The following is a 228,472-nucleotide window of genomic DNA, read 5'->3' as shown; positions in this document are numbered from 1 at the left end:
GAGTTTCATCTGTTGCTTCAGGGTGGCGAGCTGCTTATCAAACTCGGCAATACGCGCCGACGCCTGCTTTTCCTGGCCGGTGATGTGCCCCAGTTCGGTCAACAGCGCCTGCCAGCTTTTGTCATCGTAATTAATGATAAGCGTCGGCGCGATGGTGGAGAGCTGGTCGTACAGCGCGAGGGCGGAGTCACCGCCGGTGGCGCTAATCAGAATCAGATCCGGCATTTGCGCGGCCACGGCCTCGGCGCTGGGTTCGCCGATATACAGGCGCGCGAGCTTACGTTCTTTCGCGACGGCGCTCCACTGACGCAGAAATCCCTGAGCGTCGGCCACGCGGTTATTCGGCGTGGTGGCGCCGCTGGCGACCACCGGCGCGTCAATCGCCAGCAGCGAGCCGGTGAGGGTGACGCTGGTGGAGACAATGCGCAGGGGTTTGCTTTCCAGCGTATGCGCACCGCGGCTATCGGTCACCTGACGAGGCCAGTCGGCCGCCAGAGCTGAAGTCATTGCTAAAAGCGCCAGCCCGCAGGCCAGCAGGGTACGGCGACATAATGTGGACAAATTCACGTATTCGCATCCTGGTTAAGTTGATATAAATGCGTCTCATTTTCAACTTTGTCACGCATGGATGCAAGCCTAAGTCGCACAACATGCCGTTTGTACGGTTGACATGGCAGGCAATACCTTTTAGGTTACCCAACAAAAATATAAATGATAATTATTCGTAATATCTTTATCGTTTTTTGGAGGATGATATGGAAACGTCACTGGCCGAGGAGGTACGGGAAAAAAATATGACTCTGTCGCCGGAAAGCTTCTTCTTTATGTCGCCGCACCGCAGTTTTCAGACCGCGGGCTGTTTTCGCCGTTTTTCCCATTCTGCCGCCGATGGCGCGCTGCTCAACGGCAAATTCCAGCACCACATGGCGGCCGCGTTCACCGACGCGAAGGCTGCCGGGATCCGTAAACCGGTGATGGTCGGCGCTATCCCGTTTGATACCAACCAGCCTTCCGAGCTGTTTATTCCTGAGAGCCTGGAACACTTCTCCCGTACCGGTAAACAACAGTCGGCGCGCTACTCCTGCACCCGGACGGCAATGGATGTCGTGGCGCGTCAGGACATTCCGCAACAGGATGTGTTTATGGCGATGGTGGAGCGGGCCGCTGAGCTGACCGCGACGCCGGAAGTGGACAAGGTTGTCCTGTCGCGCCTGATCGATATTACCACCCGCGAATGCGTGGACAGCGGCGCGCTGCTTGAGCGCCTGATCGCGCAGAATCCTGCCAGCTTTAATTTCCACGTGCCGCTCTCCGACGGCGGCGTACTGCTGGGCGCCAGCCCGGAACTGCTGCTACGCAAAGAGGGCGATCGTTTCAGCTCCCTGCCGCTGGCCGGTTCGGCCCGTCGCCAGCCGGATGACGTGCTGGATCGCGAAGCGGGTAACAAACTGCTGACATCCGGAAAAGATCGCCACGAGCACGAACTGGTGACTCAGGCGATGAAGATGGTGCTGACGCCGCGCTGTCGTGAGCTGTCGCTGCCGGATTCTCCGCAGCTGGTCACCACGCCGACGCTGTGGCATCTGGCGACGCCGATTGAAGGGACAGCGCTGGCGCAGGAAAACGCGATGTCGCTGGCCTGCCTGCTGCATCCGACCCCGGCCCTGAGCGGTTTCCCCCATCAGGTGGCGAAACGGCTGATTGCCGAGCTGGAACCGTTCGATCGCCAGCTGTTTGGCGGCATCGTTGGCTGGTGTGATGACGAAGGGAACGGCGAGTGGGTGGTGACGATTCGCTGCGCCCGCCTGCGCAATCGCACGCTGCGTCTGTTCGCCGGCGCGGGGATTGTCCCGGCCTCCTCTCCGCTAGGGGAGTGGCGCGAAACCGGCGTCAAACTGACGACCATGCTGAATGTGTTTGGCTTGAATTAAGAGGCGATGATGATTGCATTTAACCGCTGGCCGGAAAGTTTTGCCGCCCGCTACCGCGAAAAGGGCTACTGGCAGGATCTGCCGCTCACCAACCTGATTACCCGTCACGCCGACAGCGACGCCATCGCCATTATCGACGGTGCTAAGCAGTACAGCTATCGTCAGTTCAATCAGCTGGTGGATAACCTGGCCTCATCGCTTCAGCATCTGGGGCTCAAGCGCGGCGAAACCGCGCTGGTGCAGTTGGGCAACGTCGCCGAGTTCTACATCACCCTGTTCGCGCTGCTGCGCATCGGGGTGGCGCCGGTGAACGCGTTGTTCAGCCATCAGCGCAGCGAGCTGAATGCCTACGCGACGCAAATTGAGCCCGCGCTGCTGATTGCCGATCGCGAGCATGCGCTGTTTGCCGCTGACCATTTCCTGAATAGCTTTGTTGAGCAGCACGCGTCAGTACGGGTTGTGCTGCTGCGCAACGATTGCAGCGAATACGATCTGGCGGCGGCGATCGCGCGGCCAGCGGAGAACTTTATCGCTAATCCGACACCTGCCGATGAAGTGGCCTTTTTCCAGCTCTCCGGCGGCAGTACCGGTACGCCGAAGCTGATACCTCGCACCCATAACGACTACGACTACAGCATCCGTCGCAGTAACGAAATTTGCGGCATCAGCGCGCAAACCCGCTACCTCAACGCGCTGCCCGCTGCCCACAACTACGCGATGAGCTCGCCGGGTTCCCTTGGCGTGTTTCTCGCCGGTGGCCGGGTGATTCTGGCCGCCGATCCGAGCGCAACCCTGTGCTTCCCGCTGATCGAGCAACATCAGATTAACGTCGCTGCGCTGGTACCGCCGGCGGTCAGCCTGTGGCTACAGGCGATCCGCGAAGGGGCCGGGAATGCGCCGCTGCGTTCGCTGACGCTGCTGCAGGTCGGCGGCGCGCGCCTGTCGGCAACGCTGGCGGCGCGGATCCCGGCGGAGATTGGCTGCCAGCTTCAGCAGGTCTTCGGCATGGCGGAAGGGCTGGTGAACTACACCCGCCTCAACGACAGCCTTGAACGCATTATCAATACCCAGGGTTGCCCGATGTGCCCGGACGATGAGGTCTGGGTCGCCGATGCCGACGGCAACCCGCTGCCGCGCGGCGAGGTGGGGCGTCTGATGACCCGGGGTCCATACACTTTCCGCGGCTACTACAACAGTCCGCAGCACAACGCCGAAGCGTTTGATGTCGATGGTTTTTACTGTTCCGGCGATCTTATCTCGATCGACGAGGACGGCTACATCACCGTGCAGGGGCGGGAAAAAGATCAGATTAACCGCGGCGGCGAGAAGATCGCGGCGGAGGAGGTTGAAAACCTGCTGCTGCGTCATCCGGCGGTGATCCATGCCGCGCTGGTCAGCATGGAAGATAGCCTGCTGGGCGAGAAAAGCTGCGCGTACCTGGTGGTGAAAGAGCCGCTGCGTGCGGTGGCGGTACGTCGCTTCCTGCGCGAGCAGGGCGTCGCGGAATTTAAACTGCCGGACCGCGTGGAGTGCGTGGATGCACTGCCGCTGACGCCGGTGGGCAAAGTCGATAAAAAACAATTACGTCAGTGGCTGGCTTCACGCGAGCCGGGCTGAAGGAGAAAAGAGAATGGCCATCCCTCAATTACAGGCTTACGCGCTGCCGGAAGCCAGCGACATCCCGGTGAATAAAGTGAACTGGGCCTTTGAGCCTTCCCGCGCTGCGCTGTTGATCCACGACATGCAGGAGTATTTCCTCAACTTCTGGGGGGAAGACAGCGCGATGATGGCGAAAGTGGTGGCGAACATTGCCGCGCTGCGCGAGTTCTGCAAACGGAATAACATTCCGGTGTTTTACACCGCGCAGCCGAAAGAGCAAAGCGATGAAGATCGCGCCCTGCTAAATGATATGTGGGGGCCGGGGTTGACCCGTTCACCGGAGCAGCAGCGGGTGATTGCCGCGCTGGCGCCGGATGAACACGACACCGTGCTGGTGAAGTGGCGCTACAGCGCGTTTCACCGTTCGCCGCTGGAAGAGAGGCTCAAAGAGAGCGGCCGCGATCAGCTGATTATCACCGGCGTCTATGCCCATATTGGCTGTATGACCACCGCGACCGACGCCTTTATGCGCGATATTAAACCGTTCTTCATCGCCGATGCGCTGGCGGACTTTAGCCGCGAAGAACATCTGATGTCGCTGAAATATGTTGCCGGCCGCTGCGGTCGCGTCGTCATGACCGAAGAGCTGCTGCCGCTGCCGGCCTCAAAAACGGCGCTGCGGGCGCTGGTGCTGCCGCTGCTCGATGAATCCGACGAGCCCATGGATGACGAAAACCTGATCGACTACGGTCTGGACTCCGTACGAATGATGGCGCTGGCCGCCCGCTGGCGCAAAGTGCACGGCGATATTGACTTCGTGATGCTGGCGAAAAACCCGACCATTGACGCCTGGTGGGCGCTGCTCTCCCGTGAGGTGAAATAGTGGCCGCGCTGGATTTTCAGGGGCAAACCGTTTGGGTCACCGGCGCCGGTAAAGGCATTGGTTACGCGACGGCGCTGGCGTTTGTCGAAGCCGGCGCCCGGGTAAGCGGTTTCGATCTCGCGTTTGAGGGGGATGACTATCCCTTTGCCACCCACACGCTGGATGTTGCCAATGCGCAGCAGGTGGCCGGGGTCTGCGGACATCTGCTGCAAGGCATTGACCGGCTGGATGTGCTGGTTAACGCCGCGGGAATTTTGCGCATGGGCGCGACCGACGAGCTGAGTCTGGACGCATGGCAGCAGACTTTCGCCGTCAACGTCGGCGGGGCGTTTAACCTGTTTCAGCAGACGATGGGCCAGTTCCGTCGCCAGCAGGGCGGAGCCATCGTCACCGTCGCCTCCGATGCCGCGCATACGCCGCGCATCGGCATGAGCGCCTACGGCGCCTCAAAGGCGGCGCTGAAAAGTCTGGCGCTGACCGTGGGCCTCGAGCTGGCGGGCAGCGGCGTACGCTGCAACCTGGTCTCTCCGGGCTCCACCGACACCGATATGCAGCGCACGCTGTGGCTGAGTGAGGATGCCGAGCAGCGCCGTATCCGCGGTTTCGGCGAGCAGTTTAAGCTCGGGATCCCGTTGGGTAAAATTGCGCGCCCGCAGGAGATTGCCAGCACGATCCTGTTCCTCGCTTCCGATCACGCCAGCCATATCACGCTGCAGGATATCGTGGTCGACGGCGGCTCGACGCTGGGGGCGTAAATGGCCTGGAAACGTCAGTTGACGCTGGAGGCGCTTAATGCCACCAGCGAAAATACGATGGTGGCGCATCTGGGGATCGTCTACACCCGGCTGGAAGAGGGGCTGCTGGAGGCGAGTATGCCGGTTGATGCGCGTACGCATCAGCCGTTTGGTCTGCTGCACGGCGGAGCGTCGGCGGCGCTGGCGGAGACGCTGGGGTCGATGGCCGGCTGGCTGATGAGCGAAGAGGGGCAGTGCGTGGTGGGGACCGAGCTGAATGCGACCCATCATCGGGCGGTCTCAAGCGGTCGCGTGCGCGGCGAGTGTCGCCCTCTACACCTGGGACGTCAGAATCAGAGCTGGGAGATTGCGGTGTTCGACGAGCGGGGCCGCCGCTGCTGTACCTGCCGCCTGAGCACGGCGGTCCTCGGCTGAGGAGGGCTGATCCCGGCTGGCGGCGTAAACGCCTTAGCCGGGCTACGGGTCCCACGGGGCCTCTGTGTTGCGATATGTCTGCGGCTGGTTCCCCGGTGGCGCTACGCTTACCGGGGCTACGGGTCCCACGGGTCCTTCGTGTTGCGATATGTCTGCGGCTGGCTCCCCGGTGGCGCTGCGCTTACCGGGGCTACGGGTGCTACGGGTCCCACGGGTCCTTCGTGTTGCGATATGTCTGCGGCTGGTTCCCCGGTGGCGCTACGCTTACCGGGGCTACGGGTCCTGGGCTACGTCTCTGTTTTCCTGGCTGTGCGGTCGGGTAGCCCGGATAAGGCGTTTACGCCGCAATCCGGGGGGCGTCTGACGATGTATCATGTAGCGCTTTCTTGCTGGCGATACATTCCATTTTCCCTTCAGAAGTGATCTCGCTAGCAATGTGAGATAAATCCTTGCCTTTGCACGACATCTGTACGGTTTCAATGTTGTTAAACCCGGCGTTGTGTTCTAGAAACAAAATGTAACATTCTGATTACCTTACCGGTGGAACGCAACGATGAATCATTCAGGGAAATACCTCATCTGGACATTGCTCTCGGTTGTCGGAGCCTTTGCCCTCGGCTACATCGCCTTAAACCGGGGTGAACAGATTAATGCGTTATGGATTGTCGTCGCGGCAGTCTGCATTTATCTGATTGCCTATCGTTTTTACGGTCTCTATATCGCCAACAATGTGCTGGCGGTTGACCCTACGCGCATGACCCCCGCCGTTCGGCACAACGACGGCCTTGATTATGTCCCGACCGATAAAAAAGTGCTGTTCGGTCATCATTTTGCGGCGATTGCCGGTGCAGGGCCGCTGGTGGGGCCGGTGCTGGCGGCGCAAATGGGCTATCTGCCGGGAATGATCTGGATCCTCGCCGGGGTGGTGCTGGCTGGCGCGGTGCAGGACTTTATGGTGCTGTTTGTTTCGACCCGCCGCGATGGACGATCTCTCGGCGAGCTGGTGAAAGAAGAGATGGGGCCAACCGCTGGCGTACTGGCGCTGGTAGCCTGCTTTATGATTATGGTGATTATCCTCGCGGTACTGGCGATGATCGTGGTCAAAGCGCTGACCCACAGCCCGTGGGGCACCTATACCGTGGCCTTTACTATCCCGCTGGCGATCTTTATGGGGATCTACATTCGCTACCTGCGTCCGGGACGGATTGGCGAAGTGTCGGTGATTGGTCTGGTGATGCTGGTGTTCGCGATTGTCTCCGGCGGGTGGGTGGCGGAAAGCCCGACCTGGGCGCCGTGGTTTGATTATACCGGCGTACAGCTGACCTGGATTCTGGTGGGCTATGGTTTTATTGCCGCCGTTCTTCCGGTGTGGCTGCTGCTGGCGCCGCGTGATTACCTGTCGACCTTCCTGAAAATCGGCACCATCGTCGGGCTGGCGATTGGTATTTTGATTATGCGCCCGACGCTGACCATGCCAGCGCTGACCAAATTTATTGACGGCACCGGCCCGGTCTGGTCCGGCAGCATGTTCCCGTTCCTGTTTATCACCATCGCCTGCGGCGCGGTCTCCGGCTTCCATGCGCTGATTTCATCCGGGACCACGCCAAAGATGCTGGCGAATGAGGGCCAGGCCTGCTTTATCGGTTATGGCGGCATGCTGATGGAGTCCTTTGTCGCTATCATGGCGCTGGTGGCGGCCTGCGTTATCGATCCGGGCGTCTACTTTGCGATGAACAGCCCGATGGCGGTACTGGCACCGGCTGGCACCACCGATGTGGTGGCCTCTGCCGCGCAGGTGGTCAGCAGCTGGGGCTTTAGCATTACGCCGGATACGCTGCGCCAGATAGCCAGCGAAGTGGGCGAGCAGTCGATCATCTCGCGGGCCGGCGGCGCGCCGACGCTGGCGGTGGGGATGGCCTACATCCTGCACGGCTCGCTGGGCGGCCTGATGGATGTCTCCTTCTGGTATCACTTCGCCATTCTGTTTGAAGCGCTGTTCATCCTGACGGCGGTTGATGCCGGGACCCGTGCGGCGCGCTTTATGCTGCAGGATTTGCTGGGCGTGATAAGCCCAGGCCTGAAGAAAACCAACTCGCTGCCGGCCAACCTGCTGGCGACCGGGCTTTGCGTGCTGGCGTGGGGATACTTCCTGCATCAAGGGGTTGTTGACCCGCTCGGCGGGATTAACACCCTGTGGCCGCTGTTTGGTATCGCGAACCAGATGCTGGCGGGGATGGCATTGATGCTGTGTGCGGTGGTACTGTTTAAAATGAAGCGCGAACGCTATGCCTGGGTGGCGCTGCTGCCGACGACCTGGCTGTTGATTTGCACTCTGACCGCCGGCTGGCAGAAGTCGTTCAGCCCGGATACCAAAGTCGGCTTCCTGGCGATTGCCAATAAGTTCCAGGCGATGATCGACAGCGGTACGATTCCGCCTCAGTACACCGAATCTCAGCTGGCGCAGCTGGTCTTTAACAACCGCCTGGATGCGGGGTTAACCCTCTTCTTTATGGTGGTCGTGGTGGTGCTGGCGTTCTTCTCCATCAAAACCGCGCTGGCGGCGTTGAAAGAGGATAAACCGACGGCGAAAGAGACGCCTTATGAGGCGTTACCTGACGGCGCAGAGCCGATGGCGGCTCAGGCAAAGCGCGCACATTAAACCTAACCCCCTTTTCGCGTGCGGAAAGGGGGGAGTCATGAGAGAGCACTATGTTTGATACCCTTTCGAAAGCCGGGAAGTATTTGGGTCAGGCGGCGAAAATGATGATCGGCGTGCCCGATTACGATAATTATGTCGAGCATATTCGCCAGACGCATCCTGAGCAAACGCCGATGACCTATGAAGAGTTCTTTCGCGAGCGACAGGATGCGCGCTACGGCGGAAAAGGCGGCGCGAAGTGTTGTTAAGCCCTTCCTTCAGGCATTAAGTCCCCCATCAACATCCAGACCGGTAGCGGAGATTTGTCCGGCTGCCGGGCTGGCCCCGGTAACCAACGCTTTTTACCCGTTCACTCGATCTGCATGATGACCTCGTACTGTGAGTGGCAGATGCATCATGAGGTACAGAGCGAGATTCCCGTCCGTCAATGCACCTGTCTGCGGAAGTTTTCCACTTTCTCAAACGCGGCGGCCAGGCTTTGCGGCGTTAGTTCCACCGGCAGGAAGTGGATTGATTCCACCGGGCGCAGAGTATGGGCGATGACCCGATCCAGTTCGTCGCGGTTGTGGATATCCACGTCGAGTTCCGCCAGGGTGGTGGGCAGGTTGAAACGCTGCCAGGCGTTAATCAACTGAGCCAGCACATCGTCCTGACCCAGCAGGGCGCTTTGCACCAGAATGCCGTAGGCGACCTTGGTGCCATGCAGGAATTTATCGGTCTGCGGCAGAATTGTCAGGCCGTTATGCACCGCATGGGCGGCGGCGACGCGGGTATAGCGTTCGCCTAAGCCGCCGACCATCCCGCCGCCAGCGATAATGGCATCCGTCACATCGCGGAACGCCTGCGACAGCTCGCCGTGCTGCTGATCCGCCAGCGCGGTCTCGCTGCTTTGCAGCAGAACGTCGCGAATGGCCAGCGCGCCGTTAATCCCCAGGCGTACGGTCAGCGGCAACGTTTCCGGTTTCGGTGCCAGCACCACCGCCTCATACCATTTCGCCAGCGTATCGCCGATTCCCGCCAGCAGATATTCCGCCGGGGCGTTGAGGATGATTTGCGGCTCCACCAGCACCAGGAAGTTGGCGTCATCGAAGATTTCAAAATGCAGCGCCTGCCCGGCGTCGTTGTACCACACCGACAGCGGGGTCCACGCGGCACAGGTGGCGGCGATGGTCGGAATGGCTACCACCGGCAGGCCTAAGCGGCGGGCCACGGCCTTGGCGGTATCCAGCAGTGCGCCGCCGCCGACGCCGATCACCACGGCCCGGTCATCCCCGGCTTCGGCGACCAGCTGCGCGACGTCGCTTTCGCTGCAGTGCCCGCTAAACAGCACTTTTTTGGCGCCGACGGCGTGAAACGCCTGCGGCAGGAACGCCTGCGCACCGGCGATGGCGCGCTCGCCGTAGATCCAGATGGCGCGGGCAAGCTGCTCGTCGCTGTAAAAATCGTGCAGGCGGGCAAGGCTGCCGTCATGGGAAAAATAGTTAGCCGGGCCGGGTACTACGCGGATATCGCTGTTGCTCATGAACGCTGTCCTTATTTCGTTTCGCTAACCTGATGTTATGTCTGGACATCCGGATGGCTAATATTATTTCGTTTTATCTTATGCCTTTTACGCAGTTGTCAGTCAAGGTCGGCTGTGAAAAATTCGTTAAATCAGAATATTAATCGTAAAGGTCCCGGCGGATGACAGTGAATCGTCTTGAGATGAACAACATTAATCTGGCCTTTTCCGGTTTCAGGGCGCTGAGCAATGTGGCGTTCACCCTGCGGGGAGGGTCGGTACACGCGCTGACCGGTGCTAACGGGGCGGGGAAATCGACGCTGATGGCGGTGCTATGCGGAACGCACGCCCACTATGAGGGCGAGATCGTCATCAATAACCAGCCGGTGAGCGTTCGCTCGCCGCGGGATGCGAAACAGCTGGGCATTCATCTGGTGCAGCAGGAGGTCGATGTGGCGCTGGTGCCCGGCCTGTCCATTGCGGAAAACATTATGCTGGATCGCCTGGCGGAGCCGGGGCTGGGCTTTAGCTGGCGCGCGGTGCGCGAACAGGCGCGCGAGGCTCTGGCCCAACTGGATATTACGCTCGATGTGCGTCGCCCCATCGACAGCTGTACCCTCGCGGAGAAGCAGCAGATTCTGCTGGCCCGCGCGCTGTCGCACCATTGCCGGTTTTTGATTCTGGATGAACCTACCGCGCCGCTCGATCAGCATGAAAGCGAGCGCCTGTTTACGGTGGTACGCCGCCTGCAACAGCAGGGGATCGGCGTGGTGTTTATCTCCCACCGCATTCATGAGCTGAAGGCTATCTGCGACACCCTGACGGTGTTGCGCGACGGGAAGCTGATTGAGAGCTGCCCGATGAACGATCTGAGCGGCGAGCAGATCGTCGAGAAGATGCTCGGCCACGAGCTGAGCGATATCTTCCCGCCGAAACGTCCGCCGCACGGCGAAGAGATTCTGTTACAGGTTGACGGTCTGCATGATGAGGGGCTGCTGCAGGGTATTTCGCTGCGTCTGCGCAAAGGCGAAATCCTTGGTATCGCCGGCCTGGCCGGGGCGGGAAAAACCGAACTGTGCAAAGCGCTGTTTGGCGCCAGCAAAAGCCGCCTGACGCGCGGGGAGTTGAACAGCCAGCCGTGGCGACCTCGCGACCCGGCCGATTCTGTGCTGCGCGGGCTGGCGCTGGTGCCGGAAGAGCGGCGCAAAGAGGGCATTTTTATCGAAGAACCGATCGGTATGAATCTGGCGGTTAGCGCCGATAACAGCTTTTCGCGCTGGAGCCTGTTCGGCCATCGCCAGGCATGGCGCTGGGCGGAAGAGGTGATTGCCCGCATCGGCATTCGTACCACCGGTCCGGGCCAGACCCTGCGTCGGCTGTCCGGCGGTAATCAGCAGAAGGTGGCGATCGGCAAATGGCTGCGCGGCAACGCCAACGTCTTGATATTCGATGAGCCGACCAAGGGCGTCGATGTGAAAGCAAAAACCGACCTGTTCACCCTGATCGACGGGCTGGCGCGAGAGGGCAAAGGGGTGATTTATGCCTCGGGCGAATTTTCTGAGCTGGTGGGATTGTGCGACCGCATTTGCGTGTTGTGGGATGGCCGTATCGTCGCAGAAATACCGGGCGCTGAGGCCCGGGAAGAGACACTACTTTATTACTCCACCGGAGGAGCAGCAGCGTGAGCAAGGCCCTGACAGTGAACGCGACGGCATCGGGTCGTCAGCGATTTTTTGATTTTCTTTATAAATGGGGCATGTTGCTGACCGTGGTGGCGCTGATCGCCGTTTTTGGCCTCGCCTCGGACAACTTCCTCGACCCGTTCAATATCATCAACATTTTGCGCTCCATCGCCATTGTGACGGTGATTGCGATTGGCGTCTCTGTGTCGTTGACCATCGGCGGCTTTGACCTGTCGGTGGGCTCAACGGCCTCGCTGGCAAACGCGCTGGTTATCTCGCTGTTTGTCTGGCACGGCTTTGGCACTACTGAGGCGATCCTGGTCACCCTGGCGCTCTGTACGCTGGTGGGGCTGTTCAACGCTTTTTTGATTGTCGTCCTGCGCATTCCCGACATGCTCGCCACCCTCGCCAGCCTGTTTGTGATTCAGGGCGTGGCAATGACCTACAGCTACGGCGGCTCGATTACCGAGAACATGGTATTGCCGAGCGGTGACATGGCGGAAGGGGTGATTCCGGCCGCCTTCGGTGCGTTGGGACAGGTGCCTACGATTGTGATCGTGATGCTGGTGGTGACCGTGGTTGCCCAGCTGGCGCTCTCGTTCACCACGCACGGGCGCAGAATGTACGCCATCGGCGGAAACCCAGAGGCTGCGCGGCTCTCCGGGCTGCGCATCACCCGCTATAAAGTGGCGGCCTATGTTATCGCCTCGCTGCTGGCCGGGCTGGGCGGCATTTTACTGGCCTCGCGCATCGGTTCCTCGCAGGTTAATGCCGGCAGCGGCTACCTGATGGATGCGGTGGCGGCGGCGTGGATTGGCTTTTCCCTGGCGGGTTCAGGTAAACCGAACGCGCTGGGCACGCTGGTGGGGGCGGTGATTCTTGGCGTGCTCTCCAACGGCCTGGTGATGCTGTCGGTGCCGTACTACGCCATGGACATTATTAAAGGGCTGGTGCTGGCTGGCGCGCTCGCACTGACCTACTTTCAGCGCCGCACATAAAATTTTACAGGGTAAACACCATGAAAAAGATAACGCTTTCACTGATCGCATTGGGGTTGTTCAACTCTGCGGCGGCCTTTGCGGAAACCCCGACGCCGATCCCGGCGGCGATTGCCGAACATAGCGGTCCGATTCGCATTGCGGTTATCCGTAATCTGGGATCCGACGATAACACCACCCAGTTTGTCTCCGGGGCGATTCAGGAGGGGAAAAAGCTCGGTTTTAAAATCAGCACCTTTCTGAGCAACGGCGATGACGCCAAATTCCAGGACTTCGTTAACCAGGCAATTAGCCAGAAATACGACGGCATTATTCTCTCCCAGGGACGCGATCCGTACTCGACCGCGCTGGTGAAAAAAGCGGTGGACGCCGGGATTAAAGTCGCCGTGTTCGATACTGCGGTCAATGGCGAGATCCCCGGCGTTACCGTCACCCAACAGGATGACGCCTCGCTGACCGATCTCTCCTTTGGCCAACTGGTGAAAGACTTCAACGGCAAAGCCAACATCGTCAAACTGTGGGTCGCCGGTTTCCCGCCGATGGAGCGCCGCCAGGCAGCGTACCAGACGCTGCTGAAGCAAAACCCGGGGATTAAAGAGCTGGAGTCGATTGGCGCCGTCTCTTCCGACGTGCAGGGCGACACCGCCAATAAGGTCGGCGCGATTCTGGCCAAATACCCGAAAGGCAAGATCGATGCGATTTGGGGAACCTGGGATGCGTTCAGCCAGGGGGCCTATAAAGCGCTGAAGGAGAACGGTCGCAGCGAGATTAAACTCTACAGCATTGATATTTCTAACCAGGACCTGCAATTGATGCGTGAATCCGGCAGCCCGTGGAAGGTGAGCGTGGCGGTGGATCCGAAACTTATCGGCGCCACCAACGTGCGGCTGATCGCCAATAAGATTGCCGGGGAGCCGACCCCTGCAACCTATGACTTCAAAGCGGCGGCTATTCCGCAGGCGCTGCTGGCGGCGCAGCCGGGGGCGGTGAACGTTGCCTCGCTGGGTAAAATCATTCCGGGCTGGGGCCAGACGGAAGACTTTATCGCCCCGTGGTTCGCCACTCTCGAAGCGAAGAATAAATAACAACTGCCGGGTGGCGGCGGCGCCTTACCCGGCCTACAGCCGTAGGCGCGGTAAGCGCGGCGCTACCGGACAACAGGAGGTTGCGTGACGGCGTTACCCACACCAGAATACAGCCGCAATATGCGGCTGATTGGGCATAGCGATCAGGGAGGACGCCCCGACGGCGTCCAGCTCATGGTACACCGTGGCTTTGCGTATATCGGCCATATGGTGTCTCAGGGTTTTTCGGTGGTGGACGTGCGCGATCCGGCGCATCCGAAAGCGGTAAACTACGTTGCCGCGCCGCCGGGGACCTGGAACGTGCATTTGCAGGCGCATGATGATCTGCTGCTGGTCATTAATGCCCGCGATCTGTTTGCCGACACCCGCTTTGCCGACGAGAAGGTGTATTACACCCGCTCGGTGGGCGAGACGGTCAGCGATGTGCAGGATCGCGGCTGGAGCGCCGGGCTGCGCGTGTTCGATATTTCGCGTCCGGAGCATCCGCGCGAGATTGGCTTTTTGTCGCTCAGCGGTATCGGTATTCATCGGATCTGGTACGTTGGCGGTCGTTGGGCCTACGTTTCCGCGCTGATCGACGGTTTTAGCGATTATATCTTCCTGACTATCGATCTGGCGGATCCGCGCAAGCCGCAAGTTGCCGGGCGCTGGTGGTTGCCGGGGATGAACCAGGCGGCGGGGGAGACCCCGCAGTGGCCGGAAGGCAAGCGCTATGCCTTGCATCACGCGATTATTGCCGGCGACACCGCTTACGGTAGCTGGCGCGACGGCGGCCTGACGCTGCTCGACGTGAAGGACAGAACCCAGCCGCAACTGATCAGCCATCGCAACTGGAGCCCGCCGTTTGGCGGCGGAACCCATACCGCGTTGCCGCTGCCGGACCGGGATCTGCTGGTGGTGCTGGATGAGGCGGTGCTCGATAACCAGCAGGATGGCGAGAAGCTGATCTGGCTGTTTGATATCCGCGAACCGACAAATCCGGTGAGTATCTCCACGTTCCCGCAGCCGGATGAAGCTGACTACGTGGCGAAAGGGGCGCACTTTGGTCCGCATAATCTGCATGAGAATCGCCCCGGCAGCTTTATCAGCTCAACGCTGATTTTCGCCACTTACCAGAATGCGGGCGTTCGCGCTTACGATATTTCCAACCCTTACCGACCGCTGGAGACCGGGGCGCTGGTGCCTGCCGCCCCGGCGAAAATGATGGATACCCGTCCGGGTCGTCCGCAGGTGATTCAGTCCTGCGACGTGTTCGTCGATGCCCAGGGAATTATCTACAGCACGGATTACAACGGCGGGCTGTCGGTGATTGAGTATCGCGGATAGTTTTTTGCCGGGTGGCGCTGCGCTTACCCGGCCTACAAAACCCCGGACGAGATGCCGGATAAGGCGTCAGGCGCGTAGGCCGGAGAAGGCATCAGGACCCTATGCCGGGAAGATGTCAAAGAGCCGTAGGCCGGGTAAGGCGTAAGCCGCCACCCGGCATACAGACTGCGCTTAGCTGTACTGCCGCACCCGTGCCACCAGCTCTTCGGCGCTGTCGATACGGTCGGCAATCACAATCAATGCTTTACCCAGGGTGATTGCGTGGCGCAGGCACTCGTGGCGCATGGCCGCATCCTGAATCGTCTCGATATCGGCGACGTGGGACAGGCCGACGCTGCGGCGAATCAACTCGGTGCCGCAGAAGCCAATCGCATCGTGCCACACTTTTTTCAGGAACGTGGAGGCATAGCCGGGCCAGGCCAGCGCCGCATCGCGCGTTTTCTCCGCCGCCAGAGAGTGGAAGCGTTCGGCAAAAGTATTCCACAGCGTCTGAATATCGTGCAGACGCTGTTCGCGAGCCGCGGCGGCATCGCGAATGCCCAGATGTCCCGGCAGGCCGCAGTAGTTCAACAACAGGTTGCCGATAGCGGTCCCGATATCAAAACCTATCGGACCGAAATAGCCGAATTCCGCGTCGATGGCTTTAAAACTCTCCTCGGCGACAAAAATGGAACCGCTGTGAATATCGCCGTGCAGCAAGGCTTCGGCGTGCGAGAAGAAGCGATGTTTCAGCGATGCGACCGCCAGCCTGAGCGAAGCGTCGTCACGCAGAGCGGCCACTTCAGCTTCCAGCTCGGCCGGGTAGTTATTGCGTTCGTGAAGCTGATACGGGTCGTTGAAAAACAGGTCTTCGGTGATTTCGCACATCTCCGGATTGATAAACCGGGCGACCTGCGCCTTTTTCTCGTGCGGATGGAGGTAGAAATCACTGGTATGAAACAGCGCCTGGGCCAGATATTCCCCTAGCTGGCTGGCGGCCTGCGGGTAGTAAACGTTGTTAATCAGCTCGCCGCGCCAGATACGGTGATCGGAGAGATCCTCCATCACCATCACCGCCAGCTCGGGGTCGAAGTGGTGGATTTTCACCGTGTGCTGCGGGGCGTGCTGGTAGTGCGCCACCAGAGTTTGCGCCTCAAGACGGGCGCGGTCGAGGGTCAGCGGCCAGGATTCCCCTACGCAGCGAACGTAGGGCAGGGCCTGCTTCACGACAACGCGGCTCACGCCGTGGGTATCATAAATCTTAAAGACCAGGTTGAGGTTACCGTCCCCCACTTCCTGCGCGGACACCAGCTCAGACGGGTCATCGATGCCGCCAAATTGTTGTGCGTATGCCACGGCATCGCCGGGGGTGAAGGTATGGTATTGCGACATTGCCTCGATCCTCAAAAGTTCTGATTAAGCCGTTCAGACGTCTATACTTCTGGATTTCATCCTGACACAATGTGATACAACAACGCAACAGGGATTTAACGATATGCAGACACTACAGACCACCAGCCTGCGGGTAAGCGAAAATCAGCTTTTTATTCTTGATCAGCAGGCATTGCCGCAGGAAAAACGCTGGCTGGCGGCGGATAACGTTTCGTTGCTGGTGGACCATATTCACGCGCTGCGGGTGCGCGGGGCGCCGTTAATCGGCCTGTCGGCCAGTCTGCTGCTGGCGCTGCTGGCCCGGCGCGGCCTCAGCCGGGACGAACTGGCTCAGGCGCTGGAAACGCTGCGCGCCGCGCGCCCGACGGCGGTAAACCTGATGAACAATCTCGATCGCATGAAGCTGGCGCTGGCAGCAGAGGACTATGCCGAGGCGCTGGAAGCGGAAGCGCTGCGCCTGATCGCGGAAGATAAACAGCTGTGCGCCAGTATCGCCGAGGCGGGCAGCGCGCTGGTGACGCCAGGCAGTCGCCTGCTGACGCATTGTAATACCGGCGGTCTGGCGACGGCGGGCGTAGGGACGGCGCTGGGAGTGATTGCGCTGGCCCATCAGCGCGGGCGGGTGGAAAACGTCTGGGTCGACGAGACGCGTCCGCTGCTGCAGGGCGGGCGACTGACCGCCTGGGAGCTGGGCGAACTGGGGGTGCCTTACCAGCTGATTACCGATTCGATGGCCGCCAGTCTGATGGCTAAAGGGCAAGTTGATGCCGTATGGGTCGGGGCTGACCGTATCGCGGCTAACGGCGATGTGGCGAATAAGATAGGCACCTACTCGCTGGCGGTACTGGCGAAGTATCACGCTATTCCGTTCTACGTGGCGGCACCGCAAACCACTCTCGATCGCCATTGTCCGAACGGCGAGGCGATCCCGATTGAGCAGCGGGCGGCAGCGGAAGTCACCGGCGTCGCCGGTAGCTTTGGCGCGGTGCAGTGGGCACCGAAAGATGCCGCCGTTTACAATCCGGCCTTTGACGTCACCCCCGCGGCGCTGATTAGCGGCTGGGTGCTGGATAGCGGCGTGGTCACCCCGGAGCAGGTGGCGGCCGGGGCGTTTGCGCCAGCAACGGCCTGAGCCAGAACGCCAGGTGGCCGCAGCTTCGCGTGAGTGAATGGGCATTCTGCATATTTTGCCCGGTGGCGGCTGACGCCTTACCGGGCCTACGGGGTGTGGAGCGGGCAGCGGAATGGTCATGACGGGCTTCGGGTTTGATGGCATTGGCGATTTCTGTCGGGTGGCGGCTGGTGCCTTACCCGACCTACGGGGTGTGGAGCGGGCAATGTCCGAGATGCGCGCATCGCACTTCTTTCCCACAGAACGATCCCCCGTCTTTTTGACCGCCGGTAGCCGGTAATATGGGGAGCATGAAAAGTCTCGGTTATGTCATTGTTAAAAACCGTGATTTCATATGCATTTCTGATATAACCATTACCTATATAAGCCTTTACTGAAATATTGTTCACTTAAGCTGGCGGTGTTAGTATCGGATGAATAGCCATTTGGACGGCTAAATAATCTTTCATCAGGTTATTTTATTGGCCATTTGGACCACGGCTGTGTGCACAAAACTCGTCGAGTTTTGAGCGCCTTTGATGGCGGCCCGAAGGAAGAACGTCGCGAATGCTCCTCACGTACTGCGTGTACGTTCCGGGTGTTGCGCGCTGTCCATGTCCAGACTACCCGCAACAATAACGCCTGCCCGTACAGGTTCTCAAATTAACATCGCTAAACTAAGGAACGGCTATGTGGCAAGAAAGACTCGCGCAACTGGTTACCACCTGTCATTGGATCGGCGCGAAAGGCTGGGCGCCGGCGACCGGCGGCAATATGTCGGTGCGCCAGGATGAGACCTGGTGCTGGCTTAGCGAGTCGGGGCGCGATAAAGGCAGCCTGACAACGGAGGATTTCCTGCAGGTGGAGATCGCCAGCAATAAAGCGCCTTCCGGGCGTAAACCGTCTGCTGAAACCGGTCTGCATACGCTGGTGTATCGCCTGCTTCCTGAGGCTAACGTCGTGCTGCACGTCCATACCGTCAACGCGACGGTGCTGTCGCGCATCGAGAAGAGCGGGACGCTGGCGCTGCAGGGCTATGAAATGCAGAAAACCCTGACCGGTCAGCACAGCCACCTCGATAGCGTACCGGTGGCGATTTTCGATAACGATCAGGATATCGACGCTCTGGCGGCGCGCATTGAAGATTATGCGCAGACCAACCCGCTGCGCTACGGCTTCCTGCTGCGTGGCCACGGTCTGACCTGCTGGGGCAAAGATATTAATGAGGCCCGTCGCCAGCTGGAAGGACTGGAGTTTCTGTTCGAGTGCGAGCTGATGCGCCGCCGCTACGAGCACGACTAAATTTCACTCCACTAACGGGTCAGGCATGGATTTTTATCCCGGAATCGATATCGGCCCCCCGCGCGTGAAAGCGCTGCTGTTTGATGAACACTTGCAGGCGCTTCGCTGGCATGTGCCTACGGGAAGCTACGGATGGTGTAGGCCGGGTCAGGCGTAGCCGCCACCCGGCGCTAGCGCATTGTGGCGTTATGCCAGCCGCGGGTAGGCGTTGGCGATATCGTTGCCGGTAAATTTCGCCACCCAACCTTCCGGGTTGTCGAAAATGCGGATAGCGGTGAAATCAGGCTCCGGGCCCATATCAAACCAGTGCGGCGTGTTGGCCGGTACCGAAATCAGATCGTTCTTCTCGCACAGCACCTGAAACACTTCATTGCCGATATGCAGGCAGAACAGCCCGGCGCCTTCAACAAAAAAGCGGACCTCGTCTTCACCGTGGGTGTGTTCGTTGAGAAACTTCGCGCGTAGCGCCTCTTTCTGCGGATTATCCGCGCGCAGGCTGATGACATCCCAGCTCTGGTAACCTTTTTCCGCCACCAGCTTCGCGATAGCGTGTTGATAGGCTTCAAGCACCGTCTCGGATGTCGGAGAGGGGCCTAAATCACGGTCGGCCTGCCAGCGTTCGAAGCGCACGCCTTTGGCGTTGAGCTGTTGCTGGATTTCATCGCCGTCGGTGCTATACCAGAGATGGGTACCGGCGTCTTTTTCTGAATAAATCGTTAATGCGCTCATGCTGGGATCTGCTCCGGATGAATGTCGTCAAAACGCTGAACTTGCGGGTGATGGCTGGCAGGATCGCGGTCGCCGCGCACCAGCTGGATCGTACGAAAACCGGCGGCTTCTGCCGCATCCAGCTCCTGATGAATATCGGAGAGGAACAGAATCGTCGCCGGATGATGCCCCAACTGTTCGGCAATATTGCGATAGGACTGCGTTTCTCGCTTGGCTCCCGTCAAGGTATCGAAATAGCCACTGAACAGATGAGTAATATCACCTTCATCGCTGTAGCCAAATAACAATTTCTGCGCCGCGACGGATCCAGAGGAATATATGTATAAATCAATACCCTGAGACTTCCATTTTTCCAGCGCGGGCAGAACGTCCGGATAGAGATGGCCGGTAAAGTCGCCGTTAACATAGCCCTCGCGCCAGATAATGCCCTGCAGCGCCTTGAGCGCCGTTGACTTGCGGTCTTCATCCATAAAGGCCAGCAGGGTATCAATCAGTTCGGCGGCGCTGGCGGCGGGGTTGCCGATTTCCGTTCGCAGATTATCAAGGATCGTCTTCACCGGCTCGGCGTACTGTTGCGCGGTGACAAAGGCCGCCAGCCGCTCGCGGGCGTATGGAAACAGAACGTTGTGGACAAAAGAAATGTCGCTGGTGGTACCTTCAATATCGGTCACGATAGCGCGGATCATGGTTTCTCCAGAGTAGGCGGTGCGCCGTGATAGGGCTGCTTCAGGCGAGAACCGGCATAACATTATCATTTAGACGTCTAAGCGTCTTGATTGCCAAATACTAACATCGTGTTATAGTGGCTTCAACAACAGCATTACAATCGGTAATTATACAATGAGCAATAAGCCACTGATTCCTGAAAGTAAACTCCCTTCGCTTGGCACCACTATATTTACCCAGATGAGCGCGCTGGCGCAGGAGCACCGGGCGATCAACCTGTCGCAGGGGTTCCCGGATTTTGACGGGCCGCGCTACCTGCAGGAGCGCCTGGCGTATCATGTCGCTCAGGGGGCTAACCAGTACGCGCCGATGACCGGTGTCCCGGCTTTGCGTGAAGCGATTGCCGACAAAACCGCCGAACTGTACGGCTATCGCCCGGATGCCAACAGCGATATAACCGTCACGGCGGGGGCGACCGAAGCGCTGTATGCGGCGATTACCGCGCTGGTCCGCACCGGCGATGAGGTTATCTGTTTTGACCCAAGCTACGACAGCTACGCGCCGGCCGTGGAGTTGTCCGGCGGCGTGTTGAAACGTATCGCTTTGCAGCCGCCCCATTTTCGCGTTGACTGGCTAGAATTTGCCGCGGCGCTTAGCGAGCGTACCCGGCTGGTTATCCTGAACACGCCGCATAATCCGTCGGCGACGGTCTGGCAGCGCGAGGATTTTGCCGCGTTGTGGCAGGCGATAGCTGACCATCAAATTTATGTGATCAGCGATGAGGTCTATGAGCATATTTGCTTTGCGTCGCACGGGCACGCCAGCGTACTGGCCCACCCGCAGCTGCGCGAACGGGCGGTGGCGGTCTCTTCTTTTGGTAAAACCTTCCACATGACCGGCTGGAAAGTGGGGTACTGCGTGGCGCCGGCGGCGATAAGTGCCGAGCTGCGCAAGGTTCATCAGTATCTGACCTTCGCGGTGAATACGCCGGCTCAGCTGGCAATCGCCGATATGCTGCGCCATGAGCCGGAGCACTATCGCCAGCTGCCGGAATTCTACCGCGAGCGGCGAGACTTGTTTGTCGATGCCCTGCGCAGCAGCCGTCTGGAGATTCTTCCTTGCGAGGGCACCTACTTCCTGCTGGCTGACTACAGTGCGATTTCCGATCTCGACGATGTGAGCTTCTGCCGTTGGCTGACGACCGAAGTGGGCGTCGCGGCGATCCCGCTGTCGGTGTTCTGCGCCGATCCGTTCCCGCACAAGCTCATCCGCCTGTGCTTTGCAAAACAGCCGGCAACTCTGCTGGCCGCAGCGGAACGTCTCTGCCAGCTGTAGTTATTTTACGGTCCACGCCTGAGAAAATTGCCGGTCGCCAAACAGTTCGGCAAGACCGTTAATTTGTTTCAGGCGTAACACCTCGTCAGCGTCCATACCCAGCTCCTGACTGATTTTCGCGTCTGACCAACCCAGGTTTGCCAGCTCATGGACGATTTCTGACATGGCCGGGATCTGATGGCGGCCCCGCGCGCGGTTATGGCGAATGGTCGCCGCCATCAGCGTATCGCGACTGGCTGAATGGTTTTCCAGGCAGGCGACCGGCAGATAGCCGTTTAACTGCTGTTTTAACGGCGCTTTGTTTCTGGCAAGCTCGTGGCGATGGAATCCGTCGACGATGGTGTAGCGCGCCTCATCTTGTCTGAGCACCACAATGGGTTGCGTAAAACCGTCCGTTTGCAGCGAAGTGAGCAGCAGGCGTTTTTCCGGCGGGGCGAGGTTGTTGGGGTTGTAATCATTTGGCGAAACGCGCTCCTGCTTTACCCACAGCACGCAGTCAACGGGATGAGATTTGAACGGGCTGTAATGGTGTAAAAGCTGGCGAAAAGCGTTCAGCGCCTCGACGCGCTCCGCATCCTGAAGAGTGTTCAGATAGCGCTCAAGGTCGTGCATTATTTGTTGTTGCATAAGATCCCCCATTGCTGGCGTTTTTGACTCATTCGTTCGCGGTAGCGCCGGTAATGGCTGGGTTTGGTCGGGCTGAAAGAGAGCATGCGGCACCAGTAATCGTTATTCAGTAGCACTTTGCAGATGCGTCGCCAGGACGGAATATCCTTCGCGCCGGTATCGGCCTTCTGGAGGTCAGGTATATCCTCCATCCCCTGTTTTTGATACCAGCGCAGATAGACGGCAATTTTATTCCGGTAATGTTCGGCCGTTTTTTCCGGCATGCTGTCGAGTAAAAACAGGGCGTAGCTCTTCCAGCTATGATGTCCGGGTTTCTCCAGCTTGCGATGCCCGTAGAACTGGTTATCCTGGCCGGCGTAGACGCCGCCGCCGCACGCGCCGCTCACCCGCTGACACATGGCGGCCCAGCGTTCAGGTTCCAGTACGTGATAAAGCCAAAGCCCCTGGCGTTGTTCCGGACCGAAAGGTTCACAGATACGCATGTAGCGCAGCGGTACGCCGGCCTGATACATCAGATCATAGAGTGGGTTATAAGTGAGTCCGCTTTTGGCAAACCAGGTCCAGATATCGGCGGTTTTCCAGTCATAAATAGGGTAGGCGTACCACGCGTGGCCTCCCGGCGCTGCGGTGGTCCAGGGTTTATCATCGGCAAAGCGCTGTTTGCGCCGCGACGAGATGGTGATGAATCGGTTAAGGGATTCATCCGCGCGGATGCCAACTAAGACCGCAGCGGGACGGCTGGCGGCAAACCAGTCGGCGAATTCGCGAACAAAGTTTTCGAAGCTCATCCCCGGGACATAAAAAGAGAAATAGCCGGGGTCGGTAATGGCATGCGGCGGCGGCTGGCGCACCCATCGGGCGTCTGGTTGCCAGCATTGCCATTCCGGCGTGAACTGACTGAGTGAGTTCTGCGTGGTTAACGGCAGGGCAACCCAAAAAAACTGTTCGATGACATCCTGATACGCTTCCCGGAGCGCTTCGCAATGGGTAATGGTGTAGGAGAACTGCGCTTCCCAGTCGATAAACAGCACGCTAATTTTGCGGCCTGTACGTCGCGCGTGAAGCGCGGTCAGATGCAGCATCAGGGTGGAGTCCTTGCCGCCGGAAAAAGAGACGCAGAGACGAGGGAAATTATCCATCACCCATTCAATGCGTTTCTGCGCGGCTTGCAGAACGGACTCGGGCAACGGGTATTTTATTAATGTCACGATCTCTGTTCCTTAGGTGCAGTTGACGATTTAATGGCATGTCATGCTACGACAGAAAATAATTTCCGTCATTTTTTATGGTTTTATATTAGGCTGGAATATTGATTTTTATTTAATTATTCATGATATAAATTGTTTTCCTGCGGTTGCAGGTTGATTATTTTATCGAACGGCGAGGAGAATATGGGCATATTTATCTGCGTCTGGTGATAAATCATGTAGATCATAATAGATGGCACCGGAACCGGCAGCACTCTCAAGTTCAGATTGAAGAGCGGGTGGTTCAGTATGGCTTTCGGCACAAAGCCGATAAGGTCGGTCTGGTTAATCATATTAATGAGCGCCAGCAGCGAATCGCTACGAAAGGTCATCATTCGGTCGGGTAAACTTTTTTTCATTTGCGCATGAAAATTCTTTATGCCGACCTCCGTGGAAAGATAACCGGCGAAGCTTTCCCGCAGGATGGCGGCACGATCGTTCAGTTCATCGACCCGCGGATGGCGTTCACCGCAGACCAGTGCCATCTCAGCCTCCAGGAAGGGCTGGCAGAATATCTCCGCGCTTTTACAGGGGGATAAACTGAGTATCAGGTCCGCCTTACGCTGCGAGAGCAGACTTTCCACCGAGTCGCTGGTGAGCTGAAGGTCATGGTGTTCCACCTGCATATTGGGGGTCTGGTAGAGGGCGTGGATTAATTGTAAAGAGTCGTGGGGAATAAATAACTGAGGGCTATAAATGACAAAACGTTTTTTTAAGTTGGCCGGATTGACGAGAGAAATCGTTTTCTCTAGCTGGCTTAAGTTTTTTTCGAGGAGATAATGCAGGTTGATGCTCGTTTGGGTGGGCGTAATGCCTTTTCCCGAACGAATAAACAGCGGATCGTTAAGCTGAGTGCGCAGGCGTTGCAATGACTGGCTGACGGCGGAGGGGGTAATAAACAATGCTTCCGCCGCTCGACTGATGCTCAGATGCTGATAGATGCATTCAAAAATAACCAGCAAGTTAAGATCGAATTTTTTCAGGCCGTAAAGGTTCGCCATTGCTAATATCCGGATAAAGTCGTGGTGATAAAATTTATTAATATTTTGTATTTATTTTTTTGTAATGATTGATTTGATGAATTTATTAGGGCGTTTATTCTTCGCCATGACTGAATGTATATGACTGGAGAGGCGTAAGCCAGGTTCTTTTTCCTTAAGCACCTGGCCAGAAAGCCGCGCCGGGCGGGTTACTTTTCTCCCATCATGGTCTGCAACTTGTCGGCTTCAGGCAGCCCGACCACCTGCTGCAGCATATTCTCTTTGTTCATGTAGTAAATGGCAGGCGTGGCGTTCGCGCCGAGTTGATCCATTAACTGCTGATTCTCACTGACGATCTTCATTTTTTGCGGGGAGAGATTCGCCGGGATTTTTATGTTCATTTTTCCGGCGGATTGTTCGTAGTCATGCCAGGTTTTCGCCGGATCCGCGGTGGCGAGGATCGCGGCGGCCGTCGCCGGGCTTTCGGGCTTGATGACGCCAACCAGCAGCGTGCGAATCTGTACTTTGCCGGACTCTACCCACGGACGGGCCTGTTGCCAGAATTTCAGGCAGTACGGGCAGAAGGGGTCGGCAAAGACATACAGAATGACCGGCGCCTCCTTTTTCCCTTCCTGTAGCCAGCTGGCGGCTTCCATTTTCTTCCACAGCGCCTGGCCCGCCGGCGTGTAGAGTTCTTTCTGGAACAGCTGTTCGCTCAGGTTAGTGCCATTTTCATCGTACATATAGCCTGAAATGGCGTGCTTGCCGTCGGGGGTCAGATAGATAGTGACCCCCATATCCTGATACTTCCCCAGCCATCCTTTCATCCCACCCGGCGCCTCGAAGGGCTTAATGATGGTAATTCCCTGTTTTTCTATCGCTTTTACAGGAGCCGGCAGATCTTCAGCCTGGCTGAAAAAGGGTAAAAAACTGAGAAAAAACAGACGCTTTAACATGGTTATTCCTTGTTAAATCAATGTGTAAGGTAAGAAGATGATGCTGCCTATCACAGCTATAGGTAAGACCTGCCCGCGAGCGGATTGCCCTTTATTACCGCGGATGGTGTAATCGGCCTTGCTGTTACATTAAGGTAATGTAGAGCGCAACACATAGCCAGCTTGTCTGGCACTGAACCTACCTGCGGGTATTTCAGGTAACGGGGCCGCCTGAAGAGGGCGGCCTTTTTACTTTCAGCACGGCGGGATGCAAAAAGTAACGAAACGCGGCGATCGTCGCGACGGGTTCACAAAGCTGTCTTGTTCCGGTTGTTAGATATTGCTTATTGATTTGATAATGCAAACACATTGGTCGAATCAGCAAAAGTTCGTTACCTTAGACCTCAACGAAAACACGGAGGAAGTATAGATGTCCTTGATTAACACTAAAATCAAACCTTTTAAAAACCAGGCATTCAAAAACGGTGAATTCATCGAAGTTACCGAGAAAGACACCGAAGGCCGTTGGAGCGTCTTCTTCTTCTATCCGGCTGACTTCACCTTCGTATGCCCGACTGAACTGGGCGACGTGGCAGACCATTACGAAGAACTGCAGAAACTGGGCGTAGACGTGTACTCCGTTTCTACCGATACCCACTTTACTCACAAAGCATGGCACAGCAGCTCTGACACCATCGCAAAAATCAAATATGCGATGATCGGCGACCCGACTGGCGCCCTGACCCGTAACTTCGACAACATGCGTGAAGACCAGGGTCTGGCAGACCGCGCAACCTTCGTTGTTGACCCGCAGGGTATCATCCAGGCTATCGAAGTTACCGCTGAAGGTATCGGCCGCGACGCATCTGACCTGCTGCGTAAAATCAAAGCTGCTCAGTATGTTGCTTCTCACCCAGGCGAAGTTTGCCCGGCGAAATGGAAAGAAGGTGAAGCGACTCTGGCGCCATCCCTGGACCTGGTCGGCAAAATCTAAAATTCACTACGCCTTTCGCGCTACAGGTGCGTTGGCGATGCTTCGTCTCCCCGGTTACTGACTGATGTAAGCTCCCGGGGCTTCATAAGCTTGCCGCCTTGCTGTAACACGAAATGCTTGCGAATTTATCCTCAAGCGGGTGCATCTGCGCCCGTTTTATTTCAACACCATGATGCAAGCCGCATTCAGGCCGCCCGCAAGGCAGCTTGCATGATGATGTTTTTTAAGCAGGAGATTAAAAATGCTCGACACCAACATGAAAACCCAGCTCAAGGCCTACCTTGAGAAACTGACGAAACCTGTTGAGCTGGTTGCCACGCTGGATGACAGCGCAAAATCGGCAGAAATCAAGGAACTGCTGGCTGAAATTGCCGAACTGTCGGCAAAAGTGACCTTCAGAGAAGATAACAGCTTGCCTGTCCGCAAGCCCTCTTTCCTGATCGCGAACCCCGGTTCCCTTCAGGGGCCGCGCTTTGCCGGTTCCCCGCTGGGACATGAATTTACCTCTTTGGTGCTGGCGCTGCTGTGGACCGGCGGTCATCCGTCCAAAGAGACCCAGTCGCTGCTCGAGCAGATCCGCGATCTGGACGGTGATTTTGAGTTTGAAACCTATTACTCGCTCTCTTGCCATAACTGCCCGGATGTCGTGCAGGCGCTGAACCTGATGGCGGTACTGAATCCGCGTATCAAACATACGGCGATTGACGGCGGGACTTTCCAGAATGAGATTACCGATCGCAACGTGATGGGCGTCCCGGCGGTCTTTATGAATGGCCAGGAGTTCGGTCAGGGGCGTATGACGCTGGCGGAAATTGTCGCTAAAGTCGATACCGGTGCCGAAAAACGGGCGGCGGAAGAGCTGAATAAACGCGATGCTTATGATGTGCTGATTGTCGGTTCCGGTCCGTCAGGCGCCGCTGCGGCGGTCTATTCTGCGCGTAAAGGCATTCGTACCGGCCTGATGGGTGAACGTTTCGGTGGTCAGGTGCTGGATACCGTGGATATCGAAAACTACATCTCTGTGCCGAAAACGGAAGGGCAGAAGCTGGCCGGGGCGTTAAAAGCGCACGTCAGCGACTATGCTGTGGATGTGATTGACTCTCAGAGCGCAGCGAAACTGATTCCGGCTGCGGTAGAAGGCGGCCTGCATCAAATTGAAACGGCCTCCGGCGCGGTGCTGAAAGCGCGCAGCGTAATCATTGCCACCGGGGCAAAATGGCGCAACATGAACGTGCCGGGTGAAGATCAGTATCGCACCAAAGGGGTGACCTATTGCCCGCACTGCGACGGCCCGCTGTTTAAAGGTAAACGCGTGGCGGTCATCGGCGGCGGTAACTCCGGCGTTGAGGCGGCCATCGATCTGGCGGGCCTGGTAGAACACGTGACCCTGCTGGAGTTCGCCCCGGAGATGAAAGCCGACCAGGTCCTGCAGGATAAAGTCCGCAGCCTGAAAAACGTCGATATCATTCTCAACGCTCAGACCACTGAAGTCACGGGCGATGGCAGCAAAGTGACCGGCCTGCAGTATCGTGACCGGGTCAGCGGGGATGAGCACCATATCGGGCTGGCGGGGATTTTCGTGCAGATTGGGCTGTTGCCGAACACCAACTGGCTGGAAGGCGCCATCGAGCGCAACCGGATGGGGGAAATTATCATCGACGCGAAATGTGAAACAAACGTCAAGGGCGTATTTGCCGCCGGCGACTGCACAACCGTACCGTACAAACAGATCATTATCGCTGCGGGCGAAGGGGCGAAAGCTTCGCTGAGTTCGTTCGATTATCTGATTCGTACCAAAACCGCATAATAAAGTAAGACGACACCTGCATATAAAGAGGCTACCCCCAGGGTAGCCTCTTTTGCGTTCGGTGTTAGCGAACGACCATCACCGGAATATGGGCGTGGCGGATAACGCTTGAGGCATTGGAGCCAAGTAAGTGGGTGCTGATAGAAGGGTTACGCGAACCAATCACCACCACATCGGCTTTAATTTCGTTCGCCAGTTCATTGACCATGTCCCGCACGCTACCAAAGCGGACGTGCATTTTAATCCGCGCAGGGTCGATGCTGAAATGCCCGGCCATTGTTTTCAGGCGCGTTTCCGCTTCGTGCTGTAAGTGCTCTTCAAAACGACGCAGATCGGCGGTAAAGCGGCTCATCGTGAAGCTGGACGATCCGGGTAATACGTGGAGCAGGTGAATAACACCATCCTGCTGGGCCAAAAACTCCGCGTGGCGGACGGCCTTGTCGCTCAACTCCATCTCAAAAACATCAACGGGCATAATGATAGTTTTATACATATGCATTCCTCCTTGTTCGCCTGTTTCTATATCAACACATTATAGGAAGATATAGTGTCATTCAGCTCGCAAAACTGTCAGCTCAGGCGGATAGGGGGGTAAAATTTTGTCAGTACCACGAGAGAGGGGGGCAGAAAGAGGATGCGAAGACATCCTCTGAATAAAGCGTGAAACGCCTCAGGCAGCGGGAGAATTAACGATGAAACTCACCTGCGGCTTCCGGCTGGTAAAGCAGCTCCAGCACTTCGAGATGGGCCGATGCTCCGCCCGGTAACTCCCAGTGGATGGCACTGCCGACTTTCAGGCCGAGCAGCGCGGCGCCAACCGGGGCGAGCACGGAAAGCTGGGTTGCGCTGTCCGTCACCTGCGAGGGAAACACCAGTGTCCGCACGCGCTCTTCACCGCTGGTCAAATCGCGAAATCTGACTTTGCTGTTCATGCTGACGACATCATGCGGCATTGCTTCCGGTGCCAGCATTTGCGCGCGATCCAGCTCGTCGTTCAGCGCATCTGCCACCGGGGAATTAGCGAAAGCCGGCTGTTCGAGCAGCCTGTCGATGCGTTCTGCATCGAGCTCATTAATGATGATTGCGGGTCTGGTCATCGCATACTCCGTGTTATCCAGGAACCTGTCCGTAAAAGAAAACCCTCACCGAAAGGCAAGGGTTAATGTCGTCCCATCATACTGAGACTTGTCGGCAGTTTGAAGTGATTAAACGCACATTAAGCGATGATCGCCGAAAGGGAGAGATGAAATTTATGATAATGCCGTCACAACCGAAAAATCTGTCTTATCCTTTTTAAGCGGTATCAGGTAGTACCCTTCCAGTACAGGAGACTGAAATGAGCGGTTTTGACAAACTTACTCTTAACGACGGTAGTTATCTGTATTTTAAAGACTGGGGAAGCGGGCAACCGGTGGTATTTAGCCACGGCTGGCCGTTAACGGCTGATGCTTTTGAAGATCAAATGCTGTTTCTCGGATCGCAGGGATTCCGCGTGATTGCTCACGATCGTCGAGGACATGGAGTCAAAAGCGGTGCGCGAAGGGTTTGTCGAGCAGGGGTTACAGGGGTCAATAAAAGCGCTTTACGACTGCATTAAAGCGTTTTCTGAAACCGACCTGCGTGAGGATCTGCGCAGGATGACCATTCCGACGCTGGTTATTCATGGTGATGATGACCAGATTGTCCCGTTTGAAACCTGCGGGAAAGTGGCGGCGCAGCTGCTGCCTGACGGCGAATTAAAGGTCTATCAGGGCGGGTCTCACGGGATCTGTACGACCCATAAGCACCAGATTAACCAGGATTTGCTGGATTTTATTCGCGCATAATCGACCGGCGGCTTACGCCGCCGAATCATCAGTTGCCGGCTTTATCAATCACAAATTGTTTGCCGCAATTCCCCGGATGAGGCTGAGGCAAGAGGCCATTGGCTGAAAGCGGTTGATTGATGGCCTCCGCTTTGATGGCGATTTGTATCTCGGTTAAATAAGCCGGATTGCCGTTACAGGTCAGCTTGAATGCCTTCACGCTCTGCTTACCATATGCCTGCGCGACGGCGGCATCGAAGTCATCGCGGCTGACGCTCTGCCCGTAATGCTTCGCCAGAAAGAGGCCCAGCGGGCTCTGCTTCACTTCACTATCAAGACGCACCATCGTGCCAAAGTAGCTATCGGGATCGAAGCCGAAGCAGACGCCGTGTTTCGCATATTCATAACGCTCGAGACACGAATTGCCGCCGGCGCCCGGCATCACGCTGTTGAGTTTATTCGCCATCTCCAGCGACAGCCCGGTTTCAGCGGCCTGGCATTTACGCCCGGCTTTGACTTCAGGCATGTTGGGGACAGGGCGGGTGGCGCAGCCAAAACGCATCCAGCGCCGATCGTCGACGCCGCGCGCCGCAATGGATTTTGGCAAGCCAGGCCAGAGGCCATGTACCGTCAGGAAATCCGCTTTATTCGGTAGTTCCTGCTGCAAACGACACTCTTCCGGCTCGCTACGATTTCTGTCATGCATGCTCTGGCAGAACCCTGTTTGCCATGACAAAGCCAGTACATAACGGTCGAAATCGCCATATTGCGTTGCGGTGAGTGGTTCAGCGCCAGCCTGGGTTGCCGTTAACAAAAGGGCAATGGCGACGAAATCCTTCCTGAACATTTTTAATCCTGATAGTGGGTGACAATGATTTACAGGAAATGATTAAAGCATAAAAAAGGCGCCAGCTGGCGCCTTTTCGCGTTAATTAAAGCGCGCTAGCGGGTACCAGAACTTCGGTGGCGATAATCACCACCAGCAGACCGACGATAACCGGAACAGAGGTCCGCTTCACCACTTCAAAGGGGGAGATTTTGGCCATCCCGGCAACGGCAACCACGACGCCCGAGACCGGCGAAATAGTACGGCCCAGGTTTGAAGCCTGTAGCATAGGAATGGACAGATAGGCCGGGTTGATGCCTGAAGAGTGGGCTAATTTCGGGATCATCTCTACGAAGGCGTAAAACGGCGCGTTACCGGAACCGGTGGTCATTGCCGCCAGCATGGTCAGAATGACCAGCACCAGCATTAAAATGATGCTCGCCGAGCCAAATGATGTGGCAATTGAGATCAGGCTATTGATAAAGCCAATGGTGCTCAGACCCTGGGCAAAGACGCCAGCGGCCACCAACAACATGACGACGCCGGCGAAGGCATCGGCCATACCGCGATAGGCGACCTCCAGTCCGGCGAAAACGTTTTTCGTATTAAAGCCGCGAACGAACTCCAGCACGGCCGCCAGCAGCATGCAGAGCACGAGGATGGCGATAATATGCAGTTCCGGGCCCCATTTCCCGTCGAAAATCAGGACGCCGATAATCGGCGTAAAGGGCAGAAGGGCGTAGAAGGCGGGGGCGGTGGTGGTGATTTCGTTCACATCGAGCATTTCGTGCGCGACGTTCTCTTTTTTATCCAGGTAGCGCTGCCAGAAGTAGTGGGCAATGGCCATGCCGATAATTGCGACGATGGAGATCGGCAGCGTGGTTTTAAACGCAAAGTCGATGAGCGGCATTTCTGCGGCTTTGGCGGCCAGCACCACGTCGCCGGAGGTCGGAGAGAGGATAATTGCGGCCGGCGAGGCGCAAATGGCCGCCGCGGCGCCGCGACTGATACCGACATTCACCATCACCGGGAACAGGGTGGCCATCAGCAGAACGCCCAGGCCGGTCGCCGAGGAGACGGCCAGCGACATCAGGCAGGCGACGAAATAGGCGGCGATCATCAGCAGATAGGGGGAGTTAATGTAGCGCAGCGGCTTAGAAGCCAGCTTCACTACCATATCGTTGGCGCCAATATGGGTCATATAGGTGGCGAATCCGCAGAGCATCATGATCATCATGCCCAAATCGCCGCCGCGGCTCATCAGGAGAATTTTGACGTATTCGATGATATCGGTTGCGGAATACCCCGTGCTTTTCGTATCGCCGGGTAAAATCTTGTGTCCCATCAACGCGCTGACGATAAGTAACGTCAAACCACCGACGAAGAGCACGCCGGTGGCGGAATAGCCTTTTATGATATAGCGGGCAACGCCCACAATGACCACAATGCCAATCAGAATCTCAACTAGCGTAAGCATTTTTTACCCCTAAGCCTTTCAGCCAAAGAATCTGCTAATAAACAAAGTGAAGATAAAATTAAGTAAGCGAATGTGCCTAATTCATGGGCAAAACATGCTGATGCAAATCAATAAACCGATGAGAATCCTGCAATCATCAGTCGAGGGGCGGCCGCTATCACAAAACGGAAAGGTGAAAAGCTTGCTGTTTTTCCGATCATAAATCAGAAACTTACCTGATTTCGTTAAGGCAATATTAAGATTATACTTGCTAACTTATTGCGCTTTAAAATTGATATTGGTAAGAGATAAGTGTTGAGACAACGTCATTTCGTATTGTTTTTTATTAGTTTTTTAGGGGTAATGCTCTCTTGTGGCGTGGCTAACGCGTCGTTTACGTCGACGATTCGCGATGGGTATAACACCTTAAGTGACAACGTCGGGCAGACCTGGCAGGAACCTGAACACTACGATCTGTATGTTCCCGCGATTACCTGGCATGCCCGTTTTGCCTATGACAAAGAAAAGACCGATAAGTATAACGAGCGTCCGTGGGGGGCAGGATTCGGGGTTTCCCGCTGGGATGATAAAGGCAACTGGCACGGCCTGTATCTGATGGCCTTTAAGGACTCGTTTAACAAATGGGAGCCGATTGGCGGCTATGGCTGGGAGAAAACCTGGCGTCCGTTAGCCGACGACAATTTTCATCTTGGTGTGGGGTACACGCTGGGCGTGACGGCGCGAGATAACTGGAATTACATTCCCATTCCGGTCATTTTGCCACTGGCATCCATTGGTTATGGTCCTGCAACCTTCCAGATGACCTATATCCCCGGGACCTACAATAACGGTAACGTCTACTTTGCCTGGGCCCGTTTTCAGTTTTAGACTGGCATAACTTAGCAATAAAAGAGCTAAGTCGTTTGTCCTGTGAAAAAACAACAACTAAGGCGTGACCTCCTAAAAAAGATAGCGATATTTGTCACTTTTTAAGAAACTTGGACTGGACAAAAGGCATCACAATTGATGTACTGGTGTCCGACACAGTATCAGTGTCGTTTTTTCATATAAAGGTAATTTTGATGTCTAAGATTAAAGGTAACGTTAAGTGGTTTAATGAATCCAAAGGATTCGGTTTCATTACTCCGGAAGATGGCAGCAAAGATGTATTCGTACACTTCTCTGCAATCCAGTCCAACGGTTTCAAAACTCTGGCTGAAGGTCAGCGCGTAGAGTTCGAAATCACTAACGGTGCCAAAGGCCCTTCTGCTGCAAACGTAAACGCTATCTAAGCATTGCGTCAGTAGAATATAAAAACCCGCTCAACGCGGGTTTTTTTTTGCCTGCTGTTAGCGACTGGCCGCATGGGAAAAGAGCCAGAATGCCGTTGCCGTCATGGCGAATGAGCCTAACAGATTGGCCAGAATGTTCAGCAGCGCCCAGCTGAAACGCCCCTGTTGCAGCAGGAAAAAGACCTCCGATGAGAAGGTTGAAAACGTCGTCAGCCCGCCGCAAAATCCGGTAGTGAGCAGCAGTTTCCACATTGGGTCAATGTTTGTCAGGCGATTAAACCATGCCAGCCCGGCGCCAATGATAAACGCGCCCAGCAGGTTGGCTGCAAGTGTGCCCATGGGAATCGCGTGATGCATTGGATTGAACTTCATTCCAAGCCACCAGCGCAAAACGCTGCCGGTACCACCACCAACAAAAACGGCTAAAAGTAGTTGTGACACTCTCATTCCCTGCTATTTGGTTAATACAGGGGGTTGAGTGTAGCGCGCAAAATGCGTCACTGGCTACAAAATACCTGACGGGAGAAGAGAATGCGGGTTGCTGCGGGACAATTTGCCGTAACGGCGGACTGGCGAGTCAATGCGCGTACCTGCGTGGCGTTGATGCACCAGGCGGCCGGGCAGGGGGTATCATTGCTGGTATTACCGGAAGCGTTGCTGGCGCGTGACGACAGCGATCCGGATCTTTCGGTAAAGTCGGCGCAGGAGATGGATGGCGGTTTTCTGCAGCTGCTGCGGGATGAAAGCCGCCATCATGGTTTATTAACCACGGTGCTGACGCTGCATGTGCCTTCCGGCGAGGGGCGAGCGACGAATACGCTGGTGGCGATACGCCAGGGTGAGGTGATTGCCCAGTACCAGAAGCTCCATTTGTATGATGCGTTTGCGATGCAGGAGTCGCGCCTTGTCGATGCCGGGCGACAGATTCCACCGTTGATTGATGTCGACGGGGTACGCGTTGGCCTGATGACCTGTTACGATTTACGCTTTCCCGAGCTGGCGTTAACGCTGGCGCTTAACGGTGCTGAAGTGCTGGTGTTGCCCACCGCATGGGTCAGAGGGCCAATGAAGGAGTATCACTGGAGCACCCTACTGGCGGCCAGGGCTCTGGATACGACCTGCTATATCGTGGCGGCGGGCGAATGCGGAACCCGCAATATTGGCCAGAGCCGCATTATCGACCCGATGGGGACGACGATGGCGGGAGCAGGGGACGGGCCGCAGATGATTACTGCCGACATTTCGACAGCGTCGCTGCGCCAGGTTCGCGAGCGTTTGCCGGTATTGAAGAACCGCCGCTTTGCGCCACCGCAATTATTGTGATGTTTTTTTAAACAAGGCTTGATTCACCTTGTTACAGATTGCTATTGTGTCCGCGCGTCAAATAGCCGTTAATTGTTCGCGTGTATGATGGCGTATTCGCAGCTTGTTTTAGAGAAGAAGGTTATCTATGGGTGAGATTAGTATTACCAAACTGCTGGTTGTCGCAGCACTGATTATTTTAGTGTTTGGTACCAAAAAATTACGTACGCTGGGTGGAGACCTGGGTTCCGCTATCAAAGGCTTCAAGAAAGCCATGAACGACGATGACGATAGCGCGAAGAAAACCAGTGCGGAAGAAGACGCTCCGGCACAGAAGCTCTCTCATAAAGAGTAATTAAAGGCGCCTTCCCCGACAGCGGGAGGGGGTTACCGGCAGGCGAGAGTCTGAACGTTGAAGAGGCTGCAGCGATAAGCGTTGCGGCCTCTTTTTATTGCCCGTGCGCGAAAAAGTATAAAAAAATGCAACCAGTTGTTACCAGAGGCAGGAAAAGGTCAGGCGAGCGGGATAAAAACGGACCGCCGCGCGAAAGGGTTCACGCGGCGATTGAGGGGATGTGAAATTTACTTCACTTCCATCCCTTTGGCTTGCAGGTCGGCATGATAAGACGAACGAACGAACGGGCCGCAGGCGGCGTGGGTGAAGCCCATCGCCATCGCTTCGGCTTTCATCTCTTCAAACTCGTCCGGGCTGACGTAGCGCTGAACCGGCAGGTGGTGACGGCTTGGCTGCAGATACTGGCCCAGGGTGAGCATGGTCACGCCATGGCGACGCAGGTCGCGCATAACTTCGATAATCTCTTCGTTGGTCTCGCCGAGGCCGACCATTAAACCTGATTTCGTCGGGATCTCCGGATGCGCTTCTTTAAAACGCTCCAGCAGCTTCAGCGACCAGTTGTAGTCGGCGCCCGGGCGAACCTGACGATACAGACGCGGCACGTTTTCCAGGTTGTGGTTAAACACATCCGGCGGAGTCACCGTGAGGATATCCAGCGCGCGATCCATACGGCCACGGAAATCAGGGACCAGGGTCTCAATCTTAATCGTCGGGTTTTTCTCACGAATAGCGCTGATGCAATCGGCAAAGTGCTGAGCGCCGCCGTCGCGAAGATCGTCGCGATCAACGGAGGTCACGACGACATAGCGCAGGCCCATATCGGCGATAGTTTGCGCGAGTTTCTGCGGTTCGTTGGCATCCGGCGCCACCGGACGACCGTGCGCAACGTCACAGAAAGGGCAGCGACGGGTACAAATCGCGCCGAGGATCATAAAGGTGGCCGTTCCGTGGTTGAAGCATTCCGCAAGGTTTGGGCAAGAAGCTTCTTCGCACACGGAGTGCAGACCGTTCTTACGCATCGCTGCTTTGATTCCCTGGATACGGGACGAGTCAGCCGGAAGTTTGATTTTCATCCATTCCGGTTTTCTGAGCAGAGCTTCACGCTCAGTTGCCACGTTTTTCACCGGGATAAGGGCCATTTTATCGGCGTCGCGGTACTTAACACCGCGTTCCATCACAATGGGTTTACTCATAGCGTGCGTGTTCCAGTTGCGAGTCACGAAGGAAAGCGAATCAATTCAAGGAAATGTTGTATTTATCAACTATTTTTGAATTAAGGACAGGCAGTATACCATTGATATGGGACAGAAAGCAGCCTACCTGTTCGGCAAATTGTAAAATAGTTGTTGTTTTATGCTTATCCTCACGTGCTTTATTGTTTAAACGACTGACGAACCACCTCGATGACCTGATTCAGCAACGGTTCCTGCGCGCTTATCCGGTTGTAATGCAGTGAAATCTCAATGCGTTGTTCGGGTAATTGAGCGTAGTCGAGCCTTGCCAGCGACCACGTACGCGCCAGCAGAGAAAACATCTGCTCCGGCATCAGCCCTATCATATCGCTTTGGCTTATCAGCGCCGCCTGGGCAAAAAGGTTGTCGCTGCTGAAGCCGCAGCGGCGTTCTCCCGGGGGCCCCTGTAACTGCCGGTATATTGCCGGATAGCGCTGGCCCGGCGGCAATATCAGGGCAAACTCATACTGGCGGAGATTCTCTTCGGTTAACGGCATTGGTAACGCCGGATGTCCTTCGCGGCAATACATTACCAGCCGATCTTCAAACAGCAGGTGATGCACGATGGCCTGGTTTGTGTAGGTCTCGCTGTCGATCAGCAAATCGACCTGGCGTTGAGTCAGCTGACTGCTGGCATCGGTAATGGCGACGTTGTGTAACCGGATCTGGGGAAAAGAGGGCCTGAGCGCGTGCGCAATCGCCGGGATGACCAGAGCGCCGATAAAGGGGGAGGTCGCTATGGTGATGGCGCGTTGCTGAACCGCCCCGCCGGCCAGGTCGAGGGCGCTGAGGAAGGATTCCATTCCCTGGCTGATGTACTGGTGAAGATGGGTCGCGTACGCCGTAGGCGTCACTCCCTGGCCTTTACGGATAAACAGCGGGTCGGGGAACAAAGCGCGTAGTTTATTCAGCGACTGGCTGATCGCCGATGGCGTAATGTTCAGCACTTTCGCGGCATTGACGATGCCCTTGTGGACATACACCGCTTCAAAAATGGTCAGCAGGTTCAGATCCACATTACGCAGAATACGGAAGGCCTGGCGGTCGCGGTGCGGTTCCCACGGTGTGGGCGACTCTGATGACGGCGTGTTATTTTCCACTCAGCGCTTCCTTGTTATCGGAGATAGCGCAAGTATAGCGGCCAGCAGAGACGCTGTGCGTGACATTTAATTGCAAATATAATGGCTTAACTATCGATAATGCGGATGTCGCGCCCCGGTGACAGGGACGCGAGCGAGCGGGGGCTAAGCGGCGGCAATCATCTCGTGAGGCGGGTTGCCGAGCAGAGCCAGCAGGTTGGCAACCAGATGAGGCGCCACCATCTGCGGCTGAATGTCCGGCTGCCACTGGCGCATTTGGGCCATCTCCATTCCGGCATAGCCGCAGGGGTTAATCCGCAGGAACGGCGACAGGTCCATCGCAATATTCAGCGCAAGCCCGTGAAACGAACAACCTCTTCGGATACGCAAACCCAGCGAACAGATTTTTTGCTCGCCGACGTAGACGCCGGGCGCATCGGCGCGAGGATGCGATTCAATCGCGTATTCCGCCAGCGTGTTGACCACGGTCTGTTCCAGCAGGGTAACCAGTTCGCGCACGCCCAGTTTGCGCCGCTTGAGGTTCAGCAGAACATACATCACCTGCTGTCCTGGTCCGTGGTAGGTTACCTGGCCGCCGCGATCGCTTTGAATGACCGGAATATCGCCCGGAACCAGCACGTGTTCAGCTTTTCCCGCCTGGCCCTGAGTAAAGACCGGAGGGTGTTCGACCAGCCAGATTTCGTCCAGCGTGGTGTCGTCGCGGGTGTCGGTAAATTCATGCATCGCCTGCGAGACCGGTTCGTAAGGTTGCAGGCCAAGTTGACGGATAAGGATTTTGTTATGCTGCAAAACAACGTCTCCGCAGAGAGAGAAGTGACTTGAGGGGGGAGTATATCACAGCATAGCGGGGAGGGATGACCCGGCGCAGGGCCGGGTCAGGGAATGGGTTACAGCACCATCCGGACGATGTCGATATTGCCCAGCTCTTCGTACAGGGTTTCGACCTGCTCGATATGGGTCGCGTTGATGGTGATAGACACCGAGTGGTAGTTCCCTTTGCTGCTCGGTTTTACCTGCGGAGAGTAATCACCAGGCGCATGGCGCTGTACCACTTCCACCACCTGATCAACCAGCTCAGGCAACGCCTGCCCCATTACTTTGTAAGTAAATGGAGTAGGGAATTCAAGCAGTTCGTTAAGTTTGGTTTTCATGTCAGCTCCGGTATTACGACAAAAAATAATAACTCCCACCAGGAGTGGGAGTTATCAGGTTACTTTGATGATTAGTATATGGGGATGTAAATCACACTTTCAAGCGTTCGATTTTTAACCAAACCAGTGGTGGAACATTAACTTGATGTAATCAATCATTTTTCCGAAGAAATTGCCTTCAGGAATTTCTTGCAGGACCACCAGCGGGCGCTGATCGATCGTTTTACCGTCCAGCTGGAAGTTAATGGTGCCGACCACCTGGTTTTTCTGCAGCGGTGCGTGCAGTTCGGTATTGTTCAGCACATAGCTGGCTTTCAGGTCTTTCATGCGGCCACGAGGGATAGTCAGATAAACGTCTTTATCGACCCCCAGCGAAGCGCGATCGCTGTCGCCAAACCAGGCAGGTTCGGAAGAGAACTCTTTCCCGGCTTTCAGCGGATTAACGGTTTCGAAGAAGCGGAAGCCCCAGGTCAGCAGCTTTTTGCTTTCGGATTCACGGCCTTTGAAGGTGCGACCGCCCATAACGGCGGAGATCAGACGCATCTGGCCTTCGGTCGCCGAGGCGACGAGGTTATAGCCCGCTTTGTCGGTATGGCCGGTTTTAATCCCGTCGACGTTCAGGCTGTTATCCCACAGCAGACCGTTACGGTTCTGCTGACGAATGCCGTTAAAGGTGAACTCTTTTTCTTTATAGATGGTGTATTCGTTCGGTACGTCGCGGATCAGCGCCTGGCCAATCAGCGCCATATCGCGCGCAGAGCTGTACTGCCCGTCGGCATCAAGGCCGTGAACGGTCTGGAAGTGGCTGTTTTTCAGGCCCAGCGCATTGACGTAGTTGTTCATCAGGCTGACGAAGGCATCCTGGCTACCGGCGACGTAGTCGGCCATAGCGACGCAGGCGTCATTACCTGACTGCAGGTTGATGCCGCGGATCAGCTGAGAAACCGGCACCTGCATACCCGGTTTCAGGAACATCAGTGAAGAGCCTTTAAACACCGGGTTACCGGTTGCCCACGCATCGTTGCCCACCGTAACCAGGTCGGTTTCTTTAAACTTGCCCGCTTTCATGGCCTGACCGATGACGTAGCTGGTCATCATTTTGGTCAGGCTCGCCGGGTCGCGGCGGGAATCGGCGTTATTCTCCGCCAGCACTTTGCCCGAATTGTAATCAATAAGGATCCAGGATTCGGCGTCAATCTGCGGCGCGCCTGGGATCATGGTTTTGAGATTCAGGTCATCGGCGTGGGCAGCGGAAGAGAGCGCTGCAACGGAGAGGGCCGTAACGAGTAAACGTGCGGTGAAAGAGGTCTTCATGGTCAGAACAACGGCATCCGTGATGGAGTTAAAAAAAGTGCCCTACTATAACAAATGCTCCGTGGACCGGCATCCGACATTGCGCATGACTTTGTTAATGACTTTTTCATGCGCATCACAGTACGGACAACGGCCCAGCCTGTTTAGTTGGCGTGAGTAATAAATGACTGCAGCTGAGCTTCACTTTGCAGGCGCTGTTGTACCGTACTGGCCTGCGATTTGCTGGCGAACGGCCCGAGCTGAATGCGCCACACCGCACCGTTCTGCACGACGCGGCCAGGCACGGAAAACTGCTGGCTAAGACGCTGCTGATATTGCTGCGCGCGGGTCCGATCGCTGACGGCGCCGACCTGAACGACGAAGTCGCCGCTGGCGCTGGCCGCCGAGGCGGCGACGGCCGTGGCAGCAGCGGCAGTCGCCGGTGCTGCCGGCGTGACGCGACCTTGCACAGAACCAGGCGCGGTAACCGGCGCGCTTTGGGGGGCCGTCTGAGCCGCAGGCTCGCTGCTGCTTTCCAGTACGCCGCTATTCAATGGCGTAGGCGCGCCGAGGAAACCGCCGCTTTTCACCGGCGCGCCAACGCTGTCTTCCGGCTTCAGCGTATCATTGCTGATTGGGCGGACATCAGTTTGCGCGGTCGGTTCGCTGGAAACACCGGCGCCGCCGTCAAGATCCGGGCGGGCAGGTAGCGCATAGGTTTGTTTGGCGACGGTAGTACAGGCCATACCCGGGCCGGAAAGCGAACCATCCGGCGCGACGATGATCGGATCGATACGCACTTTGGTGTTATTGGAGGTATTCAGGCGATCGGCGGAAGCACGTGAGAGCGAGATAACGCGATCGTTGCCATACGGCCCGCGATCGTTAATGCGCACGACGATCATCCGGCCGTTTGCGAGGTTAGTCACGCGGACGTAGCTTGGGATCGGCAGCGTCGGGTGCGCCGCGGTAAGCTGCGTCGGGTCGAAGGCTTCGCCGGACGCCGTCAGATTGCTGTTGGGTTCCGCGTCATAAATGGCGGCCAGACCGGTCTGAGTAAAGTTAGACGGATCCTGGACGATTTTATAACTTTTACCTTCGCGCTCGTAATCCTGATTCGCCGCGGCATTTGGCGTTTCATAATGCGGATCGGCGCCGCTGATTTCCACGCTTGGGCCATTACAGACGGCCGGCTGTGGAGTGCTGACCGTCTTCTGTTGAACGTCTTCACCCGAACATGCCGCCAGCAGCCCCGCTGCTATGCAGATCCCCAGCCATTGCTTACGCATCGCGAACCCCTTAAACGCTTTTCGACAACATTTTTCTGTGGGTGTGGATCGACATCACGATACCAAACCCGGCCATCAATACGATCAGGGCTGAGCCCCCGTAGCTGACCAGCGGCAACGGTACCCCCACCACTGGTAAAATACCACTCACCATACCAATATTTACGAAGACATAAACGAATAAAATCAACATTAAACCACCGGCCATGACGCGACCGAAAGTGGTTTGCGCCTGGGCGGCGACCCACAGCCCGCGCATGATGAGCAGGATATAGAGCGCCAGCAGAATCAGCACGCCAATCAGGCCGAGCTCTTCCGCCAGGACCGCAAAGATAAAGTCGGTATGGCGTTCCGGCAGGAATTCAAGCTGCGACTGGGTGCCGTGCAGCCAGCCTTTGCCGCGTAATCCGCCGGAGCCAATGGCGATTTTCGACTGAATAATATGATAGCCGGCACCCAGCGGATCGGTCTCCGGGTCGAGCAACATCATGACGCGCTGACGCTGATAATCATGCATCAGGAAGAACCATAAAATCGGAATAAACGCCGCAATCAGCACCACCGCCACGCCAATCAGACGCCAGCTTAGCCCGGAAAGGAACAGCACGAACAGGCCAGACAACGCAATCAGAATGGAGGTCCCGAGGTCCGGCTGGGCGGCAACCAGCAGGGTTGGCAGGAAAATCAGCACCAGCGCAATGGCGGTATTCTTCAGCGATGGCGGACACACATCGCGGTTGATAAAGCGCGCGACCATCAGCGGCACGGCGATTTTAGCAATTTCCGATGGCTGAAAGCGCACGACGCCAAGATCCAGCCAGCGCTGGGCACCTTTGGAAATCGCGCCGAAAGCGTCAACCGCGACCAGCAAAATGATACAGAAGATATAGAGATAGGGCGCCCAGCCTTCATACACGCGCGGCGGGATTTGCGCCATCACGATCATGATAACCACGCCCATGGCGATCTGGCCTATTTTACGCTCCATCATCCCGATATCCTGGCCGCTGGCGCTCCAGATAACCAGCGCGCTGTAGGTCAGCAGCGCCAGTAGAATCAGCACCATGGTCGGATCGAGATGGATTTTATCCCATAGCGATTTTTTGTTCGGATTATCGGTCATTATTGATCCTCCCCCGCCGTTACCGCCGGGTTTTCACTCGGCAAGTTTGTGTTGTTATCGCCCAGCATAATGTGGTCGAGAATCTGGCGCATAATGGTGCCGACCGCCGGGCCGGCGCCGCCGTTCTCAAGAATGATGGCAACAGCAACCTGGGGATTGTTATAAGGGGCAAACGCCGTCATAAGTTTATGGTCGCGCAGACGTTCCGCGATGCGGTGCGCGTTATAGGTTTCATTGGCTTTCAGGCCAAACACCTGGGCCGTACCGGATTTCGCCGCAATTTTATACGGCGCGCTGGCGAAGTATTTATGCGCGGTACCGTTGCCGCGGTTGGCTACGCCGAACATCCCGTCTTTGGCGATTTCCCAGAAGCCGGAGTGAATATCGCCGACCGGCGGCTCGTGCGGCTGAACCCAGGGAACCTGCTTACCGTCTTCGACGGTGCTTTGCAGCAGGTGGGGGACTTTCACGACGCCGTCGTTAATCAGAATCATCAGCGCTTTGTTCATTTGAATCGGCGTTGCGGTCCAGTAGCCCTGGCCGATTCCGACCGGGATGGTGTCACCCTGATACCAGGGCTTCTTAAAGCGCTTCAGCTTCCATTCGCGGGTCGGCATATTCCCGGAGCGCTCTTCGGAGAGATCGATACCGGTATAGTGGCCGTAACCGAATTTGCTCATCCACTCGGAGAGGCGGTCGATCCCCATATCATAGGCGACCTGATAGAAGTAAGTATCGGCAGACTCTTCGAGCGCTTTGGTCACGTTCAGGTGCCCGTGCCCCCACTTTTTCCAGTCGCGGTAGCGCTTGTCAGAACCCGGTAGCTGCCACCAGCCCGGGTCGAACAGGCTGGTATTGCGGGTGATGACGTTCGCGCTGAGGGCCGATACGGCGACATAAGGCTTCACCGTCGACGCCGGCGGGTAAACCCCCTGGGTCGCGCGGTTGACCAGCGGAGTATTCGGGTCGTTCAGCAGGGTGGAGTAGTCTTTACTGGAGATGCCGTCCACAAACAGGTTCGGATCGTAGCTCGGCGTGGAGACCAGCGCGAGGATGCTGCCGGTACGCGGGTCGGTGACGACCACGGCAGCGCGGCTACCGGCGAGCAGAGTCTCAATATACTGCTGAAGCTTGAGATCGAGGGTCAAATAGATATCGCGCCCGGCCTGCGGAGGCACCTCTTTGAGCTGGCGAATAACGCGGCCACGGTTATTGACTTCGACCTCTTCATAGCCGGTCTGACCGTGCAGGACGTCTTCGTAATAGCGCTCGATTCCCAGCTTGCCAATATCATGCGTGGAGGCGTAGTTGGCCAGCTTGCCCTCTTTATCCAGGCGATCGACGTCTTTATCGTTTATTTTTGAGACGTAGCCGATAACGTGGGTCAGCGCGGAGTTATAGGGGTAGTAGCGGCGTTTATAGCCTTTTACCTCGACACCGGGAAAGCGGTACTGGTTAACCGCAAAACGGGCCACCTGGACTTCGCTGAGGTTGACCTTGACGGGAATCGAAGTAAAGCGATGGGAACGCGAGCGTTCTTTTTTGAAGTTGGCGATGTCATCATCGCTCAGATCGATGACATCGCGTAACGCATCCAGCGTTTGCTGCACGTTATCGACTTTTTCCGGCATCATCTCCAGCTGGTAGATGGTGCGGTTCAGCGCCAGCGGCGTACCGTTGCGGTCATAGATAATGCCGCGACTGGGCGGAATAGGGACCAGCTTAATACGGTTTTCGTTGGAGCGCGTTTGATAGTCGGTGTAGCGAACAATCTGCACGTTATAAAGATTGGCAACCAGTATGCCGGTAAGCAGCAAAATCCCCAAAAAAGCGACCAGCGCCCGGCGCACGAACAGCGAGGATTCAGCCGTATAGTCGCGGAAAGAATTCTGTAATTTCATTCGCTGCTTAGTCTACCCTGGTCATCATTATTCACGGTGGTAAGGGTGGTTGGTGGTAATGCTCCACGCACGATACAGGCTCTCAGCGACCAGTACGCGTACCAGCGGGTGAGGCAACGTGAGGGTGGAGAGCGACCAACTCTGTTCCGCTGCTGCTTTACATGCCGGAGAGAGCCCCTCGGGACCGCCGATAAGCAGGCTGACGTCGCGGCCATCCTGTTTCCAGCGCTCCAGTTCTCGCGTCAGCTGCGGCGTATCCCACGGTTTTCCCGGAATATCCAGGGTCACGATGCGATTTTTGCCTGCGGCCGCCAGCATCATTTCCCCTTCTTTTTCGAGGATGCGCTTGATGTCGGCATTTTTACCGCGTTTACCGGCGGGAATTTCCAGCAGCTCGAACGGCATATCTTTTGGAAAACGGCGCAAATATTCACTAAAGCCGGTCTGAACCCAGTCCGGCATCTTGGTGCCAACGGCCACCAGTTGCAGCTTCACGCATTAACTCCAGAGTTTTTCCAGCTCGTACAGATGACGGCTCTCTTCCTGCATAACGTGAACCATGACGTCGCCAAGGTCGACAACAATCCAGTCGGCGGCGTTTTCACCTTCAACGCCCAGCGGCAGCATGCCTGCGGCGCGAGACTCTTGTACTACGTGGTCGGCGATGGACATGACATGGCGCGTGGAGGTGCCGGTGCAAATAATCATGCAATCTGTAATGCTGGATTTGCCATGAACGTCAATGGCAACGATGTCCTGACCTTTCAGGTCATCAATTTTGTCGATAACAAAATCCTGGAGTGCTTTACCCTGCAAGAGTTCCCCCTGGGTGAGTGAAGATTGATAATAAACAGCCTGACAGTATACCTGAACTTGTCGGAAAGTCGGGATAAATGTCGGTCAGCAAGCGATGGCGGCGGCTATCATCCCATCCATCGCCCGTGATTGCATCGCCATTTTTGTAAAACAATTTCTGGAAACATCTTTTGACCGATGCGTTCAGGCTGCGGAGAATAACAGCCTGCTCTGACCTGTCAATGGTCTGCACGGAATTCTTCTTCCTTCTGCCAGCGCGCCTGGCTATTTAATACCCGCAGGGTGGCAAAATCAGCGTGCAGTTCGAGTTCGCTCCATGCGCCATGGGCGACAGGAAAATGCCACATCGTCTCCGCCGGCAGCTTCAGCAACAGCGCGATCAGCAGGCTCAGCCCCCCTTTATGGCCGACGATCAGCAGATGGTCCGGCTGCGGATGTTGCGTCAGCTTCCCGGCAAACGTGCGGATGCGGTGGGCGAAATGCGGAAAACTTTCGCCGTTGGTCGGCGCCGCATGCTGCCAGTCCGCGCACCAGGCGGCATAGTTTTCGGCGTCTTCGCGCTGTAAGTCACGATGATGGCGCATTTCCCAGTCGCCAAAAAACATCTCATTAAGTTCGGGGACTATCTGTCGGGGGATATTGCGTGCGCCGAGCAGCAGGTAGGCGGTGAGTTGGGTGCGTTCCAGCTCGCTGCAGAGGACGCTATCGAAGGGAACCGCCTGCAGCAACTGACCGAGCGTTTGCGCCTGCGTCATCCCGCGCCCGGTTAACGGGGTCGGGGCGTGTCCGCTGTAAAGGCCGGCAACATTGGCCTCAGTTTCACCATGTCGAACTAACCATAATTTCACTGAATATACGCCTTCTGGCATCGTAAAGAGATGAGGGAGAGTATAAGCGAACCGGCGCGCTGCTATTGCATCCGGCGTCACGAACGCCGGGGCAACGGGCGGTTAACAGTAGAGTTTTTGCTGATGGATATACGTCAGTACCGCCGCCGGCAGCATGTCAGCGCAGGATTCCCCGCGTTCCAGGCGCTGGCGGATAAGCGTTGCCGAAATGTCAAACCACGGGGTTTCCGCCAGATAGATAACCCCGGCGGGACGGTTGTGCAGCTGTTCTGCGTCGCGCGTTAAACGTTTGTCCAGCCACCGCTGATCCTCCTCCCGTTGCATCACCAGCGGATAGCCAGGGCGGCGGCAAACGATCAGATGCACATTATCCAGAATCGAGGCGTAATTGTGCCAGGTCGGGAAGGTGAGCAGCGAGTCCTGGCCAATAATGAAGGCCAGCGGCCGGTCTGGCCCTTGTTCCTGTCGCCACTCTTCCAGCGTTTGCGCCGACCAGGATGGCGTCTGACGCTGAAGCTCACGCTCATCAAGCACGAACAACGGCTTATCGGCAATGGCCAGCGCCAGCATCTGTTGACGCTGGGCGCTGGTGGCTTCAGGCTGCGGGCGGTGCGGCGGAACATTGTTTGGGACGATAATCACTTTCTCAAGGCCAATCTGATTCGCCAGAATCTCAACCGGTTTGAGGTGTCCATAGTGCACCGGATCAAAGGTGCCGCCGTACATTGCCTGCAACTGAGTCATATCAACCATCAATAAATACGTCTGCCAGCGCTTTATGGCAGAGCAACAAAGAAAGGCTCTCTAACTCCGGCCAGATGGCGCTACCGTAATCCTGTTTAAACGTCAGCTCCGCTCGGGTCAGCAGAGTGACCGCCTGGCGCAACTGGTCTGTGCTGAGGCGCGCGAGCGCATCGCTGACCAGCTGTCGACGGTTCTGCCACACCCGATGCTTATCGAAGAGCGTACGCAGCGGCGTATGGGCCGACTGGCGTTTCAGGTTAACCAGCAGCAGCAGCTCGCGCTGGAGCGTGCGCAGCAGAATAGCCGGTTCGCTTCCTTCCAGGCGTAACTGCTGCAGGATATGCAGCACCCGCTTGCTTTTGCCGGCCAGCAGCGCATCCACCCAGTGATAGGGTGTGAAGTGGGCGGCGTCGTTCACCGCCTGTTCGACGCGCGGCAGCGTCAGCTTGCCATCCGGCCACAGCAGAGAGAGCCGCTCCAGCGCCTGCGCCAGCGCCAGCAGATTGCCTTCATAGCAGTAGCACAGCAGCTGACTGGCGGCGTCATCAAGATGCAAATGGTGTTGTTTTGCTCGCGCCGCCAGCCATCGCGGCAGCTGCGCATATTCCGGCGTCTGACAGCTCACCTGAACCGCGCGGCTGGCCAGCGCGCTAACCCAGGCGGCATTTTCCTGCGCTTTGCTGAGCTTATTACCGCGAACGATTAACAGCAGGTCGTCATGGAGCATGCTGACCAGGGTGGCAAGCTGTTCGTTAATCGCCGCGTTAGGACCATTTTCCGGCAGCACCAGCAGCAGCGTCTGACGGCTGGCGAACAGGCTCATGGCCTGGCTGAGTGAGAAGAGGGCGGGCCAGTCGGTGCTGGCGTCGATAGACGCGGTATGGTGCTCGGTAAAGCCCTGGGTAGCAGCGGCTTCGCGAATCGCGTCCTGACTTTCCTGCAGCAGCAACGGATCGCTGCCGAGTAATAAATAGGCCGCTCGCAGCCCTTCAGTGAGCTGCGCGCGGAGTTGTTCCGGGTACAACCGAATCATCAGTTACCCAGCGTAGTGGAGACGCGGTTGCCAGAGGTTGTGGAAGCGGGCGTGACCGTCTTCTCTTCCCCTTTCGTGGCTTCAACATCAGCAACGTGGACGCTTGGCAGCTTACGAATCAGCTGTTCCGCGGCTTTGTCGTACATCTCCTGGATTATCATATCCTGCTCGGTGTCTTTCGCTAACGCCGCCTGCGGGTTATCGAAGAACGAGCGGTAGACTTTCGTCGAGATCGGATAGATATCATGGCCCGGGATGAGTACGCGTGCCTGTACCGTCAGCACCATCTGATATTCAGCCGTACGACCATCCTGGAAAATGGAGGCCGTGTCTTTCTGAATGGATGACGCATCCAGACGCAGGGAAGGAATATCCTTGCGCAGCGTGCTGCCGTCGATGATCTCGACGCCATTCAGACGCAGCTGATTACGCACCGAACGACTTAACGGGCCATTCGGATCGCTCGACTGAACGATCATGGTTTTCATCGCGGTGGGCACCTGAGTGGTACTCCGCAGATGCCAGCCGCATCCGGCGGTGACGAGCACCGCCAGAGATAACAACAATGTTGCCAGATATCGCACGCTTCCTCCTGTGCTTAGCCAACGACCAGGTTGAGCAGTTTGCCCGGGACGTAAATCACTTTACGTACGGTTACACCGTCGAGATACTTCGCGACCAGATGTTCCTGGCCCGCACGTTCACGAACCTGTTCTTCGCTTGCATCGACAGGAACGGTAATTTTACCACGGACTTTACCATTGACCTGAACAACAACCAGAGTGGTATTTTCAACCATGGCGCTTTCATCGGCGACCGGCCACGGCGCGTTGTCGATATCGCCTTCACCGCCCAGCTCCTGCCACAGCGTGAAGCTGGCGTGCGGGGTGAACGGATTGAGCATGCGCACAACCGCCAGCAGAGCCTCACGCATCAGCGCGCGATCCTGTTCGTTTTCCTGCGGCGCTTTCGCCAGTTTGTTCATCAGCTCCATGATCGCGGCGATCGCGGTGTTGAAGGTCTGACGACGGCCGATATCATCGGTCACTTTGGCGATCGTTTTATGGACATCGCGACGCAGCGCCTGCTGATCTTCGCTCAGGCTGGCAGCGTCCAGCGCGGCAACCGGGCCCTGAATGGTGTGCTCGTAAACCAGTTTCCAGACACGTTTCAGGAAGCGGTTCGCCCCTTCTACGCCGGACTCCTGCCATTCCAGCGTCATATCCGCCGGAGAGGCGAACATCATGAACAGACGAACGGTATCCGCGCCGTAACGTTCTACCATTTCCTGCGGGTCGATGCCGTTGTTCTTCGACTTGGACATCTTGCTCATGCCGGTGTAGACCAGCTCATGACCTGCGGCGTCTTTGGCCTTCACAATGCGGCCTTTCTCGTCACGTTCAACAATTGCGTCTTTCGGAGAAACCCAGTTACGCTCGCCGTTTTCGCCAACGTAATAGAAGGCGTCAGCCAGTACCATCCCCTGACACAGCAGCTGTTTTGCCGGCTCGTCGGAGTTAACCATACCCGCGTCGCGCATCAGCTTATGGAAGAAGCGGAAGTACAGCAGGTGCATGATCGCATGTTCGATCCCGCCGATGTAAATATCGACCGGCAGCCAGTAGTTGGCGGCGTTTGGATCCAGCATTCCGTCATTGTACTGCGGGCAGGTGTAGCGCGCGTAGTACCAGGAAGACTCCATAAAGGTATCGAAGGTGTCGGTTTCACGCAGCGCAGGCTGACCGTTAACGGTGGTTTTTGCCCACTGCGGATCGGCCTTGATCGGGCTGGTGATACCGTCCATGACCACATCTTCCGGCAGGATCACCGGCAGCTGATCTTCCGGCGTTGGCATCACGGTACCGTCTTCGAGGGTGACCATTGGAATCGGCGCGCCCCAGTAACGCTGACGGGAAACGCCCCAGTCGCGAAGGCGGTAGTTAATTTTGCGTTCGCCAACGCCCATCGCCGCCAGTTTGTCGGCGATAGCGTTGAAGCCCGCTTCGTGGCTCAGGCCGTCAAACTCGCCGGAGTTGAACAGTGCGCCTTTTTCAGTCAGCGCCTGTTCGGACAGATCCGGTTCTGAGCCGTCCGCCGCCAGAATAACCGGCTTAATGTTCAGACCATATTTGCTGGCAAATTCGTAGTCGCGCTGATCGTGACCCGGAACGGCCATCACGGCGCCGGTGCCATATTCCATCAGCACGAAGTTGGCCGCCCAGACCGGAATTTCTTCGCCGGTCAGCGGGTGAATCGCTTTGAAGCCGGTATCGACGCCTTTTTTCTCCATCGTCGCCATTTCTGCTTCAGCGACTTTGGTGTTGCGGCACTCGTCAATAAACGCCGCCAGTTCCGGGTTGTTCGCTGCCGCCTGTTGCGCCAGCGGGTGACCCGCGGCAACGGCCAGGTAGGTACAGCCCATGAAGGTGTCCGGACGGGTGGTGTAGACGGTCAGCTTGTCGGCGTACTCGTTAACGTTGAAGGAGATTTCTACCCCTTCGGAACGGCCGATCCAGTTGCGCTGCATGGTCTTAACGGTATCAGGCCAGTGATCCAGCTTATCCAGATCGTTGAGCAGTTCGTCGGCGTAGGCGGTGATTTTGATAAACCACTGCGGGATCTCTTTACGCTCAACTTTGGTATCGCAGCGCCAGCAGCAGCCGTCGATCACCTGTTCGTTGGCGAGAACGGTCTGGTCGTTCGGGCACCAGTTCACCGCAGACGTTTTTTTGTACACCAGGCCTTTTTTGTACAGCTCGGTGAAGAATTTTTGCTCCCAGCGGTAGTATTCCGGGGTGCAGGTCGCCACTTCACGGCTCCAGTCATAGCCAAAGCCCAGCTTTTTCAGCTGGTTTTTCATGTAGGCAATATTGTCATAGGTCCACGGGGCCGGCGCGGTGTTGTTTTTTACCGCGGCGCCTTCCGCCGGCAGACCAAACGCATCCCAGCCGATCGGCTGCAGAACGTTTTTGCCGAGCATACGCTGGTAGCGGGCAATGACGTCGCCGATGGTGTAGTTACGCACGTGACCCATGTGTAGTCGACCAGAAGGATAAGGAAGCATCGACAGGCAGTAATACTTCTCTTTGCTCTCGTCTTCAGTTACTTCAAATGTACGATGATCGTCCCAGTGAAGCTGGACTTTCGATTCTATCTCTTCCGGGCGGTATTGCTCTTGCATGGCAGCCAGTGGTCCTGTTTTCAATACAGCTACAAAATGTAGCCAATGGATGTGTTATCAGATCGGCATAGCATAGCCCAAACGCCCACGTCAAAACAGCCTTTCGCACATTAACATCGGCAAAAGCGGCGGAGACTATTTCGCGACTCTGTGGGCTAACTGGCAAAGCAGACGGCAAATAACGTCTATTATTAGAAGAAGTTAACCACACCGGAGGCGAAATGATGAACAAGGTTGCTCAATTCTACCGTGAACTGGTGTCGACGCTCAGTGAACGGCTGCGCAGTGGAGAACGCGATATTGACGCGCTGGTGGAACAGGCGCGGGTGAAAATTAGCCAGTCTGGTGAGTTAACGCATCGCGAAGTTGAGACGCTGACCAAAGCGGTCAGGCGCGATCTGGAGGAGTTTGCCCTCAGCTATGAAGAGAGCCAGGATGAACTGACGGACAGCGTGTTTATGCGGGTGATCAAAGAGAGCCTGTGGCAGGAGCTGGCGGATATTACCGACAAAACCCAGCTGGAGTGGCGCGAAGTGTTCCAGGACCTCAACCACCACGGGGTTTACCACAGTGGCGAAGTGGTGGGGCTGGGAAATCTGGTGTGCGAACACTGCCATTATCACCTGGCGGTCTATACCCCGGATATTCTGCCGCGTTGCCCGAAATGCGGCCATGACCAGTTCCAGCGTCGTCCCTTTGAGCCTTGATACGCCGCGCAGAAGTCGCTGAAAACCAGGCGCGCACCTGCTGATGCGCGCCTGCAAAGCAACAAATTAATGCAGGATTTTGGCGAGGAAGTCTTTCGCGCGGTCGGATTGCGGATTGGCGAAAAACGCTTCTTTGTCAGAATCTTCGACAATTTTCCCTTCATCCATAAAGATCACCCGGTTGGCGACCTTACGGGCAAAGCCCATTTCGTGCGTCACCACCATCATCGTCATGCCTTCGTTGGCCAGCTCGACCATGACATCCAGCACTTCGTTGATCATTTCCGGATCCAGCGCGGAAGTCGGTTCGTCAAACAGCATCGCAATCGGATCCATACAGAGCGCGCGGGCGATAGCTACGCGCTGCTGCTGGCCGCCGGAGAGCTGGGCTGGGTATTTATCGGCATGGGCGGAGAGCCCCACGCGTTCCAGCAGCTTCAGGCCTTTTGCCCGGGAAGCGGCTTTGTCACGATTAAGCACTTTCACCTGCGCCAGCGTCAGGTTATCGATAATCGACAGATGCGGAAACAGTTCAAAGTGCTGGAACACCATCCCGACGCGGGAGCGCAGTCTGGCGAGGTTGGTTTTTTTATCGTTCACTTTGGTACCATCAACGGTAATCTCGCCCTGTTGGATTGGTTCAAGGCCGTTGACGGTTTTAATCAGCGTCGATTTGCCCGAGCCGGAAGGCCCGCACACCACCACCACTTCACCTTTTTTCACTTCCGTGGAGCAATCGGTCAGCACCTGAAAGTGACCATACCATTTTGAAACGTTTTTCAGGGTAATCATTACACAGTCCTTTTCTTCAACCAGCTGACCAACAGCGATGCGCTGAGACTAATGACAAAATAAACGGCGCCTGCGAACAGGATCATCTCGACCTGGGTTCCGTCGCGCTCACCGATGGTGGAGGCGGTACGGAAGAAATCGGCCAGGCTCAGAACGTAAACCAGAGAAGTATCCTGGAACAGCACGATCCCCTGAGTGAGCAGCAGCGGCACCATGGCGCGAAACGCCTGCGGCAGAATAATCAGCTTCATGGATTGCCACTGGGTCATCCCCAGCGCCAGCGCGGCGCTCGACTGGCCGCGAGAGATACTCTGGATACCCGCGCGGATAATTTCCGAATAGTACGCCGCTTCAAACATCGAGAAGGCCACCATCGCGGAGATCAGGCGGATATCGCTCTTCGGCGACAGGCCAAGAACGTTCTGCAGGAAACCAGGAACAATCAGATAAAACCACAGCAGGACCATCACCAGCGGGATCGAGCGGAATACGTTGACATAGGTCTTCGCAAACCATGCCAGCGGCAGGAAGCTTGACAGGCGCATGACCGCCAGCAGGGTGCCCCAGACGATGCCGAAAATGATGGCGGTTACGGTGATTTTCAGCGTGATAACCAGCCCGGCCAGCAGGTAGGGCATCGATGGAACGATAGAACTCCAGTCAAAATCGTACATGATTATTTGCCCCCCATATTGCCCGGCAGGCGGACCTTGCGTTCAACCACATACATCACCAGCATAATCACCGCATTAATAAACACATAGGCGAGGGTAATCGCGGTAAAGGATTCCCAGGCGTGGGCCGAGTAATCCAGCAGCTTGCCTGCCTGTGCCGCCATATCCGCCAGCCCGATGGTTGAGGCGATGGCTGAGTTTTTCACCAGGTTCATCATCTCCGAGGTCATCGGCGGCACAATCACCCGATAGGCGTTGGGCAGCAGGACGTAACGATAGGTCTGCGGCAGCGTCAGACCCATGGCCAGCCCGGCGTTTTTCTGGCCGCGCGGCAGCGACTGAATGGCGGCGCGCACCTGCTCGCATACGCGCGCGGCGGTAAACAGCCCCAGACACATCATCGAAGAGAGAAAGAACTGAATATTCGGATCAAGCTCGGATTTAAACCACATGCCGATGTTTTCCGGCAGGAGCTCCGGCACCACCAGGTACCAGGTGAAGAACTGAACGATCAGCGGGACATTACGGAACAGTTCGACATAGCAGGTGCCGATACTGGATAACCAGCGGTTAGGGGCAGTGCGTAAAATGCCGAACAGCGAGCCGACGAAAAAAGCGATAATCCAGGCGCTAACCGACAGGGCGATGGTGACCTGAAAGCCGCTCCAGAGCCAACCCAGATAGGTGGTATTGCCGAACGGGGCCTGTTGCAGGAAGATCCCCCAGTTCCAGTCTATTGACATAAATGACTCCTGGAAAAAAAAGGGTAGCATCGCTACCCTCGAAGATCGTTGTTCAGCTTGTTTCGGTATTCGCGGCGGCTGGGGAACGACCAGCCGCCGTATAGTCTGTCCGTGCTGTCACAACAATCGGGAGGGCAGGATCTCCTGCCCCTTGTTTTTTTAATTAGTTCAGAGCTTTATCGTTAGGGGTCTTGAACAGCGTCTTCATGTCGTCGGAGAGTTCGAAGTTCATATTCAGATTTTTCGGCGGAATCGGGTTTTTGAACCATTTATCAAACCATTTTTCCGCTTCGCCGGAGGTCTGGGCGCTGGCAACGGTGTAATCAATCAGCTTTTTAAACTGCGGATCGTCTTTGCGCAGCATACAGCCGTAGGCTTCTTTCGACTGGGGCGTGCCGACTATCTCCCAGTTATCCGGTTTCTTCGCTTTCGCGCGTTCGCCGGCCAGCAGCGCATCGTCCATCATAAAGGCCACCGCACGACCGCTTTCCAGAGTACGGAAGGAGTCGCCGTGGTCTTTAGCGCTGATAATGCGCATGTTCATTTTCTTCTCATCATTGAGCTTATGCAGCAGAACTTCGGAGGTGGTGCCGGAGGTGACGACAACTGCTTTGTCTTTCAGATCCGGGAAATCTTTAATCGCACCGCCTTTTTTCACCAGCAGGCGGGTACCCACGACGAAAATGGTATTGGAGAAGGCGGCTTGTTTCTGACGTTCAAGGTTATTGGTCGTGGAGCCGCACTCGAAGTCATAGGTCCCGTTTTGCAGCAGCGGAATACGGTTTTGCGAGGTTACCGGCACCAGTTTTACCTGCAGGTCAGGCTTATTCAGCTGCTTCTTGATGGCGTCAACGATAGCGTTGGAGTAGTCCTGAGAGTAGCCGACCACTTTTTGTTGATTGTCGTAGTAGGAAAACGGTACGGAGGATTCACGGTGGCCGACGACGATAACGCCGTTTTTAGCGATTTTGTCCAGCGTGCTGCCCGCTGCCGGGGCGGCATCTTCCGCATGCGCCAGGCCGGCGGTCATACCCATGACCAGCATCGCTGTGGCCAGTTTACGTAATTGCATATCCAACTCCTTATCCGCAGCGTCACTGACGCTTTTGATACCCATTGTGAATGTGTGTGTGCGTTATTATGGCTGCGATCCCGATGTGCAGCATTTGTATGTGTTTGTTAGCATTTAGTTTGGCTTAATGTAAAGATTTTGCTGCTTTATTGTTTATTTTTGCGAAGTGCTCCGCACCATTTAAAGGCAAAAATCTTCCATTGCACCAGCTGAGTGCCTGAGGTGAGCGATGCTGGTGCAACAGGGTTAAACCAACAATCAATGTCGCCGCGACCTGAGTATATTAAGCAATGGTCGTGCCAGATTGACGAGTGGAGAGACAGGAAAGAAGAGAAGGGCGGCCCCGGCGACGGCTAACGACCGGGGCTACGCGGATCGACAAGACGATCCGCAGGCAATAACGACTAGCGGCGACGCTGGCGCAGGCTCATGATCAGCGCGCCGAAACCCAACAGCGCGGTCAGCGCCCACAGCGGCCAGTTACCGGTACGGGCGTACGGAGTCAGGCCAGAAGTCGGGGTGACTTTGGTGGTCAGCACGGCGCGGGTGAACTGCGGGATCATATCCTGAATTTCCCCACGCGGGCCAATGACGGCGGTAATACCGTTATTGGTGCTGCGCAGCAGCGGACGCGCCAGCTCGAGGGCGCGCATCCGCGCCATCTGGAAGTGCTGCCACGGACCGATGGACTTGCCAAACCAGGCATCGTTGGAGATGGTCAGCAGATAGTCGGTATCCGGGCGGAAGTTATCCCGCACCTGCTCGCCGAGAATAATCTCGTAGCAGATAGCCGCCGTCAGCTTCATGTTATGCGCCACCAGCTGCGGCTGCACATACGGGCCGCGGCTGAAAGAGGACATCGGTAAATCGAAGAACGGCGCCAGCGGGCGAAGAATGGACTCCAGCGGCACGAATTCACCGAACGGCACCAGGTGATTCTTGTTGTAGCGATCGGTGGAATCGTAGCTGTAGGGGTTATCTTTGCCCAGCGTAATGATGGTGTTGTAGGTATCGTAACGATTCTGCGGATTAAGCCGGGCGTCGACAATACCGGTAATCAACGAGCTGCCTTTCGCGCGCAGCAGGTCGTCCATCATAACCAGGAAATTCTGCTGGTTGATTTCCAGATCCGGGATCGCCGATTCCGGCCAGACGATTAGCTGGGATGACCCCATATGCGGCTGCGTCAAATCCAGATAGATTTTCAGCGTATTCACCAGCTGGTTTTCATCCCATTTCAGCGCCTGGGGAATATTGCCCTGCACTAAAGATACCTGGGTTGCCCGCTCAGGCAGCAGCTGATACCACTGGATGTAGCGCAGCGGAAAGGGCAGGGCGAACAGGACGATGGCCGCAATCAGCGGTTTCCAGCGGCGCTGAATGAGCGCAAGCACCAGCAGGCCGCTGACCACCATCAACAGGAAGTTAATGGCTTCAACGCCCATCACCGGCGCTAACCCTTTCAGCGGACCGTCAATCTGGCTGTAGCCAAACTGCAGCCACGGGAAGCCGGTCAGTACCCAGCCGCGCAGGAATTCGGTGATTTGCCAGACAACCGGCGCGGCGATCGCGACGCGTATCCAGTTAGTTTTGGGCCACAGGCGCGACAGGATGCCGGCAAACAGTCCGGTGTACAGCGACATATATGCCGCCAGCAGGACCACGAGGAATACGTTAACCGGGCCGGGCATGCCGCCGAACTGGGCGATGCTGACATAGACCCAGTGGATGCCGGAACCGAACAGCCCCAGCCCCCAGAAAAAGCCTATCCAGGTGCTTTGCAGCGGACGTCGGTTGAGGGTCAGCCCCTGCAGGCCGATTAACGAAACCATCGCCGCAGGCCAGATGTCATAAGGAGAAAAAGCCAGCGTTCCGCTGGCTCCGAATAATAGCGCCAGCAGCAGACGTACGCGCTGGCGTTCGATGAGAGAGGCAAATACCATTTAGGTTAATCGTCCCGTGTAATTAATCTTCCAGCTTCGGCTGTGGCGCGTCGTCAGGAAGTTTGACATGTACCTGGATGATACGTCGGCTATCGGCCATGGCGACTTTGAATTGGTAACCATCGATGTCAATAGACTCACCGCGCGCCGGCAGATGGCCAAAGGCCTGCATCACCAGCCCGCCAATGGTATCGACTTCTTCATCGCTGAAGTGAGTGCCGTAGGCTTCGTTGAAATCTTCAATGGAGGCCAGGGCGCGCACCGTCCAGGTGTGGCGGCTCAACTGACGAAAATCGATATCTTCTTCTTCATCGTATTCGTCTTCGATTTCGCCGACGATAAGCTCAAGGATGTCTTCAATGGTCACCAGACCGGAGACGCCGCCGAACTCATCGATAACGATAGCCATATGGTAACGCTGGGAGCGGAACTCTTTCAGCATGCGGTCGACCCGCTTACTTTCAGGCACGACAACCGCCGGGCGTAACACTTTTTCCATGCTGAACGCTTCGGAGTCGCTGCGCATAAACGGCAGCAGGTCCTTGGCCATCAGAATCCCTTCAATGTGATCTTTATCTTCGCTGATGACCGGGAAACGCGAGTGGGCGGACTCGATGATCACATCGAGGCATTCGTCCAGGGTCTGGTTGCGTTTCAGGGTAATCATTTGCGAGCGGGGGATCATGATATCGCGGACGCGCTGGTCGGCGATGTCCATGACCCCTTCGAGCATATCGCGCGTATCTTCATCGATAAGGTCGTTTTGCCCGGAATCACGGATCAGCTCCAGCAGTTCGTCACGGTTTTTCGGTTCCCCGTGAAAAAGCTGGCTGAGTAACAGGGAGAAGAATCCCTTTTTGCTGTTTACTGTGTCACTACTGTGTGAATTGTCGTCGCTCATGGCGTCGTGTGGGTTCTCATGTCAGTTAATTTGTCGCTCGTCGCGCGTGTGTTCAGCGCCGGACGGCACGGGGGCCGCTCGCCGGTAAAACCGGCGGCAGGCTATTCCTTCTCGGCAATGTACGGATCCTCATAGCCCAGAGCAAGCATTATCTCTGTTTCGAGGCTTTCCATCTCTTCCGCTTCTTCATCAATGATATGGTCATAGCCCAGCAGGTGCAGACTGCCGTGAATCACCATATGCGCCCAGTGCGCCTCCAGCGGCTTGTCTTGCTCTTTGGCTTCCTGTTCAACGACCTGACGGCAGATGATCAGATCGCCAAGTAGCGGCAGTTCGATACCCGGCGGAGCTTCAAACGGGAACGACAGCACGTTGGTCGGCTTATCCTTGCCGCGATAGGTCAGATTCAACTCATGGCTTTCGGCTTCGTCTACCAGGCGCACGGTCACTTCTGACTCCTCCTGGAACTGGGGAATGACGGCATCTACCCAGCGTTGAAACTGAGCTTCATCCGGCAATCCGGCGTTATCTTCGCAAGCCAGCTGTAAATCGAGAATAACCTGACTCATTTCTGCTCCTGTTCCTGGGCTTCGCGTTTGCGCTCGGCGGCCAGTTCTGCTTTACGTTTCTGATCCGCTTCTTCCCATGCTTCATACGCATTGACGATGCGAGCAACTACCGGGTGGCGCACCACATCTTCGCTATGGAAGAAATTGAAGCTGATTTCATCGACTTCCGCCAGCACCTCAATGGCGTGGCGCAGGCCGGATTTGGTGCTGCGCGGCAGGTCTATCTGAGTGACGTCGCCGGTGATCACCGCTTTTGAATTAAAACCGATACGGGTCAGGAACATCTTCATCTGTTCGATGGTGGTGTTCTGGCTTTCATCGAGAATGATAAATGCATCGTTCAGCGTGCGCCCACGCATATAGGCCAGCGGCGCGACTTCGATAACGTTGCGTTCAATCAGTTTCTCGACCTTCTCAAAACCGAGCATCTCGAACAGCGCATCGTACAGCGGGCGCAGGTACGGATCGACTTTCTGGCTCAGGTCACCGGGCAGGAAGCCGAGCTTTTCTCCGGCTTCGACGGCAGGGCGGGTGAGCAGAATACGGCGTACGTCCTGGCGTTCGAGCGCATCGACCGCAGCGGCAACCGCAAGGTAGGTTTTCCCGGTCCCGGCAGGGCCGACGCCGAAGGTAATATCATGATCGAGGATGTTGGCGATGTACTGCGCCTGGTTTGGCGTCCGCGGCTTAATCACGCCACGCCGGGTTTTGATATTGACGGCCTTGCCGTACTCCGGCACGCTCTCGGCGCTTTGTTCCAGCACCCGCGCCTCTTTAATGGCCAGATGAATCTGTTCCGGCTCAATATCCTGAATCTGTCCGCGCATCGGTGCAGTATCGACGTACAGGCTGCGCAGGATATCGGCCGCCGCGTTCACGCAGATCATGCGCCCGGTCAGTTTAAAGTGGTTGTCACGGCGATTAATTTCGATGCCTAATCGACGTTCCAGCTGTTTGATATTGTCGTCAAACGGGCCGCACAGCCCCAGCAGGCGTGCGTTATCCGCTGGCTCCAGGGTAATTTCACGGGTTTCTATGTTCAAACTGTTCCTCTTTACGCGTTTTGCCGGATAGCGAACGTTTCCGGCCAGTAAGGAAATTATTCACGTCATGGGAATATGGCGCAAGCATTGCGATGAATATTGGGCCGGGGAGAGGAAATACAAGGCCTGTCGGGGTCGGCAGGCCTGAACGGATCACGGCTGATAGGTTCCGACGCCGAGGTCGTTTTCTTTGCGGGTGCGGGCGATAACGGATTCCGGCGATTCCGCGATACGCAGCCCCATTTCCTCTTCGGTACGCACAATTTTACCGCGCAGCGAGTTGGTGTAGACGTCAACGATTTCGACATCGACAAACTTACCGACCATATCCGGGGTGCCTTCGAAGTTGACTACCCGGTTATTCTCGGTGCGCCCTGAGAGCTCCATGATACTTTTGCGGGAGGTGCCTTCAACCAGAATACGCTGGGTGGTGCCAAGCATGCGGCGGCTCCAGGCCATAGCCTGCTGGGTGATGCGCTCCTGCAGAATATACAGACGCTGCTTCTTGTCCTGTTCCGGGACGTCGTCGACCATATCCGCCGCCGGTGTTCCCGGACGGGCAGAGAAGATAAAGCTGTAGCTCATGTCGTGATTGACATCGGCAATCAGCTTCATGGTCTTCTCGAAATCTTCATTGGTTTCGCCAGGGAAGCCAACGATAAAGTCGGAGCTAATCTGAATATTCGGGCGCGCCTCGTACAGCTTGCGGATAATCGCTTTGTACTCCAGCGCCGTATGAGTACGCCCCATCAGGTTCAGCACCCGGTCGGAACCACTCTGCACCGGTAAATGCAGGAAGCTCACCAGCTCCGGGGTATCGCGATAGACATCAATGATGTCATCGGTAAACTCGATAGGGTGGCTGGTGGTAAAGCGAATGCGGTCGATACCGTCGATTGCCGCCACCAGACGCAGCAGATCGGCAAAACTGCCGGTCGTTCCATCGTAGTTCTCGCCGCGCCAGGCGTTGACGTTCTGTCCGAGCAGGTTGACCTCGCGGACGCCCTGAGCGGCCAACTGGGCAATCTCGAACAGGATATCGTCGGAAGGACGGCTGACCTCTTCGCCGCGGGTGTAAGGCACCACGCAGTAGGTACAGTATTTATTGCAGCCTTCCATAATGGAGACGAATGCCGTCGGGCCCTCGGCGCGCGGTTCCGGCAGACGGTCGAATTTTTCGATTTCAGGGAAACTGACGTCCACAACCGGACTGCGGTTGCCGCGAACGGAGTTGATCATCTCCGGCAGGCGATGGAGCGTCTGCGGCCCGAAAATAATATCGACGTAGTGGGCGCGTTGGCGGATATGGTGACCTTCCTGAGAGGCGACACAACCACCGACGCCAATAATCAGGTCGGGGTTCTTCTCTTTCAGTAGCTTCCAGCGGCCTAACTGATGGAAGACTTTTTCCTGAGCCTTCTCACGGATTGAGCAGGTATTGAGCAGCAGCACATCCGCTTCTTCCGCCACTTCGGTCAGTTGATACCCGTGCGTGGCATCCAGCAGATCGGCCATCTTTGATGAATCATATTCGTTCATCTGACAGCCCCAGGTTTTAATATGGAGTTTTTTTGTCATCGACTTGCTCATGCTTAAGTATATATACCCAAAGCTATTTTCTTCACCGGGAATGACTCTGCAATGTGAAGGACAGCGGGTATAAAGCCAGGATTGCAGGGCGCGTATTGTAATGCTTTGGTCGCGCCCTGACCAGTGCGAGCGTTATCACCACGAGGTGGGAAAAAATCCGGTAAACTTATCGGATTCAGGTTTAAGGATAATTGCCATGACAATTCATGCAACAGATGTCGCCATCGTGGGTGGCGGAATGGTTGGCGGAGCCCTGGCGCTGGGGCTGGCGCAGCACGGTTTTACGGTAACGGTTATCGAAACATCGGCCCCGCCGGCATTTGTGCCCTCAGCGCCGCCGGATGTGCGTATTTCGGCGATTAGCGCCGCTTCCGTCGGGTTACTGAACAGCCTCGGCGTCTGGGATGCGGTGCGCGCTATGCGGGCGCATCCCTATCGTCGGCTGGAGACCTGGGAATGGGAGGACGCGCATGTGACCTTTGATGCCGCCGAGCTGAAGCTGCCTGAGCTGGGTTACATGGTGGAAAACAATGTTCTGCAGCTCGCGCTGTGGCAGGCGCTGACGGCGCATGAGCGCATTACGCTCCGGGTTGGCGCCTCGTTACAGGAGATGCAGCGGGAGGAGACCTGCACGACATTGCGTCTGAGCGACGGCGGCGAATGCGCGGGCAGGTTGGTTATCGGCGCGGATGGCGCCAACTCACAGGTGCGCCAGCTGGCCGGAATTGGCGTTCACGCGTGGCAGTATCAGCAATCCTGCATGCTGATTAGCGTGCAGTGCGCAGAGGAGCCTGGCAACAGCACCTGGCAGCAGTTTACGCCGTCGGGGCCGCGCGCGTTTCTGCCGCTGTTCGACAATTGGGCATCGCTGGTGTGGTATGACACGCCCGCGCGTATTCGCCAGCTGCAGGGGATGAGTATGCCGCAGCTACAGCAGGAGATTGCGCGCCACTTCCCCTCCCGGCTGGGGCGCGTCACGCCGCTAAGTGCCGGGGCGTTTCCGCTGACCCGTCGCCATGCGCTGCAGTATGTACAGCCGGGGCTGGCGCTGGTGGGGGATGCCGCACATACCATTCATCCGCTGGCGGGGCAGGGGGTGAATCTGGGCTATCGCGATGTTGATGCCCTGCTGGATATTCTGAGTGAGGCGAAAGGCCAGGGTGAAGCATGGGCAGGTCTGCCGGTGTTGAAACGCTACCAGGCGCGACGCAGGGCGGATAATTTTATTATGCAGTCGGGTATGGATCTGTTTTATGCCGGCTTTACCAACGATCTGGCGCCGGTGCGCGTGCTGCGCAATATCGGCTTAATGGCCGCGGCGCATGCGGGCGTTTTAAAGCGTCAGGCGCTGAAGTACGCGTTGGGATTGTAAGCCCGGTTCCCGGCTGGCGCGCCGCTTAGCCGGGATATGGCTGCGGCGCGTGATACGCCATCGCCGGCGTATGGTGTGAATACCGCGATGCGGATTGAACCGGATACAGAAAGCAAAAAAGCTCGCCGAAGCGAGCTTTTTTGCTATTAAGTGGCTGGGGTACGAGGATTCGAACCTCGGAATGCTGGTATCAGAAACCAGAGCCTTACCGCTTGGCGATACCCCAACGGGTGCGTCCACAGAGTGAACGACTTTTTTAAATTGGCTGGGGTACGAGGATTCGAACCTCGGAATGCTGGTATCAGAAACCAGAGCCTTACCGCTTGGCGATACCCCAACAATTTTTTTAGGATTTATCGAACTAAATCAATAACTCCGTTGTATGGTGGCTACGACGGGATTCGAACCTGTGACCCCATCATTATGAGTGATGTGCTCTAACCAGCTGAGCTACGTAGCCAATCTTATCATATTCTTCGATGGCTGGGGTACCTGGATTCGAACCAGGGAATGCCGGTATCAAAAACCGGTGCCTTACCGCTTGGCGATACCCCAATAACCGTCGCGGTGAACCGCAAATCTCGAAGAAATATGGCTGGGGTACCTGGATTCGAACCAGGGAATGCCGGTATCAAAAACCGGTGCCTTACCGCTTGGCGATACCCCAACAAAAAAATCTTTTACTTTCGAAGGAGGTTATCGCCAAACTTATTGCCGCTAGCCTTAACGGCTAACTTACCGCCTGGATATACCCCATCCGTGCAACGCTTTGGGTGAATGGTGCGGGAGGCGAGACTTGAACTCGCACACCTTGCGGCGCCAGAACCTAAATCTGGTGCGTCTACCAATTTCGCCACTCCCGCAAAAAAAGATGGTGGCTACGACGGGATTCGAACCTGTGACCCCATCATTATGAGTGATGTGCTCTAACCAGCTGAGCTACGTAGCCATCTTTTTTTTCGCGTTACCTTATCGGCGTTGCGGGGCGCATTATGCGTATTGGGCCTGCGAGCGTCAACCCCTTTTTCAATGAAAATCGCCGGAATGTGACTGTTTGGTTAGGTTGCGAACAGCGTGATGGAATAATCGGCAATTATTGGTTATTTATCGTTTTTCAGCGGTAAAAAAAGCCATAAAAAAACGGACCCCTCGGGGTCCGTTGGTGATGCAAATTGTTTATTTATAAGCTGACTGGTGAACGCCAACGGCGCGTCCTGACGGATCGTTCATGGTTTTGAACGCTTCGTCCCACTCAATCGCCTTAGCCGATGAACAGGCTACTGACGGGCCGCCAGGTACGCATTCGGCCGCGCTAGGTACCGGGAACAGCTCCTCGAAGATTTCACGATACAGGTACGCTTCTTTAGACGACGGCGTGTTGTACGGGAAACGGAAGCTGGCGGTTTCCAGCTGCTGATCGGAGACCTGTTTCGCCGCAACCTCTTTTAACGTATCGATCCAGCTGTAGCCTACGCCGTCAGAGAACTGCTCTTTCTGGCGCCATGCGACGCTGGCCGGCAGATAGGATTCAAAACATTCACGCAGGATATGTTTTTCCATTTTGCCGTTACCACACATTTTGTCCTGCGGGTTAATACGCATCGCGACGTCAAGGAACTGTTTGTCGAGGAACGGAACGCGCGCTTCCACCCCCCAGGCTGACATGGCTTTGTTTGCCCGGGCGCAGTCAAACATATGCAGCGCCTGCAGCTTACGTACGGTCTCTTCATGCAGCTCTTTGGCGTTTGGCGCTTTATGGAAATAGAGATAGCCGCCGAACACCTCATCAGAACCTTCGCCTGACAGCACCATTTTGATGCCCATCGCTTTGATTTTACGCGACATTAAATACATCGGCGTCGATGCGCGGATGGTGGTCACATCGTAGGTTTCGATGTGATAGATAACGTCACGGATGGCATCCAGACCTTCCTGCACGGTGAAGTGGATCTCGTGGTGGACGGTACCCAGATGGTTGGCGACTTCCTGCGCGGCTTTCAGGTCCGGCGAGCCTTGCAGGCCGACGGCGAAAGAGTGCAGCTGCGGCCACCAGGCTTCGCTACGTTCCTGATCTTCAACCCGGCGAGCGGCGAATTTTTTGGTGATAGCGGAGATAACCGACGAGTCGAGGCCACCGGACAGCAGCACGCCGTAAGGCACATCAGACATCAGGTGGCTTTTGACGGACTCTTCCAGCGCCTGACGCAGTTCGTTTTTATCCGTGACGTTGTCTTTTACCGCATCATAGTCAAACCAGTCGCGCTGATAGTACTGGCGGATTTCACCGTCTTTGCTCCACAGGTAGCTACCCGCCGGGAACTCTTTGATTGTCCGGCAGACCGGAACCAGCGCTTTCATTTCTGAGGCGACGTAGAAGTTGCCGTGCTCGTCGTGGCCCATATACAGTGGGATGATACCGATATGGTCGCGACCAATCAGATACGCGTCCTGTTCGCTGTCGTACAGCGCGAAGGCGAACATCCCCTGCAGATCGTCGAGGAATGCCGCGCCTTTTTCCTGATACAGGGCGAGAATGACTTCGCAGTCGGAGCCGGTCTGGAAGGTATAGCGGTCGCCGTATTCCGCACGCAGCGCCTGGTGGTTATAAATTTCGCCGTTTACCGCCAGCGCGTGGGTTTTTTGCGCGTTGTACAACGGCTGGGCCCCGGCGTTCACGTCGACGATAGACAGACGCTCATGGACCAAAATAGCTTTATCGCTGGCGTAGACGCCGGACCAGTCCGGGCCGCGGTGGCGCATCAGGCGGGAAAGTTCCAGTGCCTTTTTACGCAGCTCAGCTGCGTCAGTTTTAATATCCAGTACGCCAAAAATAGAACACATAACCTTCTCCATTACCCTGTCGTGTTGTGATGTTGTGCAGACGTCGTCTTATCGCGAGGTCTCAGTGCATGTCTAAGAAAATGCCGTAAAGGAGAGGAGGGCGCAAGAGATTTACGGTCAGTAAAAGAAAAAACGCAATGACGATTACTGAATATTAAAAAAAGAGCATGTTTTAAGCAGCTTTATTGATGGATGTGCAGTGATTGGCTGTTTTTATTAGATGAGATTCTTTTTTCAGGCGCGATAAATGCAAAACCACGTCCCAGGACGTGGTTTTATTCAGAAAATATCAATTTCGGCAACCGACGGATAGATCCACGACGGCCGGAACGGCAGACTGTCGATATCGTCGAGCGTCGATACGCCGGAGAGAACCAAAATGGTTTCCAGACCGGCCTGGAAACCCGCGAGGATATCGGTACGCAGGTTGTCGCCGACGATAACCGTCTGCTCGGAGTGCGCCTGCATCTTATTCAGCGCAGAGCGGATAATCCACGGGCTGGGTTTTCCCACGTAGAACGGCTTGCGGCCGGAGATTTTCTCAATTCCGGCGCAGAGAGCGCCGCAGGCCGGATAGAAGCCGCGACCGTGAGTATCCGGGTTGGTGGCAATAAAGCGCGCGCCGTTGGCGACAAAGAAGGCCGCTTTATGCATCATCTCCCAGTTAAAGGAGCGGGTTTCACCGACGATAACAAAATCCGGATTGACGTCGGTAATGGTAAAGCCGGCTTTATAAAGCTCGTGAATCAGCGCGCCTTCACCGACCACGTAGGCTTTCTTGCCTTCCTGGCGGCGCAGGAAATCAGCGGTGGCCATTGCGGAGGTATAAAAGGCGCTATCCGGCACGTCGATCCCGGCGGTCGCAAAGCGGTTTGCCAGGTCCTGCCCGGTCTGGGAAGGGTAGTTGGTCAACATCACCAACGGCATATCTTTCTCAAGAATGCGTTTGATAAATTCAGCAGCGCCCGGCACGGCCACATTGTCGTGCATCAGCACGCCGTCAATATCACAGATTACGTTTTGAATGGTCATGGACAGTCCGACATCGTTGAAGAAAGGCGAAACTATATAGCCGCGTTAGCTTTCCAGCAAACGCTGGAGCAGTATACCGTTGAGCATGGCGCGTTTCACCAGCGCAAAAGCGCCGATTGCGGAGCGGTGATCCAACGTGGAGCGAACGACCGGCAGATTCTTGCGAAACGCCTTCAGTGCCTGAGCGTTAATGCAGCCGGCGATAGCAGGTAGCAGGACCTTTTCTGCTTCGACTATTTCGCCGGCGATCACCACTTTTTGCGGATTGAACAGGTTAATGGCGATAGCAATGGTTTTACCGAGGTGACGCCCCACATATTCGATGACTTCGCAGGCCAGGGCGTCGCCTTTATTGGCGGCTTTGCAGATGGCTTTGATCGTGCATTCGTCCGCGGTCAGTTTACTTTGGTAGCCCTGTTCAAGAAGGTGGCGCACGCGTTGTTCGATGGCCGCGTTGGCCGCGACGGTCTCAAGGCAGCCAAAATTGCCGCAGTGACAGCGTTCGCCCAGCGGGTCGACCTGAATATGGCCTATCTCGCCGACGTTGCCGTTACGGCCGATAAAAATACGGCCATTGGAGATGATTCCCGCGCCGGTGCCGCGATGGACGCGCACCAGAATAGAGTCTTCGCAATCCTGGCTCGCACCAAAGTAGTGCTCCGCCAGCGCAAGGCTGCGAATATCGTGACCCACAAAACAGGTGACTTTAAAGCGTTTTTCCAGTGCTTCAACCAGCCCCCAGTTCTCGACCTGAATATGCGGCATATAGCGAATCACGCCGCTTTCCGGGTCGACGAGCCCGGGTAAGATCACCGAGATAGCGATAAGTTCGCGGATCTTGCGCTGGCAGCTTTCAGTAAAGGTCGCAATGATGTTCAGCAGCGCATGCTCCAGCGTCTCCTGCGTACGTTCCGGCAGCGGGAAATGTTCTTCTTCCAGCGTCTTGCTGCTTAAATCATACAGGGTCAGGGTCGCGTCGTAGCGGCCAAGGCGCACGCCGATAGCATGGAAGTTGCGGGTTTCCGCAATAATCGAGATGGCGCGGCGGCCTCCGGTAGAGGCCTGCTGATCGACTTCTTTGATCAGCCCGCGTTCAATCAGTTGACGCGTGATTTTCGTCACGCTGGCAGGGGCAAGCTGGCTTTGTTCCGCAATCTGAATGCGCGAAATGGGGCCGTGCTGGTCAATGAGCCGATACACGGCCGCGCTGTTCAGCTGTTTTACGAGATCAACGTTACCAATTTGAGCATGTCCGCCTGCTGTCATTCTTTACTTACTCAGTGACGACCTCGTTACCATTAACGATGGTCTTGATGATTTTATAATCGCGGGTGAAGGCGGTCAGGTTAGCGACCATTCCCGGTGCGATGCTGCCGAGCTGTTTCTCTACGCCAATGGCGCGCGCGGGGTAGAGGGTTGCCATACGCAATACTTCGTCCAGCGCGATACCGCAATGTTCGACGAGATTGCGCACACCTTCAATCATGGTCAGCGAAGAACCGCTGAGGGTACCATTTTCATCCACGCACAGCCCGTTCCGGTAGTATATTGTTTTACCGGCAAAAATGAACTGGTCAATATGCGCGCCCGCCGGAGCGGTGGCGTCAGTGACGAGGCACAGCTTGTCGCCTTTCAGGCGTTTTGCATTGCGCACGTTAGCATAATCAACGTGCATACCGTCGACGATAATACCGCAGTAAACATCCGGCTCGTCGAAAATCGCACCAGCCAGGCCCGGCTCACGCCCGGTAATATACGGCATGGCGTTGTACAGATGGGTGGCGAAGGTGATACCCGCGCGAAAACCGATTTTCGCTTCTTTCAGCGTGGCGTTGGAGTGGCCTGCGGAAACCACGATCCCGGCAGCCACCAGTTTACGAATCACCTCGCTACTGACGCGCTCAGGGGCGAGCGTCACTTTGGTTATCACATCGGCATTTTCACACAGAAAATCGACCAGCGCCGCGTCCGGCAGGCGAACGTAGTCCGGGTTGTGCGTGCCTTTTTTCACCATGTTCAGCCACGGGCCTTCAAGGTGCAGACCCAGCGCCTGGTTCGGATGTTTTTGCAGGTACTCGCGCATGACGCGCACGCCCTGTTTCATCAAATCATCGCTGGAGGTAATCAGCGTCGGCAGATAGCTGGTGCAGCCAGAACGTTCGTTGGCCTTCTGCATAATTTCCAGCGTTTCGACGGTGACGGCGTCAGGGCTGTCGTTAAACTGCACGCCGCCACAGCCGTTCAGCTGCACGTCGATAAAACCGGGGGCAAGAACGGCGCCATTGACCGAGCGTTGCTCAATCTCAGACGGCAAATCAGCCAGTGAACAGATACGTTCGATAAGGCCATCAGCGATGATAATCGCATGGTCATCCAGAATTTCATGACCGGTATAAATCCGGCCTTGGGTTAATGCATACATTACGACCCCCGGTTCACACACGCTCTGCGGCAGGCTGGCTTCTACAGGGTTGAGCTGATACCGCCTGGCAGAGCTGGTGTAGCAAAAAAATGAAATGTCCCGCGGAGAGGCCGCAGGACGAGACTACCTTACAGCCCTTTGACGTTTTCGGCTTCTAATTCATTGAAGTATTTCAATGTCTTCACTTTCAGTTCCATGGTGGACGGCTCGTCGCAGACGATAACCGCTTTCGGGTGCAGCTGCAGACAGGTAATGGTCCACATATGGTTGACGTTGCCTTCAACCGCCGCCTGCAGCGCCAGTGCTTTCTGGTGACCCAGTACCAGAATCATCACTTCTTCCGCATCCAGCAGGGTGCCCACGCCCACGGTCAGCGCATATTTCGGCACCAGATCCACGTCGCCGTCGAAGAAGCGGGAGTTTGCCACGCGGGTTTCATGAGTCAGGGTTTTAATACGGGTGCGGGAGGCCAGTGAAGAGGCGGGTTCGTTGAACGCGATATGCCCGTCGTTGCCGACGCCGCCCATAAACAGGTTGATTTTACCGTAGGAGCGGATTTTTTCTTCGTAACGACGACATTCTGCATCAATATCTGGCGCATTGCCGTTCAGCAGGTTAATGTTTTCTGCCGGAATATCAACGTGATCAAAGAAGTTACGATGCATGAAGCTATGATAGCTTTCCGGATGTTCTTTCGGCAGACCAACGTATTCGTCCATGTTGAAGGTCACAACATGTTTAAAGCTAACCTGGCCTGATTTGTGCATTTCAACCAACGCTTTGTAAGCGGTCAGAGGCGTACCTCCGGTAGGCAGACCCAGGACAAACGGACGGTCCGCTGTCGGTTTGAACGCGTTAATGCGGTTAACGATGTGGCGAGCGGCCCATTTGCCGACTTGTTCAGCGGTTACCAGGGGGATCAGTCTCATTCTTCACCTCTATAGTTAAATTAGAACCTGGCGGATTGGCGCCGGCATACTATTAAGAGTATTACAGTGACTACGACCAGCGGGGTCAATCCGTGTTGATTTTTTGAATGATAAAATAAGTTTTCGATGTTAGCCAGCCGAAGGGAGGGGTTAATACGATATTTGGTGATTATAGTCACAAAAAGTACGCATTTAATTTGCGATACGAATTAATTTTCCACACACTTTGCAAGTAAGTTAAAAAACCAACCTGGTTACACAATAAAAAAGTGGCTTTGAATGAGCCTTATCGGGGTCTCATAGGGGGAATAAAGTGAGCATTCTAGGTTATCTGCAAAAGGTTGGCCGCGCGCTTATGGTGCCGGTCGCCACGCTGCCGGCGGCAGCGATATTAATGGGTGTCGGTTACTGGATTGACCCGGTAGGCTGGGGTGGAAGCAACGCGCTGGCAGCGTTCTTCATTAAATCCGGTTCCGCGATCATCGACAATATGTCCGTACTATTCGCCATTGGTGTGGCTTATGGTATGTCCAAAGATAAAGACGGCGCTGCGGCGCTAACCGGCTTTGTGGGCTTCCTCGTGTTGACCACGCTCTGCTCTCCGGCTGCGGTTTCCATGATCCAAAAGATTCCGGCGGATCAGGTTCCTGCGGCATTCGGTAAGATCAGCAACCAGTTCGTGGGCATCCTCGTGGGGATCATTTCCGCAGAGCTGTATAACCGCTTCAGCGGTGTTGAACTGCCAAAAGCGCTCTCCTTCTTTAGCGGTCGCCGTCTGGTGCCGATTCTCACCTCCTTTGTGATGATCGCTGTCGCGTTCATCATGATGTACATCTGGCCGGTTATCTTCGACGGTCTGGTGAACTTCGGTGAGCATATCCAGAAGCTGGGGTCTGTCGGTGCGGGTGTGTATGCGTTCTTCAACCGTCTGCTCATTCCGGTCGGTTTGCACCACGCGCTCAACTCGGTGTTCTGGTTTGACGTTGCCGGTATTAACGATATTCCTAACTTCCTCGGCGGCGCGCAGTCTATCGAAGCAGGCAAAGCGGTTGTGGGTATCACCGGTCGTTACCAGGCGGGCTTCTTCCCGATCATGATGTTTGGTCTGCCGGGGGCGGCGCTGGCTATCTACCACTGCGCGCGTCCTGAGAACAAGGCGAAAGTGCTGGGTATTATGATGGCGGGTGCTTTTGCTGCCTTCTTTACCGGGATCACCGAACCGCTGGAATTCTCCTTCATGTTCGTTGCCCCGGTGCTGTATGTCATTCACGCCGTGCTGACCGGTATTTCGGTCTTCATCGCTGCCAGCATGCACTGGATTGCCGGTTTCGGCTTCAGCGCCGGTCTGGTGGATATGGTACTGTCGTCCCGTAACCCGCTGGCAACCCACTGGTATATGCTGATCCCGCAGGGGCTGGTCTTCTTCGTTATTTACTACGTGATCTTCCGCTTCACCATTACCAAATTCAACCTGATGACCCCGGGTCGCGAACTGGCCGTTGCCGGTAGCGAAGCGGATGGTCAGGATGTGAATGTCAGCAGTGGCAAAGAGCAGGATGTGACGGGTCTGGCACGTCAGTACATCGCCGCCGTCGGCGGTTCTGACAACCTGACCGGTATCGATGCGTGCATCACCCGTTTGCGTCTGAACGTTAAGGACTCTTCGCTGGTGAACGAAGCGCTGGCGAAACGTCTGGGCGCATCTGGTGTGATTCGCCTGAACAAAACGAGCGTACAGATTATTGTCGGCTTCGTGGCGGAAAAAATCGCTAACGCGATGAAAACGACGGGGCCGGTAGCCGCGGCAGAAGGTCACGCTGCGCCCGCCGCCGCTCCGACGGCAAAACCGCAGGCCGTGGCTAACGCCAAAACCATCGCGGCGCTGGTATCGCCGATTACCGGTGATATCGTTGCGCTGGAGCAGGTGCCTGATGAAGCCTTCGCCAGCAAAGCAGTCGGCGATGGCGTGGCGGTGAAACCGACCGACAAAACCGTCGTGGCTCCGGCTGCGGGTACCGTCGTGAAGATCTTCAATACCAACCACGCGTTCTGTCTGGAAACCGAAAATGGCGCGGAAATCGTCGTCCATATGGGTATCGACACCGTGGCGCTGAACGGCCAGGGCTTCAAACGTCTGGTTGAAGAAGGCGCAGAAGTGCAAGCCGGTCAGCCGATTCTGGAAATGGATCTGGAATTCCTGAATGCCAATGCCCGTTCAATGATCAGTCCGGTCGTGTGCAGCAACAGCGACGATTACAGTGCGCTGGTGATTCAGGCAACCGGTAAGGTTGTGGCAGGCCAGACGCCGCTGTATGAGATTAAAGGCAAATAAGGCTCCTGAGTCACGTTTATGCCTGAGCGGCGGGGGGAAACCTCCGCCGCTTTTTTTTGGCGCATCGGACCCCATAATCTTCTTCAGATACGTATTTTCAGTAACTAATAGTTGTCTCAACGCCCCGCTTGTAAGATCATGTGCCGTTATACGTTGTTTAAGCTTTGAGGAACCCACGATGAGTGAGGCAGAAGCCCGCCCGACTAACTTTATTCGTCAGATCATCGATGAAGATCTGGCTACTGGTAAGCACACCACCGTTCATACTCGCTTCCCGCCGGAACCGAACGGTTATCTGCACATTGGCCATGCGAAGTCTATTTGCCTGAATTTTGGTATTGCTCAGGATTACCAGGGCCAATGCAACCTGCGTTTCGATGACACCAACCCGGTGAAAGAAGATATCGAATACGTAGAGTCGATTAAAAACGACGTGCAGTGGTTAGGTTTCCACTGGTCCGGGGATGTTTGCTACTCATCTGATTATTTTGACCAGCTGCACCAGTATGCCGTTGAGCTGATCAACAAAGGCCTGGCCTATGTTGACGAACTGTCGGCGGATGAAATTCGCGAATACCGCGGTTCGCTGAAAGCGCCGGGTAAAAACAGCCCGTATCGCGATCGCAGCGTGGAAGAGAACCTGGCGCTGTTTGAAAAAATGCGTGCCGGTGGTTTTGAAGAGGGTAAAGCCTGCCTGCGCGCCAAAATCGATATGGCTTCGCCGTTTATCGTCATGCGCGATCCGGTGCTGTACCGCATTAAATTTGCCGATCATCATCAGACCGGCAGCAAGTGGTGCATCTATCCGATGTACGACTTCACGCACTGCATTAGCGATGCGCTGGAAGGCATTACGCACTCCCTGTGTACCCTGGAGTTCCAGGATAACCGCCGTCTGTATGACTGGGTGCTGGACAACATCAGCATCCCTGTTCACCCGCGCCAGTACGAATTCTCGCGTCTGAATCTCGAATATACCGTGATGTCCAAGCGTAAGCTGAATCAGCTGGTTACCGAGAAGCACGTGGAAGGCTGGGATGATCCGCGTATGCCGACCATTTCCGGTTTGCGTCGTCGTGGCTATACCGCTGAGTCCATCCGCGAGTTCTGCAAGCGCATTGGCGTGACCAAGCAGGACAACACCATTGAGATGGCATCGCTGGAATCCTGCATCCGCGAAGATCTCAATGAAAACGCGCCGCGCGCCATGGCCGTTATCGACCCGGTTAAGCTGGTCATCGAAAACTACCCGCAGGGCGAAAGCGAAAGGGTGACGATGCCGAATCACCCGAATAAACCGGAGATGGGCAGCCGCGAAGTACCGTTTAGCGCTGAGATCTGGATTGACCGCGCCGACTTCCGTGAAGAGGCGAATAAGCAGTACAAGCGTCTGGTGCTGGGTAAAGAAGTTCGCCTGCGTAACGCCTACGTGATCAAGGCCGAGCGCGTAGAGAAGGATGCCGAAGGCACCATCACCACCATTTTCTGTACCTATGACGCCGATACGTTGAGCAAAGATCCTGCCGATGGCCGCAAGGTGAAGGGCGTTATCCATTGGGTCAGCGCGGCGCACGCGCTGCCGGTGGAAATTCGGCTGTACGATCGTCTGTTCAGCGTGCCGAATCCGGGGGCGGAAGAAGACTTCCTGGCGGTGATGAACCCTGAATCGTTGGTGATCAAGCAGGGCTTCGCCGAGCCGAGCCTGGCCGCTGCGGAGGCCAGCAAGGCTTATCAGTTTGAGCGTGAAGGTTATTTCTGTCTCGATAGCCGCTATGCAACCGCAACGCATCTGGTGTTTAACCGCACCGTTGGCCTGCGTGATACCTGGGCTAAAGCCGGCGAGTAACTTTTTCGTCGCGGCCCGGCCGTCGTTTCTGAGTAAAAACGCCGCATTTCGCGGCGTTTTTTTTATCCTGAAATCAGTGGATTAAGTTGGTTATTTTCGCGATGCGAATTAATCTTGTTTGCTGTGTGTCATCTCTGCCAGACCTGCCACTCCTCCCCCTGCGACATAAAACGGCTGTAAGCGCTTTCATTCTCAATTTTCTTTCTATTTAGTAATTACTTACGATGAAAGAGTATGAGGGGAAGTGTTGTTACAAAAAGAAATAGAATATGTGCGCTTTGTCATAATCTTAAGTTTTGATCGGCGAAAGAGATTGATAATTCGCGTCACGAAAAATAGTCTATCAACAGTGGTTATGCGGTTTTTATCGCTCCACTTTTCGCAGTCTTATTTATTTTTTCGCGGCTTGCCTTTGGCACCGCGTTTTTAAAACGTCAAAGAGGATATGCACATGCGTACGTTTAGTGGCAAACGTAGTACGCTGGCGTTGGCTATTGCCGCCGTCACCGCGATGTCGGGCTGGATCGCTGTTCCGCAGGCCAGCGCAGCAGGTTTTATTGATGATTCCACTTTAACCGGCGGCATCTATTACTGGCAGCGTGAGCGCGACCGGAAGGATGTGACCGACGGCGATAAATACAAAACCAACCTTTCCCATTCGACCTGGAACGCCAATCTGGATTTCCAGTCCGGCTATGCCGCTGATATGTTTGGTATTGACGTGGCTGCCTTCACCGCGATTGAAATGGCGGAAAGCAGCGAAAGCGCTCACCCGAACGAAATTGCCTTCTCCTCGAAGAATAAAGCCTACGACGAAGATTACTCTGGCGATAAGAGCGGGATCAGCCTGTATAAAGCGGCGGCGAAATTTAAATATGGCCCGGTATGGGCTCGCGGCGGTTATATCCAGCCAACCGGGCAAACGCTGCTGGCTCCGCACTGGAGCTTTATGCCGGGCACTTACCAGGGGGCTGAAGCCGGGGCTAACTTTGATTACGGTGACGCCGGCGCGCTGAGTTTCTCCTATATGTGGACCAACGAATACAAAGCGCCATGGCACATCGAGATGGATAATTTCTACCAGAACGACAAGAAAACCAAAGTCGATTATCTGCACTCACTGGGCGCCAAATACGATTTTAAAAATGACCTCGTGCTGGAAGCGGCGTTTGGTCAGGCTGAAGGCTATATCGACCAGTATTTTGCCAAGGCCAGCTACAAATTTGATATCGCGGGTACGCCGTTAAACACCAGCTACCAGTTCTACGGCACGCGTGACAAAGTCAGTAACGGCGGTGCGAACGATATCTACGACGGTACCGCCTGGCTGCAGGCGCTGACTTTTGGCTACAAGGTCGCTGACGTCCTCGATCTGCGTCTGGAAGGCACCTGGGTGAAAGCTGAAGGCCAGCAGGGCTACTTCCTGCAACGTATGACCCCGACCTATGCCTCTTCTAACGGTCGTCTTGATATATGGTGGGATAACCGTTCTGACTTCAACGCCAACGGTGAAAAAGCGATCTTCTTCGGCGCGATGTATGACATGAAAAACTGGAATATGCCGGGCTGGGCGTTTGGAGCGTCTTACGTCTACGCATGGGATGCCAAACCGGGCAGAATGTCCACGCCGGACGCCTACTACAATCCGGACAAACGTCTGGAAGAGTGTAAGCGCCTCGTGAAGGACGTGGGGTAAAAATTAGTTTACAGAGAGGGTGACGTTCCAGGGCAACAGATCTTTCACGCGGTTGGCAGGCCAGGTATTGATGACACTGATCACGTGGTGCAGCCAGGCCTCCGGCTCGATGCCGTTGAGTTTGCAGCTTCCGAGCAGGCTGTACATCACTGCCGCACTGTCACCACCACTATCAGAGCCGAAGAACATGTAGTTACGCCGTCCCAGCGCCACCACTCGAAGTGCGTTTTCGCACAGATTATTGTCGATCTCCACCCAGCCATTGCGGCAGTATTCGTTCAGTGCATCCCATTGTTTCAGCAGGTATGCGAACGCTTTCGCCGTATCTGAGTGACGCGACAGCGTGCCCATCTGCTGTTGTATCCAGTCGTACAGCGACTGCATCAGCGGAACACTTCTGGCTTTCCTGGCTGTCAGTCGCTCTTCTGCCGGACTACCGCGGATCTCCGATTCGATGGCGTACAGCGCCCCGATACGGTTCAGCGCCTCTGCTGTTACCGCCGTTGGATGGCGAACGTGAACATCGTGGAGCTTGCGTCGGGCATGTGCCATACAGGCCGCTTCGGTTACCCGCCCGCTTTCATAAAGAGCGTTGTAACCCGCGTAGGCATCGGCCTGCAGGATACCACTGTAGTCCGCCAGATGTTGCTGTGGATGGATACCTTTGCGGTCGGGAGAGTAGGAGAACCACACGGCAGCCGGCATGGTTGAGCCGGCGTTACGATCGTCACGAACATAGACCCACAGCCGCCCGGTACGGGTTTTACCCTGACCAGGCTCCAGTACACTCACCGGCGTGTCGTCTGCATGCACTTTACCCGGCATCAGCACATAGTGGTTCAGTTCATCATACAGCGGACGAAGTTGTTCTCCCATAATGTCAACCCAGCGCCCCATCGTATTGCGGCTCAGCTCCACGCCCTGCCGGGCGTAGATTTCCGACTGACGATACAGCGGCAGGTGTTCAGCGAACTTCGCCATGATAATGCGTGCCAGCAGAGCCGGACTGGCGTAACTGCGCTCGATGGGTTTTGGTGGCAGTGGTGCCTGCACGATGCAGTCGCACCGACTGCAGGCCAGTTTTGGGCGGACCGTTTCGATTACCCTGAACGCAGTGTTGATGATATCCAGCTGTTCAGAGATGCTTTCCCCCAGCGGTTTTAGTTTGCCGCTGCAGACCGGGCATTCGGTTTCTGCCGGGGAGATAACCCGCCTGTCACGGGGGAGTGTTACCGGAAGCGCTTTGCGGGCGGGAGTGTCTGATGTTTTTGATCCCGTATCTCCGGCCATTGAGGTGAGTTGCGACTGCGCCTCGCCAAGCCTGTTCTGGAGCTCGGTTATGCGCTTTTCTGCCTGCGCGATCTTCTTTTCTATCTTCTCGCGGTTTTTCTCGCTGCTGCGGCCGAACAACATTCTCTGCAGTTTAGCGACCAGCGCCCTGAGTGAGTCGATCTCGCGGGCATAGCCGGTTATTTCACCGGACAGACGGACGATAACCGCCTGCTGTGCGATCAGCAGGGCCTTCAGTTGCTCGATGTCGTCGGGGAGTGTGTTGTTCATTCCCCTGTTTTATCACGGGTTATATCCGTATACCAGGCCGTTCCGTCCGTTTTGGATGTTGCCACGCGATCCCCTCCAGAAGCATGGACAACTGGGCGGGTGTCAGATGCACTTTCCCGTCGCGGGTCACCGGCCACACGAAGCGGCCCTGCTCGAGGCGTTTGGCGAACAGGCACAACCCGTCACGATCGGCCCACAGTATTTTCACCATTTTGCCACTGCGGCCCCGGAAGACGAAGATATGCCCGGAGAACGGGTCATCTTTCAGCGTATTCTGCACCTTCGAAGCCAGCCCGTTGAAGCCACAACGCATATCTGTGACGCCAGCGATGATCCAGATTCTGGTACCGGTTGGCAGAGTTATCATCGGGCACCGCCTTTCATTTCGCGGATTAGCGCCCGTAACAGTTCCGGAGTGAGAGGGTCAAACAGTTTTACCACACCTGATTTAAGATGCAGCTCGCACCGTGGGACGTTTTCGGGATCGCACTCAGGGCACTCATCAGGCTTGTTACGCCAGAAGGGATTTGTAACTGGTCTGATCGGCTCTGGCGTATCAGTCAGTGCCACCGGGACAGGCATGCATTCCTGTATATCATCATCGCTCAGTAAGCCGTCCTCGTACTGGCTTTTCCATTTAAACAGCAGGTTATCATTGATATCGTGCTCTCTGGCGATCCGGGCAACAACAGCACCGGGTTGTAATGCCTGCTTAGCCAGACTGACCTTAAATTCACGGCTGTAGCTGGCTCGCCGTTCTTTTCGCCATTTTTCCTCGCTGATTTCAGGGCGAGTGGATTCATTTTTTCTGTTGGCATAAAGGATGGCGTCAAGCTGAGCGAATGAGACTGAATCGGGCAATGGCCATGCGATACCGGATGCAATAAAGCGCTGAAAAAGCGTATGTATTGTGGAATGACTGAGACCGAGGCGCTGAGCGATGGCCCGGATGGTCAGTTTATCTTCAAATCTTAAACGCAGGGCATCAGGCAAATAAGAACGGAAGCAGGGAATATCTTTTGTTGTCTGGGAATTCATCGTTCGTGTCCATCAAAATAGATGGGCGCGATTGTTGCCAGACAGGACAATTTTCACAAGACGTCGCAGATGGGGCGCTTACGGAAGAGTCCGCGTATAGCCTCGATGCGATGTACACCGTACAGGACGGCCGGGCAAAAGGAACGCTGTTTAAACTGCACTTTACCCAATACGACAACCACTCCGATATCCCGAGCTGGAGCGGTGGCTATGGCAACATCTTCCAGGATGAGCGTGACGTGAAGTTCATGGTTATCGCTCCGTTCACTATTTTCTGATGCCGCTGCGGCAGATGTAAATCTGCCGCAAACCTGAGAGGTTAATTATGAAGAAGCTATTGCTCATCGCGGTTATGGCATCGGGTCTGGTTGCCTGCACGCAGGCTCCCGCGCCGAAGGAAGATTCGAAACTAAAAGAGGCTTATAGCGCCTGTATCAATACGGCAGAAGGGAACCCGGACAAGGTTCAGGCCTGCCAGAGCGTTCTGGACGTGCTGAAAGAAGAGAAACAGCATCAGGCGTTTGCCAACCAGGAAAGCGTGCGCGTTCTTGATTACCAACAGTGTATTCAGGCGACCCGTACCGGTAATGATCAGGCGGTGAAAGCGCGTTGCGATCGCATCTGGAAAGGGATTCGCAGCAACAACACGACGAAATAAAACGGACGACAGAGTGAAAACGGGCGGAGCATTATCTTCGCCCGTTGGCGTTTCAGCGTTGATGTTCCGCCGGTTGATAAGTGCAGCGCGCATCAACCACCATCCCAGGGGGTAAGACGGAATGCGGTAACGTCAACTCGCGTACGAGGGCAGGGGGCGCGGCAGATTTCGCGCATAAAAAAAGCCAACCGTCAGGTTGGCTTTTTGCGGTTCACGCGGTGGGAAATTACTTTTCCAGCGCGTCGTGTGCATGTTCATCTTCACGGCAGTCGCCTTCCGCACAGTGACCGTAAAGGTACAGACTGTGGTTGGTCAAACGGATGCCATGACGGTGGGCGATTTCACGCTGACGCGCTTCGATAGACTCATCGCTGAATTCGATCACTTTGCCACAATCGAGGCAAATAAGGTGATCGTGATGATGCTGCTGGGTCAGTTCGAAAACAGATTTACCGCCTTCGAAGTTGTGACGAGTCACAATGCCCGCATCATCAAACTGGTTCAGCACGCGATAAACAGTAGCGAGACCGATCTCTTCACCCATGTCGATCAGGCGCTTGTATAAATCTTCCGCACTGACGTGATGGTTATCCGGTTCCTGCAGGACTTCCAGGATTTTTAATCGAGGAAGTGTGACTTTCAGGCCAGCCTTCTTTAATGCGGTATTGTTGTCAGTCATGCGGAATCTGTCCTGTTGCTAAACGATCTACTTCCATCAGCGGAAGTAATACAGAGAATCACCCGATGCAATGCGTCTCATTATAGAACTGCTGTCGTCAAATGAAAACTGCAAGTATCGGGCCTTGTATGCTGTCAAAAACGAGGCCCCAGCTACAAACTGCGTCACCTGACCTCGTTAAATCAGAGGACATTGTACAGATATGTGATTAAAAGTTAAAAACTTGTAGCTATTTGTTTGATTGCTTCTATCTATTAATGCGGCGAAACTTTACGGTAACGCCGCACAATCATCAGGCATTTTTAATTTCTTCGAGGTGCAGTTCTTCAGAGACCTGCTTAACCCACTGGCTTACGCGTTCGTTGGTCAATTCCGGCTGGCGGTCTTCATCGATAGCCAGACCGACGAAGTGATCGTCATCCGCCAGGCCTTTAGAGGCTTCAAAATGATAGCCCGCTGTCGGCCAGTGGCCAACGATGGTGGCGCCGCGCGGCTCAACGATATCGCGAATGGTGCCCAGCGCGTCGCAGAAGTATTCCGCGTAGTCTTCCTGATCGCCGCAGCCAAACAGCGCAACCAGTTTACCGTTAAAGTCGACCTCTTCCAGCGTCGGGAAAAAATCATCCCAGTCGCACTGAGCTTCACCGTAGTACCAAGTCGGAATGCCGAGCAGCAGGATGTCGTAGGCTTGCAGATCTTCTTTGCTGCTCTTGGCAATGTCGTGAACATCAGCAACATCTTTACCAAGCTGCTTCTGAATCATTTTTGCAATATTCTCGGTGTTGCCCGTGTCGCTGCCAAAAAAGATGCCGATGATTGCCATGAGTAAAATAACCTCTTGAAACTTAATGATGTGGTAGTGGCGTAATGCCCGCAGATAACGGCAATCATAGCAGAACAGGGGAGGGCGCGGAAACAGCAATCACGCCCGACTGCACACTCTGCTACATGAAAGTGTTTTTTTGAGGATTTTCAGGCTTTATCACCGCCGTGCAGAGTTGCCAGCTGGTTCATCAGCATCTCTTCGATCAAATCGCTGCGGTTCATATTGCGAGCTTCCGCCAGTTCGTTGAGCGCATCAACCGCCTCAGCGTTGAGTTTTAACTCCACACGCTTCAGGCCGCGAACTTTGTCGCGTTTGAGCTGATTGCGTTTGTTTATGCGCAGTTGTTCATCGCGCGAAAGCGGATTGGTCTTTGGTCTACCCGGGCGACGCTCGGTTGCGAACAAATCTAATGTCGTACGGTCCGTTTGTTCTTTTGCCATGATTCAGAGTGACTTCGGGGAAACAAGTTGCCGGGCTATAGCCGACACAGATAGCGCGCCATAATACATCAGGCGAACCGCTGCGCCAACGACCGCGGGCATTCTGCAGCGCGGTCGGGCAGTTTTTAGCCAGTTAAGCCTGCAAAGCGGTCAGATAGCGACGAATGGCGCGCAGGACGGCTTCCGGTTTCTCCGCGTGCACCCAGTGACCGGCGCCGGCAATGACGTGCGCCCGCGCCTGGGGGAACTGCGCGAGCAGGGGATCGCGATAGTCGTCGGTGACGTAGGGAGAGTTGCCGCCCGGAATGAACAGCGTCGGATGGGGCCAGGCGGGAACCGTTTGCCAGCCGACGATATGTGGATATTGATCCCATAATACCGGCACGTTAAAGCGCCACTGGCCGTCCACGAAGGATTTCAGCAGAAACTGAATCACGCCTTCTTCCTGTAGATGTTCACGCATCACCGCGGCGGCCTGCTGACGGGACGCGGCGCCGGCGTCGGTGACGGCATTGATGGCGTTGAAAATTTCATCATGACGGCGCACGTGGTATTCCACCGGGGCAATATCAATGGCGACCAGACCAGCGATGCGCTCCGGCGCCAGCGCGGTGAGCGCCATGACCGCTTTTCCCCCCATCGAATGACCGATAAAAGTGGCTTTCTCTATCTGCCGATCGTCAAGCGTATCGACCAGATCCTGCGCCATCGCCGCGTAGGTCATTTCCGGCGAACGGGGAGAGAGACCGTGGTTACGCATATCAACCTGCAGAATATCGTAGTCGGCCACCAGGTCGCGGGCGAGGATGCCCAGGTTGTCGAGACTACCAAACAGACCGTGAACCAGGACAACAGGGGAATTATTGTGCGGATTTTGTGCAGATTGCGTGCGGCTATTTAATTTCATGGCAAAGTTCTTTTTTTCGCTTCGTCGGGTTAGGGTATTATGTTGGACATTCTGCCATCCGGCTGCAAGACCCAGAGCTCTCTGAGTTTTACCGCCATCCTGGTTTGACGCTATCCGCGGTCAGGATTTGTCCTTATAATCCTGACAACTTGTATTCAGAATAAGATATCGCACTGGATTAAGATGAAAACAATTGAAGTTGATGATGATCTCTATCGCTATATTGCCAGCCACACCCAGCATATTGGCGAGAGTGCATCCGACATTTTACGGCGCATGCTGAAATTTTCTGCCGTTTCCCAGACTGCCGCACCGGTCGTAAAAGCCGCTCCGGCACCGGCGGCGACGCCTGCCGTCGAAGCGAAGCCCGCGAATCCGGCGAAAGATAAAGTCCGCGCGATGCGCGAACTGCTGTTATCTGATGAATACGCCGAACAAAAACGCGCGGTGAACCGCTTTATGCTGGTCCTGACTACGCTGTACTCCTTAGATAACAAAGCATTTGCTGAGGCCACCGAGTCTCTGCACGGGCGCACTCGCGTTTATTTTGCCGAAGATTCACGGATTCTGCTAAAAAGTGGTAACCAGACCAAACCAAAACAGGTTCCTGGTACGCCGTGGTGGGTTATCACCAATACCAATACCGGTCGTAAGTGCAGCATGATCGAACACATCATGCAGTCAATGCAGTTCCCAGCGGAATTAATTGAGAAGGTCTGCGGCACTATCTAGTTTTATTCACCTTGCATCAGAAGGATCAGGCAATGGCAATCGATAAGCGTGCGGGTCAGCCTGCACAACAGAGTGATTTGATTAACGTCGCTCAGCTGACTGCACAGTACTATGTACTGAAGCCGGAAGCGAGCAACGCGGAGCATGCGGTGAAGTTTGGCACCTCTGGCCATCGTGGCAGTGCAGGGCGCCATAACTTCAATGAGCAGCATATTCTGGCAATCGCTCAGGCGATTGCTGAAGACCGCGCGAAGAACGGGATTACCGGCCCTTGCTACGTGGGTAAAGATACCCATGCGCTCTCCGAGCCAGCCTTTATTTCGGTTCTGGAAGTGCTGGCAGCCAACGGCGTTGATGTTATCGTGCAGGAAAACAACGGTTTTACTCCGACGCCGGCCATTTCCAATGCCATCCTGGTGCACAACAAAAAAGGCGGTCCGCTGGCGGACGGCATCGTGATTACACCGTCCCACAACCCGCCGGAAGATGGCGGTATCAAGTACAACCCGCCGAACGGCGGCCCGGCTGATACCAACGTCACCAAAGTGGTCGAGAACCGTGCCAACGAACTGCTGGCCTCGGGTCTGCAGGGCGTCAAGCGCATCTCCCTCGATGCGGCGCTGGCATCCGGTCATGTCAAAGAACAGGATCTGGTGCAGCCGTTTATCGAAGGGCTGGCGGATATCGTCGACATGGCGGCGATTCAGAAAGCCGGCCTGAAGCTCGGCGTCGATCCGTTGGGGGGTTCCGGTATCGAATACTGGAAACGCATTGCTGAGTACTACAAACTCGATCTGACTATCGTCAACGATCACGTCGATCAAACCTTCCGCTTTATGCACCTCGATAAAGACGGCGCCATTCGCATGGACTGCTCATCTGAGTGTGCGATGGCAGGGCTGCTGGCGCTGCGCGATAAGTTCGATCTGGCTTTTGCTAACGATCCGGATTATGACCGCCACGGTATCGTCACTCCGGTGGGGCTGATGAACCCGAACCACTATCTGGCGGTGGCGATTAACTACCTGTTCCAGCATCGTCCGCAGTGGGGCCAGAATGTCGCCGTTGGTAAGACGCTGGTCTCCTCCGCGATGATCGATCGCGTGGTTAACGACCTGGGCCGCAAGCTGGTGGAAGTGCCGGTGGGCTTTAAATGGTTTGTTGACGGCCTGTTCGACGGCAGCTTCGGTTTTGGCGGTGAAGAGAGCGCGGGCGCCTCGTTCCTGCGTTTTGACGGCACTCCGTGGTCGACCGACAAAGACGGTATCATCATGTGTCTGCTGGCGGCAGAAATCACCGCCGTCACCGGTAAAAACCCGCAGCAGCACTACGACGAACTGGCTGCCCGCTTCGGCGCGCCGAGCTATAACCGTCTGCAGGCTTCGGCGACTTCCGCACAGAAAGCGGCGCTGTCTAAGCTGTCGCCGGAAATGGTCAGCGCCAGCCAGCTGGCCGGCGATCCGATCACCGCACGTCTGACCGCCGCGCCGGGCAACGGCGCATCGATTGGCGGCCTGAAAGTGATGACCGACAACGGCTGGTTCGCCGCGCGTCCGTCAGGTACGGAAGACGCTTACAAGATCTACTGCGAGAGCTTCCTGGGGGAAGAACATCGTAAGCAGATCGAGAAAGAAGCGGTGGAAATCGTCAGCGAAGTGCTGAAAAACGCCTGAGTCCGGTAAAACGGACAGCCATTCTCAGGTGATTATCGCCCCTTTCAGGCGCGGTTGAGCCTGTAGAGTAGCGAAAAGGGCTCCATGCCAGCATGGAGCCCTTTTTTTATTGCGGCATTCATCCATTCGCTGCTGTCTTCCTTCTGATATCTGCGGAGTCAGCAGGATGGCGACAGGCGTCGCGCTACGGCATAAACCGATAGCCGATCCCCGTTTCGGTCAGTAAATGCTGCGGGCGCGCCGGATCGGCCTCCAGCTTTTGCCGCAGGTGCCCCATATAAATGCGTAAATAATGGCTGTGTTCCACCGCATTGGGCCCCCACACCTGATTGAGCAGCTGGCGCTGGGTGAGGACCTTACCGGGATTATTTAACAGCACTACCAGCAGACGAAATTCAATCGGCGTCAGATGGAGCTCATCGTCGCCGCGTACGATGCGGCGGGCAGGAATATCGACTTCAATATCGGCGAAGCGCACCAGCGGTTCGTCGGCCTGCGCGCCGGCATGTCGGCGCATCGCGACTCGCAATCGCGCCTGCAGCTCGCCAATACCAAAGGGTTTACTGAGATAGTCATCGGCGCCGGCGTCAAGCGCGGCAATTTTATTGTGCTCCTCGGTGCGGGCCGACAGCACGATAATCGGCATCTGACTCCACTGGCGCACGTCGCGAATAAACTCATTGCCGTCGCCATCGGGTAGCCCGAGATCGAGGATGACCACATCAGGTTTGCGGGTTGCGGCTTCAATAAGACCCCGCTGCAGGGTATCGGCTTCAAATACGCGCATGCCGTCGGCTTCCAGCGCGGTGCGCAGAAAGCGGCGGATAGCATGTTCATCTTCAATAATCAGTACGTTTATCACCCGTTCTTCCCGTTCAGACAGATAGGACACTCTCCTTCACAAACGTCCGGAACGCGGCTGGCGCCTCAACCGCAGACTCTGACGCCAGCCTGGGCTGGCGTGTAGCTGCGCGTCTCGGGGCATTCCACCGGGGCGGCGTTATGCCGCTCCGCTCCATTCATCCAGTTCCGGGGCCGTTTCTCTGGGGAGTGTAACACGGAAGCAGGCACCGCCTTCCGGTCGCGTATGGGCGCCGATCGTACCGCCGTGCACTTCAACGATCGCACGACAGATGGCCAGACCCAGCCCGACGCCAGGGATCGCCGACTCTTTATGCCCGCGGGCGAATTTATCAAAGATAGCCTGTTCCTGGCCTGCCGGGATCCCGGGGCCATTATCCCACACCTCTAAGCGCAGTTGCCGCTCATCTGCCTGCGCCGCAATACCGATCTGTGCCTGCGAACCGGCATACTTCAGCGCATTCTCCAGCAGATTAATCAGCACCCGCTCAAACAGCGGGCCGTCGACGTGAACCAGCAGCAGCGGATCGGGCAGCGTCAGCTGAATATGCTGCCCGCCGAGGCCCGGTTCCAGCATCCGCAGGGCGCTGCCGATCACCTCTTCGAGCGTCAGCCACTCTTTATGCAAGTTAAATCCGCCGGACTGAATACGCGCCATATCCAGCAGATTATTAACCAGCCGGGTCGTATTCAGCACGTGCTGGCGAATTTCATTGGCCTGCGGAGCATGCTTCGAGCCTTCGCTGGCCAGGTCGAGCGTCAGAATTTCCGCCTGCCCGAAGAGCACGGTCAACGGCGTGCGCAAATCATGGGAGAGCGCCGCCAGCAGCGAGTTGCGCAGACTTTCCCGCTCGCTGTTGAGCCGGGCCTGCTCTTCGCTGGCGGTGAGGGTCAGCCGCTCCAGCGCGCTGGCGACCAGTAGCGTAAAGGTTTCCAGCAGGCGCTGCTGTTCCGGAATCATCAGCTGACGCAGGTTTTCGGGTTCCACTATCAGCAGCCCCCAGGTCCGGGCGGCGCTTTTCAGCGGTAAGATTTGATAGGGGACGCCCGGCAGCGTATCGGTACCGGCGCCGGCGGGCTGGCCCTTATCGAAGCTCCAGCGGGCGATGGCATCGTCCCACGAGGTCAGCCCCGGCTGGTGGGTGAGCGGGTGCAGTTTACCGCTACTGTCGGGGAGCAGCAGCTGCCCGCGGGCCTGGAACGTGGAGGCGATAAAGCGCTCGCTGGTCGCGGCAATATCATCCTCGCTGCGCCCGACCGCCAGCGCTTTTGACATCTCATACAGATGGCGGGTGCGTTGCTCGCGATAGCGCGCCACGCGGGCCTGATAGCGGACGCCGGCGGTGAGATTCCCGATCAGCAGACCGACGGTCAGCATGACGCCAAAGGTCAGCAGGTATTGTACGTCGGAAACCGCCAGCGTACCGCGCGGTGACACAAAGAACAGGTCGAAGCTGACCACGTTGATAACCGTCGCCAGCACCGACGGCCAGCGGCCGTATAGCAGCGCGATAATCACCACGCCAAGCAGGTAGAGCATCACCAGGTTGGCGGCTTCAAAGGCCACCAGCCACTGCATCGCCACCAGCGTAATGACCGCGCAGAGTGCCAGCGCCACGAAGCAGCCCTGGATTTGCAAGCGCCACTTCTCGATGGCGGTACGGCTATCGCTGGCCCGCGTGGGCAGCGGGGCGCTTTTTTCATCAAGGGCGATAACCACCAGATCGAGGTCGGGCGCGTCGCGCGCCAGGCGATCGGCGAATCCGCTGCGGCTCCACCAGCGGCGTTTTCCCTGGCGGCCGATGACGATTTTGCCCAGATTATGCTCGCGGGCGTAGTGCAGTACGGCTTTCTCTTCTGATGGGTCGGAGAGCGTGGCCGTTTCCGCCCCTAACTCCTGAGCGAGCCGCAGGGCGGCCAGGATAGCCCGCCGTTTGGCTTCCGGCAGGCGGTGCAGGGAGGGGGTTTCGACGTAAACCGCATGCCAGATGCTGCCGAATCGCGCGGCCAGGCGCGCGGCGGCGCGCACCAGTTTTTCACTGCCGGTATTATGGCCGATGCACAGCAGCAGGGTGTCGCGGGTATGCCAGACTTTCTCCTGCCCCTGACGGTCGCGCCAGGCGCGCATCTGTTCATCGACCCGATCGGCGGTCCGACGCAGAGCCAGCTCACGCAGAGCAATCAGGTTTCCCTTGCGGAAAAAGTTTTCGATGGCCCGCTCCGCCTGACCGCCGATATAGACCTTGCCCTCATTCAGGCGCTGACGGAGATCGTCAGGAGGCAGGTCGACCAGCACCACGTCGTCGGCAGCGTCAAAAAAGGGATCGGGGACGGTTTCGCGCACCTGCACGCCGGTAATCCCGCTGACGACATCATTCAGGCTTTCGAGATGCTGGACGTTCACGGTGGTAAACACGTCGATACCGGCATCGAGAAGCTCTTCGACATCCTGCCAGCGTTTGGGGTGGCGCGAGCCTGGCGCGTTGCTGTGCGCCAGCTCATCCACCAGAATCAGCGCTGGTCGGCGCGCCAGCGCGGCGTCGAGATCGAACTCATGGACATAGCGTCCGCGATGAGAGAAGCGGCGCTGGGGGAGGGTGCTGAGCCCGTCCAGCATTGCCGCGGTCTCTTTGCGACCGTGGGTTTCCGCCACGCCAATCAGAATATCCAGCCCCTGAGCGCGCAGCCGCTGCGCTTCCGCCAACATGGCCCAGGTTTTACCGACGCCCGCACAGGCGCCAAAGAACACTTTTAGCTTGCCGCGATGCGGCTCGCCGGTATGTTGCAACAGGCGGTCCGGGTCCGGGCGCAGCGGCTCGTCACTCATTTTACTTATCCTTCAGGGCATCCAGCGCCATATTCAGTTGCACTATATTTACCACAGGCTGGCCGAGAAAACTGACCAGCGGCGTTTGCGTCGCGTCATTCACCAGGCGGGTGACTTGCGCAATACTCAGATTACGGGCCTTCGCGACGCGCGGTACCTGCCAGAGCGCTGCCGCCGGAGTGAGGTTATTATCCAGCCCGCTTGCCGAGGTTGTCACCAGCTCAACCGGAACGCGCGGATTCGCTTCCGGGTTGGCGAGACGTAGCGCCTGCACGCGTTCGCTGACGGCCTTATCCAGCGCCGGGTTGCTGACGGCCAGATTACTGCCGCCGGAGGCGAGCGGATTGTACGGCGTGTCAGCGGTCGCCGAAGGGCGCCCCTGGAAATAGCCCGCCGCGGTAAAATTCTGGCCAATCAGGCTGGAACCGCGGACTTCGCCGGCGATGCGGATCAGTGAGCCGTTTGCCTGCTGCGGGAACCACCACTGCCCAAGCGCCGTCGTCAGCAGCGGATAGACGCCGCCGGTGAGGAGCGTTAACAGAATAAATAGCACAAGTGCCGGTCGAATGAATGACATGGTATGTTCCTCACAGCAGCCCGGTCAGGGTCAGTAACAGATCGATAGCTTTAATGCCGATAAACGGCACCAGCAGCCCGCCCAGGCCATAAACCCACAGATTACGGCGCAGCATGGCTGAAGCCGACAGCGGGCGATAGCTCACGCCTTTCAGCGCCAGCGGGATCAGGAAGATGATGATCAGCGCGTTAAAGATAACCGCGCTCAGAATCGCCGAGGCAGGCGAGTGCAGGTGCATGACGTTGAGCATCGCCAGTTGCGGGTAAACGGCGGCAAAGGCGGCCGGAATAATGGCAAAGTACTTCGCCACGTCGTTGGCAATACTGAAGGTGGTCAACGACCCACGGGTCATCAGCATCTGCTTACCGATATGCACCACTTCGATCAGTTTGGTCGGGTTGGAGTCGAGGTCCACCATGTTGCCCGCCTCTTTTGCCGCCTGGGTACCGGAGTTCATCGCCACCGCGACATCGGCCTGAGCCAGCGCCGGGGCATCGTTGGTACCGTCGCCGGTCATCGCCACCAGACGACCTTCGGACTGGTACTGACGGATCAGCGCCAGTTTGGCTTCCGGAGTCGCTTCGGCAAGGAAATCATCGACGCCCGCTTCGGCGGCAATCGCCGCCGCGGTCAGGCGGTTATCGCCGGTAATCATGACCGTTTTGATGCCCATCTTACGCAGCTGAGCGAAGCGCTCCTTAATTCCGCCTTTAACGATATCTTTCAGCGAAATGATCCCCAGCACGCGTTTGCCTTCCGCGACCACCAGCGGCGTCGCCCCCTGGCGGGCGACATCTTCCACCTGTTTGTCGACGTCCGCCGGGAAGTGGCCGCCGTTGGCCTCGACATGGCGACGAATCGCGTCGACGGAGCCTTTGCGGATCATTCGCCGATCGATATTAATCCCGCTCATGCGCGTCTGGGCGGTGAAGGGAACGAAGGTCGCGTGCAGCGACTGCAGATCCCGCTCGCGCAGGTTGAAGCGCTGTTTTGCCAGCACCACGATGCTGCGGCCTTCCGGCGTTTCATCGGCCAGAGATGAGAGCTGGGCGGCATCGGCAAGGGTTTTTTCTTCGACGCCTTCCGCCGGTAAAAACGCCGAGGCCTGGCGGTTACCGAGGGTAATCGTACCGGTTTTATCCAGCAGTAAGACGTCAACGTCGCCCGCGGCTTCTACCGCGCGTCCGCTGGTGGCGATAACGTTGGCGCCCAGCATGCGGCTCATCCCGGCGACGCCGATCGCCGACAGCAGCCCGCCGATGGTGGTCGGAATCAGGCATACCAGCAGCGCCACCAGTACCGTCACGCTGACCGCATTGCCGCTCCAGGCGGAGAACGGCCAGATGGTGGCGGTCGCCAGCAGGAACACCAGCGTGAGGGCGATAAGCAGGATCGTCAGCGCAATTTCATTCGGTGTTTTGCGGCGCTGGGCGCCTTCGACCATGGCGATCATCCGATCAAGGAAGGTTTCCCCAGGGTTGACGCTACAGCGGATCACCAGCCAGTCAGAAAGAATGCGCGTCCCGCCGGTGACCGATGCAAAGTCACCGCCGGATTCGCGGATCACCGGCGCTGATTCACCGGTGATGGCGCTTTCGTCCACCGAGGCACCGCCTTCAATAACTTCCCCGTCGCAGGGAATGATATCGCCAGCTTCCACCAGCACCACATCGCCTTTGCGTAAATCCTCGGCCGGAATATGGTCGACAGGCGCATCATGCTGCGGCGCGCGCAGCTTGCGAGCAAAAGCGGTTTTTTTCACCCCTTTCAGACTGTTGGCCTGCGCTTTGCTGCGGCCTTCTGCCATGGCTTCGGCGAAGTTGGCGAACAGCACGGTAAACCACAACCAGATACTCACGGCGGCGGTAAAAGCGGCGCTGCCGGCGAGATGCCCGCTGGCCATCGCTACGGCCAGCAGCGTGGTTATCAGGCTACCGATCCAGACGATGAACATCACCGGGTTGCGCCACTGCACCGTCGGGCTCAGTTTTTTCACGGCATCCAGCAGCGCCTGGCGCACCAGCGTCGGTTCGAGCAGGGCTAATTGTTTGCGACTCATAACAGGGTGCTCCGCATCACTTAAAGTAAGGAGAAGTGTTCCGCCAACGGGCCGAGCGCCAGGGCAGGAATAAAGGTCAGGGCGCCAACCAGCAGCACGGTACCGATCAGCAGACCGATAAACAGCACATCATGGGTGGCAAGGGTGCCGGAACTGGTCGGTTGGATCTTTTTACCCACCAGAGAACCGGCGATAGCCATTACCGGCACGATGACCGCAAAACGGCCGAGCAGCATGCAAAACGCCAGCAGCAGGTTCCAGAATGGCGTGGCCGCGTTGAGGCCGGCGAAGGCGCTGCCGTTGTTATTGGCGGCGGACGTGACGGCATACAGCACTTCGCTAAAGCCGTGCGCTCCCGGATTAAACATCCCCGCGCGTCCGGCCTCGGTCATCATCGCCAGCGCGGTACCCAGCAGCACCAGAGTGGGCGTCACGAGGATGGCGAGGGCGATCATTTTCATTTCGCGTACATCTATCTTCTTACCGAGATATTCCGGCGTCCGGCCAATCATCAGCCCGGCGATAAAGACTGCCAGCATGACAAACAGCAGCATGCCGTACAGACCCGAGCCCACGCCGCCGAAGACCACTTCGCCTATTTGCATCAGCCACATGGGAACCATGCCGCCCAGCGCAGTAAAGGAGTCGTGCATGGCATTGACCGCGCCGCAGGAGGCGGCGGTGGTGATAACCGCGAACAGGCTGCTGGTCAGAATGCCAAAGCGACTCTCTTTGCCTTCCATATTCCGGCTGCTGTCCGCCCCCAGTTGCAACAGGTGCGGGTTACCGTGGGTTTCTGCCCACATCACCACCGCCACGCAGACGATAAAGATCAGCGTCATTGCCCACAGGATGGCGTGTCCCTGGCGGCGGTCGCCGACGACGTCGCCAAAGGCAAAGCACAGTGCGGCCGGGATCAAAAACATCGCCAGCATTTGCACCATGTTGCTCAGCGCCGTCGGGTTTTCAAACGGGTGCGCGGAGTTGGCGTTAAAGAACCCACCGCCGTTGGTACCGAGCATTTTGACGGCTTCCTGCGAGGCGACCGGCCCCATTGGCAGCGACTGATGCACCCCTTCCAGCGAGGTGAAGGCCTGATACGGCAGGAAATTTTGCGGCACACCTTGCTGAATAAAGAACAGCGCGATCAGCAGTGACACCGGCAGCAGCAGCCATAGGGTAATGCGGGTGAGGTCGACCCAGGCGTTACCCAGAGTGCTGACCTGCTGGCGAGACCAGGCGCGGGTGAAGGCAAATATCACCGCGATACCGGTGGCCGCCGAGAGGAAGTTTTGCACCGTCAGACCGGCCATCTGACTGAGGTAGCTGAGGGTACTTTCTCCGGCATAGGCCTGCCAGTTGGTGTTGCTGACGAAACTCACCGCCGTATTCAGCGCCAGATCCCATGACAGGCCGGGAAGATGCTGAGGGTTGAGCGGCAGCGCACCCTGAGACATCAGCAGCGCGAGCAGCACCACCAGCCCCACGCCATTAAACAGCAGAATGGCGAGCAGATACTGGCGCCAGTTCATCTCCTGTGAACCGATCCCCGAGATCCGCCAGATGCCGCGCTCAATGCCGGCAAGCCCCGGTAGCGGGGTATCGGCGATCATTCTGGCCAGCAACGTCCCCGTCAGGCGAGCCAGCACCATCAGCAGCAGCAGAAAACTGGCGATAAGTAAAAATCCTTGTGCGGCCATCAGAATGCCTCCGCGTTTATCAGGGCATAGACCAAATAGGCCAGCAACAGGAATACCAGCGCCACGCCAGCAATTACGCCTGCACTCACAATCCACCTCCGGGTGTCTTTACGATTTACCTGGAGGATAGAAATTCGCGTGCAAAGATTTTGCAAAAATCAGAACGGGGGGTGTAAAAAAAGTATAAAAATCACTAAAACCACAAATTAACCAATGGTTAGTATTAATTTAACTTTTTTGTAACTCAATTACCGGGTGAATGTAAATAAAGGCAAAACGGGCCGTTTTTAGTGGTCGGATGAGTAGTAAAATTACAGCCAAAGCGGTATTATTTTAGCCAGAAAGACATTGACACTTTACCGGCGTCGCTTGCCGGCCTGACTAAGGGAGAGAAATTATGGCGTTGTATAAAACTTATCCGACTCACGTTATCTTTTTACGTCGTGCTTTCGCCGTCGTGGCTGGCGTGGCAGCACTTCCGGTGATGCTGTTGTGGAAAGACCGGGCCCGCTATTACAGCTGGCTGCATCGGGTATGGGCAAAAACCAGCGAACAGCCGGTGTGGATGGCGCAGGCTGAAAAAGCCGCCGCCGATTTTTACTGACAGCCATCGCCCGACTGCATAACCGCCGGTTCTCCGGCGGTTTTTTTTTGCCCGCTCAGACGAGCTCTGCTTGCGCCTGCGCGCCTCCTGCAACACTCTATATCTGAATTTCCTGATACTTATCCCGCGGGCTACGAGTTTCTTCCGCGCTCCAGGGGTATCGAATCCATGAATGTTACTGATTGCAGGAGTTTTATGGCCACTCATCTGGTTTGGTTTCGCGCTGACCTACGTATCCATGACAACCTGGCGCTTGCCGCCGCCTGTCGCGATCCGCATGCCCGCGTGCTGGCGCTGTTTATCGCCACGCCGGGCCAGTGGCGTCAGCACGGTATGGCGCCGCGGCAGGCGGCTTTTATCGTCCGCCATCTGCGTAGCCTGCAGTCAGCTCTTGCCGAGCGGGGGATAGCGCTGCAGGTGGCGGAGGCGGAGGATTTTTCGGCCAGCGTCCAGCTACTGACGGACTATTGCGCGCAGCAGCAGGTCAGCCACCTGTTTTATAACTACCAGTACGAAATTAACGAGCGTCAGCGCGATGCGGCGGTGGAAAAACGGCTGAGCGGCGTGGTGTGTCACGGGTTTGACGATGCGCTGTTACTGTCTCCCGGCAGCGTGCTGACCGGTAATCACGAAATGTATAAAGTGTTTACGCCCTTTAAAAACGCTTTTCTCCGTCGATTGCGCGAGGCGCTGCCGGAGTGCGTCGCCGCACCGACGGTACGCAGCCACGGCCCCCTGGCGCCAGCGCCGCTGCCGGAGATTCGCTATCCGCAGGAGGCTTTCGACCCACACCTTTTTGCCGACGATGAGAAAACGGCTATCGCCCGGCTGCGTCATTTCTGCCAGCAAAAAGCCGCCGGTTATGATCTGCAGCGTGATTTTCCCGCCACGGAAGGCACCAGCCGACTGTCGCCATGTCTGGCCGTGGGCGTACTTTCCCCACGTCAGTGCCTGCATCGACTGCTGGCTGAGCAGCCCGCAGCGCTCGACGGCGAAGCAGGTTCCATCTGGTTGAACGAACTTATCTGGCGGGAATTTTACCGGCATTTGATGGTGTTCTACCCGCAGTTATGCAAGGGGCGTCCGTTTATTGCCTGGACCGATAACGTGGCATGGCGGGATGATGAGCAAGGATTAGAGGCGTGGCAAGCCGGGAAGACGGGTTTTCCGATTGTCGATGCCGCGATGCGCCAGCTCAATGCCACGGGCTGGATGCATAACCGGCTGCGGATGATTGCCGCCAGTTTTCTGGTCAAGGATCTGCGCATCGACTGGCGCGCGGGCGAACGCTATTTTATCAACCAGCTGATTGATGGCGATCTGGCGGCGAATAACGGCGGGTGGCAGTGGGCCGCCTCGACAGGCACCGACGCCGCCCCTTATTTTCGTATATTTAATCCAACCACCCAGGGCGAGAAGTTTGATAAAGCGGGGGGGTTTATTCGGCAATGGCTGCCTGAGCTGGCGGACGTTCCTGATAACGCGCTGCATCAGCCGTGGCGATGGGCCGATAAGCAGGGGGTGACCCTGAACTATCCGCGCCCGCTGGTCGATCATAAGCAGGCGCGGCTGGAGACGCTGGCGGCCTGGGAGGCTGCCAGTAAAAGCCTTACTCCACGGCCAGGGCGCGGCTCCTGACCCGCAGGGCGTGATACAGCCAGATGATCAGCACCAGGCCGACGCAGGCTAAAGACCCCCAGGTGATTTGGCTGAACACGTTAATATAGGCATCAATGGCGTAGCTGGTCGCACCGGCTTCATCGAACGCGCCCTGCGCCGTCTGGTCGGCAATCACGCCGGCCAGATAGTTGGCGATGGCGCCGGAGAGCAGCATATAGATGCCGGTCAGCACGCCGGTCACGCCGGGGATTGCGATGCGGGTGATTTGCGCCATCGCCACCGGATCGATAAACAGCTCGGCAAAGCCCATCACCGCGAGGCCCAGCACCATCAGCGGCATCGACGATTGTCCGTAAGCGGCTGACCAGCGCGCGCTCAGGGTCAGAATGCAGAAGCCGGCGCTCATCAGCCCCAGACCCAGCGCAAATTTCCCCCAGATCCGCACGGTACGGTTGCCGTTGATATTCTCTTTCACCAGCCAGGCCAGCACCATTCCGCAGAACATGACCGCAAAGGCGTTCACCGACTGGAACATCGCGGTCGGGACCTCATAACGCAGGATATGCCGGTTCACGAAGCGGTCGATATACAGGCTGATGGAGCTGCCGCCCTGTTGCGCGAAAGCCCAGAACAGCAGGCTGAACCCGGTCAGGACGATAATGAGCCGCAGGTCTCGACGCTGTCTGGCCGTCTCTGCCCGCCGATAAATTCTGGCCAGTACCACCAGGCCGACAATCGTCGCCACGATCAACGCATAGACCGACCACTCTTGCCAGAACAGTACGCCGATCAGCAGCGGGGCCGCGATCAGCAGAACCAGCAGCCAGCCCCAGGTGGGCAGCATAAAGCGGCGCGCGCAGAGCGCCTCGCGGTTGACGCCCGAGGTGTGGCGGAAATGGCGACTGCCGCAGAGGAAAATCACCAGCCCGGCAATCATCCCGACGGCGGCGAGGGCGAAGCCCATGGCCCAGCTGTACTCTTCCTGCACATATCCGCAGGCGATGGGAGCGACGATCGAACCGATATTTCCCGCCGCATACATCAGCGAGAAGCCGCCGTCGCGGCGTGGATCGGTGGGCTCGTACAGCTCGCCCAACAGGCAGCTGACGTTGGATTTAAACAATCCGTAGCCGCAGACGATGATGGCGAGCGACAGATAGAGGAAGGTCGGCGCAATTTCGCTGGCGCCCAACACCAGGTGGCCAATGGCCATCAACAACGCGCCGAGCATCACCGCCATTCGGTTGCCGAGGAGTTTATCGGCCAGAAAACCGCCGAGAATCGGCGTGACGTACACCAGCGAGCAGTAGGCGCTGAAGAGGGCGTAGGCGTGGCTATCGTCGTACTTAAGCTGATTGGTGAGATACAAAATCAGCAGCGCCCGCATCCCGTAAAAACTAAAGTATTCCCAAATTTGCAGCGCCACGACGTAATAGATTGCGCGCGGCTGCGAGGATTGTCTGTTCATGTAACGCCTGGTTCCTGCCGTAATACGAAAGTCGATCTTTCTGCATGAATAGCGGTTTGGTAGTGATATTCATGGTCTTAAAGGCTTTCTGGTTATTTAATATGCTTTAATAGTGCATAAATATACACGAATGCATTATGGGGTGGGTAGACAAATTGCGGGATTAAGCTAAAAGTCAAATGATAGGCTCTCGCCGAGAGGCTATCGACGATCTACGCGAATACCGCTATGTTATGCCTGTGCACAAAATGATGACCTGATGGAGCGGCAATGAAAAATAGTGAACTGGAACAACTGATTAACGAAAAGCTCAATAGCGCGACATTCAGCGACTACGCGCCAAATGGCCTGCAGGTGGAAGGGCGTGAAACGGTGCAAAAAATTATCACCGGCGTCACCGCCAGTCAGGCGCTGTTGGATGAAGCCGTGCGCCTGCAGGCAGATGCGGTGATTGTTCATCATGGTTATTTCTGGAAAGGCGAATCGCCGGTGATTCGCGGCATTAAACGCCAGCGTCTGAAGACGCTGCTGGCGAATGATATCAATCTCTATGGCTGGCATCTGCCGCTGGATGCCCACCCGGAGCTGGGGAATAACGCCCAGCTGGCGCAACTGCTCGGAATGACTATCAAGGGTGAAATTGAGCCGCTGCTCCCGTGGGGAGAGTTGTCGATGCCGGTTTCCGGGCTCGAGCTGGCCTCGTGGATTGAGGCGCGCCTGGGACGCAAACCGCTATGGTGCGGGGATACCGGGCCAGAAAAAGTGGCCCGTGTCGCCTGGTGTACCGGCGGTGGTCAGAGCTTTATTGACAGCGCCGCTCGCTTCGGCGTCGATGCGTTTATTACCGGCGAGGTCTCGGAGCAAACCATCCACTCCGCGCGCGAGCAGTCCCTGCATTTTTATGCCGCCGGGCACCATGCCACTGAACGCGGCGGTATTCGCGCGTTGAGCGAATGGCTGACGGAAAATACCGATCTGGATGTGACCTTTATTGATATTCCTAACCCGGCCTGATGAGAGAGAAAAAGTGCAGCGAGCGCGTTGTTACATGTTAGGCGAAACCGCCGTGGTTCTGGAGCTCGATCCCCCGCTGACGCTGGAGAGTCAAAAGCGTATCTGGCGGCTGGCCCAAAGACTGGCGGATCATGAAGAGGCCCTGGATGCGATACCGGGGATGAACAATATTACCGTGGTCCTGCGCCATCCGCAGACGATGGCATGGGATGCGATTGAGCAGTTGCAGCGCTGGTGGGAGGAGAGTGAGGCGCTTGAGCCGCAGTCGCGGCTGATGACCATTCCGGTTATCTACGGCGGTGAAGACGGCCCCGATCTGGCAAACGTGGCGCTCCACAGCGGGCTGACGGCAAAGCAGGTCGTTGAACTGCACGCCTCCGTCGAGTACGTGGTGTGGTTTCTTGGTTTCCAGCCAGGATTTCCCTATCTCGGCGGACTGCCGGAACGTTTAGCGATGCCGCGACATGCGGAACCGCGTCTGCGGGTCCCCGCCGGCTCTGTCGGCATCGGCGGCGCGCAAACCGGCGTGTATCCGCTGGCGACGCCGGGCGGATGGCAGCTGCTGGGCCGCACCCCGCTGGCGCTTTTTGATCCCATGCGTCAGGAGCCCGTGCTGCTGCGTGCCGGCGATCGCGTTCGCTTTGTGCCGCAAAAGGAGGGGATATGCTGAAGATGATCCGCGCCGGAATGTACTCCTCGGTACAGGATGGCGGGCGTGAAGGACAGCGGCAGTCGGGGATCAGTCTCTGCGGCGCGCTGGATAAACCTTCGCTGGTGATTGCCAACCTGCTGGTCGGCAACGCGGCGAATGCCGCCGCGCTGGAGATTACGCTCGGCCAGGTGGATATTCTGTTTGAACGCGATTGCTGGTTTGCGCTGACCGGTGCCGCCTGTGAAGCCATGCTGGACGACAAGCCGGTATGGGTTGGCTGGCGAATGGCGGCGAAGGCCGGGCAGCATCTGGTGCTTAAAAACCCGCAGTACGGGATCCGCAGCTATCTGGCGGTGGCCGGAGGCATTGATGTTCCGCAGGTGCTTGGCTCGCGCTGTACCGATCTGAAAGTCGGCATTGGCGGCCTTGAAGGGCGGCGGCTGCAGGATGGCGATCGGCTGAAACTGGGAAAAGCGTCCCGACGATTCAGCGCGTCGCGTGGCGTTAAGTCACTGCCGGTCGGGAACCGCATCCGCGCGTTACCGGGGCCGGAGTACCATGAATTTGATCGGGCTTCGCAGGGGGCGTTCTGGCGTTCCCCCTGGCAGCTTAGTGCCCAGAGTAACCGGATGGGATATCGCCTGCAGGGCCAACCGCTTACCCGCACCACCGATCGCGAAATGTTCTCGCACGGCCTGCTGCCGGGCGTGGTGCAGGTCCCGCATAACGGCCAGCCGATTGTTCTGATGAACGACGCGCAGACCACCGGCGGCTACCCGCGTATTGCCTGTATTATCGACGCTGATATGTACCAGCTGGCGCAAATTCCGCTAGGCCAGCCGATTCACTTTGTTCCGTGCACGCTGGAAGAGGCGTTGAAAGCGCGTGCGGATCAGCAGCGTTATCTGGAACAACTGGCATGGAGACTGAGCGATGATCATTGATTTAAATGCCGATCTGGGGGAAGGCTGCGCGAGCGATAGCGCGTTGTTACAGCTGGTCTCCTCCGCCAATATCGCCTGCGGTTTTCACGCCGGCGATGCGTTACTGATGCATAAATGCGTGCGCGAGGCGTTGAAAAACGGCGTGGCCGTCGGGGCGCATCCCAGCTTTCCCGATCGGGAAAATTTTGGCCGCACCGCAATGCAGCTGCCGCCGGAGACGGTCTATGCCCAGATGCTGTATCAGATTGGCGCGCTGGCGGCGATCGTGCGCGCGGAAGGCGGTGAACTCAGGCACGTGAAGCCGCACGGTATGCTTTACAACCAGGCGGCAAAAGAGGCGCCGCTGGCCGATGCGATTGCCCGGGCGGTGCGGGATTTCGATCCTGCGCTGATCCTGGTCGGGCTGGCCGGCAGTGAATTAATTCGCGCCGGACAACATTACAAGCTGGCTACGCGGCAGGAGGTGTTCGCCGATCGCGGGTATCTGGCTGACGGTAGTCTGGTGCCGCGTTCACAGCCCGGATCGCTTATCGACAGCGAAGAGCAGGCGTTGGCGCAGACGCTGGAAATGGTGCAACACAATCGGGTACGCAGTATCACCGGTGAATGGGCGCACGTTATCGCCGACACCGTGTGTCTTCACGGCGACGGCGAGCATGCGCTGGATTTTGCGCGCCGTTTGCGTGCGGCTTTTGCCGGACGCAATATTCAGGTCAGCGCGGAAACAGAAGAATAAAACAATAATTATTAAGGCATTACAACACTCACAACAACACTCACAACGAACAGGACGTTATCATGGGAGAAGCGATATCTCTCTGGCCGCTGATCGGCATTGCCGTGATTGTGGTCGGATTTGTTTTGCGTTTTAATCCGGTTTTAGTGGTCATTATCTCTGGAATTGTTACCGGCGTGGCGGCGCAAATGCCCATCGCCACCATTCTGGAAAAGCTGGGGGAGGGGTTTCTTAACACCCGCAACCTGCCATTTATTCTCTTGCTGCCGCTGGCGGTCATTGGGCTACTTGAACGGCATGGCCTGAAAGAGCGCGCCCAGGCGTGGATCGCGAAGATCCACAGCGCCACCGCCGGACGTCTGCTGATCGTCTACCTGTTCGTGCGCGAAGCGACGGCTGCGCTGGGGTTAACCAGCCTGGGGGGGCATCCGCAAATGGTGCGTCCGCTGCTGGCGCCGATGGCGGAAGGGGCGGCGGAAAAAACGTTAGGTCCGCTTCCCGGCAGCATTCGCTATCGCTTACGCGCGATGTCGGCGGCGACGGACAACGTCGGCCTGTTCTTTGGCGAAGACATTTTCGTCGCCTTCGGTGCCATCATCTTTATGCACAACTTTATGCTGGAGTCCGGTGGGATCCAGACCGAACCGCTGCATATTGCCCTGTGGGGGATCCCGACGGCGATTTGCGCCTTCGCGATCCATTCCGCGCGTCTGTGGCGACTCGATCGTCACCTGCAGCGCGAGTTGGATAAAGTGAACGCCGCCGCACAGGCGAAAGGCGGTGTCGCATGAATTTTCAACAAACCTGGCTCTACTGGCTGGCGGGTGTCGTTCTGCTGGTGGTCGCGGTCATGTCATGGCGCGACAAAAGTAACCCTCGTCGCCTGACCACCGGCCTGTTCTGGGGGCTGTACGGTCTGCTGTTCCTGCTTGGCGACTGGACTTATCAGCTGGTAGACAACAAGCGCTCGGTCAATATTGCCGTCGGCGTTGCCGTCGTGGCGCTGGCGCTGATCGCCGGTTTTGGCGGTGTCAGGCTGGGTAGCTATCACCAACGCACCGAGGAAGAGCGAACCGCCAGCGCGACCCGCCTGGGTAACCGGCTGTTTTATCCGGCGCTGGCTATTCCGGTTGTCACGGTGATCGGGGTGCTGCTGTTTAATAACCTGCCATCGTGGCAAGTTCGGGTGTTTGGCCCGGGTAATCATGCCACGCTGATTACGCTGTTTTCGATGACCGCCGGGACGCTGATTGGCCTGATGATGGCGATTCGCATGACCCGGGAAAAGGTCGCACAGCCGCTGCAGGAGGCGCGTCGTCTGCTGGATTCGGTAGGCTGGGCGTTTATTTTGCCGCAGATCCTGGCGGTGCTGGGGCTGCTGTTTACCACTGCCGGAGTGGGTAGCAGTATTGCCTGGCTCACCGAGAATTATCTGGCGGTGGACAGCCGCTTTGTCGCTGTGGCGGTCTACACCATCGGCATGGCGCTGCTGACGATGGTCATGGGCAATGCGTTTGCCGCCTTCCCGATTGTCACGGCGGGGATTGGTATTCCGATTCTGGTGCTTCAGCACGGCGGTAATCCGGCGGTGATGGCAGCGATCGGTATGTTCTCCGGTTACTGCGGCACCCTGATGACGCCGATGGCGGCAAACTTCAACATCGTGCCGGCGGCGCTGCTGGAACTGCCGGATAAAAATGCGGTGATTAAGGCTCAGATTCCGACCGGCGTACTGCTGCTGATCGTCAACGTATTTCTACTCTATTTCCTGATGTTCCTGTAAGGAGGAAAGATGGCGGGCGTATTAATCACCGGATTTGAACCCTTTGGCGGCGAGGCGGTGAACCCTTCGTGGGAAGTGGTGAAGCAGCTTGATGGCGCGATGGTGGCCGGTGAGCGCGTGGTCGCACGACAGCTGCCCTGTGTATTTGGCGAGGCCCTGACGGCGCTGTATGCGGCGCTGGATGAGTATCAGCCGGTGTTAACGATAGCGGTCGGGCAGGCGGGGGGGCGTGTCGATATTACCGTCGAACGTGTCGCGATAAACGTCGATGATGCGCGTATTGCCGATAATAAAGGCCAGCAGCCGGTTGATGTGCCGGTGGTGGCCGGCGGTCCGGCGGCCTGGTTCAGCAGCCTGCCGGTGAAAGCGATTGTCGCGGCGCTGCGCGGACAGGGCATACCGGCATCGGTGTCGCAAACGGCGGGGACATTCGTCTGCAACCATGTGATGTATGGTCTGCTGCAGGCATTAAACGGGAGAAGCGGAGCGAAAGGCGGTTTTATCCATATTCCGTACCTCCCGGAGCAGGCGGCCGCCCATCCGGGTGAGGCGAGTATGGCGCTACCAACGGTCCGTGCGGCGCTGGAGACGGCGATTGCCGTCTCCTTGCGCCAGGAAGGCGATGTGAAAATCGTCGGCGGGGCCACGCACTAACATAAGGACGCTACTATGCCGGAAGGTCCGGAGATCCGCCGCGCGGCGGATAGCCTGGAGGCGGCGGTCAAAGGCGAACCTCTTACCGATGTCTGGTTCGCTTTTCCGCCGCTACAGGTGTATCAAGCTCAGCTGGTAGGCCAGCGGATAACCCATATAGAAACCCGCGGCAAAGCGTTGCTGACGCATTTCTCCGGCGGCCTGACGCTCTACAGTCATAATCAGCTGTACGGCGTCTGGCGCGTGGTAGCGGCGGGCGAACAGCCGATCAGCAATAGGGTGCTGCGGGTCAGACTGCAGACGGCGGAGAAGGCGATTTTGCTCTATAGCGCGTCGGATATCGCTATTCTGACGCCGGAGCAGCTGGCCAGCCATCCGTTTTTATTGCGGGTGGGGCCGGATGTGCTGGATATGACGCTGACCGCGGAATCGGTCAAAGCCCGCCTGCTGTCGGCCAGATTCCGTCGGCGGCAGTTTTCCGCTTTGCTGTTGGATCAGGCGTTTCTGGCCGGGCTGGGAAACTATTTACGCGTGGAGATTCTCTGGCAGGTGGGGTTGAGCCGGCGGCATAACGCATCGGCGCTCGATGATAAGCAGCTCGACGCCCTGGCCCATGCGCTGCTGGATATTCCGCGCCTGTCGTATCATACCCGCGGTAGGGTGGATGAGAATAAACATCACGGCGCGCTGTTCCACTTTAAGGTTTTCCATCGCGATGGCGAAATTTGCGAGCGCTGCGGCGGGATTATCGAGAAAACGATGCTCGCGTCGCGGCCGTTTTACTGGTGTCCGGGATGCCAGCGTTAGCGATACGTTGCTCGCTCTTTTAGATAGCGTGCCGGTATGGCATGCGCCTGACCCGGCCCACGGTATCTACCGGTTGGGGTAGGCCCACGCAAGCGGCCTGCGCTATCGACCTGCTTTTGTCGGCCCGCGCAAGCGAAGCGCCGCCGGGCAATGCCGCCAGAACGCACTTTGTTAACAATAAAAAACGCGCCCGCAGGCGCGTTTTTGCTCTTCAGAATCGCACTTAGCCTTTGACCACGTCGGATTTGAAGTCGCGTTTTTCGTAGCCGGTATACAGCTGACGCGGACGCGCGATTTTCATGCCGTCGCTGTGCATTTCGTTCCAGTGAGCAATCCAGCCAACGGTACGCGCCATCGCGAAGATAACGGTAAACATGGAGGACGGAATGCCCATCGCTTTCAGAATGATACCGGAGTAGAAATCGACGTTCGGGTAGAGTTTCTTCTCGATAAAGTACGGGTCGTTGAGCGCGATGTGCTCAAGTTCCATGGCCACTTCCAGCAGATCGTCTTTGGTGCCCAGTTCTTTCAGCACTTCATGGCAGGTTTCACGCATCACGGTGGCGCGCGGGTCGTAGTTTTTGTACACGCGGTGGCCAAAGCCCATCAGACGGAAAGAGTCGTTTTTGTCTTTCGCGCGACGGACAAATTCCGGAATGTGCTCAACGGAACTGATCTCTTCCAGCATCTTCAGCGCAGCTTCGTTCGCGCCACCGTGCGCCGGTCCCCACAGGGAGGCGATGCCCGCAGCGATACAGGCGAACGGGTTCGCGCCAGAAGAACCTGCGGTACGGACGGTGGAGGTGGATGCGTTCTGTTCGTGGTCGGCGTGCAGGATCAGGATACGGTCCATAGCGCGTTCCAGTACCGGGTTAACCTCGTAGGTTTCACACGGTGTGGAGAACATCATATTCAGGAAGTTGCCCGCGTAAGAGAGGTCGTTGCGCGGATAAACGAAAGGCTGGCCGATTGAATATTTGTAACACATGGCTGCCATTGTCGGCATTTTGGACAGCAGGCGGTAGGCGGCGATTTCACGGTGGCGCGGATTGTTGACATCCAGAGAGTCGTGATAGAACGCGGCCAGCGCGCCGGTGATACCGCACATCACCGCCATCGGGTGGGAGTCGCGGCGAAACGCGTGGAACAGACGGGTAATCTGCTCGTGGATCATGGTGTGGCGGGTAACGATGGTCTTGAATTCGTTGTACTGTTCCTGGTTCGGTTTTTCACCGTTCAGCAGGATGTAACACACTTCAAGGTAGTTGGACTCGGTCGCTAACTGATCGATCGGGAAACCGCGGTGGAGCAGGATACCTTCATCACCATCGATAAACGTGATTTTAGATTCACACGATGCGGTGGAAGTGAAACCAGGGTCAAAGGTGAATACGCCTTTTGATCCAAGACTACGAATATCAATAACATCCTGACCGAGCGTGCCCTTTAGCACATCCAGTTCAATAGCAGTATCACCGCCTAGGGTGATTTTTGCTTTAGCATCAGACATTTATGGTCTCCTTAGCGCCTTTATTGCGTAAGACTGCCGGGTGTGGATTTGCCTTCGGCCCGTGTCTGATTACGTTACCAGTTTGTTATGTTGCACACAGCTCTGCGTCAGCGGAAATGGCAGGGTACAGAGCAAAGGCGCTTGATGGTACGTCTTCAGCCTACGACGAAACAGCAGCAAATCAGCGTTTTAGCAGTCCGAATTTAAAAATCTGTATACCACTAATAACTGTCCTGATTACATCGGTCAATACCATCACACTGTTGCATAACTTATTCTCAGGTGAAAGAGTGACCCCATAACTTTTGCGCATTATTGCATTTATCTGGTAATGGTTGTAACAAGAATGTTTAATATTTGTCAAATCAGGTGATTAAAATTTAAAATAATGTTGTTATCGTGACCTCGATCACTGTTCGGGACAAAACCCGACAAACTATATGTAGGTTAATTGTAATGATTTTGTGAACGGCCTATACTGCCGCCAGGTCTCCGGAACACCCTGCAATCCCGAGCCACCCAGCGTTGTCTGGTCACGTTTTAGCTCTTGAAAAGGGGTTTTATCATGACCACTGGTTATAGAAAGGACGCTGTCTGACCCGCAAGCAGACCGGAGGAAGGAAACAATAAGAACAGCATGTGGGCGTTATTCATGGTAAGAAATGTGAAAAAACAAAGACCTGTCAATCTGGATCTGCAAACGATCCGGTTCCCAATCACGGCGATAGCGTCCATTCTCCATCGCGTTTCCGGTGTGATCACCTTCGTGGCGGTCGGGATTCTGCTTTGGTTGCTGGGCACCAGCCTTTCCTCTCCAGAAGGTTTCCTCGTTGCGTCTTCCATCATGGATAGCTTCTTTGTGAAGTTTATCATGTGGGGCATCCTGACCGCGCTGGCATACCACGCCGTTGTCGGTATCCGCCACCTGTTGATGGATTTTGGCTACCTGGAAGAAACCCTCGAAGTAGGGACACGCTCCGCTAAGATTTCTTTTGTTATTACTGTCGTGCTTTCACTTCTCGCAGGAGTCCTCGTATGGTAAGCAACGCCTCAGCACTGGGACGCAACGGCGTACATGACTTCATTCTGGTTCGTGCTACCGCCATCGTTCTGACCCTTTACATCATCTATATGGTCGGCTTTTTCGCCACCACCGGTGAAATTTCCTGGGAAGTCTGGACGGGTTTTTTCTCCTCCGCATTCACTAAAGTCTTCACCCTGTTAGCCCTCGTCTCCATTCTGATTCATGCCTGGATCGGGATGTGGCAGGTGTTGACGGACTACGTTAAACCGCTGGCTGTACGCTTAATTCTGCAACTGGTTATCGTTGTTGCGCTGGTGGCTTACGTTCTTTATGGATTTGTTGTGGTGTGGGGTGTGTGATGAAATTGCCTGTCAGAGAATTTGATGCAGTTGTGATTGGTGCCGGTGGCGCAGGTATGCGCGCGGCGCTGCAAATTTCCCAGAGCGGCCAGACCTGTGCGCTGCTCTCTAAAGTGTTCCCTACCCGTTCCCATACCGTTTCCGCGCAGGGTGGCATCACCGTGGCGCTCGGTAATACCCATGAAGATAACTGGGAATGGCATATGTATGACACGGTGAAAGGTTCCGATTATATCGGCGACCAGGATGCCATCGAATATATGTGTAAGACCGGCCCGGAAGCGATTCTGGAGCTTGACCATATGGGGCTGCCGTTCTCCCGTCTGGAGAATGGCACCATTTATCAACGTCCGTTTGGTGGCCAGTCGAAAAACTTCGGCGGCGAACAGGCGGCACGTACCGCGGCTGCGGCTGACCGTACCGGTCACGCGCTGCTGCATACCCTTTATCAGCAGAACCTGAAAAACCACACCACCATTTTCTCCGAGTGGTATGCGCTGGATCTGGTGAAAAACGCCGATGGCGCGGTGGTGGGGTGTACCGCGCTGTGCATTGAAACCGGGGAAGTGGTTTACTTCAAAGCGCGGGCGACCGTGCTGGCAACCGGCGGTGCGGGCCGTATCTACCAGTCCACCACTAACGCCCACATCAACACCGGTGACGGTGTCGGGATGGCGATTCGCGCCGGCGTGCCGGTGCAGGATATGGAAATGTGGCAGTTCCACCCGACCGGTATCGCCGGGGCCGGGGTTCTGGTGACGGAAGGCTGCCGCGGTGAAGGCGGTTATCTGCTGAACAAACATGGCGAGCGCTTTATGGAGCGTTACGCCCCGAATGCGAAAGACCTGGCGGGTCGTGATGTGGTGGCGCGTTCCATCATGATCGAAATCCGCGAAGGTCGCGGCTGTGACGGCCCGTGGGGCCCGCACGCGAAACTGAAACTGGACCATCTGGGCAAAGAGGTTCTGGAATCCCGTCTGCCGGGCATTCTGGAGCTTTCTCGTACCTTCGCCCACGTCGACCCGGTGAAAGAGCCGATTCCGGTTATCCCGACCTGCCACTACATGATGGGCGGTATTCCGACCAAAGTGACCGGCCAGGCGCTGACCGTGAACGAGCAGGGCGAAGACGTGGTGATTCCTGGCCTGTTTGCCGTCGGCGAAATTGCCTGCGTATCGGTCCACGGCGCGAACCGTCTGGGCGGTAACTCTCTGCTTGACCTGGTGGTGTTTGGTCGTGCGGTCGGTCTGCATCTGCAGGAGTCGATTGCCGAGCAGGGCGATCTGCTTGACGCGACCGAAGCTGAAATCGATGCCTCCCTTGAGCGTCTGAACCGCTGGAACGGCAACCGTAACGGCGAAGATCCGGTAGAAATCCGTAAAGCGCTGCAAGAGTGCATGCAGCATAACTTCTCGGTCTTCCGCGAAGGCGATGCGATGGCCAAAGGGCTTGAGCAGCTGAAAGCTATCCGCGAGCGCCTGAAAAATGCGCGCCTGGATGACACCTCCAGTGAATTCAACACCCAGCGCGTTGAGTGTCTGGAGCTGGATAACCTGATGGAAACGGCCTATGCCACTGCGGTGTCGGCAAACTTCCGTACCGAAAGCCGCGGCGCGCATAGTCGCTTCGACTTCCCGGATCGTGATGACGAAAACTGGCTGTGCCATTCCCTGTATCTGCCAGAGTCGGAATCCATGACGCGTCGTAGCGTCAATATGGAACCGAAACTGCGTCCGGCATTCCCGCCGAAGATTCGTACTTATTAATGCGGAGACAGGAAAATGAAACTCGAGTTTTCAATTTATCGTTATAACCCGGACGTTGACGATGCTCCGCGCATGCAGGATTACACCCTCGAAGCGGAAGAAGGTCGTGACATGATGCTGCTGGATGCCCTGATGCAGCTGAAAGAAAAAGACCCGTCACTCTCATTTCGTCGTTCCTGCCGTGAAGGGGTGTGTGGCTCCGACGGTCTGAACATGAACGGCAAAAACGGTCTGGCGTGCATCACGCCGATCTCCGCGCTGAATCAGCCGGGTAAGAAAATTGTCATCCGTCCGCTGCCTGGTTTGCCGGTTATCCGTGATTTGGTGGTAGACATGGGGCAATTCTATGCACAATATGAGAAGATTAAGCCTTACTTGTTGAATAATGGGCAAAATCCTCCGGCTCGTGAGCACCTGCAGTCTCCGGAGCAGCGTGAGAAGCTTGATGGTCTGTACGAGTGTATTCTTTGCGCATGTTGTTCAACCTCTTGCCCGTCGTTCTGGTGGAACCCGGACAAGTTTATCGGCCCGGCCGGTCTGCTGGCTGCGTATCGTTTCCTGATTGACAGTCGCGATACCGAAACCGACAGCCGTCTCGAAGGGCTAAGCGATGCTTTCAGCGTATTCCGCTGTCACAGCATCATGAACTGCGTCAGTGTCTGTCCGAAAGGGCTTAACCCGACGCGCGCCATCGGCCATATTAAGTCAATGCTGCTGCAGCGCAGTGCGTAAGCAACCCGGTCTGTCCCGGATGGCGCTATCGCTTATCCGGGCTACCCGAAGCAGTAGCCCCGGCAAGCGTTCGCGCCGCCGGGGGATATAGCAGGAAACCTCTAAAAACTGCCACATGAATAGTAATAATCGAGATGTTCAGTGCGAGACAAGGCGCGAGCAGAACGAATCTCCGGGAGCATAGTGAACTATGTGACCGGAGTGAGTGAGGGTCGCAACACAGTCGCAGCCTGAACAAAGAAGATTATTAGGCAGTTTTTAAAGGTTCCTTCGCGGACGCAGAAGCCACAACTCGTCCGTAAAGAGTGAACCCCGGCACGTACAATTGCTGTGCGTGGTAGTTTCTACGGCGAAATAAGCATATAAATGCTTAAGGGATCACGATGCAGAACGGCGCAATGAAAGCCTGGCTGGACTCTTCTTACCTCTCTGGTTCGAACCAGAGCTGGATAGAACAGCTCTATGAAGACTTCTTAACCGATCCTGACTCTGTTGACGCCAACTGGCGTTCTATGTTCCAGCAGTTACCTGGCACCGGAGTCAAACCGGATCAATTTCACTCGAAAACGCGTGATTATTTCCGTCGACTGGCGAAGGATGCCTCACGTTACACTTCTTCGATTTCCGACCCTGATACCAATGTGAAGCAGGTTAAAGTCCTGCAGCTCATCAACGCATATCGCTTCCGTGGTCACCAGCATGCGAATCTCGATCCGCTGGGACTGTGGAAGCAAGAGAGAGTGGCGGATCTCGATCCTGCATACCACGATCTGACCGAGGCCGATTTCCAGGAAAGCTATAACGTAGGTTCATTCGCCATCGGCAAAGATACGATGAAACTGGGCGAGCTGATTGCCGCGCTCAAACAAACCTACTGCGGCGCTATCGGCGCGGAATACATGCACATCACCTCTACCGAAGAAAAACGCTGGATTCAGCAGCGTATTGAGTCGGTAGCAGGCAAAGCCAGCTTTACCGCTGACGAGAAAAAACGTTTCCTGACCGAGCTGACGGCAGCCGAAGGCCTGGAACGTTACCTCGGCGCGAAATTCCCGGGCGCTAAACGCTTCTCGCTGGAAGGCGGCGATGCGCTGATCCCGATGCTCAAAGAGATGATCCGGCACGCAGGTAAAAGCGGCACCCGTGAAGTGGTGCTCGGCATGGCGCACCGCGGTCGTCTGAACGTGCTGGTGAACGTTCTGGGTAAAAAACCGCAGGACCTGTTCGACGAGTTTGCGGGCAAGCACAAAGAACACCTTGGCACCGGCGACGTGAAGTACCATATGGGCTTCTCTTCCGACATGGAAACCGAAGGCGGCCTGGTGCATCTGGCGCTGGCGTTTAACCCGTCGCACCTCGAAATCGTCAGCCCGGTGGTTATCGGATCGGTTCGCGCGCGTCTCGATCGCCTCGACGAGCCGAGCAGCAATAAAGTGCTGCCGATTACTATCCACGGCGACGCCGCAGTGACCGGTCAGGGCGTGGTTCAGGAAACCCTGAACATGTCCAAGGCGCGCGGCTACGAAGTGGGCGGTACCGTACGTATCGTTATTAACAACCAGGTGGGCTTCACTACCTCGAACCCGCTGGATGCGCGCTCTACGCCATACTGCACCGATATCGGTAAAATGGTTCAGGCGCCTATCTTCCACGTCAATGCGGACGATCCGGAAGCCGTTGCTTTCGTCACCCGCCTGGCGCTGGATTTCCGTAATACCTTCAAACGCGATGTCTTTATCGACCTGGTGTGCTACCGCCGTCACGGCCATAACGAAGCCGACGAGCCGAGCGCAACCCAGCCGCTGATGTATCAGAAAATCAAAAAACATCCGACCCCGCGCAAAATCTACGCCGACAAACTTGAGCACGACAAAGTGTCGACCCTGGAAGATGCGACCGAACTGGTTAACCTCTATCGTGATGCGCTGGATGCCGGCGAATGCGTGGTTGAGGAGTGGCGTCCGATGAATCTGCACTCCTTTACCTGGTCGCCGTACCTCAACCACGAGTGGGATGAGAGCTACCCGAGTAAAGTCGAGATGAAACGTCTGCAGGAGCTGGCTAAACGCATCAGCACCGTGCCGGACAGCATTGAGATGCAGTCCCGTGTGGCGAAGATTTATGGCGATCGCCAGGCGATGGCGGCCGGCGAGAAGCTGTTCGACTGGGGCGCGGCGGAAAACCTGGCTTACGCTACGCTGGTTGATGAAGGTATTCCGATCCGTCTGTCCGGTGAAGACTCCGGTCGCGGCACGTTCTTCCACCGCCACTCCGTGATTCATAATCAGGTGAACGGTTCAACCTACACCCCGCTGCAGCATGTGCATAACGGTCAGGAGCATTTCAAAGTCTGGGACTCGGTGCTTTCTGAAGAAGCGGTGCTGGCGTTCGAATACGGCTACGCCACTGCCGAACCGCGCACGCTGACCATCTGGGAAGCGCAGTTTGGCGACTTTGCTAACGGCGCTCAGGTGGTTATCGACCAGTTCATCAGCTCCGGCGAGCAGAAGTGGGGCCGGATGTGCGGCCTGGTGATGCTGCTGCCGCACGGCTACGAAGGCCAGGGTCCGGAGCACTCCTCCGCGCGTCTGGAACGCTATCTGCAGCTGTGCGCTGAACAGAATATGCAGGTTTGCGTGCCATCGACTCCGGCTCAGGTGTACCACATGCTGCGTCGTCAGGCGCTGCGCGGTATGCGTCGCCCGCTGGTGGTGATGTCGCCGAAATCTCTGCTGCGTCATCCGCTGGCGGTCTCCAGCCTCGACGAACTGGCGAACGGCACTTTCCTGCCGGCTATCGGTGAAATTGATGACCTCGACCCGAAAGCAGTGAAGCGTGTTGTCCTGTGCTCTGGTAAGGTTTATTACGATCTGCTGGAACAACGCCGTAAGAACGACCAAAAAGATGTCGCTATCGTGCGCGTAGAGCAGCTCTATCCGTTCCCGCATCAGGCGGTACAGGAAGCGCTGAAGCCTTACGCTCACGTGCATGACTTTGTCTGGTGCCAGGAAGAGCCGCTCAACCAGGGCGCGTGGTACTGCAGTCAGCATCACTTCCGCGAAGTGATTCCGTTTGGGGCCTCTCTGCGTTACGCAGGCCGCCCGGCCTCCGCCTCTCCGGCGGTAGGGTATATGTCCGTTCACCAGAAACAGCAACAAGATCTGGTCAATGACGCGCTGAACGTCGATTAATTAAAGGATACATAATGAGTAGCGTAGATATTCTGGTTCCCGATCTGCCTGAGTCCGTAGCTGACGCGACGGTTGCGACCTGGCATAAAAAACCGGGCGATAGCGTCCAGCGTGATGAAGTGCTGGTGGAAATCGAAACTGACAAAGTGGTACTGGAAGTACCGGCTTCAGCGGACGGCATTCTGGACGCAGTGCTGGAAGACGAAGGTGCAACCGTACTTTCTCGCCAGATCCTTGGTCGCCTGCGTGAAGGCAACAGCGCGGGCAAAGAGTCCGCGGCGAAAGCCGACGCCAAAGAGTCCACCCCGGCTCAGCGTCAGCAGGCGTCTCTGGAAGAGCAGAGCAATGATGCGCTCAGCCCGGCGATTCGTCGTCTGCTGGCTGAACACAACCTCGATGCCGCTGCCATTAAAGGCACCGGCGTCGGCGGCCGCCTGACCCGTGAAGATGTTGAGAAACATCTGGCGGCGGCTCCGGCTAAAACCGAAGCCAAAGCGCCTGCCACTGCGCCAGCACCGGTTGCGCAACTGGGCCACCGTTCTGAAAAACGCGTGCCGATGACCCGCCTGCGCAAACGCGTTGCCGAGCGTCTGCTGGAAGCGAAGAACTCCACCGCCATGCTGACGACCTTTAACGAAGTCAACATGAAGCCGATTATGGATCTGCGTAAGCAGTACGGCGATGCCTTCGAAAAACGTCACGGTATCCGTCTGGGCTTTATGTCCTTCTACGTGAAAGCCGTGGTTGAAGCGCTTAAACGCTATCCGGAAGTGAATGCCTCCATCGATGGCGATGATGTGGTGTATCACAACTACTTCGATGTCAGCATGGCGGTCTCTACCCCGCGCGGCCTGGTGACTCCGGTTCTGCGTGATGTGGACCTGCTGGGCATGGCGGATATCGAAAAGAATATTAAAGAGCTGGCAGTGAAAGGCCGTGACGGCAAGCTGACCGTAGATGACCTGACCGGCGGTAACTTCACCATTACCAACGGCGGCGTATTCGGTTCTCTGATGTCCACGCCAATCATCAACCCACCGCAGAGCGCCATTCTGGGTATGCATGCCATTAAAGACAGACCGATGGCGGTCAATGGCAAGGTAGAAATTCTGCCGATGATGTACCTGGCGCTCTCTTACGACCACCGTCTGATCGATGGACGTGAGTCGGTAGGCTTCCTGGTCGCTATCAAAGAGCTGCTGGAAGACCCGACACGTCTGCTGCTGGACGTGTAGTCAGCAAGAGTATTACCTACCGTAGGCCGGATAAAGCGTTACGCCGCCATCCGGCGTTGATGAGATGCCTGATGGCGGCGCTAGCGCGTTTTTCAGGCCTACAGGTTTAAAGATAATTATTCCCTGAAGGATGGACTGAACACATGAACTTACATGAATATCAGGCAAAACAACTGTTTGCCCGCTATGGTTTACCGGCGCCGGTGGGTTATGCCTGTACTACTCCGCGCGAAGCAGAAGAAGCCGCATCAAAAATCGGCGCGGGTCCGTGGGTAGTGAAATGTCAGGTTCACGCTGGTGGCCGCGGTAAAGCGGGCGGTGTGAAAGTAGTTAACAGTAAAGAAGACATTCGCGCTTTTGCTGAGCACTGGCTGGGTAAACGCCTTGTGACCTACCAGACAGACGCCAACGGCCAGCCGGTTAACCAGATTCTGGTTGAAGCAGCGACAGATATCGCTAAAGAGCTGTATCTGGGTGCGGTTGTTGACCGTAGCTCCCGTCGCGTGGTGTTCATGGCCTCCACCGAAGGCGGCGTGGAAATCGAAAAAGTGGCGGAAGAAACCCCGCACCTGATCCACAAAATTGCTATCGATCCGCTGGCAGGCCCGATGCCTTACCAGGGACGCGAGCTGGCGTTCAAACTGGGTCTGGAAGGTAAACAGGTTCAGCAGTTCACCAAAATCTTTATGGGTCTGGCGACCATTTTCCTGGAACGCGACCTGGCGCTGATCGAAATCAACCCGTTGGTTATCACCAAACAGGGCGACCTGATCTGCCTCGACGGCAAACTGGGCGCTGATGGAAATGCGCTGTTCCGCCAGCCGGATCTGCGTGAAATGCGCGACCAGTCGCAGGAAGACCCGCGTGAAGCGCAGGCTGCGCAGTGGGAACTGAACTACGTTGCGCTGGACGGCAACATCGGTTGTATGGTTAACGGCGCGGGCCTGGCAATGGGCACCATGGACATCGTTAAACTGCACGGCGGCGAACCGGCTAACTTCCTCGACGTTGGCGGCGGCGCAACCAAAGAGCGCGTGACCGAAGCGTTCAAAATCATTCTTTCCGACAGCAATGTTAAAGCCGTACTGGTTAACATCTTCGGCGGTATCGTGCGTTGCGACCTGATTGCTGACGGCATCATCGGCGCGGTAGCCGAAGTGGGCGTGAACGTACCGGTTGTCGTTCGTCTGGAAGGGAACAACGCCGAACTGGGTGCGAAAAAACTGGCTGACAGCGGCCTGAATATTATTGCACCGAAAAGTCTGACGGACGCAGCACAGCAGGTTGTTGCCGCAGTGGAGGGGAAATAATGTCCATTTTAATTGATAAAAACACCAAGGTTATCTGCCAGGGCTTTACCGGTAGCCAGGGGACTTTCCACTCTGAACAAGCGATTGCTTACGGCACCCAAATGGTCGGCGGCGTTACGCCGGGCAAAGGCGGCACCACTCACCTGGGTCTGCCGGTGTTCAACACCGTGCGTGAAGCTGTCGAAGCGACCGGTGCGACCGCGACCGTTATCTACGTTCCGGCCCCGTTCTGTAAAGACTCCATTCTGGAAGCTATCGACGCAGGCATTAAGCTTATCATTACCATCACCGAAGGTATCCCGACGCTGGATATGCTGACGGTGAAAGTGAAGCTGGATGAAGCCGGTGTGCGCATGATAGGCCCGAACTGCCCAGGCGTTATCACTCCTGGCGCTTGCAAAATCGGCATTATGCCGGGTCACATTCACCAGCCGGGCAAAGTGGGCATCGTTTCCCGTTCCGGTACGCTGACCTATGAAGCCGTTAAGCAGACTACCGACTATGGCTTTGGCCAGTCTACCTGCGTGGGTATCGGCGGCGACCCGATCCCGGGCTCTAACTTTATCGACATCCTGAAGCTGTTCCAGGAAGATCCGCAGACCGAGGCTATCGTGATGATCGGTGAGATCGGCGGTAGCGCAGAAGAAGAAGCGGCTGCCTACATCAAAGATCACGTCACCAAACCGGTTGTCGGTTACATCGCGGGCGTTACCGCGCCGAAAGGCAAGCGTATGGGCCACGCGGGCGCCATTATCGCAGGTGGGAAAGGCACGGCTGATGAGAAATTTGCTGCGCTGGAAGCCGCGGGCGTAAAAACCGTGCGTAGCCTGGCGGATATCGGCGAAGCGCTGAAATCCATCATTAAGTAAACCCTCTCTGCTCCTGCGCAGCAGAACAATGTCCGATTTCGACATGGTTGGCCACCGTCCAGGTGGCCTTTTTTATGCCTGTCTTTCCTGGCGCTTCAGGGCGGCTGGTGACGCAGTTTTACTGCGCCACGGCCGAACCGTTCAGAAAAACCACTTCTATTGTATTGATTTAACACCTGTTTTTTATAAATAAAAATAAGATATTTTTCGGCAGGGGAGGGAATGATACTCAGTGCTATTTCTTGCCAGAAAATGAAAAGATAAAAATGATGATTTAATTGATGCTGTCTATCAGGAAAAATACTGTGAAGCGTCTAACATTAATCGGATCGCTATTTTTTTTCACGCCACACGGCTTAAAGTTAAATCATATTACCTATACTTCTCATATCTCTCTTTTTAGTAACCATTATTGGCATGCATTAAACATATATTTAACATTACTTTCACCATTATTCTTTGTTGGGATACATAATTAACATGAGTGAGAAAAATTGATTTATATCAATGTTTAAAGCTTGGAAAAAACCATAAAAAAACGTTAAATTGTCGCCAATCAAATTGGCTTAAGTCAGGCATTTTCGCTATATATTGATCACCGTCGTAAATGTAAAACTGATTCAATAAAATCCTGTTTATTGTAAGGTTATTGCGGCGTAATATATTGGGGAATCAATTGGGTTTTTCGTTAACGTATTTGTAACCTTTGCGAGGAGCTGTTTCATCTGGTGACGAAACGGTAACGAAGCGGGAAGCAAGTTATTTTGTATTGGGGCATGCGTATGAATCAGATGTGCAGGGTTCATTCTCGGAGTCTTCATGCGATGAGCAAGGAGTCATGATGTTAGATATAGTCGAACTGTCGCGCTTACAGTTTGCCTTGACCGCGATGTACCACTTCCTTTTTGTGCCACTGACGCTCGGTATGGCGTTCCTGCTGGCCATCATGGAAACGGTTTACGTCCTCTCCGGCAAACAGATTTATAAAGATATGACCAAATTCTGGGGCAAGTTGTTTGGTATCAACTTTGCACTGGGTGTAGCAACCGGGTTGACCATGGAGTTCCAGTTCGGGACAAACTGGTCTTATTACTCTCACTACGTGGGCGATATCTTCGGTGCGCCTCTGGCCATTGAAGGTCTGATGGCCTTCTTCCTCGAATCTACCTTTGTAGGTCTGTTCTTCTTCGGTTGGGATCGTCTGGGCAAAGTTCAGCACATGGCGGTAACCTGGCTGGTGGCACTGGGTTCCAACTTGTCTGCACTGTGGATCCTCGTGGCTAACGGCTGGATGCAAAACCCGATCGCCTCGGATTTCAACTTTGAAACCATGCGTATGGAGATGGTCAGTTTCTCTGAACTGGTTCTGAACCCGGTTGCTCAGGTGAAATTTGTGCATACCGTCGCATCCGGCTACGTCTGCGGCGCGATGTTCGTTCTGGGTATCAGTTCCTACTATATGTTGCGCGGCCGCGACTTCGCCTTCGCTAAACGTTCCTTTGCCATTGCTGCCAGCTTCGGTATGGCGGCGATTCTCTCCGTTATTGTGCTCGGCGATGAATCCGGTTACGAAATGGGCGACGTGCAGAAAACTAAACTTGCGGCCATCGAAGCCGAATGGGAAACCCAGCCGGCTCCGGCTGCCTTTACCCTGTTTGGTATTCCGGACCAGGACGCACAGACAAACCATTTCGCGATTCAGATCCCTTATGCGCTGGGTATCATTGCGACCCGTTCCGTAGACAAGCCGGTTATCGGTCTGAAAGATCTGTTAAGCCAGCACGAAGCGCGCATCCGCAACGGGATGAAAGCTTACGCGCTGCTGGAACAGCTGCGTTCCGGTTCAACCGACCAGGCCGTTCGTGATGAATTCAATCACGTGAAGAAAGATCTGGGCTACGGTCTGCTGCTGAAACGCTATACCACGAATGTGGCTGAAGCGACGGAAGAACAAATTGCGATGGCGACGAAAGATTCTATTCCTCGCGTTGCGCCGCTGTACTTCGCGTTCCGTATCATGGTGGCCTGCGGCATCCTGATGCTCGGTATCATCGCGGCGTCGTTCTGGACCGTTATCCGTAACCAGATTGGCGAGAAGAAATGGCTGCTGCGCATTGCGATGTTCGCAATTCCTGTGCCGTGGATCGCTATCGAGTCCGGTTGGTTCGTGGCGGAATATGGCCGCCAGCCGTGGGCGATAGGTGAGGTACTGCCTACCGCGGTAGCGAACTCGTCCCTGACTGCGGGCGATCTGCTCTTCTCGATGCTGCTGATTTGCGGTCTGTACACCCTGTTCCTGGTCGCGGAGCTGTATCTGATGTTCAAATTCGCACGCCGTGGACCAAGCAGCCTGAAAACCGGTCGCTACCACTACGAGCAGTCTTCCACGACTACTCAGCCGGCACGCTAAGACAGGAGTCGTCAAATGATCGATTATGAAGTATTGCGTTTTATCTGGTGGCTGCTGATCGGTGTCCTGCTGATTGGTTTTGCCGTCACCGATGGCTTCGACATGGGGGTGGGAATGCTCACCCGTTTCCTCGGTCGTAATGACACCGAGCGTCGAATCATGATTAACTCCATCGCTCCGCACTGGGACGGAAACCAGGTGTGGCTGATCACCGCCGGCGGCGCGCTGTTTGCCGCCTGGCCGACGGTGTATGCCGCTGCGTTCTCCGGCTTCTATGTGGCGATGGTTCTGGTGCTGGCCTCTTTGTTCTTCCGTCCGGTGGGTTTTGACTACCGCTCGAAGATTGAAGACACCCGCTGGCGCAACATGTGGGACTGGGGCATCTTCATCGGTAGCTTCGTTCCTCCGCTGGTGATTGGCGTGGCGTTCGGTAACCTGCTGCAGGGCGTACCGTTCCATATGGATGAATATATGCGCCTGTTCTACACCGGTAACTTCTTCCAGCTGCTGAACCCGTTTGGTCTGCTGGCCGGTATTGTTAGCGTGGCGATGATTCTGACGCAGGGGGCGACCTACCTGCAGATGCGTACCGTGGGTGAGCTGCACCTGCGTGCCCGCACTACCTCTCAGGTAGCGGCGCTGGTAACGCTGGTTTGCTTCCTGCTGGCCGGTGTCTGGGTGGTATACGGGATTGACGGTTATGTGGTCACCTCGGCTATCGACCACACTGCGCCGTCTAACCCGCTGACCAAAGAGGTGACTCGTCAGGCTGGAGCATGGTTGGCGAACTTCAATAATATGCCTTCTCTGTGGGCTATCCCGGTACTGGGCGTCGTCTTGCCGCTGCTGACTATCCTGACCTCGCGGATGGAGAAGGGCGCTCTGGCGTTTATCTTCTCTTCTCTGACGCTGGCCTGCATCATCCTGACCGCCGGGATTGCGATGTTCCCGTTCATCATGCCGTCCAGCACGATGATGAACGTGAGCCTGACCATGTGGGATTCAACCTCCAGCCAGAGAACGCTGAACGTAATGACTTATGTGGCGATTATCTTCGTGCCGATTATTCTGGGCTACACCACCTGGTGTTACTGGAAGATGTTCGGTCGCATTACCCGCGAAGACATCGAAAAGAACACCCACTCGTTGTATTAAGGTAAGGAGCTAGATATGTGGTATTTCGCATGGATTTTGGGAACGCTTCTTGCCTGTGCTTTTGGGGTTATCACCGCGTTAGCGCTTGAGCACGTGGAAAGCACCAAAGCAGGTAAAGAAGAACACTGATGAGTAAAATTATCGCAATGCTGTATGCGATAATGGATAAGCGCCCGTTAAGGGCGCTTTCCTTATTGATGGCGCTGCTGCTGGCCGGCTGCATTTTCTGGGATCCGTCGCGCTTTGCGGCAAAGACCAGTGAGCTGGAGATTTGGCACGGCTTCCTGCTGATGTGGGCCGTGTGCGCCGGCGTTATCCACGGCGTGGGTTTCCGCCCGCATGCCATTCACTGGCAAGGGATTTTTTGTCCACTTATCGCTGATATTGTACTCATCACGGGGCTGTTTTTTTTCTTCTTTTGAAAGAGAAGAGAATAAGAGAACTCTGTTAACCTCATGGGCTTGCATAAGCCCATAAAAATTTACTCGCTGTTTACTTTCCCCCATTCCAAACCACCTTTCCCGCGCGTATAGTAGCGAAGTTTGAAAGCACTAATCTTTTTTTGCATTACCGGGATGTAAAGTGAATACAACGCTGTTTCGATGGCCGGTTCGTGTCTACTATGAAGATACCGATGCCGGTGGTGTGGTTTACCACGCCAGTTACGTTGCTTTTTATGAAAGAGCACGCACAGAGATGCTGCGCCACCATCACTTCAGTCAGCAGGTTTTGCTGGCTGAGCGAGTTGCCTTCGTGGTTCGCAAAATGACGCTGGAATATTTTGCGCCCGCCAGACTCGACGACATGCTCGAAATCCAGACGGAAATCACCTCGATGAGAGGTACCTCGTTGGTTTTCACGCAGCGAATCGTCAACGCAGAGAATGCAGTTTTGAACGAAGCTGAGGTTCTCATCGTGTGCGTTGATCCACTCTTAATGAAGCCTCGTGCGCTTCCCAAGTCTATTGTCGCGGAGTTTAAGCAGTGACTGACATGAATATCCTTGATTTGTTCCTGAAGGCAAGCCTTCTGGTTAAACTTATCATGTTGATTTTGATTGGTTTTTCTATCGCTTCCTGGGCCATTATTATTCAGAGAACGCGCATCCTCAACACGGCAAGCCGCGAGGCGGAAGCCTTTGAAGACAAGTTCTGGTCGGGCATTGAGCTTTCTCGCCTGTATCAGGAGAGCCAGGGGCGTCGCGATAACCTGGTGGGTTCGGAACAAATTTTCTACAGCGGTTTCAAAGAGTTTGCTCGTTTGCATCGCGCCAACAGCCATGCGCCAGAGGCGGTGGTTGAAGGGGCATCACGCGCCATGCGCATCTCGATGAACCGTGAGATCGAGACGCTGGAAACGCACATCCCGTTCCTCGGAACCGTGGGTTCCATCAGTCCGTATATCGGCCTGTTTGGTACCGTCTGGGGGATCATGCACGCCTTTATCGCACTCGGTGCGGTGAAACAGGCTACTCTGCAGATGGTTGCTCCGGGTATCGCCGAAGCGCTGATCGCCACGGCAATCGGTCTGTTCGCGGCGATTCCGGCGGTGATGGCCTACAACCGTTTGAACCAGCGTGTGAACAAACTTGAACTGAACTATGACAACTTTATGGAAGAGTTCACCGCGATTCTGCACCGTCAGGCGTTTACCAGCAGCGAAAGCAATAAGGGGTAAGCCATGGCCAGAGCACGTGGACGCGGACGTCGCGAACTGAAGTCCGAGATCAACATCGTTCCGCTGCTGGATGTCTTGTTGGTGCTGTTGCTGATCTTTATGGCGACCGCGCCGATCATTACGCAGAGCGTAGAGGTCGACCTGCCGGATGCGACGGAAACACAGGCGGTCAAAAGTAATGATGATCCGCCGGTGATTGTTGAAGTTTCCGGCGTCGGACAGTACAGCGTGAAAGTGGGTCCGGAAACGCTGTCGCAGCTACCGCCAGAGCAGGTTATTGCTGAAGCGAAGCGCCGACTCGACGCCAACGAGAAGACGGTGTTCCTGATCGGCGGTGCGAAAGACGTACCTTACGATGAAATTATTAAAGCGCTTAACCTGTTGCATAGCGCAGGGGTTAAATCGGTTGGCTTAATGACCAAGCCTATTTAATCGCTTCGGATATGTGCGCCCGCCGGGCCGCTGGCTGCGAGAATCACAGACTCGCGGCCGGTGAGAGTAGCGGGGACAGGCGAACAGTTTTTGGGAACCGATAGTGTCAAAGGCAACCGAACAAAACGACAAGCTTAAACGAGCGATCATAATTTCAGTCGCGCTGCACATCATTCTGATCGCGCTGCTGATCTGGAGTTCGTTCGACGAGCATCTGGATGCCTCAGCCGGCGGCGGCGGAGGTTCTTCCATTGATGCGGTAATGGTCGATCCGGGGGCGGTGGTGAGTAACTACAACCGCCAACAGCAGCAGCAGGCCAGCGCGCGTCGGGCTGCGGAGCAGCGCGAGAAGCAGGCTCAGCAGCAGGCTGAAGAATTGCGTGAAAAGCAGGCCGCCGAGCAGGAACGACTGAAACAGATGGAGCAGGAGCGTTTGCAGGCGCAGGAAGCGGCTAAGCAAGCGAAGGAAGAGCAGAAGCAGGCTGAAGAGGCGGCAGCGAAAGCGGCGGCAGCGGCGAAAGCTAAAGCGGATGCTCAGGCGAAAGAAGCACAGGAAGCGGCAGCAAAAGCCGCAGCTGACGCGAAAGCGAAGGCCGATGCGCAGGCGAAAGCAGCCGAAGCCGCAGCCGCTAAAGCCGCAGCCGATGCGAAGAAACAGGCGGAAGCCGAAGCAGCGAAAGCCGCGGCGGATGCTCAGAAGAAAGCGGAAGCTGAAGCGGCGAAAGCCGCAGCGGATGCCCAGAAGAAAGCCGAAGCCGATGCTGCGAAAAAAGCGCAGCAGCAGGCTGAGAAGAAAGCCCAGCAGGAAGCGGCTAAGCAGGCAGCGGCCGAGAAAGCCGCCGCCGAAAAAGCCGCTGAGAAAGCAGCCGAAAAAGCAGCTGAAAAAGCCGCGGCGCAAAAAGCCGCCTCTGAAAAAGCGGCAGCAGAAAAGGCCGCCGCAGCAGAGAAAGCCGCCGCGGAAAAAGCGGAAAAAGCCGCCGCAGCCAAGGCCGCAGCAGCGGAAAAAGCTGCTGCTGATAAAGCGGCTAAAGCGGCAGCAGCCAAGGCTGCTGCAGCGAAAAAAGCCGCGGCAGCGAAGGATGCTGAGGGCGTAGACGACCTGCTCGGCGATCTGAGTTCAGGTAAGAATGCGCCGAAAGGTAACACCAGCGGTAGCAATGGAGGCTCTTCTCCTGCTAAAGGAAGTAAACCGGGGCAGGGAGGCGCGTCTAAGGCTGAGATTGCCAGTTATATTTCGCAGGTTCAGGCGGCGATTAAAGGGCATCTCTATGACTGGGACACGTACAAAGGTAAAACATGTACGTTACGCGTGAACCTGGCTCAGGACGGGACGTTATTGAGCGTGAAGTCGGAGGGAGGCGATCCTGCTTTCTGTCAGCAGATGCTGGCGGCAACCAGCCGGATGAGCAAGTTCCCGAAACCGCCTTCTCAGGCTGTGTATGAGACGTTCAAAAATGCGCCACTGGACTTCAAACCGCAATGATATTTTTCCCCGTGCAAACGGGGGAAAACAAACTATGGTAGTCACTGGGTTTCGGTAGTTTTGTGTATTTGAGTTTGTTAACATTCTGCTAAATTATCGTGGGCTTTCCGCCCGGATAAGGGAGATATGATGAAGCAGGCATTACGAGTAGCATTTGGTTTTTTAATGCTGTGGGCGGCGGTGCTGCACGCAGAAGTACGTATCGAGATCACCCAGGGGGTGGACTCGGCGCGCCCGATCGGCGTTGTGCCGTTCCAGTGGGCAGGGCCGGGTGCCGCGCCTGAAGATATTGGCGGTGTCGTGGCGGCTGACTTGCGTAACAGCGGTAAGTTCAACCCACTGGATCGCTCGCGTCTGCCTCAGCAACCGGGAACGGCGCAAGAAGTTCAGCCGGCGGCATGGTCTGCGCTGGGTATTGATGCGGTGGTTGTCGGTCAGGTGACCGGGAACCCGGACGGGTCGTACAACGTGGCTTACCAGCTGGTGGATACCGGCGGTGCTCCGGGGACGATTCTGGCGCAGAACTCTTATAAGGTCACTAAACAGTACCTGCGCTATGCGGCTCACACCGCCAGCGACGCGGTGTTTGAGAAACTGACCGGGATAAAAGGCGCTTTCCGTACCCGTATCGCCTACGTTGTCCAGACTAACGGCGGTCAGTTCCCGTATGAGCTGCGCGTCTCCGACTACGATGGCTATAACCAGTTTGTCGTCCACCGTTCACCGCAGCCGCTGATGTCTCCGGCCTGGTCTCCGGATGGTTCTAAACTGGCTTACGTGACCTTCGAAAGCGGTCGTTCAGCGCTGGTGGTGCAGACCCTGGCTAACGGCGCGGTGCGTCAGATTGCCTCGTTCCCGCAGCATAACGGCGCTCCTGCCTTCTCGCCGGACGGCAGCAAACTGGCCTTCGCATTGTCGAAAACCGGTAGCCTGAACCTGTATGTGATGGATCTGGGCTCGGGTCAGATTCGTCAGGTGACCAACGGTCGCAGCAACAATACCGAACCAAGCTGGTTCCCGGACAGTCAGAACCTGGCCTTTACGTCTGACCAGGCCGGTCGTCCGCAGGTGTATAAAGTCAGCATCGGCGGCGGCACTCCGCAGCGTATCTCCTGGGAAGGTTCGCAGAACCAGGATGCGGATGTCAGCAGCGACGGTAAATTTATGGTAATGGTCAGCTCGGCCGGTGGTCAGCAGCACATTGCCAAACAAGATCTGGTAGCGGGTGGCGTACAAGTTCTGTCGTCAACGTTCCTGGATGAAACGCCAAGTCTGGCACCTAACGGCACTATGGTAATCTACAGCTCTTCTCAGGGGATGGGATCTGTGCTGAATCTGGTTTCTACAGATGGGCGTTTCAAAGCGCGTATTCCGGCGACTGACGGACAGGTAAAATTCCCTGCCTGGTCTCCGTATCTGTGATAATAAATAATTGATTACTAAAGGAATCAAAGAAATGCAACTGAACAAAGTGCTGAAAGGGCTGATGATCGCTCTGCCGGTTATGGCAATCGCGGCATGTTCTTCTAACAAGAACGCCAGCAACGACCAGAGCGGTGAAGGCATGCTGGGTGCCGGCACTGGTATGGATGCTAACGGTAACGGCGGCAATATGTCTTCTGAAGAGCAGGCTCGTCTGCAGATGCAGCAGCTGCAGCAGAACAACATCGTTTACTTCGATCTGGATAAGTACGATATCCGTTCTGACTTCGCAGCAATGCTGGATGCGCACGCTAACTTCCTGCGTAGCAACCCGTCCTACAAAGTGACCGTAGAAGGTCATGCGGATGAGCGCGGTACTCCGGAATACAACATCGCTCTGGGTGAGCGTCGTGCTAACGCCGTTAAGATGTATCTGCAGGGCAAAGGTGTTTCTGCTGACCAGATCTCCATCGTTTCTTACGGTAAAGAAAAACCTGCAGTACTGGGTCACGACGAAGCGGCTTACGCTAAAAACCGTCGCGCCGTACTGGTTTACTAAGAGAATTGCATGAGCAGTAACTTCAGACATCATCTGTTGAGTCTGTCGTTACTGGTTGGCATAGCGGCCCCCTGGGCCGCTTTTGCTCAGGCGCCAATCAGTAGTGTCGGCTCAGGCTCGGTCGAAGACCGCGTCACTCAACTCGAGCGTATTTCTAACGCTCACAGCCAGCTTTTAACCCAACTTCAGCAACAGCTCTCCGATAATCAGAATGATATTGATTCCCTGCGCGGCCAGATTCAGGAAAATCAGTATCAGCTCAATCAGGTTGTCGAACGGCAGAAGCAAATTCTGTTACAGATCGACGGTCTGAGCAGCGGTGGGGCGGCGGCAGGTGCACAGCCATCGCCTTCGGCAGGCGATCAGGGTGCGGCGGCTACCGCGGCGCCAGCTGCCTCTTCTGGTGCTCCCGCCTCGAGCGGGGATGCCAATACTGACTACAATGCGGCTATTGCGCTGGTGAAGGATCCGTCCCGCCAGGATGACGCGCAGGCAGCATTTCAGAATTTCGTCAAAAAGTACCCGGATTCAACCTATCAGCCGAATGCCAACTACTGGCTCGGTCAGTTGAATTACAACAAGGGGAAAAAAGATGATGCCGCTTATTATTTCGCTTCCGTGGTTAAGAATTACCCTAAATCCCCGAAAGCGCCTGATGCCATGTTTAAGGTCGGCGTGATTATGCAGGATAAAGGCGATACCGCGAAGGCGAAGGCTGTTTACCAACAGGTCGTCAGTAAATTTCCTGGCACCGATGGCGCGAAACAGGCTCAGAAACGTCTTAATGCCCTTGGGTGATTATGGCATGACCAGAAATCGCATTATTTCTGGTCTTGTCGCGTGAATCCTAAGCAGTCAGATGTTTTTTATCGAAATACTTGTTGCGCTGAATTCTTAAATCAGTAATATATGCCGCCGTTGCCACGGGATATCAAACAAGCCTGAAGCGATGAAAAAAGTGGGTCGTTAGCTCAGTTGGTAGAGCAGTTGACTTTTAATCAATTGGTCGCAGGTTCGAATCCTGCACGACCCACCACTCACTACCACGGTGGAACGGTAGTAAAACGTGAAGGATAACGTTGCATTAGCAACGGCCCACAGGGCGAGGCGAAGCCGAGTCATCCTGAACGACCCACCACTTACTTTGATTAGTAAGATGTTGTATCCAGCGCAGTATCGGGTGATTAGCTCAGCTGGGAGAGCACCTCCCTTACAAGGAGGGGGTCGGCGGTTCGATCCCGTCATCACCCACCACTCGGGTCGTTAGCTCAGTTGGTAGAGCAGTTGACTTTTAATCAATTGGTCGCAGGTTCGAATCCTGCACGACCCACCAATTTAACATCGAACTCAGATGTTGAACGTGAAGGATAACGTTGCGTAGCAACGGCCCGAAGGGCAAGCGAAAGCGAGTCATCCTGCACGACCTACCAATTTAACATTGGTGACGAGTGAAAAAATTCAGGTAGTACCCGAGCGGGTCGTTAGCTCAGTTGGTAGAGCAGTTGACTTTTAATCAATTGGTCGCAGGTTCGAATCCTGCACGACCCACCACTTTAGCATTGAACCTTGATGTTAAACGTGAAGGATAACGTTGCGTGGCAACGGTCCTGGAGCGAGCGAAAGCGAGTCATCCTGCGCACCTGAATAGTAAAAGTGAAGTCCCGCGAGGGGTCGTTAGCTCAGTTGGTAGAGCAGTTGACTTTTAATCAATTGGTCGCAGGTTCGAATCCTGCACGACCCACCACTTTAACATTAAAGCTGATGTTAAACGTGAAGGATAACGTTGCGTAGCAACGGCCCGAAGGGCGAGCAGAGCGAGTCATCCTGCACGACCCACCAATGTAAAAAGGCGCCCTAAAGGCGCCTTTTTGCTCTCTGTTGTTTTCTCCCCAGAAATGCTAATTCCCCTTTTTTGTCATCAGACGGCAATAAATTCCCCACGACATTTTCTGTACAATCCGCTATCTTGTTTAGCATATAAAACATCATGACTGCCGCTATGCCATCTGAAGGCATGTTAACGGCATTTGAGTTAAGCCAGTAAAACGAGACTGCAAGATGAGCGTAATGTTTGACCCCGAAACGGCGATTTACCCTTTCCCGCCTAAACCGTTGCCATTAAGTCGCGATGAAAAGCACTTTCACCGTGAAAAGATTAAACGTCTGCTGCGCGAGCGCGATGCGGTGATGGTGGCTCATTACTATACCGACCCGGAAATTCAGCAACTGGCCGAAGAGACCGGCGGCTGTATCGCTGACTCTCTCGAAATGGCTCGTTTCGGCGCCCGTCATTCAGCGTCGACGTTGCTGGTGGCCGGCGTACGCTTCATGGGGGAAACGGCAAAAATTCTCAGCCCGGAGAAGACCATCCTGATGCCTACGCTGCATGCCGAGTGTTCTCTGGATCTGGGCTGCCCGATTGAGGAGTTTAACGCATTCTGCGATGCCCACCCGGATCGTACCGTCGTCGTTTATGCTAATACCTCAGCGGCGGTCAAAGCGCGCGCCGATTGGGTGGTGACCTCCAGTATTGCCGTTGAGCTTATTGAGCATCTCGACAGCCTCGGGGAAAAAATTCTTTGGGCGCCTGACCGTCACTTAGGCCGGTACGTACAGCGCCAGACCGGCGCAGATGTTTTGTGCTGGCAGGGGGCCTGTATTGTCCATGATGAATTTAAAACCCAGGCGTTAACGCGGATGAAAGCCCTCTATCCTGATGCCGCCATTCTGGTACATCCAGAATCGCCGCAGTCTATTGTGGATATGGCGGATGCGGTAGGGTCGACCAGCCAGCTGATTGCCGCTGCCAAAACGCTTGCGGCGCGCCAGCTCATTGTCGCCACCGATCGCGGGATCTTCTATAAAATGCAGCAGGCGGTACCGGAAAAAGAGCTGCTGGAAGCGCCGACCGCGGGAGAGGGGGCAACCTGTCGTAGCTGCGCCCACTGCCCGTGGATGGCGATGAATGGCCTGAAGGCGATTGCCGAAGGGCTGGAAAATGGGGGACGCGAACACGAAATTAAGGTCGATGCGCAGCTGCGTACCGGCGCATTAGTCCCGCTGAACAGAATGCTGGATTTTGCGGCTACACTTCGGGGATAGTGATTAATTACGCAATCAATACTGGACGGGGAAAATATGGATTTTTTTAGTACGCAGAATATCCTGGTGCATATACCCATCGGCGCCGGCGGATACGACTTATCATGGATCGAGGCGGTCGGTACGCTTGCCGGGCTGCTGTGTATCTGGCTGGCGAGTCTGGAAAAGATCAGCAACTATGCGTTTGGGCTGGTCAACGTCACCTTGTTTGCCATTATTTTCTTTCAGATTCAGCTTTATGCCAGTCTGCTGTTGCAGGTCTTTTTCTTTGCCGCCAACGTTTATGGCTGGTACGCCTGGTCCCGGCAAACCAGCAGCCATGAAGCCGAGCTGCGTATTCGCTGGCTGCCATTGCCGAAGGCGCTGGGCTGGCTGACCGCTTGTATCGTGGCAATTGCGCTGATGACGGTCTTCATTAATCCGGTCTTCGCTTTCCTGACGCGCATCGCGGTCGCCCTCATGCAGAGTCTGGGACTGCAGGTCACGATGCCGGAACTGCAGCCCGATGCCTTCCCGTTCTGGGACTCCTGCATGATGGTGCTGTCGGTCGCCGCCATGATTCTGATGACCCGTAAGTATGTCGAAAACTGGCTGCTTTGGGTGCTCATCAACATCATCAGCGTGGTGATTTTTGCCCTTCAGGGGGTTTACGCGATGTCGCTGGAATATCTGCTTTTGACCTTTATTGCCCTTAACGGCAGTCGGATGTGGATCAACAGCGCGCGTGAGCGAGGTTCTCACGCGTTTTCTCGCTAATGGTGGTGATGAGGGTCGTGCCCGGCGTGCGTCATATTAAGATGGCATTCCGGGCCGCTACAGGGCTGATACTCCATCTGCACGGTCACATGCTCAATATTATATTTATGCTGCAAAAATGCCTGGATGCGATTCAGCAGAGCGTCGTGATCGTGCGGAGGGACAACCTGAACATGCAGCGTCATAACCGTTTTTTCGCCGACCAGCCAGACGTGGACGTGGTGCACGTCGCGGACTTCCGCCACCGAGCGGTGCAAATCGCGCTGCAACCCCTCGACATCTAACGACCGCGGCGCCCCTTCCAGCAGTTCGTTGATACTTTCCTGCAACAGCCGCCAGGCGCTGCGCAACACCAGGCATGAGACCAGCACCGATAAAATCGGGTCAATTGGCGTCCAGCCAGTGGTGATAATCACGATGGCGGCAATAATCGCCCCGACCGAGCCCAGTAAGTCACCCAGCACGTGTAATGCCGCTGCGCGAACGTTGAGATTTCGCTCTTCGCTGCCGCGATGCAGGATCCAGAATGCCAGTATGTTTGCCAATAGCCCGGCTACGGCAATCACCATCATCGTGTTACCGGCGACGGGCTGCGGATGGTTAAAACGCTGAATCGCTTCCCAGAAAATAAGAATGGTAATCACAACCAGCGCAATGGCATTGACGAAAGCCGCCAGCGTGGTCAGACGCAGCCAGCCGAAGGTATGGCGTGTATTGGGCGGACGACTGGCGAAGCGCACCGCCAGCAGAGCGAACAACAGGGCGGCTGAATCGGTGAGCATATGACCGGCATCAGCCAGCAGCGCCAGCGAGCCTGAAACGACGCCGCCGATGGCTTCAACCAGCATAAATCCGGCGGTGACGATGAAAGCCTGCAACAGGCGTTTTTCGTTACCGCGGTCGGGGGTTTCTGACGGAGTGTGAGCATGAGCCATTACAGAATCCTGTCATTATTTTAGCAATTAGTCTCTGACCTTCTTACAGATTAACCACAATCGGGCATCTGTTCCATCAGCGAATGTCGATAGGGCAAGGTGCTGCGGCATTTGTTTCAACAATACGCAGATGCGGCAACAATAGGCCAAAAATGCCAATAACCGGAGCATTATTGAGTGATACCTCATTAATGCAATATATAATATTTATATATGTTAACTTTCTGGTGTTTATAACTGGTCGTGAGGCTTTGTTTCTCACTATTCCTGTGGTTTGTATTGTTTTTATCTGTTTAATCAGTCAATTACCCTTGCGACTGTAAAAGTCTGTTTACACTTTTCTGACGGCGAGTTAGATTGAAAGGATTGCACACAATTGATTAAGTATGGCAACGCTGGAAAGAAAATGAATTATCAGAACGACGATTTACGTATTAAAGAGATCAACGAATTATTACCTCCCGTTGCACTCCTGGAAAAGTTCCCCGCGACCGAAAATGCTGCTAACACCGTGGCGCACGCTCGTAAAGCGATCCATCAGATCCTTAAAGGCAATGACGATCGTCTGCTGGTGGTGATTGGCCCGTGCTCTATCCACGATCCTGCAGCAGCGAAAGAGTATGCTGAACGCCTGCTGACGCTTCGTGAGGAGCTGAAGGGCGAGCTGGAAGTGGTGATGCGCGTTTACTTTGAAAAACCGCGTACTACCGTTGGCTGGAAGGGGTTAATCAACGATCCGCATATGGATAACAGCTTCCACATCAACGACGGTCTTCGTATCGCGCGTAAGCTGCTGCTGGAGATTAACGACAGCGGGCTGCCTGCGGCGGGTGAATTCCTTGATATGATCACCCCGCAGTACCTTGCTGACCTGATGAGCTGGGGCGCCATTGGCGCGCGTACCACGGAATCACAGGTGCATCGCGAACTTTCGTCTGGCCTTTCTTGTCCGGTAGGTTTTAAAAACGGCACCGACGGGACAATAAAAGTGGCCATCGACGCGATTAACGCAGCGGGCGCGCCGCACTGCTTCCTGTCAGTGACCAAATGGGGTCATTCGGCGATTGTGAATACCAGCGGCAACAGCGACTGTCATATCATTCTGCGCGGCGGCAAAGAGCCAAACTACAGTGCGAAGCATGTTGCTGAAGTGAAAGTGGGTCTGGCAAAAGCGGGTCTGCCCGTACAGCTGATGATTGATTTCAGCCACGCGAACTCCAGCAAGCAGTTCAAAAAACAGATGGAAGTGGGCGCCGATGTGTGCCGGCAGATAGCTGGTGGCGAGCAGGCGATTATGGGCGTGATGATTGAAAGCCATCTGGTGGAAGGTAGCCAGAGTCTGGAGAGCGGCGCGCCGCTGGCCTACGGTAAAAGCATCACCGATGCCTGCATCGGCTGGGAAGATACCGATACTATCCTGCGTCAGCTGGCAGATGCGGTAAAAGCCCGTCGCGGTTAATCCGCAGCCTGAGCCCGGCAGCGCATCGTGTCGCCGGGATTCAGAGCCAATAAAAAAGCGTGGACGGGTCCACGCTTTTTTTATGGCTGGCGAAAATTATTTCGCTTTACCCTGGTTTGCTACCGCGGCGGCTTTTGCGGCGATTTCATCCGCATTGCCCAGATAGTAGTGTTTGATCGGTTTGAAGTTTTCGTCGAACTCATAAACCAGCGGTACGCCGGTCGGGATGTTCAGTTCAAGGATTTCGTCTTCGCCCATATTGTCCAGGTACTTCACCAGCGCGCGCAGGGAGTTGCCGTGAGCGGCGATAATCACGCGCTCACCGCTTTTCAGGCGCGGCAGAATGGTTTCGTTCCAGTAAGGCACTACGCGCTCGATGGTCAGCGCCAGGCTTTCGGTTACCGGCAGCTCTTGATCGGTCAGTTTTGCATAACGCGGATCGTGGCCCGGATAGCGCTCGTCGTCTTTGGTCAGCTCCGGCGGAGTAATGGCAAAGCCACGGCGCCACTGTTTAACCTGCTCATCACCGTATTTCTCAGCGGTTTCCGCTTTGTTCAGACCCTGCAATGCACCGTAGTGACGCTCGTTCAGTTTCCAGGATTTCTCAACCGGCAGCCAGGCCTGATCCAGCTCATCCAGCACGTTCCACAGAGTATGGATGGCACGTTTCAGCACAGAGGTATAAGCAAAATCGAAGCTGAAGCCTTCGTCTTTCAGCAGTTTACCTGCCGCTTTTGCTTCACCTACGCCTTTCTCGGACAGATCAACGTCGTACCAACCGGTGAAACGGTTTTCATTGTTCCATTGGCTTTCGCCATGACGGACCAGTACCAGCTTAGTTACAGCCATACACTTACTCCTCAAGCTTTGTTTGAATGATAACAATTCTCATTATATTGCCGCGATTTGCGTCACGGCAATGCTTATCCCTAACCATAGCGAAAATCGTGGCTCAGTGTAAGATGCTTGTAAATCGGCGGTTATATTTTTGTCTGCGAGTGGCGTAATTTGCAGCAAAATGATGAAAAAAAGCCCTCCGTCAGGAGGGCCAGAGGCTTATCGGGCAATAAACTGATATTCCGTCAGGCTGACGTACTCCTCGCCCGGGCGCAAGATGCAGTCGGGCTGAGGCCAGTGCGGATGATTTGGTGAATCCGGCAGAAATTCACTCTCCAGCGCCAGACCTTGCCAGTCGGCGTACGGCTGTTCCGTGCGCGATGGCGTGCCGCCCAGGTAGTTACCCGAATAAAACTGCAGGGCAGGGGCGGAGGTATACACCGCCATCTGCAGCTGACCATCCTGAGACCAGACGTGGGCCGCGGCCTTGCGGGCATCGCCTTTTGCCTGCAGCAGGAAAGCATGATCATACCCCTTCACCTTCTGCTGATCGGCATCGCGAAGGAAGTCGGCCGCGACGGTTTTCGGCGTGCGAAAATCGAAGCTGGTTTGGGCGACGTCCTGTAAGTCACCGCCCGGAATACCGTCGCTCTCCACCGGCAGGTAGCTGTCGGCGAAAATTTGTAGCTGATGGTTGCGCACGTCCGTCTGCCCACCGTCGAGGTTGAAGTAGACGTGGTTGGTCAGGTTGACCGGACAGGGCCGATCAACCGTCGCACGATACTCGATGGCGATACGATTATCTTCGCTAAGACGGTAGTGCGCCGTGGCTTGCAGATTGCCGGGAAAACCCTGATCGCCGTCAGCGGAAATAAGGGCAAACAGCGCCTGATGCGTGTCCGTGCTGACTATCTGCCAGCGACGTTTGTCGAACCCGCCTGGCCCGCCGTGCAGCTGATGGCCGGCCTCGTTAGAAGGGGTCAGTTGGACCGTCTGGCCATCCAGGGTAAAACGGCTGTTGGCGATACGGTTGGCATAGCGGCCCACGGAGGCGCCGAGATAGGCCGCCTGACGGGTATAGCCTTCCGGCGTCGCGCAGCCGAGCAGCGCTTCGCGAATTTCGCCATTGGCCAGCGGGAGCCGGGCGGACAATAACGTCGCGCCCCAGTCCATCAACGTGACCACCATCCCGGCATTATTCCGCAGGGTAATTAGATTCCACGGCTGCCCGTCCGGCGCCAGTTCTGTTGTTTGGTTTAGCACTGGCCGGCCCCCTGTGATGGTTTGCAAACGTAGAAGGTCTCTTTAATACCGGTTTTCGCTTCATACTGCTGCGCGACGGCTTGCTTAACGCTATCAACGCACTCTTCCGGTACCAGCGCCACGACGCAACCGCCAAATCCGCCGCCGGTCATGCGTACGCCGCCTTTATCGCCGATGGTGGCTTTGACTATCTCCACCAGCGTGTCAATTTGCGGAACGGTAATTTCGAAATCATCGCGCATCGAGGCGTGAGATTCCGCCATCAGTTCCCCCATTCGCTTGAGGTCGCCTTTTTCCAGCGCGGCGGCGGCTTCGAGCGTACGCGCATTTTCGGTCAGGACATGGCGCACGCGTTTCGCAACCACCGGATCCAGCTCATGGGCAACGGCATTGAACTCGGCGATTTTGACGTCGCGCAGCGCAGGCTGCTGGAAGAAACGTGCGCCGGTCTCGCACTGTTCGCGGCGGGTATTGTATTCGCTGCCGACCAGAGTACGTTTAAAATTACTGTTGATGATTACCACCGCGACGCCTTTCGGCATGGAGACGGCCTTGGTTCCTAATGTGCGGCAGTCAAGCAGCAGGGCGTGATCTTTCTTACCCAGCGCCGAGATAAGCTGGTCCATGATGCCGCAGTTACAGCCGACGAACTGGTTCTCCGCTTCCTGGCCGTTAAGGGCAATTTGCGCCCCGTCCAGCGGCAGATGGTACAGCTGCTGGAATACGGTTCCGACGGCCACTTCCAGCGACGCGGAGGAGCTTAAACCCGCCCCCTGCGGCACGTTGCCGCCGATCACCAGATCGGCGCCGCCAAAATGGTTGTTGCGTTTCTGCAGGTGTTTCACCACCCCGCGGACATAGTTTGACCACTGCTGGGTATCGTGGCTGACAATCGGCTTATCGAGGGAGAACTCGTCGCTCTGATTGTCATAATCGGCGGCAATCACCCGGACAATTCGGTCCGCGCGCGGCGCGCAGCTGATCACCGTCTGATAATCAATCGCGCAAGGCAGCACGAAGCCGTCGTTATAGTCGGTGTGTTCGCCGATCAAATTGACGCGGCCCGGGGCCTGAATAGCGTGGGTGGCAGGGTAGCCGAATTTTTCAGCAAACAGGGTTTGGGTTTTCTCTTTCAGACTCATTGTTATTCTCCGGATTCGCGAAAATGGACGTCGCTCACTGCCCGCAGGCGTTCGGCGGCTTGTTCGGCCGTCAAATCGCGCTGAGTTTCGGCCAGCATTTCATAGCCGACCATAAATTTGCGTACCGTCGCCGAGCGCAGCAGCGGCGGATAAAAGTGAGCGTGTAGCTGCCAGTGATTATTCTCTTTGTTATTAAACGGCGCCCCGTGCCAGCCCATGGAATATGGGAATGAGCACTGGAACAGATTGTCGTAACGGCTGGTCAGCTTTTTCAGCGCCAGCGCAAGGTCGCTGCGCTGGGCTGTGGTTAAATCGGTAAGACGCAGAATATGCGCTTTCGGCAGCAGCAGCGTCTCAAAGGGCCAGGCCGCCCAGTAAGGTACGACGGCCAGCCAATGTTCAGTTTCGACGACAGTCCGTCTGCCGTCGGCTAATTCGCGCTGAACGTAATCCACCAGCATCGGCGACCCCTGAGCGGCGAAATACCCTTTTTGCAAACGGTCTTCGCGTTCCGCCTCATTGGGCAGGAAGCTGTTGGCCCAGATCTGGCCGTGCGGGTGCGGGTTGGAGCAGCCCATCGCCGCGCCTTTGTTCTCAAAAACCTGCACCCACGGATAGGTCTGGCCCAGCTCAGCCGTCTGTTCCTGCCACGTATTAACCACGCCTTCCAGCGCTTCAACGCTCAGCTCAGGCAGCGTTTTGCTGTGATCCGGCGAGAAGCAGATGACCCGACTGGTGCCGCGCGCGCTTTGACAGCGCATCAGCGGATCGTCGCTGTTCGGGGCATCGGGGGTGTCGGTCATCAATGCCGCAAAGTCATTAGTAAACACGTAGGTACCGGTGTAATTCGGGTTGGTGTCGCCGGTGACGCGGGTGTTACCCGGACACAGAAAACAATCCGCATCGTGCGCCGGCAAGGTTGATTTTGCCGGCGTTTCCTGCGCCCCTTGCCAGGGGCGCCTGGCGCGATGCGGTGATACCAGAATCCACTGCCCGGTTAACGGGTTATAACGACGATGCGGATGGTCGACGGGGTTAAATACGCTCATGACGGTTCCTTAGTCTGGGTAACCCTGAGGATGACGGGACTGCCAGTGCCAGGTGTCCTGCGCCATCTCGTCAAGGTCGCGCGTAACGCGCCAGTTCAGTTCGCGGTCGGCCTTTTCGGCATCCGCCCAGTAGGCCGGCAGATCGCCATCGCGGCGCGGCGCGAAGTGGTAATTAACAGGTTTGCCGCAGGCTTTGCTGAAGGCATTGATCACGTCGAGGACGCTGCTGCCGACGCCTGCGCCGAGGTTATAAATGTGTACGCCTTCGCGGCCGGCCAGTTTTTCCATCGCCGCAACGTGGCCGTCGGCGAGGTCCATGACGTGGATATAGTCGCGTACGCCGGTGCCGTCAGGGGTCGGATAATCATTGCCGAAAACGGCCAGCGATTCGCGACGACCGACAGCCACCTGCGCGATGTAAGGCATCAGGTTGTTCGGGATACCCTGCGGGTCTTCGCCCATATCGCCTGACGGATGCGCGCCGACCGGGTTGAAGTAACGCAGCAGCGCAATGCTCCAGTCCGGCTGGGCTTTTTGCAGATCGGTGAGGATTTGCTCGACCATCAGCTTGCTTTTGCCATATGGGCTTTGCGGCGTGCCGGTCGGGAAGCTTTCGACATAAGGGATCTTCGGCTGATCGCCGTAGACGGTTGCCGAGGAGCTAAAAATAAAGTTCTTTACGCCAGCGGCGCGCATAGCGGAAACTAATTTAAGTGTACCGGTAACGTTATTGTCGTAATATTCCAGCGGCTTCGCGACAGATTCGCCGACGGCTTTCAGGCCGGCAAAGTGGATCACCGCTTCAATAGCGTGATCGTGCAGAATTTCTGTCATCAGCGCTTCATTACGAATATCGCCTTCGACAAAGGTGGCTGTTTTCCCGCCGAGACGTTCAATGACCGGCAATACGCTGCGCTTACTGTTGCAGAGATTGTCGAGAATAATCACTTCATGTCCCTGCAGCAGCAGTTGAACGCAGGTATGACTCCCAATGTAACCGCTACCACCTGTAACCAGTACTTTCATGATTCGCTCCAATAGGCTTATCGTGTGTGATGAAGATAGCATACCAAAGAAGTGGAAAGTGTGACACAGGCCAAATTGGTGGAATCGATTACACTAAAATACATAATGCGTGATTTTTTTATTTTTATGTTTAAAAACAGTTTATTGATGTCTTTTAGGGTTATTTTTCTGAAAAAAAACAGGGGGCCGTAGCCCCCTGTAGCGGCTCAGTCAGCGAGTGGACCGACCTGATAAGTGTAACCGTCTCCACTGCGCACAAACTCCAGTCGGTGGGTAATGCAGTCCGGTGCATCTTCGGCGTGGTGGGAGACAAACAGCAGTTGAGTGGCGCCTTCGCTAATCAACACATCCACGAAACGCCGCACCAGCTGACGGTTAAGCGGATCCAGTCCCTGCAGGGGCTCGTCAAGGATCAGCAGCGTCGGGTGCTTCACCAGCGCCCGGACAATCAGCGCCAGCCGCTGTTGTCCCCACGAGAGACCGTGGAACGGCGCATCGGCGGTACGCTTGTCGATCCCCAGAATATCCAGCCAGTTCTGCACCAGCTTGCGCTGCTTATCGGAAACGGCCTGATAAATACCGATAGAGTCGAAATAACCCGACAGAATCACGTTGCGCACCGTGGTACTGACGCGGTACTCAAGATGCAGGCTGCTGCTGACGTAGCCAATATGCTTTTTGATGTCCCAGATGGTTTCACCGCTGCCGCGGCGGCGGCCAAAGAGGGTCAGGTCGTTGCTGTAGCCCTGCGGATGGTCGCCGGTTACCAGACTGAGCAGGGTCGATTTACCGGCGCCATTGGGACCGACTATCTGCCAGTGTTCACCGGGGTTAACGGTCCAGCTCAGGTGCTCGATGATTGGCCGGTCGTTGTATGACACCACGCCATCCCGCAGGACGATGCGCGGCGCCCCGGCGTCGAGAGCATGGCGGGCGGCGGGGGCGTCTGGTTCCGGTAAGCTCATGCCCGTCAGTTTTTCGCTGTGCGCCAGTTGGGCGATCAGCGCCTGTTGCAGCAGCGCCTGCTTTTCTCCGGTTTCGCTGAGGGTACAATCGGCCAGCACGCCGGCAAACTGGACAAACGGCGGAATCTCATCGAAGCGGTTGAGTACCAGCACCAGCGTGAGTCCTTCGCGGTGCAACCTCTCCAGCAGCCCGGCAAGCTGTTGGCGGGAAGCGACGTCCAGGCCGTCAAAAGGCTCGTCGAGAATCAACAGGTCCGGCTGGGTCATCAGCGCCTGGCAGAGCAGCGTTTTACGCGTTTCTCCGGTGGAGAGGTATTTAAAGCGGCGCGGGAGCAAAGACGTAATGCCGAACAATTCCGCCAGGCGCGCGCAGCGGGCGGCATCTCTGGACTCTTCCTGGATAATCTCCTCCGTCGTGCGGCCGGTGTCCTCTTCGCCTGGGCTGAGTAAGTCGGTATTGTTACGTTGCCATTCGTCGCTGACCAGCTTCTGCAACTGTTCGAAGGAGAGGCGGGTTACCCGGGGAAAGCGGTTTTCATCGCGGCCGGACAGCAGGGTGAGCTCACCGGACAGCGCGCGAGCCAGCGCCGACTTCCCGCTACCGTTGCTGCCGACGAAGGCCCAGCTTTCGCCGACGCCAACGGTGAGGTGTTCGATTTTTAACGTTTTTGTGTCGCTCAGGCGAAACGTGCCTTGCGAAATTTGCAATGATGACATTGTGTATCCCACTTTTTGCAGCGATTTGCCACAGGGATACGACGTCACGCGCGCAATGTCAATGCCGTCAGCATAACGTGGCGAGAATGATTCGATCGGCATTAAAATATGCTATTGCCTCAGCACCTTCTGCCAGTTTTCGGGTCTGTTCCAACGGTAAGGTGGCGCACAAACTCTGGCCGTCAGGCAGCGCCATCAACACTTCACACTGCTCCGGGCCATACTCGATATGGCTGATTCGCCCGGTGAGTTGATTATCGGCCTCTTTAGCAACCGTCGGGTCCTGGGTCATTGCCACCCAGGGGGCCTTCAGCAGCAGCAGAACTTCCTGGCCCTCATCCAGGCCGAGACGCTCTGCGCTCTGCGCGGTGATAGCGACTTTTAAGCGGGTCTGGCGATCGGCAAGCAGCACCTCGACATGTTGCTGTACCTGCTGGTGGTCGCGGCCAGTGATGGTGCCAAACCACTGATTACGCGCGCTGGTCTGCAGCGAGAAGCGCGAAATAGCGGCCAGCAGGCTGTCGAGAGGCAGGGCGTCGTCGTCACTCAGCACATCGAAGGCTTTTTGCTGAATTTGCGCCAGCAGGTCGTACAGCTGGATCAGCCGCTGTCCGTAGCGGGTCAGCACGGCACCGCCGCCGCCTTTGCCACCGGTAGCCCTGTCCACCAGCGTCTGTTCGCTGAGCTGGTTCATCTCATTGATGGCGTCCCACGCGCTTTTATAGCTGATGCCCGCGTTTTTCGCCCCCTGGCTAATCGATCCGGTGCTATCGATCTGTTTTAACAGGGCGATACGACGAGGATCGGCGAACAGGCGCTGCTGTAGCTTGAGGGTCAGAAGAATTTCGGCCTGCATAATGATATCCTGGCAAAAAAGAGTATTGTGACCGATAGCGGTCATCTTGCAAGATGCATCTGTCGCCGCTATCGGCCCGCCACCGCACAAATGGGGCGTGTTTTTCCAGCTGAAGCGGTTACAATAAAGCATTCGTACTTTCTGGAGCCAACCATGTTAGAGCTATTGAAAAGTCTGGTGTTTGCCCTTGTCATGGTCCCGGTGGTGATGGCCATCATCCTGGGTCTGATTTACGGTCTGGGCGAAGTGTTTAACATCTTCTCCGGCGTAGGTCACAAAGATCGCGGCCAGCAGAACAACTGACTTCCCGGCGCCCGGTTTTCCGGGCGTTGTCTTTTCCTCTTTCCTTTCTACTTTTCCACCTTCTTTTCCGCTCTCTTTTGATCCTCCTCTACCTGGCACCAATTCGCGCTGGGAAAACCCTGATCTTATCGTTATATTATCCCCTACATAACGCACTCACAGGAGTTTCAGATGGCACGTCAATGGTTACGCTTGTTTGCCGGAGCGACGCTAACGCTTTCCCTCGCGGGTCACGCGCTGGCAGAAGAGGGGAAAGTTACGGTGTTTGCCGCGGCATCGTTAACGAATGCGATGCAGGATATTGCGAAGGCCTATAAGAAAGAGAAAAACGTCGATGTGGTCTCGTCGTTTGCCTCTTCATCGACGCTGGCACGGCAAATCGAAGCCGGCGCGCCTGCGGACCTGTTTATCTCCGCCGACCAGAAGTGGATGGATTACGCGGTCGAGAAAAAAGCGATCGATAGCGCCTCGCGTACGACGCTGCTTGGCAACAGCCTGGTGGTTGTCGCGCCTAAAGCCAGCGCGCAGGGCGAGATGGTGATTAACAACAAAACCGACTGGACCAGTCTGCTGAAAGGCGGCCGCCTGGCCGTTGGCGACCCGGAGCACGTGCCGGCAGGCATCTACGCGAAAGAAGCGCTGCAAAAACTGGGTGCCTGGGAGACGCTGGCGCCGAAACTGGCACCGGCTGAAGACGTACGCGGAGCGCTGGCGCTGGTTGAGCGTAACGAAGCCCCGCTGGGGATCGTCTACGGTTCCGATGCGGTGGCGAGCAAAGGTGTGAAAGTGGTCGGGACGTTCCCGGAAGATTCGCACAAGAAAGTTGAATACCCGCTGGCTATCGTCGACGGGCATAAAAATGCCACCGTCACCGGGTTTTACGACTACCTGAAAGGGCCGCAGGCGGCCGCCATCTTCAAACAATACGGATTTACCACCCGCTAATGATTTTAAGCGATCCCGAATGGCAGGCGGTACTGCTGAGCCTGAAAGTCTCATCCCTGGCGGTGGTGTTAAGCTTACCTTTTGGGATTTTTATCTCATGGTTGCTGGTGCGGCGCAATTTCCCCGGAAAGGCGCTGCTCGACAGTATTATCCACCTGCCGCTGGTGCTGCCGCCGGTGGTGGTGGGCTACCTGCTGTTGATTGCCATGGGGCGGCGTGGTTTTATCGGCAGTTGGCTGTATGACTGGTTCGGTTTGACCTTTGCCTTCAGCTGGCGCGGGGCGGTGCTGGCGGCGGCGGTCATGTCGTTTCCGCTGATGGTGCGGGCCATTCGCCTGGCGCTGGAAGGGGTGGACGTCAGGCTGGAACAGGCGGCGCGAACCCTGGGGGCGGGCCGTTGGCGGGTGTTTTTTACGATAACGCTGCCGCTGACGCTGCCGGGCATTATCGTCGGTACCGTTCTGGCCTTCGCCCGCTCGCTAGGGGAGTTTGGCGCCACCATTACCTTTGTCTCCAATATCCCGGGGGAAACGCGCACCATTCCTTCGGCAATGTATACCCTGATTCAGACTCCGGGCGGCGAAGGGGCTGCCGCACGTTTATGTTTGATTTCCATCGTGCTGGCGCTGGTATCGCTACTGGTTTCTGAATGGCTGGCGCGTCTTAGCCGCGTGCGGACGGGGAAATCAGATGCTTGAACTCCATTTCACCCAGACGCTGGGTAACCACTGCCTGAGTATTAATGAAACGCTGCCTGCCAGCGGCATCACCGCTGTTTTTGGCGTCTCCGGCGCGGGCAAAACCTCTCTGATTAATGCCATCAGCGGCCTGACCCGGCCGCAGAAAGGGCGGATCGTGCTCAACGGCAGGGTCTTGAATGATACCGAAAAACGTATCTGCCTGGCCCCGGAAAAGCGGCGGGTGGGCTATGTGTTCCAGGACGCGCGCCTGTTTCCACACTACAAGGTACGCGGCAATCTGAAGTACGGCATGGCGAAAAGCATGGCGGGGCAGTTTGATAAGCTGGTGGCGCTGCTCGGTATTGAACCGCTGCTTGAGCGCCTGCCGGGCGGCCTGTCCGGCGGAGAAAAACAACGGGTGGCCATTGGCAGAGCGCTTCTCACCGCCCCTGAGCTGTTGCTGCTTGATGAACCGCTGGCCTCGCTGGATATTCCTCGTAAACGCGAGCTGCTGCCGTACCTGCAGCGGCTGGCGCGTGAAATACATATTCCGATGCTCTACGTCAGCCACTCGCTGGATGAGATTCAACATCTGGCGGATAAAGTGCTGGTGCTGGAGGAGGGGCGAGTCAAAGCCTTTGGCGACCTGGAAGAGGTATGGAGCAGCAGCGTGATGCATCCGTGGCTACCGCCGGATCAACAGAGCACAATACTGAACCTGTCCGTTGCCGCGCAGCATCCCCGCTATGCCATGACCGCGCTGGCGCTGGGTGAGCAGCAGATCTGGGTGAACTATCTCGACCGGCCAGTCGGCGAGGCGACGCGAATTCGCATCCAGGCCTCCGACGTATCGCTGGTGCTCGAACAGCCGCAGCAGACCAGCATTCGCAATATTTTGCCGGCGCAGGTGGTGCAGTGTATTGAAACACACGGGCAGATTGAAGTGCAGTTGAGCCTCAGCGGCCGCACGCTGTGGGCGCGCATCAGCCCATGGGCCAGAGATGACCTGGGGATTACGCCAGGCCAATGGCTGTATGCGCAGATTAAAAGCGTTTCGATTGCCGCCTGATTACAGCAGGTTGCGGTTGATGAAGTCGGCAATACTGTTGCTTTCGTTTTCGCCAATGACCACGTTGGCGCGCGCTTTGACTTCCTCAACCGCATTGCCCATCGCCACGCCGGTTCCGGCGGCTTCCAGCATACTGAGGTCATTATAGTTATCGCCAAAGGCCACCACATCCTGCATCGACAGGCCCTGGGCTTCCACCCACTGCGCCAGGCGTTTGCCTTTGCTGTTGCCCGCGCGGGCGATATCGACCTGATCGTGCCACGACCATTCACACTCCAGCCCCAGCGTCTGTCCCACATCAAGGGCAAACTGTTGCAGCTTAGGAATATCTTCATCGGTGAGAGCAAACTTCCACACCGACTGGACGTCGCGGGCAGCCTGCGCCAGCGAATCGACCTGAGTGAACACCGGACGTTGCTCGACCGGCAGCGACTGTGCCCAGCGGGTCGTACGGATAACGTGGCCGGTCGGGCGTTCATAGAGCATGGCGTCGTCAACATACATCAGGCCGTGGATATCGTGAGCGGCGAGCATATCGGTCAGGCTCAACGCCTTATCGACCGGCATCGGATCGGACTGCAGAACCTTTTTTGCCTGATAATCATACAAATAAGTGCCATTACAACAAATTGCAGGTGTATCCAGAGCCAGTGCCTGATAAAAAGGGTGGATAGCGACGTGATGTCGGCCAGTGACGACGATCACCTGGAACCCCGCCTCTCTGGCGCGGGCCAGGGCTTCCAGCGAAGCGGGCAGAATAGTTTTGTTGGAGGTGAGCAGGGTGCCGTCTAAATCCAGTGCAATCACGCGTGATGTCATGTGTTGTTTCCGGTTAATGATGAAAAAAGTGCCTGGCACGATGGTACACCGCTATGCCAGCGGGGCAAATTTTTCAGCATCTACCGTTAAAAGAGTCTATACATTGCATCAGCCCAATCGCCTGATGAATGAAATGTATACGTTTTCCCTGTGCAGTGAGGAAAGGAGCAGTCATGAAACAAACCGTTTATACCGCCAGCCCGGAAAGCCAGCAGATTCATGTCTGGAGTCTCGATCTTGAGGGTAACCTGAAGCTTGTTCAGGTTGTCGATGCCCCGGGTCAGGTTCAGCCGATGGTGGTGAGCCCGAATAAAGAGTATCTCTATGTTGGCGTACGTCCGGAGTTTCGCGTCCTGGCTTACCGCATTGCGCCCGATAACGGCGCGCTGACTTTCGCTGGCGAAGCGGCGCTGCCGGGCAGCCCGACGCATATTTCGACCGATCATCAGGGCCGTTTTGTCTTCAGCGCGTCCTATAACGCCGGCTGCGTGAGCGTTACTCCGCTGACCGATGGCCTGCCGGGTGAAACGGTGGCCGTTGTGGAAGGGCTGGAAGGGTGCCACTCGGCCAATATTTCTCCCGACAACCGCACCCTGTGGGTCCCGGCGCTGAAACAGGATCGTATTTGCCTGTTTACCCTCGGCGATGATGGATTCCTCGCCGCGCAAGAACCGGCGGAAGTGACCACCGTTGAAGGAGCTGGCCCGCGTCACATGGTGTTCCACCCGAATCAGCAATACGGCTACTGTGTGAACGAACTGAACAGCTCCGTTGACGTCTGGGAGCTGAAAGATCCGCATGGCGAAATTGAGTGCGTCCAGACGCTGGATATGATGCCTGGCGATTTTACCGGCGTACGCTGGGCGGCGGATATTCATCTGACGCCGGATGGCCGTCACCTGTACGCCTGTGACCGCACCGCCAGCATCATCACCATTTTCAGCGTATCCGAGGATGGCAGCGTGCTGTCCGTCGAAGGGTATCAGCCGACGGAAGCGCAGCCGCGCGGTTTCAACCTCGATCACAGCGGTAAATATCTGATAGCGGCGGGGCAGAAATCCCACCATATTGCGGTCTATGAGATTGCCGGTGAGCAGGGACTATTGAAAGAGAAAGGGCGCTATGCCGTCGGTCAGGGGCCAATGTGGGTGGTCGTTAACGCTCACTAATTTGCTGAGATAAAAACCTCGCCGCGCGAGGTTTTTTTATCGGTTCGCGCAGCCTGAGAGGCTGGCAGGCAAAGCGCCATTCACCCGATAGCGCTGAGAGGCGGCAGAGCGTTAATCCAGCGCCACCCAGCGCCTGCCAACCAGCACCGTCAGCGCCACTATGGTGACGATCGCCGCCAGATGCATGACAAAATCCATCGGATGCAGATGCACCGGATGGCAAAACGCCAGCAGGCTGACCGCCATGCTGGCAATGCCCAGTCCCGCCATTGCCAGGCTGCGCACCGGATGCAGCGTTCGGCTGCGGCGCAGACTGGCAATCATCAGCGCCATCATTGGCGTGCTGACCACCAGCAAAAAGGTAAAGCAGGGCGTGCTGTCGCTCTCCGCCACCCGCAGCGCCGGATAGGGAATGCTGCTGATACTCAACCCCAGCCACATCAGCCCAATCGGCAGCAGGGCTTTCCAGCTGAGCGAACGCCGGCCGGCAATACTCATCGTGAAGGCGCTGCGAATCGCCAGCGCGCCGAGCGCAAAAGCCAGCACCAGCTGCACCACCGCCAGAGGGGCGCCGGGCTGTGACCAGTCGGTCGGACTGCGTTGCACAAGGAAACTGGCGGCCACCGCGCACGGCAGCGCCGCTGCCAGCCAGCTCAGAACCCGCCTGCCGGTCGACGGCAGGCGTTTCACCGGCCGCATGTCGCGCCCCAGTTTGTCAATTAACAGGTCATGATTAGTCATGATGAGCTCCAAAACGGCGCAGGTTTTTCAGCGCCCGATGCAGCAGCGATTTCACTGCGGCGACACTCAGATTATTATGTGCAGCGGCTTCCGTCAGGCTCATTTCGCGCAGATGGACGTGCTCCACAATGGCTCGTTGGCGGGAGGGGAGCTGGCGCAAATAGCCTGCCAGCTCCTCCCGGCTATCCCGTTTTTGCGGATCCGGGGAGGTTGCCGGTTCCGGCAGCGTCTCTTCAGGGATCTCCCACTGCTGATAGCGGCCGCGACGGCGCAGCGCATCAACGGCCCGCGCCGAGATAATTGCCATCAGCCAGGGCAAAAAAGGGTAGGTCGGATCGTAGGTATGGCGTACCCGATGCACCGTCAGCAGCACATCCTGAATGACATCTTCCACTAACGCGTCGTCGGCGATTCGCTTACGTATCTGCGAACGAATCACCGGCACCAGCGCTTTTAACAGCCGGGTGTAGGCGAGCTGATCGCCCGCCTGCGCCTGCTCCATTAGCGTGGGCCAGCTTTCACGTGCGCTATCGTTTATGTCCATAATCCGCCTTGTTGCGTTTACGCTTTGTTGCCGGTTGCCTGGTTCAGTGCGTTCACGACAATGCCCGGCGTCAGAATCTGCGGCAGGACTTTCGGCGGCCCGCCATCGGCAGGATAGACCACGTACAGCGGCAAGCCGCCCTGACCAAATTGATTCAGCGCATCATCGACGTCCGGATTAAATTTAGTCGAGTCTGCCACCATATACAGCGTCCCGGTTTTTGCCAGCGCCTCTTTAACGGCCTGGGTTGAAAGCGATGTCTTTTCGTTAACCTGGCAGGTGATACACCAGGAGGCGGTGAAGTTAACAAAGATAGCTTTGCCGTGGCCGCGCTGCGCCTCGACGGCCTGCGGCGTCCATTTTTCCGCAGCGGTTTCGGCGGTCGCGACAGTCTGTGCGCCGGGCGACACGGAATCAGCCTGAATCAGACCGGCCAGCGGGGCAATAACCGCGACGGCGAGCAGGCCGGTGACGGCGAACAGGCGCTTATGCCCTTTGCCCTGAAAGCGACGCTGCTGGGCGATGCCATAGATCCAGGCGGCAAAACTGAGCGCCATGGAGACCGCCAGTAGTGTTGCCAGCGCGCTGTTACCGGCCTGCTGCGCCAGCACCCAGACCAGCCAGGCGTAAGCGCCGAACATCGGAAAGGCCAGCGCACGTTTAAGTATATCCATCCAGGCGCCAGGGCGAGGGAGGAGTGCCGCCAGCGCCGGAAACAGCGAGACGAGAGTGAACGGAGCGGAAAAGCCGAGCGCGAGGGCAAAAAACACGGCCAGCGCGGTAGCCGGCGGCTGCACCAGCGCATAGCCAATCGCGCTGGCCATAAACGGCGCCGCGCACGGGGTCGCAACGACGATAGCCAGCGCGCCGGTCATCGCCGAGCGTAAAAAGGCGCCGCGGCCAATCTCCAGCCCGCCGACGCGCTGCGCCGATAGACCGACTTCGAACACCCCCAGCAGGTTAAGCGCGGCGGCGAGGATCACCAGCGCAAGCAGGGCAATCACCAGCGGCGATTGCAGCTGGAACCCCCAGCCAACGGCGGCACCGCCGGCGCGGGCAGCCAGCAGAACAGCGGCTAGCAGCAGCATGGTGACCAGCACACCAAGTAAAAAAGCCAGCCCTTCGCGACGAGCGCCCACGGCGTTATCCGTATGGCGCAGAAGCCCGAGTGCTTTCAGGGAGATGACCGGAAAAACGCAGGGCATAAAGTTGAGGATGATGCCGCCAATAAAGGCGGCCAGCATGGCGGTGAGCATCGCTGGCCTCTTTGCTTAGTGGGTTTGCGGGTGGGCGGCGTCGTACTGCTTGACGGCGGCCAGCGTTTTCTCGATATGAGCGTCCGGATTTCGGTCGGTGTAGCTGAGCAGAATCGTTCTGTCCGGCGCAATGACAAATGAAGTCCGGTCGGAGACGGTCTTGCCCTTCATCTCCATTAGCGTTTGATACTGTGCGGCCACTTTCGCCCCCGGATCCGCGGCGACGGCGAACTTATCGCGGCACTCCAGTTTAGAAAAATCGCTGACCTGGTCGGTGTTACCGGCGGTGACGCCGATGACGGTGGCGCCCATTTTGTTGAATTCATCGGTGGCTTCGGCAAAATCGTGGGCCTCAATGGTGCAGCCAGCGGTAAAGGCCGCCGGGAAGAAATAGAGCACCACCGGCCCCTTTTGCAAAGCCTGCTGCAAGGAGAAGGCGATCGGTTTACCGGCTAAGGCACCCTGCAGTTCGAAAGCGGGGGCTTGCGCGCCGACGGGCAGCGCCGCGTTGACGTTAAAGGCGGTGGCGGACAGGCCAAGCGCCACGGTCAGGGTCAAAGAACGGGCGAGGTTTTTCATCAGTTTCATTATGAGCTCCAGCGATGTCAGGGCGTTCTGGTCAGGTGACTCTGCTATACAGTTCGCCGCAGTGAGAAAGAAAGTTTCGCCGGGGGAAAAATATTTAGCGCCAGGCGCGATGACCGACGGCAATCCTCAACGAGGCTGAGGACAACCTCGCCCCGAAGGGCGACGCTGGTTATGACAGTAAGCGCTGCAATTCGCTGGCGTTAGCCTGTAATTGCGCATCAGGATTGCGGCCAATCAGCACGAACTGATATCCGTTAGCGCGCCACCAGGCGAGGTTCATGCCGTGCCGCCGTTCGGCGTTTATCCTCGCATCGTTTTGCTGGCTGGCCGTAGAGATGCACAGCGCCATCGGTCCATACGCCGCGTGAATCCAGGCGATCTGCGCAATGGTGGTTCGCTCGTAGCGCAGGATGCGCACCATTTTTAGCTCGGCACCCGGCAGCGCGAGCTGCTGCGGCTTGAGCGCTAAACCAATATCTTCGGCGGTACGCGTCAGGCCGCGCTGTAATATCGCCGGTGAACTGTCCAGAGCGAGCAGAGTTTCCGCGCTATAAAGCGACATGTAACGGGCTTCAAGATCGCGAATGTTCTCGCTCTCATCAGGTTCGTCGGCCTCGGGACGGGCCAGATAGCCTAAGCCGCTGCCGATCAGTAAAAAAGTGAGCGAGGCGGCAATCATGGCACGGCGGCTAAAGGCCGGGGGGCGTGTCGGGATGTCCGCCGCGGACAGCGCGGCCAACTGGGCATCAAGCCGGCTCTGCATGCGCGCGACGGGAGCCTGTTCCAGCAGCGGGGCAAACGCCTGCTGATAATTCTGCGGCTTGCTCTTCAGTTCGGCAGTGCGTGCGGCCAGCTGCCGATCCTCCCGGAGGGCGGCTTCAAAGCGGCGGGCGTCGGGAGTGCTCATTTCGCCGTCCAGCCAGGCAATAATGGCCTCATCGCTATAGGGGGGCGTAAAAAAGGATGATTTCACAAGCGTTTCTCCCTGGCTGAAGGGGCGGGACTGAGCGTTTTTGCCAGCGTCGATCGCGCCGCCGCCAGCCGGCTCATCACCGTACCGATGGGGACCGATAGCGTGTCGGCCGCCTCCTGATAGGTAAAACCTTCAACATAAACTAAAAATACCGCGTTGCGTTGGGCTTCCGGCAGGGCGCTGACCTGGCGCATAAGCTGCTGATACTGACGATGATCTTTATTCATTTCACGGTCATCGGCGGCGAGCAGCGGGTCGGTTTCGACGAAGCCTTGCCCCATTCGGACGTGACGCGCCCGCAGTTCGGAAATCCAGATGGAGTGAAGAATAGTGAACAGCCACCGGTCGATGCGGGTACCCGGCGTAAACTGCGCGCTCCGTTCGAGCGCGCGAACGCAGGTTGACTGAACCAGCTCTTCGGCAATATCGCGATTGCGCGACAGAATCAGCCCGTAGCGCCAAAGACGGGCCAGATGTGCGGCAAGTTGTGAACGAACGTCGCTGGTTGTAATTTTTTTACCCTCGCGATGACCTTCAGGATTCCGGGTGTCCGTTAATGGCGGCCTGCAAATCGCGATACTCCTCGCAGCGTTGACCGCAAATCCCGGAGATCACTTTAAGCTGTTCCTGCGCCAGATCCCGGCGGCCTTTTACCATCCACGCTTCGCCAAGATACTCACGCGCTTTGGCGTAGTCGGGCTTAAGCGCCAGCGCGCGCTGATAATAGCCAATCCCTTCATCGGTACGTCCGAGCTTACGGGTGGCATAGCCGCGATAGTTCCAGGCCTCTGCCGTGTTGCCGTTTTTCAGCGAGTCCAGCAGGTTCAGTGCCGCCTGATACTGCCCTTTTTTCGCCAGATGATAGGCGTAGTTGGTTTTATCCCGATCGCTAAGGTTGCTGGTTTTATCCGGGACGCACTGTTTGCTGACGCTGTCATAAACCTGCCCGCTGGGGCAGTCCGGCGTTTTGCTCTGGGTGCTGTTATCACCCATGGCGAATGACGGCGATGCGTATAACAAACATAGCAGTGCCGGAACCATTAAGCGGCGCGCAGCCGGCTGAATCGATAAGATAAGTGCGTTCATTTTTCGTCTCCATGAGTCGCGATGCGGGTAACCCGGCGCCGTCCCATCTTGGGGTGAACCGTGCCGGAAGGTCGTGGTGTTCTTACTGTGAGTAAACGCATCAGCGGGGATTTTTATTCGCCGAAAAATGATATTTTTTGCACGTGCGACAAAAGCCGCTGCGCTGGGGATGTATTGCGGGCGTGGAGCGCAGGAGAAAGCGCAAGAGAAAGTCGCTAAGCAAAATAGCGCAAGAAGAAGGGGGAGACGCGCTCCCCCTTGCTAAGCGTTACTGCTTCGGCTCTGCGACAATCACGCTGCCAACGCCGCGGTTATTGTATTCCCACATGCGGTTGAAGCTGCTGTCGTTGAGATTACGCTGCGGCACGCCTTTCGCATCCACAGCACCGGTGTTGCCGCTGAACGCGCGGTTGGAAATGGCCGCATCGGCCCACGGCTTCGCCACGTTGAAGCCTTCATTGATGGCGCTGTCGCGGATGACAACCTGGCCATTGGTGGCGCTGTCGACATCAAGAGAGCGCCCCAGCTGTGCCACGCCGTTGCCGGCGGCGGTAAAGCGACTGTTCACGGCCAGGAAGCCGTAGGTGACGCTTTTCAACGTTGCCGGTGCAAAGACGTAGGCCTCTTTCTGCGTACGTGAATTCACGACGCGGAAATCGGTGTTATCAAACACCACGGCACCGCGGCCGGAAACGATATCAACATCGCCTTCGATGTAGCTGTTGCTCACCAGGGTGCGGGTCTGGCGATCGTTTTGCAGACGGTTCTGCACGCCGCTGTTGGTGACGAAGAAAGTGTTCTGGCGACCGAGAATGTTGACGTTGTTAATCTGTACCTGGTCGCCATCGCTGCGCAGCGCAACGGCCTGGTGAGTCCCGGCATCCACGCTGTCGCCAAGGTTGTTGGCGATGGTCAGGTTCTGCAGCTGCAGGCCGGTGTTCTGCGACCAGAATACCGCGGAACACATCACGCCGACGGTGGCGGCGCGTTTGCTCTGGCAGCTGTCAAACATATACCACGCCGGTTTACCCGGCATATATTTGCCGGCCGGGTTGACCAGGTGGCGCCAGCTGGTCACGTCCATTTGCGAGTCAATGGCCTGGCTGATTTTCACATCCAGCGGCTTCTCGCCGGTGCCGTATAGCGTCAGCGCGCCGGGTGCCGCAGGGACATACACGGTACCCGTATATTCACCCGGCATAATCGCAATAAACTGACGACGATTGGAGTGACGGGCGATAGCTGCATCAACCGCGGCCTGAATGGTGGTATGGGTCACGCCCTGGGCGCCCGCCGGGCCGACGACGAAGTCAGGCTGAGACGGGATGCTGATGGCCGTCGGGGTCCACGCTGCGGCGTTGGGATCCAGGGACTGGAAATAGCTTGCCGGAGTGAAATTCTTCGCTTCATCAGCGGTTAACACAGGGCGAGAGGCGGTGCCCGGCGCAGTCTGCGTCGAGGGCTGTTGATCGGCAGGGGTTGAGCTACAGGCGGATAACGTCACGCCAAAAGCCAGTGCCAGCGTCAGGCGGGAAACTGAGAATGTGTTCATGTTGCTCCGGGCAAGAATCAATTAACAAAACCTGTCATTCTTCTGGCTGCCTTTTTGATGGCGTAGGTGTTGATTTCCGCCGCAAAGCAACCCGAATGATTGGGGCGGGCATTATACAAAAAACATGCAAGCGGCGTCAGGCCGACAAGGAATGAATTACGCGTATAACGTCCTTTAAAACCTGCTTTTTATACTAAGTTGAGCGAAACGGGAAGACGCTGCGCGAAAAAGTTCGCCTAAACCGCTCACCGGGCCGACGTCCTTGTCGCATCTGGTCACAAAAAAATAACCATTTCCTCTGCTTTTATTGACATTTCGCGGAGAATGAAAATAAATGTCTATACAACCCATGACAAGTTGACTGCGATGACTGAAGCCACCTCCGAACGCGTTATCTGGCGCAATGCCCGCCTTGCCACTCTGACCCCCGATGATTCGCAGCCTTACGGCCTGCGGGATCGTCATGCGCTGCTGGTGCGCAATGGCCGGATTGAAGCCATTGTGCCGGAAAACGATGCCCCGGCCGGGCGGAGCATCGATCTTGGCGGCAGGCTGCTGACGCCGGGGCTGATCGATTGCCACACCCATCTGGTCTTCGGCGGTAGTCGGGCGCAGGAGTGGGAACAGCGGCTGAACGGCGTCTCCTACCAGACGATCAGCGCCAACGGCGGCGGCATTAACTCAACGGTGCGCGCTACCCGTGAAAGCAGCGAAGCGCAGCTGTTAGCGCTGGCCCAGCAGCGACTGGATCGTCTGCTTCGCGAAGGGGTGACCACGCTTGAAATTAAATCCGGCTATGGACTGGATCTGGCAAACGAACGCAAAATGCTGCAGGTGGCGCGCCGCCTGGCGCAGAACAATGCGGTCGGGCTATCGCCGACGCTGCTCTCCGCTCACGCCACGCCGCCGGAATATAAAGATGATCCGGACGCTTACATCACGCTGGTGTGTGAAACTCTGCTGCCGACGCTATGGGAAGAGGGGCTGTTTGAAAGCGTTGATGTGTTCTGCGAAAACGTCGGCTTCAGCCCGCAGCAGACCGAACGCGTGTTTCAGGCCGCGCAGGCGCGCGGTATTCCGGTCAGAGGGCACGTTGAACAGCTCTCTGCGCTGGGGGGCGCGCAGCTGGTGAGCCGTTATCAGGGGCTCTCGGCCGATCATATCGAATACTTAACCGAAGAGGGAGTGGCGGCGATGAGCCGCAGCGCGACGGTGGCGGTGCTGTTGCCCGGCGCGTTCTATTTCCTCAATGAAACCCGTAAACCGCCGGTCGGACTGCTGCGTCAGTATCAGGTACCGATGGCGGTGGCGACGGATTACAACCCGGGTACCAGCCCGTTTGCCAGCCTGCACCTGGCGATGAATATGGCCTGCGTGAAGTTCGGCTTAACCCCGGAAGAGGCGTGGGCCGGCGTGACGCGTCATGCCGCGCAGGCGCTGGGGCGGCAGAATAGTCACGGCCAGCTGGCGGCGGGGTTTGTTGCCGATTTTGCTATCTGGGATGCGGAACATCCGGTTGAAATGGTCTACGAACCGGGGCGGAGCCCGCTCTGGCATCGCGTTGTGGGTGGCGAAATGCAATGACATTGCGGCGACTGGCCTTCGCCGACCGTGACGACAGCGCGGCCCGGCGGGCATGGCAAATCGCCCATTGGTGGCGCCGACGATTCAGTATATTCTGACCGTTGCCGCCCATTGAGCATAAGGAAAGCCAGGCTATGTTTTCACCGCATCCCCGAACCGCGCCTGCCCCGTTTTATGAAAAGGTGAAGCAGTCGATCAGCGAAAAGATTCAGCGCGGCGTCTGGCGTCCCCATGACCGTATTCCCTCGGAGGCGGAACTGGTGGCGCAGTTTGGTTTCAGTCGCATGACCATCAATCGGGCGCTGCGTGAACTCACCGATGAAGGTTTACTGGTCCGTTTGCAGGGCGTAGGCACCTTTGTGGCGGAGCCGAAAGGGCAGTCGGCGCTGTTCGAAGTTCGTAGCATCGCCGACGAAATTACCTCCCGTCGCCATCAGCACCGCTGCGAGGTACTGCTGCTGGAAGAGACGAAAGCCGATCTTATCCAGGCCGCCGCGCTGAATGTGGCCGAAGGGACGCGGATTTTTCACTCCCTGATGGTCCATTTTGAAAATGATATTGCGGTGCAGATTGAAGACCGCTGCGTCAATGCGGCGGTGGTACCGGCATATTTAGAGCAGGACTATACCGTTACCACGCCGCATGATTATTTGTCGCTGATTGCGCCGTTAACCGAAGGCGAGCACATCGTCGAAGCGGTACAGGCCAGCGGCAAAGAGTGCGAACTGCTGCATATCCATGCCCACGATCCTTGCCTGCTGATTCGGCGCCGTACCTGGTCAGCCACGCATATTGTCTCCCACGCCCGTCTTCTGTTCCCGGGTAGCCGCTACCGGCTGCAGGGCCATTTCACTTCCTGATGATCGTCGCGTCGGCAAAAGCGTGATTGCTGACGCAATATAATAAAATTGTATCATTTCTGTTAAAACCTGACTTGCGCATAGTTGTATAGACAAGTATATGTATCTATGTAAACAACGTTAATTGTCAGGAGAAACCCCGATGTCGCAAAGCAAATATCGCCAGCAAGACGTCCGTGCACCGCGAGGCACAACGTTGAATGCTAAGAGCTGGTTGACCGAAGCCCCGCTGCGTATGTTAATGAACAACCTCGATCCCGAGGTCGCCGAGAACCCACATGAGCTGGTGGTCTACGGCGGTATTGGCCGCGCGGCGCGCAACTGGGAATGCTATGACGCTATCGTGAAGGCGCTGAAAAACCTGGAAAGCGATGAGACGCTGCTGGTGCAGTCCGGTAAACCGGTTGGCGTATTTAAAACCCATGAAAATTCGCCGCGCGTGCTGATTGCCAACTCCAACCTGGTCCCGCACTGGGCGACCTGGGAACATTTCAACGAGCTGGATGCGAAGGGGCTGGCGATGTACGGCCAGATGACCGCGGGCAGCTGGATTTATATCGGTAGCCAGGGCATCGTGCAGGGCACCTATGAAACGTTCGTCGAAGCCGGACGTCAGCACTACCAGGGCAGCCTGAAGGGGCGCTGGGTATTAACCGCCGGTCTGGGCGGCATGGGCGGCGCACAGCCGCTGGCGGCGACGCTGGCGGGCGCCTGCTCGCTGAACATCGAATGCCAGCAGAGCCGGATCGATTTCCGTCTGCGTACCCGCTACGTCGACGAGCAGGCGACATCGCTGGATGACGCGCTGGCGCGTATCAAAAAATACACCGCGGAAGGCCGGGCTATCTCTATAGCCCTGTGCGGTAACGCCGCCGATATCGTGCCGGAGATGGTGAAACGCGGCGTGCGCCCGGATATGGTCACCGACCAGACCAGCGCTCACGACCCGCTGCATGGCTATCTGCCGAAAGGCTGGAGCTGGGAAGCGTATCAGCAGAAAGCCGCATCCGACCCGCAGGGCACCATTCTGGCGGCGAAACGCTCCATGGCCGATCACGTTCAGGCGATGCTGGCCTTCCACGACATGGGCGTACCGACCTTCGACTACGGCAACAATATCCGCCAGATGGCGCAGGAGATGGGCGTCGCCAACGCATTCGACTTCCCGGGCTTTGTTCCTGCCTATATTCGTCCGCTGTTCTGCCGCGGCATCGGCCCGTTCCGCTGGGCGGCCCTCTCCGGCGATCCGCAGGATATCTACAAAACGGATGCCAAAGTCAAAGAGATAATCAAAGATGATCAGCACCTGCACCACTGGCTGGATATGGCGCGTGAGCGTATTAGCTTCCAGGGACTGCCGGCGCGTATTTGCTGGGTAGGGCTGGAGTGGCGTCAGAAGCTGGGGCTGGCCTTTAATGAAATGGTCCGCAGCGGTGAAGTGTCTGCGCCGATCGTCATTGGTCGCGACCACCTTGACTCCGGCTCGGTCGCCAGCCCGAACCGCGAAACGGAATCCATGCGCGACGGCTCCGATGCGGTGTCCGACTGGCCGCTGCTGAATGCCTTGCTGAATACCGCCAGCGGCGCGACCTGGGTGTCGCTGCATCACGGCGGTGGCGTCGGGATGGGCTTCTCGCAGCACTCCGGGATGGTTATCGTCTGTGACGGTACCGACGAAGCGGCCGCGCGTATTGCCCGCGTGCTGCATAACGACCCGGCGACCGGGGTGATGCGTCACGCCGATGCGGGTTACGACATCGCGATTGAGTGCGCGGCGGAACAAGGGCTGAATCTTCCTATGGTGGCAGCAACGCAGGGGCAACGCTGAAAATGAAAAACTTAACTCTGATTCCAGGTCAGCTGAGTCTGGCGCAGCTACGTGAAGTGTTCCAGCAGCCGCTGACTATTACCCTCGACGAGCAGGCTTTTGCCGTTATTAACGACAGCGTCGCCTGCGTCAACGCCATTCTGGCCGAAGGACGTACCGCGTACGGCATTAACACCGGCTTTGGCCTGCTGGCGTCAACGCGGATCTCCACGGACGATCTGGAAAACCTGCAGCGTTCTCTGGTGCTGTCCCATGCGGCGGGCATCGGTGAGCCGCTGGATGACGCTATGGCGCGTCTGATCATGGTGCTGAAGATTAACAGCCTTTCCCGCGGCTTCTCCGGGATTCGTCTGAGCGTCATTCAGGCGCTGATTCAACTGGTGAATAAAGGCGTCACGCCATGGATCCCGGCGAAAGGTTCCGTCGGCGCATCCGGCGACCTGGCGCCGCTGGCGCACATGTCCCTGACGTTACTGGGTGAGGGCAAAGCCCGCGTCGACGGCGAATGGATGCCGGCGCTGCAGGCGTTGCAAAAAGTGGGTCTGCAGCCGATTACCCTGGCGGCGAAAGAGGGGCTGGCGCTGCTGAACGGCACTCAGGCATCGACGGCGTTTGCGCTGCGCGGCCTGTTTGAGGCGGAAGACCTGTTCGCTTCCGCTATCGTATGCGGCGCGTTAACCACCGAAGCGGCGCTGGGTTCGCGCCGTCCGTTTGATGCGCGTATTCACGATGCGCGCGGCCAGCGTGGGCAAATTGACGCTGCGGCGCTGTACCGCCATGTGCTGGCCGACGGCAGCGAGATTTCGCAGTCGCATCACAACTGTACTAAAGTGCAGGACCCATACTCACTGCGCTGTCAGCCGCAGGTCATGGGCGCCTGTCTGACCCAGATTCGCCAGGCCGCCGAAGTCCTGCTGATTGAGGCCAACGCGGTGTCGGACAACCCGCTGGTCTTCGCCAGTGAGAACGAAGTGATCTCCGGCGGTAACTTCCATGCCGAACCGGTGGCGATGGCGGCGGATAATATTGCGCTGGCGATTGCCGAAATCGGTTCGCTGTCTGAGCGTCGTATTGCGCTGATGATGGACAGCCATATGTCGCAACTGCCGCCTTTCCTCGTGAAAAACGGCGGCGTCAACTCCGGCTTTATGATTGCCCAGGTGACCGCTGCGGCGTTAGCCAGCGAGAACAAAGCGCTGGCGCATCCGCACAGCGTGGATAGCCTACCGACGTCGGCGAACCAGGAAGATCACGTCTCGATGGCGCCGGCCGCCGGTCGCCGCCTGTGGGCGATGGCGGAAAACACCCGCGGCGTGCTGGCCGTGGAGTGGCTGGCCGCCGTCCAGGGGCTGGATATGCGCGAAGGGCTGGCCAGCAGCCCGCTGCTGGAAGAGGCGCGTCATCTGCTGCGCGAGCGGGTTTCGCATTACACCCACGATCGCTTCTTCGCCCCGGATATCGATAACGCTATTGCGCTTCTGGCGGCACGTCACCTGACGCGACTGCTCCCTGCCGTCATCTGATCCTCGTTGTTTTCTGTACCCGCGTCGGGGGGATAAGCTCCCCCCGGCCGTCCTACACGCATATTTGTCGTCATACAAAAATTATCAGGACACTTGTATATACAACAACCACCACAATCGCCACAAAAGCCACACCTGCTGTGTGGGCTGAATGCCCGACATATTCGCTTTATTGCGCTCGGTTCCGCCATCGGCACCGGGCTGTTCTATGTCTGCACGCTGGCGATCCTGATGGCTATTTTTCCGTGGAACAGCTTTGGCGAGCAGGGCAGCCCGTTCGTGCTCATTTTTAGCGGCCTGGGGATCCCGGCTGCGGCAACAATCCTCAATATCATCGTGATCAGCGCCAGTATTTCAGCCATCAACAGCGATATTTTTGGCACCGGTCGCATGATGTACGGCATGGCAAAAGAGGGGATGGTGCCTGAAAGTTTCCAGCGCATTGCCAGCAACGGCGTGCCGTGGATGACGGTAGTGGTGATGGGCGTGGCGCTGCTGGCGGCGGTGGCGCTGCGCTTACCGGGGCTACGAGGTGTGGTCGCCCGGGTCAGGCATAAGCCGCGACCCGGGAGGCTCCCCCGGTTGCGCTGCGCTTACCGGGGCTACGAGGTGTGGTCGCCCGGGTCAGGCGTAAGCCGCGACCCTGGATGCTCCCCGGTTGCGCAGCGCTTACCGGGGCTACGAGGTGTGGTCGCCCGGGTCAGGTGCAAGACGCGACCCGGGATATTCCCCCGGTGGCGCAGCGCTTACCGGGGCTACGAGGTGTGTGGTCGCCCGGGTCAGGCGCAAGCCGCCACCCGGGATGTTCCCCGGTGGCGCTGCGCTTACCGGGGCTACGAGGTGTGGTAGCCCGGGTCAGGCATAAGCCGCGACCCGGGAGGCTCCCCCGGTTGCGCTGCGCTTACCGGGGCTACAGGGTGTGGTCGCCCGGGTCAGGCGCAAGCCGCCACCCGGGATGTTCCCCCGGTTGCGCAGCGCTTACCGGGGCTACAGGTGTTGTGGTGGCCCGGGTCAGGCGCAAGCCGCGACCCGGGATATTCCCCCGGTAGCGCTGCGCTTACCGGGGCTACAGGGTGTGGTCGCCCGGGTCAGGTGCAAGCCGCCACCCGGGAGGCTCCCCCGGTTGCGCTGCGCTTACCGGGGCTACGAGGTGTGTGGTCGCCAGGATCAGACGCAAGCCGCCACCCGGGATGTTCCCCGGTGGCGCTGCGCTTACCGGGGCTACGAGGTGTGGTCGCCCGGGTCAGGCGCAAGCCGCCACCCGGGATGTTCCCCCGGTGGCGCAGCGCTTACCGGGGCTACAGGGTGTGGTAGCCCGGGTCAGGCGCAAGCCGCCACCCGGGATATTCCCCCGGTAGCGTAGCGCTTACCGGGGCTACGGGGTGTGGTCGCCCGGGTCAGGCGCAAGCTGCGACCCGGGATATTCCCCCGGTTGCGCAGCGCTTACCGGGGCTACAGGGAGTTGTGGTCGCCCGGGTCAGGCGCAAGCCGCCACCCGAGATGCTTCCCGGTGGCACTGCGCTTACCGGGGCTACGAGGTGTGGTCGCCCGGGTCAGGCGCAAGCCGCCACCCGGGGAGGACTGGCGAGAGAAGGTCAGATAAACAGGGCGGTGATGGATGCGCTGCCCAACGAATGAAAATGGACGTTAAAACCGACCACCGCGCCGCTTGCCCCTTCATCGACATCAATCTTCTCGACATCCAGCGCATGCACCGTAAAGATGTAGCGATGGCTTTCCCCTTTTGGCGGCGCCGCGCCGCCGTAGCCGGGCACGCCGAAATCGGTGCGGGTTTCGATTGCGCTGGCCGGCAGCGGAGTCAGACCGGAGCCGGCGCCCTGCGGCAGTTCGCGCGTTTCCGCCGGCAGATTGGCGACCAGCCAGTGCCACCAGCCGGATCCGGTGGGCGCATCGGGATCGTAACAGGTCACGACAAAGCTTTTCGTCCCGTCAGGCACCTCATCCCACGCCAGATGCGGCGAGATATTATCGCCATCGTAGCCCATGCCGTTAAAAACATGGCGGTGGGGCAATTTCCCGCCATCCTGCAGATCGTGACTGATTACTTTCATGACGTCTCCTCTGGGATAATCGACTGATTAACAAAGAAGTGTAGTCCTGTTGACGGCCAGTTTCCGCTGCTTATTCGCGAAAAAATGTATCGTTGAGCACCGCCGCGTTAACCGCCTCGGTCAGGCGCGTCAGCTGCTGCGGGGTAATCACGTACGGTGGCATCAGGTAAATCAGGCGGCCGAACGGGCGAATCCATACCCCCTGTTCGACGAAGAAGCGCTGTAGCGCGGCCATATTGACCGGGCGGCACGTTTCCACCACGCCGATGGCGCCGAGCACGCGGACATCGGCGACCCGCGGGGATTCCCGGGCCGGAGCCAGCTCGACATTAAGCTGCGCTTCAATCGCGGCGACCTGGCCTTGCCATTCGCCGCTTTCCAGCAGCCGCAGGCTTTCTGCCGCCACCGCGCAGGCCAGAGGGTTGCCCATAAAGGTCGGGCCATGCATAAAGCAGCCGGCTTCGCCGTTGCTGATGGTCTCAGCGACCGGTCGGGTGGTGAGGGTCGCCGACAGCGTCATGGTGCCGCCGGTCAGCGCTTTGCCGAGACATAAAATATCCGGGGCGATGCCCGCGTGTTCGCAGGCAAACAGCTTGCCGGTCCGGCCAAATCCGGTGGCAATCTCATCGGCAATCAACAGAATGCCCTCACGATCGCACATCTTGCGAATGCGCTTCAGCCACTCAGGATGATACATCCTCATGCCGCCTGCGCCCTGTACGACCGGCTCAAGAATCACCGCCGCGATCTCATCGCGATGGGCTGCCATCAGGCGGGCAAACGGCACCAGATCCCGTTCATCCCACTCGCCACCGAAGCGGCTCTGCGGCGCCGGGGCGAACAGGTTATCCGGCAAATAGCCCTGCCACAGACTGTGCATGGAGTTATCCGGATCGCAGACCGACATCGCGCCAAAGGTATCGCCGTGGTAGCCGTTGCGGAAGGTGAGAAAACGCCGACGCGGTTCGCCTTTGGCCTGCCAGTACTGCAGGGCCATTTTCATCGCCACTTCCACCGCCACCGAACCCGAGTCGGCGAGGAATACGCACTCCAGCGACTCCGGGGTCATCGCCACCAGCTGGCGGCACAGCGCCACCGCCGAAGGGTGGGTAATACCGCCAAACATCACGTGCGACATCTGCTCAATCTGCGCTTTCATCGCCGCATTTAAACGCGGGTGATTGTAGCCGTGGATTGCCGCCCACCATGAAGACATCCCGTCGATCAGCTGCTCGCCGCTGGCGAGAGACAGCTCGCAGCCGTGGGCGGCAACCACCGGATATACCGGCAGAGGAGAGGTCATGGAAGTGTAGGGGTGCCAGATGTGGCGCCGATCGAAGGCGAGATCGTCCGTTGTCATAAGTGACTTGTAAACCATTTTGAAAACATTTAGGTTTACGAGTATAAACCGAACCAACAATTAACAAAACCCTTTGGAGAGGCCAATGGCTCACCACGCACGCTGGACAATGTCGCAAGTTACCGAGTTGTTTAATAAACCATTGTTAGATCTGCTGTTCGAGGCCCAGCAGATCCATCGCCAGCACTTTGACCCACGCCAGGTGCAGGTCAGCACGCTGCTGTCGATTAAAACCGGCGCCTGCCCGGAAGATTGCAAATATTGCCCGCAGAGCGCGCGCTACAAAACCGGCCTCGAGTCAGAGCGTCTGATGGAAGTGGAGCAGGTGCTGGAGTCCGCGCGCCAGGCAAAAAATGCCGGTTCCACCCGCTTCTGCATGGGGGCGGCGTGGAAGAACCCTAACGATCGCGATATGCCGTACCTTGAGCAGATGGTGAAAGGCGTTAAGGAACTGGGACTGGAGTCTTGCATGACCCTCGGGACCTTAACCGATAGTCAGGCGCAGCGCCTCGCGGGAGCCGGGCTGGACTACTACAACCACAACCTCGATACCTCGCCGGAATTTTACGGCAACATCATCACCACCCGCACCTATCAGGAGCGTCTGGACACCCTCGACAAAGTGCGCGACGCCGGGATTAAAGTGTGTTCGGGCGGCATCGTCGGCTTAGGCGAAACCGAGAAAGATCGCGCCGGCCTGCTGCTACAGCTGGCTAACCTGCCGACGCCGCCGGAGAGCGTACCAATCAACATGCTGGTTAAGGTGAAGGGCACGCCGCTGGCCGATAACGACGATGTCGACGCCTTTGATTTTATCCGCACCATTGCAGTGGCGCGCATCATGATGCCGACCTCGTACGTGCGTCTTTCCGCTGGCCGCGAGCAGATGAATGAACAGACCCAGGCGATGTGTTTTATGGCCGGGGCGAACTCGATTTTCTACGGTTGCAAGCTGTTGACCACGCCGAACCCGGAAGAGGACAAAGACCTGCAGCTGTTCCGTAAGCTGGGGCTTAACCCGCAGCAGACGGCGGTGCTGGAAGGCGATAACGAGCAGCAGCAGCGTCTGGAACATGCGCTGAATAACCCCGATACCGAGGAATACTACAACGCGGCGGTGATATGAGCTGGTCGCAACGCATCGACCAGGCGCTGAGCGAGCGGCGGCAGGCGGATACCTTTCGCCGCCGCCAGCCGGTGGCGCAGGGGGCCGGGCGTTGGCTCATCCGCGAAGGTCAGCGCTGGCTGAATTTCTCCAGCAACGATTATCTTGGGCTGAGCCAGCATCCGCAGATTATCGCCGCCTGGCAGCAGGGGGCGGCGCGTTACGGCGTGGGCTCCGGCGGCTCCGGCCACGTCAGCGGTTACAGCGAAGCGCATCGTGAGCTGGAAGAGAGCCTGGCGGACTGGCTGGGGTATCCGCGCGCGCTGCTGTTTATTTCCGGGTTTGCCGCTAACCAGGCGCTGATTGCCGCCCTGCTCGCCAGGGACGATCGCATCGTCGCGGATCGGCTGAGCCACGCTTCGCTGCTTGAGGCGGCCAACCTGAGCCCGGCGCAGCTCCGGCGCTTTGCGCACAATGATGTGCAGCAACTGGACACCCTGCTGGCCAAACCGCTGGCGGGTCAGCAACTGGTGGTGACGGAAGGGGTCTTCAGCATGGATGGCGACAGCGCCCCGCTCAGCGCCATCAGCCGAACCACCCGGGCCGCCGGCGGCTGGCTGCTGGTGGATGATGCGCACGGCATTGGCACAGTGGGTGAAGAGGGGCGCGGCAGTTGCCATGCGCAGAACGTGCGTCCTGAGCTGCTGGTGGTGACCTTTGGTAAAGCCTTTGGCGTCAGCGGCGCGGCGGTTTTGTGTGACGAGGCGCTGGCGGATTATCTGCTGCAGTTTGCCCGCCATCTGATTTACAGCACCGCCATGCCGCCAGCCCAGGCGGTTGCGCTGAGCGCCGCGCTGGCGGTGATCCGCAGCGATGACGGCCAGCAGCGGCGGGAAAAACTGGCCAGCCGCGTGGCGCAATTTCGCGACGGTATGGCCGGCTTTCCGGGGGAACTGAGCGCCTCGCACAGCGCGATTCAGCCGCTGATCGTCGGCGACAATACGCGAGCGTTGCAGCTGGCGGCACGCCTGCGCGAGCAGGGCTGCTGGGCAACGGCCATTCGTCCGCCGACGGTGCCGGCAGGCAGCGCGCGGCTGCGCCTGACGCTGACCGCGGCCCATGAGCCGACTGATATTACCCGTCTGCTGGAGGTGCTGCATGGCGGCGGTGAATAAACGGGCGGTGGCCGCGGCCTTTGGTCGGGCGGCCAGCCACTATTCGCAACACGACGCGTTGCAGCGTTACAGCGCCGAACTGCTGCTGCGCCGGCTCCAGGGCCGCACCTTTTCAGTGGTACTGGACGCTGGCTGCGGACCCGGCAGCATGAGCCGCTACTGGCGCGATGCCGGCAGTGATGTGACGGCGCTGGATCTGTCGGTTGAGATGCTGGCCCAGGCGCAGCGCGACGAGTGCGCACAGCGTTACCTCGAAGGGGATATTGAGTCGCTGCCGCTGGCCGATGGCTGCGTCGATCTGGCGTGGAGCAATCTGGCGGTGCAGTGGTGCGAGAGTCTGTCCGGCGCGCTCGATGAGCTGTGCCGGGTGGTGCGCCCCGGCGGTCGGGTGGCATTCACCACCTTGCTGGCCGACTCGCTGCCCGAACTGAATCAGGCCTGGCGCGCCATTGATGCGCATCCCCATGCCAACCGTTTTCTCAGCGAACAGGCGGTGCGCGAAGCGCTGGCCGGGCGGCGTGCCGTCGGCGAGGTTCACGCCGTTAGCCTGCCGTTTGCCGATGCCCTGAGCGCGATGCGTTCGCTCAAAGGGATTGGGGCAACACATTTGCATCAGGGGCGCAGCGCGGCGCCGTTGAGCCGGGGAAAACTGCGTCAGCTGCAGCTGGCCTGGCCAAAACAGCAGGGCCAGTGCCCGCTGACGTACCATCTTTTTACAGGAGTCATTGCACGTGACTAAACGTTTTTTCGTCACCGGAACCGACACTGAGGTCGGTAAGACGGTCGCCAGCTGCGCCCTGTTACAGGCGGCAAGGCTGGCGGGCCTGAAGAGCGCGGGCTATAAACCGGTGGCTTCCGGGAGTGAGCGGACGGCACACGGGCTGCGTAACGATGATGCGCTGGCGCTCCAGCGCAATAGCGCTGTGGCGCTGAGCTATGCGCAGGTCAACCCCTTTACCTTCGCCGAACCGACTTCACCGCATATCGCGAGCGCGGAGGAAGGACGGCCGATTCGCGGCGATGCGCTTTCTGCCGGGCTGCGAGAACTGGAGACGCTGGCGGAATGGGTGCTGGTCGAAGGGGCGGGGGGCTGGTTTACGCCGCTGTCCGCAACGCTGAGTTTTGCTGACTGGGTACGCGACGAACAGCTGCCGGTCATTCTGGTGGTCGGTATTAAGCTTGGCTGCATCAACCACGCGCTGCTGACGGCCCAGGCGGTACGTCAGGCCGGGCTGCCGCTGGTGGGCTGGATTGCAAACGATATCCAGCCGCCGGGTAAACGCCATGCGGAATATCTGGCGGCCCTCACCGATCGGCTTGCGACCCCGTTGCTTGGCGAGATCCCGTGGCTGGCGGAGGCCTCGCAGCGTGAGGATCTCGGCCAGTACCTGGATCTCAGCGCGCTGGATCGGGCGTCATCCACTGCGCCAGCAGCGGTTCATCCAGCTGGATAACGCGGCCTTGCGCCACGTTGCGTCCGCGATGCAGCAGGCAAAAACGGTCTGCTACCCGGCGAATAAACGGCAGGTGCTGTTCCGCAAGCAGCACCGTTAAGCCGATGTCGCGGTTCAGACGCACCAGCAGGTCGCCCAGCTTATGCAAGAAGTGCTGTCCGCTGCCGCGCGAAGGCTCATCAAGAATCAGCAGTCGCGGCCGGACAACCAGCGCTCGCGCCAGCGCCAGCTGGTACTGGTCATCCTCTGACAGCATGGCGCCTTTATGCTGACGTCGTCCGTAGAGGTCCGGAAAAAAATCGTAAATTTCCCCTTTTACGGCGACGTCCGGATTCCCTCCGGCGGCCAGCGCAATATGCAGATTCTCCTCCACGCTCAGCTGAGAAAAGATCCGCCGGTCCTGCGGGACATAGCCGATGCCAATAATCGAGCGTGAATGGGCGGAGAGCGGCGTGATATCACAAGGCGGTGAACCAGCCTCATGCCAGGTCATGCTGCCGCTGGCCACCGGGAGATGCCCGGTAATGCAGTTTACCAGCGTGGTTTTCCCCATCCCCTGCAGTCCCATCACGCAGGTGCACTCTCCCGGCTGAAGTTCAAGGTCGACATTCCATAGCGTGTGCTGATTTCCGTAGTACTGATTGACTGCGCGTAGACTCAACATAGACGTTTTCTCCTTTTTGGGGAATGCGGGCGATATGAAGATTCTGCAAATCTCTTGCCAGGAAAAAGATGTTTCGGTTTTTTCCCGTACCGACAGGTGTCGCAGGGTGGGGTGAAGGCGGGTCAGCGAGACGGTTGCACTCTCCCGGTGCTGAGGCCTATGAAAAATGGTGCAGAAAGCAACAAAAAGGCAGGTGCCCTTAGCTGATAAATATCAAAAATAATTCGATAATTTTTTTTAGGCGCCCGATTTTCACCGACGGTCGATTTGTGCGGGGTGGCTGAAGCCTTGGCCTGCAGACAGTTATCCACTATTCCTGTGGATAACCTTGTGCATTAGAGTTAGAGAACTTGCGGTAAGCTAGAGATTACGCGGCCTGCGGCTGAATTGGCGCTAAACCCGTCTTTTGTTTAATGTTATTAAATATCAATTAGTTAAATAAAAGCAATGGTTGTAAGGAAAGTGTCACCTGTTGCCATAAAAGATTCATCGCCTTGCTTGACAAATGTTAAATGACAAATTTTTTTGGGGATAACCCTACTGGCCGGCGAATTATTCTGCAGGATGGCCCATTTTTGCCCCAAAAAGACGCAAGTGCGGATGATTTCAGGTACAAACAGTAATCGAATACTGTTTGTATATCCAGTATTATTTATTGGCAAAAGTCAGCGTGAAGGGTAGAATTAAACACCTGCCGCAGTTAACCAGGCGCTTCATCCTTCTTCAGGGTCAGACATATGAGTAAAACGTTCACGCTGCATTCCGCATTCCGTCCTTCTGGCGACCAGCCGGAGGCTATCCGACGCCTGGAAGAGGGGCTGGAAGATGGTCTGGCGCATCAAACGCTGCTGGGGGTGACCGGGTCGGGCAAGACGTTCACCATTGCTAACATTATCGCCGATCTTCAGCGTCCGACGATGGTGCTGGCGCCGAATAAGACCCTGGCGGCGCAGCTGTACGGCGAAATGAAAGAGTTCTTCCCGGACAATGCGGTGGAGTATTTCGTCTCCTACTACGATTACTATCAGCCTGAAGCCTATGTGCCGAGCTCAGATACCTTCATCGAGAAAGACGCCTCGGTGAACGAGCATATCGAGCAGATGCGTCTGTCGGCGACCAAAGCGCTGCTTGAGCGGCGCGATGTGGTGGTGGTGGCCTCGGTATCGGCTATCTATGGTCTGGGCGACCCGGACCTTTACCTGAAGATGATGCTGCACCTGACCACCGGCATGCTGATCGACCAGCGGGCGATTTTGCGCCGCCTGGCGGAGTTGCAGTATACCCGTAACGATCAGGCCTTCCAGCGCGGCACCTTCCGCGTGCGCGGCGAAGTGATCGACGTCTTTCCGGCGGAATCCGACGATATTGCGCTGCGTATCGAACTGTTTGATGAAGAGGTTGAGCGGCTGTCGCTGTTCGACCCGCTGACCGGTCAGGTTGAATCGACGATTCCCCGCTACACCATCTACCCGAAAACGCACTACGTGACGCCACGCGAGCGTATCGTGCAGGCGATGGAGGAGATTAAAGTCGAGCTGGCCGACAGGCGGAAGACGCTGCTGGACAACAACAAGCTGCTCGAAGAGCAGCGGCTGTCCCAGCGGACGCAGTTTGACCTCGAAATGATGAACGAGCTGGGCTACTGCTCGGGTATCGAAAACTACTCGCGCTATCTTTCCGGGCGCGGGCCGGGCGAACCGCCGCCGACGCTGTTTGACTACCTGCCGGCAGACGGTTTGCTGGTGATTGACGAATCCCACGTCACCATTCCGCAAATCGGCGGCATGTACCGCGGCGACCGGGCGCGTAAAGAGACGCTGGTGGAGTACGGCTTCCGTCTGCCGTCGGCGCTGGACAACCGCCCGCTGAAGTTCGAAGAGTTTGAAGCGCTGGCGCCGCAGACCATTTACGTCTCGGCGACGCCGGGTCCTTATGAGCTGGATAAATCCGGTGATGAGGTGGTCGATCAGGTAGTCCGTCCGACCGGGCTGCTTGACCCGCTGATTGAAGTGCGTCCGGTCGCGACTCAGGTCGATGACCTGCTGTCGGAAATTCGCCTCCGCGTGGCCATTAACGAGCGCGTGCTGGTCACCACTTTGACTAAACGGATGGCGGAAGATTTAACCGAATATCTTGAAGAGCACGGCGAGCGCGTGCGCTACCTGCACTCCGATATCGATACCGTCGAGCGTATGGAGATAATCCGCGACCTGCGGCTGGGCGAGTTCGATGTCCTGGTCGGTATCAACCTGCTGCGTGAAGGGCTGGATATGCCGGAAGTGTCGCTGGTGGCGATTCTGGACGCCGATAAAGAGGGCTTCCTGCGTTCGGAGCGCTCGCTGATTCAGACCATTGGCCGCGCCGCGCGTAACATCAACGGTAAAGCGATTCTGTACGGCGATAAAATTACCGCTTCGATGGCGAAAGCCATCAGCGAGACCGAGCGTCGCCGTGAGAAGCAGCAGCGCTATAACGAAGAGCACGGCATTACCCCGCAGGGGCTGAATAAAAAAGTGGTCGATATTCTGCAGCTCGGCAGCAATCTGGCGAAGACCAAAGCCAAAGGGCGCGGAAAATCACGTTCGCCGGTTGAGGCGGATATACCGGAGGTGCTGCTGACGCCAAAAGCGCTACAGCAGAGAATCCACGAGCTGGAAGGGCAGATGATGCAACATGCGCAGAATCTGGAGTTCGAAGAGGCCGCGCAAATCCGCGACCAGCTGCATCAGCTGCGCGAGCTGTTTATCGCGGCATCCTGATCCGCAGCCCGCGATGCGCCGCCGCACGGAGCCCGTCAGTGTGTCGGGACGCTGATTTTTTGTTATTCCGCGCCGTTTTCGGGCTGGCTTAATGTCTGCTTAATATTGCCAGGCGACACTATCCCCATTCTGATAAGGATAGTGTCATGCAAAAATTAACCTTCCGTGAGTCTCTGGCCGTTATCTGCGCTTTTGGCGTGATTGTCGCTTTTTTCCATCAGTGGGTGCTGACTTTCTAACGCGAAGACTTAGGAAACAGAATCCAGCCCCGGACGCCGGGGCCCGGCTGGCGGTTATGTAAGAAGAACTGGGCCTCGTGCAGCTGAACGATGCGCGTCACAATACTTAATCCCAGGCCAATGCCCCCATAGCGGCTGTCCATGCGGACAAAAGCTTTACTCAGCTCGCCGCTTTTCGCTTCATCAATCCCTGGACCTTCATCTTCCACGGCCATAACCGGCGTTGTACCGGCCTGTACGGCGATTTTTACCTTCGACCCCGCCGGGCTATAGCGATGTGCGTTCTCCACCAGATTACGCAGCACAACGCGCAGCAGGGTGGCATCGCCGGAGACAACAACATCCTTGTTGTCATCTCCGTCAGGGAAGGAGAGCTCCAGCGTTTGCTGGCGTTGTTCCAGCATGCTCTCCAGCTCACCGCGAATCGGCTCGACCACATCCTTTTTCAGCAGCACGCGCTGGTAGCTCCCGGCGGAGAATGACTGCCCGACGCGCGCCAGCTGCAGCAGCTGTGAGATGCTGTTGGTCATCTGATCCAGACGCTGGAGCAACTGACTCACCTCCACGTGATGCACTTTCGCCATCAGCTCCAGATGCAGACGCAGTCCCGCAAGCGGGGTGCGCAGCTCGTGCGCGACGTCAGCGGTGAACAGCCGTTCGCGATCGAGGGTTAAGTTCAGGCGAGAAACCAGCTGATTAATCGCCGTCGTCACCGCCGTCACTTCCGGAACCGACTCCGTCAGCGTAATCGGCTGCAGGTTATCCGGCGTCCGGCTTTCAAGCTCAGTTTGCAGATTCGACAGCGGCCGGGTGATTTTTCTCACCGCCACCAGACTGATATACAGCGCCAGGCCGACGATCAGCAGGCTGGGTATTAGCAGGCTGGCGACCGCTTCGCGCACTTCGTGTTCGATGTGCTTCTGGTTGTTATGTCGGTCAATGGCGCTCTCCACCAGCAGCTGAATCTGCTCTTTGCTTTCGTGCCATAACCAGAAAACGCTGATCAACTGACAGACCACCAGAATAGCGCCGATTGTCAGCAGCAGGCGGTGACGCATGGTCCAGGTTTCGCTTGCGAACAGTGCCATAGCGTTATTCCGTTCCCGAATTATTCACCAGCATATAGCCAAACCCTCTGACGGTACGAATGCGGGCTTTGCCCACTTTTTCGCGCAGGTTATGGATATGAACCTCCAGCGTGTTGGTGGCGGGTTCATTGTCCCAGCTGTAGATATCGTTGTAGAGAATTTCACGGTGTACCGGGCTGCCCGCTTTCATCATCAGGCGAGAGAGCAGGGCGTACTCTTTCGGCGTCAGGTCCAGCGCCTCGCCGCCCAGCCACACCAGGCGACGGGTGATGTTCAGTCGCAGGTTGCCCACGGCCATTTCGTTGTCGCCCTGGTTATTATGGCGGCGGAGCAGCGCGCGGATACGGGCGTTCAGCTCTTCCAGGGCGAAAGGTTTCACTAAATAGTCATCCGCGCCGGTATCGAGACCGCTGATGCGGTCTTCAACGGTATCGCGGGCGGTCAGGATCAGAACCGGCTGGCTGAATTTTTCCCGGCGCATTCGCGTCAGGAAGTGCAGGCCATCCTCATCCGGCAGGCCGAGATCGAGTACGATCAGGCTGTAATGGTTGCTGGCGAGGGACAAGGCGGCCTCGTGCGCAGTGGCGACGCCGTCACAGACGTATCCCTCGCTTTGCATTGCCAGGATCAGGCCTTGTAACAGGAGTGCGTCGTCTTCAATGACTAAGATTTTCATCTGGCGGTCTCGCTTCTGCACGGCGTTAAAATATCATCGGCTGCCTGGTACTCGTGGGTATTGACCCCAAGAAGTCCAAGCAAGGTGGAAAACAGATTATCCTGAGAGTAAGGGTCTGTTTTAGCTCTTTGTTGCAGACACTGGCTGGAAACGCCATAGCGCTGTTGATAATCCGGAGATAACCAGATTAGCATCGGCACGTGCTTTTGCGTTTCCGGGGCGATTGACCACGGCAGTCCGTGTAAATAGACGCCGTTTTCACCCAACGATTCACCGTGGTCGGAGAGGTAAACCAGGCTGGTGGTGAATTTATCCTGCTTCGACTGCAGTAATTTTATCGTCTTATCAACCATATAATCGATATACAGAATCGTATTATCGTAGGTGTTCGTCAGCTGCTGCTGGGTACAGCTCTGGATTTCGTTGGTATCGCAGGTTGGGGTGAATTTTTTGAATTCAGCAGGGTAGCGATTGTAATACGTCGGGCCGTGGCTACCGATGGTGTGCAGCACGATAATCCCGTCCTGTTGCAGATTGTCGATGTAGTTCTCCAGATTATGGAACAGCACTTCATCGTAACATTCGCCATCGATGCACTGGCCGGTCAGGTTCAGGTCGGTCACGTTCTGATGCGGGACGCGATCGCAGGCGCCCTTACAGCCGCCGTCATTGTCGTTCCACAATACCCGAACCCCGGCGCGTTGCAGAATGTCGAGAACGCCTTCCTGATGGTGGGCCAGCTCTTCATCGTAATGCGCGCGCGGCATGTTGGAGAACATACAGGGTACCGACACCGCGGTGGCCGTGCCGCACGAGGTGGTGTTGGCAAAGTAGATGACATCATCTTGTTTGAGTCGCGGATTGGTCTCGCGTTCATAGCCGCCCAGCGAGAAATTTTGCGCGCGCGATGTCTCTCCCAGCACCAGGATGGTCAGATTTTTGCGCGGGCCGCTGTGCATTTCGGTTTTTTGCACGGCATCTTCGCCAATTTTTACCAGCGGCAGGTTGTCCATCTGATTGTGCGCGTACCACGAGTTGATGGCGACGATGCTGTTCGAGGGGCTCAGGGATTTCACCAGCTCTTTGTTGTTGCGAAAGACCGAGGCGTAATCTTTATAAAACAGCGCCGCGACCAGAACGATCAGCAGGGCCGAGACGAGGATATTCAGCAGACGTACCGCGATGCTGCGCCACAGCGTTTTGGCTTTACTGATTTTTATCCACCAGGCCAGGGCGACCATCAGCACACCGGACAGTCCCAGCGTCAGCACCATTTTAACGGACATCAGGGCGAAGCTTTCCGCCGGCGTGGTATCCAGAATGTTGGTAATCATGGCGCGGTCGATGACGACCCCGAAGGTCCAGATAAAATACTGGGCCGAGGCGCTGAGCAAAATAAACAGACTAATAACGAGGCGGTCGAGCCTGAGGAAAGAGGCGAGCGTGGTGAGAATATTCATCACGCTGCAGGCAACCACCGGCATACTGAGGAATACCAGCCAGTTGTGCAGGCCGTTTACCGGCAGCAGGGTGAACACCTGTCGATAAAACGCAAGATTGAGCAACAGCCCGACATAGAGGGCAAAAATAATCAGATAAACCGTACGGCTCATGACCGGCCGACGTAAAGCGAATAACGACATAGCAACTATCCTGGGACTAAGATAGTTGCCATGGTGCCACTTTTATTTTAAGACAACCTTAACATTTTAATATAAAGGTCTGACGCGTCATTACCCGCTTCTTCTCGCTGGCCGCGAGCTAACCTAAGGTCTGGATAGCTTTTTCCAGCGCGTTGCGTAACAGCATCCGGTCGTGGCGATAGGGGACATCCGCGGCATCCAGCGGGGTCTGAACGATCGCCCGGTTTTCCAGTCCGCTCGTATCGGTTTTCGGTCCAACGACGATGGCATCGATCACCCGCTTGCCAATATAGCGCTCCATAATCCCGACCCTGTCCGCCAGCGTCAGATTCGCCGCCGGGCTATGTTCTTTGCCTAGATTGTCGATAAAGACCATTGTCGCCGGTGTCCGGCGCAGCGCCTGCGCCATCTCATCGAGCAGCAGAATTGGCAGCAGGCTGGTGTAGAAACTTCCGGGCCCAATCAGGATTAAATCGGCTTCCGCGATGGCCTCTACCGCTTCGCGGGTGGCGGGCACCGGCGGAGTGAGCATCAGCTCCTTCGGGACACCTGGCAACTGGTCGATATTGACTTCGCCATAGACTTCATGACCTTCGTGGTCAATGGCCATCAGATCCACCGGTTGTTCCGACATCGGGATCAGGAATGCGTCCACTTTTAGCAGATTTCTGATTAAATTAATCGCCTCTAAAGGCCGTACGCTCAGGTGATCGAGGGCCTTTAACATCAGATTTCCGAGGTTATGCCCGGAAAGTTCGCCATTACCGGCGAAACGGTACTCAAACATCGCCGAGGCAATACTGGGTTCGGCGATCAGCTGGTTAAGGCAGTTGCGCATATCTCCCCAGGCTATACCGCCTTCGGAACGGCGAATTCGCCCCGTGGAACCGCCGTTATCGGTAGTCGTGACGATCCCGGTCAGACGTGAGCCGAGCGATGAGAGCGACGACATCACCCGGCCCAGACCGTGCCCCCCGCCAAGTGCCACTACGCGATCAAGATCGGCGAACGTACGAGTGCGCATACACATTCCTTATCTCTGTTGAACGGGCTCACAGTAACCGATCTACCCCTAAAAGACGATGCCCGGATCCTGACAAAATGACCGATATCAATGCAAAAGCCTGGTTTTTAGCTATTCTGTAACGAAAATGCACGATTGCCTCGATATATACATGATTATATAACGAAAGCGGAAATGGCGAAACAGTCGTTTCCGCGCTACTATCGGCATAACCAGTTAACACTCTAGCCTCTGTGCCTGTGTCGCAAGATATGGTGCTTTGGCCGTGACAGCTTCGCTTGTCACCAGGGCGCGGGAAGAAATGACCGCGTCTCCCGTATTTGGAAAGGTGTATATGGCTTCACAGCTTACCGATGCATTTGCGCGTAAGTTTTATTACTTGCGCCTGTCGATTACCGATGTGTGTAACTTTCGTTGCACCTACTGCCTGCCGGATGGCTACAAGCCCGGCGCGGTCACCAACAAAGGCTTTCTCAGCGTTGATGAAGTACGCCGGGTCACGCGCGCGTTTTCTGCGCTCGGCACCGAGAAGGTGCGCCTGACCGGCGGCGAACCCTCTTTGCGCCGCGACTTTGCCGATATCATCGCCGCCGTAGGTGAAAACCGCGCGATTCGCCAGATAGCGGTCACCACCAATGGCTATCGCCTGGCGCGCGACGTCAGCCGGTGGCGTGATGCCGGACTGACGGCGATTAACGTCAGCGTTGACAGCCTTGATGCGCGCCAGTTTCACGCCATTACCGGGCAGGATAAATTTCACCAGGTGATGGACGGTATTGATGCCGCCTTTGCCGCCGGTTTTGAGAAGGTGAAGGTCAATACCGTGCTGATGCGCGATGTGAACCATCATCAGCTCGATACCTTCCTCGCGTGGATCCAGCCCCGACGTATTCAGCTGCGTTTTATTGAGCTTATGGAAACCGGCGAGGGCAGCGACCTGTTCCGACGCCACCACATTTCCGGCATCGTGCTGCGCAATGAACTGCTGCGTCGCGGCTGGATTCACCAAATCAGCCAACGCAGCGACGGTCCGGCCCAGGTCTTTTGTCACCCGGACTACGCCGGGGAGATAGGCTTAATCATGCCGTACGAGAAGGATTTCTGCGCCAGCTGCAACCGTCTTCGTGTCTCCTCCGTAGGCAAACTGCATCTGTGTCTGTTCGGCGACGGCGGCGTGGAACTGCGCGACCTGCTTGTCGAGGACCAGCAGCAGGCGGCGCTGGAAGCGCGCATCTCCGAAGCATTAACCCAGAAAAAACAAACCCATTTCCTGCATCAGGGCAACACCGGTATTACGCAAAACCTGTCGTATATTGGCGGATAATTCATTCTAAAGGAGCGAACAGATGAGTCAGGCCAGCGCTGAGTTTACCCCAACCCGTATTGCTATTCTCACCGTCTCCAGCCGACGCGGCGAAGAGGATGATACCTCTGGTCACTGGCTGCGTGATGCGGCGCAGGAGGTGGGCCACCATATTGTCGATAAGGCGATGGTTAAAGAGAACCGCTACGACATCCGCGCCCGGGTCTCGGCGTGGATAGCCAGCGATGATGTGCAGGTGGTGCTGATCACCGGTGGAACCGGGTTTACCGATGGCGATCAGGCGCCGGAAGCGCTGCGGCCGCTGTTTGACCGTGAAGTCGAAGGGTTTGGCGAAGTTTTCCGCATGCTGTCCTTCGAGGAAATCGGTACATCGACGCTGCAATCCCGCGCCATTGCCGGTATGGCGAATCGCACGCTGATTTTTGCCATGCCGGGCTCAACCAAAGCCTGCCGTACCGCGTGGGAAAATATCATTGCCCCGCAGCTGGATGCCCGTACGCGGCCCTGTAACTTTATCTCTCATCTTAAGAAATAAGCGATGTCACAACTCACCCATATTAACGCCGCCGGCGAGGCGCACATGGTCGATGTTTCTGCCAAGGCCGAGACGGTACGCGAAGCCCGGGCTGAAGCCTATGTTGAAATGCGCCCGACGACGCTGGCGATGATCATCGACGGCAGCCACCGCAAAGGCGATGTCTTCGCCACCGCTCGTATCGCCGGTATCCAGGCGGCAAAACGCACCTGGGAGCTGATCCCGCTGTGCCATCCGCTGATGCTGAGTAAAGTCGAAGTCAATTTGCAGGCTCAGCCGGAACACAACCGGGTACGCATCGAGTCGCTGTGCCGTCTGACCGGCAAAACCGGCGTGGAGATGGAAGCGCTGACCGCCGCCTCCGTGGCGGCGCTGACGATTTACGATATGTGCAAAGCGGTACAAAAAGATATGGTGATTGGCCCGGTGCGTCTGCTGGCGAAAAGCGGCGGCAAATCCGGGGATTTCAAGGCGGACGAGACGCATGATTAAGGTTCTGTTTTTTGCCCAGGTGCGCGAACTGGTTGGCACCGAATCCCTGACCCTCGAGGTCGATGCGCTGTCGACGGTCGAAACCGTGCGGCGTCAGCTTGCCGGTCGCAGCGAACGTTGGGCGCTGGCGCTGGAAGAGGGCAAGCTGCTGGCGGCGGTAAACCAGACGCTGACCCCCTTTGACCATCCGCTGGTGTCCGGCGACGAAGTGGCGTTCTTTCCGCCGGTTACGGGAGGTTAAATGACGCAGACTCGCATCATCGTCAGTCGCGATCGTTTTTGCGTCGGCGACGAATATCCGTGGCTGGCCGAGCGCGATGAAGACGGCGCGGTGGTCACGTTTACCGGAAAAGTACGTAACCACAATCTCGGGGACAGCGTGAAGGCGCTGACCCTCGAACACTATCCGGGAATGACGGAGAAATCGCTGGCGGAAATCGTTGAACTGGCGCGGGAACGCTGGCCGCTCGGCCGGGTGACGGTGATTCACCGCATCGGCGAAATGTGGCCTGGCGAAGAGATTGTGTTTGTTGGCGTGACCAGCGCGCACCGCAGCAGCGCGTTTGCCGCCGGGGAATTCATTATGGATTACCTGAAAACCCGCGCGCCGTTCTGGAAACGGGAAGCGACAGCGGAAGGCGAACGCTGGGTAGATGCGCGCGATAGCGATCGCCAGGCGGCAGAGCGCTGGTAGTGTGATACGCTTAATAAGATAAAACGTGTTAATCAGGAGACAGTCATGGACAGATTCCCTCGTTCAGATTCTATTGTTCAGGCGCGCGGCGGCCTGCAAACCTATATGGCCCAGGTATACGGCTGGATGACGGTCGGGCTGCTGTTGACGGCATTCATTGCCTGGTTTGCCGCCAATACGCCGGCGGTCATGATGTTCGTCTTTTCCAGCAAAATAACCTTTTTTGGTTTAATTATCGCCCAGCTGGCGCTGGTCTTCGTGCTCTCCGGGATGGTGCAGCGCCTGAGCGCTGGGATGGCGACTACGCTGTTTATGCTCTATTCGGCGCTGACCGGACTGACGCTATCCAGTATCTTCCTCGTCTACACCTATTCGTCGATTGCCAGCACCTTTGTGGTCAGCGGCGGGATGTTTGGGATAATGAGCCTTTACGGCTATACCACGAAGCGCGATCTTAGCGGTTTTGGCAACATGCTGTTTATGGCCTTAATTGGCATCGTCCTGGCTTCGCTGGTCAACCTCTGGCTGAAGAGCGAAGCGCTGATGTGGGCAATTACCTATATCGGGGTGATCGTGTTTGTCGGCCTGACCGCTTACGACACGCAGAAGCTGAAAAACATCGGCGAGCAGATCGATACCCGCGACACCTCAACGCTGCGTAAGTACTCCATTCTCGGCGCGCTGACGCTGTATCTGGACTTTATCAACCTGTTCCTGATGCTGCTGCGTATTTTCGGCAACCGCCGTTAAGGCTTTGGGTCCCCGGGCTGTATCTGGCCCGGGGAGCGCAGATTATCTCCGGCCATCTCTCCTATCCGTCCGCCAGCTTACGCTGATTCTTTTCGCGTAACGTTTTCGCCCGACTCTCCAGCAGCAGATAGCAGACGGTAGCGATAAGCAGCGGCAAAAAGTAATACAGCGCGCGCCAGGCCAGCAGGGCGGCAATAATCTCGCCACGGCTAATCGACCCGGCGGAAAGCATGGCGATAAAAACGGCTTCCAGCACGCCGATCCCGGCGGGAATATGCACAATGACGCCGGCAATACTGCTGACCAGCAGCACGCCCAGCACCAGGAAATAATCAACCTGCTGCGCCATCAGCAGCCAGATAATCGCGCCCATCACCATCCAGTTGGCCACCGAAAGCGCCATTTGCAGCAGAGCGAACCGCCATGACGGCAGTACCAGCCGTTGGCCTTTAAGAGTCAGATGGCGTCGGCGGGCGAACGCGCAGGCCCACAGATAAAGCGCGCTCATCGCCAGCAGCCCGCCGCCGATGAGCCGTAGCGTGCCCTGGCTGATATACCACTGCGCCGGTAGCGCCACCAGATTGGCGGTGAAAATGACGCCGCCCAGCAGAATAAAGCCCAGCCAGTTGGTGGTAATGCTCAATGAGAAAATACGGGTAATGGTCCCGCCGCTCAAACCCAGGCGCGAATAGAGGCGGTAGCGCATCCCGATACCGCCTACCCAGGTACTGAGGGTCAGATTAAAGGCGTAGCAGATAAACGACACCAGCATCACCTGCCGTTTAGCCAGTTTGTGTCCACACCAGGCGCGCCCCAGCAGGTCGTAGCAGCCATAAATCAGGTAGCTTACTATCGTCAGCCCCATAGCGCCGAGCAGGACGGCACTATCATAGTGACGAATCACCTTCCACACCGCCGGCCAGTCCACCTTTTGCGCGTAAACCACCAGCAGAGCGGTGACGGCGAGGAGGAAAATGACGGTGAAGATCTTTTTCGCCATCCGCCTGCGAGGGGACGATTTTGCCATCAGGGTTTCACCTCCTGATTCGTCGCATCCAGTCGATCCTGAGTCTCAATTTCTGGCTGTACCGGCGGGCGCACCCGCGCCAGATGCGGCGTATGGGCAGGCAGCCAGCCTATCCATGCCGGGAAGTGACGCAGAAAGTGGAATGCCAGCACGCTCTTAGCCAAATTCCACCAGCTGCGCTTTGGCAGCATCGATTTGTCCACCTGCTGGCAGTCCTCGGCGATCAGCCCGTTGAGGTTATCGCGTAAGGTCTGGTTAAACTGGCGATCGTGGATAATCAGGTTGGCTTCCAGATTTAATGACAGGCTGAGCGGGTCAAGATTGCTTGAGCCGACGGTAGCCCAATGGTCATCGGCGAGGGCAACTTTGCCGTGCAGCGGTCGGCGCTGATACTCAAAAACCTGTACGCCGCCGTTGACCAGGTAGCGATACAGCAGGCGGGCGCCGACTTTAACGATCGGAATATCCGGCTCGCCCTGCACAATCAGCTTAACCCGCACGCCGCGGCGGGCGGCGTTACGCATCGCATGCAGCAGCCGGTAGCCGGGGAAAAAGTAGGCGTTGGCAATGATCACTTCCCGGCGGGCGTTAGCCAGCATCTTGAGATAATGGCGTTCAATATCATCGCGATGTTCGTGATTATCCCGCCAGACAAACAGCGCCTGTGCTTCCCCGGGGCTGCGGTTGATCGCCGGCTGGTGGCGACGCCGACGCCACCAGCGGCGGGTCTCTTCGCTGGCCGGGAGATTCTCCAGCTCAAATTGCAGGATATCCTGCACCACCGGCCCCTCCACCTGAACGGCATAGTCCTGTTTTGCCTCCGGGCCGTAGTCGGTCATATGCTCGGCGGAGTAATTGATGCCCCCGACGAAGGCCGTCGTCTCATCGATCACCACGATTTTGCGGTGCATGCGGCGAAACAGATTGGTCCGCATGCCGAACAGACGCGGGCGCGGATCGTAGTAGCGAAAAATCACGCCGGCGGCACTCAGTTCATTGACGAAACGCTCGCTCAGATCGGGAGAACCGTAGCCGTCGAGCAGCACTTCGACCCGTATCCCGCGGCGTGCGGCTTTTAGCAGCACGGCGTGTAGTTGCCAGCCCACGTCATCTTCAAACCAGATAAACGTTTCGAGGATCACTTTTCGCTGCGCGCGGGCGATGGCGGCAAACAGCGCCGGGTAATAGTTATCGCCGTTCTCCAGAAGCAGAATGCGGTTTCCTTCCTGCCAGCGGCATTTCATAAATGAATCTCCACACTCAGCGGGGCATGATCGGAGAGGTGACGCCAGGGTCGAAGCGGCAACGCCGTCGGGTGGCTGGCATGCGCATTTTTCACATAGATCCGGTCAAGGCGCAGGAGCGGAAAACGCGCCGGAAAGGTTCTCGCCGGGCGGCCATGGGCGCGGGTAAAGATCTCCTCCAGCCCGGCCTGCGACTTGAGCACCCGGTTGGCCTGCTGGCGCCAGTCGTTAAAATCGCCGGCCACCACCACCGGCTGCCGGGCGGGCAGGTCGTTGACCCGCCGGGCGAGCATCGCCAGCTGGGCCGATCGCTGCCGCGTCCTCAGGCCGAGGTGCACACAAAACAGGTGTAGCGCCGCGCTTTGCGGCGCTACAATCCGGCAGTAGAGCAGACCGCGCTTTTCGCTGTCGCCAACGGAGATATCAACATTTTCCGTATATTCAATAGGAAAGCGGGAGAGCACGGCATTGCCGTGATGCCCTTCCGGATAGACCGCGTTGCGTCCGTAGGCGTATTCGCTCCACAGACTATCGGCAAGAAACTCATAATGGCTGCGATCCGGCCAGTTTTCGATCTGCAGCGAATGAATCTCATGCGCCCCGGTGACTTCCTGCAGACAGACGATGTCGGCGCTGACGCTGCGGATGGCGTCGCGCAGTGCCGGCAACATGAAGCGTCGATTAAACGTCGTAAAGCCTTTATGAATGTTAATTGTCAGCACGTTTAACGAAAATCCGCCCGTTTGCTCAGCCATGTTTCTCCGGTCAATGTCACTTTCCTGAATGAAATAGTGTAGTAGGTGTCACAAAAAGATGCGGTGTTCCGGAATTTTCCGTAAAGTGCGGTACTCTGAGTTACAGATAAAGATCCTTCAGGAGAGAAGCCATGAAGTGGCAACAACGTGTACGCGTCGCAACTGGCCTCAGTTGCTGGCAGATTATGTTGCATCTACTGGTCGTGGCAGTACTGGTGATGGGTTGGATGAGTGGCGCGCTGGTTCGCGTCGGATTAGGGCTGTGCGTACTGTACGGCGTCACATTACTGTCGATGCTGTTTTTACAGCGCCACCAGGAAGCCCGCTGGCGTGATGTCGGTGACTTCCTTGAGGAGCTCACCACCACCTGGTACTTTGGCGTGGCGGTTATCGTGCTGTGGCTACTTTCGCGCGTGCTGCACAATAATCTGCTGCTGGCCGTCGCCGGGGTGGCGATTCTGGCAGGCCCGGCAGTGGTGTCGCTGTTGGCGAAAGATAAAAACAGATACGCTAAATCGTTCGGGCTACAACAAGGCGGCAACGCTGCCAATCCCCAGAAGCACAGATAGCTGTGCGAACGGGCCGACGTGGCGAGGCCCAGGACGGACCGGGTAATCAGGCCAACGCCGAGGCAGGCTGAACGATAGCAAGGATCCCCTAAAGCGTTCGGACTGCATCAAGGCGGCGACGCGACGAATCCCCGGGAGCATAGATAGCTATGTGACCGGGGTGAGTAAGGAAGCCAACGCCGAGGCAGCCTGAACGATGACGGGGATCAGGCGATCTTTCTGCGGAACATCGCATATGCCGCTGAACCCGTTGTGGCCGCTATGACCAGTAGCGGCCACAAACTTCCCCATACAATCTCCAGACTCGCATCCTTCAAATAAATCTGCTTGGTGATATCAGTAAAGTGACGAATCGGGTTTATCCATGTCACGTCCTGCAGCCACTGCGGCATATTCTCAACCGGTGAGACGTAGCCGGAAAGCAGGATAGCCGGCATCATAAAGACGAAAACGCCGATGAAAGCCTGCTGCTGGGTTGAGCACAACGATGAAATCAGCAGGCCGAACCCCACCAGCGACAGACCGTAAATGACCATCGTAAAGTAAAACAGCAGCAGCGAACCGGCGAACGGGATTTGATACGCCCAGATGCCGATAGCCAGTACGATGCTCGCCTGCAGCGTGGCAACAATCAGCGCCGGAACCGCTTTGCCGACGAAAATTTGCCAGGTGGCCAGCGGCGAAACCAGCAGCTGATCGAGCGTGCCTTGCTCCCGCTCGCGGGCCACCGAGAGAGAGGTGACGATCATCACGCCGATGGTGGTGATCATGGCGATAAGCGACGGCACCACAAACCATTTGTAATCGAGATTCGGGTTATACCAGTTGCGCACGATAAGCTCGCTGTTGTTCGGCTTCGCTTTCCCTTCCAGCAACTCCTGCTGATAGTTTTTGACTATCTGCTGGAGATAGTTGGCGGCGATCTGCGCGCTGTTCGAGTTGCGGCCGTCGAGTAAGAGCTGGAGCGGCGCGGGCTGGTTGGTGTCGAGATTGCGCGAGAAGTCCGCCGGGAAGCGGATCAGCAACAGCGCTTTTTGCTCATCGATCGTCGGGCGGATCTCCTGCGGGCTTTTGAGGATCATCACATGGGTGAAGGCTTTGGCCCGGGCGAAACGCTGGGTCAGCTCTACCGCGTGACGACCATTGTCTTCGTTGTAGATGGCTATGGTGGCGTTGGTCACCTCCAGCGTCGCGGCGAAGGGAAACAGCAGCACCTGAATCAGCACCGGCATAATCAAAATGGCGCGCGTTTGCGGCTCGCGCAGCAGCGATTGCAGCTCTTTACGAATCAAGGTCCATAAGCGATGAAACATAGTACCTTCCTCATATCGGGTCGCGCTGTGCTTACCCGATCTACACGGCCCGCAGGTCCGGCAAGCGTCGCCGGGCACAATACGAGCGCCAGAATTAATCCAGTCGACGCCTGGTCTTCAGCCAGGTCAGACCGATAAACATCACCGCCGAGGCAATTAAAAACAGCGTGTTCACCAGCAGCACCAGCGGAATATTACCGGCGAGAAACAGGCTTTGCAGCGTGCTGACGAAATAGCGCGCCGGGATGATATAGGTCACCGCGCGGATCACCGCCGGCATGCTGTCGATCTGGAAAATAAACCCGGAGAGCATGATCGAGGGCAGAAAGGCGGCGTTCAGCGCGACCTGCGCGGCGTTAAACTGATTACGGGTGATGGTCGAAATGAGCAGCCCCATCCCGAGGGTGCTGAGCAAAAACAGGCTGGTTATCAAGAACAGAACCACCAGCGAACCGCGAAACGGCACGCCGAGGATGAACACCGCCACCAGCATACACAGCAGCATCGCCAGCATGCCGAGGAAATAGTAGGGAATCAGCTTGCACAGCAGCAGCTCTGCGCGGGTGATTTCCGTCGACAGCAGCGCCTCCATGGTCCCGCGCTCCCATTCGCGGGCCACCACCAGCGAAGTCAGAATCGCGCCGACCACCGTCATAATAATGGTAATGGCGCCGGGAATAATAAAGTGCTGGCTGATAGCCGCGGGGTTAAACCAGTAGCGCATCTGGACATCAATCAGCGGTTCGAAGGTTTCCCCGCGGTCTTGCGCGCGCTGCTGCTGCCAGATTTGCCAGATGCCCTCCACGTAGCCCCGGGCAAAGTTGGCGGTATTGGGTTCGCTGCCGTCGGTAATCAGCTGGATGGGAGCATTATCGCCGGGGCGCGCCATCTTCCGGTCGAAATCCACCGGGATGACCACCAGTCCACGAATGCGCCCGGCCTGCATCATTTCAATCAGCTGCTGGCGATTGTCGCTGACGGTGGCGTCAATATAGGGTGAGCCGGTCATGGCGTGGACGAAATCCAGCGCCTCTTCGCTTTGTTGTTCCAGCAGGACGCCGACTTTGAGTTTACTGGAGTCGAGATTGATCCCGTAGCCGAAGATAAACAGCAGCAGCAGCGGAATGACCACCGCAATCAGCCAGCTGCTGGGGTCGCGGACTATCTGCCGCGTCTCTTTGACGCACAGGGCGCGCACGCGGCGCCATGACAGAATTTTAGCGCTCACCGGCATTCTCCTTATCCCAGTTGTGAATCAGAGTGATAAAGGCCTGCTCCATCGTCGGATCGGGCTGTTGATCGTTTGCCGCCTGTGCTTTGAGCGCATCCGGCGTGCCGCTGGCGATCAGCTTGCCGTGATACACCAGGCCAATGCGATCGCAATATTCGGCCTCATCCATAAAGTGGGTCGTCACCATCACCGTCACCCCTTTATCCACCATGCTATTAATATGCAGCCAGAACTCGCGGCGGGTAATCGGGTCGACACCTGATGTCGGCTCATCGAGAAACAGAATATCGGGTTCATGCATCAGCGAGCAGGCCAGCGCCAGACGCTGCTTGTAGCCCAACGGCAGCTCATCGGCCGCATGGCTGGCGATGCTTTTCAGACCAAAGGCGTCGCTCATCCGGGCGATTTTCTCGTTCTGGGCCCGGCCGCGCAGACCGTAAACGCCCGAGAAGAAGCGCAGGTTTTGCTCCACGGTCAGGTTGCCGTACAGCGAAAACTTCTGCGCCATGTAGCCGAGATGCTGGCGCGCCTTCCCGGAGCTGACTTTCAGATCCATTCCCAGTACCAGCGCCTTGCCGGAGGTCGGCACCAGCAGGCCGCACATCATTTTAAAAGTGGTGGATTTGCCGGCGCCGTTGGGGCCAAGCAGGCCGAAAATTTCCCCACGCTTGACGCTGAAATCGACGTGGTCGGTGGCGGCGAAGTCGCCGAATTTTTTGCTCAGGCTCTGCGCTGCAATCACCGTTTCATCGGCCGTACCCTCTACGCGATGGATAATGTCGCCCAGCGGCGATTCCGCGGTCGCGACGCCGCCCAGCAGATCGATGAAGGCGTCTTCAAAGCGCGGTGCGGTTTCGGTCATCTCCAGCGTCGGCATGCTATCGCTGCTCTGTACCTCTTCAACGGTGGCCTCTTTTTTGAGGATCAGGCGGACCGATTTCCCCTGAATCACGCCATCGCTGATCTGCGGCAGCTTCAGCGCGCGTTGCAGGAGGCGACGGTTATTCTCTTCATGGCTGGAGACCAGAAAACTGCGCCCGGCCATGGTTTGGGTCAACGCTTTCGGCTCGCCCTGATAAAGCAGCTGGCCTTCATTCATCAGCAGGACGTCGCGGCACTGTTCCGCCTCATCAAGGTAAGAGGTGCTCCAGAGGATCAGCATCCCGTCGCCCGCCAGTTCGTGCACCATTTGCCACAGTTCACGACGGGAGATAGGGTCAACCCCGACCCCTGGCTCATCGAGCAGCAGGACTTTTGGCTCGCCCACCAGGGTGCAGGCGAGGCCCAGTTTTTGCTTCATCCCGCCGGAAAGCTTCCCGGCCAGCCTGTCGGTAAAGGGGCCGAGGGAGGTAAATTCCAGCAGGCGGGCGAAGGTTTTCCTGCGCGTCTCGCCGGTAACGCTGCGCAGGTCGGCATACAGCGTGAGGTTTTCCATGACCGTCAGGTCTTCGTAGAGGCCGAATTTTTGCGGCATATAGCCGAGCACCGCGTGCAGGGCGCTGTCGTCGGCAATCGGGTCGAAACCGATCACCCTGGCGGTGCCGTCATCGGCCTTCAGTAGCCCGGCGAGCATGCGCATCAAGGTGGTTTTCCCGGCGCCGTCAGGGCCGACCAGGCCGGTCACATAGCCGGCGCGGATGGTGCAGTTAAGCGGCGCCACGGCGGGCCGATCCATGCCGGGGAAGCTGCGGGTTAGCCCGCTGAGCGTGATAACGTCCTCACTCATGTCCGTTCCCGCCGCCGAAGGTGACGGTCACCGGCATCCCCTGGCGCAGCGAATCATCGGCATCGGTGACGACAATACGCAGGCGATAGACGAGGTCAGTCCGTAAATCCGGCGTCTCTACGGTCTTCGGCGTAAATTCGGCGCTCGGCGACACGAAGCCAATTTTGCCGTGCCAGGGCTGATTCGGGCGACTATCGGTATAGAGCAGCACTTCTCGTCCGGGCACCGCCTGGCCGAGATTTTTTTCATCAATGTAGGCACGGACCCATACCGGGTGAGTCAGCGACAGCGTCATGACCGTGCCGCCAGCGCTGAGCATGCTGCCCGGTTCGACGGCGCGAGTCATCAGCGTGCCGTCGGACGGGGCGGTAAGCGTGGTATCGTGCAGGTTGAGTCTGGCCTGTGCCAGGGCCGCCTGCGCCTGTTCAAGGCTGGCTTTAGCCTGGGCGATTTCCTGCGGACGGTTGCCGGCGCGATACTGGCTTAGCTTGTCCTGCGCGGACTTCAGCGTCGCCTGAGCCTGGTCGCGGGAGGAGCGCGCGTTTTCCAAATCGTTAACCGAGATGGCGCTGCTCTGACGCAGCCCCAGCTGGCGCTGGTAGAAGTTCTGCGCGTAATCGTACGCGGCCTGCGCCTGTTTGACGGCGGCGGCGGCCTGGGCTATCTCTTCCGCCCGGTAGCCGGCCATCATCAGGTCATATTGCGCCTGAGCGGTGGAGACATTCGCCTGGGCCTGCTGTAAGGCGTTCTCATATGGGGCGCGATCCAACTGACCTAATATTTGCCCGGACTGAATCTTATCGCCTTCATCAACGTTCAGCGAGGCCAGCCGTCCGCCGACGCGGAAGCTCAGGTTCACGGTGCGAATATCGACGTTGCCATACAGGGTCAGCTCCCTCTGCTGGCTGCTTTGATACCACCACCAGCCGCCGCCGAATGCGGCAATCAGCAGCAGTGCTAACAGAACGATGATGACGGGTTTTTTCATGATCCCTGGCTCCTTTGCAATAATCCTTGCAGAACGAAATCAATATGGCAGGCGATAACCTGGTAAATTTGCTCAGTTTTTTCTTCGTCGAACTGCGTCCATCCGGTACGCAGCAAAATAGTTTCCCGCCCGAGGCGGAAGGCGAGAATCTCACCCAGCAGCGCGTGGGTGTGCAGAATCATGTGCGTGTCATCGGCATCAAGGTCGGTAAATGCGGCGATCAGGCGGGTCAGGTAGCGATGGAGCGGCGCGATCACCTGACCGTGGATGAGCTGGTAGGCCGGGGTAGGGGAAAGCTGCTCGCGGGAGATGAATTTGCTCAAATTGACCGTGTCATCCTGGGTCAGCAGCAAAATCATATTCTGACAGGCGCGCAGAATCAGTAGCCGAATCGCCGCCCTGTCCGGCGAAGGTGCCGCCAGCAGCGTTTCCGCCGCTTCGGCATGCGGACGAAAATTATGGCTGATAAAATCGGCAATCCACTGGGCGCAGGCGAGATAGAGATCGTCCTTGGAGCCAAAATAGTAGGGGATCGCCGCGATATTTTGCCCGGCCTGCGCGGCAATATCGCGGGTGGTTGCGTGCAGGCCGTATTCGCCGAACTGGGCGATGGCTGCGGCAATGAGCTGGCTTTTGGCTTGTTCGCCTTTGCTTGTCACAGGGGTTGTCATCATCGCACTATAAAAATTAATCAATCGATTGATTAAGAGTATGTCCCGTTGGCGATACTGTCCAGCACAGTGGCGACTCTCTTGCGCGTTTTCCGCATGATTCTGGCAAGACGCCCGTGGCGAGGATTATCCGGCGCAGAGGCTCAGAGGGGATATTTATGCGCTGCGTCACAAAACCTGCTAGACTGCGCCCCTTTATGGCATTGTGGTTTTTGCCATCTCTATTCGCAATAATCTCCCCGAAAACTACGCCTGTCACGGGCCGGGGTGGTTTGGAGTTGTTATGTCTTTTGATTCCCTTGGCCTGAACCCTGATATCCTGCGCGCTATCGCCGAGCAGGGTTACCTTGAGCCAACCCCAATTCAGCAGCAGGCTATCCCTGCGGTGTTGCAGGGACGCGATCTGATGGCCAGCGCCCAGACCGGCACCGGCAAAACGGCAGGCTTTACCCTGCCGCTCCTGCAGCATCTGATTCAGAAAGAGCCGCATGCTAAAGGCCGTCGCCCGGTGCGCGCGCTGATCCTCACGCCAACGCGTGAACTGGCGGCGCAGATCGGCGAAAACGTTCGCGATTACAGCAAATACCTGAATATTCGCTCGCTGGTGGTCTTCGGCGGAGTGAGCATTAACCCACAGATGATGAAGCTGCGCAGCGGCGTCGATATTCTGGTGGCGACCCCCGGACGCCTGCTGGATCTTGAACATCAGAATGCCGTCAGCCTGGACAAGGTTGAAATTCTGGTGCTTGATGAAGCCGACCGCATGCTGGATATGGGCTTTATCCATGATATTCGCCGCGTGCTGGTGAAGCTCCCGGCGAAGCGCCAGAACCTGCTGTTCTCCGCGACCTTCTCCGACGACATCAAAGCGCTGGCGGAAAAGCTGCTGCATAACCCGCTGGAAATCGAAGTGGCTCGCCGTAACACTGCTTCCGAGCAGGTGACGCAGCACGTCCATTTCGTTGATAAGAAACGTAAGCGGGAACTGCTGTCGCAGATGATCGGTGAAGGAAACTGGCAGCAGGTGCTGGTCTTTACCCGCACCAAACATGGTGCCAACCACCTGGCCGAGCAGCTGAACAAAGATGGTATCCGCAGCGCGGCTATTCATGGCAACAAGAGCCAGGGGGCGCGTACCCGCGCATTAGCCGACTTTAAATCCGGCGGTATTCGCGTGCTGGTGGCGACGGATATCGCCGCGCGCGGTCTGGATATCGAAGAGCTGCCGCACGTCGTCAACTTCGAGCTGCCTAACGTACCGGAAGATTACGTTCACCGTATCGGCCGTACCGGTCGCGCAGCCGCTACCGGCGAGGCGCTGTCGTTGGTCTGCGTCGACGAGCATAAACTGCTGCATGATATCGAACGTCTGCTGAAAAAAGAGATCCCGCGTATCGCCATCGACGGCTACGCGCCGGATCCGTCGATCAAAGCGGAGCCGATTCAAAACGGTCGCCAGCAGCGTGGCGGCGGTCGCGGCCAGAGCCAGGGCCGTAGCGGTCAGGGGCAGGGTCGCAGCCAGTCCGCGCCGCGCCGTAACGACGGCGAAGCGCCGAAAGCCGGGGCAAAACCTTCACGCCGCGGCGGCGAGGCGAAACCGGCCGGCGAGCAACAGCGCCGCCGTCGCCCGCGTAAACCTGCGGCCGCCGAGTAACCGCCTCCCGCTACCTGTACATCATCCGGGCAACACGGTTTGCCCGGATGACGTAACACCATCCGCAGGCCGCGCACATGCTGTCTTCGGATGTTTCCCTCGCCAACCCTGTAATTCCCGGCCGGTACATTGACAAATCCCGAGCTGCGTTCCACATTGCGCAGAAAGTCATTCCTCCTGTCAGGCAAAAAGTGTCACAATAGTGGCTGTTTATACAGTATTCAGGTTTTCTCATGGCTTTGACCGCTGCGCTGAAAGCGCAAATCGCCGCCTGGTATAAGGCGCTTCAGGAACAGATTCCGGATTTTATTCCCCGTCCGCCGCAGCGGCAGATGATTGCCGATGTGGCAAAAACGCTGGCCGGGGAAGAAGGCCGCCACCTGGCCATTGAGGCGCCTACCGGCGTCGGGAAGACCTTGTCATACCTGATTCCCGGCATCGCCATTGCCCGTGAAGAACAGAAAACGCTGGTGGTGAGCACCGCCAACGTCGCGCTGCAGGATCAGATCTACAGCAAAGATCTGCCGCTGCTGCGCAAAATTATTCCCGATCTGCGTTTTACCGCCGCCTTCGGTCGCGGGCGCTACGTCTGCCCGCGCAACCTGGCCGCGCTAGCCAGCACCGAACCGACGCAGCAGGACCTGCTGGCGTTTCTCGATGATGATCTCACGCCGAATAATCAGGCTGAACAGAAGCTGTGCGCGACGCTGAAAACCGACCTCGACAGCTACCGCTGGGACGGTCTGCGCGATCACACCGATAAACCTGTCGATGATGCGCTATGGAGCCGTCTGAGCACCGACAAAGCCAGCTGTCTCAATCGCAACTGCCACTACTATCGCGAATGTCCGTTCTTCGTCGCCCGGCGAGAAATCCAGGAAGCGGAAGTGGTGGTAGCTAACCATGCGCTGGTGATGGCGGCGATGGAGAGCGAAGCCGTGTTGCCGGAGCCGAAAAACCTGCTGCTGGTGCTCGATGAAGGCCATCATCTGCCGGACGTCGCCCGCGACGCGCTGGAAATGAGCGCGGAGATGACGGCCCCGTGGTACCGGCTACAGCTGGATCTGTTCAGTAAGCTGATAGCGACCTGTATGGAGCAGTTTCGGCCGAAAACCACGCCGCCGCTGGCTAACCCCGAGCGCCTGACCGGCCACTGCGAGGAGCTGTATGAGCTGATAGCCTCGCTGAACGCTATCCTTAATCTCTATATGCCCGCCGGCCAGGAAGCCGAGCACCGTTTTCCAATGGGCGAGTTGCCGCAGGAGGTGATGGATATCTGCCTGCGCCTGGCGAAACTGACCGAGATGTTGCGCGGGCTGGCGGAGCTCTTTCTTAACGACCTCGGGGAAAAAACCGCCAGCCACGACGTGGTGCGCCTGCATCGGGTTCTGCTGCAAATGAACCGTGCGCTGGGGATGTTTGAAAGCCAGAGCAAGCTGTGGCGGCTGGCGTCGCTGGCGCAGTCATCCGGTGCGCCGGTCACCAAATGGGTGACGCGCGACATGCGCGACGGTCAGCCGCATATCTGGTTTCACTGCGTCGGTATTCGCGTCAGCGACCAGCTGGAACGACTGCTGTGGCGCAGCGTGCCGCATATTGTCGTCACCTCCGCCACCCTGCGCTCATTGAACAGCTTTTCACGCCTGCAGGAGATGAGCGGGTTGAAAGAGAAGGCCGGCGACCGTTTCGTGGCGCTGGATTCCCCCTTTAACCATGTCGAGCAGGGCAAAATCGTTATTCCGCAGATGCACTATGAGCCGCTTATCGATAACGAAGAGCAGCATATTGCTGAAATGGCAGCGTATTTTCGTGAGCAGGTCGAAAGTAAAAAGCATCTCGGGATGCTGGTGCTGTTCGCCAGCGGGCGGGCGATGCAGCGTTTCCTGGAACATGTTCCCGATCTGCGCCTGCTCTTGCTGGTACAGGGCGATAAGCCGCGCTACCGGCTGGTGGAACTGCACCGCAAGCGCGTTGAAGGAGGGGAGCGGAGCGTGCTGGTGGGGCTACAGTCCTTTGCCGAAGGGCTGGATCTCAAAGGTGAGCTGCTCAGCCAGGTACATATTCATAAGATTGCCTTCCCACCAATAGACAGTCCGGTGGTGATTACCGAAGGCGAATGGCTGAAGAGCCTGAACCGCTATCCGTTTGAAGTGCAGAGTCTGCCAAGCGCCTCCTTTAACCTGATTCAGCAGGTCGGACGCCTGATTCGCAGCCACAGCTGCTGGGGCGAAGTGGTGATTTATGATAAGCGTTTGTTGACCAAAAATTATGGTAAGCGTCTACTGAACGCATTGCCCGTTTTTCCAATAGAACAGCCTGCCGTCCCAGAAGTTATCGTCAAAACGAAAGTAAAACAGACGCGGCGTAAACGGCGTTAACGGCGCAATGTCGGCGATGTGAGCAGCTAACAGGAGTCTTCGATGGACTACAGAAAGATCATTAAAGAAGTCGGGCGCGGGAAAAATCACGCGCGTGACCTGGATGTGGATACTGCCCGCGCGCTTTACCTGCGGATGCTTGATGGCGAGGTGGCTGAGCTGGAGCTGGGCGGGATTTTAATCGCCCTGCGCATTAAGGGCGAAGGCGAAGAGGAAATGCAGGGCTTTTATGAAGCCATGCAGCAGAAGACTCTGCGTCTGACGCCGCCTGTCGCCAGACCCATGCCGATTGTGATCCCCAGCTATAACGGTGCGCGCAAGCAGGCTAATTTGACCCCTCTGCTGGCCGTTTTACTGCATAAACTCGGCTTTCCGGTGGTGGTCCACGGAATCAGCCACGATCCGACCCGGGTGTTGACGGAAACGATTTTTGAGCTGATGGGGATCCCCGCCACCCGGCATGCGGGTCAGGCTCAGGCGCGACTCGACGGCCATGAGCCGGTGTATATTCCGGTTGGCGTACTCTGTCCGCCGCTGGAAAACCAGCTTGCCCTGCGCTGGCGTATGGGGGTGCGCAACAGCGCGCATACGCTGGCAAAACTGGCGACGCCATTTGCGGAAGATGCGGCGCTACGCTTATCGAGCGTTTCTCACCCGGAATATGTGGGCAAGGTGGCAAAATTCTTTGTCGGGATCGGCGGACGGGCGCTGTTAATGCACGGGACGGAAGGTGAAGTGTATGCCAACCCGCAGCGTTGCCCGCAAATTAGCCTGATTGACGCATCAGGGACGCGAGTGGTGCATGAACGCCAGAGCGAGCTGCCGGAGGAGGGGGTTGTGCTGCCGGAGTCAAAAGATCCTCAGGTCACCGCTCGCTGGATTGAGCGCTGCGTAGCGGGTAGTGAGCCGCTGCCGACATCGCTGAGGATTCAGCTGGCCTGCTGCCTGGTGGCGACCGGCGAGGTTGCGACGCTGGAGCAGGGGCTGTGCAGGGTGTCGGAACACTGGTAGCCACCGCTTTCTCCTGAAAGAATCCCCAAAGCGACGCAAAAAAAAGCCCGTCCGGTGGCACGGACGGGCAAAGCAAGGGTATTAAAGGGTCGTTCAGGGTTAATGCAGGTCGTTCAGGGTTAATACAGGTCGTTCAGGGTTAATACAGGTCGTGCAGCGATTATTTATAGATAACCGCAGTACCGCTAATTTTGTTGTTGGTGTTAGCGGAGGTGATGCTGTAACCCGTGGCGCCAGCGGCTTGTGCTTTTTCAGCCAGTTTCGCTTCCAGACCGTCCAGAGTCGTTGCGCCTGCAGCAGACACCACGCCAATTTTGTTCATGCTTTGAGCCTGAGACGGGCTAACCGGTTGAGCGGCGAAAGCGCCAAAGGACAGAGTTGTAAGAGCAATAGCAGCGGCAGCATATTTAATGGTTTTCATAGTTCATCTCTCGCAGGTTATTTTGTTAAGAGGACGATGTTCCGTCGATGTGATAAGTATCACGCTTTTTTGCGAGAGAGAAAATCGAAGGAAATTAACAGTCTTCATCGATTTTTTTGAACGATTATTAATTTATTGAATATTAATAAATTATTTATTGCCGGAACAGCCGCAGAGACTCCCGCGAGATGAAGGCCCTGTTCAGGGCACATTTTGCCAATTTTTTGCCCGGAAAACGTGCGCGAAAAGATAATGCCTTCTGCGGTAATGAACGGTAAAGGAAGGTCAGCGTAGCTGGCTGTCCTTGGAATCACGGCGATTATATCCTGAAAATGTATTGTTATGTAAATCTTTATCCTGCTGGCACTTCACGCAGTATCTGACCCCCGGGATCGCCTTCCTCCGGGCCTCGGGAATCGGCTCTCCACATTCATCACAAAATTTGTGGCTCTCTCCACGGGGAAGGGCGTTTCTCGCCCGTGCGACTGCATCGTCAACGGTGCTGTCAATCTGATCCTGGACTGCGCCATCATTTGCCCAACCTGATGCCATTTTCTACCTCCTCACGGTTGTTACTGTCAGTATATACCCTGAATAATTCGCGTTGCAGGAAGGCGGTACGCAGAGCACCCCCAGGGGCCGACTCCGGCAAGTGACTGGGGTGCACGACAAAGCTGCCTGCAACAAATTTGCTCGCTGCGTTGCGACGGCCCGTGTGGGTGAGCCGACTAACCCGGCCAACGGGCTGCAACCTGGAATAGGGCGGGTAGCGTGAAGATGGGGCAAAAATCGGTCAGACAAGGGATCAGATTTCCGACCACTCCCGCAGCAGGTTATGGTACAGATTAAGCAGCGATAGCACTTCATCACTCTCGCCATGGCGGCTCTTCAGGGTCTGAATATTCCGATCCAGCTCGAACAGCATGCTGCGGCGTTTGTCATCGCGGATCATCGACTGGATCCACAGAAAAGAGGCCACGCGTACCCCCTGGGTCACCGGCGTCACGCAGTGCAGGCTGCTTGACGGGTAGAGCACCAGGTCGCCTGCCGGCAGCTTGACCGTATGCTGACCATAGGTATCGTTCACCACCAGTTCGCCGCCCGTGTAACTCTCCGGCGCGCTGAGGAACAGGGTGGCGGAAAGGTCGGTGCGCATCCAGCCGCCCTGGGCCTGACTACGGACCGCGCCGTCAACATGAAAACCGTAGGTTTCACTCTGTTGATAGCGGTTAAACAGCGGGCTGGAGAGGGTTTTGGGCAGCGCGGCGGCGAAGAATAACGAGCTGCGGTTGAGCGCCGCGAGGACCTTATTCTGCAGTTCGCCGTATAGCGGGCTGCGGGTATCGACCTGCTGATTTTTTTTCACCAGCGTGCCCTGATCGCCGGTCGTGGCTCGCCCGTCAACCCAGTCGGCCTGCTGCAGCTGCGCGCGAAAATCGTCAACTTCCTGCGGGCTGAGAACGGCGGGGATATGGTACATCATCGTTGTTTCTCCTGAAAAAACGGGGCGTTGCCGCCCCGTAGCGGATTAGAAATGCACGTTGGCGGTCAGCAGGAAGGTACGCGGTTCGCCCGGATGATAGCGGTAGCCGCTCTTGTTGATTGAAGCAACATAATGGGTATCGAACAGGTTATAGACGTTCAGCTGCAGATCGACGTTGCGGTTGATACGATAGCCCACTTTCGCATCAGCCACCCAGTAACCCTCGGTGTGGGATGGTGTACCGACGGCACCGTCGCTGCCGCGATGCATGCTGCCGATGTAGCGAGCGCCTGCGCCCAGGGAGATGGCATCGGTTGCCTGGTACTGGTTCCAGAGGGTAAAGGCGTGCTCCGGCGTGTACGGCAGCGCGCTGGTGCCGTCCTGAGCGATGTTTTTGCCCTCACGGATGCTGGCGTGCTGCTGGGTATATCCGCCGATGACCTGCCAGTCCGCGGTGATATTACCGGCCAGCGACAGCTCATAGCCCTCAACGCGTTTTTTACCGTATTGCGAATAGGTGCCGTCGTCGTTTTGCTCGACTTCGTTCTCAATATCGGTACGGAAAAGCGCTGCCGTCAGCAGCAGACGTTTATCCATCAGTTCCCACTTGGTGCCGACTTCGCTGGTCTTCGCTTTTTGCGGTTTAAAATCGGTACGGTTGGCGCTATTCCCGCTGCCGCCCTGGGCCAGGGCAAAGTTATTGCCGCCCGGAGGCTGCTGAGAGATAGCATAGTTGACGTAAACGTTGCCGCTGTCGGTCAGGTGATACAGCGCGCCGGCTTTCCAGTTCACCAGATTGCCGCTGGTGGAGGTATCAACCGTGGTTAGCGGACTGTTTTTCGCCACGCCGTTCGGGCAGGCGACCGCGCCGCGCCCGGTGCCACCGCACAGGCTGGCGCTGTCATATTTGGTCTGATAGTTATCCAGACGGATGCCGCCGTTAAGCTCGAAATCACGGGTAATCTGCAGGGTATCGAAGGCATAGACGCCGAAGGTATCCGTCTGCCCGTTGGCGTTGGCGCTGCTGCGGTCCAGACCGCCAACAGAGATACTGCTGGTGGGATGGTAAATATTGACCGCCGGAGGCGTAAGCGGATAAACGCCGTAGTTGGTCTGTGTTTCCCGGGTCAGTTCGAAACCGGCGCTGATGTCATGCCCGATCGAGCCGGTATAGAACCTGGAGGTCAGGTTGGTCTGGTTGGTCAGAATTTTATTGCTGACATCTTTGGTGTTCGCCAGACGCGACCAGCTCCAGGTGCTGACATCGTTCGGGTCCGGCCGGGCGATGTTGGTCGCGCCGCCCATCACTGCGGTCAGCAGGTAATCTTGTTTTACGCGCGACCAGCGGGTGGTGTTGCGGATGGTGGTGTTATCACTCAGGTCGTGCTCGAAGCGCATGGTTGCCGTATCGGTGGTGGAGTCGTCGTAGTCAGAATCCGTCCCGTAGAAGTTGCTGGTGGCGACCTTACCCGAGTGATTGAGCGCCGCGGCACCAGAGGTTGGCGCGGAGTACCCCGGCAGACCGATGGTCGGAATACCGCCGTCTGGCGTGTTGTGCTGGGTCACATGCAGGTAGTTCAGGTACAGACGGTTCCCGGTGCCGAGACCAAATGCGGCCGATGGCGCGATGCCATAACGCTCGTTTTTGACATTATCGCGGCCAGCATCGTGGGTCTTTTCACCCATCAGGTTCAGACGCACGGCGCTGGTTTCGCCGATGGCTTCATTGATATCGAGCGTACCGCGGCGGAACCAGGCGCTGCCGGCGCTGACGGAGGCATCGATACCGGAATCCAGGCGCGGCTGCTTGCTGATCATACTGATTGAGCCAGTCGGGGCGCTGCGGCCATAGTCAGAACCCGACGGGCCTTTAATCACTTCCACCTGCTCGGTGTTAAAGGTATCGCGGGTTACGCTACCGATATCGCGGACGCCGTCGACATAGATGCTGTTAGAGGTATCGGCCCCACGCATATAAATGGTGTCGCCGGTCGACGAGCTGCCGTTTTCCCCGGCATAGAAGGCCCCGACGCCGGGAACGTTTTTCAACGCATCGGTCAGGTTGGTTACGCCCTGATCTTTCATTACCTGGTCGGAGACCACGGTGACCGTACGGGTGGTATCGGCGAGCGGGCGGGAAAATTTGGGGTCGGCGGATTGCGTAGGGGCATACAGAGAGGGAGCCTGCGCTTCCACCACCAGCGTTTCGCCGCCATTTTTATCCGTGCTGTCTGCGGCCATAACCCCTCCTGCCGGCGACAGGCTCAGGCACACGCCGGTAAAGATCGTCAGCGAGCTAAAACTGCTGAACGGTAAATTTTGTTTTTTGTCCATTTCAATAAGCAACTTATAGTTTTGATTTAAGCCATTACGACCGCAGGCCCGATGATGCCGGTCCCCGACCACTGCAGGTGATTTATTAAAAATAACAATGAATTTGATAATGATTGTGATAATCATTATCAAATAGCGGCAAATTTTTATCACTCATTGATAAAAAAATAAATACATTTCTTTACGTGAGCTGCATTTTTGTTACATAAAAGGGCGTAGTCGGCCATGAGGGTCGGAAACACCTTGGGTTCCGATCCGTTCAGCGCTGTGGATTATTTATAGATAATGGCGGTACCGGACATTTTATTCGCGCCGCCGGCGGAGTTGATTCGCCAGGCAATCGCCCCTTTTTGATGGGCTTTTTCCGCCAGTTTTGCCTGCAGGTCATCCAGATTGCTGGCGCCAGATGCGGAGACGGTGCCTGCCGGGCGTAGCGGACCGCTCTCGACGGGAGACGGCGCGGCCTGGGCAATAAAAGAGGTGGCGGCAAGGATGATTGCGGTGAGTAACAGCAGATTTCTTTTCATGAGCATATCCTCATTAACTGCATGGGACATACTTTAAGTTTAGGCTTTTACGCCAGGATAGACAGGGTAAAAAAACTGAAGCCAGACAATATCTTTTTTGCATAAACGATGGCCCGACCAGGCGCGCGCCGTGGGCCGGGCAGAACAAAAAAACGGCTTAACGGGCGTCCGGGCGGATCAGGTCGAAACGCAGATTTTCATCGATAGTGTAATAGGCGCTCGGCCCGCCGGCGCGGAGAACCGGCCTGGCTTTAGCGGTCTGATAGACGCCATTTTCCAGCAACGACTCATCGATATGGACCGCGACCACTTCCCCCAGCACCAGCCAGCTGTCGACAGGCTCGCCATCGGCGCGGGTCAGGCGAATACATTGAGAGAGGCGACATTCGAAGTTGACCGGGCTTTCCGCGACCCGAGGGGCGGCGACGATACGGCTGGCGGCGGCAGTCAGCCCGGCGCGGGCAAATTCATCTTCGTCGCGGGGGAGGCTGGCGGAGGTTTCGTTCATCGCTTCAGCCAGAGGGCGGGTGGCCAGATTCCAGACAAACTCTTTGGTTTCGACAATATTCTGTACACTGTCTTTCCAGCCGCTGCTGGCAAAACCGATAATCGGCGGCCGATAGTTAAAGCAGTTAAAGAAGCTGTAGGGGGCAAGATTACGATGACCCGCGGCGTCCAGAGAGGCTATCCAGCCGATAGGGCGTGGGCCGATAATCGCGTTAAGCGGGTCGTGCGGCAGGCCATGTCCCTGAGAAGGTTGATAGAAATACATAGAACACCCGTAACCGAATAAGAGATATCCAGACTCCCTTATTTACCGCGCCGCCGTCAACGGGTATCTTACGCGGCTGTTCAAAGGAGATTACCATGAAAGCCCAGAAACCGGGGTTACACCCGCGTAACCGTCATCATCAACGTTATGATTTGCCCGCGCTATGCCAGGCTCACCCTGAGCTGCAAGGTTTTATCACCCTTAATCCGGTGGGCGAGCAGACCATCGATTTTGCTAACCCGCTGGCGGTGAAGGCGCTGAATAAGGCGCTGCTGGCGCACTTTTACGCGGTGAAACACTGGGATATTCCGGACGGCTTCTTATGCCCGCCGGTGCCGGGCAGAGCGGATTATATCCATCACCTGGCCGACCTGCTGGCGCTGGATACCGGCACCATTCCTGAAAATGCCAGTATTCTGGATATTGGCACCGGGGCAAACTTAATCTATCCGCTGATTGGCGCGCATGAATACGGCTGGCGTTTTACCGGCAGCGAAATTAGTCCGCAAGCGATCGCCAGCGCGCAGGCGATCGTTAACGGTAATCCGGGCCTCAGCCGCCAGATTCGTCTGCGTCGACAGAAAGAGCACGGAGCTATCTTTAGCGGTATTATTCATAAGAACGAGTGTTTTGATGCGACGTTGTGCAACCCGCCGTTCCACGACTCCGCTGCCAGCGCGCAGGCCGGCGGCGAGCGCAAGCGTCGGAATCTGGGACTGGGGGCGGATAGCGTGATGAACTTCGGCGGCCAACAGCAGGAGCTGTGGTGCGAAGGTGGAGAAGTGGCGTTCATTACGCAGATGATCCGCGAAAGCCAGCAGTTTGCTCGCCAGGTGAAATGGTTCACCTCACTGGTGTCGCGCGGCGATAATCTGCCGCCGCTTTATCGCGCGCTGAGCGAAGCCGGCGCGGTGAAGGTGGTGAAAAAAGAGATGGCCCAGGGACAGAAGCAGAGTCGCTTTATCGCCTGGACCTTCATGGATGAAGCTAAACGCCGCCGTCCGCTGGCGCGCTAAAGATCTACGTGGGCGGTCAGGTGCGCCTGGAATGTGCTCTGCCGTGGCTATAGCGTCGGTTCTGCGGGTGGCGCGGCGGTGGGCGCTGGCGCCGGCAGAACCTGGTAGGTTTGCACCGGCGCCCGTATCCCGGCGAGGTCGAAGTGTTTCTTCACCTGGGTATCGAGAGCATAGCGTACCGTCCACTGCTTCAGCGGCAGGGTGGTGAAGGTGACCCGCAGGGTAAATGCCGTATTGCTCAGGCCGACAAGCCCGGCAAATGACGGCTCGCCAATCACCAGCCCGCGAATCTCCTGCTGGTCCATCACGTCGGCAACCGCATTTTTCAGCGCCTGAGCGGCTTTATCCAGATCTTCTTGTCTGTCGACATCGTAGTTGGCAACCACTGAACCAATGCCGCGCACGAAGTTCGCAAAGGTGGTAATCGAGGACCACGGGATAATATGATACGCGCCGGTATCCTGGCGCACGCCGACGGAACGGATCGACATCCGTTCCACCGTGCCGGTTAACGGCCCGATGGTCACCAGGTCGCCGGTATTCATCCCGTTTTCAAACTGGATAAAAATGCCGGTGATAATATCTTTTACCAGCGTCTGGGCGCCGAATGAGATGGCCAGCCCCAGTGCACCGGCGCCAGCCAGCAGCGGCGCAATGTTCACCCCCACTTCGGAGAGCAGGATCATCGCCGTGATGGTGCTGATAATGACCGCCAGCGCGTTACGGAATAACGTCAGCAGCGTGCGGGCACGGGCCCCCGGTAGCGGGCGGCCGTGAATATCCGAAGCCAGGCGGTTTTCAATCAGGCTGGCGAGCAGCGTCCAGCCGATGGCGGAGAAGAACAGAATCAGTGCGATGCGAATCAGCACATCCACCGCTTTTTGTCCGGCGCCGTTTTGCATCCAGTTCCAGAAATCAAACAGTCCCCACGCGCTCATCAGCAGCATAATCGCCACGCAGACCACTAAAATTCGCGCTACTTTCAGTGCGACGGAGATCCAGCCGTTCAGCCGCTTTTGCAGTTCAGGGTAGTTGCGCTGGGTCTGCGGCGACAGGGTGATGGTTTTTGCTATCCAGCGCGACAGGATACCGGAGAGCAGCGCGGCGGCGCCGATAATCGCCAGGCTGCGCAGCGTGGCGCCCATCATAAACTTCAGGCTGTTGCCGGGGTCGAACAGGGAGAAGAAAAACAGCACGATAAAGTAGAGGCAGGCCAGCCAGTGCCAGATGAGCGCAAAGGCGCGGATAAACAGGCTAAAGAAGGCCAGCGAGCGGTCTGCCAGGTGCAGCAATCCCTGGGTAATCCGCGTTTTATTACGGAAAATCAGATACAGCGCCCAGAGGGTGATGCACAGCATAATGACCACATTCGCCAGCGCGCCGACCTGGACGTTGACCTGATTAGAGATAATCGGCACTGCGACAATCAGGCCGTAGCCAATCAGACTGCTCAGCGCGCTCAGGCGCAGGCTCCAGTACTTCGCGCTCTCATCTCTGAGGTTAAACGGCCTCAGATCCGCCACCCGCGGGCAGAAAATCATACGCAGAATCGCTTTAAAAAACTCGATGAGGGCGAAGGCATTCAGAAACAGGCTTTGTTGAAAGGCGATGGTCCGGTTTCCGCCGTTAAACCGATCGCTGAGCATCTGACGAACAAACAGCGTCAGCGCCAGCAGGAGCAGATCGCAGATAAACGCGCCGGCGATGGTGGCCGGAAGCTGTAGCCAGTTACCGCGATCGTGGTTTTTACGCCGCCCCCACTGACCCATTTTGCGATACAGCGGCAGCGCGGCGAGGCGGACCAGCCACCAGAAGGTGAAAACCAGTACGGCCAGCAGCAGGAAATGGCCGGCGGCGTTGCGAAAGGTATCGGCATGGAACGGCTTGTGCGCCGAGGCGGTGATATTGCGCCATAGCTGAGAAAAACGCGAAGCAAAGCGTTCACCGTACTCGCGGCTCACCTGGGTGACGTTTTCCAGTACCGTGTGTTCATCTTTCTCTTCCGGCGGCGCCAGCCTGGGCGTGCTGGCCGGCGGCGGTGTGGCGGCGGCAGAGCGCAACTGGTCGATCAGCTCCTTGCGGGCGGCATCGTTTTCCAGCACGTCAGCCAGCGCCGCATAGGCGGCCTTTTTTTTCTCAAGGTCTGGTTCACTGCTGGCGGGTTGTTCAGCGGTCGCGGTCGGGACGCCGGGTAGCGTCGCTGCTGAAAGCGGGGCGGTAAACAGCGTTGCAAGCAGTAACAGGATCCACGGCACGGGCGCCTCCATCTCATTCCAAAACCATTAAGTATAGAAGTTGATCGCGGGAGAGGCGGCGGGGGATGTGTCTGGAAAGCAAGAGCGGCTCCCCGCATGCGGGGAGCCTGGGGTTATCAGGCAACGTGCTGCAGAAACTCGCGCAGGCGCGGGCTCGGCGGGTTTTTCACCAGTACCTGCGGATCGCCATCTTCGGCGATACGCCCTTTGTCGATAAAGATCAGTCGCGATGCCACTTTTTCAGCAAAACCGATCTCGTGGGTCACGATGACCATCGTCATCCCTTCTTCCGCCAGATCCTGCATCACTTTCAGTACTTCGTGACGCAGTTCCGGATCCAGCGCCGAGGTCGGTTCGTCAAACAGCATCATTTTGGGCTTTACCGCCAGGGCGCGAGCGATGGCTACGCGCTGCTGCTGGCCGCCGGAGAGCTCGGAAGGGTAGTGGTGCGCGCGTTCGGCGAGCCCCACTTTTTCCAGCAGATCTTTAGCCAGTTTTTCGGCGGCCTCTTTTTTAGCGCCGCGCACGCGCAGCGGCCCGAACATGACGTTCTCCAGCGCCGTCAGGTGCGGGAACAGATAGAACTGCTGGAACACCATCCCGGCTTCCTGACGGATCAGGCGCTCGTCGACTTTCGGGTCATTAACCTTCAGACCATCGACGATCAGTTCGCCGCTGGTGATCTCTTCGAGTTTATTAATACAGCGCAGCAGCGTTGATTTCCCGGAGCCGGATGGCCCGATAATCACCACGACTTCGCCTTTATTGATCTTCAGATCGATATCGTGCAGCACCTTGGTCGGGCCAAAGTGCTTGGAAACATTTTTAAATTCAATCACAGGATTTTCATCCTTCTTTCAAGACGGCGCAGAATAAAGCTCAATACCAGGGTGATTATCAGATAAATCACGGCAACGGCGCTCCAGATTTCCAGCGCGCGGAAGTTACCGGCAATAATCTCCTGGCCCTGACGGGTCAGTTCGGCGACGCCGATGACGATAAAGAGCGAGGTATCTTTGATGCTGATTATCCACTGGTTACCCAGCGGCGGCAGCATGCGACGCAGCGCCAGCGGCAGAATCACGTGGCGGATAGTTTCGCGACGGGACAGGCCAAGCGCCAGGCCGGCTTCACGGAAGCCTTTGTGAATGGAGAGTACCGCCCCGCGGGTAATTTCTGCGATATAGGCGCCGGAGTTGATCATGATGGTCACGACCGCCGCCGAGAAGGGGTCAATGCGTAGATCATTGAACGCCATCGGCAGAGCGAAGTAGATAAACATGACCTGAACCACGATAGGGGTTCCGCGAATGATCTCGATAAAGACTAACGCAACGTGGTTCGCTATCCAGCCGCCAAAGCAGCGGGCGAAACCGGCGACGAGGCCGATTATCAGACCGCCGGCCAGGCCGAGGACGGAAATCCACAGCGTCATTTTGGCGCCTTCCAGCAAAATTGGAATGGCAGGCCAGATGGCACTCCAGTCAAACTGCATAATTCGTTCCTGTTACCGTGTCGAAAAACAGAGGCGCGCCTCTGAGAAAAAGTGACTCAGGTCTGCGGCAAGGTGCTACCCGGATGGTGGCCAGGGGCCCTGTCCGGGTGAGCAGAATTCAGCAGACCTGTAAGCGATCAACTCTGATTATTATTTTGGCTCAGTACCGAACCATTTTTTGTAAATTTCGTTGTAGGTGCCGTTTTCACGCAGCGTTTTCAGCGCGCCGTTCACTTTCTCGCGCAGTTCGTCGCTGCCTTTCGGGAAGGCGATACCGTAGTTTTGCGCTTCCAGCGATTCCCCTACCGCTTTAAACTGACCGTGGCCGGCCGTTTTGATGAAGTACAGGATGTTTGGCGTGTCGTGCAGAACGGCGTCAGCGCGACCGGTACCCAGCTCCATATAGGCGTTATCGATATTCGGGAACTGACGCAGGTCTTTGGTTTTGATATTGGCTTTCGCGTAGTCAACGGAGCCGGTACCACCTTTTACTGCCACGACTTTACCGTTCAGGTCCTTCACATCTTTGATGTCGTTGTTATTGGCTTTCACCATCACCAGCAGACCGCTCTTATAGTAGCCATCGGAGAACTCGATCGCTTTCTTGCGCTCTTCAGTAATGGTAATCCCCGCCAGCGCGAGGTCGATGTTTTTCGTTTGCAGGGCAGGGATGATGCCGCTGAAATCCATCGGTTTCAGGGTGTAGTTCAGTTTTAACTCTTTGGCGATGGCGTCCCACAGGTCGACATCAAAACCGACATACTTATCACCTTGCTTAAATTCAAACGGTACAAACGCCGTATCGGTCGCCACAATCAGTTGTTTTTCAGCGGCCTGAGAAGAAACCGCAAAAGCCAGGGTCAGTGCAGCCAGTGAAACTTTTAATACAGACTTCATAGCATTTCCTTTTTTATCCACGGGACGATCCCCTGCGAGAACGTTTAACCCTATGAAAAAATCGTGCCAGTTTTACAACTTGTTGTTTTATAACAGACCAAGTCTATCCTGTTGCACGGTTTCGGTTACAGGTCACGATAAATGCACCGCATTGGGGCGTCATTCTGGTGCGCCATAAACACGCCGAATAACAAGTGCATTTTTAACGCAAACACTGATGGTAAAACAATCTCGATGTAACGATTGTGTGAGGTGATTATTACAATTGTTTTACTTTTGTACGTATTTTGTGCATTGTTGTGCACTGAAATGGTGCGGGTGGGGAGCGAGGAAAAAATCAGGCGGCAGAGGTCAGGGTAAGCGGAAAAAAAACCGCCAGCGAGGCTGACGGTGATAGTGCGGGATGAAGCAGGATTATGCGATGTTGGCTTCGATGAACCACAGGAATTTATCCAGATCGCGGGAGGCGGCGGTAAAGATGTCGGCGGTGTCTTCATCTTTTGCTTCGCCGATCGCTTTACGCACGTCATTGGCCACAATCGCGTAACGGTCAGCCAGCTCTTTCAGGTGATCCTGAACGTTGTGAATATCCAGCGGGTAGCTTTTTAGCGGAGTTTTGCTGTTGATCACCTGAGTGGTGCCCAGCGCGACGCCGCCCAGCTGTACAGCGCGTTCCGCCATGGTGTCGAGGTGGTCGGTCAGCGCGGTGCGGAAGCCATCCAGCATTTCATGAACGGCAATAAAATTGGCACCGCGCATATTCCAGTGAGCCTGCTTGGTAATCAGCGACAGGTCAATGAACTGGATCACCTGACGATTCAGCAGCTCGACGGTTGCTTTCTTCTCATTGTCGGCAACATCGTTGCGGGTATAGAGCAGATCGGATGCTTTCGTTTTAACCAGTTTTGCGGTACCCATAGTTTCATATCCTCTTGATATTTATACTCGTCATACATCAAATGTGAATTAAATGGAGCGCGTGTCCCCGGTAACTGATGGCACTAAGTATAGCAATGGATTGGAGTATGAAGAGGGTGGTAGTCCCTATCGGTTTGATAGCGCGGGGGCGTTGGCTATTTTGAAAAACGCGTGAAATTGCGTAAAAAGCCAGCGTGGGAGCGCGGTTCTGCACGGGGCGAGACCAGCGTGCAGAACCGGTAACGTCAGCTAGCTGATATCCACTTTTTCGATTTTGCTTGCCCGATGCATCGTCAGCGTTGAGCCCATCGAGGCGAGGATAATCGCTCCGAGCGCTAGAGTTTGCGTAAAGGTCAGCGTCTCCCCAAGAAATATCATGCCCGATAGCGCAGCGAGCGCCGGCTCCATGCTCATCAGGGTGCCGAATGTGCGGGTGGGCATACGGGTGAGGGCAATCATTTCCAGCGAGTAAGGCAGCGCCGTAGAGAGGATGGCGATGGCCAGTCCCAGCGGCAGCAGCGACCACTGGAACAGCGTGTCGGTCGCCTGCAGCATGCCCAGCGGCACAAAGACGACGGCGGCAATAAGCGACCCCATCGCCACCGTTGCCGGACCGTGTTCTTCCCCGGCCCGCTGGCCGGTCAGAATATAGACGGCCCAGCAGCTCCCGGCGCCCAGCGCCAGCAGTGCGCCGGTCAGATCAACCTGCGCGACGTCTTGCCCCAGCGGCAGCAGGAACCACAGCCCGAGCACGGCCAGAATGACCCAGACGAAATCGAGCGGACGCCGCGAGCCGAACAGCGCGACCGCCAGCGGCCCGGTAAACTCCAGCGCCACCGCAATTCCCAGCGGAATACGCTGAATCGATAAGTAAAACAGATAGTTCATGCCGCCCAACGTCAGACCGTATAAGAGGAGCGGCAGGCGCTGCTCTGCGCTAAAGCGCAGACGCCAGGGCTTGAAGATGATAACCAGAATCAAGGTGCCTAACGCCAGGCGCAGAGCGGTCACCCCGGGGGCGCCGACGAGCGGGAACAGCGATTTCGCCAGCGATGCGCCGCTCTGAATAGAGACCATGGCGATTAAAACAACCAGCGTCGGCAGCCATGCCGGTATTTTGCGGGACGAGCCGGGCATCCTTTCTCCTGTCAGGGTTTGTCAAGTGCGGTAAAACTTCCAGTGTAAATGAATTAGCTGGCTACGGTTTATCTATTGTTGAAAAAAACGCGTACCGGAAGCGTACAATGCGGCGAGACGAGAAGAGAAATTAACCGGTTGATTAGGATTAATCTGGATGCACGAGCGGGGCCTTATCGGCCTTAATAGTAGGGTGTTCGCCAAAAGCGTTTGTTTTCCAGTTTGTTACAGAAATATGGAAACTTTTAGTTACATGAAAAGGTATGTTAGACAGTGTAAAGTCAAAAGAGTTTCCTGAAAGTTTTTGATATATTTAAGACTTAGGACTTATTAGAAACACATTTGAGGTGGTTATGAATAAAATTGCACGTTTTTCAGCACTGGCCGTTGTTCTGGCTGCATCCGTAGGTACCGCTTTCGCTGCAACTTCTACCGTTACCGGTGGTTATGCTCAGAGCGACATGCAGGGTGAAGCTAACAAAGCTGGCGGTTTCAACCTGAAGTACCGTTACGAGCAAGACAATAGCCCGCTGGGTGTTATCGGTTCTTTCACCTACACCGAAAAAGATCGTACTGAAGCTGGCGTATACCAGAAAGGCCAGTACTACGGCATCACCGCAGGTCCGGCTTACCGTCTGAACGACTGGGCTAGCATCTACGGCGTAGTGGGCGTTGGTCACGGTAAATTCCAGGACAACAGCTTCCCGAACAAGCACGACATGAGCGACTACGGTTTCTCCTACGGTGCAGGTATGCAGTTCAACCCGATCCAAAACGTTGCTCTGGACTTCTCCTACGAGCAGTCTCGTATTCGTAACGTTGACGTTGGCACCTGGATCGCTGGCGTTGGTTACAGCTTCTAATCACTTCGGTGATATAAAAAATCCGCCTGACAGGGCGGATTTTTTTTGCCTGAAACGCGCGGCGTTCGCCGATTTGCCGCCGGGCTTTCCGGCGGCGGGCCCTGCTACTGGGTCGTGAACAGATCGCTACCCAGATGGGTATAGTCCACTTTCTGTAGCTGGAAGTTGGTGATATAGGTCGGCCCGGCAGCTTGTTCGGAGATGAAGCGGTAGCGAGGCTTAATCTCGGTGGCGCTGATCCCGGTCCACTGCGAGAAGAACCCGAGGAAATCGTTGGCGGAGCGCCGTGCTTTAATCACTTTATGCGCTTTATCATCGCTGGACAGCACCATAAACGGCACCTGGAAATTCTGCTGGTACTTATCATCGTGCGCCAGGTACTGAACCTCTTTACCGCGTTCTTTAAAGGCCAGACCGTGATCGGAAAAATAGGTCATCGAGAAGCTTTCACCCGAATTCTGCAGCTGATGATAGAGCTTGCTCAGCAGGGTATCGGTTTGCGTCATGCTGTAGAGATAACAGGACGTCTCTTTTGATTGCACAAAGACGGTATATTTCCCTTTGGTACGATCGCAGGCCTGCGGGTGAGATCCCATCAGATGCAGGACGATCAGCTGCGGCTGGGTCCGCTGCACGGAGAGCACCTGCTCGGTGAGCTTCAACAACTGCTCATCCTGCGTATTTTTGTTGGCCTCAAAATCGCCATTCTTGAGGAACTGCACCTCATCCGCACGCTTTGCGATGCTGGCTATCGCCGTATCGTATTCGCCAATCTGCCCCTGATTGGAAAACCACCAGGTCTGGAAGCCGGCGCGGTTCGCCAGCGTGACGAAGTTATCCTGATATTGCGGTTTGCCGTCCACTACCCGGTTGAGCGTTAAGCCGAGTGATTTTTGCGTCGAACCGCTGGCGGAAATGTAGTCATTAAACAGATAGCCGTTAACCGAGCTGGCGAACGGGGTGTTGTCCCACTGGCCGCCAAACGCCCCGAGCGCATCGCGGCGCGCGCTCTCTCCGATGACCACGACGTAAAGCTGATATTTGGGTTTGACCGCCAGCACATGCCAGCTGTCTTTCATATTGGCCAGTTGCGTCATGCGCGCCTGCTCGTCCAGCACTTCCTTATTGTTGACCACCACGTCTTTCACGAAACGGAAGGCGGGGTAGCCGGTATCAATCACTTTGAAGACGCCGCCCCACGCCAGATTCTGCACCGGCTGCAGAAAGAAGATGCCGATGCTGAACAGCAGCCCAAGGATCTCCATTTTGCTCCACGGCTTACGCTCTTCCGGTTTGCGACGCACGGCAATCACGCCGAGCGCAAAAATAAAGACCGCCAGCAGGTAGTTGTACCAGGGAAAGATAGTCAGAATTTCCGTGGACTCTTCGACGTTGGTGGCATGCAGCGCCAGCAGCGTGTTGAAGTTGGGGGCGCCATACGCCTGGCCAAACGGGTAATACAAGGCGGCAAGCAGCGAGTAGCCTCCCACCACGACTTTTTGCATCCGCGGGGCATGACGCCACAGCAGATGTAGCACGCATGTAAATGCGACGGTATAGAGCAGACTCAATTCATAGCCGAGTGCGAGGTTAATCAGCAGAGACTGGAGAAAATAAAATCCTGTCCACGGGTTAGGGACTAATCCGCGAGCGACCAGCGTTTCTTTCAGGGTGACATTCATAGTTATTAATCAAAAAGACGCCATGTGCATCCCCTGGCATCAAGGGGTAAAACCTGCTGGACAGTGCCTGAAGAGGGTCTCTGCGAGCCGCAGTAGTGGCAGGGCTGACAAAAGATAGGGCTTGCAAATGATAAGGTCAACCGGACATAACGGATTGTTTTGAGAGAAAGCTTACAAAACTTGAAAAAAGCGGCGAGAGTGCGGGGAAACGGGTCAGTTTGACAGGGGATTATGACAAAGAAATGAAGCGGCGTACCGCGACGCCGCATTTAGTGATGGGGTTTTTCCTGGCGATTCTTGCCATTTATCATGTCGCACAGCATGTTAATTAGCATTAAACGGACTTGAAAAGGGGAATGAGTAAACACGCGTAAGCACCTCTTGAATTCGTTCATGGGACCTCCTGTAATTTCGCCCTTCGCTCCTTGAAGGATGTCTGCATTACATACAGATATAGCACAGGCTATATTTTATAGCTATGGCTAAAACGTTAATTTTTTGTGCTACGGGCCCAATCATTTACAATGGGGCTCTTTTGAGATGATGCTTGAGGCGTCACACGTATGAGGAAGCACAATGAACCGTCGCGCGGGTAGACCTATAACAAAAAAAGTGACGCAGCTTGTTAATGTTGAAGAGCACGTTGAAGGGTTTCGTCAGGTGCGCGAAGCCCACCGTCGGGAGCTGATTGACGACTACGTTGAACTGATTTCAGATCTGATTCGCGAAGTGGGAGAGGCGCGTCAGGTTGATATGGCCGCGCGTCTGGGGGTCTCCCAGCCAACGGTGGCCAAAATGTTAAAACGCCTGGCCAGCGTCGGCTTGATTGAGCAGATCCCGTGGCGCGGGGTCTTTTTAACCCCGGAAGGCGAGAAGCTGGCGCATGAGAGCCGCGAACGCCATCAGATCGTCGAGAATTTCTTACTGGTTCTGGGCGTGAGTCCGGAGATAGCCCGCCGCGATGCGGAAGGGATGGAACATCACGTCAGTGAAGAGACCCTGGCGGCATTTAATCAGTTCACTGTTAAATATGGGCGGCAAGGAGAATGAATCTTCCGTTTATCCAGTCTCTGGCTCGCGATCGTTTTCTGCATTTACTCCTGATCATCGCCTGCGGTTTAAGTTTCTTTGTCCCGTTTGCGCCAAAAAGCTGGCCTCAGGCTATCGACTGGCACACCATTATCACCCTGAGCGGTTTGATGCTGCTGACCAAAGGGATTGAGCTGAGCGGCTACTTTGATGTGCTCGGCCGCAAAATGGCGCGGCGGTTTGCCACCGAGCGCCAGCTGGCCATTTTTATGGTCCTTGCGGCGGCGCTGCTCTCGACGTTCCTGACCAATGATGTGGCGCTGTTTATCGTCGTACCGCTCACGCTGACGTTGAAAAAGTGGTGCGCGATACCGGTAAACCGGCTGATTATTTTCGAGGCGCTGGCGGTCAACGCCGGATCTTTGTTAACACCTATCGGCAATCCACAAAATATCCTGCTGTGGGGGCGATCCGGGCTTAGTTTCCTTGGGTTTATCGGGCAAATGCTGCCGCTGGCGGCGGCAATGATGCTGACGCTGCTGGCGCTGTGCTGGTGCTGTTTCTCCGCCAGCCGCCTGTCCTTTCAAAGCGCGGATCGGGCGCCATCGTGGCAGCCGAAGCTGGTGTGGAGCTGTCTGGCGTTTTATCTGATATTCCTGACGGCCTTAGAAATGAAGCTTGAACTGTGGGGCCTGGGGCTGATTATTCTCGGTTTTCTGCTGCTGGCGCGAGCGGTGATTATCCATGTTGACTGGTCGCTGCTGCTGGTCTTTATGGTGATGTTTATCGATGTTCATCTGTTGACGCAGCTTCCCGCGCTGCATCAGGTGCTAAGCGGCGTCGGCCAGCTTTCTGCTAGCGGCTTGTGGCTGTCGACGATTGGCCTGTCGCAGTTTATCAGCAACGTACCGGCCACCATTCTGCTGCTCAACTATGTCCCTCCTTCGACGCTGCTGGCTTGGGCGGTCAACGTTGGCGGCTTTGGCCTGCTTCCCGGTTCGCTGGCCAATTTAATCGCGCTGCGTATGGCGTCAGATCGCCGCATCTGGTGGCGTTTCCATCTTTACTCTCTGCCGCTGTTGCTGTGGGCGGGGGCGGTTGGTTACGCATTATTGCTATTCATCGCCTGATTTTCGGAGGATTGGGCAAGGAACAGACAGAATCACCCCATTCGCCCGCTTCGCCGCGGGCGTATAACGTTAACGCTGAGGTTTAATATCCTGATGAGGAGAGTCCAATGCGTTATCAAAAACTCGGAAACACCGGTCTGTTTGTCTCCCGACTGTGCCTGGGCACCATGACCTTTGGCGGCGAAGGCGGCATGTGGGGGAAAATTGGTCAGCTGCGCCAGACGGAGGCCGAACAGCTGGTGGGCAGTGCGCTGGATGCGGGCATTAACTTTATCGACACCGCCGATGTCTATTCTGAGGGCCGGGCGGAAATGTTAACCGGCCAGGCGCTAAAAAACCTGAAGGTTCCGCGCGAGAACGTGGTGGTCGCCACCAAAGCCTTTGGCGAAACCGGTACGGCCGGCGTCAACTCCCGCGGCAGTTCGCGCTTTCACATCATGGGAAGCGTCAAAGAGAGTCTGCGACGGCTGCAGCTCGATCATATCGATCTTTATCAGCTCCACGGTTTCGATCCGGCAACGCCCATTGAGGAGACGCTCTACGCGCTGGATAACCTGGTGCAGCAAGGGCATGTTCGCTATATCGGCGTGTCAAACTGGGCGGCCTGGCAAATCGCAAAAGCGCTGGGGATTTCCGCGCGCCTGGGGCTGTCGCGCTTTGCCTCCCTGCAGGCTTACTACACCATCGCCGGGCGCGATCTGGAGCGTGAACTGATCCCGATGATGCAGAGTGAAGGGGTCGGTTTGATGGTCTGGAGTCCGCTGGCCGGCGGTTTGCTGAGCGGGAAGTACGATCGCGATGGTCAGAGCGCTGAAGGCGGCCGCCGCCAGACGTTTGATTTCCCGCCGGTAAATAAAGATCGCGCCTTTGACTGCATCGATGTTATGCGCGTCATCGCGCAGGCGAAAGGTGTTTCGGTCGCCCAGATTGCTCTTGCCTGGCTGCTGCATCAGCCGGCGGTCAGCAGCGTGATTATCGGCGCAAAACATCCCGCGCAGCTGGCGGACAACCTCGCCGCCGTCGATATTCACCTGAGCGAAGAGGAGCTGGCCCAGCTGGATGCGGTCAGCGCCCTGCCGCGCGAATACCCCGGCTGGATGCTTGAGCGCCAGGGCGAATATCGCCGCGATCAGCTCGCCCGGCAATAAACACCGTACGTTGTCTGGCCGGATCGGCGCCCCCGATCCGGCTTTTTTATTTGCTGCGCTCACAAAAAACGATCCTTTGTTTTGCCTGGGAAGGGAATACTGTTTATATGACTAGTCATGAAATATAAATGACTATTCATAAAGGGGCGAGAGATGAACAATGCACTACCGGCGGACTTTTTGTGGGGGAACTCGGTTTCCAGCATGCAGACGGAAGGGGCCTGGAATGAAGGGGGGAAGGGGATGTCGGTGTACGATGTTCGCGAACCCGCGGAATTCGCCTCCGACTGGAAAGTCGCGACGGACTCTTACCATCGCTATCGGGAAGATTTCGACCTGATGCAGGATCTGGGGATGAACTGCTATCGTTTCCAGATTGCCTGGAGCCGGGTATGTCCGCTGGGCGACGGCGAATTTAATGAACAGGGGATCGCCTTCTATCACCAGTTTATTGATGAACTGCTCGCCCGCGGTATTGAGCCGATGATCTGCCTGTATCATTTCGATATGCCGCTTTCGCTGGCGGAACGCTATAACGGTTTCACCGATCGTCGCGTGATGGACGCTTTTATTCGTTACGGCCAGAAGATGATTGCCTGCTACGGCGACAAGGTGAAGTACTGGCTGACCTTCAACGAGCAGAATCTCTACCATATGCCGGAGGCGTTCCTTATTACGGGCTATCTGCGTGGTGAGAAAACCTTGCGCGAGCTGTACCAGATCCAGCACCACGTGATGATGGCCCACGTGCACCTGACCCACTATCTGCACCAGGTGAAACCGCAGTGTTTAATGGGCGGTATGCTGGCGCACGCGCTGGTCTATCCGGCGACCTGTAAGCCACGCGATATTCTCTGTGCTCAGCAACTGGATGAGTTCTTTAACCAGAATCTGCTGCGCGCATTTGCCGGAGAAGGCTACAGCCCGGAAGTCATGCACTTCGTGGCGCGGGAAGGTTTTAGCGAGATCTACCGGGAAGAGGATCTGGCGCTGATGGCGACGGTAAAAGTCGACTATCTGGCCTTCAGCTACTATGCCAGCCGGACCCTCGACAGCGATCCTGTGCCGCCTGATACGCCGGTGAACAACTATATGCTGTTCGGTGATAAAGCGAATCGCTGGTTGAAAGCAACGGAATGGAACTGGCAGATTGACCCGCTCGGTTTCCGTATGATTATCACGCGCTACTACAACGACTGGCGTTTGCCGGTATTCCCGATTGAAAACGGCATTGGCGTGATTGAGTCATGGGATGGTGAGACGCCGGTGGCCGATGATTATCGTATTGCCTATCATCGCGATCATATCAACGCCATGAAAGAGGCGATATTTACCGATGGCGCGCAGGTGATGGGCTACCTGGGCTGGGGATTGATTGATATCCTTAGCTCTCAGGGCGATATGCGCAAGCGCTACGGTGTGGTGTATGTGAATCGCGAAAACCACGATCTGAAAGACCTTAAGCGCGTGCCGAAGAAAAGCTACGCCTGGTTAAAACAGGCTATCCACAGCAATGGTGACGCGCTGTAGCGGGGCTATCTGTTCTCAGGCCCGCCAGCGTTTGGGCAACAGAACACTTCCAGAGAACATCATTAATAAAAGGACGGGGAATGACGGCGAAGTATCTTGCGATCGCGCGGGAAATCAAAAAACGAATTATCAGCCAGCAGTATCTCGCCAGCGCCCCGTTACCCGACCAGTTTGCGTTGGCGGCGGAATTTAACACCAGCAGGATGACCATCCAGCAGGCGATGCGCCAGCTGATTGTCGAGGGGCTTATCTATACCCGCAAAGGGCAGGGCACCTTCGTGCGCAAGAACTTTCTGCAGCTCTCGCAGTGGGAACTGCCGGGTAGCGATTACTTCGGCGCCACCAAAACCTGGGAGCATCTGGGGGAGGTGACCAGCCAGGTGATCCGCTTTGAACCGCGCTTTGCCACGGAAAAGGAGCAAGCCTCGCTGCTTATCGACGCCGATGCCCCGGTCTATGACTTTGTCCGCCTGCGGGTGCTCAATGGCGAGCCGGTCTCGCTGGATATGACGGTGATGCCCGTGGCGCTGGTGCCGGGGCTTAATAAAACCCATCTGGAAAGTTCGGTGTTTCGTTACGTGCAGGAGACGCTGGGGCGAAAGCTGATGGGCTCGTATCGCGTGGTCCGGGCGATGAAGCCGGATGCGCTGGATCAGCAGCATCTGAACTGCGGCGAGAGCGACCCGGTGCTGGAAGTCGAGCAGGTTATCTATCTGGAAGACGGGACGCCGCTGGAGTATGCCCGCTGCCACTATCGCTACGATCATGGCGGCATTATCCTGGTCAATAACGGATAAAAAAGGCGGGCACCGGGCCCGCCTTTTCATACTGTTACGTCAGAAGATTAGTTCAGACGAACCGGCATACCGGAACGGTTCTGGATAGCCTGCTCGACAACGGTCTGATCGACGTCGGGCTGGCCGGTGACCGCCTGGACTTCTTTAGTCAGCGCAATCGGTACGATTTCACCGCCCTGGAACTGTGCTTCGGTGGTGGACAGCGGGTTATGTACTTCGACATAACGGCTACCGTCCGGCTCGGTGGTCGCTTTCACCGGCTCATCGATAAACTCGACGCGGGTATCAACCGGCACATTTTCAAACAGGAATTTGATGTCATCGTTACGCAGACGGACGCAGCCGTGGCTGACGCGCAGACCGATACCGAAGTTAGCGTTGGTGCCGTGGATGGCATACAGACGACCAATATACAGCGCATACAGGCCCATCGGGTTGTCAGGACCCGCCGGTACGACGGCCGGCAGCGGGTTACCCGCCGCGATGTATTCCGCGTGCATCTTCGCCGTCGGCGTCCAGGTCGGACCCGCTTTCTTACGTTCTACCTTGGTGACCCACTTGATCGGCGTATCTTTGCCCAGCTGGCCGATACCAATTGGCAGCACGATAACGGTGTTGGTGCCTTTCGGGTAGTAGTAAAGACGCATTTCCGCGCTGTTGATAACAATACCTTCATGCACGGTATCGGGCAGAATCAGCTGCTGCGGGATATTCAGCACGGTGCCGCCCTTCGGCAGATAGGTATCCACACCCGGGTTGGCTTCCAGCATGTTGGACAATCCCATCTGGTATTTAGCCGCGAAATATTCCAGCGGTTGCTTGTTGTTATCAGGAACCGTAATCACCTGGTTCTGACCAATCAGTCGACTGCCGTCGGTTGGCAGTGGATAAGTGACAGCGGATGCTGTGTTGCAAAAGCCGACGAGGGCGAAGGCTGCCGCTAAGAGTGTCGATATTTTCATATTCTTCATGTCGTGTGCAGTGGCAAAGCCACAAAGGCCTTTGTCAGATGATTTAGCTAATAGATGGGAGCGCATTATATGTGCATTCCATCCAACAGGGAAATCAGATGTGTACGAAATCACACTTTTTTGCCAGTTGTTTCAACTGTAGCCCGCCGTTTTTCATTTCTGCGGCAAATCGTGGCGGGAAAAAGGCGGCATTACCCCTCGAGAAACCGAGAGCGCAGCGCTTCTCGCGCCTCTGGCGTCAGCTGATACTCCTGTTCCAGCCATGTATCCACGCTGGAATAGCGGTCGTGAATCGCCGATAGCGCCGCCGCGAGGTACGACTCATGTACCGTCAGAATTTCTGCCAGGTTCTGCCGTCCGCGGGGGCTCAGTTCATTGCCGAGCAGGCTGAGGATCCCGGTTTCGACCTGGTTTAGCATGCCGTGGGTGAGGAGATACTCCTCCATCACCGTCGGCGTGTCGCAGCCAAGGGCGAACAGCGCCAGCGCGCAGCCGACGCCGGTACGGTCTTTGCCTACCGCGCAGTGCTGCAACAGCGCGCCGTCAACAGGCTGCATCAGCCAACCGGCAAGCTGGCGATAGGCGGCGTTGTTAAAGGGCAACTGACGATAAAGCTGCAGCATAAACTTCTCGCCGTTCATGGTATTGAGCGTCGCGGCATTCAGCTCCGTGACTTTGGCATCGACGTCTGGCGTCAGAGGATTGGCGGGCGCATTGAGATAACGCATCCGTTCATTGAGCCTGTCGGGGCTGCGCTGGACTTCGTGCGGATCGCGATAATCAATGACCCGGGTCACCGGCAGAGTGTCGAGATGGCTCAGATCTTGATTGGTCATCTGGTGTAACGAACCGGAGCGCAGCAGTTTCCCCTGGCGCACGCGGCGACCGTCGGCGGTGTGCAGGCCGCCGAGGTCGCGAAAGTTGATACCGCCCTGAAGCGATAAGAATGCCGGATGGCGAGAGTATGTCGTCATAGGTTCCTTCCAGATTAAGGGAAAAAATCATGTATCGGGTAAATGAATCGCGCACGATAAGAGAGACCGTACCACAGGCGCTGCCTGCGATTTTATTGCAAACCGTGAAAAGTGATGGCTTTGCTGGCATAATGCCCGATGTATCACACTTCTCATTCTCTTTTTTCAGGATAACCCCGTGCTAGTATCCAGCAACGTCACCATGCAGTTTGGCAGTAAGCCGCTGTTCGAAAACATCTCCGTCAAATTTGGCGGCGGCAACCGTTACGGCCTGATTGGCGCTAACGGTAGCGGTAAATCCACCTTTATGAAGATCCTCGGCGGCGATCTTGAGCCGACGTTGGGTAACGTCTCTCTCGATCCCAACGAACGTATCGGTAAACTGCGTCAGGATCAGTTCGCCTTTGAAGAATTCACCGTGCTGGATACGGTCATTATGGGCCACGGCGAGCTGTGGGAAGTGAAACAGGAGCGCGATCGCATCTATTCCCTGGCGGAAATGAGCGAAGAAGACGGCTATAAAGTGGCCGACCTGGAAGTCACTTACGGTGAAATGGACGGCTATTCTGCCGAAGCACGCGCCGGTGAACTGCTGCTTGGCGTCGGGATCCCGGTTGAACAGCATTACGGCCCGATGAGCGAAGTGGCGCCAGGCTGGAAGCTGCGTGTACTGCTGGCGCAGGCGCTGTTTTCCAACCCCGATATTCTGCTGCTCGATGAACCGACGAACAACCTGGACATCGATACCATTCGCTGGCTGGAGCAGGTGCTGAACGAACGTGACAGCACCATGATTATTATCTCGCACGACCGTCACTTCCTGAACATGGTTTGCACCCATATGGCCGATCTCGACTACGGCGAACTGCGCGTGTATGCCGGCAACTACGACGAATATATGACCGCCGCGACCCAGGCGCGCGAACGCCTGCTGGCCGACAACGCCAAGAAAAAAGCGCAAATCGCCGACCTGCAATCCTTCGTCAGCCGCTTTAGCGCCAACGCCTCAAAATCGCGCCAGGCGACCTCACGCGCCCGCCAGATTGACAAAATTAAGCTGGATGAAGTGAAAGCCTCCAGCCGTCAGAACCCGTTCATCCGTTTTGAACAGGATAAGAAGCTGTTCCGTAATGCGCTGGAAGTGGAAGCGCTGGCGAAAGGTTTTGACAATGGTCCGCTGTTCAAAGGGATCAATCTTCTGCTGGAAGTGGGCGAGAAGCTTGCCGTGCTCGGGATCAACGGCGTGGGTAAATCCACGCTGCTGAAAACCCTGGTAGGTGAACTGGAACCGACCAGCGGCAGCGTAAAATGGTCTGAAAACGCGCAGATTGGCTACTACGCGCAGGATCACGAATACGAATTTGAAAACGATCTGACCGTCTTCGACTGGATGAGCCAGTGGAAGCAGGACGGCGATGACGAGCAGGCGGTGCGCAGCATCCTCGGTCGTCTGCTGTTTAGCCAGGACGATATCAAAAAGCCGGCAAAAGTGCTGTCCGGTGGTGAGAAAGGCCGCATGCTGTTCGGTAAGCTGATGATGCAAAAACCGAACATCCTGGTCATGGATGAACCGACTAACCACCTGGATATGGAATCGATCGAATCGCTGAACATGGCGCTGGAGATGTATCAGGGGACCCTGATTTTCGTTTCCCACGACCGTGAGTTCGTCAGCTCCCTGGCGACCCGGGTGATCGAAATTACCCCTGAGCGCGTGATCGACTTCAGCGGTAACTACGAAGATTACCTGCGTAGCAAAGGTATCGAATAACCTTTCCTGACGTGGGCTACAGGGCTGAACGGGCCCTGTAGTCCCGTTAAAGAGAGGAAACCTCCTGGCCGCAATGGCAAGACAGACTTATCGTGCCTCCATAAATGCAGGTAGCGTTGGTACAGGTAATACCGACAGGACTTTAAGGCGCTGTAAAGTTCGCTGTTGGGCGCATTCCAGATGATCGCACAGACACGCGGCCGCCAGCTCCTGGTTGCCTTTCAATAGCATTTCGTATACCAGACAATGCTCTTCCAGCATGGCTGTTTCCACGGGGATCGCCAGCAGATCGTAAAAAATGCGGGTGACGATAAAGGGGGACTGATTCTGACGCAGTATCTGCATCATCAGCTTATTACCCGCAGGTTCAAGACAGCGTACGTGCAAATCTTCTTCCAGCATTTCCAGTTCCGCCGGCGATAGCCGTCTGCCTTTGCATTTCTGGGTTCTTGCCAGCGCCGCCGTCAACCATTCTGGAGAAAGGTGCTTCCCTGCCTTACGTAATGCAGCGGGTTCCAGATTTGCTCGAATTTCAAAATGATCGGCGATTTCGCGGGCGGTCAACGGGCCGGTTAGCCATTGAGAATAAGGCTCTTTTTCCACCAGACCTTTGTCACGAAGCCGCATCAGGCTCTCGCGGATCACTGAACGGCTGATATTGTAATGCTGCGCCGCTTTTTGCTCATCAACCTGATAGCAGCCAAATATCATGGCCGTGGAGAGGACAATCTGGAGATTTTCCAGCACTTTTTCGCCAGAGCTACGTGTATCTACCAGCTCTTCCTGTTCATCCAGCCCCAGCAGTTCACGCGTGAGAGCAATGCGCAGAGGTTCTATCTCCTCGGCATCCTGCGCCACGATAAAACCCCGCCCTTCAAAACGCGCAATCAGGCCTTCTTCATGTAACAGGCTTAGCGCCCGGCGAACCGGCACCCGACTGGTGCCAAACAGTTGCGCCAGTGGTCCTTCCAGTAATACCAGACCCTGAGGTATTTTTTTCTGTATCAATAAGTTATGTAAAACATGCCGAATGACTTCGTAGCGCGATGAGCCAGTATCTTCCGCTGCCTTGTGTGTACTGTTTGTCCGCATGATCATTTTGTCAGTCCTGTTCCAGTCACGACACATTATCACATCCTGATGGAGGGCAAACTGCCGTATGTACTGGCACTACTATAGTGCAGTCTTCCCAATAACGGATCATTGATTTAAATATACATTTAAAGAAAGAGGATTGCTGTGTGAGGCTCACTTTTTGCGTACATGAATTTTATTTTTTTAAAATATTGATAAATTTATAAAAAATAAAATATTAAACACTAAGATCACAATTTCATTACTTTTAATTCGAATTTATGGCATTGGTATTGCCAATCTTTAAATGAACATTAATTGAAAATGTACATTTAAGGGTGGCGTATGAACGCTGAGAATATTCGTTACCAGTTTCAGTTGGGTCAGCTTGATGCCTGCGATATTGCTGCACTGTTTTGCCAGGGCAGTCTCACGCCGTCGGCCTTTATCGAGGTCTGCCTGGCTGCTGCTGAGCGGAGCAGCAACATTTTCATCACGCTTACCCATGAGCGTGCACGCGAAGAGGCGGCCGCATCGACATTACGTTGGCGGCAGGGAAGACCTCTGAGTGCCTTAGACGGTATTCCTGTTGTCTGGAAGGATCTGTTCGATCTCGCTGGTACCAGAACGACCGCTGGTTCTGCGACGCGTTTGCAGGTGCCAGAGGCCAGTGAAGACGCCGGGATGGTCATCCGGTTAACCCAGGCCGGTATGGTGAATATGGGTAAAACTAATTTGAGCGAGTTCGCTTTTTCCGGGCTAGGGATTAACCCGCTATTCGGTACACCAGTGGTCTGCTCCAGGCGGTCAACAGAACATGTTCCCGGTGGCTCATCAAGCGGGTCTGCTTGCGCGGTTTCCGCAGGATTGGCCTGTTTTGCTATAGGCACCGATACGGCAGGTTCAATTCGGATACCGGCGGCGTTTAACGGTGTTATTGGCTATCGCGCAAGCCGCCATCGCTACACCGACAGCGGGGTATTTCCCCTGGCTGCGTCGTTGGATACGCTGGGCCCACTATGCCGAAGCGTCCGGGACGCGCGTGAGCTCGATGTTATCCTGTGTGGCACAACCGATGAGGCTTTCAGTACGCCACGTTTTATCGCCGATCCCGTGCTGCTCGATAGCGCCGATGCGGCGGTGCGGGAAAAGGGCTACCGCTGCCTGGCCTTGCTTGCGGCAAGCGGCTTTACGGTAGACTTTCGTCCCGTTCACTCCTTTCATCGGGCTCTGGCATGGATTGCCGAACATGGATGGCCTGGGGCGATTGAAGCTTTCCGACTGCATGCCGATCTGCTGAATTCTCCCGCGGCTGAAAAAATGGACCCTTTCATTCGGCGGCGCTTAGAGGACTCCGGACAGCTTAGCCCCTCGCTTCTTGATGACTTTTTACAGCAACGATCCGCCTGGCAGTGCGCCATGGCCGCTGAACTGGATGGTGCCATTCTGGTTACACCGACAGTGGCGCATGTTGCCCCCCTTTATCAGCCATTAATTGCTGATGCAACGGCATTTGCCAAAACCAATATCGCAACGCTGCGTTTAACTATGCCGGGTAGCTTACTGGATATGCCCGGCGTGGCGTTTCCTGCCGGTACGGATACTGACGCGCTGTACACCAGTCTGCTTTTCTCATTACCCGCTGGCGAAGATCGCCGGCTCCTGATGGCTGCCAGTGCGGTAGCCAATGTTCTTGCTCCGCGCCGCGCTGCTGGCGCGGATTTCTCTGCAGTACAACCCTGAAGGAACTGAACTATGGCCAAAGAAATACTTTGTGCATTTGGTGTGGACGTTGATGCCGTCGCTGGTTGGTTGGGTTCATATGGCGGTGAAGATTCTCCCGATGATATTTCTCGCGGTTTGTTTGCCGGGGAAGTCGGGACGCCGCGCCTGCTGAAAATGTTTGCTGAGCAGAAATTGCGTACGACCTGGTTTATCCCTGGTCATTCCATTGAAACCTTTCCTGAACAGATGAAAGCGGTAGTGGATGCCGGTCATGAAATCGGCATCCACGGCTATAGCCATGAAAACCCGATCGCGATGACGCCTGCGCAGGAGGAGACGGTACTGGATCGCAGTATTGAGCTGGTAAGCCAACTTTCCGGTAAGCGCCCCACCGGGTATGTCGCTCCCTGGTGGGAATTCAGCAACGTGACAAATGAGCTGTTGCTGAAAAAAGGCATCAAGTATGACCACAGCCTGATGCATAACGATTTCCATCCGTACTACGTTCGTGTAGGTGATAGCTGGACCAAAATCGACTATAGCCAGCATCCCGATGCCTGGATGAAACCACTGCAGCGCGGCGAGGAAACGGATCTGATTGAGATCCCTGCTAACTGGTATCTCGATGATCTGCCTCCCATGATGTTCATCAAAAAGTCGCCAAACAGTCATGGCTTCGTCAATCCCCGCCATCTGGAAGAGATGTGGCGCGACCAGTTCGACTGGGTGTATCGCGAAAATGACTATGCGGTATTTGCCATGACTATTCACCCCGATGTTTCCGGGCGTCCGCAGGTGTTGTTAATGCTGGAACGCTTAATTCAATACATCCGTAGCCATGAAGGCGTTCGTTTTGTGACTTTTGACGAGATTGCCGACGATTTTAAGCAGCGCAAACCGCGTTCGGCATAATCCCCTTAACCCCTGACTGAGTGATAGCACTATGAGCACGTTTAAAAAGATCTCCGTAAATGGCTGGCAGCCGCAGCAGTTGACTATCAGGGATGTGAAATTTGCCACCTGGATCGCTTTTTTTGCCTGGGTTTTTGCAGTCTATGATTTCATCCTTTTTGGCACACTGCTGCCGGAAATTGGTAGCCATTTTAACTGGAGCGAGGTTGAGCAGTCGGAGATTGCTACCTGGGTTGCCGTTGGCGGTGCGGTTATTGCACTGGCGATAGGGCCTCTGGTCGATCGCCTTGGCCGTCGTATGGGGATCGTCATCACCGTTGGCGGCGCTGCCATCTGCTCGTTGCTGACGGCGGTGGGCGGTGCCTGGGGGAAAGGTGCTCTGACGGCGATTCGCTCTGTCGCGGGTCTCGGTTACGCCGAGCAAACCGTCAATGCCACCTATCTGTCTGAGCTGTATAACGCGATTGATGATCCGAAACTCAACAAGCGCAAAGGATTTGTTTATAGCCTTGTTCAGGGCGGCTGGCCGGTGGGGGCCCTCGTTGCCTCAGCACTGACCGCGATTCTGATGCCTGTTATCGGCTGGCGGGGCAGTTTTATTTTCGCTGCGCTGCCTTCGTTGGTTATCGCTGTGCTTGCTCTGAAGCTGAAAGAAACGCCGCAGTTTCAGGTGCAAAAGAAGATTAGGCAACTGCGTGAGCAAGGCAATGAGAAAGATGCGCGTCAGGTGGCAGAAGATTATCAGGTCTCTTATGAAGAGCATCATCGGGCGGGTCTGAGCGCAGCCTTTCGCGGCTCGTCGCTGCGTTCAACCCTGGTACTCGGCGCTGCGGTGCTGATTAACTGGTTTGCCATCCAGATTTTCAGCGTCCTTGGCACGACCGTCATCACCAAAACCCACGATATCTCTTTTAATAACTCTCTGCTGATTCTGATCCTCTCGAATCTGGTGGGCTACTGCGGCTACCTGGCACACGGCTGGCTCGGCGATCGGATCGGACGCCGCAATACCATTGCTGCGGGCTGGATGCTCGGCGGCATATCTTTTGCTGGCATGCTCTACTGCCCGGATAATTTTGCCACCATCGTAGCGCTCTACAGTATCGGGCTGTTTTTCCTGATTGGCCCATACGCGGCGGCCCTGTTCTTTATCAGTGAGAGCTTCCCGACCGCAATTCGCGCCACTGCCGGTGCGTTGGTTGCCGCGATGGGGCCGGTCGGCGCGATTATCGCGGGTATTGGTACGACCAGCGTACTCAGCAGCGGCGGTCACTGGCAGGAGGCAGCGCTATGGTTTGGCGCCATTCCGTGCTTCGTTTCCGGCATCATCATTCTGCTTGCCCGCACGACGACGCATAACGGCGTTGATGTGAAAACGGTGGTGACCTCAACGCAGTCGCGGGTTTAAGGAGTAACGATGAAACCGACTTTGTTAACTCAACCGGTCGCCGCAATCAGCGGCGCCGCCAGCGGTATAGGTCTGGCGCTGGCCACACTCTACGCACAGCGTGGGGTACGTATTATCGCGGGGTATTATCCGGCAGATCCCCACGATCCTGCGGCGGCGGCCGCGCAGGTAGAGGCGGCTGGTGGCGATGCGCTTTGGCTACCGCTGGATGTCGGCTCGACCGCTTCCGTCGACACTTTTATCGCCCAGGGCGTACAGCATTTTGGCCGTCTCGATTACATGGTTGCGAACGCGGGTATTTTGCGGCGTGCCACTATTGAAGAGATGAGCGATGCTCTCTGGAACGATATGCTTAATGTTGATCTGACCGGAGTGATGCGCTGTTTCCGTGCCGCCGCGCCGTATTTGAGCGCTGGCGCGAGTCTGGTGGCGGTATCTTCTATCGCAGGGGGCGTGTACGGCTGGCAGGAACATGCGCACTATGCCGCGGCTAAAGCGGTAGTTCCGGGGATCTGCCGTTCGTTAGCCATTGAGCTTGCCCCAAAAGGTATACGCTGTAACGCCATTATTCCCGGTCTGATAGAAACGCCCCAGTCGCTGGATAAACAAAACTCTCTTGGCCCGGAAGGACTGGCCAGAGCCGCAAAAGCGATCCCACTTGCCCGGGTTGGTCGTGCGGATGAGATAGCTAAAGTGATTGCGTTTTTGACCAGCGAAGAAAGCAGTTATCTCACGGGTCAAAGTCTTATTGTTGATGGCGGGCTAACGGTCCGCTGGCCTGATTAAGGAGTGTTTATGCAACTAAAGGGTAAACGCTGCGTCATTACCGGCGCCGCCAGCGGCATAGGAGCGGCTATCGCTGAACTGTTTGCGCGTGAAGGCGCGCGGTTGGTTCTGGTCGATAGGCATAACGATAAGCTCAACGCGATAGTCAACCAACTCCAGCAATACGGTGCAGAGTACTGCGGCGTGGTGGCTGACGTTGGCCAGGTTGATGGGGCCACGGCTGGCGTTGATTGCTGCCTTGCGCGTTATGGCGGCATCGATATCCTGGTCAACAATGCCGGAATGTTAACACAGGCACGTTGTGAAGATATTACGCTGGCGATGTGGGAAGAGATGATGGCCGTCGACCTGCGCAGTGTGTTTTTAGCGACCCAGCGGGCGCTGCCGGCAATGCTGGCGCAGCGTTGGGGGCGTGTGATTAATATTGCTTCACAGCTGGGAATTAAAGGTGGGGCGGAGTTGAGTCATTACGCCGCCGCTAAAGCTGGGGTCATCGGTTTTACCAAATCCCTGGCTCTGGAAGTGTCAGACCGTAATGTGCTGGTGAATGCCATTGCACCAGGTCCGATTGAAACCCCGCTGATTGATGGTATTAATGAGGCGTGGAAGCAGGCTAAAGCCGCCGGGTTACCGCTGGGGCGCTTTGGTCGCGCAGAAGAGGTGGCACCCGCGGCGCTTCTGCTGGCAAGCGAGCCGGGCGGCAATCTTTTTGTCGGTCAAACGCTTGGCCCTAATTCTGGCGATGTGATGCAGTAATGGAGTTGCTATGTGTGGAGTGTGCGGCTTACTCAATCATGGGCCGCAGTGGAGCGATCCGCTGCAGCAGGACATACCTCAACGCCAGCTACGCCTTCAGCAGCTGGCGCTGCTCAATCGGGTGTTGAAGCCCTGGCGATTGTCGCTGACGGAGTTTCATAATAGCTGGTTGCTGGCGAGCCCAACGGGTCAGCAAGCGCTGGTATATTCACTGGACGCATTGTGGATCGAGGCCGAAAAGATGAGCGGGCGTTCGGTGGATCCGCTGGACGAGAACTGGCTAGCGGCGCTGTAGCTACCGTCGGGAGGAACAGTGATGCAATACGAAGAAAAATTACCGCTCCATGTGCTGAGCGGTTTCCTCGGCAGCGGTAAAACAACCTTGTTAAAGGGCTGGCTGGCACAGCAGAATCTTAATGAAATCGCGCTGCTGGTAAACGAATTTGGTGAAGTAGGGATCGATCATTATCTGCTCAGTGAGGTCGCGCCGGAAACCGTGCTGTTACCGAGCGGCTGTGTCTGTTGCCAGATTCGGGGGGAATTGAAAACGGCGCTTCTCGACCTCTATGAACGCCGTGCGCGTGGGCGGCTTCCGCCATTTAACCAGGTCATACTGGAAACGACCGGGCTGGCTGATCCTGCGTCAATACTGTCGACGTTACTGCACGATCCTCAGCTCCAGCACCACTTCAGCCAGGGGACTCTGGTGACTCTGGTGGATGCAGAACATGCCCGATCTCAGGCAGAGACTCAACCTGAATGGCTGGCGCAGGTTACGGCTGCCGATAAACTGCTGCTCAGTAAATGCGATCGGACGACGAGGGAAGAGGCTGTCATGCTCCGTCAGTGGCTACAGCAGCTTAACCCTCTGGCGGAACTGAGCGATACCCGGCAGGCGCTCAATGACTTTCATCGCTTATTTCAGCTTCAGGTTATGCGGGGTTCGCGGGAGCAGCGTTTCCGTTGGCTCGGGGCCTGCGGTCATGACGATTTTTTCCGGCATCCCGTTGCACATTCGACGTTACATCCTGCGACGCAAACCTGCGTGGTGACCCTGCAACAGTCGGTCAACTGGCTCTCATTTGCGATCTGGTTATCGATGCTATTACACTGCCACGGTGGCTCGATACTACGGATGAAAGGCATTTTACGCGTGAGTGAGAGCCGCTCGCCGATTGTCATCCACGGTGTCCAGCATACCTTACACCCGCCCGTGCACCTGCGAGACTGGCCAGGAGAACTGGAAGATTCGACGCTGGTCTTTATCTTACGCGGCCTGGAGGCCGATCGTTTGCAAAGCGCATTCAGTCGCTATATGCAGGAGCCATAAGAGGATGAACTCTGCTGCCGTCGTTAATAACCAGCTGACCTTACGCGTGCTTGGAACTTCCGTCACGCTGCTCGAAATACTGCGCGCGCGCGCAGAGCAGGATCTTGGTATCAAAATCGAATATCTGCTGCACAGCGTAGAAGATGCGCAACGGATCGCGGTGATGCATCCGGAAAGTTACGATCTCTACGATCAGTGGTTTCATAATATTGATTTTGTCTGGCCTGCGCGCGCCATTCAGCCGTTGGAGATTAAGCGGCTGAAATATTGGGGCGAAGTGAATGCATTAGCGAAAATCGGTACGCTCAGCGATGATGGAGTCCTTGCCGATGGCTGCGTGCCTGCGCAGCGGCTCTACGTACAGCGTAACCTGCATCTAAGTAGCCAGCCGGGCGAACTCATTAGCATGCTGCCCTTGACGCACAACGCCGACAGTTTCGCCTATCACGTCGATCGACTCCCCGCCGCGCTACGCGGGCAGGAGGAAAGTTGGGGGTGGTTGTTACATGAAGCCCTGACCGGGCAGGTCGCGTTGCAGGAAGATGCCGCGATGGGGGGGCTGGATGCGGCCCTGGCTATGCAGGGGGCCGGAATGGCCCGCTTTGCCAATACCGGAAATCTGACGCTGGAAGAGATCGATTTGCTGACTCAGGGGCTGGCGCGTCTTAACCGGCAGGGGCATTTCGCCGCGTTTTGGGCAACCCAGGAGCAGGCTTGCGATTTGATCGATAATTACCAGGTTGAGGTGCAGAGCCTGTGGGCACCTATCTATTTTCGCCATCATTTTCATCAACGTGGTTACAAAATGGCCCGCCCCCGGGAGGGCTATCGCGCCTGGTATGGTGGTATGTCCCTTTCACGTTGTGCGACCGGGAAAATTAAGGACGCGGCGTATGAGTATCTCAACTGGTGGCAGTCCGGGTGGCCGGGAGCGGTGATGGCGCGTCAGGGTTATTATATATCCAACCCGGAACGCAGCCGTCAGTATCTTTCCGCTGCCGAGTGGGATTTCTGGTACGACGGCAAACCGGCGGCGGAAATGCTCTATGACGCGTGGGGCTCGCCGCTGATCCCCGCTGGAGAACGTCGCGATGGGGGCAGTTATGAACAGCGCATGAGCCATATTGCCGTATGGAATTCCGTTATGGATGAACATAATTATCTGACGCGCCGCTGGCAGGATGCGTTAGGACGCAAGTAAAAGATGTGATGGCTGACTGGTGGCAGGGCATTGCATGCCCGACTGAATTGCGTTTAGCGACTGTTCAGCCCATTGGCGAAAGAATCCCCGTGGACCAGGCGTTACCGCCGAACTTGTCGCCCCGGTCACGTTGCGTGCCCGGGGCCTTTACGCTTATCGGTTAACCAAATACCCACTCGCTGGCGGCTTCACCATTTATCAGCAGCTTGCGCTTTTCGCCAGCGGGTAACGTCACTTTCAGCGCCGTCCATGCCGGGCGATAATGGCCGCGGGTGTTAATCTGCAGGTTGATGGTCATGCTGCTGCAGACCATCTCCCACGTCAGCCACAGCGCATCATCCTCTTTATAGCCCCAGCTTTCGCCATCGTCCTCAAACAGCAGGCCCTGCGACGACCCCACGCCTTTGAGCGGGAACAGCTTCAGCTCGCGCTGATCGTCTTTTGTCGCGCTGACGTGGGTGAGGCGTTCGCTGAGCGGCAGACCGGCTCCGGCGCGGACCAGCAGCGGCAGATGTTCCAGCGGCGCATCCCGCGTTATCCACTGGCCGCCGGAGAACCACTCCCCGCTATAAAAATCGTACCAGCCGGCGGTGCTTTCCGGCAGCCACACCCGGCGCTGACGCTGGCCCGGTTCGACGACGCTGGCGACCAGCAGATCGCGCCCCAGCAGGAAATCATCACACTCTTCAAAGGTTTGTGGATCGTGCTCATGATCGAGGAACGTCGGTCGCAGCATCGGTTCATCGTCGGCATGGGCCTGCCACAGCAGCGTATACAGATAGGGCAGCAGGCGATAGCGCAGTTCAATCGCGCTGCGAATCGCCGGGGTCACGCCCGGATACATCCACGCCTCGTTGACCGTCTGGTCATCGTTCCATGAGTGGATGGTAAAGCGCGGGTGCATCACGCCATTCTGCACCCAGCGTACAAACAGCTCGGCATCCGGTTTATCACCGGAAAAACCGCCGACGTCATGACCAACGTTATATAAGCCGGACAAACTCATCCCCAGCCCCATGCGGGTGTTATAGCGCAGTGTCTCCCAGTTGGTGCGGTTATCGCCGCTCCAGGTCTGGACGTAGCGCTGCATCCCGGCGCAGCCGGAGCGGGAGATCAGATACGGCCGCTTTTGCGGTGCGAAATGCTGTTGGGCTTCCATTGAGGCGCGCATCATCAGCAGCGGCATCACCGGACGAATATGCTTGATGGCGATGTTCTGGCCAAAGCCGTGGCAGCGGGCTTCGCCGTCCCAGACTTCAAATTCGTTATTATCATTCCAGGTGGAATCGATGCCCATCTCCAGCAACTGACGGGTAACGCCGTCCTGCCACCAGGCGACGGTTTGCGGATTCGTGAAGTCGAGGTGCGATCCTTCGTCATCCCAGAAGCTTGAGCGTTCCGGCGCGTCGCTCTCCGAGTCGCGAATAAATAACCCTTTTTCCGCCACTTCGCTATAGCGCGGATGGTCCTGCAACAGACAGGGTTTAATATTGGCCGCCAGTTTTATTCCGGCATCATGGAAACTCTGGCTCAGCACTTTCGGCTGCGGCACCTTGTCATAGTTCCAGTTAAACACGTAGCGCTTGCCGTTGATCGAGGTATAGCCGGAAGAGAGCTGGAACGAGTCGCAGGGAATCGCATGCTCTTCGCACAGGCGGATAAAGTTCATCAGCTGATTTTGCGCATCCGGCGCGTCGGTGTAGTGCATAGTGGAGCCGCTGTAGCCGAGACTCCATTTCGGCCCGAACAGCGTTTTGCCGGTCAGGCGCACAAACGCTTTGGTGACGTCCAGCGCCCGTCGGCCGGTGAACAGGTAGTAATCGATATCGCCTGCTTCCGCCTGCCAGCGGCGGTAGGCGGTGTGGTAGTTATCAATTTCATTGCCCAGATCCAGCCAGCAGCTGCTCAGGTTATCGTAGAACAGGCCGTAGCTGATGTCGCTACGCTGGGTGAGGGTAAAGGGAATGTGTTTGTACAGCGGGTCGGTACTGGCGGCGTTATAGCCCATCGCATCGAGATTACGCATTTCATAGCGTTTACCGTTGCGCTGAAGATCGCCGGCCTTCTCGCCAAGCCCGTAAAACCGTTCGTCCTTGCGGCGGCTCAGGTAGTGCGCCGCACCGTCGCCGTGGGCATTGAGCAGATAGGCGCTGGTGGGGCGGTCATTGACCAGCGGCAGCCACTCGCCGTCGTCGTGACGATAGCTCCACTCCAGCCACAGCGGCTGGTGGACGGTGACGCGCAGCTGTCCGGTGGCGACCGTCAGGCTGTCAGCGTGTTGTTCAAGCGTCCACGCAGGCAGGCTAAAACCGCTCAGATCCTCACGAGGACGGCCTTCCCACGGCACGTCCTGCTGCGGTGCAATGCTCCAGGTGCGGTCCAGCGCCAGCTGGCCTTTACGCTTGAGCAGGACGCGGAACAGGTTCTCTTCCAGTACATACAGGCACAGCGTGTGCTGCCCGTCGATAGTTAACTCAACGTGATGAGCCAACTGTTGGTGTAATGTCCAGTGTTTAAGCGTTTTCATCTTTATATCCATTCTCAGGCGCGTTTGGCGCGACGTTCAGCAATAAATGCCACCAGGAAGAGGGCGCCAATCAGGTCAAAGAACCCCATGGCGATAAACAGCGGGTTGAAGCCGATTTTGTCGGCGGTCACCCCGATTAATAACGAGAACAGGAAGCTGGCAATCCAGGCGGCGGAACCGCGCATCCCGTTGACGGTCGCCATCTGGCCTTTATCAAACGACTCCACCACCAGCGCGCTCAGCATGCAGGAGATAATCTGGTGGCCGAAGCCGCCGATGGAGATCAGCACGATGGTGATGTAGGGGTCGCGGGTGATGGCGACGAGAGCCAGCGAAATCATCAGGAAGGCGCCGGTCACCGAACTGGCGACCACCGAGTTCACACGGGTACAGCCGAACCAGCGGGTGTACAGTCTGGTCAGATAGCCGCTGACGACGCTGCCGAGGTCGGCGGCGAGAAACGGCAGCCAGGCGAACATGGCAATCTGTTTCAGGTCCATTCCGTGCTCTTTAGCGAGGTACAGCGGGACCCAAAAGCTCAGTACCGCCCAGGCCGGCTCGGCCATGAAAGCCGGAATCGCAATACCGTAAAAGCGCTTATTTTTCGAAACGGTTTTTAGCGCCGTGAAGAACGGCAGCTTCACCGCCGGCGGTTCATTGTCCTGACGAATGAAGGTCAGTTCGCTTTTGCCGAGGTTCGGATGTTTTTCAGGATTGTTATAAAACACCCACCACAGCACGACCCACAGCAGCGCCAGTACCCCGGTAAACATAAACGCGCCCTGCCAGCCGAAGGAGGCATGGGCAAAGTAGATAATCGGCGGCGCCAGCATCGCGCCAATCGAGAAGCCGACGCCAGCCCAACCGGCGGCGATCGGACGTTCCGATTTCGGGAACCATTCGCCGATGGTTTTGGCGTTTGCCGGCGTGGCGGCGGCTTCCGCACCGCCCATAAAGAAGCGCAGGATAGCCAGGTGCAGCCAGCTACCGGCACCCGCGTGAGCGATACAGGCAATGGCCCACAGCGTGGCGCAAATCATAAAGCCGAGCTTCAGGCCGATGACGTCGATAAGCCAGCCGCACAGCGGTTGGAAAACGGTGTAGGCCAACTGAAACGCGCCGACAATCCACGAATACTGTTCGGTGGTGATGCCGAGCGAGACTTTCAGTTCCGGGGCGATAATCCCCAGAGAGTTGCGTGTGATGTAGTTGACGGTGACGCCGAGTAAAAAAAGGACCAGCATCCACCAGCGCAGATTTTTTACCACCCGCCGGGATTTGCTGGCGGTGATATCGTTGTTGAGGCCTTGACTCATAGAACTCTCCACAAGATTTTTAATGTAGGGTAATGACCGGCTCGCGCAACGAGTTGTCATACCGGTTCCTGTAATATTTTGAATAATATCGTTTTATTTCTTCTTATATCCGGGTAACTAGTATGGAAGTTATCGGACCAATTCAGGTTAGGCGAGAAAACCGGCGGGCAGTAGCGTTATTTATGAAAGTTTTTTCATAAGATGGCGAAATGCTCACTGAAGAGGCACTCATTTCCTTGGTAATCTGGATTTACAGATGATGAAAATTCTTTCATTTTGAAGATGGAGCTGGATCACAAAATGGATAAAAAGCTAAAAATAGCCGAGATCGCCAGCCGGACCGGGATGTCGGCGAGCACGGTTTCCAGAGTGCTGGCAGGAAAAGCGAACACCAGCGAGAAGGCCCGGCGGGCCGTGCTGACGTGCGCGCGAGAAATGGGGGTGCTGGAAGGCATCGCCGCCGGGCGTATGCTGCTCAATAGCCTGGTGGTCTTTGCGCCGCAGCGGGCGTTTGATGAACGTTCTGATATCTATTACTACCGGGTTATTCAGAGCATCCACCACGCGCTGGCCGCCCATGAGGTGCGCCTGCGAACCTGCGCGCTGGAAGAGAACGACAGCGATGCCAATCAGTTCCTGGCCCGTATGAACGAACCGGAAACCGAAGCGGCGATCCTGCTGGGGATTGACGATCCGCATATTCACGATCTGGCGGTAGATCTGGCGAAACCCTGCGTGCTGCTCAACTGCCGCGACGAAGCGATGCGCCTCTCCTCCATTGCGCCGGATCATCGGCTGATCGGCCAGTTTGCCGCGCAGTATCTGTTTGAGATGGGGCATCAGGCGGTGCTGAATGTGATGTGCCTGCGCCGTTACACCATGGATCTGAGGCTGGCAGGTATCAAAGAGGCCTGGCGGATGCGCAACCTGCATTTCACCGATGGGCGCGACCTGCTTACGGTCGCCAGTTTCAGCGCCAGGGACAGCGAACAGCGGGTGGGGGAGTGGCTCGACGCGCGGGCAGGCAAACCGCTGCCAACGGCCTTTTTGGTCGGCGGAGATTTTATGGTCGCCGGGACGGTGAGCGCGCTGCAAAAGCGCGGGCTGCGAGTGCCGCAGGATATTTCGGTGATGAGTATCGACGGTTTCAACCTGGCCGCCATTCAGGATGTGCCGCTGACTGCGGTCCACGTCCCGCGTGACGAGCTGGGGACGGAAGCGGTGCATCTGCTTCAGCAGCGGCTGATTCGCCCGGATGCGCCGCGCGGCTCGCTGCTGCTGCACGGCACGCTGGTGGTACGGGACTCGGTCAGGCGGATACGCTCCGGTAACCGTCTGACCACGGTTGCGCAGGCCGGACTCTACGACGACTAGACGACGATGCCCAGCGCCCGTTTGCCATGAATATTGAGATCGTCGAGGGTAAAGCGATCCTGCCAGTCGGTCTCATAATCTTCACGAGGGAAGTCACCCGGCGAAGCGCCGTTTTCCAGCGCCAGCTTGACCTTCTGCGCATAGGCGAGGTTTTTCTCGCACATCGGCGCGGCGGGAATGTACATCACATTGCCCCAGCCCTGCTGGTTTTCCACCGGCGCCACCGAGTGGATAACATCGCAGTGCCACCATACCGAATCACCGGCATTGAGCGCCGGGATAGAACTGAGCGCTTTGATCAGCAGCGGATGCCATTTCCCGGAAACCGGCAGCACTTTCCCCGGCGCCACGCCGCACAGCTCATCGTCCGGCACATCGTCCAGCAGCGGGCGCAGCAGAACATACGCCATCGCCTCCGGAATCGGCACTACGTGCAGCAGCCCCTGATCGGGAATCATATCCGAGAGCGCGGTCCAGCCCTGGAAAGTCCGGAAGACGGAGCATTTGGTGGTGTTGTCGACGGTG

General features: G+C 56.7%; 212 protein-coding genes, 12 tRNA genes, 5 pseudogenes and 1 riboswitch (2 of these 230 only partly in view). Of the genes and pseudogenes, 109 read left to right on the top strand and 120 right to left on the bottom strand.

Annotation, left to right across the window (positions count from 1 at the left end; translation table 11 throughout):
* On the bottom strand, window positions 1-507 hold the 5' portion of the coding sequence (gene fepB / locus Electrica_RS18380) for a Fe2+-enterobactin ABC transporter substrate-binding protein (RefSeq protein ID WP_167686283.1). The gene continues 393 nt to the left of window position 1, outside the view; 507 of the gene's 900 nt are visible here — the first part of the coding sequence; the start codon lies at window positions 505-507; the stop codon falls past the left edge of the window.
* A 248-nt stretch (window positions 508-755) separates the two neighbouring features.
* On the opposite strand from fepB, the gene entC reads away from it, so the two are divergent.
* From entC to Electrica_RS18345, 7 genes are all read left to right on the top strand, one after another.
* Entirely contained in the window at window positions 756-1,931 is a 1,176-nt protein-coding gene (entC, locus tag Electrica_RS18375) for an isochorismate synthase EntC (protein ID WP_141965118.1), read from the top strand.
* Between the two features lie 9 nt (window positions 1,932-1,940).
* On the top strand, window positions 1,941-3,548 hold the full coding sequence (gene entE, locus Electrica_RS18370) for a (2,3-dihydroxybenzoyl)adenylate synthase EntE (RefSeq protein ID WP_142255922.1): 1,608 nt from the start codon (window positions 1,941-1,943) through the stop codon (window positions 3,546-3,548).
* A 13-nt stretch (window positions 3,549-3,561) separates the two neighbouring features.
* On the top strand, window positions 3,562-4,413 hold the full coding sequence (locus tag Electrica_RS18365; RefSeq protein WP_141965117.1) for an isochorismatase: 852 nt from the start codon (window positions 3,562-3,564) through the stop codon (window positions 4,411-4,413).
* Complete coding sequence (gene entA / locus Electrica_RS18360; protein WP_131047628.1) at window positions 4,413-5,168, top strand: 2,3-dihydro-2,3-dihydroxybenzoate dehydrogenase EntA; 756 nt, start codon at window positions 4,413-4,415, stop codon at window positions 5,166-5,168. The genes Electrica_RS18365 and entA overlap by 1 nt, the downstream gene beginning before the upstream one ends.
* Window positions 5,169-5,582, top strand: a complete 414-nt coding sequence (gene entH / locus Electrica_RS18355) for a proofreading thioesterase EntH (protein ID WP_100686620.1) — start codon at window positions 5,169-5,171, stop codon at window positions 5,580-5,582. It begins immediately after the preceding gene.
* 553 nt (window positions 5,583-6,135) lie between these two features.
* Entirely contained in the window at window positions 6,136-8,241 is a 2,106-nt protein-coding gene (cstA, locus tag Electrica_RS18350) for a pyruvate/proton symporter CstA (RefSeq protein ID WP_131047629.1), read from the top strand.
* A gap of 50 nt (window positions 8,242-8,291) precedes the next feature.
* Window positions 8,292-8,489 carry a YbdD/YjiX family protein gene (locus Electrica_RS18345; protein ID WP_032688939.1) on the top strand — a complete coding sequence of 66 codons (198 nt, stop codon included), beginning with the start codon at window positions 8,292-8,294 and terminating at the stop codon, window positions 8,487-8,489.
* Between the two features lie 9 nt (window positions 8,490-8,498).
* Here the strand turns inward: Electrica_RS18345 and Electrica_RS28955 are convergent.
* Window positions 8,499-8,564: pseudogene (locus tag Electrica_RS28955) on the bottom strand (hypothetical protein); the annotation flags it as partial.
* 101 nt (window positions 8,565-8,665) lie between these two features.
* Window positions 8,666-9,763, bottom strand: coding sequence for an oxidoreductase (locus tag Electrica_RS18340; RefSeq protein WP_131047630.1), 1,098 nt, complete (start codon window positions 9,761-9,763; stop codon window positions 8,666-8,668).
* Window positions 9,764-9,924: 161 nt separating this feature from the next.
* Here Electrica_RS18340 and Electrica_RS18335 point away from each other — a divergent pair, with 161 nt between their 5' ends.
* The 4 genes from Electrica_RS18335 to Electrica_RS18320 all read left to right on the top strand — a co-directional run bounded on the left by Electrica_RS18335 (window position 9,925) and on the right by Electrica_RS18320 (window position 14,833).
* A complete protein-coding gene (locus tag Electrica_RS18335; protein ID WP_141965116.1) occupies window positions 9,925-11,427 on the top strand; it encodes a sugar ABC transporter ATP-binding protein in 1,503 nt (500 codons plus the stop codon).
* On the top strand, window positions 11,424-12,422 hold the full coding sequence (locus Electrica_RS18330) for an ABC transporter permease (protein WP_141965115.1): 999 nt from the start codon (window positions 11,424-11,426) through the stop codon (window positions 12,420-12,422). Before Electrica_RS18335 ends, Electrica_RS18330 begins: the two co-directional genes overlap by 4 nt.
* A 20-nt stretch (window positions 12,423-12,442) precedes the next feature.
* On the top strand, window positions 12,443-13,507 hold the full coding sequence (locus Electrica_RS18325) for a sugar ABC transporter substrate-binding protein (RefSeq protein ID WP_131047633.1): 1,065 nt from the start codon (window positions 12,443-12,445) through the stop codon (window positions 13,505-13,507).
* Between the two features lie 84 nt (window positions 13,508-13,591).
* Window positions 13,592-14,833, top strand: a complete 1,242-nt coding sequence (locus Electrica_RS18320) for an LVIVD repeat-containing protein (RefSeq protein ID WP_131047634.1) — start codon at window positions 13,592-13,594, stop codon at window positions 14,831-14,833.
* 171 nt (window positions 14,834-15,004) lie between these two features.
* Here the strand turns inward: Electrica_RS18320 and mtnK are convergent, their stop codons facing one another.
* Entirely contained in the window at window positions 15,005-16,204 is a 1,200-nt protein-coding gene (mtnK, locus tag Electrica_RS18315; RefSeq protein ID WP_131047635.1) for an S-methyl-5-thioribose kinase, read from the bottom strand.
* 103 nt (window positions 16,205-16,307) lie between these two features.
* Between mtnK and mtnA the strand changes: the two genes are divergently transcribed.
* Window positions 16,308-17,336: an S-methyl-5-thioribose-1-phosphate isomerase gene (gene mtnA / locus Electrica_RS18310; protein ID WP_100685937.1), complete on the top strand. Its 1,029-nt coding sequence runs from the start codon at window positions 16,308-16,310 to the stop codon at window positions 17,334-17,336.
* Window positions 17,337-18,005: 669 nt separating this feature from the next.
* Complete coding sequence (locus Electrica_RS18305; RefSeq protein WP_141965114.1) at window positions 18,006-18,617, top strand: methylthioribulose 1-phosphate dehydratase; 612 nt, start codon at window positions 18,006-18,008, stop codon at window positions 18,615-18,617.
* 186 nt (window positions 18,618-18,803) lie between these two features.
* Here Electrica_RS18305 and Electrica_RS18300 read toward each other — a convergent pair whose 3' ends face one another.
* Together Electrica_RS18300 and mtnC are read right to left on the bottom strand one after the other, a co-directional pair.
* Window positions 18,804-19,346 carry a 1,2-dihydroxy-3-keto-5-methylthiopentene dioxygenase gene (locus tag Electrica_RS18300; protein WP_141965113.1) on the bottom strand — a complete coding sequence of 181 codons (543 nt, stop codon included), beginning with the start codon at window positions 19,344-19,346 and terminating at the stop codon, window positions 18,804-18,806.
* On the bottom strand, window positions 19,343-20,032 hold the full coding sequence (mtnC, locus tag Electrica_RS18295) for an acireductone synthase (protein WP_141965112.1): 690 nt from the start codon (window positions 20,030-20,032) through the stop codon (window positions 19,343-19,345). The genes Electrica_RS18300 and mtnC overlap by 4 nt, the downstream gene beginning before the upstream one ends.
* A 169-nt stretch (window positions 20,033-20,201) precedes the next feature.
* Here mtnC and Electrica_RS18290 point away from each other — a divergent pair, with 169 nt between their 5' ends.
* Window positions 20,202-21,347 carry a pyridoxal phosphate-dependent aminotransferase gene (locus Electrica_RS18290; RefSeq protein WP_167686282.1) on the top strand — a complete coding sequence of 382 codons (1,146 nt, stop codon included), beginning with the start codon at window positions 20,202-20,204 and terminating at the stop codon, window positions 21,345-21,347.
* Here the strand turns inward: Electrica_RS18290 and Electrica_RS18285 are convergent, their stop codons facing one another.
* The 4 genes from Electrica_RS18285 to dsbG form a co-directional block, all read right to left on the bottom strand.
* Window positions 21,348-21,974 carry an IbrB-like domain-containing protein gene (locus Electrica_RS18285; protein ID WP_141965110.1) on the bottom strand — a complete coding sequence of 209 codons (627 nt, stop codon included), beginning with the start codon at window positions 21,972-21,974 and terminating at the stop codon, window positions 21,348-21,350.
* Complete coding sequence (locus Electrica_RS18280) at window positions 21,959-23,182, bottom strand: phosphoadenosine phosphosulfate reductase (protein WP_141965109.1); 1,224 nt, start codon at window positions 23,180-23,182, stop codon at window positions 21,959-21,961. The genes Electrica_RS18285 and Electrica_RS18280 overlap by 16 nt, the downstream gene beginning before the upstream one ends.
* A 116-nt stretch (window positions 23,183-23,298) precedes the next feature.
* Window positions 23,299-24,222: a DNA-binding transcriptional repressor CitR gene (gene citR / locus Electrica_RS18275; RefSeq protein WP_141965108.1), complete on the bottom strand. Its 924-nt coding sequence runs from the start codon at window positions 24,220-24,222 to the stop codon at window positions 23,299-23,301.
* A gap of 188 nt (window positions 24,223-24,410) precedes the next feature.
* On the bottom strand, window positions 24,411-25,157 hold the full coding sequence (gene dsbG, locus Electrica_RS18270; RefSeq protein WP_100685929.1) for a thiol:disulfide interchange protein DsbG: 747 nt from the start codon (window positions 25,155-25,157) through the stop codon (window positions 24,411-24,413).
* 409 nt (window positions 25,158-25,566) lie between these two features.
* Between dsbG and ahpC the strand changes: the two genes are divergently transcribed.
* Window positions 25,567-26,130 (top strand): alkyl hydroperoxide reductase subunit C, encoded by a 564-nt coding sequence (gene ahpC, locus Electrica_RS18260; protein WP_100685928.1) that lies wholly within the window; start codon window positions 25,567-25,569, stop codon window positions 26,128-26,130.
* 241 nt (window positions 26,131-26,371) lie between these two features.
* Window positions 26,372-27,937, top strand: a complete 1,566-nt coding sequence (ahpF, locus tag Electrica_RS18255) for an alkyl hydroperoxide reductase subunit F (protein WP_100685927.1) — start codon at window positions 26,372-26,374, stop codon at window positions 27,935-27,937.
* A 64-nt stretch (window positions 27,938-28,001) separates the two neighbouring features.
* Here ahpF and uspG read toward each other — a convergent pair whose 3' ends face one another.
* Window positions 28,002-28,430, bottom strand: a complete 429-nt coding sequence (uspG, locus tag Electrica_RS18250) for a universal stress protein UspG (RefSeq protein WP_141965107.1) — start codon at window positions 28,428-28,430, stop codon at window positions 28,002-28,004.
* 193 nt (window positions 28,431-28,623) lie between these two features.
* Entirely contained in the window at window positions 28,624-29,034 is a 411-nt protein-coding gene (gene rnk, locus Electrica_RS18245; RefSeq protein WP_032688893.1) for a nucleoside diphosphate kinase regulator, read from the bottom strand.
* A gap of 239 nt (window positions 29,035-29,273) precedes the next feature.
* On the opposite strand from rnk, the pseudogene Electrica_RS18240 reads away from it, so the two are divergent.
* Window positions 29,274-29,763: pseudogene (locus Electrica_RS18240) on the top strand (alpha/beta fold hydrolase).
* Window positions 29,764-29,791: 28 nt separating this feature from the next.
* Here Electrica_RS18240 and rna read toward each other — a convergent pair.
* Both rna and dcuC read right to left on the bottom strand, forming a co-directional pair.
* Window positions 29,792-30,589, bottom strand: a complete 798-nt coding sequence (gene rna, locus Electrica_RS18235) for a ribonuclease I (protein ID WP_100685924.1) — start codon at window positions 30,587-30,589, stop codon at window positions 29,792-29,794.
* An 85-nt stretch (window positions 30,590-30,674) separates the two neighbouring features.
* Entirely contained in the window at window positions 30,675-32,045 is a 1,371-nt protein-coding gene (dcuC, locus tag Electrica_RS18230; protein ID WP_131047642.1) for an anaerobic C4-dicarboxylate transporter DcuC, read from the bottom strand.
* Window positions 32,046-32,336: 291 nt separating this feature from the next.
* On the opposite strand from dcuC, the gene pagP reads away from it, so the two are divergent.
* Both pagP and cspE read left to right on the top strand, forming a co-directional pair.
* Window positions 32,337-32,912: a lipid IV(A) palmitoyltransferase PagP gene (gene pagP / locus Electrica_RS18225; protein ID WP_141965106.1), complete on the top strand. Its 576-nt coding sequence runs from the start codon at window positions 32,337-32,339 to the stop codon at window positions 32,910-32,912.
* A 194-nt stretch (window positions 32,913-33,106) separates the two neighbouring features.
* Entirely contained in the window at window positions 33,107-33,316 is a 210-nt protein-coding gene (cspE, locus tag Electrica_RS18220) for a transcription antiterminator/RNA stability regulator CspE (protein ID WP_004859511.1), read from the top strand.
* A 57-nt stretch (window positions 33,317-33,373) separates the two neighbouring features.
* On the opposite strand, the gene crcB is transcribed toward cspE, so the two are convergent.
* The gene (gene crcB, locus Electrica_RS18215) at window positions 33,374-33,757 is read right to left on the bottom strand and encodes a fluoride efflux transporter CrcB (RefSeq protein ID WP_100685921.1); all 384 of its coding nucleotides are present in this window, start codon (window positions 33,755-33,757) and stop codon (window positions 33,374-33,376) included.
* Window positions 33,758-33,847: 90 nt separating this feature from the next.
* Between crcB and Electrica_RS18210 the strand changes: the two genes are divergently transcribed.
* Complete coding sequence (locus tag Electrica_RS18210) at window positions 33,848-34,639, top strand: deaminated glutathione amidase (protein ID WP_141965105.1); 792 nt, start codon at window positions 33,848-33,850, stop codon at window positions 34,637-34,639.
* Window positions 34,640-34,766: 127 nt separating this feature from the next.
* The gene (tatE, locus tag Electrica_RS18205) at window positions 34,767-34,973 is read left to right on the top strand and encodes a twin-arginine translocase subunit TatE (RefSeq protein ID WP_004859519.1); all 207 of its coding nucleotides are present in this window, start codon (window positions 34,767-34,769) and stop codon (window positions 34,971-34,973) included.
* Window positions 34,974-35,200: 227 nt separating this feature from the next.
* On the opposite strand, the gene lipA is transcribed toward tatE, so the two are convergent.
* From lipA to leuS, 16 genes are all read right to left on the bottom strand, one after another.
* Window positions 35,201-36,166 (bottom strand): lipoyl synthase, encoded by a 966-nt coding sequence (gene lipA, locus Electrica_RS18200; protein ID WP_100685919.1) that lies wholly within the window; start codon window positions 36,164-36,166, stop codon window positions 35,201-35,203.
* Window positions 36,167-36,345: 179 nt separating this feature from the next.
* Window positions 36,346-37,305 carry a YbeF family transcriptional regulator gene (locus tag Electrica_RS18190; protein ID WP_131047644.1) on the bottom strand — a complete coding sequence of 320 codons (960 nt, stop codon included), beginning with the start codon at window positions 37,303-37,305 and terminating at the stop codon, window positions 36,346-36,348.
* Between the two features lie 144 nt (window positions 37,306-37,449).
* Window positions 37,450-38,094: a lipoyl(octanoyl) transferase LipB gene (lipB, locus tag Electrica_RS18185; protein WP_141965104.1), complete on the bottom strand. Its 645-nt coding sequence runs from the start codon at window positions 38,092-38,094 to the stop codon at window positions 37,450-37,452.
* Between the two features lie 98 nt (window positions 38,095-38,192).
* Complete coding sequence (gene ybeD, locus Electrica_RS18180; RefSeq protein ID WP_004859527.1) at window positions 38,193-38,456, bottom strand: DUF493 family protein YbeD; 264 nt, start codon at window positions 38,454-38,456, stop codon at window positions 38,193-38,195.
* Window positions 38,457-38,570: 114 nt separating this feature from the next.
* Window positions 38,571-39,770 carry a D-alanyl-D-alanine carboxypeptidase DacA gene (gene dacA / locus Electrica_RS18175; protein ID WP_100685916.1) on the bottom strand — a complete coding sequence of 400 codons (1,200 nt, stop codon included), beginning with the start codon at window positions 39,768-39,770 and terminating at the stop codon, window positions 38,571-38,573.
* Between the two features lie 143 nt (window positions 39,771-39,913).
* A complete protein-coding gene (rlpA, locus tag Electrica_RS18170; protein ID WP_141965103.1) occupies window positions 39,914-41,038 on the bottom strand; it encodes an endolytic peptidoglycan transglycosylase RlpA in 1,125 nt (374 codons plus the stop codon).
* Between the two features lie 10 nt (window positions 41,039-41,048).
* Window positions 41,049-42,161: a peptidoglycan glycosyltransferase MrdB gene (gene mrdB, locus Electrica_RS18165; RefSeq protein ID WP_131047647.1), complete on the bottom strand. Its 1,113-nt coding sequence runs from the start codon at window positions 42,159-42,161 to the stop codon at window positions 41,049-41,051.
* Window positions 42,161-44,062, bottom strand: coding sequence for a peptidoglycan DD-transpeptidase MrdA (gene mrdA, locus Electrica_RS18160; RefSeq protein ID WP_100685913.1), 1,902 nt, complete (start codon window positions 44,060-44,062; stop codon window positions 42,161-42,163). Before mrdA ends, mrdB begins: the two co-directional genes overlap by 1 nt.
* 27 nt (window positions 44,063-44,089) lie before the next feature.
* A complete protein-coding gene (gene rlmH, locus Electrica_RS18155; protein WP_141965102.1) occupies window positions 44,090-44,557 on the bottom strand; it encodes a 23S rRNA (pseudouridine(1915)-N(3))-methyltransferase RlmH in 468 nt (155 codons plus the stop codon).
* A 3-nt stretch (window positions 44,558-44,560) separates the two neighbouring features.
* On the bottom strand, window positions 44,561-44,878 hold the full coding sequence (gene rsfS, locus Electrica_RS18150; protein ID WP_100685911.1) for a ribosome silencing factor: 318 nt from the start codon (window positions 44,876-44,878) through the stop codon (window positions 44,561-44,563).
* Window positions 44,868-45,110 carry a hypothetical protein gene (locus Electrica_RS18145; RefSeq protein WP_141965101.1) on the bottom strand — a complete coding sequence of 81 codons (243 nt, stop codon included), beginning with the start codon at window positions 45,108-45,110 and terminating at the stop codon, window positions 44,868-44,870. Before Electrica_RS18145 ends, rsfS begins: the two co-directional genes overlap by 11 nt.
* On the bottom strand, window positions 45,097-45,726 hold the full coding sequence (locus Electrica_RS18140; protein WP_141965100.1) for an adenosylcobalamin/alpha-ribazole phosphatase: 630 nt from the start codon (window positions 45,724-45,726) through the stop codon (window positions 45,097-45,099). The genes Electrica_RS18145 and Electrica_RS18140 overlap by 14 nt, the downstream gene beginning before the upstream one ends.
* Before the next feature lie 102 nt (window positions 45,727-45,828).
* Entirely contained in the window at window positions 45,829-46,479 is a 651-nt protein-coding gene (gene nadD, locus Electrica_RS18135) for a nicotinate-nucleotide adenylyltransferase (protein ID WP_165457117.1), read from the bottom strand.
* Window positions 46,472-47,503, bottom strand: a complete 1,032-nt coding sequence (gene holA / locus Electrica_RS18130) for a DNA polymerase III subunit delta (RefSeq protein ID WP_100685909.1) — start codon at window positions 47,501-47,503, stop codon at window positions 46,472-46,474. The genes nadD and holA overlap by 8 nt, the downstream gene beginning before the upstream one ends.
* Window positions 47,503-48,087, bottom strand: a complete 585-nt coding sequence (lptE, locus tag Electrica_RS18125; protein WP_131047651.1) for an LPS assembly lipoprotein LptE — start codon at window positions 48,085-48,087, stop codon at window positions 47,503-47,505. The genes holA and lptE overlap by 1 nt, the downstream gene beginning before the upstream one ends.
* Window positions 48,088-48,101: 14 nt before the next feature.
* Entirely contained in the window at window positions 48,102-50,684 is a 2,583-nt protein-coding gene (gene leuS / locus Electrica_RS18120) for a leucine--tRNA ligase (protein WP_131047652.1), read from the bottom strand.
* 224 nt (window positions 50,685-50,908) lie between these two features.
* Here leuS and Electrica_RS18115 point away from each other — a divergent pair, with 224 nt between their 5' ends.
* Window positions 50,909-51,391, top strand: a complete 483-nt coding sequence (locus tag Electrica_RS18115; protein ID WP_100685945.1) for a zinc ribbon-containing protein — start codon at window positions 50,909-50,911, stop codon at window positions 51,389-51,391.
* 66 nt (window positions 51,392-51,457) lie between these two features.
* Here Electrica_RS18115 and Electrica_RS18110 read toward each other — a convergent pair whose 3' ends face one another.
* The 9 genes from Electrica_RS18110 to miaB form a co-directional block, all read right to left on the bottom strand.
* Window positions 51,458-52,183, bottom strand: coding sequence for an amino acid ABC transporter ATP-binding protein (locus tag Electrica_RS18110; RefSeq protein ID WP_100685906.1), 726 nt, complete (start codon window positions 52,181-52,183; stop codon window positions 51,458-51,460).
* On the bottom strand, window positions 52,183-52,857 hold the full coding sequence (gene gltK / locus Electrica_RS18105; RefSeq protein WP_004859564.1) for a glutamate/aspartate ABC transporter permease GltK: 675 nt from the start codon (window positions 52,855-52,857) through the stop codon (window positions 52,183-52,185). The genes Electrica_RS18110 and gltK overlap by 1 nt, the downstream gene beginning before the upstream one ends.
* A 2-nt stretch (window positions 52,858-52,859) precedes the next feature.
* The gene (locus Electrica_RS18100; RefSeq protein ID WP_141965099.1) at window positions 52,860-53,600 is read right to left on the bottom strand and encodes an amino acid ABC transporter permease; all 741 of its coding nucleotides are present in this window, start codon (window positions 53,598-53,600) and stop codon (window positions 52,860-52,862) included.
* 163 nt (window positions 53,601-53,763) lie between these two features.
* Window positions 53,764-54,672 carry an amino acid ABC transporter substrate-binding protein gene (locus tag Electrica_RS18095; protein WP_141965098.1) on the bottom strand — a complete coding sequence of 303 codons (909 nt, stop codon included), beginning with the start codon at window positions 54,670-54,672 and terminating at the stop codon, window positions 53,764-53,766.
* Between the two features lie 404 nt (window positions 54,673-55,076).
* Entirely contained in the window at window positions 55,077-56,615 is a 1,539-nt protein-coding gene (gene lnt / locus Electrica_RS18090) for an apolipoprotein N-acyltransferase (protein ID WP_100685904.1), read from the bottom strand.
* Window positions 56,616-56,637: 22 nt separating this feature from the next.
* Entirely contained in the window at window positions 56,638-57,516 is an 879-nt protein-coding gene (gene corC, locus Electrica_RS18085; protein ID WP_004859572.1) for a CNNM family magnesium/cobalt transport protein CorC, read from the bottom strand.
* A 101-nt stretch (window positions 57,517-57,617) separates the two neighbouring features.
* The gene (ybeY, locus tag Electrica_RS18080) at window positions 57,618-58,085 is read right to left on the bottom strand and encodes an rRNA maturation RNase YbeY (protein WP_100685903.1); all 468 of its coding nucleotides are present in this window, start codon (window positions 58,083-58,085) and stop codon (window positions 57,618-57,620) included.
* A complete protein-coding gene (locus Electrica_RS18075; protein ID WP_004859576.1) occupies window positions 58,082-59,128 on the bottom strand; it encodes a PhoH family protein in 1,047 nt (348 codons plus the stop codon). Before Electrica_RS18075 ends, ybeY begins: the two co-directional genes overlap by 4 nt.
* Window positions 59,129-59,281: 153 nt before the next feature.
* The gene (gene miaB, locus Electrica_RS18070; RefSeq protein ID WP_141965097.1) at window positions 59,282-60,706 is read right to left on the bottom strand and encodes a tRNA (N6-isopentenyl adenosine(37)-C2)-methylthiotransferase MiaB; all 1,425 of its coding nucleotides are present in this window, start codon (window positions 60,704-60,706) and stop codon (window positions 59,282-59,284) included.
* 208 nt (window positions 60,707-60,914) lie between these two features.
* On the opposite strand from miaB, the gene ubiF reads away from it, so the two are divergent.
* The gene (gene ubiF, locus Electrica_RS18065; protein WP_131047655.1) at window positions 60,915-62,090 is read left to right on the top strand and encodes a 3-demethoxyubiquinol 3-hydroxylase; all 1,176 of its coding nucleotides are present in this window, start codon (window positions 60,915-60,917) and stop codon (window positions 62,088-62,090) included.
* 151 nt (window positions 62,091-62,241) lie between these two features.
* On the opposite strand, the gene Electrica_RS18060 is transcribed toward ubiF, so the two are convergent.
* The 12 genes from Electrica_RS18060 to nagB all read right to left on the bottom strand — a co-directional run bounded on the left by Electrica_RS18060 (window position 62,242) and on the right by nagB (window position 69,314).
* Window positions 62,242-62,316 (bottom strand) — tRNA-Gln (locus Electrica_RS18060).
* Window positions 62,317-62,352: 36 nt separating this feature from the next.
* Window positions 62,353-62,427, bottom strand: a tRNA-Gln gene (locus Electrica_RS18055).
* A gap of 46 nt (window positions 62,428-62,473) precedes the next feature.
* Window positions 62,474-62,550 (bottom strand) — tRNA-Met (locus tag Electrica_RS18050).
* A 20-nt stretch (window positions 62,551-62,570) separates the two neighbouring features.
* A tRNA-Gln gene (locus Electrica_RS18045) sits at window positions 62,571-62,645 on the bottom strand.
* Window positions 62,646-62,682: 37 nt separating this feature from the next.
* Window positions 62,683-62,757 (bottom strand) — tRNA-Gln (locus tag Electrica_RS18040).
* Between the two features lie 111 nt (window positions 62,758-62,868).
* Window positions 62,869-62,953, bottom strand: a tRNA-Leu gene (locus Electrica_RS18035).
* A gap of 9 nt (window positions 62,954-62,962) precedes the next feature.
* Window positions 62,963-63,039 (bottom strand) — tRNA-Met (locus Electrica_RS18030).
* 227 nt (window positions 63,040-63,266) lie between these two features.
* On the bottom strand, window positions 63,267-64,931 hold the full coding sequence (gene asnB, locus Electrica_RS18025) for an asparagine synthase B (protein WP_100685684.1): 1,665 nt from the start codon (window positions 64,929-64,931) through the stop codon (window positions 63,267-63,269).
* 279 nt (window positions 64,932-65,210) lie between these two features.
* Window positions 65,211-65,963, bottom strand: coding sequence for an HAD-IIA family hydrolase (locus Electrica_RS18020; RefSeq protein ID WP_015584887.1), 753 nt, complete (start codon window positions 65,961-65,963; stop codon window positions 65,211-65,213).
* A gap of 45 nt (window positions 65,964-66,008) precedes the next feature.
* Window positions 66,009-67,229 (bottom strand): DNA-binding transcriptional regulator NagC, encoded by a 1,221-nt coding sequence (nagC, locus tag Electrica_RS18015; protein WP_100685683.1) that lies wholly within the window; start codon window positions 67,227-67,229, stop codon window positions 66,009-66,011.
* Between the two features lie 7 nt (window positions 67,230-67,236).
* Window positions 67,237-68,385, bottom strand: coding sequence for an N-acetylglucosamine-6-phosphate deacetylase (gene nagA / locus Electrica_RS18010; RefSeq protein WP_100685682.1), 1,149 nt, complete (start codon window positions 68,383-68,385; stop codon window positions 67,237-67,239).
* A gap of 128 nt (window positions 68,386-68,513) precedes the next feature.
* Window positions 68,514-69,314, bottom strand: coding sequence for a glucosamine-6-phosphate deaminase (gene nagB, locus Electrica_RS18005; protein ID WP_004859594.1), 801 nt, complete (start codon window positions 69,312-69,314; stop codon window positions 68,514-68,516).
* 313 nt (window positions 69,315-69,627) lie between these two features.
* Here nagB and nagE point away from each other — a divergent pair, with 313 nt between their 5' ends.
* The 3 genes and pseudogenes from nagE to Electrica_RS17985 form a co-directional block, all read left to right on the top strand.
* Window positions 69,628-71,646: an N-acetylglucosamine-specific PTS transporter subunit IIBC gene (gene nagE / locus Electrica_RS18000; RefSeq protein WP_141965096.1), complete on the top strand. Its 2,019-nt coding sequence runs from the start codon at window positions 69,628-69,630 to the stop codon at window positions 71,644-71,646.
* A gap of 178 nt (window positions 71,647-71,824) precedes the next feature.
* Entirely contained in the window at window positions 71,825-73,492 is a 1,668-nt protein-coding gene (glnS, locus tag Electrica_RS17995; protein WP_100685680.1) for a glutamine--tRNA ligase, read from the top strand.
* A gap of 451 nt (window positions 73,493-73,943) precedes the next feature.
* Window positions 73,944-75,158: pseudogene (locus tag Electrica_RS17985) on the top strand (OprD family outer membrane porin); the annotation flags it as partial.
* 33 nt (window positions 75,159-75,191) lie between these two features.
* Here Electrica_RS17985 and tnpC read toward each other — a convergent pair.
* The 3 genes from tnpC to tnpA are packed head-to-tail and all read right to left on the bottom strand — an operon-like array spanning window position 75,192 to window position 77,786.
* On the bottom strand, window positions 75,192-76,748 hold the full coding sequence (gene tnpC, locus Electrica_RS17980) for an IS66 family transposase (protein ID WP_141964155.1): 1,557 nt from the start codon (window positions 76,746-76,748) through the stop codon (window positions 75,192-75,194).
* A gap of 19 nt (window positions 76,749-76,767) precedes the next feature.
* On the bottom strand, window positions 76,768-77,115 hold the full coding sequence (tnpB, locus tag Electrica_RS17975; protein ID WP_141964154.1) for an IS66 family insertion sequence element accessory protein TnpB: 348 nt from the start codon (window positions 77,113-77,115) through the stop codon (window positions 76,768-76,770).
* On the bottom strand, window positions 77,112-77,786 hold the full coding sequence (tnpA, locus tag Electrica_RS17970; protein WP_141964153.1) for an IS66-like element accessory protein TnpA: 675 nt from the start codon (window positions 77,784-77,786) through the stop codon (window positions 77,112-77,114). The genes tnpB and tnpA overlap by 4 nt, the downstream gene beginning before the upstream one ends.
* An 83-nt stretch (window positions 77,787-77,869) precedes the next feature.
* Between tnpA and Electrica_RS17965 the strand changes: the two are divergent.
* Window positions 77,870-78,064: pseudogene (locus Electrica_RS17965) on the top strand (ChiP family protein); the annotation flags it as partial.
* Window positions 78,065-78,111: 47 nt separating this feature from the next.
* The gene (gene chiQ, locus Electrica_RS17960) at window positions 78,112-78,444 is read left to right on the top strand and encodes a ChiQ/YbfN family lipoprotein (RefSeq protein ID WP_141965095.1); all 333 of its coding nucleotides are present in this window, start codon (window positions 78,112-78,114) and stop codon (window positions 78,442-78,444) included.
* 226 nt (window positions 78,445-78,670) lie between these two features.
* On the opposite strand, the gene fur is transcribed toward chiQ, so the two are convergent.
* From fur to ybfF, 4 genes are all read right to left on the bottom strand, one after another.
* Window positions 78,671-79,123, bottom strand: a complete 453-nt coding sequence (gene fur, locus Electrica_RS17955; protein ID WP_015584881.1) for a ferric iron uptake transcriptional regulator — start codon at window positions 79,121-79,123, stop codon at window positions 78,671-78,673.
* Between the two features lie 292 nt (window positions 79,124-79,415).
* Entirely contained in the window at window positions 79,416-79,946 is a 531-nt protein-coding gene (gene fldA, locus Electrica_RS17950) for a flavodoxin FldA (RefSeq protein WP_167686246.1), read from the bottom strand.
* Between the two features lie 149 nt (window positions 79,947-80,095).
* Window positions 80,096-80,389 carry a LexA regulated protein gene (gene ybfE, locus Electrica_RS17945; RefSeq protein WP_100685672.1) on the bottom strand — a complete coding sequence of 98 codons (294 nt, stop codon included), beginning with the start codon at window positions 80,387-80,389 and terminating at the stop codon, window positions 80,096-80,098.
* Between the two features lie 133 nt (window positions 80,390-80,522).
* Window positions 80,523-81,296: an esterase gene (gene ybfF, locus Electrica_RS17940; protein ID WP_141965094.1), complete on the bottom strand. Its 774-nt coding sequence runs from the start codon at window positions 81,294-81,296 to the stop codon at window positions 80,523-80,525.
* 183 nt (window positions 81,297-81,479) lie between these two features.
* Between ybfF and seqA the strand changes: the two genes are divergently transcribed.
* Together seqA and pgm are read left to right on the top strand one after the other, a co-directional pair.
* Window positions 81,480-82,028 (top strand): replication initiation negative regulator SeqA, encoded by a 549-nt coding sequence (gene seqA, locus Electrica_RS17935; protein ID WP_141965093.1) that lies wholly within the window; start codon window positions 81,480-81,482, stop codon window positions 82,026-82,028.
* A 32-nt stretch (window positions 82,029-82,060) separates the two neighbouring features.
* A complete protein-coding gene (gene pgm / locus Electrica_RS17930; protein WP_141965092.1) occupies window positions 82,061-83,701 on the top strand; it encodes a phosphoglucomutase (alpha-D-glucose-1,6-bisphosphate-dependent) in 1,641 nt (546 codons plus the stop codon).
* Between the two features lie 184 nt (window positions 83,702-83,885).
* On the opposite strand, the gene kdpE is transcribed toward pgm, so the two are convergent.
* The 6 genes from kdpE to kdpF form a co-directional block, all read right to left on the bottom strand.
* Window positions 83,886-84,563: a two-component system response regulator KdpE gene (gene kdpE / locus Electrica_RS17925; RefSeq protein ID WP_141965091.1), complete on the bottom strand. Its 678-nt coding sequence runs from the start codon at window positions 84,561-84,563 to the stop codon at window positions 83,886-83,888.
* Window positions 84,564-84,701: 138 nt separating this feature from the next.
* Complete coding sequence (kdpD, locus tag Electrica_RS17920) at window positions 84,702-87,389, bottom strand: two-component system sensor histidine kinase KdpD (RefSeq protein ID WP_100685668.1); 2,688 nt, start codon at window positions 87,387-87,389, stop codon at window positions 84,702-84,704.
* A gap of 1 nt (window position 87,390) precedes the next feature.
* Window positions 87,391-87,966, bottom strand: coding sequence for a potassium-transporting ATPase subunit KdpC (gene kdpC / locus Electrica_RS17915; protein ID WP_141965090.1), 576 nt, complete (start codon window positions 87,964-87,966; stop codon window positions 87,391-87,393).
* A gap of 10 nt (window positions 87,967-87,976) precedes the next feature.
* The gene (gene kdpB / locus Electrica_RS17910; RefSeq protein WP_100685666.1) at window positions 87,977-90,025 is read right to left on the bottom strand and encodes a potassium-transporting ATPase subunit KdpB; all 2,049 of its coding nucleotides are present in this window, start codon (window positions 90,023-90,025) and stop codon (window positions 87,977-87,979) included.
* A 20-nt stretch (window positions 90,026-90,045) separates the two neighbouring features.
* Window positions 90,046-91,725, bottom strand: a complete 1,680-nt coding sequence (gene kdpA, locus Electrica_RS17905; RefSeq protein ID WP_141965089.1) for a potassium-transporting ATPase subunit KdpA — start codon at window positions 91,723-91,725, stop codon at window positions 90,046-90,048.
* On the bottom strand, window positions 91,725-91,814 hold the full coding sequence (gene kdpF / locus Electrica_RS17900) for a K(+)-transporting ATPase subunit F (RefSeq protein ID WP_015584874.1): 90 nt from the start codon (window positions 91,812-91,814) through the stop codon (window positions 91,725-91,727). The genes kdpA and kdpF overlap by 1 nt, the downstream gene beginning before the upstream one ends.
* Before the next feature lie 308 nt (window positions 91,815-92,122).
* Here kdpF and Electrica_RS17895 point away from each other — a divergent pair, with 308 nt between their 5' ends.
* Together Electrica_RS17895 and phrB are read left to right on the top strand one after the other, a co-directional pair.
* Entirely contained in the window at window positions 92,123-92,329 is a 207-nt protein-coding gene (locus Electrica_RS17895) for a DUF2517 family protein (protein WP_100685664.1), read from the top strand.
* 195 nt (window positions 92,330-92,524) lie between these two features.
* Window positions 92,525-93,967, top strand: a complete 1,443-nt coding sequence (gene phrB, locus Electrica_RS17890; protein ID WP_141965088.1) for a deoxyribodipyrimidine photo-lyase — start codon at window positions 92,525-92,527, stop codon at window positions 93,965-93,967.
* Here phrB and dtpD read toward each other — a convergent pair.
* Window positions 93,939-95,417, bottom strand: a complete 1,479-nt coding sequence (gene dtpD / locus Electrica_RS17885; protein WP_141965087.1) for a dipeptide permease DtpD — start codon at window positions 95,415-95,417, stop codon at window positions 93,939-93,941. The genes phrB and dtpD overlap by 29 nt on opposite strands.
* A 270-nt stretch (window positions 95,418-95,687) precedes the next feature.
* On the opposite strand from dtpD, the gene Electrica_RS17880 reads away from it, so the two are divergent.
* From Electrica_RS17880 to nei, 8 genes are all read left to right on the top strand, one after another.
* Entirely contained in the window at window positions 95,688-96,431 is a 744-nt protein-coding gene (locus Electrica_RS17880; RefSeq protein ID WP_100685661.1) for a type 2 GTP cyclohydrolase I, read from the top strand.
* Between the two features lie 13 nt (window positions 96,432-96,444).
* On the top strand, window positions 96,445-97,101 hold the full coding sequence (gene pxpB / locus Electrica_RS17875) for a 5-oxoprolinase subunit PxpB (protein ID WP_141965086.1): 657 nt from the start codon (window positions 96,445-96,447) through the stop codon (window positions 97,099-97,101).
* Complete coding sequence (gene pxpC, locus Electrica_RS17870; protein ID WP_141965085.1) at window positions 97,095-98,027, top strand: 5-oxoprolinase subunit PxpC; 933 nt, start codon at window positions 97,095-97,097, stop codon at window positions 98,025-98,027. Before pxpB ends, pxpC begins: the two co-directional genes overlap by 7 nt.
* Window positions 98,017-98,763 carry a 5-oxoprolinase subunit PxpA gene (gene pxpA / locus Electrica_RS17865; protein WP_141965084.1) on the top strand — a complete coding sequence of 249 codons (747 nt, stop codon included), beginning with the start codon at window positions 98,017-98,019 and terminating at the stop codon, window positions 98,761-98,763. Before pxpC ends, pxpA begins: the two co-directional genes overlap by 11 nt.
* A gap of 62 nt (window positions 98,764-98,825) precedes the next feature.
* Complete coding sequence (locus Electrica_RS17860) at window positions 98,826-99,554, top strand: DUF969 domain-containing protein (protein ID WP_131047672.1); 729 nt, start codon at window positions 98,826-98,828, stop codon at window positions 99,552-99,554.
* Window positions 99,551-100,546 (top strand): DUF979 domain-containing protein, encoded by a 996-nt coding sequence (locus tag Electrica_RS17855; protein WP_141965083.1) that lies wholly within the window; start codon window positions 99,551-99,553, stop codon window positions 100,544-100,546. Before Electrica_RS17860 ends, Electrica_RS17855 begins: the two co-directional genes overlap by 4 nt.
* Window positions 100,547-100,555: 9 nt before the next feature.
* Window positions 100,556-101,200: a pyroglutamyl-peptidase I gene (gene pcp, locus Electrica_RS17850; RefSeq protein WP_141965082.1), complete on the top strand. Its 645-nt coding sequence runs from the start codon at window positions 100,556-100,558 to the stop codon at window positions 101,198-101,200.
* A gap of 15 nt (window positions 101,201-101,215) precedes the next feature.
* On the top strand, window positions 101,216-102,007 hold the full coding sequence (nei, locus tag Electrica_RS17845) for an endonuclease VIII (RefSeq protein ID WP_141965081.1): 792 nt from the start codon (window positions 101,216-101,218) through the stop codon (window positions 102,005-102,007).
* A 223-nt stretch (window positions 102,008-102,230) separates the two neighbouring features.
* On the opposite strand, the gene gltA is transcribed toward nei, so the two are convergent.
* Both gltA and Electrica_RS29465 read right to left on the bottom strand, forming a co-directional pair.
* Complete coding sequence (gene gltA, locus Electrica_RS17840) at window positions 102,231-103,517, bottom strand: citrate synthase (protein WP_100685655.1); 1,287 nt, start codon at window positions 103,515-103,517, stop codon at window positions 102,231-102,233.
* A 181-nt stretch (window positions 103,518-103,698) separates the two neighbouring features.
* Window positions 103,699-103,830 (bottom strand): hypothetical protein, encoded by a 132-nt coding sequence (locus Electrica_RS29465; protein WP_439912280.1) that lies wholly within the window; start codon window positions 103,828-103,830, stop codon window positions 103,699-103,701.
* 324 nt (window positions 103,831-104,154) lie between these two features.
* On the opposite strand from Electrica_RS29465, the gene sdhC reads away from it, so the two are divergent.
* The 26 genes from sdhC to pnuC all read left to right on the top strand — a co-directional run bounded on the left by sdhC (window position 104,155) and on the right by pnuC (window position 126,998).
* Window positions 104,155-104,559, top strand: a complete 405-nt coding sequence (sdhC, locus tag Electrica_RS17830) for a succinate dehydrogenase cytochrome b556 subunit (protein WP_004859662.1) — start codon at window positions 104,155-104,157, stop codon at window positions 104,557-104,559.
* Window positions 104,553-104,900 carry a succinate dehydrogenase membrane anchor subunit gene (gene sdhD / locus Electrica_RS17825; protein ID WP_004859665.1) on the top strand — a complete coding sequence of 116 codons (348 nt, stop codon included), beginning with the start codon at window positions 104,553-104,555 and terminating at the stop codon, window positions 104,898-104,900. Before sdhC ends, sdhD begins: the two co-directional genes overlap by 7 nt.
* Window positions 104,900-106,666 (top strand): succinate dehydrogenase flavoprotein subunit, encoded by a 1,767-nt coding sequence (gene sdhA, locus Electrica_RS17820; protein WP_004859668.1) that lies wholly within the window; start codon window positions 104,900-104,902, stop codon window positions 106,664-106,666. The genes sdhD and sdhA overlap by 1 nt, the downstream gene beginning before the upstream one ends.
* A 15-nt stretch (window positions 106,667-106,681) precedes the next feature.
* On the top strand, window positions 106,682-107,398 hold the full coding sequence (sdhB, locus tag Electrica_RS17815; RefSeq protein ID WP_141965080.1) for a succinate dehydrogenase iron-sulfur subunit SdhB: 717 nt from the start codon (window positions 106,682-106,684) through the stop codon (window positions 107,396-107,398).
* 383 nt (window positions 107,399-107,781) lie between these two features.
* Window positions 107,782-110,589 carry a 2-oxoglutarate dehydrogenase E1 component gene (gene sucA, locus Electrica_RS17810; protein ID WP_100685652.1) on the top strand — a complete coding sequence of 936 codons (2,808 nt, stop codon included), beginning with the start codon at window positions 107,782-107,784 and terminating at the stop codon, window positions 110,587-110,589.
* Between the two features lie 14 nt (window positions 110,590-110,603).
* A complete protein-coding gene (odhB, locus tag Electrica_RS17805; protein WP_141965079.1) occupies window positions 110,604-111,824 on the top strand; it encodes a 2-oxoglutarate dehydrogenase complex dihydrolipoyllysine-residue succinyltransferase in 1,221 nt (406 codons plus the stop codon).
* A 143-nt stretch (window positions 111,825-111,967) separates the two neighbouring features.
* Window positions 111,968-113,134, top strand: coding sequence for an ADP-forming succinate--CoA ligase subunit beta (sucC, locus tag Electrica_RS17800; RefSeq protein ID WP_141965078.1), 1,167 nt, complete (start codon window positions 111,968-111,970; stop codon window positions 113,132-113,134).
* Window positions 113,134-114,003, top strand: coding sequence for a succinate--CoA ligase subunit alpha (sucD, locus tag Electrica_RS17795; RefSeq protein WP_004859678.1), 870 nt, complete (start codon window positions 113,134-113,136; stop codon window positions 114,001-114,003). Before sucC ends, sucD begins: the two co-directional genes overlap by 1 nt.
* A gap of 841 nt (window positions 114,004-114,844) precedes the next feature.
* Entirely contained in the window at window positions 114,845-116,413 is a 1,569-nt protein-coding gene (cydA, locus tag Electrica_RS17790) for a cytochrome ubiquinol oxidase subunit I (protein WP_131047675.1), read from the top strand.
* A 15-nt stretch (window positions 116,414-116,428) separates the two neighbouring features.
* Window positions 116,429-117,568, top strand: coding sequence for a cytochrome d ubiquinol oxidase subunit II (gene cydB / locus Electrica_RS17785; protein WP_100685649.1), 1,140 nt, complete (start codon window positions 116,429-116,431; stop codon window positions 117,566-117,568).
* 15 nt (window positions 117,569-117,583) lie between these two features.
* A complete protein-coding gene (gene cydX, locus Electrica_RS17780; protein ID WP_004859685.1) occupies window positions 117,584-117,697 on the top strand; it encodes a cytochrome bd-I oxidase subunit CydX in 114 nt (37 codons plus the stop codon).
* A complete protein-coding gene (gene ybgE / locus Electrica_RS17775) occupies window positions 117,697-117,990 on the top strand; it encodes a cyd operon protein YbgE (protein WP_100685648.1) in 294 nt (97 codons plus the stop codon). Before cydX ends, ybgE begins: the two co-directional genes overlap by 1 nt.
* Window positions 117,991-118,150: 160 nt before the next feature.
* Complete coding sequence (gene ybgC, locus Electrica_RS17770; protein ID WP_100685647.1) at window positions 118,151-118,555, top strand: tol-pal system-associated acyl-CoA thioesterase; 405 nt, start codon at window positions 118,151-118,153, stop codon at window positions 118,553-118,555.
* Window positions 118,552-119,244: a Tol-Pal system protein TolQ gene (gene tolQ / locus Electrica_RS17765; protein WP_004859692.1), complete on the top strand. Its 693-nt coding sequence runs from the start codon at window positions 118,552-118,554 to the stop codon at window positions 119,242-119,244. The genes ybgC and tolQ overlap by 4 nt, the downstream gene beginning before the upstream one ends.
* Before the next feature lie 3 nt (window positions 119,245-119,247).
* The gene (gene tolR, locus Electrica_RS17760) at window positions 119,248-119,676 is read left to right on the top strand and encodes a colicin uptake protein TolR (protein ID WP_100685646.1); all 429 of its coding nucleotides are present in this window, start codon (window positions 119,248-119,250) and stop codon (window positions 119,674-119,676) included.
* 103 nt (window positions 119,677-119,779) lie between these two features.
* Window positions 119,780-121,159, top strand: coding sequence for a cell envelope integrity protein TolA (gene tolA / locus Electrica_RS17755; RefSeq protein WP_141965077.1), 1,380 nt, complete (start codon window positions 119,780-119,782; stop codon window positions 121,157-121,159).
* Window positions 121,160-121,288: 129 nt separating this feature from the next.
* Window positions 121,289-122,581, top strand: a complete 1,293-nt coding sequence (tolB, locus tag Electrica_RS17750) for a Tol-Pal system beta propeller repeat protein TolB (RefSeq protein WP_131047677.1) — start codon at window positions 121,289-121,291, stop codon at window positions 122,579-122,581.
* Between the two features lie 34 nt (window positions 122,582-122,615).
* Window positions 122,616-123,140: a peptidoglycan-associated lipoprotein Pal gene (gene pal / locus Electrica_RS17745; protein ID WP_002895068.1), complete on the top strand. Its 525-nt coding sequence runs from the start codon at window positions 122,616-122,618 to the stop codon at window positions 123,138-123,140.
* Window positions 123,141-123,149: 9 nt separating this feature from the next.
* Window positions 123,150-123,938, top strand: a complete 789-nt coding sequence (gene cpoB, locus Electrica_RS17740; RefSeq protein ID WP_141965076.1) for a cell division protein CpoB — start codon at window positions 123,150-123,152, stop codon at window positions 123,936-123,938.
* 162 nt (window positions 123,939-124,100) lie between these two features.
* A tRNA-Lys gene (locus Electrica_RS17735) sits at window positions 124,101-124,176 on the top strand.
* A gap of 142 nt (window positions 124,177-124,318) precedes the next feature.
* Window positions 124,319-124,394: transfer RNA gene (locus Electrica_RS17730), tRNA-Val, on the top strand.
* Between the two features lie 3 nt (window positions 124,395-124,397).
* Window positions 124,398-124,473: transfer RNA gene (locus tag Electrica_RS17725), tRNA-Lys, on the top strand.
* A gap of 142 nt (window positions 124,474-124,615) precedes the next feature.
* Window positions 124,616-124,691 (top strand) — tRNA-Lys (locus Electrica_RS17720).
* A gap of 117 nt (window positions 124,692-124,808) precedes the next feature.
* Window positions 124,809-124,884: transfer RNA gene (locus Electrica_RS17715), tRNA-Lys, on the top strand.
* A gap of 314 nt (window positions 124,885-125,198) precedes the next feature.
* Window positions 125,199-126,242: a quinolinate synthase NadA gene (gene nadA, locus Electrica_RS17710; protein ID WP_141965075.1), complete on the top strand. Its 1,044-nt coding sequence runs from the start codon at window positions 125,199-125,201 to the stop codon at window positions 126,240-126,242.
* A gap of 36 nt (window positions 126,243-126,278) precedes the next feature.
* Window positions 126,279-126,998 (top strand): nicotinamide riboside transporter PnuC, encoded by a 720-nt coding sequence (gene pnuC, locus Electrica_RS17705; protein WP_141965074.1) that lies wholly within the window; start codon window positions 126,279-126,281, stop codon window positions 126,996-126,998.
* Here pnuC and zitB read toward each other — a convergent pair.
* Window positions 126,995-127,933, bottom strand: coding sequence for a CDF family zinc transporter ZitB (gene zitB / locus Electrica_RS17700; RefSeq protein ID WP_131047680.1), 939 nt, complete (start codon window positions 127,931-127,933; stop codon window positions 126,995-126,997). The two genes, pnuC and zitB, sit on opposite strands and share 4 nt — an antisense overlap.
* Before the next feature lie 406 nt (window positions 127,934-128,339).
* Between zitB and aroG the strand changes: the two genes are divergently transcribed.
* The gene (gene aroG, locus Electrica_RS17695; protein ID WP_100686267.1) at window positions 128,340-129,392 is read left to right on the top strand and encodes a 3-deoxy-7-phosphoheptulonate synthase AroG; all 1,053 of its coding nucleotides are present in this window, start codon (window positions 128,340-128,342) and stop codon (window positions 129,390-129,392) included.
* Window positions 129,393-129,488: 96 nt separating this feature from the next.
* Here the strand turns inward: aroG and gpmA are convergent, their stop codons facing one another.
* The 7 genes from gpmA to modE all read right to left on the bottom strand — a co-directional run bounded on the left by gpmA (window position 129,489) and on the right by modE (window position 137,247).
* On the bottom strand, window positions 129,489-130,241 hold the full coding sequence (gene gpmA / locus Electrica_RS17690; protein ID WP_100686266.1) for a 2,3-diphosphoglycerate-dependent phosphoglycerate mutase: 753 nt from the start codon (window positions 130,239-130,241) through the stop codon (window positions 129,489-129,491).
* 207 nt (window positions 130,242-130,448) lie between these two features.
* On the bottom strand, window positions 130,449-131,492 hold the full coding sequence (galM, locus tag Electrica_RS17685) for a galactose-1-epimerase (RefSeq protein ID WP_141965073.1): 1,044 nt from the start codon (window positions 131,490-131,492) through the stop codon (window positions 130,449-130,451).
* On the bottom strand, window positions 131,486-132,634 hold the full coding sequence (gene galK, locus Electrica_RS17680; RefSeq protein WP_141965072.1) for a galactokinase: 1,149 nt from the start codon (window positions 132,632-132,634) through the stop codon (window positions 131,486-131,488). Before galK ends, galM begins: the two co-directional genes overlap by 7 nt.
* A gap of 2 nt (window positions 132,635-132,636) precedes the next feature.
* A complete protein-coding gene (gene galT, locus Electrica_RS17675) occupies window positions 132,637-133,683 on the bottom strand; it encodes a galactose-1-phosphate uridylyltransferase (RefSeq protein ID WP_141965071.1) in 1,047 nt (348 codons plus the stop codon).
* A gap of 9 nt (window positions 133,684-133,692) precedes the next feature.
* Window positions 133,693-134,709, bottom strand: coding sequence for a UDP-glucose 4-epimerase GalE (gene galE, locus Electrica_RS17670; protein ID WP_004859716.1), 1,017 nt, complete (start codon window positions 134,707-134,709; stop codon window positions 133,693-133,695).
* A gap of 206 nt (window positions 134,710-134,915) precedes the next feature.
* Window positions 134,916-136,391 (bottom strand): molybdate ABC transporter ATP-binding protein ModF, encoded by a 1,476-nt coding sequence (gene modF / locus Electrica_RS17665; RefSeq protein ID WP_131047685.1) that lies wholly within the window; start codon window positions 136,389-136,391, stop codon window positions 134,916-134,918.
* 67 nt (window positions 136,392-136,458) lie between these two features.
* Window positions 136,459-137,247, bottom strand: a complete 789-nt coding sequence (modE, locus tag Electrica_RS17660) for a molybdenum-dependent transcriptional regulator (RefSeq protein WP_100686261.1) — start codon at window positions 137,245-137,247, stop codon at window positions 136,459-136,461.
* Window positions 137,248-137,400: 153 nt separating this feature from the next.
* Between modE and Electrica_RS17655 the strand changes: the two genes are divergently transcribed.
* The 4 genes from Electrica_RS17655 to modC all read left to right on the top strand — a co-directional run bounded on the left by Electrica_RS17655 (window position 137,401) and on the right by modC (window position 140,244).
* Window positions 137,401-137,550 (top strand): AcrZ family multidrug efflux pump-associated protein, encoded by a 150-nt coding sequence (locus Electrica_RS17655; protein WP_131047686.1) that lies wholly within the window; start codon window positions 137,401-137,403, stop codon window positions 137,548-137,550.
* 171 nt (window positions 137,551-137,721) lie between these two features.
* A complete protein-coding gene (gene modA / locus Electrica_RS17650; RefSeq protein ID WP_131047687.1) occupies window positions 137,722-138,495 on the top strand; it encodes a molybdate ABC transporter substrate-binding protein in 774 nt (257 codons plus the stop codon).
* Entirely contained in the window at window positions 138,495-139,193 is a 699-nt protein-coding gene (gene modB / locus Electrica_RS17645) for a molybdate ABC transporter permease subunit (RefSeq protein WP_100686259.1), read from the top strand. The genes modA and modB overlap by 1 nt, the downstream gene beginning before the upstream one ends.
* On the top strand, window positions 139,186-140,244 hold the full coding sequence (gene modC / locus Electrica_RS17640) for a molybdenum ABC transporter ATP-binding protein ModC (protein ID WP_141965070.1): 1,059 nt from the start codon (window positions 139,186-139,188) through the stop codon (window positions 140,242-140,244). Before modB ends, modC begins: the two co-directional genes overlap by 8 nt.
* On the opposite strand, the gene Electrica_RS17635 is transcribed toward modC, so the two are convergent.
* Window positions 140,245-141,063, bottom strand: coding sequence for a pyridoxal phosphatase (locus tag Electrica_RS17635; protein WP_141965069.1), 819 nt, complete (start codon window positions 141,061-141,063; stop codon window positions 140,245-140,247). It lies immediately after the preceding gene.
* A gap of 173 nt (window positions 141,064-141,236) precedes the next feature.
* Between Electrica_RS17635 and pgl the strand changes: the two genes are divergently transcribed.
* A complete protein-coding gene (pgl, locus tag Electrica_RS17630; RefSeq protein WP_100686256.1) occupies window positions 141,237-142,232 on the top strand; it encodes a 6-phosphogluconolactonase in 996 nt (331 codons plus the stop codon).
* Window positions 142,233-142,343: 111 nt separating this feature from the next.
* Here the strand turns inward: pgl and Electrica_RS17625 are convergent, their stop codons facing one another.
* From Electrica_RS17625 to Electrica_RS17590, 8 genes are all read right to left on the bottom strand, one after another.
* Window positions 142,344-142,973 (bottom strand): NrsF family protein, encoded by a 630-nt coding sequence (locus tag Electrica_RS17625; protein ID WP_131047690.1) that lies wholly within the window; start codon window positions 142,971-142,973, stop codon window positions 142,344-142,346.
* A complete protein-coding gene (locus Electrica_RS17620; RefSeq protein WP_141965068.1) occupies window positions 142,966-143,517 on the bottom strand; it encodes a sigma-70 family RNA polymerase sigma factor in 552 nt (183 codons plus the stop codon). Before Electrica_RS17620 ends, Electrica_RS17625 begins: the two co-directional genes overlap by 8 nt.
* Window positions 143,518-143,534: 17 nt before the next feature.
* Window positions 143,535-144,773, bottom strand: a complete 1,239-nt coding sequence (locus Electrica_RS17615; RefSeq protein ID WP_141965067.1) for a protein-disulfide reductase DsbD family protein — start codon at window positions 144,771-144,773, stop codon at window positions 143,535-143,537.
* Between the two features lie 15 nt (window positions 144,774-144,788).
* A complete protein-coding gene (locus Electrica_RS17610) occupies window positions 144,789-145,361 on the bottom strand; it encodes a peroxiredoxin (protein ID WP_131047693.1) in 573 nt (190 codons plus the stop codon).
* 169 nt (window positions 145,362-145,530) lie between these two features.
* The gene (locus Electrica_RS17605; protein ID WP_141965066.1) at window positions 145,531-146,334 is read right to left on the bottom strand and encodes an anti-sigma factor family protein; all 804 of its coding nucleotides are present in this window, start codon (window positions 146,332-146,334) and stop codon (window positions 145,531-145,533) included.
* The gene (locus Electrica_RS17600; RefSeq protein WP_407081264.1) at window positions 146,331-146,846 is read right to left on the bottom strand and encodes a sigma-70 family RNA polymerase sigma factor; all 516 of its coding nucleotides are present in this window, start codon (window positions 146,844-146,846) and stop codon (window positions 146,331-146,333) included. The genes Electrica_RS17605 and Electrica_RS17600 overlap by 4 nt, the downstream gene beginning before the upstream one ends.
* Before the next feature lie 22 nt (window positions 146,847-146,868).
* Window positions 146,869-147,420: a tetratricopeptide repeat protein gene (locus Electrica_RS17595; protein ID WP_141965065.1), complete on the bottom strand. Its 552-nt coding sequence runs from the start codon at window positions 147,418-147,420 to the stop codon at window positions 146,869-146,871.
* 268 nt (window positions 147,421-147,688) lie between these two features.
* Window positions 147,689-148,972 carry a putative acyl-CoA thioester hydrolase gene (locus tag Electrica_RS17590; protein WP_131047696.1) on the bottom strand — a complete coding sequence of 428 codons (1,284 nt, stop codon included), beginning with the start codon at window positions 148,970-148,972 and terminating at the stop codon, window positions 147,689-147,691.
* Window positions 148,973-149,296: 324 nt separating this feature from the next.
* Between Electrica_RS17590 and hutI the strand changes: the two genes are divergently transcribed.
* From hutI to Electrica_RS17565, 5 genes and pseudogenes are all read left to right on the top strand, one after another.
* Window positions 149,297-150,556, top strand: a complete 1,260-nt coding sequence (hutI, locus tag Electrica_RS17585) for an imidazolonepropionase (protein ID WP_165457118.1) — start codon at window positions 149,297-149,299, stop codon at window positions 150,554-150,556.
* Between the two features lie 134 nt (window positions 150,557-150,690).
* A complete protein-coding gene (locus Electrica_RS17580) occupies window positions 150,691-151,416 on the top strand; it encodes a histidine utilization repressor (RefSeq protein WP_131047698.1) in 726 nt (241 codons plus the stop codon).
* A 142-nt stretch (window positions 151,417-151,558) separates the two neighbouring features.
* Window positions 151,559-153,244 (top strand): urocanate hydratase, encoded by a 1,686-nt coding sequence (gene hutU / locus Electrica_RS17575; RefSeq protein ID WP_100686246.1) that lies wholly within the window; start codon window positions 151,559-151,561, stop codon window positions 153,242-153,244.
* Window positions 153,245-153,246: 2 nt separating this feature from the next.
* A complete protein-coding gene (gene hutH / locus Electrica_RS17570) occupies window positions 153,247-154,767 on the top strand; it encodes a histidine ammonia-lyase (protein ID WP_141965064.1) in 1,521 nt (506 codons plus the stop codon).
* 201 nt (window positions 154,768-154,968) lie between these two features.
* A pseudogene (locus Electrica_RS17565) lies at window positions 154,969-155,280 on the top strand (amino acid permease); the annotation flags it as partial.
* Between the two features lie 1,082 nt (window positions 155,281-156,362).
* Here the strand turns inward: Electrica_RS17565 and Electrica_RS17560 are convergent.
* Together Electrica_RS17560 and bioA are read right to left on the bottom strand one after the other, a co-directional pair.
* On the bottom strand, window positions 156,363-156,839 hold the full coding sequence (locus Electrica_RS17560) for a kinase inhibitor (protein WP_131047700.1): 477 nt from the start codon (window positions 156,837-156,839) through the stop codon (window positions 156,363-156,365).
* Between the two features lie 70 nt (window positions 156,840-156,909).
* Window positions 156,910-158,199 carry an adenosylmethionine--8-amino-7-oxononanoate transaminase gene (gene bioA, locus Electrica_RS17555; protein WP_141965063.1) on the bottom strand — a complete coding sequence of 430 codons (1,290 nt, stop codon included), beginning with the start codon at window positions 158,197-158,199 and terminating at the stop codon, window positions 156,910-156,912.
* 85 nt (window positions 158,200-158,284) lie between these two features.
* Here bioA and bioB point away from each other — a divergent pair, with 85 nt between their 5' ends.
* Genes bioB through bioD form a run of 4 tightly spaced genes read left to right on the top strand, consistent with a single transcriptional unit; the run spans window position 158,285 to window position 161,933 of the window.
* Window positions 158,285-159,325, top strand: coding sequence for a biotin synthase BioB (gene bioB, locus Electrica_RS17550; protein ID WP_100684084.1), 1,041 nt, complete (start codon window positions 158,285-158,287; stop codon window positions 159,323-159,325).
* Window positions 159,322-160,479 carry an 8-amino-7-oxononanoate synthase gene (gene bioF / locus Electrica_RS17545; RefSeq protein ID WP_141965062.1) on the top strand — a complete coding sequence of 386 codons (1,158 nt, stop codon included), beginning with the start codon at window positions 159,322-159,324 and terminating at the stop codon, window positions 160,477-160,479. Before bioB ends, bioF begins: the two co-directional genes overlap by 4 nt.
* Entirely contained in the window at window positions 160,463-161,218 is a 756-nt protein-coding gene (gene bioC / locus Electrica_RS17540) for a malonyl-ACP O-methyltransferase BioC (protein WP_141965061.1), read from the top strand. The genes bioF and bioC overlap by 17 nt, the downstream gene beginning before the upstream one ends.
* Window positions 161,211-161,933: a dethiobiotin synthase gene (gene bioD, locus Electrica_RS17535; protein ID WP_131047704.1), complete on the top strand. Its 723-nt coding sequence runs from the start codon at window positions 161,211-161,213 to the stop codon at window positions 161,931-161,933. The genes bioC and bioD overlap by 8 nt, the downstream gene beginning before the upstream one ends.
* Here bioD and Electrica_RS17530 read toward each other — a convergent pair.
* A complete protein-coding gene (locus Electrica_RS17530; RefSeq protein ID WP_100684080.1) occupies window positions 161,875-162,597 on the bottom strand; it encodes an ABC transporter ATP-binding protein in 723 nt (240 codons plus the stop codon). The two genes, bioD and Electrica_RS17530, sit on opposite strands and share 59 nt — an antisense overlap.
* Window positions 162,598-163,334: 737 nt before the next feature.
* Here Electrica_RS17530 and uvrB point away from each other — a divergent pair.
* On the top strand, window positions 163,335-165,356 hold the full coding sequence (gene uvrB, locus Electrica_RS17520; RefSeq protein ID WP_131047705.1) for an excinuclease ABC subunit UvrB: 2,022 nt from the start codon (window positions 163,335-163,337) through the stop codon (window positions 165,354-165,356).
* A 235-nt stretch (window positions 165,357-165,591) separates the two neighbouring features.
* On the opposite strand, the gene pmrB is transcribed toward uvrB, so the two are convergent.
* From pmrB to yvcK, 4 genes are all read right to left on the bottom strand, one after another.
* Window positions 165,592-166,683, bottom strand: a complete 1,092-nt coding sequence (pmrB, locus tag Electrica_RS17515; protein ID WP_131047706.1) for a two-component system sensor histidine kinase PmrB — start codon at window positions 166,681-166,683, stop codon at window positions 165,592-165,594.
* Window positions 166,684-166,687: 4 nt separating this feature from the next.
* Complete coding sequence (gene pmrA / locus Electrica_RS17510; RefSeq protein ID WP_094898452.1) at window positions 166,688-167,359, bottom strand: two-component system response regulator PmrA; 672 nt, start codon at window positions 167,357-167,359, stop codon at window positions 166,688-166,690.
* Window positions 167,356-169,002 carry a phosphoethanolamine transferase EptA gene (eptA, locus tag Electrica_RS17505; protein WP_141965060.1) on the bottom strand — a complete coding sequence of 549 codons (1,647 nt, stop codon included), beginning with the start codon at window positions 169,000-169,002 and terminating at the stop codon, window positions 167,356-167,358. Before eptA ends, pmrA begins: the two co-directional genes overlap by 4 nt.
* Before the next feature lie 118 nt (window positions 169,003-169,120).
* Window positions 169,121-170,026, bottom strand: a complete 906-nt coding sequence (yvcK, locus tag Electrica_RS17500; protein ID WP_100684075.1) for a uridine diphosphate-N-acetylglucosamine-binding protein YvcK — start codon at window positions 170,024-170,026, stop codon at window positions 169,121-169,123.
* 208 nt (window positions 170,027-170,234) lie between these two features.
* Window positions 170,235-170,373: riboswitch (molybdenum cofactor riboswitch) on the top strand.
* On the opposite strand from yvcK, the gene moaA reads away from it, so the two are divergent.
* The 6 genes from moaA (at window position 170,361) to Electrica_RS17465 (ending at window position 173,821) form a co-directional block, all read left to right on the top strand.
* Window positions 170,361-171,350, top strand: coding sequence for a GTP 3',8-cyclase MoaA (moaA, locus tag Electrica_RS17490; RefSeq protein WP_141965058.1), 990 nt, complete (start codon window positions 170,361-170,363; stop codon window positions 171,348-171,350). (Overlaps the previous riboswitch by 13 nt.)
* A 22-nt stretch (window positions 171,351-171,372) precedes the next feature.
* Window positions 171,373-171,885 (top strand): molybdenum cofactor biosynthesis protein B, encoded by a 513-nt coding sequence (gene moaB / locus Electrica_RS17485; RefSeq protein ID WP_141965057.1) that lies wholly within the window; start codon window positions 171,373-171,375, stop codon window positions 171,883-171,885.
* A 3-nt stretch (window positions 171,886-171,888) separates the two neighbouring features.
* On the top strand, window positions 171,889-172,377 hold the full coding sequence (moaC, locus tag Electrica_RS17480; RefSeq protein ID WP_141965056.1) for a cyclic pyranopterin monophosphate synthase MoaC: 489 nt from the start codon (window positions 171,889-171,891) through the stop codon (window positions 172,375-172,377).
* The gene (moaD, locus tag Electrica_RS17475; RefSeq protein WP_130943332.1) at window positions 172,370-172,618 is read left to right on the top strand and encodes a molybdopterin synthase sulfur carrier subunit; all 249 of its coding nucleotides are present in this window, start codon (window positions 172,370-172,372) and stop codon (window positions 172,616-172,618) included. Before moaC ends, moaD begins: the two co-directional genes overlap by 8 nt.
* Complete coding sequence (gene moaE / locus Electrica_RS17470; RefSeq protein ID WP_100684069.1) at window positions 172,619-173,071, top strand: molybdopterin synthase catalytic subunit MoaE; 453 nt, start codon at window positions 172,619-172,621, stop codon at window positions 173,069-173,071. It begins immediately after the preceding gene.
* 45 nt (window positions 173,072-173,116) lie between these two features.
* The gene (locus Electrica_RS17465; RefSeq protein WP_141965055.1) at window positions 173,117-173,821 is read left to right on the top strand and encodes a Bax inhibitor-1/YccA family protein; all 705 of its coding nucleotides are present in this window, start codon (window positions 173,117-173,119) and stop codon (window positions 173,819-173,821) included.
* A gap of 61 nt (window positions 173,822-173,882) precedes the next feature.
* Here Electrica_RS17465 and Electrica_RS17460 read toward each other — a convergent pair whose 3' ends face one another.
* Genes Electrica_RS17460 through Electrica_RS17450 form a run of 3 tightly spaced genes read right to left on the bottom strand, consistent with a single transcriptional unit; the run spans window position 173,883 to window position 176,847 of the window.
* A complete protein-coding gene (locus tag Electrica_RS17460; protein ID WP_131047710.1) occupies window positions 173,883-174,848 on the bottom strand; it encodes a lysylphosphatidylglycerol synthase domain-containing protein in 966 nt (321 codons plus the stop codon).
* The gene (clsB, locus tag Electrica_RS17455) at window positions 174,848-176,092 is read right to left on the bottom strand and encodes a cardiolipin synthase ClsB (RefSeq protein WP_100684066.1); all 1,245 of its coding nucleotides are present in this window, start codon (window positions 176,090-176,092) and stop codon (window positions 174,848-174,850) included. The genes Electrica_RS17460 and clsB overlap by 1 nt, the downstream gene beginning before the upstream one ends.
* On the bottom strand, window positions 176,089-176,847 hold the full coding sequence (locus tag Electrica_RS17450; RefSeq protein ID WP_131047711.1) for an endonuclease/exonuclease/phosphatase family protein: 759 nt from the start codon (window positions 176,845-176,847) through the stop codon (window positions 176,089-176,091). The genes clsB and Electrica_RS17450 overlap by 4 nt, the downstream gene beginning before the upstream one ends.
* 131 nt (window positions 176,848-176,978) lie before the next feature.
* Between Electrica_RS17450 and Electrica_RS17445 the strand changes: the two genes are divergently transcribed.
* The gene (locus tag Electrica_RS17445) at window positions 176,979-177,416 is read left to right on the top strand and encodes a YbhQ family protein (protein ID WP_100684064.1); all 438 of its coding nucleotides are present in this window, start codon (window positions 176,979-176,981) and stop codon (window positions 177,414-177,416) included.
* A 206-nt stretch (window positions 177,417-177,622) separates the two neighbouring features.
* Here the strand turns inward: Electrica_RS17445 and Electrica_RS17440 are convergent, their stop codons facing one another.
* From Electrica_RS17440 to cecR, 5 genes are all read right to left on the bottom strand, one after another.
* Window positions 177,623-178,729: an ABC transporter permease gene (locus tag Electrica_RS17440; protein WP_100684063.1), complete on the bottom strand. Its 1,107-nt coding sequence runs from the start codon at window positions 178,727-178,729 to the stop codon at window positions 177,623-177,625.
* A 94-nt stretch (window positions 178,730-178,823) separates the two neighbouring features.
* Window positions 178,824-179,957 (bottom strand): ABC transporter permease, encoded by a 1,134-nt coding sequence (locus Electrica_RS17435; RefSeq protein ID WP_165457119.1) that lies wholly within the window; start codon window positions 179,955-179,957, stop codon window positions 178,824-178,826.
* Window positions 179,947-181,686 carry an ATP-binding cassette domain-containing protein gene (locus Electrica_RS17430; protein WP_141965054.1) on the bottom strand — a complete coding sequence of 580 codons (1,740 nt, stop codon included), beginning with the start codon at window positions 181,684-181,686 and terminating at the stop codon, window positions 179,947-179,949. Before Electrica_RS17430 ends, Electrica_RS17435 begins: the two co-directional genes overlap by 11 nt.
* Window positions 181,679-182,674 carry a secretion protein HlyD gene (gene hlyD, locus Electrica_RS17425; protein ID WP_131047714.1) on the bottom strand — a complete coding sequence of 332 codons (996 nt, stop codon included), beginning with the start codon at window positions 182,672-182,674 and terminating at the stop codon, window positions 181,679-181,681. The genes Electrica_RS17430 and hlyD overlap by 8 nt, the downstream gene beginning before the upstream one ends.
* On the bottom strand, window positions 182,671-183,348 hold the full coding sequence (cecR, locus tag Electrica_RS17420) for a transcriptional regulator CecR (protein WP_100684059.1): 678 nt from the start codon (window positions 183,346-183,348) through the stop codon (window positions 182,671-182,673). Before cecR ends, hlyD begins: the two co-directional genes overlap by 4 nt.
* Before the next feature lie 280 nt (window positions 183,349-183,628).
* Here cecR and rhlE point away from each other — a divergent pair, with 280 nt between their 5' ends.
* The 3 genes from rhlE (at window position 183,629) to ybiB (ending at window position 188,388) form a co-directional block, all read left to right on the top strand.
* Entirely contained in the window at window positions 183,629-184,999 is a 1,371-nt protein-coding gene (gene rhlE / locus Electrica_RS17415) for an ATP-dependent RNA helicase RhlE (RefSeq protein WP_141965053.1), read from the top strand.
* A 233-nt stretch (window positions 185,000-185,232) separates the two neighbouring features.
* The gene (gene dinG / locus Electrica_RS17410; RefSeq protein WP_131047715.1) at window positions 185,233-187,377 is read left to right on the top strand and encodes an ATP-dependent DNA helicase DinG; all 2,145 of its coding nucleotides are present in this window, start codon (window positions 185,233-185,235) and stop codon (window positions 187,375-187,377) included.
* 42 nt (window positions 187,378-187,419) lie between these two features.
* Window positions 187,420-188,388, top strand: coding sequence for a DNA-binding protein YbiB (gene ybiB, locus Electrica_RS17405; RefSeq protein ID WP_141965052.1), 969 nt, complete (start codon window positions 187,420-187,422; stop codon window positions 188,386-188,388).
* Between the two features lie 160 nt (window positions 188,389-188,548).
* On the opposite strand, the gene ybiJ is transcribed toward ybiB, so the two are convergent.
* The 6 genes from ybiJ to Electrica_RS17375 all read right to left on the bottom strand — a co-directional run bounded on the left by ybiJ (window position 188,549) and on the right by Electrica_RS17375 (window position 193,925).
* Window positions 188,549-188,809, bottom strand: coding sequence for a DUF1471 family protein YbiJ (ybiJ, locus tag Electrica_RS17400; RefSeq protein ID WP_131047717.1), 261 nt, complete (start codon window positions 188,807-188,809; stop codon window positions 188,549-188,551).
* 285 nt (window positions 188,810-189,094) lie between these two features.
* Complete coding sequence (locus Electrica_RS17395) at window positions 189,095-189,361, bottom strand: DksA/TraR family C4-type zinc finger protein (protein WP_141965051.1); 267 nt, start codon at window positions 189,359-189,361, stop codon at window positions 189,095-189,097.
* Between the two features lie 253 nt (window positions 189,362-189,614).
* Complete coding sequence (gene ybiX, locus Electrica_RS17390; RefSeq protein ID WP_141965050.1) at window positions 189,615-190,292, bottom strand: PKHD-type hydroxylase YbiX; 678 nt, start codon at window positions 190,290-190,292, stop codon at window positions 189,615-189,617.
* Window positions 190,293-190,337: 45 nt separating this feature from the next.
* A complete protein-coding gene (locus Electrica_RS17385; protein ID WP_141965049.1) occupies window positions 190,338-192,626 on the bottom strand; it encodes a catecholate siderophore receptor Fiu in 2,289 nt (762 codons plus the stop codon).
* Window positions 192,627-192,898: 272 nt separating this feature from the next.
* Window positions 192,899-193,153: a YdgH/BhsA/McbA family protein gene (locus tag Electrica_RS17380; protein ID WP_131047720.1), complete on the bottom strand. Its 255-nt coding sequence runs from the start codon at window positions 193,151-193,153 to the stop codon at window positions 192,899-192,901.
* A gap of 157 nt (window positions 193,154-193,310) precedes the next feature.
* Window positions 193,311-193,925: a flavin reductase family protein gene (locus tag Electrica_RS17375; protein WP_100684051.1), complete on the bottom strand. Its 615-nt coding sequence runs from the start codon at window positions 193,923-193,925 to the stop codon at window positions 193,311-193,313.
* A gap of 95 nt (window positions 193,926-194,020) precedes the next feature.
* Here Electrica_RS17375 and rlmF point away from each other — a divergent pair, with 95 nt between their 5' ends.
* Entirely contained in the window at window positions 194,021-194,941 is a 921-nt protein-coding gene (rlmF, locus tag Electrica_RS17370; protein ID WP_131047721.1) for a 23S rRNA (adenine(1618)-N(6))-methyltransferase RlmF, read from the top strand.
* A gap of 47 nt (window positions 194,942-194,988) precedes the next feature.
* On the opposite strand, the gene ybiO is transcribed toward rlmF, so the two are convergent.
* The 6 genes from ybiO to rhtA form a co-directional block, all read right to left on the bottom strand.
* Window positions 194,989-197,196: a mechanosensitive channel protein gene (ybiO, locus tag Electrica_RS17365; RefSeq protein ID WP_141965048.1), complete on the bottom strand. Its 2,208-nt coding sequence runs from the start codon at window positions 197,194-197,196 to the stop codon at window positions 194,989-194,991.
* Between the two features lie 116 nt (window positions 197,197-197,312).
* Complete coding sequence (gene glnQ / locus Electrica_RS17360; RefSeq protein WP_004859814.1) at window positions 197,313-198,035, bottom strand: glutamine ABC transporter ATP-binding protein GlnQ; 723 nt, start codon at window positions 198,033-198,035, stop codon at window positions 197,313-197,315.
* On the bottom strand, window positions 198,032-198,691 hold the full coding sequence (gene glnP, locus Electrica_RS17355; RefSeq protein WP_100684049.1) for a glutamine ABC transporter permease GlnP: 660 nt from the start codon (window positions 198,689-198,691) through the stop codon (window positions 198,032-198,034). Before glnP ends, glnQ begins: the two co-directional genes overlap by 4 nt.
* 150 nt (window positions 198,692-198,841) lie before the next feature.
* Window positions 198,842-199,588, bottom strand: a complete 747-nt coding sequence (glnH, locus tag Electrica_RS17350) for a glutamine ABC transporter substrate-binding protein GlnH (RefSeq protein WP_100684048.1) — start codon at window positions 199,586-199,588, stop codon at window positions 198,842-198,844.
* Window positions 199,589-200,002: 414 nt separating this feature from the next.
* Window positions 200,003-200,506: a DNA starvation/stationary phase protection protein Dps gene (gene dps, locus Electrica_RS17345; RefSeq protein ID WP_131047723.1), complete on the bottom strand. Its 504-nt coding sequence runs from the start codon at window positions 200,504-200,506 to the stop codon at window positions 200,003-200,005.
* Between the two features lie 249 nt (window positions 200,507-200,755).
* Complete coding sequence (rhtA, locus tag Electrica_RS17340) at window positions 200,756-201,643, bottom strand: threonine/homoserine exporter RhtA (RefSeq protein ID WP_141965047.1); 888 nt, start codon at window positions 201,641-201,643, stop codon at window positions 200,756-200,758.
* Between the two features lie 353 nt (window positions 201,644-201,996).
* On the opposite strand from rhtA, the gene ompX reads away from it, so the two are divergent.
* The gene (ompX, locus tag Electrica_RS17335) at window positions 201,997-202,506 is read left to right on the top strand and encodes an outer membrane protein OmpX (protein ID WP_100684046.1); all 510 of its coding nucleotides are present in this window, start codon (window positions 201,997-201,999) and stop codon (window positions 202,504-202,506) included.
* 104 nt (window positions 202,507-202,610) lie between these two features.
* On the opposite strand, the gene Electrica_RS17330 is transcribed toward ompX, so the two are convergent.
* The gene (locus Electrica_RS17330; RefSeq protein WP_131047725.1) at window positions 202,611-204,188 is read right to left on the bottom strand and encodes a phosphoethanolamine transferase; all 1,578 of its coding nucleotides are present in this window, start codon (window positions 204,186-204,188) and stop codon (window positions 202,611-202,613) included.
* Between the two features lie 269 nt (window positions 204,189-204,457).
* Entirely contained in the window at window positions 204,458-204,583 is a 126-nt protein-coding gene (mntS, locus tag Electrica_RS17325) for a manganase accumulation protein MntS (RefSeq protein WP_100684044.1), read from the bottom strand.
* Window positions 204,584-204,764: 181 nt separating this feature from the next.
* Between mntS and mntR the strand changes: the two genes are divergently transcribed.
* The 5 genes from mntR to Electrica_RS17300 all read left to right on the top strand — a co-directional run bounded on the left by mntR (window position 204,765) and on the right by Electrica_RS17300 (window position 209,822).
* A complete protein-coding gene (gene mntR, locus Electrica_RS17320; protein WP_100684043.1) occupies window positions 204,765-205,238 on the top strand; it encodes a manganese-binding transcriptional regulator MntR in 474 nt (157 codons plus the stop codon).
* On the top strand, window positions 205,235-206,347 hold the full coding sequence (locus Electrica_RS17315; protein WP_141965046.1) for an SLC13 family permease: 1,113 nt from the start codon (window positions 205,235-205,237) through the stop codon (window positions 206,345-206,347). The genes mntR and Electrica_RS17315 overlap by 4 nt, the downstream gene beginning before the upstream one ends.
* Window positions 206,348-206,454: 107 nt before the next feature.
* Window positions 206,455-207,495 (top strand): aldo/keto reductase, encoded by a 1,041-nt coding sequence (locus Electrica_RS17310; RefSeq protein WP_131047727.1) that lies wholly within the window; start codon window positions 206,455-206,457, stop codon window positions 207,493-207,495.
* Between the two features lie 153 nt (window positions 207,496-207,648).
* On the top strand, window positions 207,649-209,025 hold the full coding sequence (locus Electrica_RS17305) for a glycoside hydrolase family 1 protein (RefSeq protein WP_141965045.1): 1,377 nt from the start codon (window positions 207,649-207,651) through the stop codon (window positions 209,023-209,025).
* A gap of 80 nt (window positions 209,026-209,105) precedes the next feature.
* Window positions 209,106-209,822 (top strand): GntR family transcriptional regulator, encoded by a 717-nt coding sequence (locus Electrica_RS17300; RefSeq protein WP_131047729.1) that lies wholly within the window; start codon window positions 209,106-209,108, stop codon window positions 209,820-209,822.
* A gap of 47 nt (window positions 209,823-209,869) precedes the next feature.
* Here the strand turns inward: Electrica_RS17300 and ldtB are convergent, their stop codons facing one another.
* Both ldtB and Electrica_RS17290 read right to left on the bottom strand, forming a co-directional pair.
* Complete coding sequence (gene ldtB, locus Electrica_RS17295; protein WP_100684038.1) at window positions 209,870-210,784, bottom strand: L,D-transpeptidase; 915 nt, start codon at window positions 210,782-210,784, stop codon at window positions 209,870-209,872.
* Window positions 210,785-210,984: 200 nt separating this feature from the next.
* Window positions 210,985-211,767: a tyrosine-protein phosphatase gene (locus Electrica_RS17290; RefSeq protein ID WP_141965044.1), complete on the bottom strand. Its 783-nt coding sequence runs from the start codon at window positions 211,765-211,767 to the stop codon at window positions 210,985-210,987.
* A gap of 178 nt (window positions 211,768-211,945) precedes the next feature.
* Between Electrica_RS17290 and Electrica_RS17285 the strand changes: the two genes are divergently transcribed.
* Window positions 211,946-213,538, top strand: a complete 1,593-nt coding sequence (locus Electrica_RS17285) for an ABC-F family ATPase (RefSeq protein WP_100684036.1) — start codon at window positions 211,946-211,948, stop codon at window positions 213,536-213,538.
* Window positions 213,539-213,625: 87 nt separating this feature from the next.
* Here the strand turns inward: Electrica_RS17285 and Electrica_RS17280 are convergent, their stop codons facing one another.
* On the bottom strand, window positions 213,626-214,636 hold the full coding sequence (locus tag Electrica_RS17280) for a GntR family transcriptional regulator (protein WP_141965043.1): 1,011 nt from the start codon (window positions 214,634-214,636) through the stop codon (window positions 213,626-213,628).
* 321 nt (window positions 214,637-214,957) lie between these two features.
* On the opposite strand from Electrica_RS17280, the gene Electrica_RS17275 reads away from it, so the two are divergent.
* Genes Electrica_RS17275 through Electrica_RS17240 form a run of 8 tightly spaced genes read left to right on the top strand, consistent with a single transcriptional unit; the run spans window position 214,958 to window position 222,730 of the window.
* Complete coding sequence (locus Electrica_RS17275; protein ID WP_141965042.1) at window positions 214,958-216,355, top strand: amidase family protein; 1,398 nt, start codon at window positions 214,958-214,960, stop codon at window positions 216,353-216,355.
* A 12-nt stretch (window positions 216,356-216,367) separates the two neighbouring features.
* Window positions 216,368-217,249 carry a polysaccharide deacetylase family protein gene (locus Electrica_RS17270; RefSeq protein WP_141965041.1) on the top strand — a complete coding sequence of 294 codons (882 nt, stop codon included), beginning with the start codon at window positions 216,368-216,370 and terminating at the stop codon, window positions 217,247-217,249.
* Window positions 217,250-217,280: 31 nt separating this feature from the next.
* Entirely contained in the window at window positions 217,281-218,657 is a 1,377-nt protein-coding gene (locus tag Electrica_RS17265) for an MFS transporter (RefSeq protein ID WP_227699340.1), read from the top strand.
* Window positions 218,658-218,666: 9 nt separating this feature from the next.
* Window positions 218,667-219,443 carry an SDR family NAD(P)-dependent oxidoreductase gene (locus Electrica_RS17260; protein ID WP_141965040.1) on the top strand — a complete coding sequence of 259 codons (777 nt, stop codon included), beginning with the start codon at window positions 218,667-218,669 and terminating at the stop codon, window positions 219,441-219,443.
* Between the two features lie 9 nt (window positions 219,444-219,452).
* On the top strand, window positions 219,453-220,199 hold the full coding sequence (locus Electrica_RS17255) for an SDR family NAD(P)-dependent oxidoreductase (RefSeq protein ID WP_100684032.1): 747 nt from the start codon (window positions 219,453-219,455) through the stop codon (window positions 220,197-220,199).
* A 10-nt stretch (window positions 220,200-220,209) separates the two neighbouring features.
* Window positions 220,210-220,494, top strand: a complete 285-nt coding sequence (locus Electrica_RS17250) for a hypothetical protein (RefSeq protein ID WP_100684031.1) — start codon at window positions 220,210-220,212, stop codon at window positions 220,492-220,494.
* A gap of 21 nt (window positions 220,495-220,515) precedes the next feature.
* On the top strand, window positions 220,516-221,529 hold the full coding sequence (locus Electrica_RS17245; protein WP_141965039.1) for a CobW family GTP-binding protein: 1,014 nt from the start codon (window positions 220,516-220,518) through the stop codon (window positions 221,527-221,529).
* Window positions 221,530-221,533: 4 nt separating this feature from the next.
* The gene (locus tag Electrica_RS17240; RefSeq protein ID WP_141965038.1) at window positions 221,534-222,730 is read left to right on the top strand and encodes an ABC transporter substrate-binding protein; all 1,197 of its coding nucleotides are present in this window, start codon (window positions 221,534-221,536) and stop codon (window positions 222,728-222,730) included.
* Window positions 222,731-222,890: 160 nt separating this feature from the next.
* Here the strand turns inward: Electrica_RS17240 and Electrica_RS17235 are convergent, their stop codons facing one another.
* The gene (locus Electrica_RS17235) at window positions 222,891-225,257 is read right to left on the bottom strand and encodes a glycoside hydrolase family 31 protein (RefSeq protein ID WP_141965037.1); all 2,367 of its coding nucleotides are present in this window, start codon (window positions 225,255-225,257) and stop codon (window positions 222,891-222,893) included.
* 14 nt (window positions 225,258-225,271) lie between these two features.
* The gene (locus Electrica_RS17230) at window positions 225,272-226,573 is read right to left on the bottom strand and encodes an MFS transporter (protein WP_131047734.1); all 1,302 of its coding nucleotides are present in this window, start codon (window positions 226,571-226,573) and stop codon (window positions 225,272-225,274) included.
* Between the two features lie 282 nt (window positions 226,574-226,855).
* Between Electrica_RS17230 and Electrica_RS17225 the strand changes: the two genes are divergently transcribed.
* Window positions 226,856-227,947, top strand: coding sequence for a LacI family DNA-binding transcriptional regulator (locus tag Electrica_RS17225; RefSeq protein WP_167686281.1), 1,092 nt, complete (start codon window positions 226,856-226,858; stop codon window positions 227,945-227,947).
* On the opposite strand, the gene Electrica_RS17220 is transcribed toward Electrica_RS17225, so the two are convergent.
* Window positions 227,944-228,472 carry the end of a DUF1479 domain-containing protein gene (locus Electrica_RS17220; RefSeq protein WP_141965035.1) on the bottom strand. 737 nt of this gene lie beyond the right edge of the window, so the window shows 529 of its 1,266 coding nt (coding positions 738-1,266); the start codon falls outside the window, past its right edge; it ends in the stop codon at window positions 227,944-227,946. The two genes, Electrica_RS17225 and Electrica_RS17220, sit on opposite strands and share 4 nt — an antisense overlap.

This window comes from Klebsiella electrica (genome assembly GCF_006711645.1).
Classification (GTDB): domain Bacteria; phylum Pseudomonadota; class Gammaproteobacteria; order Enterobacterales; family Enterobacteriaceae; genus Klebsiella; species Klebsiella electrica.
Note: the sequence above shows the minus strand (reverse complement) of the source record. Positions and strands in the feature narration are given on the sequence as shown.

What these genes read in the sequence shown, in the direction of transcription:
- entC (WP_141965118.1), top strand. Translation starts at nt 756, where the DNA reads ATGGAAACGTCACTGGCCGAGGAGGTACGGGAAAAAAATATGACTCTG.
- entE (WP_142255922.1), top strand. Translation starts at nt 1,941, where the DNA reads ATGATTGCATTTAACCGCTGGCCGGAAAGTTTTGCCGCCCGCTACCGC.
- Electrica_RS18365 (WP_141965117.1), top strand. Translation starts at nt 3,562, where the DNA reads ATGGCCATCCCTCAATTACAGGCTTACGCGCTGCCGGAAGCCAGCGAC.
- entH (WP_100686620.1), top strand. Translation starts at nt 5,169, where the DNA reads ATGGCCTGGAAACGTCAGTTGACGCTGGAGGCGCTTAATGCCACCAGC.
- cstA (WP_131047629.1), top strand. Translation starts at nt 6,136, where the DNA reads ATGAATCATTCAGGGAAATACCTCATCTGGACATTGCTCTCGGTTGTC.
- Electrica_RS18345 (WP_032688939.1), top strand. Translation starts at nt 8,292, where the DNA reads ATGTTTGATACCCTTTCGAAAGCCGGGAAGTATTTGGGTCAGGCGGCG.
- Electrica_RS18340 (WP_131047630.1), bottom strand. Translation starts at nt 9,763, where the DNA reads ATGAGCAACAGCGATATCCGCGTAGTACCCGGCCCGGCTAACTATTTT.
- Electrica_RS18335 (WP_141965116.1), top strand. Translation starts at nt 9,925, where the DNA reads ATGACAGTGAATCGTCTTGAGATGAACAACATTAATCTGGCCTTTTCC.
- Electrica_RS18325 (WP_131047633.1), top strand. Translation starts at nt 12,443, where the DNA reads ATGAAAAAGATAACGCTTTCACTGATCGCATTGGGGTTGTTCAACTCT.
- mtnK (WP_131047635.1), bottom strand. Translation starts at nt 16,204, where the DNA reads ATGTCGCAATACCATACCTTCACCCCCGGCGATGCCGTGGCATACGCA.
- mtnA (WP_100685937.1), top strand. Translation starts at nt 16,308, where the DNA reads ATGCAGACACTACAGACCACCAGCCTGCGGGTAAGCGAAAATCAGCTT.
- Electrica_RS18305 (WP_141965114.1), top strand. Translation starts at nt 18,006, where the DNA reads ATGTGGCAAGAAAGACTCGCGCAACTGGTTACCACCTGTCATTGGATC.
- Electrica_RS18300 (WP_141965113.1), bottom strand. Translation starts at nt 19,346, where the DNA reads ATGAGCGCATTAACGATTTATTCAGAAAAAGACGCCGGTACCCATCTC.
- mtnC (WP_141965112.1), bottom strand. Translation starts at nt 20,032, where the DNA reads ATGATCCGCGCTATCGTGACCGATATTGAAGGTACCACCAGCGACATT.
- Electrica_RS18285 (WP_141965110.1), bottom strand. Translation starts at nt 21,974, where the DNA reads ATGCAACAACAAATAATGCACGACCTTGAGCGCTATCTGAACACTCTT.
- citR (WP_141965108.1), bottom strand. Translation starts at nt 24,222, where the DNA reads ATGGCGAACCTTTACGGCCTGAAAAAATTCGATCTTAACTTGCTGGTT.
- dsbG (WP_100685929.1), bottom strand. Translation starts at nt 25,157, where the DNA reads ATGTTAAAGCGTCTGTTTTTTCTCAGTTTTTTACCCTTTTTCAGCCAG.
- ahpC (WP_100685928.1), top strand. Translation starts at nt 25,567, where the DNA reads ATGTCCTTGATTAACACTAAAATCAAACCTTTTAAAAACCAGGCATTC.
- ahpF (WP_100685927.1), top strand. Translation starts at nt 26,372, where the DNA reads ATGCTCGACACCAACATGAAAACCCAGCTCAAGGCCTACCTTGAGAAA.
- uspG (WP_141965107.1), bottom strand. Translation starts at nt 28,430, where the DNA reads ATGTATAAAACTATCATTATGCCCGTTGATGTTTTTGAGATGGAGTTG.
- rnk (WP_032688893.1), bottom strand. Translation starts at nt 29,034, where the DNA reads ATGACCAGACCCGCAATCATCATTAATGAGCTCGATGCAGAACGCATC.
- rna (WP_100685924.1), bottom strand. Translation starts at nt 30,589, where the DNA reads ATGTTCAGGAAGGATTTCGTCGCCATTGCCCTTTTGTTAACGGCAACC.
- dcuC (WP_131047642.1), bottom strand. Translation starts at nt 32,045, where the DNA reads ATGCTTACGCTAGTTGAGATTCTGATTGGCATTGTGGTCATTGTGGGC.
- cspE (WP_004859511.1), top strand. Translation starts at nt 33,107, where the DNA reads ATGTCTAAGATTAAAGGTAACGTTAAGTGGTTTAATGAATCCAAAGGA.
- Electrica_RS18210 (WP_141965105.1), top strand. Translation starts at nt 33,848, where the DNA reads ATGCGGGTTGCTGCGGGACAATTTGCCGTAACGGCGGACTGGCGAGTC.
- tatE (WP_004859519.1), top strand. Translation starts at nt 34,767, where the DNA reads ATGGGTGAGATTAGTATTACCAAACTGCTGGTTGTCGCAGCACTGATT.
- lipA (WP_100685919.1), bottom strand. Translation starts at nt 36,166, where the DNA reads ATGAGTAAACCCATTGTGATGGAACGCGGTGTTAAGTACCGCGACGCC.
- ybeD (WP_004859527.1), bottom strand. Translation starts at nt 38,456, where the DNA reads ATGAAAACCAAACTTAACGAACTGCTTGAATTCCCTACTCCATTTACT.
- dacA (WP_100685916.1), bottom strand. Translation starts at nt 39,770, where the DNA reads ATGAAGACCTCTTTCACCGCACGTTTACTCGTTACGGCCCTCTCCGTT.
- rlpA (WP_141965103.1), bottom strand. Translation starts at nt 41,038, where the DNA reads ATGCGTAAGCAATGGCTGGGGATCTGCATAGCAGCGGGGCTGCTGGCG.
- mrdB (WP_131047647.1), bottom strand. Translation starts at nt 42,161, where the DNA reads ATGACCGATAATCCGAACAAAAAATCGCTATGGGATAAAATCCATCTC.
- mrdA (WP_100685913.1), bottom strand. Translation starts at nt 44,062, where the DNA reads ATGAAATTACAGAATTCTTTCCGCGACTATACGGCTGAATCCTCGCTG.
- nadD (WP_165457117.1), bottom strand. Translation starts at nt 46,479, where the DNA reads ATGGTTGATATGACTCAGTTGCAGGCAATGTACGGCGGCACCTTTGAT.
- holA (WP_100685909.1), bottom strand. Translation starts at nt 47,503, where the DNA reads ATGATTCGGTTGTACCCGGAACAACTCCGCGCGCAGCTCACTGAAGGG.
- leuS (WP_131047652.1), bottom strand. Translation starts at nt 50,684, where the DNA reads ATGCAAGAGCAATACCGCCCGGAAGAGATAGAATCGAAAGTCCAGCTT.
- Electrica_RS18115 (WP_100685945.1), top strand. Translation starts at nt 50,909, where the DNA reads ATGAACAAGGTTGCTCAATTCTACCGTGAACTGGTGTCGACGCTCAGT.
- Electrica_RS18110 (WP_100685906.1), bottom strand. Translation starts at nt 52,183, where the DNA reads ATGATTACCCTGAAAAACGTTTCAAAATGGTATGGTCACTTTCAGGTG.
- gltK (WP_004859564.1), bottom strand. Translation starts at nt 52,857, where the DNA reads ATGTACGATTTTGACTGGAGTTCTATCGTTCCATCGATGCCCTACCTG.
- Electrica_RS18100 (WP_141965099.1), bottom strand. Translation starts at nt 53,600, where the DNA reads ATGTCAATAGACTGGAACTGGGGGATCTTCCTGCAACAGGCCCCGTTC.
- Electrica_RS18095 (WP_141965098.1), bottom strand. Translation starts at nt 54,672, where the DNA reads ATGCAATTACGTAAACTGGCCACAGCGATGCTGGTCATGGGTATGACC.
- lnt (WP_100685904.1), bottom strand. Translation starts at nt 56,615, where the DNA reads ATGGTATTTGCCTCTCTCATCGAACGCCAGCGCGTACGTCTGCTGCTG.
- corC (WP_004859572.1), bottom strand. Translation starts at nt 57,516, where the DNA reads ATGAGCGACGACAATTCACACAGTAGTGACACAGTAAACAGCAAAAAG.
- ybeY (WP_100685903.1), bottom strand. Translation starts at nt 58,085, where the DNA reads ATGAGTCAGGTTATTCTCGATTTACAGCTGGCTTGCGAAGATAACGCC.
- miaB (WP_141965097.1), bottom strand. Translation starts at nt 60,706, where the DNA reads ATGACAAAAAAACTCCATATTAAAACCTGGGGCTGTCAGATGAACGAA.
- ubiF (WP_131047655.1), top strand. Translation starts at nt 60,915, where the DNA reads ATGACAATTCATGCAACAGATGTCGCCATCGTGGGTGGCGGAATGGTT.
- asnB (WP_100685684.1), bottom strand. Translation starts at nt 64,931, where the DNA reads ATGTGTTCTATTTTTGGCGTACTGGATATTAAAACTGACGCAGCTGAG.
- Electrica_RS18020 (WP_015584887.1), bottom strand. Translation starts at nt 65,963, where the DNA reads ATGACCATTCAAAACGTAATCTGTGATATTGACGGCGTGCTGATGCAC.
- nagC (WP_100685683.1), bottom strand. Translation starts at nt 67,229, where the DNA reads ATGACAGCAGGCGGACATGCTCAAATTGGTAACGTTGATCTCGTAAAA.
- nagA (WP_100685682.1), bottom strand. Translation starts at nt 68,385, where the DNA reads ATGTATGCATTAACCCAAGGCCGGATTTATACCGGTCATGAAATTCTG.
- nagB (WP_004859594.1), bottom strand. Translation starts at nt 69,314, where the DNA reads ATGAGACTGATCCCCCTGGTAACCGCTGAACAAGTCGGCAAATGGGCC.
- glnS (WP_100685680.1), top strand. Translation starts at nt 71,825, where the DNA reads ATGAGTGAGGCAGAAGCCCGCCCGACTAACTTTATTCGTCAGATCATC.
- tnpC (WP_141964155.1), bottom strand. Translation starts at nt 76,748, where the DNA reads ATGAACAACACACTCCCCGACGACATCGAGCAACTGAAGGCCCTGCTG.
- tnpB (WP_141964154.1), bottom strand. Translation starts at nt 77,115, where the DNA reads ATGATAACTCTGCCAACCGGTACCAGAATCTGGATCATCGCTGGCGTC.
- tnpA (WP_141964153.1), bottom strand. Translation starts at nt 77,786, where the DNA reads ATGAATTCCCAGACAACAAAAGATATTCCCTGCTTCCGTTCTTATTTG.
- chiQ (WP_141965095.1), top strand. Translation starts at nt 78,112, where the DNA reads ATGAAGAAGCTATTGCTCATCGCGGTTATGGCATCGGGTCTGGTTGCC.
- fur (WP_015584881.1), bottom strand. Translation starts at nt 79,123, where the DNA reads ATGACTGACAACAATACCGCATTAAAGAAGGCTGGCCTGAAAGTCACA.
- fldA (WP_167686246.1), bottom strand. Translation starts at nt 79,946, where the DNA reads ATGGCAATCATCGGCATCTTTTTTGGCAGCGACACGGGCAACACCGAG.
- ybfE (WP_100685672.1), bottom strand. Translation starts at nt 80,389, where the DNA reads ATGGCAAAAGAACAAACGGACCGTACGACATTAGATTTGTTCGCAACC.
- ybfF (WP_141965094.1), bottom strand. Translation starts at nt 81,296, where the DNA reads ATGAAATTAAATAGCCGCACGCAATCTGCACAAAATCCGCACAATAAT.
- seqA (WP_141965093.1), top strand. Translation starts at nt 81,480, where the DNA reads ATGAAAACAATTGAAGTTGATGATGATCTCTATCGCTATATTGCCAGC.
- pgm (WP_141965092.1), top strand. Translation starts at nt 82,061, where the DNA reads ATGGCAATCGATAAGCGTGCGGGTCAGCCTGCACAACAGAGTGATTTG.
- kdpD (WP_100685668.1), bottom strand. Translation starts at nt 87,389, where the DNA reads ATGAGTGACGAGCCGCTGCGCCCGGACCCGGACCGCCTGTTGCAACAT.
- kdpC (WP_141965090.1), bottom strand. Translation starts at nt 87,966, where the DNA reads ATGTCATTCATTCGACCGGCACTTGTGCTATTTATTCTGTTAACGCTC.
- kdpB (WP_100685666.1), bottom strand. Translation starts at nt 90,025, where the DNA reads ATGAGTCGCAAACAATTAGCCCTGCTCGAACCGACGCTGGTGCGCCAG.
- kdpA (WP_141965089.1), bottom strand. Translation starts at nt 91,725, where the DNA reads ATGGCCGCACAAGGATTTTTACTTATCGCCAGTTTTCTGCTGCTGCTG.
- Electrica_RS17895 (WP_100685664.1), top strand. Translation starts at nt 92,123, where the DNA reads ATGGCGTTGTATAAAACTTATCCGACTCACGTTATCTTTTTACGTCGT.
- phrB (WP_141965088.1), top strand. Translation starts at nt 92,525, where the DNA reads ATGGCCACTCATCTGGTTTGGTTTCGCGCTGACCTACGTATCCATGAC.
- dtpD (WP_141965087.1), bottom strand. Translation starts at nt 95,417, where the DNA reads ATGAACAGACAATCCTCGCAGCCGCGCGCAATCTATTACGTCGTGGCG.
- Electrica_RS17880 (WP_100685661.1), top strand. Translation starts at nt 95,688, where the DNA reads ATGAAAAATAGTGAACTGGAACAACTGATTAACGAAAAGCTCAATAGC.
- pxpC (WP_141965085.1), top strand. Translation starts at nt 97,095, where the DNA reads ATGCTGAAGATGATCCGCGCCGGAATGTACTCCTCGGTACAGGATGGC.
- pxpA (WP_141965084.1), top strand. Translation starts at nt 98,017, where the DNA reads ATGATCATTGATTTAAATGCCGATCTGGGGGAAGGCTGCGCGAGCGAT.
- Electrica_RS17860 (WP_131047672.1), top strand. Translation starts at nt 98,826, where the DNA reads ATGGGAGAAGCGATATCTCTCTGGCCGCTGATCGGCATTGCCGTGATT.
- Electrica_RS17855 (WP_141965083.1), top strand. Translation starts at nt 99,551, where the DNA reads ATGAATTTTCAACAAACCTGGCTCTACTGGCTGGCGGGTGTCGTTCTG.
- pcp (WP_141965082.1), top strand. Translation starts at nt 100,556, where the DNA reads ATGGCGGGCGTATTAATCACCGGATTTGAACCCTTTGGCGGCGAGGCG.
- nei (WP_141965081.1), top strand. Translation starts at nt 101,216, where the DNA reads ATGCCGGAAGGTCCGGAGATCCGCCGCGCGGCGGATAGCCTGGAGGCG.
- gltA (WP_100685655.1), bottom strand. Translation starts at nt 103,517, where the DNA reads ATGTCTGATGCTAAAGCAAAAATCACCCTAGGCGGTGATACTGCTATT.
- Electrica_RS29465 (WP_439912280.1), bottom strand. Translation starts at nt 103,830, where the DNA reads ATGCGCAAAAGTTATGGGGTCACTCTTTCACCTGAGAATAAGTTATGC.
- sdhC (WP_004859662.1), top strand. Translation starts at nt 104,155, where the DNA reads ATGTGGGCGTTATTCATGGTAAGAAATGTGAAAAAACAAAGACCTGTC.
- sdhD (WP_004859665.1), top strand. Translation starts at nt 104,553, where the DNA reads ATGGTAAGCAACGCCTCAGCACTGGGACGCAACGGCGTACATGACTTC.
- sdhA (WP_004859668.1), top strand. Translation starts at nt 104,900, where the DNA reads ATGAAATTGCCTGTCAGAGAATTTGATGCAGTTGTGATTGGTGCCGGT.
- sdhB (WP_141965080.1), top strand. Translation starts at nt 106,682, where the DNA reads ATGAAACTCGAGTTTTCAATTTATCGTTATAACCCGGACGTTGACGAT.
- sucA (WP_100685652.1), top strand. Translation starts at nt 107,782, where the DNA reads ATGCAGAACGGCGCAATGAAAGCCTGGCTGGACTCTTCTTACCTCTCT.
- odhB (WP_141965079.1), top strand. Translation starts at nt 110,604, where the DNA reads ATGAGTAGCGTAGATATTCTGGTTCCCGATCTGCCTGAGTCCGTAGCT.
- sucC (WP_141965078.1), top strand. Translation starts at nt 111,968, where the DNA reads ATGAACTTACATGAATATCAGGCAAAACAACTGTTTGCCCGCTATGGT.
- sucD (WP_004859678.1), top strand. Translation starts at nt 113,134, where the DNA reads ATGTCCATTTTAATTGATAAAAACACCAAGGTTATCTGCCAGGGCTTT.
- cydA (WP_131047675.1), top strand. Translation starts at nt 114,845, where the DNA reads ATGTTAGATATAGTCGAACTGTCGCGCTTACAGTTTGCCTTGACCGCG.
- cydB (WP_100685649.1), top strand. Translation starts at nt 116,429, where the DNA reads ATGATCGATTATGAAGTATTGCGTTTTATCTGGTGGCTGCTGATCGGT.
- cydX (WP_004859685.1), top strand. Translation starts at nt 117,584, where the DNA reads ATGTGGTATTTCGCATGGATTTTGGGAACGCTTCTTGCCTGTGCTTTT.
- ybgE (WP_100685648.1), top strand. Translation starts at nt 117,697, where the DNA reads ATGAGTAAAATTATCGCAATGCTGTATGCGATAATGGATAAGCGCCCG.
- tolR (WP_100685646.1), top strand. Translation starts at nt 119,248, where the DNA reads ATGGCCAGAGCACGTGGACGCGGACGTCGCGAACTGAAGTCCGAGATC.
- tolB (WP_131047677.1), top strand. Translation starts at nt 121,289, where the DNA reads ATGAAGCAGGCATTACGAGTAGCATTTGGTTTTTTAATGCTGTGGGCG.
- pal (WP_002895068.1), top strand. Translation starts at nt 122,616, where the DNA reads ATGCAACTGAACAAAGTGCTGAAAGGGCTGATGATCGCTCTGCCGGTT.
- cpoB (WP_141965076.1), top strand. Translation starts at nt 123,150, where the DNA reads ATGAGCAGTAACTTCAGACATCATCTGTTGAGTCTGTCGTTACTGGTT.
- nadA (WP_141965075.1), top strand. Translation starts at nt 125,199, where the DNA reads ATGAGCGTAATGTTTGACCCCGAAACGGCGATTTACCCTTTCCCGCCT.
- pnuC (WP_141965074.1), top strand. Translation starts at nt 126,279, where the DNA reads ATGGATTTTTTTAGTACGCAGAATATCCTGGTGCATATACCCATCGGC.
- zitB (WP_131047680.1), bottom strand. Translation starts at nt 127,933, where the DNA reads ATGGCTCATGCTCACACTCCGTCAGAAACCCCCGACCGCGGTAACGAA.
- aroG (WP_100686267.1), top strand. Translation starts at nt 128,340, where the DNA reads ATGAATTATCAGAACGACGATTTACGTATTAAAGAGATCAACGAATTA.
- gpmA (WP_100686266.1), bottom strand. Translation starts at nt 130,241, where the DNA reads ATGGCTGTAACTAAGCTGGTACTGGTCCGTCATGGCGAAAGCCAATGG.
- galK (WP_141965072.1), bottom strand. Translation starts at nt 132,634, where the DNA reads ATGAGTCTGAAAGAGAAAACCCAAACCCTGTTTGCTGAAAAATTCGGC.
- galT (WP_141965071.1), bottom strand. Translation starts at nt 133,683, where the DNA reads ATGAGCGTATTTAACCCCGTCGACCATCCGCATCGTCGTTATAACCCG.
- galE (WP_004859716.1), bottom strand. Translation starts at nt 134,709, where the DNA reads ATGAAAGTACTGGTTACAGGTGGTAGCGGTTACATTGGGAGTCATACC.
- modF (WP_131047685.1), bottom strand. Translation starts at nt 136,391, where the DNA reads ATGTCATCATTGCAAATTTCGCAAGGCACGTTTCGCCTGAGCGACACA.
- modE (WP_100686261.1), bottom strand. Translation starts at nt 137,247, where the DNA reads ATGCAGGCCGAAATTCTTCTGACCCTCAAGCTACAGCAGCGCCTGTTC.
- Electrica_RS17655 (WP_131047686.1), top strand. Translation starts at nt 137,401, where the DNA reads ATGTTAGAGCTATTGAAAAGTCTGGTGTTTGCCCTTGTCATGGTCCCG.
- modA (WP_131047687.1), top strand. Translation starts at nt 137,722, where the DNA reads ATGGCACGTCAATGGTTACGCTTGTTTGCCGGAGCGACGCTAACGCTT.
- modB (WP_100686259.1), top strand. Translation starts at nt 138,495, where the DNA reads ATGATTTTAAGCGATCCCGAATGGCAGGCGGTACTGCTGAGCCTGAAA.
- modC (WP_141965070.1), top strand. Translation starts at nt 139,186, where the DNA reads ATGCTTGAACTCCATTTCACCCAGACGCTGGGTAACCACTGCCTGAGT.
- Electrica_RS17635 (WP_141965069.1), bottom strand. Translation starts at nt 141,063, where the DNA reads ATGACATCACGCGTGATTGCACTGGATTTAGACGGCACCCTGCTCACC.
- pgl (WP_100686256.1), top strand. Translation starts at nt 141,237, where the DNA reads ATGAAACAAACCGTTTATACCGCCAGCCCGGAAAGCCAGCAGATTCAT.
- Electrica_RS17625 (WP_131047690.1), bottom strand. Translation starts at nt 142,973, where the DNA reads ATGACTAATCATGACCTGTTAATTGACAAACTGGGGCGCGACATGCGG.
- Electrica_RS17620 (WP_141965068.1), bottom strand. Translation starts at nt 143,517, where the DNA reads ATGGACATAAACGATAGCGCACGTGAAAGCTGGCCCACGCTAATGGAG.
- Electrica_RS17615 (WP_141965067.1), bottom strand. Translation starts at nt 144,773, where the DNA reads ATGCTCACCGCCATGCTGGCCGCCTTTATTGGCGGCATCATCCTCAAC.
- Electrica_RS17610 (WP_131047693.1), bottom strand. Translation starts at nt 145,361, where the DNA reads ATGAAACTGATGAAAAACCTCGCCCGTTCTTTGACCCTGACCGTGGCG.
- Electrica_RS17595 (WP_141965065.1), bottom strand. Translation starts at nt 147,420, where the DNA reads ATGAACGCACTTATCTTATCGATTCAGCCGGCTGCGCGCCGCTTAATG.
- Electrica_RS17590 (WP_131047696.1), bottom strand. Translation starts at nt 148,972, where the DNA reads ATGAACACATTCTCAGTTTCCCGCCTGACGCTGGCACTGGCTTTTGGC.
- hutI (WP_165457118.1), top strand. Translation starts at nt 149,297, where the DNA reads ATGAAAATAAATGTCTATACAACCCATGACAAGTTGACTGCGATGACT.
- Electrica_RS17580 (WP_131047698.1), top strand. Translation starts at nt 150,691, where the DNA reads ATGTTTTCACCGCATCCCCGAACCGCGCCTGCCCCGTTTTATGAAAAG.
- hutU (WP_100686246.1), top strand. Translation starts at nt 151,559, where the DNA reads ATGTCGCAAAGCAAATATCGCCAGCAAGACGTCCGTGCACCGCGAGGC.
- hutH (WP_141965064.1), top strand. Translation starts at nt 153,247, where the DNA reads ATGAAAAACTTAACTCTGATTCCAGGTCAGCTGAGTCTGGCGCAGCTA.
- Electrica_RS17560 (WP_131047700.1), bottom strand. Translation starts at nt 156,839, where the DNA reads ATGAAAGTAATCAGTCACGATCTGCAGGATGGCGGGAAATTGCCCCAC.
- bioA (WP_141965063.1), bottom strand. Translation starts at nt 158,199, where the DNA reads ATGACAACGGACGATCTCGCCTTCGATCGGCGCCACATCTGGCACCCC.
- bioB (WP_100684084.1), top strand. Translation starts at nt 158,285, where the DNA reads ATGGCTCACCACGCACGCTGGACAATGTCGCAAGTTACCGAGTTGTTT.
- bioF (WP_141965062.1), top strand. Translation starts at nt 159,322, where the DNA reads ATGAGCTGGTCGCAACGCATCGACCAGGCGCTGAGCGAGCGGCGGCAG.
- bioC (WP_141965061.1), top strand. Translation starts at nt 160,463, where the DNA reads ATGGCGGCGGTGAATAAACGGGCGGTGGCCGCGGCCTTTGGTCGGGCG.
- Electrica_RS17530 (WP_100684080.1), bottom strand. Translation starts at nt 162,597, where the DNA reads ATGTTGAGTCTACGCGCAGTCAATCAGTACTACGGAAATCAGCACACG.
- uvrB (WP_131047705.1), top strand. Translation starts at nt 163,335, where the DNA reads ATGAGTAAAACGTTCACGCTGCATTCCGCATTCCGTCCTTCTGGCGAC.
- pmrB (WP_131047706.1), bottom strand. Translation starts at nt 166,683, where the DNA reads ATGGCACTGTTCGCAAGCGAAACCTGGACCATGCGTCACCGCCTGCTG.
- pmrA (WP_094898452.1), bottom strand. Translation starts at nt 167,359, where the DNA reads ATGAAAATCTTAGTCATTGAAGACGACGCACTCCTGTTACAAGGCCTG.
- eptA (WP_141965060.1), bottom strand. Translation starts at nt 169,002, where the DNA reads ATGTCGTTATTCGCTTTACGTCGGCCGGTCATGAGCCGTACGGTTTAT.
- yvcK (WP_100684075.1), bottom strand. Translation starts at nt 170,026, where the DNA reads ATGCGCACTCGTACGTTCGCCGATCTTGATCGCGTAGTGGCACTTGGC.
- moaA (WP_141965058.1), top strand. Translation starts at nt 170,361, where the DNA reads ATGGCTTCACAGCTTACCGATGCATTTGCGCGTAAGTTTTATTACTTG.
- moaB (WP_141965057.1), top strand. Translation starts at nt 171,373, where the DNA reads ATGAGTCAGGCCAGCGCTGAGTTTACCCCAACCCGTATTGCTATTCTC.
- moaC (WP_141965056.1), top strand. Translation starts at nt 171,889, where the DNA reads ATGTCACAACTCACCCATATTAACGCCGCCGGCGAGGCGCACATGGTC.
- moaD (WP_130943332.1), top strand. Translation starts at nt 172,370, where the DNA reads ATGATTAAGGTTCTGTTTTTTGCCCAGGTGCGCGAACTGGTTGGCACC.
- moaE (WP_100684069.1), top strand. Translation starts at nt 172,619, where the DNA reads ATGACGCAGACTCGCATCATCGTCAGTCGCGATCGTTTTTGCGTCGGC.
- Electrica_RS17465 (WP_141965055.1), top strand. Translation starts at nt 173,117, where the DNA reads ATGGACAGATTCCCTCGTTCAGATTCTATTGTTCAGGCGCGCGGCGGC.
- Electrica_RS17460 (WP_131047710.1), bottom strand. Translation starts at nt 174,848, where the DNA reads ATGGCAAAATCGTCCCCTCGCAGGCGGATGGCGAAAAAGATCTTCACC.
- clsB (WP_100684066.1), bottom strand. Translation starts at nt 176,092, where the DNA reads ATGAAATGCCGCTGGCAGGAAGGAAACCGCATTCTGCTTCTGGAGAAC.
- Electrica_RS17450 (WP_131047711.1), bottom strand. Translation starts at nt 176,847, where the DNA reads ATGGCTGAGCAAACGGGCGGATTTTCGTTAAACGTGCTGACAATTAAC.
- Electrica_RS17445 (WP_100684064.1), top strand. Translation starts at nt 176,979, where the DNA reads ATGAAGTGGCAACAACGTGTACGCGTCGCAACTGGCCTCAGTTGCTGG.
- Electrica_RS17440 (WP_100684063.1), bottom strand. Translation starts at nt 178,729, where the DNA reads ATGTTTCATCGCTTATGGACCTTGATTCGTAAAGAGCTGCAATCGCTG.
- Electrica_RS17430 (WP_141965054.1), bottom strand. Translation starts at nt 181,686, where the DNA reads ATGAGTGAGGACGTTATCACGCTCAGCGGGCTAACCCGCAGCTTCCCC.
- hlyD (WP_131047714.1), bottom strand. Translation starts at nt 182,674, where the DNA reads ATGAAAAAACCCGTCATCATCGTTCTGTTAGCACTGCTGCTGATTGCC.
- cecR (WP_100684059.1), bottom strand. Translation starts at nt 183,348, where the DNA reads ATGATGACAACCCCTGTGACAAGCAAAGGCGAACAAGCCAAAAGCCAG.
- rhlE (WP_141965053.1), top strand. Translation starts at nt 183,629, where the DNA reads ATGTCTTTTGATTCCCTTGGCCTGAACCCTGATATCCTGCGCGCTATC.
- dinG (WP_131047715.1), top strand. Translation starts at nt 185,233, where the DNA reads ATGGCTTTGACCGCTGCGCTGAAAGCGCAAATCGCCGCCTGGTATAAG.
- ybiB (WP_141965052.1), top strand. Translation starts at nt 187,420, where the DNA reads ATGGACTACAGAAAGATCATTAAAGAAGTCGGGCGCGGGAAAAATCAC.
- ybiJ (WP_131047717.1), bottom strand. Translation starts at nt 188,809, where the DNA reads ATGAAAACCATTAAATATGCTGCCGCTGCTATTGCTCTTACAACTCTG.
- Electrica_RS17395 (WP_141965051.1), bottom strand. Translation starts at nt 189,361, where the DNA reads ATGGCATCAGGTTGGGCAAATGATGGCGCAGTCCAGGATCAGATTGAC.
- ybiX (WP_141965050.1), bottom strand. Translation starts at nt 190,292, where the DNA reads ATGATGTACCATATCCCCGCCGTTCTCAGCCCGCAGGAAGTTGACGAT.
- Electrica_RS17385 (WP_141965049.1), bottom strand. Translation starts at nt 192,626, where the DNA reads ATGGACAAAAAACAAAATTTACCGTTCAGCAGTTTTAGCTCGCTGACG.
- Electrica_RS17380 (WP_131047720.1), bottom strand. Translation starts at nt 193,153, where the DNA reads ATGAAAAGAAATCTGCTGTTACTCACCGCAATCATCCTTGCCGCCACC.
- Electrica_RS17375 (WP_100684051.1), bottom strand. Translation starts at nt 193,925, where the DNA reads ATGTATTTCTATCAACCTTCTCAGGGACATGGCCTGCCGCACGACCCG.
- rlmF (WP_131047721.1), top strand. Translation starts at nt 194,021, where the DNA reads ATGAAAGCCCAGAAACCGGGGTTACACCCGCGTAACCGTCATCATCAA.
- glnP (WP_100684049.1), bottom strand. Translation starts at nt 198,691, where the DNA reads ATGCAGTTTGACTGGAGTGCCATCTGGCCTGCCATTCCAATTTTGCTG.
- glnH (WP_100684048.1), bottom strand. Translation starts at nt 199,588, where the DNA reads ATGAAGTCTGTATTAAAAGTTTCACTGGCTGCACTGACCCTGGCTTTT.
- dps (WP_131047723.1), bottom strand. Translation starts at nt 200,506, where the DNA reads ATGGGTACCGCAAAACTGGTTAAAACGAAAGCATCCGATCTGCTCTAT.
- rhtA (WP_141965047.1), bottom strand. Translation starts at nt 201,643, where the DNA reads ATGCCCGGCTCGTCCCGCAAAATACCGGCATGGCTGCCGACGCTGGTT.
- ompX (WP_100684046.1), top strand. Translation starts at nt 201,997, where the DNA reads ATGAATAAAATTGCACGTTTTTCAGCACTGGCCGTTGTTCTGGCTGCA.
- Electrica_RS17330 (WP_131047725.1), bottom strand. Translation starts at nt 204,188, where the DNA reads ATGAATGTCACCCTGAAAGAAACGCTGGTCGCTCGCGGATTAGTCCCT.
- mntS (WP_100684044.1), bottom strand. Translation starts at nt 204,583, where the DNA reads ATGAACGAATTCAAGAGGTGCTTACGCGTGTTTACTCATTCCCCTTTT.
- mntR (WP_100684043.1), top strand. Translation starts at nt 204,765, where the DNA reads ATGAACCGTCGCGCGGGTAGACCTATAACAAAAAAAGTGACGCAGCTT.
- Electrica_RS17315 (WP_141965046.1), top strand. Translation starts at nt 205,235, where the DNA reads ATGAATCTTCCGTTTATCCAGTCTCTGGCTCGCGATCGTTTTCTGCAT.
- Electrica_RS17310 (WP_131047727.1), top strand. Translation starts at nt 206,455, where the DNA reads ATGCGTTATCAAAAACTCGGAAACACCGGTCTGTTTGTCTCCCGACTG.
- Electrica_RS17305 (WP_141965045.1), top strand. Translation starts at nt 207,649, where the DNA reads ATGAACAATGCACTACCGGCGGACTTTTTGTGGGGGAACTCGGTTTCC.
- Electrica_RS17300 (WP_131047729.1), top strand. Translation starts at nt 209,106, where the DNA reads ATGACGGCGAAGTATCTTGCGATCGCGCGGGAAATCAAAAAACGAATT.
- ldtB (WP_100684038.1), bottom strand. Translation starts at nt 210,784, where the DNA reads ATGAAAATATCGACACTCTTAGCGGCAGCCTTCGCCCTCGTCGGCTTT.
- Electrica_RS17290 (WP_141965044.1), bottom strand. Translation starts at nt 211,767, where the DNA reads ATGACGACATACTCTCGCCATCCGGCATTCTTATCGCTTCAGGGCGGT.
- Electrica_RS17280 (WP_141965043.1), bottom strand. Translation starts at nt 214,636, where the DNA reads ATGATCATGCGGACAAACAGTACACACAAGGCAGCGGAAGATACTGGC.
- Electrica_RS17275 (WP_141965042.1), top strand. Translation starts at nt 214,958, where the DNA reads ATGAACGCTGAGAATATTCGTTACCAGTTTCAGTTGGGTCAGCTTGAT.
- Electrica_RS17270 (WP_141965041.1), top strand. Translation starts at nt 216,368, where the DNA reads ATGGCCAAAGAAATACTTTGTGCATTTGGTGTGGACGTTGATGCCGTC.
- Electrica_RS17265 (WP_227699340.1), top strand. Translation starts at nt 217,281, where the DNA reads ATGAGCACGTTTAAAAAGATCTCCGTAAATGGCTGGCAGCCGCAGCAG.
- Electrica_RS17260 (WP_141965040.1), top strand. Translation starts at nt 218,667, where the DNA reads ATGAAACCGACTTTGTTAACTCAACCGGTCGCCGCAATCAGCGGCGCC.
- Electrica_RS17255 (WP_100684032.1), top strand. Translation starts at nt 219,453, where the DNA reads ATGCAACTAAAGGGTAAACGCTGCGTCATTACCGGCGCCGCCAGCGGC.
- Electrica_RS17250 (WP_100684031.1), top strand. Translation starts at nt 220,210, where the DNA reads ATGTGTGGAGTGTGCGGCTTACTCAATCATGGGCCGCAGTGGAGCGAT.
- Electrica_RS17245 (WP_141965039.1), top strand. Translation starts at nt 220,516, where the DNA reads ATGCAATACGAAGAAAAATTACCGCTCCATGTGCTGAGCGGTTTCCTC.
- Electrica_RS17240 (WP_141965038.1), top strand. Translation starts at nt 221,534, where the DNA reads ATGAACTCTGCTGCCGTCGTTAATAACCAGCTGACCTTACGCGTGCTT.
- Electrica_RS17235 (WP_141965037.1), bottom strand. Translation starts at nt 225,257, where the DNA reads ATGAAAACGCTTAAACACTGGACATTACACCAACAGTTGGCTCATCAC.
- Electrica_RS17230 (WP_131047734.1), bottom strand. Translation starts at nt 226,573, where the DNA reads ATGAGTCAAGGCCTCAACAACGATATCACCGCCAGCAAATCCCGGCGG.
- Electrica_RS17225 (WP_167686281.1), top strand. Translation starts at nt 226,856, where the DNA reads ATGGAGCTGGATCACAAAATGGATAAAAAGCTAAAAATAGCCGAGATC.